This is a genomic window from Pseudomonas sp. R1-7 (assembly GCF_051132105.1).
Classification (GTDB): Bacteria; Pseudomonadota; Gammaproteobacteria; order Pseudomonadales; family Pseudomonadaceae; genus Aquipseudomonas.
In genome coordinates, this window is sequence record NZ_CP071661.1 from 457,049 (window position 1) to 687,734 (window position 230,686).

At 61.4% G+C, this 230,686-nt stretch carries 193 protein-coding genes, 2 tRNA genes, 3 pseudogenes and 1 riboswitch (2 of these 199 cut by a window edge); of the genes and pseudogenes, 114 read left to right on the forward strand and 84 right to left on the reverse strand.

Annotated elements, in window-relative coordinates:
- The 10 genes from hutH (J3P79_RS02100) to mdoH form a co-directional block, all read left to right on the forward strand.
- Positions 1–1,255, forward strand: partial view of a histidine ammonia-lyase gene (gene hutH / locus J3P79_RS02100; RefSeq protein WP_434607759.1) — the 3' portion only. Its footprint begins 269 nt before the window's first position; 1,255 of the gene's 1,524 nt are visible here — the last part of the coding sequence; its start codon lies off the left edge, out of view; its stop codon occupies positions 1,253–1,255.
- A gap of 132 nt (positions 1,256–1,387) precedes the next feature.
- Positions 1,388–2,920, forward strand: a complete 1,533-nt coding sequence (hutH, locus tag J3P79_RS02105; RefSeq protein WP_434607760.1) for a histidine ammonia-lyase — start codon at positions 1,388–1,390, stop codon at positions 2,918–2,920.
- A gap of 109 nt (positions 2,921–3,029) precedes the next feature.
- Complete coding sequence (gene hutI / locus J3P79_RS02110; protein WP_434607761.1) at positions 3,030–4,232, forward strand: imidazolonepropionase; 1,203 nt, start codon at positions 3,030–3,032, stop codon at positions 4,230–4,232.
- Between the two features lie 11 nt (positions 4,233–4,243).
- Positions 4,244–5,047: an N-formylglutamate deformylase gene (gene hutG, locus J3P79_RS02115; RefSeq protein WP_434607762.1), complete on the forward strand. Its 804-nt coding sequence runs from the start codon at positions 4,244–4,246 to the stop codon at positions 5,045–5,047.
- Positions 5,048–5,309: 262 nt separating this feature from the next.
- Complete coding sequence (locus J3P79_RS02120) at positions 5,310–6,257, forward strand: choline ABC transporter substrate-binding protein (RefSeq protein ID WP_434607763.1); 948 nt, start codon at positions 5,310–5,312, stop codon at positions 6,255–6,257.
- 32 nt (positions 6,258–6,289) lie between these two features.
- Positions 6,290–7,201: an alpha/beta hydrolase gene (locus J3P79_RS02125; protein WP_434607765.1), complete on the forward strand. Its 912-nt coding sequence runs from the start codon at positions 6,290–6,292 to the stop codon at positions 7,199–7,201.
- Between the two features lie 105 nt (positions 7,202–7,306).
- Positions 7,307–8,278, forward strand: coding sequence for a prolyl aminopeptidase (gene pip, locus J3P79_RS02130; RefSeq protein WP_434607766.1), 972 nt, complete (start codon positions 7,307–7,309; stop codon positions 8,276–8,278).
- Positions 8,275–8,712 carry a D-aminoacyl-tRNA deacylase gene (gene dtd, locus J3P79_RS02135; protein WP_434607768.1) on the forward strand — a complete coding sequence of 146 codons (438 nt, stop codon included), beginning with the start codon at positions 8,275–8,277 and terminating at the stop codon, positions 8,710–8,712. The genes pip and dtd overlap by 4 nt, the downstream gene beginning before the upstream one ends.
- Before the next feature lie 350 nt (positions 8,713–9,062).
- Entirely contained in the window at positions 9,063–10,805 is a 1,743-nt protein-coding gene (locus tag J3P79_RS02140) for a glucan biosynthesis protein G (RefSeq protein WP_434607769.1), read from the forward strand.
- Positions 10,798–13,368, forward strand: a complete 2,571-nt coding sequence (gene mdoH / locus J3P79_RS02145) for a glucans biosynthesis glucosyltransferase MdoH (RefSeq protein ID WP_434607771.1) — start codon at positions 10,798–10,800, stop codon at positions 13,366–13,368. The genes J3P79_RS02140 and mdoH overlap by 8 nt, the downstream gene beginning before the upstream one ends.
- Positions 13,369–13,458: 90 nt before the next feature.
- On the opposite strand, the gene J3P79_RS02150 is transcribed toward mdoH, so the two are convergent.
- The 11 genes and pseudogenes from J3P79_RS02150 to ubiE all read right to left on the reverse strand — a co-directional run bounded on the left by J3P79_RS02150 (position 13,459) and on the right by ubiE (position 22,647).
- Positions 13,459–13,800 (reverse strand): DUF6124 family protein, encoded by a 342-nt coding sequence (locus J3P79_RS02150; protein WP_434607772.1) that lies wholly within the window; start codon positions 13,798–13,800, stop codon positions 13,459–13,461.
- 804 nt (positions 13,801–14,604) lie between these two features.
- Positions 14,605–16,521: a methyl-accepting chemotaxis protein gene (locus J3P79_RS02155; protein WP_434607774.1), complete on the reverse strand. Its 1,917-nt coding sequence runs from the start codon at positions 16,519–16,521 to the stop codon at positions 14,605–14,607.
- 103 nt (positions 16,522–16,624) lie between these two features.
- Positions 16,625–17,332, reverse strand: a complete 708-nt coding sequence (locus J3P79_RS02160) for a 16S rRNA (uracil(1498)-N(3))-methyltransferase (protein ID WP_434607776.1) — start codon at positions 17,330–17,332, stop codon at positions 16,625–16,627.
- Positions 17,329–18,126, reverse strand: a complete 798-nt coding sequence (gene tatC, locus J3P79_RS02165; protein ID WP_434607777.1) for a twin-arginine translocase subunit TatC — start codon at positions 18,124–18,126, stop codon at positions 17,329–17,331. The genes J3P79_RS02160 and tatC overlap by 4 nt, the downstream gene beginning before the upstream one ends.
- Positions 18,123–18,524 (reverse strand): Sec-independent protein translocase protein TatB, encoded by a 402-nt coding sequence (gene tatB, locus J3P79_RS02170; RefSeq protein WP_434607779.1) that lies wholly within the window; start codon positions 18,522–18,524, stop codon positions 18,123–18,125. Before tatB ends, tatC begins: the two co-directional genes overlap by 4 nt.
- Positions 18,525–18,534: 10 nt before the next feature.
- Entirely contained in the window at positions 18,535–18,822 is a 288-nt protein-coding gene (locus J3P79_RS02175; RefSeq protein WP_434607780.1) for a twin-arginine translocase TatA/TatE family subunit, read from the reverse strand.
- A 24-nt stretch (positions 18,823–18,846) separates the two neighbouring features.
- Entirely contained in the window at positions 18,847–19,179 is a 333-nt protein-coding gene (locus J3P79_RS02180; protein ID WP_003186671.1) for a phosphoribosyl-ATP diphosphatase, read from the reverse strand.
- The gene (gene hisI, locus J3P79_RS02185; RefSeq protein WP_003196931.1) at positions 19,172–19,570 is read right to left on the reverse strand and encodes a phosphoribosyl-AMP cyclohydrolase; all 399 of its coding nucleotides are present in this window, start codon (positions 19,568–19,570) and stop codon (positions 19,172–19,174) included. The genes J3P79_RS02180 and hisI overlap by 8 nt, the downstream gene beginning before the upstream one ends.
- 81 nt (positions 19,571–19,651) lie before the next feature.
- Positions 19,652–21,256 (reverse strand): ubiquinone biosynthesis regulatory protein kinase UbiB, encoded by a 1,605-nt coding sequence (gene ubiB, locus J3P79_RS02190; RefSeq protein WP_434607782.1) that lies wholly within the window; start codon positions 21,254–21,256, stop codon positions 19,652–19,654.
- A pseudogene (locus tag J3P79_RS02195) lies at positions 21,253–21,877 on the reverse strand (ubiquinone biosynthesis accessory factor UbiJ). Before J3P79_RS02195 ends, ubiB begins: the two are co-directional and overlap by 4 nt.
- Complete coding sequence (gene ubiE, locus J3P79_RS02200; protein ID WP_434607784.1) at positions 21,877–22,647, reverse strand: bifunctional demethylmenaquinone methyltransferase/2-methoxy-6-polyprenyl-1,4-benzoquinol methylase UbiE; 771 nt, start codon at positions 22,645–22,647, stop codon at positions 21,877–21,879. The pseudogene J3P79_RS02195 and the gene ubiE overlap by 1 nt, the downstream one beginning before the upstream one ends.
- A gap of 154 nt (positions 22,648–22,801) precedes the next feature.
- On the opposite strand from ubiE, the gene J3P79_RS02205 reads away from it, so the two are divergent.
- The 3 genes from J3P79_RS02205 to J3P79_RS02215 all read left to right on the forward strand — a co-directional run bounded on the left by J3P79_RS02205 (position 22,802) and on the right by J3P79_RS02215 (position 24,690).
- Positions 22,802–23,077, forward strand: coding sequence for a polyhydroxyalkanoic acid system family protein (locus J3P79_RS02205; protein WP_434607786.1), 276 nt, complete (start codon positions 22,802–22,804; stop codon positions 23,075–23,077).
- Between the two features lie 265 nt (positions 23,078–23,342).
- Complete coding sequence (locus tag J3P79_RS02210) at positions 23,343–23,765, forward strand: phasin family protein (protein WP_434607787.1); 423 nt, start codon at positions 23,343–23,345, stop codon at positions 23,763–23,765.
- Positions 23,766–23,775: 10 nt separating this feature from the next.
- Positions 23,776–24,690 (forward strand): phasin family protein, encoded by a 915-nt coding sequence (locus J3P79_RS02215; protein ID WP_434607789.1) that lies wholly within the window; start codon positions 23,776–23,778, stop codon positions 24,688–24,690.
- Between the two features lie 90 nt (positions 24,691–24,780).
- Here J3P79_RS02215 and J3P79_RS02220 read toward each other — a convergent pair whose 3' ends face one another.
- The 10 genes from J3P79_RS02220 to J3P79_RS02265 all read right to left on the reverse strand — a co-directional run bounded on the left by J3P79_RS02220 (position 24,781) and on the right by J3P79_RS02265 (position 37,888).
- The gene (locus J3P79_RS02220; protein ID WP_434607791.1) at positions 24,781–25,401 is read right to left on the reverse strand and encodes a TetR/AcrR family transcriptional regulator; all 621 of its coding nucleotides are present in this window, start codon (positions 25,399–25,401) and stop codon (positions 24,781–24,783) included.
- A 57-nt stretch (positions 25,402–25,458) separates the two neighbouring features.
- A complete protein-coding gene (gene phaC, locus J3P79_RS02225; RefSeq protein ID WP_434607792.1) occupies positions 25,459–27,141 on the reverse strand; it encodes a class II poly(R)-hydroxyalkanoic acid synthase in 1,683 nt (560 codons plus the stop codon).
- Between the two features lie 111 nt (positions 27,142–27,252).
- Entirely contained in the window at positions 27,253–28,110 is an 858-nt protein-coding gene (phaZ, locus tag J3P79_RS02230) for a poly(3-hydroxyalkanoate) depolymerase (RefSeq protein WP_039592414.1), read from the reverse strand.
- 259 nt (positions 28,111–28,369) lie between these two features.
- On the reverse strand, positions 28,370–30,049 hold the full coding sequence (gene phaC, locus J3P79_RS02235) for a class II poly(R)-hydroxyalkanoic acid synthase (RefSeq protein WP_434607794.1): 1,680 nt from the start codon (positions 30,047–30,049) through the stop codon (positions 28,370–28,372).
- A 278-nt stretch (positions 30,050–30,327) separates the two neighbouring features.
- Positions 30,328–30,705, reverse strand: coding sequence for a gamma-butyrobetaine hydroxylase-like domain-containing protein (locus tag J3P79_RS02240; protein WP_434607795.1), 378 nt, complete (start codon positions 30,703–30,705; stop codon positions 30,328–30,330).
- A gap of 177 nt (positions 30,706–30,882) precedes the next feature.
- Complete coding sequence (gene hslU, locus J3P79_RS02245) at positions 30,883–32,220, reverse strand: ATP-dependent protease ATPase subunit HslU (protein ID WP_434607797.1); 1,338 nt, start codon at positions 32,218–32,220, stop codon at positions 30,883–30,885.
- A 43-nt stretch (positions 32,221–32,263) separates the two neighbouring features.
- Entirely contained in the window at positions 32,264–32,794 is a 531-nt protein-coding gene (hslV, locus tag J3P79_RS02250) for an ATP-dependent protease subunit HslV (RefSeq protein WP_003186641.1), read from the reverse strand.
- Positions 32,795–33,069: 275 nt separating this feature from the next.
- Entirely contained in the window at positions 33,070–33,783 is a 714-nt protein-coding gene (locus tag J3P79_RS02255) for an SPOR domain-containing protein (RefSeq protein ID WP_434607799.1), read from the reverse strand.
- Between the two features lies 1 nt (position 33,784).
- Positions 33,785–35,521 carry an arginine--tRNA ligase gene (gene argS, locus J3P79_RS02260; protein ID WP_434607801.1) on the reverse strand — a complete coding sequence of 579 codons (1,737 nt, stop codon included), beginning with the start codon at positions 35,519–35,521 and terminating at the stop codon, positions 33,785–33,787.
- Between the two features lie 147 nt (positions 35,522–35,668).
- Positions 35,669–37,888, reverse strand: coding sequence for a primosomal protein N' (locus tag J3P79_RS02265; protein ID WP_434607803.1), 2,220 nt, complete (start codon positions 37,886–37,888; stop codon positions 35,669–35,671).
- Between the two features lie 170 nt (positions 37,889–38,058).
- On the opposite strand from J3P79_RS02265, the gene rpmE reads away from it, so the two are divergent.
- The 3 genes from rpmE (at position 38,059) to J3P79_RS02280 (ending at position 40,555) form a co-directional block, all read left to right on the forward strand.
- Positions 38,059–38,277: a 50S ribosomal protein L31 gene (gene rpmE, locus J3P79_RS02270; protein WP_434607805.1), complete on the forward strand. Its 219-nt coding sequence runs from the start codon at positions 38,059–38,061 to the stop codon at positions 38,275–38,277.
- A gap of 41 nt (positions 38,278–38,318) precedes the next feature.
- Positions 38,319–39,101 (forward strand): thermonuclease family protein, encoded by a 783-nt coding sequence (locus tag J3P79_RS02275; protein ID WP_434611318.1) that lies wholly within the window; start codon positions 38,319–38,321, stop codon positions 39,099–39,101.
- A gap of 185 nt (positions 39,102–39,286) precedes the next feature.
- Positions 39,287–40,555 (forward strand): malic enzyme-like NAD(P)-binding protein, encoded by a 1,269-nt coding sequence (locus J3P79_RS02280; protein WP_039592422.1) that lies wholly within the window; start codon positions 39,287–39,289, stop codon positions 40,553–40,555.
- A gap of 198 nt (positions 40,556–40,753) precedes the next feature.
- On the opposite strand, the gene J3P79_RS02285 is transcribed toward J3P79_RS02280, so the two are convergent.
- Positions 40,754–43,198, reverse strand: coding sequence for a penicillin-binding protein 1A (locus tag J3P79_RS02285; protein ID WP_434611319.1), 2,445 nt, complete (start codon positions 43,196–43,198; stop codon positions 40,754–40,756).
- Between the two features lie 206 nt (positions 43,199–43,404).
- Here J3P79_RS02285 and J3P79_RS02290 point away from each other — a divergent pair, with 206 nt between their 5' ends.
- From J3P79_RS02290 to hemE, 11 genes are all read left to right on the forward strand, one after another.
- A complete protein-coding gene (locus J3P79_RS02290) occupies positions 43,405–44,469 on the forward strand; it encodes a pilus assembly protein PilM (RefSeq protein WP_434607808.1) in 1,065 nt (354 codons plus the stop codon).
- On the forward strand, positions 44,469–45,035 hold the full coding sequence (locus J3P79_RS02295; RefSeq protein WP_434607811.1) for a PilN domain-containing protein: 567 nt from the start codon (positions 44,469–44,471) through the stop codon (positions 45,033–45,035). Before J3P79_RS02290 ends, J3P79_RS02295 begins: the two co-directional genes overlap by 1 nt.
- Positions 45,032–45,655: a type 4a pilus biogenesis protein PilO gene (pilO, locus tag J3P79_RS02300; RefSeq protein WP_434607812.1), complete on the forward strand. Its 624-nt coding sequence runs from the start codon at positions 45,032–45,034 to the stop codon at positions 45,653–45,655. The genes J3P79_RS02295 and pilO overlap by 4 nt, the downstream gene beginning before the upstream one ends.
- The gene (locus tag J3P79_RS02305) at positions 45,652–46,179 is read left to right on the forward strand and encodes a pilus assembly protein PilP (RefSeq protein WP_434607815.1); all 528 of its coding nucleotides are present in this window, start codon (positions 45,652–45,654) and stop codon (positions 46,177–46,179) included. The genes pilO and J3P79_RS02305 overlap by 4 nt, the downstream gene beginning before the upstream one ends.
- Positions 46,180–46,192: 13 nt before the next feature.
- Positions 46,193–48,265: a type IV pilus secretin PilQ gene (gene pilQ / locus J3P79_RS02310; RefSeq protein ID WP_434607817.1), complete on the forward strand. Its 2,073-nt coding sequence runs from the start codon at positions 46,193–46,195 to the stop codon at positions 48,263–48,265.
- Positions 48,266–48,269: 4 nt separating this feature from the next.
- The gene (gene aroK, locus J3P79_RS02315; RefSeq protein ID WP_434607819.1) at positions 48,270–48,788 is read left to right on the forward strand and encodes a shikimate kinase AroK; all 519 of its coding nucleotides are present in this window, start codon (positions 48,270–48,272) and stop codon (positions 48,786–48,788) included.
- 148 nt (positions 48,789–48,936) lie between these two features.
- On the forward strand, positions 48,937–50,037 hold the full coding sequence (aroB, locus tag J3P79_RS02320; RefSeq protein WP_434607822.1) for a 3-dehydroquinate synthase: 1,101 nt from the start codon (positions 48,937–48,939) through the stop codon (positions 50,035–50,037).
- A 10-nt stretch (positions 50,038–50,047) separates the two neighbouring features.
- Positions 50,048–51,634 carry an AAA family ATPase gene (locus J3P79_RS02325; RefSeq protein ID WP_434607824.1) on the forward strand — a complete coding sequence of 529 codons (1,587 nt, stop codon included), beginning with the start codon at positions 50,048–50,050 and terminating at the stop codon, positions 51,632–51,634.
- Between the two features lie 350 nt (positions 51,635–51,984).
- Entirely contained in the window at positions 51,985–56,433 is a 4,449-nt protein-coding gene (gltB, locus tag J3P79_RS02330) for a glutamate synthase large subunit (RefSeq protein ID WP_434607826.1), read from the forward strand.
- Between the two features lie 33 nt (positions 56,434–56,466).
- The gene (locus J3P79_RS02335) at positions 56,467–57,885 is read left to right on the forward strand and encodes an FAD-dependent oxidoreductase (protein WP_003196992.1); all 1,419 of its coding nucleotides are present in this window, start codon (positions 56,467–56,469) and stop codon (positions 57,883–57,885) included.
- Positions 57,886–58,123: 238 nt separating this feature from the next.
- A complete protein-coding gene (hemE, locus tag J3P79_RS02340) occupies positions 58,124–59,191 on the forward strand; it encodes a uroporphyrinogen decarboxylase (protein ID WP_045154911.1) in 1,068 nt (355 codons plus the stop codon).
- A 47-nt stretch (positions 59,192–59,238) separates the two neighbouring features.
- Here the strand turns inward: hemE and J3P79_RS02345 are convergent, their stop codons facing one another.
- A complete protein-coding gene (locus J3P79_RS02345) occupies positions 59,239–60,480 on the reverse strand; it encodes an MFS transporter (RefSeq protein WP_434611322.1) in 1,242 nt (413 codons plus the stop codon).
- A 153-nt stretch (positions 60,481–60,633) separates the two neighbouring features.
- On the opposite strand from J3P79_RS02345, the gene J3P79_RS02350 reads away from it, so the two are divergent.
- The 3 genes from J3P79_RS02350 to J3P79_RS02360 all read left to right on the forward strand — a co-directional run bounded on the left by J3P79_RS02350 (position 60,634) and on the right by J3P79_RS02360 (position 63,646).
- Positions 60,634–61,527 (forward strand): LysR substrate-binding domain-containing protein, encoded by an 894-nt coding sequence (locus J3P79_RS02350; protein WP_434607828.1) that lies wholly within the window; start codon positions 60,634–60,636, stop codon positions 61,525–61,527.
- Between the two features lie 179 nt (positions 61,528–61,706).
- Positions 61,707–62,240, forward strand: a complete 534-nt coding sequence (locus J3P79_RS02355) for a hypothetical protein (protein WP_434607830.1) — start codon at positions 61,707–61,709, stop codon at positions 62,238–62,240.
- The gene (locus tag J3P79_RS02360) at positions 62,237–63,646 is read left to right on the forward strand and encodes a PAAR domain-containing protein (RefSeq protein ID WP_434607832.1); all 1,410 of its coding nucleotides are present in this window, start codon (positions 62,237–62,239) and stop codon (positions 63,644–63,646) included. The genes J3P79_RS02355 and J3P79_RS02360 overlap by 4 nt, the downstream gene beginning before the upstream one ends.
- Before the next feature lie 536 nt (positions 63,647–64,182).
- Here the strand turns inward: J3P79_RS02360 and queC are convergent.
- A complete protein-coding gene (queC, locus tag J3P79_RS02365) occupies positions 64,183–64,878 on the reverse strand; it encodes a 7-cyano-7-deazaguanine synthase QueC (RefSeq protein WP_434607834.1) in 696 nt (231 codons plus the stop codon).
- A gap of 87 nt (positions 64,879–64,965) precedes the next feature.
- A complete protein-coding gene (locus tag J3P79_RS02370) occupies positions 64,966–65,895 on the reverse strand; it encodes a DMT family transporter (RefSeq protein WP_434607836.1) in 930 nt (309 codons plus the stop codon).
- A gap of 85 nt (positions 65,896–65,980) precedes the next feature.
- Between J3P79_RS02370 and J3P79_RS02375 the strand changes: the two genes are divergently transcribed.
- Positions 65,981–66,856, forward strand: coding sequence for a LysR family transcriptional regulator (locus tag J3P79_RS02375; protein ID WP_434607837.1), 876 nt, complete (start codon positions 65,981–65,983; stop codon positions 66,854–66,856).
- Between the two features lie 198 nt (positions 66,857–67,054).
- Here the strand turns inward: J3P79_RS02375 and J3P79_RS02380 are convergent, their stop codons facing one another.
- The 21 genes from J3P79_RS02380 to J3P79_RS02480 are packed head-to-tail and all read right to left on the reverse strand — an operon-like array spanning position 67,055 to position 85,549.
- Complete coding sequence (locus J3P79_RS02380) at positions 67,055–67,501, reverse strand: excinuclease (protein ID WP_434607839.1); 447 nt, start codon at positions 67,499–67,501, stop codon at positions 67,055–67,057.
- A 34-nt stretch (positions 67,502–67,535) separates the two neighbouring features.
- Positions 67,536–68,762 carry a beta-ketoacyl-ACP synthase gene (locus J3P79_RS02385; RefSeq protein ID WP_434607841.1) on the reverse strand — a complete coding sequence of 409 codons (1,227 nt, stop codon included), beginning with the start codon at positions 68,760–68,762 and terminating at the stop codon, positions 67,536–67,538.
- A complete protein-coding gene (gene fabG, locus J3P79_RS02390; RefSeq protein ID WP_434607842.1) occupies positions 68,762–69,490 on the reverse strand; it encodes a 3-oxoacyl-ACP reductase FabG in 729 nt (242 codons plus the stop codon). Before fabG ends, J3P79_RS02385 begins: the two co-directional genes overlap by 1 nt.
- Positions 69,487–69,954 (reverse strand): hotdog family protein, encoded by a 468-nt coding sequence (locus J3P79_RS02395; RefSeq protein WP_434607844.1) that lies wholly within the window; start codon positions 69,952–69,954, stop codon positions 69,487–69,489. The genes fabG and J3P79_RS02395 overlap by 4 nt, the downstream gene beginning before the upstream one ends.
- Positions 69,951–71,147, reverse strand: coding sequence for a beta-ketoacyl-[acyl-carrier-protein] synthase family protein (locus tag J3P79_RS02400; RefSeq protein ID WP_434607846.1), 1,197 nt, complete (start codon positions 71,145–71,147; stop codon positions 69,951–69,953). The genes J3P79_RS02395 and J3P79_RS02400 overlap by 4 nt, the downstream gene beginning before the upstream one ends.
- On the reverse strand, positions 71,144–71,626 hold the full coding sequence (locus tag J3P79_RS02405) for a DUF3261 domain-containing protein (protein WP_434607849.1): 483 nt from the start codon (positions 71,624–71,626) through the stop codon (positions 71,144–71,146). Before J3P79_RS02405 ends, J3P79_RS02400 begins: the two co-directional genes overlap by 4 nt.
- A complete protein-coding gene (locus J3P79_RS02410) occupies positions 71,626–72,351 on the reverse strand; it encodes a class I SAM-dependent methyltransferase (RefSeq protein ID WP_434607852.1) in 726 nt (241 codons plus the stop codon). Before J3P79_RS02410 ends, J3P79_RS02405 begins: the two co-directional genes overlap by 1 nt.
- Positions 72,348–73,607, reverse strand: a complete 1,260-nt coding sequence (locus J3P79_RS02415) for an NAD(P)/FAD-dependent oxidoreductase (protein ID WP_434607854.1) — start codon at positions 73,605–73,607, stop codon at positions 72,348–72,350. The genes J3P79_RS02410 and J3P79_RS02415 overlap by 4 nt, the downstream gene beginning before the upstream one ends.
- Positions 73,594–74,751 carry a sodium:proton antiporter gene (locus tag J3P79_RS02420; protein WP_434607857.1) on the reverse strand — a complete coding sequence of 386 codons (1,158 nt, stop codon included), beginning with the start codon at positions 74,749–74,751 and terminating at the stop codon, positions 73,594–73,596. Before J3P79_RS02420 ends, J3P79_RS02415 begins: the two co-directional genes overlap by 14 nt.
- Positions 74,748–77,087: an MMPL family transporter gene (locus tag J3P79_RS02425; RefSeq protein WP_434607859.1), complete on the reverse strand. Its 2,340-nt coding sequence runs from the start codon at positions 77,085–77,087 to the stop codon at positions 74,748–74,750. Before J3P79_RS02425 ends, J3P79_RS02420 begins: the two co-directional genes overlap by 4 nt.
- Positions 77,071–77,664, reverse strand: a complete 594-nt coding sequence (locus J3P79_RS02430) for an outer membrane lipoprotein carrier protein LolA (protein WP_434607862.1) — start codon at positions 77,662–77,664, stop codon at positions 77,071–77,073. Before J3P79_RS02430 ends, J3P79_RS02425 begins: the two co-directional genes overlap by 17 nt.
- The gene (locus J3P79_RS02435; protein ID WP_434607865.1) at positions 77,661–78,086 is read right to left on the reverse strand and encodes an acyl-CoA thioesterase; all 426 of its coding nucleotides are present in this window, start codon (positions 78,084–78,086) and stop codon (positions 77,661–77,663) included. The genes J3P79_RS02430 and J3P79_RS02435 overlap by 4 nt, the downstream gene beginning before the upstream one ends.
- The gene (locus J3P79_RS02440) at positions 78,079–79,623 is read right to left on the reverse strand and encodes an HAL/PAL/TAL family ammonia-lyase (RefSeq protein WP_030140956.1); all 1,545 of its coding nucleotides are present in this window, start codon (positions 79,621–79,623) and stop codon (positions 78,079–78,081) included. Before J3P79_RS02440 ends, J3P79_RS02435 begins: the two co-directional genes overlap by 8 nt.
- Positions 79,604–80,542, reverse strand: coding sequence for a glycosyl transferase (locus J3P79_RS02445; protein ID WP_434607868.1), 939 nt, complete (start codon positions 80,540–80,542; stop codon positions 79,604–79,606). Before J3P79_RS02445 ends, J3P79_RS02440 begins: the two co-directional genes overlap by 20 nt.
- The gene (locus tag J3P79_RS02450; protein ID WP_434607870.1) at positions 80,539–81,273 is read right to left on the reverse strand and encodes a glycosyltransferase family 2 protein; all 735 of its coding nucleotides are present in this window, start codon (positions 81,271–81,273) and stop codon (positions 80,539–80,541) included. The genes J3P79_RS02445 and J3P79_RS02450 overlap by 4 nt, the downstream gene beginning before the upstream one ends.
- 46 nt (positions 81,274–81,319) lie before the next feature.
- Complete coding sequence (locus J3P79_RS02455) at positions 81,320–83,002, reverse strand: AMP-binding protein (protein ID WP_434607872.1); 1,683 nt, start codon at positions 83,000–83,002, stop codon at positions 81,320–81,322.
- The gene (locus J3P79_RS02460) at positions 82,999–83,544 is read right to left on the reverse strand and encodes a hypothetical protein (protein ID WP_434607874.1); all 546 of its coding nucleotides are present in this window, start codon (positions 83,542–83,544) and stop codon (positions 82,999–83,001) included. Before J3P79_RS02460 ends, J3P79_RS02455 begins: the two co-directional genes overlap by 4 nt.
- A complete protein-coding gene (locus J3P79_RS02465; RefSeq protein WP_434607876.1) occupies positions 83,541–83,795 on the reverse strand; it encodes an acyl carrier protein in 255 nt (84 codons plus the stop codon). The genes J3P79_RS02460 and J3P79_RS02465 overlap by 4 nt, the downstream gene beginning before the upstream one ends.
- A gap of 8 nt (positions 83,796–83,803) precedes the next feature.
- Positions 83,804–84,064 carry a phosphopantetheine-binding protein gene (locus J3P79_RS02470; protein ID WP_434607878.1) on the reverse strand — a complete coding sequence of 87 codons (261 nt, stop codon included), beginning with the start codon at positions 84,062–84,064 and terminating at the stop codon, positions 83,804–83,806.
- The gene (locus J3P79_RS02475; protein WP_434607880.1) at positions 84,045–84,854 is read right to left on the reverse strand and encodes a lysophospholipid acyltransferase family protein; all 810 of its coding nucleotides are present in this window, start codon (positions 84,852–84,854) and stop codon (positions 84,045–84,047) included. Before J3P79_RS02475 ends, J3P79_RS02470 begins: the two co-directional genes overlap by 20 nt.
- Positions 84,830–85,549, reverse strand: a complete 720-nt coding sequence (locus tag J3P79_RS02480) for a beta-ketoacyl synthase chain length factor (protein WP_434607882.1) — start codon at positions 85,547–85,549, stop codon at positions 84,830–84,832. Before J3P79_RS02480 ends, J3P79_RS02475 begins: the two co-directional genes overlap by 25 nt.
- A 356-nt stretch (positions 85,550–85,905) precedes the next feature.
- Here J3P79_RS02480 and J3P79_RS02485 point away from each other — a divergent pair, with 356 nt between their 5' ends.
- Entirely contained in the window at positions 85,906–86,676 is a 771-nt protein-coding gene (locus tag J3P79_RS02485) for a ParA family protein (RefSeq protein ID WP_434607883.1), read from the forward strand.
- 1 nt (position 86,677) lies between these two features.
- On the opposite strand, the gene trxC is transcribed toward J3P79_RS02485, so the two are convergent.
- Together trxC and ycaC are read right to left on the reverse strand one after the other, a co-directional pair.
- Complete coding sequence (gene trxC / locus J3P79_RS02490; RefSeq protein WP_434607885.1) at positions 86,678–87,100, reverse strand: thioredoxin TrxC; 423 nt, start codon at positions 87,098–87,100, stop codon at positions 86,678–86,680.
- A 113-nt stretch (positions 87,101–87,213) separates the two neighbouring features.
- Positions 87,214–87,840 (reverse strand): isochorismate family cysteine hydrolase YcaC, encoded by a 627-nt coding sequence (gene ycaC, locus J3P79_RS02495; RefSeq protein WP_434607887.1) that lies wholly within the window; start codon positions 87,838–87,840, stop codon positions 87,214–87,216.
- 202 nt (positions 87,841–88,042) lie between these two features.
- Here ycaC and J3P79_RS02500 point away from each other — a divergent pair, with 202 nt between their 5' ends.
- The 4 genes from J3P79_RS02500 (at position 88,043) to J3P79_RS02515 (ending at position 90,193) form a co-directional block, all read left to right on the forward strand.
- Positions 88,043–88,951: a LysR substrate-binding domain-containing protein gene (locus tag J3P79_RS02500; RefSeq protein WP_434611325.1), complete on the forward strand. Its 909-nt coding sequence runs from the start codon at positions 88,043–88,045 to the stop codon at positions 88,949–88,951.
- Positions 88,952–89,062: 111 nt separating this feature from the next.
- Entirely contained in the window at positions 89,063–89,332 is a 270-nt protein-coding gene (locus J3P79_RS02505) for a hypothetical protein (RefSeq protein ID WP_434607889.1), read from the forward strand.
- A 173-nt stretch (positions 89,333–89,505) separates the two neighbouring features.
- Positions 89,506–89,787, forward strand: a complete 282-nt coding sequence (locus tag J3P79_RS02510) for a type II toxin-antitoxin system HigB family toxin (protein ID WP_434607891.1) — start codon at positions 89,506–89,508, stop codon at positions 89,785–89,787.
- A 4-nt stretch (positions 89,788–89,791) separates the two neighbouring features.
- A complete protein-coding gene (locus J3P79_RS02515) occupies positions 89,792–90,193 on the forward strand; it encodes a helix-turn-helix domain-containing protein (RefSeq protein ID WP_434607893.1) in 402 nt (133 codons plus the stop codon).
- Between the two features lie 77 nt (positions 90,194–90,270).
- Here J3P79_RS02515 and selO read toward each other — a convergent pair whose 3' ends face one another.
- The 5 genes and pseudogenes from selO to J3P79_RS02540 form a co-directional block, all read right to left on the reverse strand.
- Positions 90,271–91,734, reverse strand: coding sequence for a protein adenylyltransferase SelO (gene selO / locus J3P79_RS02520; protein WP_434607894.1), 1,464 nt, complete (start codon positions 91,732–91,734; stop codon positions 90,271–90,273).
- Between the two features lie 36 nt (positions 91,735–91,770).
- A complete protein-coding gene (mscK, locus tag J3P79_RS02525; protein ID WP_434607896.1) occupies positions 91,771–95,130 on the reverse strand; it encodes a mechanosensitive channel MscK in 3,360 nt (1,119 codons plus the stop codon).
- Positions 95,131–95,164: 34 nt separating this feature from the next.
- Complete coding sequence (locus tag J3P79_RS02530) at positions 95,165–96,907, reverse strand: potassium/proton antiporter (RefSeq protein ID WP_434607898.1); 1,743 nt, start codon at positions 96,905–96,907, stop codon at positions 95,165–95,167.
- Positions 96,908–97,191: 284 nt separating this feature from the next.
- Positions 97,192–98,064: a methyl-accepting chemotaxis protein gene (locus J3P79_RS02535; RefSeq protein WP_434611327.1), complete on the reverse strand. Its 873-nt coding sequence runs from the start codon at positions 98,062–98,064 to the stop codon at positions 97,192–97,194.
- Between the two features lie 30 nt (positions 98,065–98,094).
- Positions 98,095–98,817: pseudogene (locus J3P79_RS02540) on the reverse strand (MCP four helix bundle domain-containing protein); the annotation flags it as partial.
- Between the two features lie 255 nt (positions 98,818–99,072).
- On the opposite strand from J3P79_RS02540, the gene J3P79_RS02545 reads away from it, so the two are divergent.
- Together J3P79_RS02545 and J3P79_RS02550 are read left to right on the forward strand one after the other, a co-directional pair.
- Positions 99,073–99,303 carry a hypothetical protein gene (locus J3P79_RS02545; RefSeq protein WP_434607899.1) on the forward strand — a complete coding sequence of 77 codons (231 nt, stop codon included), beginning with the start codon at positions 99,073–99,075 and terminating at the stop codon, positions 99,301–99,303.
- A complete protein-coding gene (locus J3P79_RS02550) occupies positions 99,300–99,602 on the forward strand; it encodes a cell division protein ZapA (protein ID WP_434607901.1) in 303 nt (100 codons plus the stop codon). The genes J3P79_RS02545 and J3P79_RS02550 overlap by 4 nt, the downstream gene beginning before the upstream one ends.
- An 18-nt stretch (positions 99,603–99,620) precedes the next feature.
- Here the strand turns inward: J3P79_RS02550 and J3P79_RS02555 are convergent, their stop codons facing one another.
- Positions 99,621–101,423 (reverse strand): acyl-CoA dehydrogenase, encoded by a 1,803-nt coding sequence (locus J3P79_RS02555; RefSeq protein WP_434607903.1) that lies wholly within the window; start codon positions 101,421–101,423, stop codon positions 99,621–99,623.
- A gap of 182 nt (positions 101,424–101,605) precedes the next feature.
- The gene (gene putA, locus J3P79_RS02560) at positions 101,606–105,559 is read right to left on the reverse strand and encodes a trifunctional transcriptional regulator/proline dehydrogenase/L-glutamate gamma-semialdehyde dehydrogenase (protein ID WP_434607905.1); all 3,954 of its coding nucleotides are present in this window, start codon (positions 105,557–105,559) and stop codon (positions 101,606–101,608) included.
- A 476-nt stretch (positions 105,560–106,035) separates the two neighbouring features.
- On the opposite strand from putA, the gene putP reads away from it, so the two are divergent.
- A complete protein-coding gene (gene putP / locus J3P79_RS02565; protein ID WP_434607906.1) occupies positions 106,036–107,520 on the forward strand; it encodes a sodium/proline symporter PutP in 1,485 nt (494 codons plus the stop codon).
- A 75-nt stretch (positions 107,521–107,595) separates the two neighbouring features.
- Here the strand turns inward: putP and J3P79_RS02570 are convergent, their stop codons facing one another.
- Positions 107,596–108,099: a DUF2165 family protein gene (locus J3P79_RS02570; RefSeq protein WP_434607908.1), complete on the reverse strand. Its 504-nt coding sequence runs from the start codon at positions 108,097–108,099 to the stop codon at positions 107,596–107,598.
- Positions 108,100–108,362: 263 nt separating this feature from the next.
- Between J3P79_RS02570 and J3P79_RS02575 the strand changes: the two genes are divergently transcribed.
- Both J3P79_RS02575 and J3P79_RS02580 read left to right on the forward strand, forming a co-directional pair.
- Entirely contained in the window at positions 108,363–110,399 is a 2,037-nt protein-coding gene (locus J3P79_RS02575; protein ID WP_434607910.1) for a type VI secretion system tip protein VgrG, read from the forward strand.
- Between the two features lie 103 nt (positions 110,400–110,502).
- Positions 110,503–111,342: a 23S rRNA (adenine(2030)-N(6))-methyltransferase RlmJ gene (locus J3P79_RS02580; protein ID WP_434607912.1), complete on the forward strand. Its 840-nt coding sequence runs from the start codon at positions 110,503–110,505 to the stop codon at positions 111,340–111,342.
- A gap of 117 nt (positions 111,343–111,459) precedes the next feature.
- Here the strand turns inward: J3P79_RS02580 and msrA are convergent, their stop codons facing one another.
- From msrA to aceE, 5 genes are all read right to left on the reverse strand, one after another.
- Complete coding sequence (gene msrA, locus J3P79_RS02585; RefSeq protein ID WP_434611330.1) at positions 111,460–112,107, reverse strand: peptide-methionine (S)-S-oxide reductase MsrA; 648 nt, start codon at positions 112,105–112,107, stop codon at positions 111,460–111,462.
- An 85-nt stretch (positions 112,108–112,192) separates the two neighbouring features.
- A complete protein-coding gene (locus tag J3P79_RS02590; protein WP_434607914.1) occupies positions 112,193–114,886 on the reverse strand; it encodes a putative bifunctional diguanylate cyclase/phosphodiesterase in 2,694 nt (897 codons plus the stop codon).
- A 193-nt stretch (positions 114,887–115,079) separates the two neighbouring features.
- Complete coding sequence (locus J3P79_RS02595; RefSeq protein ID WP_434607915.1) at positions 115,080–116,474, reverse strand: alkaline phosphatase D family protein; 1,395 nt, start codon at positions 116,472–116,474, stop codon at positions 115,080–115,082.
- Between the two features lie 292 nt (positions 116,475–116,766).
- Positions 116,767–118,416 (reverse strand): dihydrolipoyllysine-residue acetyltransferase, encoded by a 1,650-nt coding sequence (gene aceF, locus J3P79_RS02600; protein ID WP_434607917.1) that lies wholly within the window; start codon positions 118,414–118,416, stop codon positions 116,767–116,769.
- An 11-nt stretch (positions 118,417–118,427) separates the two neighbouring features.
- A complete protein-coding gene (gene aceE / locus J3P79_RS02605) occupies positions 118,428–121,073 on the reverse strand; it encodes a pyruvate dehydrogenase (acetyl-transferring), homodimeric type (RefSeq protein WP_434607919.1) in 2,646 nt (881 codons plus the stop codon).
- 382 nt (positions 121,074–121,455) lie between these two features.
- Here aceE and glnE point away from each other — a divergent pair, with 382 nt between their 5' ends.
- The 14 genes from glnE to J3P79_RS02675 all read left to right on the forward strand — a co-directional run bounded on the left by glnE (position 121,456) and on the right by J3P79_RS02675 (position 138,253).
- Entirely contained in the window at positions 121,456–124,395 is a 2,940-nt protein-coding gene (glnE, locus tag J3P79_RS02610; RefSeq protein WP_434607921.1) for a bifunctional [glutamate--ammonia ligase]-adenylyl-L-tyrosine phosphorylase/[glutamate--ammonia-ligase] adenylyltransferase, read from the forward strand.
- Positions 124,396–124,603: 208 nt separating this feature from the next.
- On the forward strand, positions 124,604–125,638 hold the full coding sequence (waaF, locus tag J3P79_RS02615; RefSeq protein ID WP_434607923.1) for a lipopolysaccharide heptosyltransferase II: 1,035 nt from the start codon (positions 124,604–124,606) through the stop codon (positions 125,636–125,638).
- Between the two features lies 1 nt (position 125,639).
- Positions 125,640–126,698, forward strand: coding sequence for a lipopolysaccharide heptosyltransferase I (gene waaC / locus J3P79_RS02620; protein ID WP_434607925.1), 1,059 nt, complete (start codon positions 125,640–125,642; stop codon positions 126,696–126,698).
- Positions 126,698–127,819, forward strand: coding sequence for a glycosyltransferase family 4 protein (locus J3P79_RS02625; protein ID WP_434607927.1), 1,122 nt, complete (start codon positions 126,698–126,700; stop codon positions 127,817–127,819). The genes waaC and J3P79_RS02625 overlap by 1 nt, the downstream gene beginning before the upstream one ends.
- Positions 127,819–128,625 carry a lipopolysaccharide core heptose(I) kinase RfaP gene (gene rfaP / locus J3P79_RS02630; RefSeq protein WP_434607928.1) on the forward strand — a complete coding sequence of 269 codons (807 nt, stop codon included), beginning with the start codon at positions 127,819–127,821 and terminating at the stop codon, positions 128,623–128,625. Before J3P79_RS02625 ends, rfaP begins: the two co-directional genes overlap by 1 nt.
- Complete coding sequence (locus tag J3P79_RS02635) at positions 128,625–129,359, forward strand: lipopolysaccharide kinase InaA family protein (RefSeq protein ID WP_434607930.1); 735 nt, start codon at positions 128,625–128,627, stop codon at positions 129,357–129,359. Before rfaP ends, J3P79_RS02635 begins: the two co-directional genes overlap by 1 nt.
- Positions 129,356–130,108, forward strand: coding sequence for a lipopolysaccharide kinase InaA family protein (locus J3P79_RS02640; protein ID WP_434607931.1), 753 nt, complete (start codon positions 129,356–129,358; stop codon positions 130,106–130,108). Before J3P79_RS02635 ends, J3P79_RS02640 begins: the two co-directional genes overlap by 4 nt.
- Complete coding sequence (locus tag J3P79_RS02645) at positions 130,108–131,568, forward strand: lipopolysaccharide kinase InaA family protein (RefSeq protein ID WP_434607933.1); 1,461 nt, start codon at positions 130,108–130,110, stop codon at positions 131,566–131,568. The genes J3P79_RS02640 and J3P79_RS02645 overlap by 1 nt, the downstream gene beginning before the upstream one ends.
- A gap of 217 nt (positions 131,569–131,785) precedes the next feature.
- A complete protein-coding gene (locus tag J3P79_RS02650) occupies positions 131,786–133,534 on the forward strand; it encodes a carbamoyltransferase family protein (RefSeq protein ID WP_434607935.1) in 1,749 nt (582 codons plus the stop codon).
- The gene (locus J3P79_RS02655; RefSeq protein WP_434607936.1) at positions 133,527–134,426 is read left to right on the forward strand and encodes a glycosyltransferase family 2 protein; all 900 of its coding nucleotides are present in this window, start codon (positions 133,527–133,529) and stop codon (positions 134,424–134,426) included. Before J3P79_RS02650 ends, J3P79_RS02655 begins: the two co-directional genes overlap by 8 nt.
- The gene (locus J3P79_RS02660; RefSeq protein ID WP_434607938.1) at positions 134,427–135,389 is read left to right on the forward strand and encodes a glycosyltransferase; all 963 of its coding nucleotides are present in this window, start codon (positions 134,427–134,429) and stop codon (positions 135,387–135,389) included.
- Positions 135,367–136,542, forward strand: coding sequence for a hypothetical protein (locus J3P79_RS02665; protein ID WP_434607940.1), 1,176 nt, complete (start codon positions 135,367–135,369; stop codon positions 136,540–136,542). Before J3P79_RS02660 ends, J3P79_RS02665 begins: the two co-directional genes overlap by 23 nt.
- Entirely contained in the window at positions 136,532–137,329 is a 798-nt protein-coding gene (locus tag J3P79_RS02670) for a polysaccharide pyruvyl transferase family protein (RefSeq protein ID WP_434607942.1), read from the forward strand. Before J3P79_RS02665 ends, J3P79_RS02670 begins: the two co-directional genes overlap by 11 nt.
- Before the next feature lie 18 nt (positions 137,330–137,347).
- Positions 137,348–138,253, forward strand: a complete 906-nt coding sequence (locus J3P79_RS02675; RefSeq protein ID WP_434607944.1) for a polysaccharide pyruvyl transferase family protein — start codon at positions 137,348–137,350, stop codon at positions 138,251–138,253.
- A gap of 6 nt (positions 138,254–138,259) precedes the next feature.
- Here J3P79_RS02675 and J3P79_RS02680 read toward each other — a convergent pair whose 3' ends face one another.
- Complete coding sequence (locus tag J3P79_RS02680; protein ID WP_434607945.1) at positions 138,260–138,892, reverse strand: lipopolysaccharide kinase InaA family protein; 633 nt, start codon at positions 138,890–138,892, stop codon at positions 138,260–138,262.
- A 14-nt stretch (positions 138,893–138,906) separates the two neighbouring features.
- On the opposite strand from J3P79_RS02680, the gene msbA reads away from it, so the two are divergent.
- The 3 genes from msbA to hldE all read left to right on the forward strand — a co-directional run bounded on the left by msbA (position 138,907) and on the right by hldE (position 142,861).
- Entirely contained in the window at positions 138,907–140,697 is a 1,791-nt protein-coding gene (gene msbA, locus J3P79_RS02685) for a lipid A export permease/ATP-binding protein MsbA (protein ID WP_434607946.1), read from the forward strand.
- 52 nt (positions 140,698–140,749) lie between these two features.
- Positions 140,750–141,337 (forward strand): adenylyl-sulfate kinase, encoded by a 588-nt coding sequence (gene cysC, locus J3P79_RS02690; protein ID WP_434607948.1) that lies wholly within the window; start codon positions 140,750–140,752, stop codon positions 141,335–141,337.
- Between the two features lie 102 nt (positions 141,338–141,439).
- On the forward strand, positions 141,440–142,861 hold the full coding sequence (gene hldE / locus J3P79_RS02695; protein ID WP_434607950.1) for a bifunctional D-glycero-beta-D-manno-heptose-7-phosphate kinase/D-glycero-beta-D-manno-heptose 1-phosphate adenylyltransferase HldE: 1,422 nt from the start codon (positions 141,440–141,442) through the stop codon (positions 142,859–142,861).
- Between the two features lie 83 nt (positions 142,862–142,944).
- Here hldE and J3P79_RS02700 read toward each other — a convergent pair whose 3' ends face one another.
- From J3P79_RS02700 to J3P79_RS02715, 4 genes are all read right to left on the reverse strand, one after another.
- Positions 142,945–143,910, reverse strand: a complete 966-nt coding sequence (locus tag J3P79_RS02700) for a metal ABC transporter ATPase (protein ID WP_434607952.1) — start codon at positions 143,908–143,910, stop codon at positions 142,945–142,947.
- A 34-nt stretch (positions 143,911–143,944) separates the two neighbouring features.
- A complete protein-coding gene (locus J3P79_RS02705) occupies positions 143,945–144,757 on the reverse strand; it encodes an aldo/keto reductase (RefSeq protein ID WP_434607955.1) in 813 nt (270 codons plus the stop codon).
- Positions 144,754–145,929, reverse strand: coding sequence for an NAD(P)/FAD-dependent oxidoreductase (locus tag J3P79_RS02710; RefSeq protein ID WP_434607958.1), 1,176 nt, complete (start codon positions 145,927–145,929; stop codon positions 144,754–144,756). The genes J3P79_RS02705 and J3P79_RS02710 overlap by 4 nt, the downstream gene beginning before the upstream one ends.
- 243 nt (positions 145,930–146,172) lie before the next feature.
- A complete protein-coding gene (locus J3P79_RS02715; protein WP_434607960.1) occupies positions 146,173–146,505 on the reverse strand; it encodes a DMT family transporter in 333 nt (110 codons plus the stop codon).
- Positions 146,506–146,608: 103 nt separating this feature from the next.
- On the opposite strand from J3P79_RS02715, the gene J3P79_RS02720 reads away from it, so the two are divergent.
- Positions 146,609–147,499, forward strand: coding sequence for a LysR family transcriptional regulator (locus J3P79_RS02720; protein ID WP_434607961.1), 891 nt, complete (start codon positions 146,609–146,611; stop codon positions 147,497–147,499).
- Between the two features lie 22 nt (positions 147,500–147,521).
- Positions 147,522–148,796, forward strand: coding sequence for a lipid IV(A) 3-deoxy-D-manno-octulosonic acid transferase (gene waaA, locus J3P79_RS02725; protein ID WP_434607963.1), 1,275 nt, complete (start codon positions 147,522–147,524; stop codon positions 148,794–148,796).
- 56 nt (positions 148,797–148,852) lie between these two features.
- Here the strand turns inward: waaA and J3P79_RS02730 are convergent, their stop codons facing one another.
- On the reverse strand, positions 148,853–150,292 hold the full coding sequence (locus tag J3P79_RS02730; protein WP_434607965.1) for a TolC family outer membrane protein: 1,440 nt from the start codon (positions 150,290–150,292) through the stop codon (positions 148,853–148,855).
- Positions 150,293–150,448: 156 nt separating this feature from the next.
- Positions 150,449–150,554, forward strand: a riboswitch (TPP riboswitch).
- A gap of 161 nt (positions 150,555–150,715) precedes the next feature.
- Between J3P79_RS02730 and thiC the strand changes: the two genes are divergently transcribed.
- Entirely contained in the window at positions 150,716–152,605 is a 1,890-nt protein-coding gene (gene thiC / locus J3P79_RS02735; RefSeq protein ID WP_431080523.1) for a phosphomethylpyrimidine synthase ThiC, read from the forward strand.
- A gap of 171 nt (positions 152,606–152,776) precedes the next feature.
- Positions 152,777–154,069, forward strand: coding sequence for a putative hydroxymethylpyrimidine transporter CytX (gene cytX, locus J3P79_RS02740; RefSeq protein WP_434607967.1), 1,293 nt, complete (start codon positions 152,777–152,779; stop codon positions 154,067–154,069).
- On the opposite strand, the gene J3P79_RS02745 is transcribed toward cytX, so the two are convergent.
- On the reverse strand, positions 154,038–154,784 hold the full coding sequence (locus tag J3P79_RS02745; RefSeq protein ID WP_039592511.1) for a DUF3298 domain-containing protein: 747 nt from the start codon (positions 154,782–154,784) through the stop codon (positions 154,038–154,040). The genes cytX and J3P79_RS02745 overlap by 32 nt on opposite strands.
- A 214-nt stretch (positions 154,785–154,998) precedes the next feature.
- Here J3P79_RS02745 and J3P79_RS02750 point away from each other — a divergent pair, with 214 nt between their 5' ends.
- From J3P79_RS02750 to J3P79_RS02795, 10 genes are all read left to right on the forward strand, one after another.
- A complete protein-coding gene (locus J3P79_RS02750; RefSeq protein ID WP_434607969.1) occupies positions 154,999–155,616 on the forward strand; it encodes an NUDIX domain-containing protein in 618 nt (205 codons plus the stop codon).
- A complete protein-coding gene (locus J3P79_RS02755) occupies positions 155,607–156,059 on the forward strand; it encodes a DUF1249 domain-containing protein (RefSeq protein WP_003186471.1) in 453 nt (150 codons plus the stop codon). Before J3P79_RS02750 ends, J3P79_RS02755 begins: the two co-directional genes overlap by 10 nt.
- Positions 156,060–156,157: 98 nt before the next feature.
- Positions 156,158–156,973 carry a 3',5'-cyclic-AMP phosphodiesterase gene (gene cpdA, locus J3P79_RS02760; protein WP_434607972.1) on the forward strand — a complete coding sequence of 272 codons (816 nt, stop codon included), beginning with the start codon at positions 156,158–156,160 and terminating at the stop codon, positions 156,971–156,973.
- Between the two features lie 698 nt (positions 156,974–157,671).
- Positions 157,672–158,031 (forward strand): DUF6124 family protein, encoded by a 360-nt coding sequence (locus J3P79_RS02765; RefSeq protein WP_434607975.1) that lies wholly within the window; start codon positions 157,672–157,674, stop codon positions 158,029–158,031.
- A 241-nt stretch (positions 158,032–158,272) separates the two neighbouring features.
- Entirely contained in the window at positions 158,273–158,881 is a 609-nt protein-coding gene (locus J3P79_RS02770; protein WP_434607977.1) for a YqiA/YcfP family alpha/beta fold hydrolase, read from the forward strand.
- Positions 158,882–158,923: 42 nt separating this feature from the next.
- On the forward strand, positions 158,924–160,828 hold the full coding sequence (parE, locus tag J3P79_RS02775) for a DNA topoisomerase IV subunit B (protein ID WP_434607978.1): 1,905 nt from the start codon (positions 158,924–158,926) through the stop codon (positions 160,826–160,828).
- Positions 160,828–161,814, forward strand: coding sequence for an esterase-like activity of phytase family protein (locus tag J3P79_RS02780; protein WP_434607980.1), 987 nt, complete (start codon positions 160,828–160,830; stop codon positions 161,812–161,814). Before parE ends, J3P79_RS02780 begins: the two co-directional genes overlap by 1 nt.
- Positions 161,811–162,332 (forward strand): retropepsin-like aspartic protease family protein, encoded by a 522-nt coding sequence (locus tag J3P79_RS02785; protein ID WP_434607981.1) that lies wholly within the window; start codon positions 161,811–161,813, stop codon positions 162,330–162,332. Before J3P79_RS02780 ends, J3P79_RS02785 begins: the two co-directional genes overlap by 4 nt.
- Positions 162,333–162,342: 10 nt before the next feature.
- Positions 162,343–164,607 carry a DNA topoisomerase IV subunit A gene (gene parC, locus J3P79_RS02790; protein WP_434607983.1) on the forward strand — a complete coding sequence of 755 codons (2,265 nt, stop codon included), beginning with the start codon at positions 162,343–162,345 and terminating at the stop codon, positions 164,605–164,607.
- A 178-nt stretch (positions 164,608–164,785) separates the two neighbouring features.
- Positions 164,786–165,490 carry a PqiC family protein gene (locus tag J3P79_RS02795; RefSeq protein ID WP_434607985.1) on the forward strand — a complete coding sequence of 235 codons (705 nt, stop codon included), beginning with the start codon at positions 164,786–164,788 and terminating at the stop codon, positions 165,488–165,490.
- Positions 165,491–165,726: 236 nt separating this feature from the next.
- Here the strand turns inward: J3P79_RS02795 and J3P79_RS02800 are convergent, their stop codons facing one another.
- Positions 165,727–167,244 carry an AhpA/YtjB family protein gene (locus J3P79_RS02800; RefSeq protein ID WP_434607987.1) on the reverse strand — a complete coding sequence of 506 codons (1,518 nt, stop codon included), beginning with the start codon at positions 167,242–167,244 and terminating at the stop codon, positions 165,727–165,729.
- Positions 167,245–167,377: 133 nt separating this feature from the next.
- On the opposite strand from J3P79_RS02800, the gene serB reads away from it, so the two are divergent.
- The gene (serB, locus tag J3P79_RS02805; RefSeq protein ID WP_434607990.1) at positions 167,378–168,592 is read left to right on the forward strand and encodes a phosphoserine phosphatase SerB; all 1,215 of its coding nucleotides are present in this window, start codon (positions 167,378–167,380) and stop codon (positions 168,590–168,592) included.
- Between the two features lie 73 nt (positions 168,593–168,665).
- Here serB and J3P79_RS02810 read toward each other — a convergent pair whose 3' ends face one another.
- The 4 genes from J3P79_RS02810 to J3P79_RS02825 form a co-directional block, all read right to left on the reverse strand.
- Positions 168,666–170,426, reverse strand: a complete 1,761-nt coding sequence (locus J3P79_RS02810) for a molecular chaperone (RefSeq protein ID WP_434607992.1) — start codon at positions 170,424–170,426, stop codon at positions 168,666–168,668.
- Positions 170,427–170,561: 135 nt separating this feature from the next.
- The gene (gene asd, locus J3P79_RS02815) at positions 170,562–171,422 is read right to left on the reverse strand and encodes an archaetidylserine decarboxylase (protein WP_420766178.1); all 861 of its coding nucleotides are present in this window, start codon (positions 171,420–171,422) and stop codon (positions 170,562–170,564) included.
- A gap of 19 nt (positions 171,423–171,441) precedes the next feature.
- Positions 171,442–172,257, reverse strand: coding sequence for a rhodanese-like domain-containing protein (locus J3P79_RS02820; RefSeq protein WP_434607994.1), 816 nt, complete (start codon positions 172,255–172,257; stop codon positions 171,442–171,444).
- Between the two features lie 42 nt (positions 172,258–172,299).
- On the reverse strand, positions 172,300–173,838 hold the full coding sequence (locus tag J3P79_RS02825) for an HDOD domain-containing protein (protein ID WP_434607997.1): 1,539 nt from the start codon (positions 173,836–173,838) through the stop codon (positions 172,300–172,302).
- Positions 173,839–174,004: 166 nt separating this feature from the next.
- Between J3P79_RS02825 and motA the strand changes: the two genes are divergently transcribed.
- Positions 174,005–174,856, forward strand: a complete 852-nt coding sequence (gene motA / locus J3P79_RS02830; protein WP_039592526.1) for a flagellar motor stator protein MotA — start codon at positions 174,005–174,007, stop codon at positions 174,854–174,856.
- Positions 174,857–174,859: 3 nt separating this feature from the next.
- Positions 174,860–175,918 carry a flagellar motor protein MotB gene (motB, locus tag J3P79_RS02835; protein ID WP_434607999.1) on the forward strand — a complete coding sequence of 353 codons (1,059 nt, stop codon included), beginning with the start codon at positions 174,860–174,862 and terminating at the stop codon, positions 175,916–175,918.
- A gap of 88 nt (positions 175,919–176,006) precedes the next feature.
- On the opposite strand, the gene rsgA is transcribed toward motB, so the two are convergent.
- Positions 176,007–177,038: a small ribosomal subunit biogenesis GTPase RsgA gene (rsgA, locus tag J3P79_RS02840; RefSeq protein ID WP_053117887.1), complete on the reverse strand. Its 1,032-nt coding sequence runs from the start codon at positions 177,036–177,038 to the stop codon at positions 176,007–176,009.
- Between the two features lie 110 nt (positions 177,039–177,148).
- Here rsgA and orn point away from each other — a divergent pair, with 110 nt between their 5' ends.
- Positions 177,149–177,691, forward strand: a complete 543-nt coding sequence (orn, locus tag J3P79_RS02845) for an oligoribonuclease (RefSeq protein WP_030140170.1) — start codon at positions 177,149–177,151, stop codon at positions 177,689–177,691.
- A 151-nt stretch (positions 177,692–177,842) separates the two neighbouring features.
- Entirely contained in the window at positions 177,843–178,454 is a 612-nt protein-coding gene (locus J3P79_RS02850) for a trimeric intracellular cation channel family protein (protein ID WP_434608002.1), read from the forward strand.
- Here J3P79_RS02850 and queG read toward each other — a convergent pair.
- On the reverse strand, positions 178,436–179,515 hold the full coding sequence (gene queG, locus J3P79_RS02855) for a tRNA epoxyqueuosine(34) reductase QueG (protein ID WP_434608004.1): 1,080 nt from the start codon (positions 179,513–179,515) through the stop codon (positions 178,436–178,438). The genes J3P79_RS02850 and queG overlap by 19 nt on opposite strands.
- Before the next feature lie 63 nt (positions 179,516–179,578).
- Here queG and J3P79_RS02860 point away from each other — a divergent pair, with 63 nt between their 5' ends.
- The 13 genes and pseudogenes from J3P79_RS02860 (at position 179,579) to J3P79_RS02920 (ending at position 194,589) form a co-directional block, all read left to right on the forward strand.
- The gene (locus J3P79_RS02860) at positions 179,579–181,078 is read left to right on the forward strand and encodes an NAD(P)H-hydrate dehydratase (RefSeq protein ID WP_434608006.1); all 1,500 of its coding nucleotides are present in this window, start codon (positions 179,579–179,581) and stop codon (positions 181,076–181,078) included.
- Positions 181,066–181,533, forward strand: a complete 468-nt coding sequence (gene tsaE / locus J3P79_RS02865; RefSeq protein WP_434608008.1) for a tRNA (adenosine(37)-N6)-threonylcarbamoyltransferase complex ATPase subunit type 1 TsaE — start codon at positions 181,066–181,068, stop codon at positions 181,531–181,533. The genes J3P79_RS02860 and tsaE overlap by 13 nt, the downstream gene beginning before the upstream one ends.
- A 4-nt stretch (positions 181,534–181,537) precedes the next feature.
- Complete coding sequence (locus tag J3P79_RS02870) at positions 181,538–182,968, forward strand: N-acetylmuramoyl-L-alanine amidase (RefSeq protein ID WP_434608010.1); 1,431 nt, start codon at positions 181,538–181,540, stop codon at positions 182,966–182,968.
- Positions 182,965–184,878, forward strand: a complete 1,914-nt coding sequence (gene mutL / locus J3P79_RS02875) for a DNA mismatch repair endonuclease MutL (protein WP_434608013.1) — start codon at positions 182,965–182,967, stop codon at positions 184,876–184,878. Before J3P79_RS02870 ends, mutL begins: the two co-directional genes overlap by 4 nt.
- Positions 184,878–185,849 carry a tRNA (adenosine(37)-N6)-dimethylallyltransferase MiaA gene (miaA, locus tag J3P79_RS02880; protein WP_434608015.1) on the forward strand — a complete coding sequence of 324 codons (972 nt, stop codon included), beginning with the start codon at positions 184,878–184,880 and terminating at the stop codon, positions 185,847–185,849. The genes mutL and miaA overlap by 1 nt, the downstream gene beginning before the upstream one ends.
- Before the next feature lie 92 nt (positions 185,850–185,941).
- The gene (gene hfq / locus J3P79_RS02885; protein WP_003186419.1) at positions 185,942–186,202 is read left to right on the forward strand and encodes an RNA chaperone Hfq; all 261 of its coding nucleotides are present in this window, start codon (positions 185,942–185,944) and stop codon (positions 186,200–186,202) included.
- 12 nt (positions 186,203–186,214) lie between these two features.
- Entirely contained in the window at positions 186,215–187,516 is a 1,302-nt protein-coding gene (gene hflX / locus J3P79_RS02890) for a ribosome rescue GTPase HflX (protein WP_434608017.1), read from the forward strand.
- An 85-nt stretch (positions 187,517–187,601) separates the two neighbouring features.
- A complete protein-coding gene (gene hflK, locus J3P79_RS02895; RefSeq protein ID WP_039592537.1) occupies positions 187,602–188,777 on the forward strand; it encodes an FtsH protease activity modulator HflK in 1,176 nt (391 codons plus the stop codon).
- Entirely contained in the window at positions 188,777–189,646 is an 870-nt protein-coding gene (gene hflC / locus J3P79_RS02900) for a protease modulator HflC (protein ID WP_434608019.1), read from the forward strand. Before hflK ends, hflC begins: the two co-directional genes overlap by 1 nt.
- Before the next feature lie 322 nt (positions 189,647–189,968).
- Positions 189,969–191,156 (forward strand): ATP phosphoribosyltransferase regulatory subunit, encoded by a 1,188-nt coding sequence (locus J3P79_RS02905; RefSeq protein WP_434608021.1) that lies wholly within the window; start codon positions 189,969–189,971, stop codon positions 191,154–191,156.
- A gap of 55 nt (positions 191,157–191,211) precedes the next feature.
- A complete protein-coding gene (locus tag J3P79_RS02910; protein WP_003186407.1) occupies positions 191,212–192,504 on the forward strand; it encodes an adenylosuccinate synthase in 1,293 nt (430 codons plus the stop codon).
- Between the two features lie 1,125 nt (positions 192,505–193,629).
- Positions 193,630–193,683: pseudogene (locus J3P79_RS02915) on the forward strand (hypothetical protein); the annotation flags it as partial.
- Positions 193,684–193,884: 201 nt separating this feature from the next.
- Positions 193,885–194,589: a methyl-accepting chemotaxis protein gene (locus J3P79_RS02920; protein ID WP_411829961.1), complete on the forward strand. Its 705-nt coding sequence runs from the start codon at positions 193,885–193,887 to the stop codon at positions 194,587–194,589.
- A gap of 87 nt (positions 194,590–194,676) precedes the next feature.
- On the opposite strand, the gene J3P79_RS02925 is transcribed toward J3P79_RS02920, so the two are convergent.
- The 4 genes from J3P79_RS02925 to J3P79_RS02940 form a co-directional block, all read right to left on the reverse strand.
- Positions 194,677–196,242, reverse strand: a complete 1,566-nt coding sequence (locus J3P79_RS02925) for an ABC transporter permease (RefSeq protein WP_434608023.1) — start codon at positions 196,240–196,242, stop codon at positions 194,677–194,679.
- Positions 196,242–197,252: an extracellular solute-binding protein gene (locus J3P79_RS02930; protein ID WP_434608026.1), complete on the reverse strand. Its 1,011-nt coding sequence runs from the start codon at positions 197,250–197,252 to the stop codon at positions 196,242–196,244. The genes J3P79_RS02925 and J3P79_RS02930 overlap by 1 nt, the downstream gene beginning before the upstream one ends.
- 178 nt (positions 197,253–197,430) lie before the next feature.
- A tRNA-Leu gene (locus J3P79_RS02935) sits at positions 197,431–197,517 on the reverse strand.
- 177 nt (positions 197,518–197,694) lie between these two features.
- Positions 197,695–197,781, reverse strand: a tRNA-Leu gene (locus J3P79_RS02940).
- 226 nt (positions 197,782–198,007) lie between these two features.
- On the opposite strand from J3P79_RS02940, the gene rnr reads away from it, so the two are divergent.
- The 17 genes from rnr (at position 198,008) to J3P79_RS03025 (ending at position 218,723) form a co-directional block, all read left to right on the forward strand.
- On the forward strand, positions 198,008–200,626 hold the full coding sequence (gene rnr / locus J3P79_RS02945; RefSeq protein WP_434608028.1) for a ribonuclease R: 2,619 nt from the start codon (positions 198,008–198,010) through the stop codon (positions 200,624–200,626).
- The gene (rlmB, locus tag J3P79_RS02950; protein WP_434608030.1) at positions 200,623–201,384 is read left to right on the forward strand and encodes a 23S rRNA (guanosine(2251)-2'-O)-methyltransferase RlmB; all 762 of its coding nucleotides are present in this window, start codon (positions 200,623–200,625) and stop codon (positions 201,382–201,384) included. The genes rnr and rlmB overlap by 4 nt, the downstream gene beginning before the upstream one ends.
- Before the next feature lie 303 nt (positions 201,385–201,687).
- Positions 201,688–202,116 carry a 30S ribosomal protein S6 gene (rpsF, locus tag J3P79_RS02955; protein ID WP_003186395.1) on the forward strand — a complete coding sequence of 143 codons (429 nt, stop codon included), beginning with the start codon at positions 201,688–201,690 and terminating at the stop codon, positions 202,114–202,116.
- 28 nt (positions 202,117–202,144) lie between these two features.
- A complete protein-coding gene (rpsR, locus tag J3P79_RS02960; protein ID WP_002551829.1) occupies positions 202,145–202,375 on the forward strand; it encodes a 30S ribosomal protein S18 in 231 nt (76 codons plus the stop codon).
- Between the two features lie 36 nt (positions 202,376–202,411).
- Positions 202,412–203,305, forward strand: a complete 894-nt coding sequence (locus J3P79_RS02965; RefSeq protein ID WP_434608032.1) for a hypothetical protein — start codon at positions 202,412–202,414, stop codon at positions 203,303–203,305.
- Between the two features lie 18 nt (positions 203,306–203,323).
- Positions 203,324–203,770, forward strand: a complete 447-nt coding sequence (gene rplI / locus J3P79_RS02970; protein ID WP_003186385.1) for a 50S ribosomal protein L9 — start codon at positions 203,324–203,326, stop codon at positions 203,768–203,770.
- Between the two features lie 117 nt (positions 203,771–203,887).
- A complete protein-coding gene (dnaB, locus tag J3P79_RS02975) occupies positions 203,888–205,285 on the forward strand; it encodes a replicative DNA helicase (protein ID WP_027911801.1) in 1,398 nt (465 codons plus the stop codon).
- A gap of 110 nt (positions 205,286–205,395) precedes the next feature.
- Positions 205,396–207,696 (forward strand): YgiQ family radical SAM protein, encoded by a 2,301-nt coding sequence (locus J3P79_RS02980; protein ID WP_434608033.1) that lies wholly within the window; start codon positions 205,396–205,398, stop codon positions 207,694–207,696.
- 281 nt (positions 207,697–207,977) lie between these two features.
- Positions 207,978–208,898: an NAD synthetase gene (locus J3P79_RS02985; RefSeq protein WP_434608035.1), complete on the forward strand. Its 921-nt coding sequence runs from the start codon at positions 207,978–207,980 to the stop codon at positions 208,896–208,898.
- Entirely contained in the window at positions 208,895–209,356 is a 462-nt protein-coding gene (locus J3P79_RS02990) for a hypothetical protein (protein ID WP_434608037.1), read from the forward strand. Before J3P79_RS02985 ends, J3P79_RS02990 begins: the two co-directional genes overlap by 4 nt.
- Positions 209,357–209,373: 17 nt before the next feature.
- Positions 209,374–209,829: a hypothetical protein gene (locus tag J3P79_RS02995; RefSeq protein ID WP_434608039.1), complete on the forward strand. Its 456-nt coding sequence runs from the start codon at positions 209,374–209,376 to the stop codon at positions 209,827–209,829.
- Positions 209,830–209,925: 96 nt separating this feature from the next.
- Positions 209,926–210,852, forward strand: coding sequence for an NAD synthetase (locus J3P79_RS03000; RefSeq protein WP_434608041.1), 927 nt, complete (start codon positions 209,926–209,928; stop codon positions 210,850–210,852).
- Complete coding sequence (locus J3P79_RS03005) at positions 210,849–211,310, forward strand: hypothetical protein (protein WP_434608042.1); 462 nt, start codon at positions 210,849–210,851, stop codon at positions 211,308–211,310. Before J3P79_RS03000 ends, J3P79_RS03005 begins: the two co-directional genes overlap by 4 nt.
- 176 nt (positions 211,311–211,486) lie before the next feature.
- A complete protein-coding gene (locus J3P79_RS03010; RefSeq protein ID WP_434608044.1) occupies positions 211,487–214,771 on the forward strand; it encodes a DUF2126 domain-containing protein in 3,285 nt (1,094 codons plus the stop codon).
- A gap of 152 nt (positions 214,772–214,923) precedes the next feature.
- Positions 214,924–217,410, forward strand: coding sequence for a circularly permuted type 2 ATP-grasp protein (locus J3P79_RS03015; RefSeq protein WP_434608046.1), 2,487 nt, complete (start codon positions 214,924–214,926; stop codon positions 217,408–217,410).
- A complete protein-coding gene (locus J3P79_RS03020) occupies positions 217,410–218,303 on the forward strand; it encodes a transglutaminase family protein (protein ID WP_434608048.1) in 894 nt (297 codons plus the stop codon). Before J3P79_RS03015 ends, J3P79_RS03020 begins: the two co-directional genes overlap by 1 nt.
- Positions 218,304–218,345: 42 nt before the next feature.
- On the forward strand, positions 218,346–218,723 hold the full coding sequence (locus tag J3P79_RS03025; protein ID WP_434608050.1) for an NUDIX hydrolase: 378 nt from the start codon (positions 218,346–218,348) through the stop codon (positions 218,721–218,723).
- Between the two features lie 63 nt (positions 218,724–218,786).
- Here the strand turns inward: J3P79_RS03025 and J3P79_RS03030 are convergent, their stop codons facing one another.
- Both J3P79_RS03030 and J3P79_RS03035 read right to left on the reverse strand, forming a co-directional pair.
- Positions 218,787–218,972, reverse strand: coding sequence for a hypothetical protein (locus J3P79_RS03030; protein ID WP_434608052.1), 186 nt, complete (start codon positions 218,970–218,972; stop codon positions 218,787–218,789).
- Positions 218,973–219,040: 68 nt separating this feature from the next.
- Entirely contained in the window at positions 219,041–219,628 is a 588-nt protein-coding gene (locus J3P79_RS03035) for a TIGR00730 family Rossman fold protein (RefSeq protein WP_434608053.1), read from the reverse strand.
- Between the two features lie 343 nt (positions 219,629–219,971).
- Between J3P79_RS03035 and azu the strand changes: the two genes are divergently transcribed.
- Positions 219,972–220,418: an azurin gene (gene azu, locus J3P79_RS03040; RefSeq protein WP_434608056.1), complete on the forward strand. Its 447-nt coding sequence runs from the start codon at positions 219,972–219,974 to the stop codon at positions 220,416–220,418.
- A gap of 118 nt (positions 220,419–220,536) precedes the next feature.
- On the opposite strand, the gene nadE is transcribed toward azu, so the two are convergent.
- From nadE to J3P79_RS03055, 3 genes are all read right to left on the reverse strand, one after another.
- Positions 220,537–221,364 carry an ammonia-dependent NAD(+) synthetase gene (nadE, locus tag J3P79_RS03045; RefSeq protein ID WP_434608058.1) on the reverse strand — a complete coding sequence of 276 codons (828 nt, stop codon included), beginning with the start codon at positions 221,362–221,364 and terminating at the stop codon, positions 220,537–220,539.
- A 4-nt stretch (positions 221,365–221,368) separates the two neighbouring features.
- Entirely contained in the window at positions 221,369–222,595 is a 1,227-nt protein-coding gene (gene pncB, locus J3P79_RS03050; protein WP_434608060.1) for a nicotinate phosphoribosyltransferase, read from the reverse strand.
- 152 nt (positions 222,596–222,747) lie between these two features.
- Positions 222,748–223,656 (reverse strand): LysR family transcriptional regulator, encoded by a 909-nt coding sequence (locus J3P79_RS03055; RefSeq protein WP_434608061.1) that lies wholly within the window; start codon positions 223,654–223,656, stop codon positions 222,748–222,750.
- Between the two features lie 191 nt (positions 223,657–223,847).
- Here J3P79_RS03055 and amaB point away from each other — a divergent pair, with 191 nt between their 5' ends.
- The 6 genes from amaB to J3P79_RS03085 form a co-directional block, all read left to right on the forward strand.
- The gene (gene amaB / locus J3P79_RS03060; protein ID WP_434608063.1) at positions 223,848–225,338 is read left to right on the forward strand and encodes an L-piperidine-6-carboxylate dehydrogenase; all 1,491 of its coding nucleotides are present in this window, start codon (positions 223,848–223,850) and stop codon (positions 225,336–225,338) included.
- Between the two features lie 165 nt (positions 225,339–225,503).
- Positions 225,504–226,787 (forward strand): L-pipecolate oxidase, encoded by a 1,284-nt coding sequence (gene amaA, locus J3P79_RS03065; RefSeq protein WP_434608064.1) that lies wholly within the window; start codon positions 225,504–225,506, stop codon positions 226,785–226,787.
- A 370-nt stretch (positions 226,788–227,157) separates the two neighbouring features.
- Positions 227,158–228,294, forward strand: a complete 1,137-nt coding sequence (locus J3P79_RS03070; protein WP_039592564.1) for an ABC transporter substrate-binding protein — start codon at positions 227,158–227,160, stop codon at positions 228,292–228,294.
- Between the two features lie 136 nt (positions 228,295–228,430).
- Positions 228,431–229,345, forward strand: coding sequence for an ABC transporter permease subunit (locus tag J3P79_RS03075; RefSeq protein ID WP_434608066.1), 915 nt, complete (start codon positions 228,431–228,433; stop codon positions 229,343–229,345).
- A 2-nt stretch (positions 229,346–229,347) separates the two neighbouring features.
- A complete protein-coding gene (gene livM / locus J3P79_RS03080) occupies positions 229,348–230,628 on the forward strand; it encodes a high-affinity branched-chain amino acid ABC transporter permease LivM (protein WP_434608068.1) in 1,281 nt (426 codons plus the stop codon).
- Positions 230,625–230,686 carry the beginning of an ABC transporter ATP-binding protein gene (locus tag J3P79_RS03085; protein WP_434608070.1) on the forward strand. Its footprint extends 811 nt past the window's final position, so the window shows 62 of its 873 coding nt (coding positions 1–62); it begins with the start codon at positions 230,625–230,627; the stop codon falls past the right edge of the window. Before livM ends, J3P79_RS03085 begins: the two co-directional genes overlap by 4 nt.

The window sequence follows — 230,686 nt, forward strand, 5'->3', positions numbered from 1 at the left end:
CGTCGGCCCGGCGCTCTCCGATGAGCAGACCCGGGCGATTCTCTGCGCCGCCATCCACAACTACAGTCATGGCAAGTCCGGCATTCACCGCCGGGTGGTCGAGGCGTTGCTGGCGCTGCTCAATCGCGGCATCACGCCGCAAGTGCCGTCCCAGGGCTCGGTGGGCTACCTGACCCACATGGCCCACATCGGCATCGCGTTGCTGGGCGTTGGCCAGGTCAGCTATCGCGGGCAAGTCGTCCCGGCGCAACAGGCCTTGGCCGCAGAGAGTCTGCAACCGGTGCAACTGGGCGCCAAGGACGGCTTGTGCCTGGTCAACGGCACTCCGTGCATGACGGGCCTGGGCTGCCTGGCCCTGGCCGATGCCACGCGGTTGGTGCAGTGGGCCGATGTGATCGGCGCCATGAGCTTCGAGGCCCAGCGCGGACAGATTGCTGCGTTCGATGCCGATGTAATGGCCCTCAAGCCGCACCCTGGCATGCAGCAGGTTGGCGTGAATCTGCGCGCGTTGCTCGATGGCAGCGAAGTCATCGCTTCGAGCCTGGGCATCCGCACCCAGGACGCCTTGAGCATCCGTTCGATTCCCCAGGTGCACGGCGCCGCTCGCGATCAGTTGGAGCATGCCCGGCAACAGATCGAAACCGAGCTCAACGCGGTGACCGATAACCCGCTGCTACTGGGGACGCCGGAGAACTTCCGGGTCATGTCCCAGGCCAACCCTCATGGCCAGTCGGTGGCGTTGGCGGCGGACCTGCTGGCGATTGCCATGGCAGAGATCGGCTCGATCGCCGAGCGTCGCCTCGACCGCTTGATCAACCCTCACGTCAGCGGCCTGCCGGCCTTCCTGGTGGCCAACCCCGGCGTGAATTCCGGGATGATGATCGTGCAATACGTCGCCGCGTCGCTGTGCGCGGAAAACAAGCAACTGGCGCAACCGGCGGTGCTCGACAACTTCGTCACCTCGGGACTGCAAGAAGATCACTTGAGCATGGGCACCAACGCGGCCCTGAAGCTGCACCGAGCGCTGGAAAACTGCACGCAGATCCTCGCCATCGAGTACTTGCTGGCGGCCCAGGCCTTTGAATTTCTCAAAACCCAGCGCTTCGGTGCCGGCACCGACATCGCCTGGAAGCTGCTGCGCGAGCGCGTCCCGGCCTACGACCAGGACCGCTGGCTGGCGCCGGACATCGCCAGCGCCGCCGGGCTGCTCAAAGACCCGAATGTGCTGCACAACGTACTACCGAATTTGAACTGATCGAAAAATAGCGCCAGCGTGCCAAGGCACCTCTAGCCCACAAGGCATCGCCGAAAAAGCGAAGGTGACGGACAACGGAACATTCCGGAGCGACTGGCGGTGAAAAAACAAAACTCTCACAAGGAGCACTACATGACTGCCTTAAACCTGATTCCCGGCCAATTGAGCCTGGCTCAATTGCGTGACATCTATCAGCAACCAGTGACCCTGAGCCTCGACGCCAGTGCGTCGGCGCAGATCGAAGCCAGCGTTGCCTGCGTGGAACAAATCCTCGCCGAGAATCGTACTGCCTATGGCATCAACACCGGTTTCGGCCTGCTGGCCTCGACCCGCATCGCCAGCGAAGACCTGGAAAACCTGCAGCGCTCCCTGGTGCTGTCCCACGCCGCCGGTGTGGGCGAGCCGATCAGCGATGCGCTGGTGCGCTTGATCATGGTGCTCAAGGTCAACAGCCTGAGCCGGGGCTTTTCCGGTATCCGTCGGCAAGTGATCGATGCGCTGATTGCGCTGATCAATGCCGAGGTCTACCCGCACATTCCGCTCAAGGGTTCGGTCGGTGCTTCGGGTGACTTGGCGCCACTGGCCCACATGTCCCTGGTGCTGCTGGGCGAAGGCAAGGCCCGCTACAAGGGCGAATGGCTGCCGGCCGTCGAGGCGCTGAAAGTGGCTGGCCTCGCGCCGCTGACCCTCGCTGCCAAGGAAGGCCTGGCGCTGCTCAATGGCACCCAGGTCTCCACAGCATTTGCGTTGCGCGGTTTGTTCGAAGGTGAAGATCTGTTCGCTGGCGCCCTGGCCTTGGGCAGCCTCACCGTGGAAGCGGTGCTCGGTTCGCGCTCGCCATTCGATCCGCGCATCCATGCCGCCCGGGGCCAGAAAGGCCAGATCGATGCGGCTGCTGCCTACCGCGACTTGTTGGGCGAGCGTAGCGAAGTCTCCGATTCGCACCAGAACTGCGACAAGGTCCAGGATCCGTATTCCCTGCGCTGCCAGCCGCAAGTGATGGGCGCCTGCCTGACCCAGTTCCGTCAGGCGGCCGAGGTGCTGGTGATCGAGGCCAATGCGGTGTCGGACAACCCGTTGGTATTCGCCGCCGAGGGCGATGTGATTTCCGGCGGCAACTTCCACGCCGAACCGGTGGCGATGGCAGCCGACAACATGGCCCTGGCGATTGCCGAGATCGGCTCCCTGAGCGAACGGCGCATCTCGTTGATGATGGACAAGCATATGTCACAACTGCCGCCGTTCCTGGTGGCCAATGGCGGCGTGAACTCCGGCTTCATGATTGCCCAGGTGACGGCGGCTGCCTTGGCGAGTGAAAACAAAGCACTGTCCCATCCTCATTCGGTGGACAGCCTGCCGACCTCGGCCAACCAGGAAGACCACGTCTCCATGGCCCCGGCCGCTGGCAAGCGCCTGTGGGAAATGGCCGAGAACACCCGCGGAATTCTTGCGGTGGAATGGCTCGCGGCCTGCCAGGGGCTGGACCTGCGCGGCGGCTTGAAGACCTCCGCGAAGCTGGAACGGGCCCGTGGCCTGTTGCGTGCGCAAGTGCCGTTTTACGAGAAGGACCGCTTCTTTGCGCCGGACATCAATGCGGCCACCGAGCTGTTGGCGAGCCGGTGCCTGAACGAACTGGTCTCGGCGCAGTTGTTGCCTAGCCTGTAAGGGCCTCATCGCGAGCAAGCTCGCTCCCACACTCATTTGGGGTGCACCCTGCCCCTTGTGGGAGCGAGCTTGCTCGCGATTCGATTTTGAATGCGACGAGGAAACCGGGATGAAAACCCTCTGGCAAAACTGCCACGCCGCCACCATGGCCCAGGGCGTCTACTCGATCATCGAAGACGCCGCCATCGTCACCCAGGGCGAGCACATTCAATGGATCGGCCCGCGTGCCGAATTGCCGACGGGCGACTACCCGGCGGTCAACGACCTCAAGGGTGCCTGGGTCACGCCGGGGCTGATCGACTGCCACACCCACACGGTGTTTGGCGGCAACCGCAGCGGTGAATTCGAGCAGCGCTTGCAAGGCGTCAGCTACGCCGAAATCGCGGCGGCCGGCGGTGGCATCGCCAGCACCGTGCGCGCCACCCGCGCGGCCAGTGAAGACGAGCTGTTCGCCAGCGCCGCCAAACGCCTGAAAAGTCTGATGCGCGATGGCGTGACCACGGTGGAAATCAAATCCGGCTACGGCCTGGACCTGGCCAGCGAACGCAAGATCCTGCGAGTCATTCGCCGCCTCGGTGTCGAACTTCCGGTCAGCGTACGCAGCACGTGCCTGGCGGCCCACGCCTTGCCGCCGGAATACAAGGATCGCGCCGACGACTACATCGAGCACATCTGCACCGAGATGCTGCCGGCGTTGGCGGCCGAAGGGCTGGTAGACGCCGTGGATGCCTTTTGCGAATACCTGGCCTTTTCCCCGGAGCAGGTCGAGCGGGTGTTTATCACCGCGCAGCAGTTGGGCCTGCCGGTGAAGCTGCACGCCGAGCAACTGTCATCACTGAATGGCTCAAGCCTGGCGGCACGTTACCAGGCGCTGTCGGCCGATCACTTGGAGTTCATGACCGAGGACGATGCCAAGGCCATGGCCGCATCCGGCACCGTGGCGGTGTTGCTGCCGGGGGCGTTTTACTTCCTGCGCGAAACCCAGCTGCCGCCCATGGATGCCCTGCGCAAGCACGGCGTGAAAATCGCCGTGGCCAGCGACCTCAACCCCGGCACCTCGCCGGCGTTGTCGTTGCGCTTGATGCTGAACATGGCCTGTACCTGTTTGCGCATGACCCCGGAAGAAGCCTTGGCGGGGGCGACGATTCATGCGGCCCAAGCCCTGGGCATGGTCCGTACCCACGGTTCGCTGGAAGCCGGCAAGGTGGCGGATTTTGTCGCCTGGCACATCGATCGCCCGGCCGACCTGGCGTACTGGCTCGGTGGTGATCTGGAAAAACGCGTCGTGCGTCACGGCGTGGAAATCGATTGAGGAGAACGGTTGTGGAGAAGGTCCTGAATTTCAAGCAAGGGCGCGTGCCGCTGTTGGTCAGCATGCCCCACGCCGGCCTGCGCCTGACCCCGCCGGTGCAGGCCGGTTTGATTCCCGAAGCCCAGAGCCTGCCGGACACCGACTGGCACATCCCAAGGCTCTATGAGTTTGCCGCCGAGCTGGGCGCCAGCACCCTGGCCGCCGAATATTCGCGGTTCGTCGTCGACTTGAATCGCCCAGCCGATGACAAACCGATGTACGTCGGTGCCACCACCGGCTTGTACCCGGCGACGCTGTTCGACGGCGTGCCGTTGTTTCGTGAAGGGTTGCAGCCATCGGCCGAGGAACGGGCGACGTATCTGCAACAGATCTGGATGCCCTACCATCAAGCGCTGCAACAGGAGCTGGCGCGGCTCAAGGCCGAGTTTGGCTATGCCTTGCTGTTCGATGCCCACTCGATCCGTTCGGTGATCCCGCACCTGTTCGACGGCAAGCTGCCGGATTTCAACCTGGGCACGTTCAACGGCGCCAGCTGCGACCCGACCCTGGCCAGCCAGCTCGAAGGCATCTGCGCGCGTCACGATCAGTTCACCCATGTGCTCAACGGGCGTTTCAAGGGCGGACACATCACGCGGCACTACGGCAACCCGGCCCAGGACATCCACGCGGTGCAGCTGGAGCTTTGCCAGAGTACGTATATGGAAGAGTTCGAGCCGTTCAACTATCGCCCGGACCTGGCGGCGCCGACCCAGGTGGTGCTCCGGGAATTGCTGGAAGGTTTCCTGGCGTGGGGGCGGCAGGCTTACAAACATTAACCTGTGGTGAGGCAGCTTTTGTGGCGAGGGAGCTTGCTCCCGCTTGAGTGCGCAGCGCTCACAAGATTCTGGGGGCCGCTGCGCAGCCCAGCGGGAGCAAGCTCCCTCGCCACAACAGCACTCATACCTCTCTACCTGTCGCCACCGTGCAAAACCAAGTCGCCACAGTTCACTTTCGCCCCCTCGACGCTGCGTAATGTTCCAGGCACGGTGCACCTAGACACCGACCTACAACAATCCACTGCCGCACGAGACCCTCGCGATGAAAAGACTGTCCAAACGCCGTCTGTCGTTCCTCTGCGGTGCCGTTCTACTAAGCGGCGGGGCGATGGCTGCCGAGCCTGCGTCCTGCCAGACCGTGCGCATGGGCGTGGTCAACTGGACCGATGTGATCGCCACCAGCGGCATGGCTGACGTGTTGCTTACGGGGCTGGGCTATGAAAGCAAGCAGACCAGCGCCGTGCAGCAGATCATCTTCGCGGGCATTCGCGACAAGCGGCTCGATATTTTCCTTGGCTATTGGAAGCCGGCGATGGACAAGAACATCGCCCCGTTCCTGGCGGCCAACCAAGTGAAGGTGCTGGACAAGCCAAGCCTGGCCGATGCCCAGGCCACGCTCGCCGTGCCCGACTACGTGGCGGCAGCGGGGCTCAAGACCTTCGGTGATATCGCCCGGTTCAAGGAGCAGCTCGGCGGCAAGATCTACGGCATCGAGCCGGGCAGCGGCGCCAACACCACCATCAAGACCATGATCGAGACCAACCACTTTGGTCTCAAGGATTTCAAATTGATCGAATCCGGCGAGGCCGGGATGCTGGCGGCGGTGCAGCGGGCGGTGAATCGCAAGGAATTCGTAGTGTTCGTTGGCTGGACCCCGCACCCGATGAACATCAACATGAACATCGCCTACCTGACCGGCAGCGAAGACGTCTATGGCCCCAACGAAGGGGCCGCGACCGTATCCACGGTTACCGCGCCGGACTATGCCCAGCGTTGCCCGAATGTGAACCGGCTGCTGGAGAACCTCACATTTACCGCCGCCCAGGAAAGCCAGTTGATGGTGCCGATCATGGAGCGCAAGACGCCCCAGGACGTTGCCCGGCAATGGCTGCGCGAGCATCCCGAGGACATGCAGCGTTGGTTGGCCGGAGTGACCAGCTTCGATGGCAAGGATGGAATTGCGGCGGTGCAGGCCAGTCTCAAGAACTGACGCATTCTCCTAGCCTTTAGCTGGTTGTCACCATGGCCTATCCACTCTCCCAGGCAATGTCCGCTTTCATCGACAAAACCCTGAGCTTCCCTGCTTCGGACGACAGCCTCGCCGGTTCTCGCGAGGCCTACAGCCAGATGTGCCGGGCCTTCACCCCGCCGCGCCCGTCAACACTGGCGGTCGAGGACCTGCACCTGGCTGGCGTGCCCATCCGCGCCTATCACCCGCGCACCGCGCCGCCGCTCGCCGGCTGGCCGTGCATCCTTTACCTGCACGGTGGAGGTTGGGTGGTAGGGGATCTGGATTCCCATGACTTCATCTGCATGGAGTTGGCCTTGGACCTCGGCGCATTGGTCGTGGCGGTGGATTACCGACTCGCGCCGGAGCATCCGTTCCCGGCCGCTTTCGAAGACTGTCTCGCGGTGTGGCACCACTTGGCGGACACCCCGTTTGCCATCGACCCACGTCGCCGGACGTTGGTCGGCGACAGTGCCGGAGGCAATCTCGCCGCGGCGTTGTGCCTGGCTTTGCGCGATGCCGGACAACCGTTGCCCCGGGCCCAGGTGTTGATCTACCCGGCGCTCGGCGGCCCCGCGGATTTACCGTCGCGTCATGAATGCTCCGATGCACCGCTTCTGAGCAGCCAGGACGTGAAGCGCTATGAGGCGCAGTACCTTGGTGACTTGCAACCCACACCGTACGCTGCACCGTTGCTCGCCGAGAACCTGAGCGGCTTGCCGCCGGCGCTGATTACCGTAGCCCGATGGGATCCTTTGCGCGACGACGGCATCCTTTATAGCGAGCGGCTGAACGCCGCAGGCGTGGACGCGGTGCTCCATGTCGGCAACGGGCTGGTCCACGGTTGCCTGCGCGCTCGGGGCCATGTGCCGGAGGTCGATAAGATGTATCGCACGCTGTTCGCTTACCTGGCTGACACGCTTTGACTGCGCGCGGGGCATGCTCATTGACGTAATTCGGGTTTATGATGCCGGACGGCAGACCAAATAGAAGTCCCCCCAGGGATGACTCGACCCCTTACGGAGCGCGCAATGCAGACTTTGTACCCGCAGATCAAACCCCATGCCCGGCACGATCTGGCTGTCGATGACACCCACACGCTTTACGTCGATGAGAGCGGTTCGCCAGAAGGCCTGCCGGTGGTGTTCATCCATGGTGGCCCGGGGGCGGGTTGCGATGCGCAGAGCCGTCGCTACTTCGACCCGAACCTGTACCGCATCGTCACCTTCGACCAACGCGGCTGCGGTCGGTCCACGCCCCACGCCAGCCTGGAAAACAACACCACCTGGGATCTGGTCGAGGACCTGGAGCGCATCCGCACGCACTTGGGCATTGAAAAGTGGGTGCTGTTTGGCGGTTCCTGGGGTTCGACGTTGGCCCTTGCCTACGCCCAGACCCATCCGGAGCGCGTACATGGCTTGATCTTGCGTGGGATCTTTCTCTGCCGTCCGCAGGAAATCGAGTGGTTTTACCAGGCCGGCGCCAGTCGCCTGTTCCCGGACTACTGGCAGGACTACATCGCGCCGATCCCACTGGATGAGCGCGACGACCTGCTCAGCGCTTTCCACAAGCGCCTGACCGGTAATGACCAGATCGCCCAGATGCACGCCGCCAAGGCCTGGTCGACCTGGGAGGGCCGCACCGCGACCCTGCGCCCGAACCCACTGGTGGTCGACCGCTTCTCCGAGCCGCAGCGCGCCCTGTCGATCGCGCGGATCGAATGCCACTACTTCACCAACAACGCTTTCCTCGAACCCAATCAGCTGATTCGCGACATGGGCAAGATCGCCCATTTGCCGGGCGTCATCGTGCACGGTCGCTACGACGTGATCTGTCCGCTGGACAACGCCTGGGAACTGCACCAGAACTGGCCCAACAGCGAACTGCAGGTGATTCGCGACGCCGGTCACGCAGCGTCGGAGCCAGGGATCACCGATGCGCTGGTGCGCGCGGCCGCGCAAATGGCCCGTCGCCTGCTTGACCTGCCGCCCGAAGAAGCATGAAAGGTCTGCTGCAACGGGTGCGCGGCGCCCGGGTAGAAGTCGCGGGCGAGATTGTCGGTGCGGTGGATCATGGCTTGCTGGTATTGGTGGCTGTCGAGCCCGGAGATACCCGGGCCCATGCCGACAAACTCTTGCACAAGCTGCTCAATTACCGGGTGTTCAGCGATGACGCCGGGAAAATGAACCTGTCCTTGGCGGATGTGGCAGGGGGGTTGCTTCTGGTTTCCCAGTTCACCCTGGCGGCGGACACCAAAAGTGGCCTGCGCCCGAGCTTTTCGACCGCCGCGCCTCCCGCCCTTGGTGAAGAGTTGTTCGACTATTTGCTCAGCCAGGCGAAACAGGTGCATGGCACCGTGGCATCAGGTAGATTCGGCGCCGACATGCAAGTGCATCTGGTCAATGATGGCCCGGTAACCTTTCTGTTACAGGCTTGAAAGCGTTTGAAACATCTTTTCGGTCGGGTTTCGAGGCAAAACGGGATGTTTTCTCGATAAATACTTTACTGGCCCTGATGCGTTGTCACGCGGCGTACTAGATAATCGCGCGCTACGGGGGATCAGCGTTCGCTGGTCCATTTGACTTAGGTAGAGACTTGTCCTGAACCGTTTGGGGAATCATTTTGTCCCATCGGAGTCGGAACAATGCTCGCCAACTTGGCAAGAGTGGTCCGCAGGAACGGTTTTTCAGCGCCGTTACCGTGTAGATACTTTATCTGGCCGTTGGTTTTTTGATCAGTTTTCGGCGAGGGTTGCTCGTGATTGTTAGTCCCTGTAATGCACCAAAAATGACTGCCAAACGGTTTAGAAACGCTCTGGTAGCGGGCTCGGCCCTGTTGTGCCTGTTTGGCGCCGGCCAACTGTGGGCATTCAGCCTGGATGATGTGTCGGCAAAAGCGCAAGAACTGGCCGGGCAGAAGTTCGAGGCCCCGCGCAGCAATTTGCCGAACGAATTCCGCGAAATGAAATTCGCCGATTATCAGAAAATCCGTTTCCGCACCGAAAAAGCGGAATGGGCCGACCAGAAGACTCCGTTCCGGCTGTCCTTCTACCACCAGGGCATGCACTTCGATACGCCGGTGAAGATCAACGAGATCACCGCGACCACCGTCGAAGAGATCAAATACGACCCGACGCGCTTCGATTTTGGTGACGTAAAGTTCGACCCCAAGGCCACCGAGCAGCTGGGCTACGCGGGTTTCCGTGTGTTGTACCCGATCAACAAGGCCGACAAGCAAGACGAGATCATGACCATGCTGGGCGCGAGCTACTTCCGCGTCATCGGCAAAGGCCAGGTCTACGGCTTGTCCGCCCGTGGCATGGCCATCGACACCGCACTGCCGTCGGGTGAAGAGTTCCCGCGCTTTCGCGAGTTCTGGATCCAGCGCCCGAAACCGACCGACAAGCACCTGGTGATCTTCGCCTTGCTGGATTCGCCTCGGGCTACGGGCGCCTATCGCCTGACCCTGCGTCCAGGCACCGACACCGTCGTCGACGTGAAGTCGCGCGTGTTCCTGCGTGATCGCGTCAACAAGCTGGGCATCGCCCCATTGACCAGCATGTTCCTGTTCGGCGCCAACCAACCGTCCAAAGTGCTGAACTATCGTCGTGAACTCCACGATTCCAGCGGCTTATCCATCCATGCCGGTAACGGTGAGTGGATCTGGCGCGCGCTGAACAATCCGAAACACCTGGCCGTAAGCAGCTTCTCCGTGGAAAACCCGCGTGGTTTCGGCTTGCTGCAACGTGGCCGTGACTTCAGCCACTATGAAGACCTGGACGATCGCTACGACAAGCGTCCGAGTGCCTGGATCGAACCAAAAGGCGACTGGGGCAAGGGCACCGTTAACCTGGTGGAAATTCCGACCGCCGACGAAACCAACGACAACATCGTTGCGTTCTGGAGCCCGGAAAAATTGCCTGAGCCAGGCCAGCCGCTGGACTTCGCCTATCGCCTGCACTGGACCCTCGATGAAGCCAGCCTGCACTCGCCAGACAGCGCCTGGGTCAAGCAGACCCTGCGCTCCACCGGCGACGTCAAGCAGTCCAACCTGATCCGTCAGCCGGATGGCAGCGTGGCCTACCTGGTCGATTTCGAAGGCCCGTCCCTGCAAGCCCTGCCGGAAAACGCAGAAGTGCGCAGCCAGGTGAGCGTCGGCGACAACGGCGAGATCGTTGAAAACAGCGTGCGCTACAACCCGGAAACCAAGGGCTGGCGCCTGACGCTGCGCCTGAAGATCAAGGACCCGAGCAAGGCCACCGAGATGCGTGCCGCCCTGGTCCGGCCGCTTGTCCCGGTTGAACTGCCGGCCGCCTCGCATTCGGTGACCACCTTGGCCAAGGCTGACAAGGTCGCTAAGCAGCAGGGCGAGAAAGAGAAGACCAACGAGCAAGCCAGCGAGCAAAAAGAAGCCAAGGCCGTCAAGGCGTCCACCGCCGCCGCCGAGCCGACCCCAACCCCACAGGAACCGGAGCAGACTGAGCAAGTCCTGACCGAGACCTGGAGCTATCAGTTGCCTGCCGATGAGTAATACTCCCGTACAACCAGAATCTCTTCGCGAGTATCTGGCCCATTTGCCGATGACCGACGAGCAGCGCGCCGAGCTGGCGGGCTGCAAGTCTTTCAGCGACTTGCATGAACGCCTGGCTTCTTCGACATTCGATGCACCCACCGAGGCGGCGCAAGCCTCGGTAGGTCGTCGCTTGACGCTGAGCACCGCCGAGGAACTCGAGGACGCCGAGATGCTGGCGCTCGATTCCAGCGGCCGGGTGTGCCTGAAGGCGACTCCGCCGATTCGCCGGACCAAGGTTGTGCCGGAGCCATGGCGTACCAATATCCTGGTACGTGCATGGCGCCGCCTGACCGGTCGCACCAATCCGCCGAAGCCACCCAAGGACGAACGCGTATTGCCGCACGCGCGTTGGCGTACCGTGGGGTCGATCCGCCGCTACATCCTGCTGATACTGATGCTTGGCCAGACCATCGTCGCCGGCTGGTACATGAAAGGCATCATGCCGTACCAGGGCTGGTCGCTGGTGGACCTGGACGAAGTGATGCACCAACCATTGTTGCAAACGGCCACGCAAGTGCTGCCGTATGCGCTGCAAACCAGCATCCTGATCATGTTCGGGATCCTGTTCTGCTGGGTGTCGGCCGGTTTCTGGACCGCGCTGATGGGCTTTCTGGAACTGCTCACCGGTCACGACAAGTACCGTATCTCCGGTGCCAGCGCCGGCAACGAGCCGATTCCCAAGGACGCCCGCACCGCGCTGGTGATGCCGATCTGCAACGAGGACGTGCCACGGGTATTCGCCGGCCTGCGCGCCACCTTCGAGTCAGTCGCAGCCACTGGAGACCTGGATCGCTTCGACTTCTTCGTGCTCAGCGACAGTAACGAAACCGATATCTGCGTGGCCGAACAGCAGGCCTGGCTGGATGTCTGCCGCGAAACCGGCGGCTTCGGCAAGATCTTCTACCGCCGTCGCCGTCGCCGCGTGAAGCGCAAGAGCGGCAACCTCGACGACTTCTGCCGTCGTTGGGGCAGTGACTACAAGTACATGGTCGTGCTCGACGCTGACAGCGTCATGAGCGGCGAATGCCTGACCAGCCTGGTGCGCCTGATGGAAGCCACCCCGGACGCCGGCATCATCCAGACCGCGCCAAAGGCTTCGGGCATGGATACGCTGTATGCGCGCATGCAGCAGTTCGCCACCCGCGTCTATGGTCCGCTGTTCACCGCTGGCCTGCACTTCTGGCAGCTGGGTGAATCCCACTATTGGGGCCACAACGCGATCATCCGCATGAAGCCGTTTATCGATCACTGCGCCCTGGCGCCGTTGCCCGGTAAAGGAGCGTTCTCGGGCGCGATCCTCTCCCACGACTTCGTCGAAGCCGCGCTGATGCGCCGTGCCGGTTGGGGCGTGTGGATTGCCTACGACTTGCCGGGCAGCTACGAGGAGTTGCCGCCGAACCTGCTGGACGAACTCAAGCGTGACCGTCGCTGGTGCCACGGCAACCTGATGAACTTCCGGCTGTTCCTGGTCAAGGGCATGCACCCGGTGCACCGCGCGGTGTTCCTGACCGGGGTGATGTCCTATCTGTCGGCGCCGCTGTGGTTCTTCTTCCTGGTGCTCTCCACCGCGCTGCTGGCGGTGAATACGCTGATGGAACCGCAATACTTCCTGGAGCCGCGCCAGTTGTATCCACTCTGGCCACAATGGCATCCGGAGAAGGCCATCGCGCTGTTCTCGACCACTATCGTGCTGCTGTTCCTGCCCAAGCTCTTGAGCATCGTGCTGATCTGGGCAAAAGGCGCGACGGAGTTCGGCGGCAAGTTCAAGGTCACCCTGTCGATGCTGCTGGAGATGCTCTTCTCCATGCTGCTGGCGCCAGTGCGCATGATCTTCCACACCCGCTTCGTCCTCGCCGCTTTCCTGGGCTGGGCCGCGACCTGGAATTCGCCGAAGCGTGACGACGACTCCACACCGTGGAGCGAAGCCGTCAAGCGCCACGGCCCGCAGACCCTGTTGGGCTTCTTCTGGGCACTGCTGGTGATCTGGCTGAACCCGAGCTTCCTGTGGTGGCTCGTGCCGATTGTCGGCTCGCTGATGCTGTCGATCCCGGTCTCGGTGATTTCCAGTCGCGTGGGCCTGGGCTTGAAGTCCCGTGATGAAAGCCTGTTCCTCATTCCGGAGGAATACGCACCGCCACAGGAGCTGCTGTCGACTGACCAGTACACCCATGAAAACCGTTGGCACGCGCTGAACGACGGTTTCATCCGGGCTGTGGTCGATCCACAACAGAACGCCTTGGCGTGCGCGTTGGCCACTTCGCGTCATGGTCAGGCCGAGCCCATCGAATGGCTGCGGGTCGAGCGTGTCCGTCATGCCCTGAAGGTTGGCCCAGAGGGGCTCAACAATACCGAGCGACTGGCGCTGTTGAGTGACCCGGTGGCCTTGTCCCGCCTGCATGAGCTGGTCTGGAGCGAAGCGCATCCGGAGTGGCTGGCGGCATGGCGTAAGTCGGTCAAGGCCGATCCGCACGCACCGTTGCTGCCGCTGCAGCCGGTGAGCGTACAGCCTCAAGTGGCTTGATCGCCTGATACGCAAAAGCCCCGCTTCTGAAAGGATGCGGGGCTTTTTGTTGGGCGTTATATGAGTTTTTGATCACCGCCCGTGGCAAGGTCAGGATTGTGTATTGACGTTGTCCAGTGCTCGGTTTGCCAACATGCCACTCAGCTCGATCAGTTGCTGAATACCAAGGGCAATATGGCGTCGCGAGCCTTTCAGGTCGAACGCGAGATCACTGACCATGGCGTCGGCTGAGGCCAGGTTTTCGCTGAGGTTGGCCAGTAGGCTTTCGGTGTCGATGCCGTCGACGACGGTGAAAAGCTGGCCTGGCGACGGCTTGTTCTCGGATTCTGCCTGTTTGGGGTTCAGGTAGTAGTCGAGCGCGCGATCGGTGGCTTCCTGGAGTTTCTTGGGATCGGTTTCTGGTTCTGGAGGGTTGGGTGTGGCTTTGTACATGGTTGACGCTCCTTGATTGATGGAGCCGCCAGACATCGCTGCTAAACGAAAAGGGTGGCGGCAGTACGCGGGTTAGCAGACCAGGAATCAAGGAACCCGGCGCACCGAAGTGCCCCACGCACAGCCGCCATGAAGCGGACCTGCGTGCCTTGATATTGTGCCGAGCTGCTAAACCCGATCGCTGAACTGACAGCGACCTGCAAACGTTAGAGCCCGGGGCCAAGGCGCACAAGCCGGCGGATTCTGGCGTAGTTGTAGGCAATGGCGCAAGGCGCCGTAGCCTTGGGATGACGGACTGTGGGAGTTGGGGATTTTGTGTGTATATCCGTTATTTGGGTAACGGCTGCTTAAGGTTCCGCCCTTACTTTCAGACGCCAAAAAAGTAACCAAAAAGGATTGCCCCACCACTCGGCACCTCTCCCAGGCTCGGTGTGCCCTCACTCCGGCATTGCTCCGTGGGCCCGCCGCGAAGGGCCATCCATGGCCCAGCGCGGCTATCCCGGCATCCATGCCGGGATGCCCACTGCGCAATGCCTGCGTTCGGCCAGCGTGGTTAACGGGGCGGCCCAGATCAAGATCAAGGTCTAAAGCGAGGCGGCCTTATAGCCGACCTGATTCTCCGGTCATACCCCGATCCGATTGTGGGAGCGAGCTTGCTCGCGAAGAGGGCGGCACATCCAACATTTTCGTCGACTGTGGCACCCCTATCGCGAGCAAGCTCGCTCTCACAGTAGAAACGCGGTCACTCAGAGCCAGGTCGGCTTTAAAGCCGCCCCCTCATGAACATTGATCTCGGGTGCCAAGTCAGACCCTAAACCGCCCCACCAACGTCTGCAAATGAACCCCCAGCCGTGCCAACTCCGCGCTGGAAGCCGCCGTCTCCTCACTGGACGACGCCGTCTGCTCCGACACATCACGCACATTCAGCACGCTGCGGTTGATCTCCTCGGCCACCGCACTCTGCTGCTCAGCCGCCGCGGCGATCTGCTGGTTCATCGACTGGATCGCTGAAACCGTGCGCGTGATGTTCTCCAGCGAGCCGCCGGCGCGGCGGGTCAGTTCGACGCTGCTGTCGGTCAGGCTGCGGCTGTTGTCCATGATGGTCGCGACCTGTTCGGTACCGGTCTGCAGGCCCACGATCAGTTCTTCAATCTCTTCGGTAGACTTCTGGGTGCGCTGGGCCAGGCTGCGGACTTCATCGGCCACCACCGCGAAACCACGTCCGGCTTCACCGGCGCGGGCTGCTTCGATGGCGGCGTTGAGGGCCAGCAGGTTGGTTTGCTGGGCCACGGACTTGATCACGTCCAGGACGCTGCCGATCTTGTCGCTTTCACGTTTCAGGTCGCCCATGGCAGCAGTGGAATTGCCCACTTCCTTCGCTAGGCGTTCGATCTGGGCGATGGCTTCGCCGACCACTTTGTCGCCTTCACGGGCCTGTTGATCGGCAGCGACGGCGGCTTCGGATGCTTCCTCGGCGTTGCGCGCCACTTCCTGCACCGTGGCGGTCATTTCATGCATGGCCGTGGCGACCTGGTCGGTTTCCACTTTCTGGCTGTTGACGCCGGCGCTGGTCTGCTCAGTGACGGCCGAGAGTTGCTCGGCGGCGCTGGCGATCTGGGTGACGCCTTCACCGATACCACCGATCAACTGCCGCAAGCCCACGGTCATGCGTTGCATGGCGCGTTGCAGTTGGCCGAGTTCGTCGCGGCGTTCGGAGGTGAGGTTGTGGGTCAGGTCGCCGGCGGCGACGCGTTCTGCCACTTTCAGCGTTTCATCCAGCGGGCCGACGATCTGCCGGGTAATCAGCAGCGCGGCAATCACGCCAAACAGCAGGGCCAGGGCGGCGGCTGCGATCAGGACAGTCTTGGCCTGGGCGGTGTCGTGGTCGCGCACGGCGGTCTGGGACACGGTGAGCTTCTGGCTGGAATCGATCAGTACCTGGCCCTGTTGACTCATGCTCTGCAATGCGGCGCCGTTATCAAGCTGGGAATCGCGGAACTGGCTGACCGCCGCTCGATAGGTGTTCATCGAGTCGCTGGCCTGTTGAAGTCTGTCGGAGTGTTCTTCAGGTAGCTGGGCAGGCAAGCGTGCCAGTAGTTTCAAGACATCGGTGATTGCATCGATGGCCGGCTGCTGGGCCTCGCTTTTGCCGCTGTAGGTGTAGCCGCGAACCTGATAGCGCGCCTGTTGAATTGCCTTGCTGAGGGCCACCACGCTGTTGAATTGCGTGATGTCGCCGCTTTGCAACGTTGCCTTTTCCACCTCGGCGACGCGGGCCACCGTGTTGTCGGCACTGGCGCCGAGCTTGCTGCGGGCATCTTCGCGGCTGACGGTGGCGCTGGTCATCTGGGCGAAGGCGCTTTTGTATTCGGCGACGGCGGCCAGTTGCTGGTCGATCAGTGCAACGTCGGCTGGCTGCTCAATCAACTCGCGAGCGGTTTTCAGCCCGGCTTCGAGTTTGCCAAGCAGATCATTGACCTGTTGCGGCCCTTTCTCGCCCCGGGTGGTGTTGTAGTCGATGGCGGCCAGGTTCAAGTCCTTGCTCAGGTCGTTGAGACTGGCAATGAACCCCAGCTTGTCGCCGCGGCTGATGACATTGCCGAGGCCGGACCAACCGGTGAACGCAATCATCAAGGTGAGGAGCAGCACCAGGCCAAAGCCTGCGCCGAGTTTGCGGTTAACGCTTACATTTCCCAGACCCTGGGCAAGCCACCCGAACATGCTGATACTCCCTTGGAGCGCTGATTTTGGTTTTATGGGGACTGTATCGGCGGCTTTGTTGGGATCTGTAGGAAATTGTCAAGATTTCGTGGTGAAGGAGGCGTCAGAACAACCTGGCAAGCAATGCGGTCACCGCTGTCTCCACCCGCAGGATCCGCTCACCAAGCTGCACGGGTTGCAAACCGGCCTTGCCCAGCAGGTCGATCTCGTAGGGGATCCAGCCGCCTTCGGGGCCGATTGCCAGGGTTACGGGTTCCGTCAGGGCCCGGGGGCACGGCGGGTGGTTGCCCGGGTGGCCGACCAGCCCGAGAGTGCCGTCCACGATAGCCGGCAGGCGGTCTTCGACGAAGGGTTTGAAGCGTTTTTCGATGACGATTTCCGGCAGGACGCTGTCCCTGGCCTGCTCCAGGCCAAGGATCAACTGCTCACGAATCGCCTCGGGCTCAAGGAACGGCGTCTGCCAGAAGCTCTTTTCCACGCGATAGCTATTGACCAGCACCACACGCGGCACGCCCATGGTCGCTACGGTCTGGAACACTCGCCTGAGCATTTTCGGACGCGGCAGGGCGAGCACCAGGGTCAGCGGCAGCTTGGCCGGTGGCGGCTGGTCGAGGGTCACTTGCAGTTCGGCCTCGCGAGGATCCAGGCGCAACACGTGGGCCGTGCCCATCAAGCCGCCGATGCGCCCGACCCGCAGGCTGTCGCCGACGGCGCTGCGGTGGACTTCCTGCATGTGCGTCAACCGGCGATCACACAGGATGACGCGGTCAGGACCGATGAAATCGGCCTCTTCGAGCAACAGCAGGTTCACGCTTGGGTCGCTGGTGGCTGGTCGTTGTGGTCATCGACGGGCTGGTCCTCGGGCTCTTCTTCCCGGCGCTTGCGAACCAGGGCACCGAACAGAATGCCGATTTCGAACAGCAGCCACATCGGCACGGCGAGCAGAGTCTGGGAGAAGATGTCCGGCGGGGTCAGGATCATGCCGACCACGAAGCAGCCGATGATCACGTACGGGCGGATTTTCTTCAGATAGGCGACGTCGACCACGCCGATCCACACCAGCAATACCACCGCCACCGGGATTTCGAACGCCACGCCGAAGGCGAAGAACAGCGTCATGACGAAATCCAGGTAGCTGGTGATGTCGGTCATCATCTCCACGCCCGCCGGAGTGGCGGCGGCGAAGAATTTGAAAATCAGCGGAAATACCAAGAAATACGCGAAGGCCATGCCGGTGTAGAACAGCATGATGCTCGACACCAGCAGCGGCACGGCGATGCGTTTTTCGTGCTTGTACAGGCCCGGTGCAATGAAGCCCCAGATCTGGTGCAGGATCACCGGGATCGCCAGGAACAGCGAGACCATCATCGTCAGTTTCAGTGGCGTCAGGAACGGCGACGACACATCGGTGGCAATCATCGTCGCGCCCACAGGCAGATACTCGCGCAGCGGCGTGGAGACGAAGGTGTAGATCTGCTGGGTGAACGAAAACAGCCCGGCGAAGATAATGAAAATCGCCGCGACGCAACGCAGCAGACGGGTGCGCAACTCGGTGAGGTGCGATACCAGCGGCATCGGCTGGTCGTTTTCAGGGATATCGCTCATGGGGCTCGCGGCGGCAAAGTGGGATCGTTGGGAGTCGGTGTCGTCGCAGGTGCCGGATCGACCGGTTTCGCCGGTTCAGCCACTGTTGGCGCAGCTTCGACGGGTGCGATCGCCGGCTCGGCCGCTGGCTGCACCGGCGTCGGCTCATGCTGGGTCGGCGTGAAAATTTTCCGCGCTTCCTGTTCCAGCGACAGGATGTGTTCGTTGTGCAGCTGCCGACGGATGTCGTCGGCGCCGATTTCACGTTCAACTTCCTGTTTGATCGCATTGAAGCTGCGCTTCAGGCGGCCGATCCACAGGCCGGCGGTACGCGCAGCGCCCGGCAGGCGCTCAGGGCCCAGTACCAACAGGGCGACGAGGCCGACGAGCAGCAGTTCAGTGAAGCTGATCCCAAACATTAGTCAGTGCTCACGAGTCTTTGCGGGTTGGCTCTTCGACTTTCTGGGCCTGCACGTCGATGGTGTTCGGCGCGTTTACAGGCTGTGTAGCCTGCGGATGTACCGGTTGGGCCGGCTGCACGGTTTGACCCTGGTTGGTCGTCGGTTCGGCCGGTTTCTCATCATCGTTCATGGCCTTGCGGAAACCCTTGATCGACTCACCGACATCGGTGCCGAGGTTCTTGAGTTTCTTGGTACCGAACACCAGCACCACGACCACCAGAATGACGACCCAGTGTTTCCAGTCAAAAATACCCATGTGGCTATTCCTCTCAAAAGTTGATCAGGCGGACGGGCGCGAGGCTTTCTCAACGTGCCCGGACAGACCGAAGCGACGGTCCAGTTCATCCAGTACGGCCTGCGGATGCTGTCCCAGTTGGGCCAGCATCACCAGGCTGTGAAACCACAGGTCGGCGGTCTCGTAGATCACGTCGCTGCAGTCGCCGCTGATGGCGGCGTCCTTGGCAGCGATAATGGTCTCGACCGACTCTTCGCCGACTTTTTCCAGAATCTTGTTCAAGCCCTTGTGGTACAGGCTGGCGACATAGGAGCTGTCGGCCGCGGCGCCCTTGCGCTCTTCCAGCACCTGGGCCAGGCGGGTCAGGGTGTCACTCATGGGTATGTCCTGAATAAATGGCATGCGGGTCCTTGAGCACCGGGTCGACGGTCTTCCAGTCGCCGTTCTCGAAGACACGATAAAAGCAGCTTTGACGGCCGGTGTGGCAGGCAATCTCGCCGACCTGCTCGACCATCAGGATGATGACGTCGCCGTCGCAATCCAGGCGCATCTCATGCAGGTGCTGCACATGCCCGGACTCTTCACCTTTGCGCCACAGCTTGCCACGGGAACGTGACCAATAGATGGCGCGATTCTCGGCGGCGGTCAGGGCCAACGCTTCACGGTTCATCCAGGCCATCATCAGCACGCGCCCGGTCTTGTGATCCTGGGCGATGGCCGGCACCAGGCCGTCGGCGTCCCATTTGATCTCGTCCTGCCAGTTTTTCATCTTCGACTCCGACCATGGGCCGCGCGCTTCGAATCGGCGGGCCCAGCGTTGAAACAGTGTGCCAGTGAGAACCGGTGCTGGCTATCGGCGAACGACCAGATACAAACCGACGACCACCATGACACCGGCGGGCCAATGGCCCAGTTGGCTCAATGGCCCACCGGCGGCCAGCACCGCGCCGCCGCCCAGGTGGGCCGCGCCGAGCAGGCGCAGGAACCAGTCGTCCCGACGGCGTTTCCACGGCGGGGCAGGGTCGTTGGCGTGGGGTTGGGACATGCGTTCGAGCAGATCGCGGGTCATGTTGGCCAGGTGCGGGATTTGTTCGAACTGGCTCTGAACGTTGCCCAGCAAGGCTTTCGGGCTCATCCGCTCGCGCATCCAGCGTTCGAGGAAGGGCTGGGCGGTGTTCCACAAATCCAGGTCCGGGTACAGCTGGCGGCCGAGGCCTTCGATGTTCAACAAGGTCTTTTGCAGCAGCACCAACTGCGGCTGGACCTCCATGTTGAAGCGTCGCGCGGTCTGGAAGAGGCGCATCAGAACCTGGCCGAAGGAAATATCCTTTAACGGTTTTTCGAAGATCGGTTCGCACACGGTGCGGATCGCCGCTTCGAATTCGTTGAGCTTGGTTTCGGCCGGCACCCAACCCGAATCAATGTGCAGTTGGGCGACGCGACGGTAATCACGCTTGAAGAAAGCAAACAGGTTGCGCGCCAGGTAGTCCTGGTCCTCGGGAGTGAGGCTGCCGACGATGCCGCAATCGATGGCGATGTATTGGGGGCTCCACGGCTGCACCGTGCTGACGAAAATGTTGCCCGGGTGCATGTCGGCGTGGAAGAAGCTGTCGCGAAACACCTGGGTGAAAAAGATCTCCACGCCACGCTCGGCCAGCAGTTTCATGTCGGTACGCTGGTCGGCGAGGGTCGCCAGGTCGGTGACCTGGATGCCATAGATGCGCTCCATCACCAGGACTTTCGGCCGGCACCAGTCCCAATAGACTTGTGGCACATAGAGCAGTGGCGAGCCTTCGAAGTTGCGGCGCAGCTGGCTGGCGTTGGCGGCCTCGCGCAGCAGGTCGAGTTCATCGAAGATGGTTTTCTCGTAGTCCTGGACCACGTCCACCGGGTGCAGCAGGCGCGCGTCGGCGGACAGCCGCTCCGCAGCGCGGGCAAGGATGAACAGCCATGCCAGGTCCTGGGCGATGACCGGCTTGAGGCCCGGGCGAATCACCTTGACCACCACTTCTTCGCCCGTCTTGAGCTGGGCCGCGTGGACTTGGGCGACCGACGCCGAAGCCAGGGGCTCGACATCGAAACGGCTGAAGACTTCGCTGATCTTCTTGCCCAGTTGCTCTTCGATCAATGCCACCGACAACTTCGAGTCGAAGGGCGGCACGCGGTCTTGCAGCAACATCAATTCATCGGCGATGTCTTCGGGCAACAGGTCGCGACGGGTCGAGAGGATCTGCCCGAACTTGATGAAGATCGGTCCCAGGTCCTGCAAGGCCAGGCGCAGGCGTGCGCCGCGACTCAGGTCCAGGGTTCGCCGGGGAAACCAGCGCCACGGCAACACGAAGCGCAGCGCCAGGAGAAACCAGGGCAGCGGCAAGGCGAACAGCAGGTCATCGAGGCGGTAGCGGATCACGACGCGCTGGATGCGCAACAGACGGCGGACGGCAAGCAGCTTCATGCGTTATCGCTTGGTTTCAAGGGATCGGGAAAGGCGCTCGAAACGCGCCTCGAGACGTTCCAGGTCAAGCTTGACCTGGTCCAGTTCATCAAAACGGGCCTGCGCCTCGCGTTGGCCCACGAGGGTACGCGATTCTTCGGCCAGGTATTCACTCAGATTCTGCCCCAGGCTCGCGAACCCCTGGCGATACCAGCGGCTGCGGCTGCGCAGGTGGCCGCTGAGCAATTGTGTCGCCACCGGACCGATCCAGCGGGACACTTCGTATTCCCAGTCCAGCTCCAGGTCCTGGAGGATTGCCGCCAGTTCCAGCAGCACGCCGCTGTCGCCGTCGAGCTCGACGTCCGGGCCGTGCAGCACGGCGGTCTTGTTCTTGCTCAGCGCCAGTTCCAGCAGGCTCGACGCCGGGGCACGCAGCGTGCAATCGGCTTCGGCTTCCCAGTGTGCGGCGAGCATCAGGCCTTCATCGCTGGGCAGGATGAAGAGCTGTAACGCCGGGCTGCGGCAGTCGACGGCAATCACCTTGCCACTCAAGTGCGCCAGGCGCATCGGCGCCGTACTGTCCAGGCGCAGGACCCGGTTGATACCGAGTTCGACGCTGGCGAGCAGGCCGGTGAGCAGCATCAGGGCTTGATACCGCGGTGCAGGGCGACGATGCCTGACGTCATGTTGTGGTAGGTCACCCGGTCGAAACCGGCCTCGACCATCATCGACTTCAGCGTTTCCTGGTCCGGATGCATGCGGATCGATTCAGCGAGGTAGCGATAACTTTCCGCATCGTTGGTGATCAGCTTGCCCATCAGTGGCATGAAGGCGAACGAATAGGCGTCATAGGCCTTGGACATCAGCGCGTTGGTCGGCTTGGAGAACTCCAGCACGAGCAGCCGGCCCCCGGGCTTGAGCACGCGCAGCATCGAGCGCAGGGCGTCTTCCTTGTGGGTGACGTTGCGCAGGCCGAAGGCGATGGTCACGCAGTCGAAGTGGTTATCGGGGAACGGAAGCTTTTCGACATCGGCCTGGACGAACTCGACGTTGCCGGCCACACCCAGGTCCAGCAGGCGGTCGCGGCCGACCTTGAGCATCGATTCGTTGATGTCGGCGAGCACCACGTGGCCGGTCGGGCCGACGATGTGGGAGAACTTCTTGGTCAGGTCACCCGTGCCGCCGGCGATGTCCAATACGCGATTGCCGCTGCGCACGCCCGACAGCTCGATCGCGAAGCGCTTCCAGAGGCGATGCATACCGCCCGAAAGCAGGTCGTTCATCAAGTCATACTTGGCGGCCACCGAGTGGAAAACCTCAGCGACTTTTTCCGCCTTCTGGCTTTCCGGCACGTTCTTGAAGCCGAAGTGAGTGGTGGGTTCGGCATCGCTGCCTTTGCGCTGATCAGTCATATCGCTGTCACCAAAAAAGAATGCGGGACATTCTAATCCCGGTGGAGGGCTTTGTCTTGGCAAGGCTGCAGGTAAGATGAGCGATCGCCCGGACGTTTTGACGCAGGCAGGGTCTGAACGTTCAGGCAAGTCTCGATCAAGCAGGAGTTATCAGATGGCCCGTATTACTGTTGAACGTGCCCATGGCTTGGGCAAGGAAGCAGCCCGCGAAAAGGCTGACAAGTTGGCCGCAAAGTTGTCCAGCAGCTATGGCCTGGAGCCTACCTGGGAAGGCGACACGCTCAAGCTCAAGCGCTCCGGGGTCAAGGGCGAGGTGAACGTGGGCGAGGATTCGATTCGCGTCGACGTGGAATTGGGCATGTTGATGTCGGCCATGAGCGGCACGATCAAGACTGAAATCGAAAAGGCGCTGGATAAGGCGTTGGCTTGATTGACCGGAAGGGTGGATGCAGTACTCAAGTTCACCACCAAACTCTGTGGGAGCGGGCTTGCTCGCGAATGCGGTGTGTCATTCACTATTGATGTTTGACTGATCCATCGCTTTCGCGAGCAAGCTCGCTCCCACAAAGGTAGTCATCGCCCGCAGGTTTTGTGTCAGTTGTTAGGGTGCCCTTTCTAATTATTCTCACTACTTTGTGCCTGAGCCCGTCCGTGTGCGGGCAGTTCCTCAAACCTTTTTTCGAGTGAGGTGCACCATGGCCAAAGTTATCCTGAAGAAAAAAACCGACGTTGAATCTTCCACGCTGAGCGACGTGAAAACGTACGCGCGCAAGATCTGGCTGGCGGGCCTGGGCGCCTACACCAAGGTCGGCCAGGAGGGCAGCGAGTACTTCCATGAACTCGTAAAGGCTGGCGAAGTTATTGAAACCAAAGGCAAAAAGAATATTGCCGGGAAACTTGAAGCGGCCAATAGCGAGCTGATCGAAGCCAAGACCGACGTCAACACATTCAAGGCCAGGGTCGAAGTTCAACTCGACAAGGTCGAGAAGGTATTCGACGCGCGTGTTGCAAGCGCCTTGAATCGTATCGGCATTCCGTCTAAACATGACGTTGAGACACTCTCTGCTAAGCTCGATGAGCTGACGGCATTGCTCGAACGTGTCGCGCGTAAACATTAAGGAGAACGGGATGGCTGGCAAAAAAATCACCGAAAAAGAAGGCAGCTCGTGGGCCGGGAAGATTGAAAAGTACTCCCGCAAAATCTGGCTGGCTGGTTTAGGCGTGTACTCGAAGATCGACACTGACGGCAGCAAACTCTTCGAGTCCCTGGTTAAGGACGGCGAGAAAGCCGAGAAACTCACCAAGACGGCGGTCGGCAAACAAGTCGACGCAGCCAAGGACTCTGCCGAGTCCGCCAAGTCGCGCATGGGCGGTGTGAAAGATCGCGCACTGGGCAAATGGGATGAGCTGGAAGGGGCTTTCGACAAGCGCCTGAACAGTGCGATTTCCCGTCTGGGCGTGCCTAGCCGCAATGAAGTCAAGGAACTGCACAACAAGGTCGACACCCTGACCAAGCAGATCGAGAAACTCACCGGGGCCAAGGTCACGCCGGTCGCGACCAGAGCAGCCACAACCAAGACGGCGGCGGCCAAGCCTGCGCCGAAGACGGCAGCCAAGCCACTGGTCAAGGCTGCGGCCAAACCGGCGGCCAAAGCAGTGGCAAAAGCAGTGGCCAAGCCTGCCGCCAAAACCGCAGCGGCGAAACCTGCTGCGAAGGCAGCGGCCAAACCGGTAGCGGCAAAAGCAGCAGCCAAACCTGCCGCTAAACCTGCGGCCAAAACCGCGGCAGCCAAACCGGCCACCGCGAAACCTGCAGCCAAGCCAGCGGCAAAACCTGCTGCAAAAGCCGCAGCAAAACCAGCAGCGGCGAAAAAACCTGCCGTGAAAAAACCGGCCGCACCCAAAGCAGCCGCACCGAAGGCGCCAGCCGCAGCCGCCAAGCCGGCAACTTCGGCGAGCACGACTAACTCCGCCGCGGCTCCGGCTCCGGTTGCCACACCAACGACCGCGCCGACGCCATCGACGCCTCCTACTCAGTCCTGATCTCCAGGGTTGATAAAAACGCCCGGCCTGCATAGGTCGGGCGTTTTTATCTGTGCGATAGATTCGCAGCGGTGGGCGCACTGCCGTTCGTTAGTCGTGCTCTTCCAGATACCGCAACGCCATTCGCTCGGTCGCAACCTTGATCGCCGGTGGCAGGTGTGGCGCCACCAGCATCATGATCTGATAGACCACTAGGCGAACTTCGCCTTCGCGATCCAGGATTCGCTGGTAGTCGAGCGAGAACAATAAGGTCATGGTGATCTGCTCCACCAGTTGCCCCAACGCCTGGGTGTCGCTGACCAACAATCCTTGGGCCTTTAGTTGCGCGAGCAAGGAGGCCAGGGTGCGCTTCAGCGCGTTGAGCAATTGGCGAATACCCTTGGCCAGCTTTGGCAAACGCCCGGCCAGGTTCGACAGGTCCTGGAAGAGGAATCGGTACTGGGCCAGGCGTTCGACGATCAGGTGCAGGAACAGCCAGTAGTCCTCCGGCGCCAGCTGCGCGTCGGCGGGTGGGTCCAGCAGCGGCGCCAGCTCGGCCTGGAATCGCTCGAACAATCCGAGTATCAGCGGTTCCTTGCCATGGAAGTGGTAGTAGAGGTTGCCGGGGCTGATACCCATTTCGTTGGCAACTTCCATGGTGGAAACGTTTGGCTCGCCCTTTTCGTTGAACAACAGCAGGGCACATTCAAGGATTCGGTCGCGGGTCTTCATCCGGTCTTCTTAATGGTGGAGTCGTGCCACGGCCCGCATACGACCGTGGTGAGGCAGTCAGCGCACACGAACATAGTTCCCTGGCGCGGCTTCCAAGGGGGGATATTTGCTGTTGCCCAGCGCCATGACCGTTTCGCGCTGGGCACCGGAGCGTTCCTGGATCCAGCCCAGCCATTGGGTCCACCAACTGCCCTCGATGTGCTTGGCGTCGTAGTACCAGGCCCTGGGATCACTGCTCAGTTTCGGGTTCTCGATGTAGTTGGCCTTGGGGTTGCCCGGCGGATTGAGAATGCTCTGGACGTGGCCGCTGTTGGACAAGACGAAGCGTCGATCACCGCCCAGCAGCAAGGTCGAACGATAGACCGCATCCCAGGGTGTGATGTGGTCGTTGATGCCGGCCACGCTGAAGCTGTCCACCGTGACTTTTTGCAAGTCGATTGGCGTGCCGCACACTTCCAGCGCGCCTGGGCGGGTCAGCGGGTTGTGCTTGAAAAAGTCCAGCAGGTCGCCGTGGTAGGCGGCCGGAAGCCGGGTGCAGTCGTTATTCCAGTAGAGGATGTCGAACGCCGGTGGCTCCTTGCCCAGCAGGTAGTTGTTGACGAAGTAGGTCCAGATCAGGTCGTTGGGGCGCATCCAGGCGAATACGCGGGCCATGTCGCGGCCGTCGAGAATGCCCCTCTGGTAGGAGCGACGCTTGGCAGCCTCAAGGGTCTGTTCGTCGATGAGCAGCGTGGCCGGGCTTTCGATCTCGCTGTCCAGCAGGCTCACCAGATAGGTTGCGCTGGCGACCCGGCGCAGCTGGCGCTTGGCCTGCAGGTGGCCTTGCAGGGCGGCGATGGTCATGCCGCCGGCGCAGGCGCCCATCAGGTTGACTTCGCGCGCGCCAGTGATTGCCCGGCACACGTTCATGGCTTCTTCCGTTGCCTCGACATAGCTGGACAGGCCCCATTCACGATGGCGAACGTCGGGGTTGCGCCAACTGATGATGAAGACCTGCAAGCCGTTCTTCAGGGCATATTGGACGAAGCTGTTGGAAGGGCTGAGGTCGAAGATATAGAACTTGTTGATCTGCGGCGGCACGATCAGCAACGGCGTGGCGTACTGCTTTTCGCTCATCGGCTTGTACTGGATCAGTTCCAGCATCTCGTTGCGAAACACCACCGCACCGGGCGTGGTTGCCAGGGTCTTGCCGACTTCGAAGGCCTGGGGCGTGACCTGCCGCGGCAGTCCGTCGTTGTGCAGCAGGTCGTCCACCAAATGGCTGATGCCCCGGATCAGGCTGGTGCCGCCGGAGTTGAACAGCTCCTTGATCGCCAACGGGTTGAGCAAGGTGTTCGAGGGCGACACCGCATCGTTGAGCAAGGAAAAAGTGAAATGGGCGCGGGCGCGATCATCCGGGGTCATGTCGCTTTCATCGATCCAGCTCTTGACCTGTTTTTGCCAGCTCAGGTAGGCCTGCAAGCTACGGCGGTAGAACGGGTTGAGCTGCCAGGTGGGGTCGGCGAAGCGCTTGTCGTTGGGGTTGGTGGGGTGCAGCGTTTCCCCCAGCAGCACACGCCCCAGTTGACTGCCCAGGCGCAACGCATGCCGGGCGCTGTGCACCGGGTTGCGCAAGCCATGGGCGGCGACGTTGCGCAAAGTCGATAGCAGGTCCCTGCCGCGCAGGCCGGTGACGGCGCTTTGTGCATTGATGAAACTGGCAGGGGCGGGCATGGAATCCTTCGCCGGTTTGTCGCGCATGAGTCAACTCCTTCGTCATCAGGCTAAAAACAAACACACCGAACCAGACAACATAGTCGCTGTTTCGGGTAGTTGCGTGATCCGGCGTCCTGCCAGGCGCAATTGGCGGTGTCAGCCGCCACCCAGCGGCGCGGGATGCGGATGCATGACCGCGCGCTGACGTTCTTCCTCCAGGAATTTCATGATGATCGGTGCCACGGCCTCGGCCCGGGTGATCAGGAACAGATGGCCGTCATCGATGATGTGCAACTGCGAATTGGGGATGCGCCAGGCCAGCATGCGCATGTTGATCAAGGGAATGAGCGGGTCGTCGTCGCCGGCCAGGATCAGGGTCGGCTGGTGGATCTTGTGCAGCCAATGGATGCTGGTCCAGCCAAGTCCCGCGAAGAGTTGCCAGTAATATCCGAGCTTGCCAGCCGAACGCACCTTGGCCGCGTGACGGGCTGCCAGGCTAGGGTCGCGGCGGAAGGAGCCGCCATAGATCAGCGGGGCGATGCGCATCACATGGGATGGCTGCACGTAGCGCCGGGGGCTGGCCATCATCCACAGCACCTTCGGCTTGCCGGGTACCATCACCGCGCCGGCGGCCGTCGCGGCGAGCACCAGCTTCTTGCAGCGCTCGGGATAGTCATGGGCGAACTGTTGCGCCAGGGCGCCGCCCCAGGACACGCCGATCACGTTGACCTGCCCATAGTCCAGGTAATCGAGCATCCGCGCGGTGAGCTTGGCCAGGCCAGGAAAGCGATACGGTCGGCTCGGTGTCGAAGAACCGCCGACGCCGGGCACATCGAAGGCGATCACTTCCAGGTCCGGGTCCAGGGCCTCGATGAACGGGAAGACCAGCTCCAGGTTGGCGCCGATGCCATTGAAGATCAGCAGCGGCGTCAAATGGGGCTTGCCGGGACGTACCGCGGTGCGCAAGGTCTGGCCATCCAGGTCGACGGTACGGAAGATGTACGGTTGCGGCATGCTTCAAGCCCTGTGGGTTGGGTCGCTGTCTTTCATTTTTCCCCGATCCCCTGTGGGAGCGACCTTGCTCGCGATGACGGCGGCACATTCAGCATTAATGTGCGCTGATACACCGCAATCGCGAGCAAGCTCGCTCCCACACTGGATCTGCTGTGAACATGAGTTTGATGTTCGCCAGCGCTGTGGGTCTTGCATTCAGTGTCGGCTGGCGGGATGTATTCGTGAGCAAGCCCACCCCCGCAGCAGACGAGTTGCACCGTTACCGCTCATGCACATACGTACCCGGCGCCGCTTCACCGGCCACGTAGGTCTTGTTGCCCAGCACCGTCGGTGCCTTTTTCAGCTTGCCCGAGCGCTCGGCCTGCCAAGCCTGCCAGTGCAGCCACCAGGAGTCGGTGTGCTTGGTGGAGTTTTCCATCCAGTCCTCGGCCTTGGCCGGCATGTCCTCGCTGGTCATGTAGCGCGACTTGGGGTTGCCTGGCGGGTTGAGGATGCTCTGGATGTGGCCGCTGCTGGACAACACGAAATCAACCTTGCCGCCGAACAGCTGCGCCGACTTGTAGCAAGACTTCCACGGCGTGATGTGGTCGTTGGTTCCGGCCAGGGAGAAAATGTCGGCAGTGACCTGCTTGAGGTCGATCGGCGTGCCGCACACTTCCAGTGCATTGGGACGTGTCAGCGGGTTGTTCTTGAACATCTCGATGAGGTCGCCATGGAACGCCGCCGGCAGCCGCGTGGTGTCGTTGTTCCAGAACAGGATGTCGAACACCGGTGGCTCGTTGCCCAGCAGGTAATTGTTGACCCAGTAATTCCAGATCAGGTCATTGGGACGCATCCAGGCGAAGACCTTGGCCATGTCGCGGCCTTCCAGAACGCCGGCCTGGTAGGAATGGCGCTTGGCCGCTTCCAGGGTCTGCTCGTCGACGAACAGGGCCACGTCGGTGTCCAGGGTGGTGTCCAGCACGCTCACCAGCAAAGTCAGGGCATTGACCTTCTTCTCACCCAGCGCGGCGTAATGGCCGAGCAGCGCGGTGCAGGTGATGCCGCCCGAGCAGGCGCCCAGCATGTTGACGTCCTTGCTGCCGGTGATGGCCGTGACCACGTCCACTGCTTCCTTGAGCGCTTCGATGTAAGTCGACAGGCCCCACTCGCGTTGTGCCTTGGTGGGGTTGCGCCAGCTGACGATGAACGTCTGCACGTTACTGCGCAGGCAGAAGCGCGCCAGGCTCTTGTCCGGGCTCAGGTCGAACACGTAGAACTTGTTGATCTGCGGTGGGACCACCAGCAGCGGTCGCTCATGGACCTGCTCGGTGATGGGTCGGTACTGGATCAATTCCAGCACGTCGTTGCGAAAGACCACGGCACCTTCCGTCACGCCCAGGCTCTTGCCGACTTCGAACGCGCCCATGTCCACCTGGCTCGGCATCCCGCCGTTGTTCACCAAGTCCTTGGCCAGGTGGGACAAACCGTCGAGCAAGCTCTTGCCGCCGGTTTCGAAGAAGCGCTTGACCGCTGCCGGGTTGGCCGCCGAGTTGGTCGGGGCCATGGCCTCGGTCATCAGGTTGATCACGAAATGCCCGCGACTGATGTCCTGGGGAGAGAGGCTGCTGTCATCGATCCAGTCGTGCAGCTCCTTGCGCCACGCCAGGTAGGTTTGCAGGTAACGTTTGTAGAGTGGGTTCTGGCTCCAGGCCGGGTCGGCGAAGCGACGATCATCGCTGGCGGGCTGCAGCTCGGATTTGCCGAACAGGACTTTCCTCAGCTCAGCGCCGAAATGGGCCACGTGCTTGACGCTGTGCAGCGGTTGTTTGATGGTCTGGGTCAGCACCATCCGGGCAGAGGCCAGCAGGTCTTTCCTGCGCAAGCCGACGACGGGATTCAAGCCGAGGGTGTTTTCCGAGGCTTGGTACTTCAACTCATCGTTGTTCTTGTTGCTCATCTACGACGCTCCATTGTCCTTCAGACGAGTACCGGGATCGTGCCATGAAGCCGCAAGGCCAATACCAGGTACGCTGCTCGGGGTGACCATTAATTCCGCATCGAGGGCAATGAGGAAACGTGTGCCAGGAACTCGCCGGTTCCTTTGCAGGGAACTTGCCAGCTCCATTGGTTACCCGAGTTTAATTTTTTTCGCAAGCAGGCCAGTCATTGACGTTGCTGCGCGGGCATTCAAGCAGATGAGTCTAGAAAATTCGCCCTAAAGCGCCAGCCCTTGAGCTAGAGCATCAGCTTGACGACGGACTCGTTCGGGTCGCGGGTTTTTCCGGCGACCTTGAGTTCGGCGAGATAATCGTTCCACAGGTCTTCCTGGCGTACCGCCAACTGGTAGAGGTAGTCCCAGGTGAACAATCCGCTGTCATGGCCGTCGTCGAAGGTCAGTTTCAGTGCGTACTGGCCGGCGGGTTCAACCTTGGTCAGGCCGACACCGAGCTTGCCGTATTGCAGGATGGGTTTGCCGTGGCCCTGGACCTCGGCGGAGGGCGAGTGCACCCGCAGGAATTCCGCGGACAGGTGGTATTCCTCGTCTGGCGCGTATTTGAGCGTCAGGGTCTTGGAGGCTTTGTGCAGGTTGATGGCAGTGGGGAGTTTGGTCATCGTCAGTCTCGTGAGGCCTGTGGCGAGGGGATTTATCCCCGTTGGGCTGCATAGCAGCCCCCCTGAAAAGCTGATCACATCAACTTAATACACCACGGTGGCAGGCTTCAGGGCTGCTTCGCAGCCCAGCGGGGATAAATCCCCTCGCCACAAGAGCTCGCTCACACTGGGTGTGGCTTACAGGATATACCGCGACAGGTCTTCGTTCTCAGCCAGTTCGCCCAGGTGACTGTTGACGTACTCGGCGTCGATGCGGATCGGCGCTTCGTTATGAGCGCTGGCCAGGTCGCCGGCGCTGAACGAGACTTCCTCAAGCAAGCGCTCGAGCAGCGTGTGCAGGCGGCGGGCACCGATGTTCTCGGTCTTCTCGTTGACCTGCCAGGCAATCTGCGCCAGGCGCTTGATGCCTTCGGGCGCGAACTCGATGTTCAAGCCTTCGGTCTTCAGCAAGGCGCAATATTGCTCGGTCAGCGACGCATGGGGCTCGCTCAGGATGCGTTCGAAATCCTCGGGCGACAACGCCTTGAGTTCGACACGGATCGGCAAGCGGCCCTGCAGCTCCGGCACCAGGTCGCTCGGCTTGCTCAGGTGGAACGCGCCGGAAGCGATGAACAGGATATGGTCGGTCTTGACCATGCCCAGCTTGGTATTGACGGTGCAGCCTTCGATCAGCGGCAGCAAGTCGCGTTGCACGCCTTCGCGGGACACATCGGCGCCGCCGACATTGCCGCGCTTGGCAACCTTGTCGATCTCGTCGATGAACACAATGCCGTGCTGCTCGACCGCTTCCAGGGCCTTGGCCTTCAACTCTTCTTCGTTGACCAGGCGGCCGGCTTCTTCATCGCGCACCAGTTTCAGCGCTTCCTTGACCTTGAGCTTGCGGCTTTTCTTCTTGCCCTTGCCCATGTTGGCGAACAGGCTCTGCAACTGGTTGGTCATTTCTTCCATGCCCGGCGGCGCGGAAATGTCGACGCCGGCCATTTCGGCTACTTCGATCTCGATCTCCTTGTCATCCAACTGACCTTCGCGCAGACGCTTGCGGAACAGTTGGCGGGTGTTGGAATCCTGGGTCGCAGCGGAGTCGGCGTTGAAGCCCATGCGCGCTGGTGGCAGCAGGGCATCGAGAATGCGCTCTTCGGCGGCATCTTCGGCGCGATGGCGGACCTTGGTGATTTCCTGTTCGCGCAGCAGCTTGATGGCGGCATCGGCGAGGTCACGAATGATCGACTCGACGTCGCGGCCCACGTAGCCGACTTCGGTGAACTTGGTGGCTTCGACCTTGATGAACGGCGCGTTGGCGAGCTTGGCCAGGCGACGGGCGATCTCGGTCTTGCCGACACCGGTCGGGCCGATCATCAGGATGTTCTTGGGCGTCACTTCGACACGCAGCTCTTCAGGCAACTGCATTCGGCGCCAGCGGTTACGCAGGGCGATGGCGACGGCGCGCTTGGCATCGTCCTGGCCGATGATATGGCGGTTGAGTTCGTGGACGATCTCGCGGGGAGTCATGGACATAATAATTGGCGGTCCTCAAGCGGGAGTCTGGGCCTGGACGGGCTTACTCCGCGAGGTCCTGCTCCTCAATGGTCTGGGTGTGGTTGGTGAAGACGCAGATGTCGCCGGCGATGCCCAGGGCTGTCTCGACGATTTCCCGGGCCGACAGATCGGTTTTCTTCAGCAGGGCGCTGGCGGCGGCCTGGGCGTAGGCGCCACCGGAACCCATGGCGATCAGGCCATCCTCGGGCTCGACGACGTCACCGTTGCCGGTGATGATCAAGGAGGCGTCCTTGTTGGCGACCGCGAGCATGGCTTCGAGGCGGCTCAGTGAGCGGTCGGTACGCCATTCCTTCGCCAGCTCGACAGCGGCACGAACCAGATGGCCCTGGTGTTTTTCAAGTTGGCCTTCGAAACGCTCGAACAGGGTGAAGGCGTCGGCGGTGGCCCCGGCGAAACCGGCGATGACCTGACCGTGGTACAGGCGGCGGACTTTCTTCGCGTTGCCTTTCATCACGGTGTTGCCCAGTGAAACCTGGCCGTCGCCGCCCATGACGACTTTGCCGTGACGGCGGACTGAAACGATGGTGGTCAAGGGAAGAGTCTCCACGCAGCGGGGCGAAAATGCCCGGATGGAACTCATATGGGGGTGGCGTGGGGTTTTTCAACTGCGGGGTGGGGGAGGGGATGAGTGGCGTCCCGAGGGCCAATCAAGTTTGTGGCAAAGGCATTCATTGTGGCGAGGGAGCTTGCTCCCGCTGGAGCGCGCAGCGGTCCCAAGCTTTTGGGGCTGCTACGCAGCCCAGCGGGAGCAAGCTCCCTCGCCACAAAAGGCTGTCGCCATCAATCGGTACCACAGGGATGCGGAAATCAGCGGCTCTGACGTTGTTGTAACAACAGGTTGCTGAAGCCGCTGCCCGCCAATAGTTTCTGGGCCTTGGTCAGTTCCTCGCGGTTGCTGAACGGCCCGACCAATACTCGGTACCAGGTTTCTTCCTTCACTGTCCCGGACTCCACGGACACCGACTGGCCCAGCAGAATGATCTGCGCCCGCACCTTGTCGGCATCGGCTTCCTTGCGGAACGAGCCGGCCTGCAAGAAAAACTTCGTCACTGGCGCAGCCTTTTGTACGGGCGGCGCGGGTGGCGGCGTAATGCCGGCCAACGCTGCCTGGGCGCGGGCGGTGTCGATCTTCGCTGCTTCGGCCGGGGTCACCGGCGTCACCGGCGTGGTCGGCACCTGGGGCACTTGCGGCGTCGGCAGGGTTTTCTCCGGCACTGCATCGGGCGGCACGATGACTTCCGATTCCGGCAGTAGGGTATAGAAGTCGTATTTCGGCTTCACCGGTTGCGTCGGGCTCGGCGGAGTCTTGTTGGCCTCGGCGATCCGCGTGGCCTTCTGCTGCTCCTGGCGCACGCGCTTGACGTCATCGCCCTGGCCCGGCTCCAGCTTCATCAAGAAGACAATGAAAGCGCCGACGGTCAGGCCGATGGCCATCCACAACCAGCCCGGAATCGGCTGTTTGGCCGCGGGCTGGTAACGACTGGCGCCGCGTTTTGGGGCTGGTTTTTTCTTGGCGGCCAACTTACATGCGCTCCAGCGTTTCCAGGCCCAGCAGTTCCAGGCCTTGCTTGAGCGTACGCCCGGTCAGCGCGGCGAGGCGCAGGCGGCTCTGCATCTGCGCCGGTGTCTCGGCGCTGAGGATCGGGCAGTTCTCGTAGAAACTGGAGAACAGGCCGGCAACGTCGTACAGATAGGCGCACAAGGTATGCGGCGTGCCCTTGTCTGCGACGTTGTTCAGTACTTCGCCGAACTGAGCCAGCCTGGCCGCCAGCTCCTGCTCATGGGCGGCCTCGAGGACGATCTGGCCTTCCACTTCGTCGAAGTTCTTGCCGAGCTTGCGGAACACGCCTGCAACACGGGTATAGGCGTACAGCAGGTACGGCGCGGTGTTGCCTTCGAAATTGAGCATCAGGTCGAAGTTGAAGCTGTAGTCGCTGGTGCGGTGCTTGGACAGGTCGGCGTATTTCACCGCGTCGATGCCCACGACTTTGGCAATGTTGCGCAGTTCGTCTTCGGCCAGGTCCGGGTTCTTGCCCTTGACCAGGGTGTAGGCGCGGTCCTGGGCTTCGGTCAGCAGGTCGATCAACTTTACGGTGCCACCGTCGCGGGTCTTGAATGGGCGACCGTCGGCGCCGTTCATGGTGCCGAAGCCCATGTGCTCCATTTCCATCGGATGGGTCACGAAGCCGGCCAGGCGCGCCACTTCGAATACCTGCTGGAAGTGCAGGGCCTGGCGCTGGTCGACGAAATACAGCACCCGATCAGCCTTCAGCACGCCATTGCGGTAGCGTACGGCCGCCAGGTCCGTGGTGGCGTAGAGGTAGCCGCCATCGGCCTTGACGATGATCACCGGCAGCGGCTCGCCATCGGCGGTCTTGAACTGGTCGAGGAACACGCACTGGGCGCCGTTGCTTTCCACCAGCATGCCCTTGGCGCGGAGGTCGTTGACCACGTTGATCAGGTCGTCGTTATAGGCACTTTCGCCCATCACGTCGGCCATGGTCAGCTTGACGTTCAGCAGCTCGTAGATTTTCTGGCAGTGGGACAGCGAGATGTCCTTGAACTTGGTCCACAACGCCAGGCATTCGGCGTCGCCGGCCTGCAGCTTGACCACCAGGCCACGGGCGCGGTCGGCGAATTCGGGCGACTCGTCGAAGCGTTGCTTGGCGGCGCGGTAGAAGTTTTCCAGGTCCGACAGCTCATCGCTGGTGATCGGATTTTCCTGCAGGTAGGCCATCAACATGCCGAACTGGGTGCCCCAGTCGCCGACATGGTTCTGGCGGATCACGGTGTCGCCGAGAAACTCCAGCACGCGGGCGACACCGTCGCCAATGATGGTCGAGCGCAGGTGGCCGACGTGCATTTCCTTGGCGAGGTTAGGGGCCGAGAGGTCGACCACGGTGCGCTGCAGCGGGCCGGCCTTGCGCACGCCGAGGCGTTCGTCGGTCAGGGCGGCGTCGAGGCGCGAGGCCAGGGCCTGCGTGTTCTGGAAGAAATTGATGAAGCCAGGGCCGGCAATCTCGGCCTTGGTTACGTTTTCGTCGGACGGCAGCGCGGCGATGATTTTTTCTGCCAGGTCGCGAGGTTTCATGCCGGCCGGCTTGGCGAGCATCATCGCGATGTTGCTGGCGAAGTCGCCATGGGTCTTGTCACGGGTGTTCTCGACCTGAATCGCCGGCGACACGCCTTCTGGCAGCACACCTTCAGTGACGAGTTGGGTGATGGCTTGCTGGATAAGCTGGCGAATGGTGTCTTTCATGGTCTTCTCTTTCAACCGCAGGCGCGGCGGCGCTTTGATGCGCTGGTGGAAAAACTGGGCATTATCCGTGGCGCGGGCGAGCTTGCCAACTGTAGCGGGTCGGTTGGGGATGTGTGGTGATTATTCGGGCGCCTTCGCGAGCCTGGGTCAATACAAATCCACCGGATCCACATCCAGCGACCAGCGCACCGCGCGCCCGCTGGGCATCTGTTCCAGCAACAGCAGCCAGGCGCTCAGCAACCGATGCAGTGGCGCCCGGGCATTGGCCTGTAATAAAAGCTGCGCGCGATAGCGCCCGGCGCGCCGCTCCATCGGCGCCGGGACCGGGCCCAAGAGTTCGATGCCGGTGAGATTCTGCTCAGCCAGCAAGCGCTCTGCCTCGCTGCATGCCTCATCGAGGAAACCTTCGGCCTGGCCCGGTTTGTGAGCCTCGGCCCGCAACAGTGCCAGATGGGCGAAAGGTGGCAGGCCGGCGCCACGGCGTTCGCTCAGGGCCTGTTCGGCAAACGCGAAATAGCCCTGTTCGGTCAACTGTATCAGCAGCGGATGATCCGCCAGGTGAGTCTGGATGATCACTTTGCCCGGCTCTTCGGCACGCCCGGCGCGGCCTGCGACCTGGACGATCAGCTGCGCCATGCGCTCGCTGGCGCGGAAATCACCGGAAAACAGCCCGCCGTCGGCATCCAGGATCGACACCAGGGTGACACGGGGGAAGTGATGGCCCTTGGCGAGCATTTGCGTGCCCACCAGAATGCAGGGCTGGCCCTTCTGGATGGTGGCGAACAGATTGTTCATCGCATCCTTTCGCGAGGTGCTGTCGCGATCCACCCTGAGCACGGGATAGTCGGGAAACAAAATTCCCAGCCGTTCTTCGGCGCGTTCGGTGCCGGCGCCCACTGGACGCAAGTCGACTTTCCCGCATTGCGGGCAGTTGCGCGGTACCCGCTCGGAGTGCCCGCAATGATGGCAGCGCAATTCGCCGTAGCGCTGATGCACCGTCATCCGGGCGTCGCAGCGTTCACAACCGGACATCCAGCCGCAGTCATGGCACAACAGCGTCGGGGCAAACCCCCTGCGGTTGAGGAACACGAGGACCTGCTGCCCGGCGGCCAGCGTCTGGCCGATGGCTTGCTGCATCGGCCCGGAAATACCGCTGTCCAGCGGACGGCTTTTTACGTCCAGGCGCAAGAAACGGGGTTGCTTGGCGCCACCGGCCCGTTCGTTGAGGCGCAGCAGACCGTAGCGACCGGTGTAGGCATTGTGCAGGCTTTCCAGGGACGGCGTGGCCGAGCCGAGCACAATCGGGATGTTTTCCTGGCGGGCGCGCACCAGCGCAAGATCGCGGGCGTGGTAGCGCAGGCCTTCCTGCTGTTTATAGGAACCGTCGTGCTCTTCATCGATGATGATCAGGCCGGGGTTTTTCATCGGCGTGAACAGCGCTGAGCGGGTGCCGATAATGATGTCGGCCTCCCCGTCCCGGGCGGCGAGCCAGGCCTCCAGGCGCTCACGGTCGTTGACTGCCGAGTGCACCAGGGCGATCCGCGCATTGAAGCGCTGCTCGAAGCGCGCCAGGGTTTGCGGGCCGAGGTTGATTTCCGGGATCAGCACCAGAGCCTGCTTGCCGGCTTCCAGGGTTTGGCGGATCAGTTGCAGGTAGACCTCGGTCTTGCCGCTGCCCGTGACGCCTGCCAAAAGAAAAGCGTGGTAGCTGTCGAAGCCCGCGCGAATCGCCTCGCAAGCCGCCCGTTGCTCAGTATTGAGCGGCAGTTCCGGCTGGGCCAGCCAATGTTCATGGCGTGCCCCCGGGGCATGCCTGCGGACTTCCACCTGGACCAGGTCTTTGGCCAGCAGCAGGTCGAGGCTGTCTTTGCTGAGCATCAACTTGCTCAATAGCTGGTGCGCCACGCCATGGGGATGTTGGGCCAGGGTTGCCAGGGCTTCGCGCTGGCGTGGGGCGCGGGCAATGCGCGGATCGTCCAGCGAAGCGCCCGGCGCCACCGACCAGAAGCGTTCCTGGCGCGCTTCGGCCGGTTCGCCCTGGCGCAACAATGTCGGCAGGGCCCAGCTCAGGGTATCGCCCAGGCTGTGCTGATAATACTGGGCGGTCCACAGGCACAGCTTGAGCAGCGGCGCCGGCAGCGCAGGTGTGGCATCGAGCAGGGCCAGGGCCGGCTTGAGCTTGTCGACCGGCACCTCGCTGTGGTCGGTGACTTCCACCAGGATGCCGATCATTTCCCGGCGGCCGAACGGTACCCGCAGGCGCATGCCCGGTTGCAACTGGGCGCGTGGCACGCCGGCCGGAGCCCGGTAATCGAACAGGCGGCGCAGGGGCGATGGCAAGGCGAGGCGCAGGATGGCGTCGGGCACGCGGTGAATTCTCGATTGAGCGGGCGGTGAAGAAGGCCGGGAGCCTAGCAGACGGTTGGTACAAGTTGTAGCTTGCGCGATTAATGTTGTCTGGTAGAATCCGCGGCCTAATTACGTGCGGTATTCAACAATAGTGTTGGGTGGCGGCACGCTAGCCTGAGGAAAACACCATGAAAACCGATATCCATCCAGACTACCCAGTCGTTGCAGTAACCTGCAGCTGCGGCAACAAGTTCGAAACCCGTTCGACCTACGGCAAAGCCATGGCGATCGACGTTTGCAACGAATGCCACCCGTTCTACACCGGTAAGCAAAAGACTCTGGATACCGGTGGCCGCGTTCAGAAGTTCGCCGATCGTTTCGGTGCTTTCGGCGCCAAGAAAGCCTAAGGCTGATTATCTTGGAAAGTCGTTCCGGCTATTCCAGGCTAATGAAAAAGGCGTCCCTGGTGGGCGCCTTTTTTGTGCCTGCGATTTGGTTTTGTGGTGCCCAGGCATCTTGTCCCCTGCCGGGTCAGTTGCCCGAAGCGACCGTACAGCGGGTGGTGGACGGCGACACCTTGTACCTTGAGGACGGTCGTCGTGTCCGCATGATCGGCCTCAACAGTCCGGAGCTGGGTAAGCGCGGGCGTGCCGACGAACCTTTTGCCGTGGCGGCGCGTCAGCGACTCGAAGCGCTGGTGGCTGCCAGTGCTGGCCGGGTCAAGGTGTCGCCCGGCCGTGATGATCGCGACGATTACGGGCGCACGCTCGCCCACGTCTACGACCGCCAGGGCCGCAACCTGGAAGAGCAGTTGATTGCCGAGGGGCTGGGCTTCCTGGTGGCGGTCGCGCCGAACGTCGACCTGGTCGAATGCCAACAGGCCGCCGAGCGCCAGGCGCGGCAAGGGCGGCTCGGGATCTGGAAGAAATCCCCGGTCACGCGAGCGGAGCAAATCAAGACGCCCGGCTTTGCGCTGATCAGCGGCCGTGTAGACAGCGTGCAGCGCAATCGCGGTGGTATTTGGATCGAACTGCAAGGGGCGGTTGTCCTGCACATCGCGCCCAACTCGCAGCGAAATTTCGACGCCTCTGCGTTGAAACGTCTTGAAGGCCGGACGATCGAGGCTCGCGGTTGGGTCGTCGATCGCGCCCGCCGTGGGGAAACCAAGCCCGGGCAGGTGCGTTGGATGTTGCCTTTGACCGATCCGGTGATGTTGCAGCCGGTGCTTTGAGAAAATAATTGTAGACATTTCTACTTTGGATTGTATGCATCAAGCCCTTGTGTTTCGTAGCTCTTGGTCCAAAGTCGTAGGGCAGGGCGCTTGACAGGAGTGACTGGTCAGTCTTGTAGGGACTTTGCGAGGCGCGTATCCTCGGCGGTCCGTCTGTCCAACACAGTAAAAAGCGGAATGCCCACATGTCTGATCTGAAAACTGCCGCTCTCGAATATCACGCTAATCCTCGTCCGGGTAAGCTGAGTGTCGAGCTCACCAAGGCCACCGCTACTGCCCGCGACCTGTCGCTGGCCTACAGCCCCGGCGTAGCCGAACCAGTGCGTGAAATCGCTCGCGACCCTGAGCTGGCTTACAAGTACACCGGCAAGGGCAACCTGGTTGCAGTCATTTCCGATGGCACCGCGATTCTCGGCCTGGGTAACCTCGGCCCACTGGCTTCCAAGCCGGTCATGGAAGGCAAGGGTGTTCTGTTCAAGCGCTTCGCCGGCATCGACGTATTCGACATCGAAGTCGATTCCGAGAGCCCGCAAGCCTTCATCGACACCGTCAAGCGCATTTCCATCACCTTCGGCGGCATCAACCTGGAAGACATCAAGGCACCTGAGTGCTTCGAGATCGAGCGCGCCCTGATCGAACAGTGCGACATTCCGGTATTCCACGATGACCAGCACGGCACCGCAATCGTGACTGCGGCCGGCATGATCAACGCCCTGGAAATCGCTGGCAAAACCCTGCCGGAAGCCAAGATCGTCTGCCTGGGCGCCGGCGCTGCGGCCATCTCCTGCATGAAGTTGCTGGTGAGCATGGGCGCCAAGATCGAAAACATCTTCATGGTCGACCGTACCGGCGTGATCCACTCCGGCCGTGACGATCTGAACCAGTACAAGGCTGTCTTCGCCCACGCGACCGACAAGCGCTCCCTGGCGGATGCGCTGGACGGCGCCGACGTGTTCGTCGGCCTGTCGGGCCCGAACCTGCTGAGCGCGGAAAACCTGCTGCGCATGGCGCCGAACCCGATCGTGTTCGCCTGTTCGAACCCAGACCCGGAAATCTCCCCGGAGCTGGCTCACGCGACCCGCAGCGACGTGATCATGGCCACTGGTCGTTCGGACTACCCGAACCAGGTCAACAACGTTCTGGGCTTCCCGTTCATCTTCCGTGGTGCCCTGGACGTTCGCGCCAAGCGCATCAACGAAGAAATGAAAGTCGCGGCCGCCAACGCCCTGCGCGAACTGGCCAAGCTGCCGGTGCCTCAGGAAGTGTGCGACGCCTACGGCGGCATCAAGCTGGAATTCGGTCGTGAGTACATCATCCCGAAACCAATGGATGCCCGCCTGATCACCCTGATCTCCGACGCCGTGGCCAAGGCCGCCATCGAGACCGGTGTGGCCACCCTGCCGTACCCGAAGAACTACCCGCTCAAGAGCGTGGATGACGTGTTCAACGGCTAAGCCGTTGTAGCGCTTCAATAAAAAGCCCCGGCTCTTGTGAGTCGGGGCTTTTTATTGTCTGGATTTGTATGGGTGGAACCATTCCCCGGATTAACCGCAGACCTGTGGCGAGGGGATAAATCCCCTCGCCAAAGAATCCGCACGGGATAAAAAAGCCCCGCGCTTCTCTCGAAGGCGGGGCTTTTAGGTGACGTTCGGTCAGAACAGATCGATCGGCGCCGCCTCATCCGCTGGCAGCGGACTGCCCGGCGCTACGCCGTTGCCCAGCTCGTTGATCGATGGCGGGGTGTCTTCGCTCTTGAACAGCTCGAAGTACGCACCCGGCGTTCCTGGCGTGGCCGCGCGACCACTGACCGGGTCGACCCGCAGGCTGAGGATGCCTTCCGGTTCAGGCTGGGTGTGCGGTGGCTTGTCCTTGAGGGCAGCGCCCATGTAGCTCATCCAGATCGGCAGCGCCACAGTGCCGCCGAATTCGCGTCGGCCCAGGCTTTCGGGCTGGTCGAAACCGGTCCAGACGGTGGTCACGTAATCGGCGTTGTAGCCGGAGAACCAGGCGTCCTTGGATTCGTTCGTGGTACCGGTCTTGCCCGCCAGGTCAGTGCGACCCAGGGCCAGGGCGCGGCGGCCGGTGCCGAGCTTGATCACGTCCTGCAGCATGCTATTGAGGATGTAGGTGGTGCGACCGTCGACGATGCGCTCTGCGATTGCCGGGGCTTGCGGTACGGCCGGGGCGGTGGTGGCTTCGCCGCCCGTCGCGTTCACCGTGAAGGTCTCGGTGGCAGGCGCGGCGACGCCGTCGCTGGCCTGCTCGCCCGTAGGCACTCGTGGCGGGTTGGCGACGAACAGCGTTTCACCGTTGCGGCTTTCGATCCTGTCGATGATGTACGGGGTGATCTTGTAGCCGCCGTTGGCGAAGGTGCTCCAGCCCGTCGCGATTTCCATCGGCGTCAAGGTCGCGGTGCCCAGTGCCAAGGACAGGTTGCGCGGCAAGTCCTGCTTGTTGAAGCCGAACTTGCTGATGTAGTCGATGGTGCGGTCCACGCCCAGCGCCTGCAGCAGGCGGATGGATACCAGGTTGCGGGACTTGTACAAGGCTTCGCGCAGGCGAATCGGGCCCAGGAACGTATTGGTGTCGTTCTTCGGCCGCCAGACCTTGTCCAGGTACTCGTCGACGAACACGATAGGCGCATCGTTCACCAGGCTGGCGGCGGTGTAGCCGTTATCCAGGGCGGCGCTGTAGACGAATGGCTTGAAGCTGGAGCCTGGTTGGCGCTTGGCCTGCATGGCGCGGTTGTAGTTGCTCTGCTCGAAGGCGAAGCCGCCCACCAACGAGCGGATCGCACCGTTCTGTGGGTCCAGGGACACCAGCGCGCCCTGGGCGGCCGGGATCTGGCTGAACTTGAGGGAATTGTCCGGCTGGCGCTGCACTCGGATCAGGTCGCCGACCTGCGCCACGTCCGACGGCTGCCGTGGGTTGGCGCCCATGCTGTTGGTGTTGAGGAACGCACGGGCCCATTTCATGGTGTCCCAGGCCACATGTTCTTCCTGCTCGCCGTTGCGGGTCAGTACCTTGATGCCGTCCTTGTCCACCTGGGTGACGATCGCCGGTTCCAGGCTGCTGATGGTGCGTTGCTTGGTCAGCTCCTGGGCCCAGGCTTCCTTGGTCTTGCCTGGCAGGCGTGATTCCGGGCCTCGGTAGCCGTGGCGCTGGTCGTAGGTCATCAGGCCTTCGTGCAGTGCGGTGTTGGCCATTTCCTGCAAGTCGCTCGGCACCGTGGTGGTGACGCGGAAACCTTCGGTGTAGGCGTCGCTGCCATAACGTCCGACCATCTCGGCACGGGCCATCTCGGCGATATACGGGGCGTTCACTTCCGGGGTCGGCACGTGATAGCTGGCGTTCAGCGGCTCGTTGATCGCTGCGGTGTACTCGGCTTCGCTGATCTTGCCGAGCTTGTACATGCGCCCCAGGATCCAATCGCGCCGCTCTTTGCTGCGTGCCGGATTGGCCAGCGGATTGAAGCGCGAAGGCGCCTTGGGCAGGCCGGCGATCATCGCCATCTGCGCCAGGCTCACATCGCGGATCGACTTGCCGTAATACACCTGCGCCGCCGCCTCGATCCCGTAGGCGCGGTTGCCCAGGTAGATCTTGTTCACGTACAGCTCGAGGATTTCGTCCTTGGTCAGCTGCCGCTCGATCTGCAGGGCCAGGAGGATCTCGGTGGTCTTGCGCGAAAAGCTGCGCTCGCTGGTCAGGAAGAAGTTCTTCGCTACCTGCATGGTGATGGTGCTGCCGCCGGACTGGATGTGGCCGCTCTTGATCAATTGGCTGGCGGCACGCATCAGGCTGCCCGGATCGACGCCATAGTGGTTGGCGAAATTGTCGTCTTCAGCACTTAGTAACGCATTGATGAAATTGGGGGGAATGTCGGCGAAACGGATCGGTGTGCGGCGCATTTCGCCAAATTCGGCGATCAACTTGTTGTCGCTGCTGTACACCCGCAGGGGAATCTGCAACTGAATACTTCTCAGCGCCTCCACGGACGGCAATCCCGGACTAAGGTAAAGAAATGCACCGCTCAGGCCCAAGAGCAGTCCGCAGAAAACGGCGACGATGGACCATCCGAAAAATTTCAGCAGACGAATCAAGGCTTTTGGATATCCAGGCAAAGAATGAAAAAGACGCCAAGTGCAGGGAAGGACCCGTGCTTGCAGCAAGCGAAAAAAACGCTGGGCATTATAAGCATTTTTTTTCGTCGGGAACGCCATCCGGACGTTCGTCGGACCGGGGGGATTGAACGCAACGCTTATTAGAGAGTCCGTAACTCACGGATAGTCATAGGGAATTGGTAGTGCTACGACTCTTCAATAAAAAAGCCCATGCGCTTCTGGGGATCGACATCAGCTCGACGTCGGTGAAGCTGCTCGAATTGAGTCGCCAGGGTGATCGTTATCGCGTCGAGTCCTATGCGGTCGAACCGCTGCCGGCCAACGCCGTGATCGAGAAGAACATTGCCGAGCTCGAAGGCGTGGGGCAGGCATTGTCGCGGGTGCTCGCCAAAGCCAAGACGCCCTTGCGCAACGTGGCCGTGGCTGTCGCGGGTTCGGCGGTCATCACCAAGACCATCGAGATGGATGCCGGGCTGTCCGATGACGACATGGAAAACCAGCTCAAGATCGAAGCCGACCAATACATTCCGTACCCCCTGGATGAGGTGGCGATTGATTTCGAAGTCGTTGGCGTTTCGCCTCGCAGCGCCGAGCGGGTCGAGGTGTTGTTGGCAGCGTGTCGCAAGGAAAATGTCGAGGTCCGCGAGGCAGCGCTGGCGCTCGCCGGATTGACCGCCCGCGTGGTCGACGTGGAGGCCTACGCGCTGGAGCGTGCCTTCGGCCTGCTTTCCACCCAGTTGGCCGCGTCCCAGGAGCGGTTGACCGTGGCGGTCGTCGACATCGGCGCCACGATGACGACCCTCAGCGTGTTGCATAACGGGCGCATCATCTATACCCGCGAGCAGTTGTTCGGTGGCCGCCAGCTTACCGAGGAAATCCAGCGTCGCTACGGCCTGACGCCGGAGCAGGCCGGCCTGGCGAAAAAGCAAGGTGGCCTGCCGGACGACTATCTTGGCGAAGTGCTGCAGCCGTTCCGCGAAGCACTGGTGCAACAGGTGTCGCGCTCGCTGCAGTTTTTCTTCGCTTCCGGCCAGTACAGCGCGGTGGATCACATCCTGCTGGCCGGCGGTACTGCTTCGGTCGCGGGCCTGGATCGGCTGATCGAACAGCGCCTGGGCACGCCGACCCAAGTGGCCAATCCGTTCGCCAGCATGGCCTTGAGCAGCAAGGTCAACGCGGGCGCCCTGGCCAGTGACGCGCCGGCGTTGATGATTGCCTGCGGGCTGGCCCTCAGGAGTTTCGACTGATGGCGCGGATCAACCTGCTTCCCTGGCGCGAAGAGCTGCGCGAAGAGCGCCGCAAGCGCTTTCTGCTGGGATTGGCCGGCGCGCTGGTCGGCGCGGTGGGCCTGATCCTGATTGCGGTGCAATACCTGAACAGTGCCATCGACTATCAAACAGCCCGCAACAGCCACATCCGGCAGCAGATTGCCGTCCTGGACGAGCGCATCCAGCAAATCAGCGAGTTGAAGGCCCGTCGACGGCAATTGCTGGAGCGCATGCGCATCATCCAGGACTTGCAGGGCAACCGGCCGGTCAGCGCGCGCATTTTTGATCAGTTGGCGCGGACCCTGCCCGACGGCGTGTATTTCACCGACGTCAAGATGGAGGAGGGCACGCTGTCCATCACGGGAGCGGCGGAGTCGAACAATCGGGTTTCTGACCTGATGCGAAACCTGGATTCATCGGACCTGTTCGATGCCCCGAGCCTGACGGAAGTGAAGGCCACCACGGCGGGCCAGCTCGACCAGGCGAACGTCTTCCAACTGACGGTTCGCCAGACCCGCCCGGCCAATATGGAGGACGCCCAATGAAGCCGGGAGAATGGCTGGACGCGTTGCGCAAGGTCGACCTCAGCGACCTGGACACCAACAATATCGGCTCGTGGCCGGCGCCAATCAAATGGCTGGCCGGCATTCTGCTGGTCATACTCGTGCTGGGGCTGGGTTATAACTTCACCTTGAGTGACCTGCAAAACCAGCTGCACCAAGTTCAGGAAGAGGAAAACACCCTCAAGGCGCAATTTGCGGGCAAGGCCCACATGGCGGCGAATCTGGAGCGCTACACCGAGCAGATGAAACAGATGGAAACGTCATTCGGCGTGTTGCTGCGGCAGTTGCCGAGCGATACCGAAGTGCCGGGCCTGTTGGAGGACATCACTCGCACCGGCCTGGGCAGCGGCCTGGAGTTCGAGGAAATCAAGCTACTGCCGGAGGTCACCCAGCCCTTCTATATCGAGTTGCCGATCCAGATCACCGTGACGGGCGGCTACCATGACCTGGCGACATTCGTCAGCGGCGTGGCCGGATTGCCGCGGATCGTGACCTTGCACGATTTCGAAATCGCGCCGATGGAGCCCGATGCGGGGCCGAAGCTGCGCATGAGCATCCAGGCCAAGACCTACCGGTACAACGAGCAGGAGGCGCAGCCATGATGCCGGCTTGGCGCATTGGCCTGCTGGCCGGGCTGGTCGCGTTGGCCGGCTGCAATAGCGATGACGGCTTCAGCGACCTGGACGCCTACATGAACGAGGTGCGCTTGCGCCCGCCCGGCAAGATCGAGCCAACGCCGACCTTCAAGCCTAACGAAACCTTTACCTACAGCGCGGCCAACCTGCGCAGTCCGTTCTCGAGGCAGGTGCGCGTGGACCAGGCGGGTCGGCAGCAGGGCTCGCGCAACGTCCGGCCCGACCCCAACCGGGTCAAGCAGTACCTGGAGGGCTTCAATATCGAGCAGTTCGAGATGGTGGGAACGATCTCCAATGCCGGCGGATCCTTCGCATTGCTGCGCGGTGCGGGGGGCGTACATCGGCTGAAGGTGGGTGACTACCTGGGACGCAACGATGGGCGGATCGTCGCCATCAGCGCCACTCAGGTCGACGTGGTCGAAATCGTCCCCGACGGCGAGGGGGCGTGGCTGGAGCGGCCGCGGACCATTCCTTTGAAAGAGCATTCATAGTGGAATTCGAACAATGAACAGGATTTTTTCAGCCCTCGGTATTTCGCTATGGATAGCGCTGTTGTCGCCGATGGTTCTTGGGGCCGGCCTGAAGACACTCGACGTTGCGGCGTTGCCGGGGGATCGTGTGGAACTGAAGCTCAGCTTCGATGGGCCGCCACCCACGCCCCGGGGCTATACCACCGAACAGCCGGCCCGAATCGCGCTGGACCTGCCCGGGGTAACCAATCAACTGGCCCGCAAGAGCCACGACCTTGGGGGAGGCAATGCACGCAGCGCCACCGTGGTCGAGGCGGGAGACCGTACACGGCTGATCATCGGGCTTACGCAATTGGCGGCCTATGACACTCGGATCGAGGGCAACAACCTCTTCGTGGTGGTTGGCAAGGGGGCGACCGCCAGGGCTGCGGCGCAGGCACCGCGTCCGGCGGGTCCCGCCCCGTCCTTCACCAGGTCCAGTGCGCCGGCAGGCAAGGCTATCCGTGGCGTGGACTTTCAGCGCGGGACGCAGGGCGAAGGCAACGTTGTGATCGATTTGTCCGATCCGTCCATCACGCCGGACATTCAGGAACGAGAAGGCAAGATTGTCCTCAATTTCGCCAGGACCCAGTTGCCCGAACCCCTGCGGGTGCGCCTGGACGTCAAGGATTTCGCCACCCCGGTGCAATTCGTCAATGCCAGCGCCGGCTCCGACCGCGCGACCATCAGCATCGAACCCAGCGGCACCTTCGACTATTCCACCTACCAGACCGACAACAAGCTGACCGTCAGTGTCCGGCCCATGACGGTCGAGGACCTGCAGAAACGCAACAGCGACCGCGCCGCCTACAACGGCGAAAAGTTATCGCTGAATTTCCAGGACATCGAAGTGCGTTCGGTGCTGCAGCTGATCGCCGACTTCACCAATCTGAACCTGGTGGCCAGCGACACCGTGCAAGGCGGCATCACCTTGCGGTTGCAGAACGTGCCGTGGGACCAGGCGCTGGATCTCGTGCTCAAGACCAAGGGGCTCGACAAGCGCAAGGTGGGCAATGTGCTGCTGGTGGCCCCGGCTGATGAAATTGCAGCACGCGAACGCCAGGAGCTGGAGTCCCAGAAACAGATTGCTGATCTGGCACCGCTGCGGCGCGAGCTGTTGCAGGTCAACTATGCGAAGGCCGCCGACATCGCCAAGCTGTTCCAGTCGGTCACCAGTGCCGAGGCTAAGGCGGATGAGCGGGGCACGATCACGGTCGATGAGCGCACCAACAACATCATTGCCTACCAGACCCAGGACCGTCTCGACGAGTTGCGCCGGATCGTCGCGCAACTGGACATCCCTGTGCGCCAAGTGATGATCGAGGCGCGGATCGTCGAGGCCAACGTCGATTATGACAAGAGCCTGGGCGTGCGTTGGGGGGGCTCGATACAGAACAAGGGCAACTGGAATTCTTCCGGCGTGACCACCGGGGACTCCACCACGATTGGTACGCCGGGCAGCACCAGCACCAACCAACCGTTTGTCGACCTCGGGGCATCAGGCAACACGTCCGGGATCGGCATCGCCTTCATCACCGACAACGTGCTGTTGGACCTTGAACTGACGGCCATGGAAAAAACCGGCAATGGCGAGATCGTTTCCCAGCCCAAGGTGGTGACCTCCGACAAGGAGACCGCGAAAATCCTCAAGGGCACGGAGATTCCCTATCAGGAAGCCAGTTCCAGTGGCGCCACCTCGGTGTCGTTCAAGGAAGCCTCGTTGTCGCTGGAGGTCACGCCGCAGATAACCCCGGACAACCGGATCATCATGGAGGTCAAGGTCACCAAGGATGAGCCGGATTACCTGAACAAGGTCCAGGATGTACCGCCGATCAAGAAAAACGAAGTCAACGCCAAGGTGCTGGTCAATGACGGCGAGACCATTGTGATTGGCGGTGTTTTCTCAAATACTCAGAGCAAGGTTGTAGATAAGGTGCCATTTCTTGGCGATGTGCCGTATCTTGGCCGCCTTTTCCGGCGTGATGTGGTCTCGGAGAAAAAATCCGAGCTGCTGGTATTTCTCACTCCGCGTATCATGAACAACCAGGCGATTGCTGTGAGTCGTTGATTCTGTGCGAAATTTGATTCTTGTTGGACCGATGGGCGCTGGAAAAAGCACCATCGGTCGTTTGCTGGCCAAAGAGCTGCGCCTGCCATTCAAAGATTCCGACAAGGAAATTGAATTGCGCACGGGTGCCAATATCCCATGGATCTTCGATAAGGAAGGCGAGCCGGGCTTTCGGGACCGTGAGCAGGCGATGATTGCCGAGCTGTGCGGTTTCGAAGGCGTGGTGTTGGCGACCGGCGGCGGCGCGGTGATGCGCGAGGCCAATCGTCGGGCACTGCATGCCGGCGGACGAGTGGTCTACCTGCATGCTTCGGTCGAACAGCAGGTCGGCCGTACCGCCCGCGATCGCAACCGGCCACTGCTGCGAACCGCCGACCCGGCCAAGACCCTGCGGGATCTGTTGGAGGTGCGTGACCCTCTGTATCGGGAAATCGCCGACCTGGTCATCGAAACCGACGAGCGGCCGCCACGGATGGTGGTGCTGGAAATCCTCGAGCGCCTGCAACAATTGCCCCCCCGTTAATGCGCGGCGCGAAATGCGCTATCCTCGGCGTCCCGCCTTGGCCCGTAGGGGTGTGGCGGATGGCCATTAACAGGCGCCACAGCAGGCACCGTGGAATTTTTGTCAATTGCAGGCAGGACGCCTGATTTCATCTTCACCGTGGGGACACATGCAGACACTTAAGGTCGACCTGGGCGAGCGCAGCTACCCGATTCACATTGGCGAGGGCTTGCTGGACCAGCCCGAACTGCTGGCACCGCACATCGCCGGGCGGCAAGTCGCGATTATCTCCAACGAAACCGTCGCCCCTTTGTATCTGGAACGCCTGGCTCGTAGCCTGTCGGCTTACTCGGTGATTTCCGTCGTGTTGCCGGACGGCGAGGCCTTCAAGAACTGGGAAACCCTGCAATTGATTTTCGACGGTCTGCTGACTGCACGGCATGACCGCCGCACCACCGTGGTTGCCCTGGGTGGCGGCGTGATCGGCGACATGGCCGGTTTTGCCGCGGCTTGCTATCAGCGCGGTGTCGATTTCATTCAGATCCCCACCACGCTGCTCTCTCAGGTCGACTCGTCGGTAGGCGGCAAGACCGGTATCAACCATCCGTTGGGCAAGAACATGGTGGGCGCGTTCTACCAGCCCAACGTGGTGCTGATCGACACTGCGACCCTCAGCACCTTGCCGGCGCGTGAGCTGTCCGCAGGCCTGGCCGAGGTCATCAAGTACGGCCTTATCTGCGACGAGCCGTTCCTGGGCTGGCTTGAAGACAACGTCGACCGCCTGCGTGCGCTGGACCAGGCGGCCCTGACCTACGCCATCGAACGCTCCTGCGCCGCCAAGGCCGCCGTGGTCGGTGCCGATGAACGGGAGTCTGGTGTACGTGCCACGCTGAACCTGGGCCACACCTTTGGCCATGCCATCGAAACCCACATGGGCTATGGTGTCTGGCTGCATGGCGAGGCGGTTGCCGCAGGTACGGTCATGGCCCTGGAGATGTCTGCGCGCCTGGGCTGGATCAGCGAGCAGGAGCGTGATCGTGGGATCCGCCTGTTCCAGCGTGCCGGGCTGCCGGTGGTGCCGCCTGAAGAAATGAGCGAGGCGGATTTCCTTGAACACATGGCAATCGACAAAAAAGTGATCGACGGTCGCCTGCGCCTGGTGCTGCTGCGCCACATGGGCGAAGCGGTGGTGACCGACGATTATCCGAAAGAAGTTCTACAGGCCACGCTGGGAGCGGATTATCGCGCCCTGGCTCAGCTTAAAGGTTAATAAGATTCCGATGACTAGTTTGCATGCCGACGAGGCTTTCCTCGGCCATTTCCAATTGAGTCATGACCCTTTTGCGCCACGGGTCCCGGGCTTCAAGTTTTTCCCCGCCCAACGCAAGCCGGTGCTGGGCCAGTTGCATCACCTGGCGCGCTACAGCCAGTTGCTGTTGGTCGTCACCGGCCCCCAGGGCAGCGGCAAGACCTTGCTGCGCCAGGCCCTGGTGGCCAGCACCAACAAGCAATCCGTGCAAAGCGTGGTGGTATCTGCCCGTGGCGCCGGCGACGCAGCCGGCGTATTGCGTCAGGTGGCCCAGGCGCTGAATGTCGACCAGGCGGAAATCGGTGCGATTCTCGACCAGATCGTGCAGCTGGCGTTGACCGGGCAGGAAGTCTATCTGTTGGTGGACGATGCCGAGCAACTCGACGAATCAGCCTTGGAAGCCCTGTTGGCCCTGGCTGCCGGTGCGCCGGAGGGCCGTCCTCATGTGTTCCTGTTCGGCGAGTCTTCGCTGATCGCCGACCTTGAGCAACTGAACCTCGAGGAAGAACGTTTCCACGTCATCGAACTGGCGCCCTATACCGAGGAAGAAACTCGGGAATACCTGGCCCAGCGTCTTGAGGGCGCCGGCCGGGGTATCGAACTTTTCACCGCGGATCAGATCTCTGAGATTCACGAAAGCTCCGACGGCTGGCCAGGAAACATCAACCAGGTCGCCCGAGATGCTCTGATCGAAATCATGATCGCCAGCCGCTCAGCGGTGAAGCGTCCAAGTATGGGGTTCAAGATGCCGAAGAAACACGTATTGGCGATTTCCGCCGTGGTCGTGGTCGCGGTGGCTGCCGCCTGGCTGATGCCGGGTCGCAGCAAGGCACCAACCACCGGCGCACCTGCCAACGAACAGGCGCAGTTGCCTCTCGGCCAGGGCGCGCCGCAACCCAACGGCGGCGCCCCGGCAGTGGAATTCGCCGGCAATACCCAGCCGATGCCGCTGCCACTGGTCGGCAACTCGCAACCGGTCATGCGTGGTCCCCTGGCCGAAGCCGCGGGGGGAATCACAGAAGGTGATGACGGTGCGCCGCCTCCGATCGAAGACACCAGCGATGTGCCGCCTACCGTGACCACCACCGCACCGCCAGCGGGCGTTCCGGCCGGTCCTGCGCCGACACCTGCACCGGCTCCGGCCGCGAAGCCGACCCCTGCGCCCACTCAAGTTGCCACCGCCAAGCCTGCCCCGGTTCCCGCACCTGCGGCCAAGCCGACGGCACCCGCGCCGGCGAGCAAGCCAGCCGCTTCCCCGGCCAAGGCCGCTGGCGGTAGCTGGTACGCCGGCCAGGCGCCGGGCAACTACGTGGTGCAGATCCTCGGCACCAGCTCCGAAACCGCCGCGCAGAACTTCGTCAAGGAACAGGGCGGCGAGTACCGTTATTTCAAGAAAGTGCTCAACGGCAAGCCGCTGTATGTGATCACTTACGGCAGCTTTGCCAACCGTGACGCAGCCGTTTCTGCCATCAAAGCCTTGCCAGCGAAGGTTCAGGCTGGTAAACCTTGGCCTCGCACTGTCGCCAGTGTCCAACAGGAACTGGCAGCAACTCGCTGATGATTCGGCGGCCTTACCCAGGCCGCCTCTCCCGGCAACCTCAAAATTTCCGCAAGGGCGGGCGACCTTTCAGGCCGCGCGCCTTGTGGTGTCTGCGTCACAGTAGCGTTTGAGTCGTAGCGGTCGAACCCAAAAAAGTTTTGACTAGCACAGCATATAGCTTTAAACCTTTCACAAATGCGACATGGATTTGCGACAGTTCGTCGTCAAATTTGTGAGCCCCTGTGTCGGTGTGTACAATGACCTCCCTTTTGCCCCCGCAAAGCTGGCGTACGTTCGGCGCGACATGCAACTGGTTGAATTGAAAAGAAATTTGCCTCGTTAAGAGGCAGCCTGGTGAGAAAGTGTCTATGAAAGCAGGTCTGTACCAACCAGATGAATTCAAGGATAACTGCGGTTTCGGCCTGATAGCCCATATGCAGGGCGAGCCCAGCCATACCCTTTTGCAAACGGCCATTGAGGCCCTGACCTGCATGACCCACCGTGGTGGGATCAACGCCGACGGCAAGACCGGTGACGGTTGTGGCTTGCTGATTCAAAAGCCCGACGAGTTCCTGCGTGCCATCGCCCAGGAAACGTTTGGCGTGACCTTGCCCAAGCAGTACGCCGTGGGCATGGTGTTTTTCAATCAGGACCCGGTGAAGGCACAAGCCGCTCGCGAGAACATGAACCGCGAGATCCTGGCCGCCGGCCTGCAGCTCGTCGGCTGGCGCAAAGTGCCGATCGACACTAGCGTGCTCGGCCGCCTGGCCCTTGAGCGCCTGCCGCTGATCGAGCAGGTGTTCATCGCAGGCGAAGGCCTGAGCGACCAGGACATGTCGATCAAGCTGTTCAGCTCCCGTCGCCGTTCGTCGGTGGCCAACGCCGCCGACACTGACCACTACATCTGCAGCTTTTCCCACAAGACCATCATCTATAAAGGCCTGATGATGCCGGCGGACCTCACCGCCTTCTATCCGGACCTGAGCGACGAGCGCCTGAAGACCGCGATCTGCGTCTTCCACCAGCGCTTCTCCACCAACACTTTGCCGAAATGGCCGCTCGCCCAGCCATTCCGCTTCCTCGCCCACAACGGCGAGATCAACACCATCACCGGCAACCGCAACTGGGCCCTGGCCCGTCGCACCAAGTTCGCCAATGACTTGATGCCCGACCTCGAAGAACTCGGCCCGCTGGTCAACCGCGTCGGCTCGGACTCTTCGAGCATGGACAACATGCTCGAGCTGATGGTGACCGGTGGCATCGACCTGTTCCGTGGCGTGCGCATGCTCGTTCCGCCAGCCTGGCAGAACGTCGAGACCATGGACCCGGACCTTCGCGCCTTCTACGAATACAACTCCATGCACATGGAACCGTGGGACGGCCCGGCCGGTATCGTCATGACCGACGGCCGCTACGCCGTGTGCCTGCTCGACCGTAACGGCTTGCGCCCGGCGCGCTGGGTCACCACCACCAACGGGTTCATCACCCTGGCTTCGGAAATCGGCGTCTGGAACTACCAGCCCCAGGACGTCATCGCCAAGGGGCGCGTAGGTCCGGGGCAGATCTTTGGCGTGGACACCGAGACCGGACAGATCCTCGATACCGACGCGATCGACAATCGCCTCAAGTCCCGCCATCCATACAAGCAATGGCTGCGCAAGAATGCCCTGCGCATCCAGGCGACCATGGAAGACAACGACCATGGTTCGGCTTTCTACGACGTCGACCAGCTCAAGCAATACATGAAGATGTACCAGGTGACGTTCGAGGAGCGTGACCAGGTGCTGCGTCCGCTGGGCGAGCAGGGCTACGAAGCGGTCGGTTCCATGGGCGACGACACGCCGATGGCCGTGCTGTCGCAGCGCGTGCGCACGCCGTACGACTATTTCCGCCAGCAGTTCGCCCAGGTGACCAACCCGCCGATCGACCCGCTGCGCGAAGCGATCGTGATGTCCCTGGAAATCTGCCTGGGCGCCGAGCGCAACATTTTCCAGGAGTCGCCGGAGCACGCCTCGCGGGTGATCCTCAGCTCACCGGTCATTTCCCCGGCCAAGTGGCGCTCGCTGACCAACCTCGATCGTCCCGGTTTCGAGCGTCAGGTCATCGACCTGAACTACGACGAAAGCGTCGGCCTGGAAGCGGCGATCCGTAACATTGCCGACCAGGCTGAAGAAGCGGCGCGCGCCGGTCGTACCCAGATCGTCCTGACCGACCGTCACATCGCCCCTGGCAAACTGCCGGTCCACGCCTCCCTGGCCACTGGCGCGGTGCACCATCGCCTGACTGAAAAAGGCCTGCGCTGCGATTCCAACATCCTGGTGGAAACCGCCACTGCACGCGATCCGCATCATTTTGCGGTGCTGATCGGTTTCGGTGCTTCGGCGGTCTATCCATTCCTGGCCTACGAAGTGCTGGGCGACCTGATCCGTACCGGTGAAGTGCTGGGCGACCTCTACGAGGTGTTCAAGAACTACCGCAAGGGCATCACCAAGGGCCTGCTCAAGATCCTGTCGAAGATGGGTATCTCGACCATCGCCTCGTACCGTGGCGCGCAACTGTTCGAGGCCATCGGCCTGTCCGAGGAAGTTTGCGAGCTGAGCTTCCGTGGCGTGCCGAGCCGTATCAAGGGTGCGCGTTTCGTCGACATCGAAGCCGAACAGAAAGCCCTTGCTGCCGAAGCCTGGAGCCCGCGCAAGCCGATCCAGCAGGGCGGCCTGCTGAAGTTCGTCCACGGTGGCGAATACCACGCCTACAACCCGGACGTGGTCAACACCTTGCAAGCCGCCGTGCAGCAGGGCGACTACAGCAAGTTCAAGGAATACACCGCGCTGGTGGACAACCGTCCGGTGTCGATGATCCGCGACCTGCTGAAAGTCAAAACCCTCGACACTCCACTGGACATCAGCGAGATCGAACCACTGGAATCGGTGCTCAAGCGCTTCGATTCGGCCGGTATTTCCCTCGGTGCGTTGTCCCCGGAAGCCCACGAAGCCCTGGCCGAAGCCATGAACCGCCTCGGTGCGCGTTCCAACTCCGGTGAAGGCGGCGAAGACCCGGCGCGCTACGGCACGATCAAGAGTTCGAAAATCAAGCAGGTGGCGACCGGCCGCTTCGGTGTGACGCCGGAATACCTGGTCAACGCCGAAGTGCTGCAGATCAAGGTGGCCCAGGGCGCCAAGCCCGGCGAAGGTGGCCAGCTGCCTGGCGGCAAGGTCAACGGCCTGATCGCCAAGCTGCGTTATGCGGTGCCCGGCGTGACCCTGATTTCGCCACCGCCACACCATGACATCTACTCGATCGAAGACTTGTCGCAGCTGATCTTCGACCTCAAGCAGGTCAACCCGAAGGCGCTGGTCTCGGTAAAACTGGTGGCGGAAGCCGGCGTTGGCACCATTGCCGCTGGCGTGGCCAAGGCCTATGCCGACCTGATCACCATCTCCGGCTACGACGGCGGCACCGGTGCATCGCCGCTGACCTCGATCAAGTACGCCGGCGCGCCATGGGAATTGGGCCTGGCGGAAACCCACCAGACCCTGCGCGGCAACGACTTGCGCGGCAAGGTCCGGGTGCAGACCGACGGTGGCCTGAAGACCGGCCTGGACGTGATCAAGGCCGCCATCCTCGGCGCCGAGAGCTTCGGCTTCGGCACCGCACCGATGATCGCCTTGGGCTGCAAATACCTGCGCATCTGCCACCTGAACAACTGCGCCACCGGCGTGGCGACCCAGAACGACAAACTGCGCAAGGACCATTACATCGGTACCGTCGACATGGTGGTGAATTTCTTCACCTACGTGGCCGAAGAGACCCGTGAGTGGTTGGCGAAGCTGGGCGTACGCTCGCTTGAAGAGCTGATCGGCCGTACCGATCTGCTGGAAGTGATCGAAGGCCAGACGGCCAAGCAGCATCACCTTGATCTGACCCCGTTGCTGGGCAGCGATCTGATTCCTGCGGACAAGCCTCAGTTCTGCCATGTTGACCGCAACCCGCCGTTCGACAAGGGTGAACTGGCCGAGAAAATGGTCGACATGGCCGCTGCGGCGATCAACGACCTGAGCGGTGCCGAGTTCGAGCTGGATATCTGCAACTGCGACCGCTCCATCGGTGCGCGGATCTCCGGTGAAATCGCCCGCAAGCATGGCAACCAGGGCATGGCCCATGCACCGGTCACCTTCCGCTTCAAGGGCACCGCAGGCCAGAGCTTCGGCGTCTGGAACGCCGGTGGCCTGAACATGTACCTGGAAGGTGACGCGAACGACTACGTGGGCAAGGGCATGACCGGCGGCAAGCTGGTGATCGTTCCGCCCAAGGGCAGCGTCTACAAGACCCAGGACAGTGCGATCATCGGCAACACCTGCCTCTACGGCGCCACGGGCGGCAAGTTGTTCGCCGCCGGCACCGCGGGCGAGCGTTTTGCGGTGCGTAACTCCGGCGCCCACACCGTAGTGGAAGGCACCGGCGATCACTGCTGCGAATACATGACTGGTGGTTTCGTCTGCGTATTGGGCAAGACCGGTTATAACTTCGGTTCCGGCATGACGGGCGGTTTCGCCTACGTGCTCGACCAGGACAACACCTTCGTTGACCGGGTCAACCACGAACTGGTGGAAATCCAGCGGATCAGCGGCGAGGCGATGGAAGCCTACCGCAGCCACCTGCAACGCGTGCTGAACGAGTACGTCGAGGAAACCGACAGCGAGTGGGGTCGTGAACTCGCCGAGAACCTCGATGACTACGTGCGTCGTTTCTGGCTGGTCAAGCCGAAGGCTGCCAACCTGAAGTCGTTGCTTTCCAGCACCCGTGCCAACCCGCAGTGATATGCGCCTGAAGAGTTTGATGAGGTTTTAACAATGGCTGAACGTCTGAATAACGACTTCCAGTTCATCGATGTCGGGCGCAAGGATCCGAAGAAGAAACTGTTGCGTCAACGCAAGAAAGAGTTCGTTGAGATCTACGAGCCCTTCAAACCCCAGCAGTCGGCCGACCAGGCCCACCGCTGCCTGGGTTGCGGTAACCCGTACTGCGAATGGAAGTGCCCGGTGCACAACTTCATTCCCAACTGGTTGAAACTGGTGGCCGAGGGCAACATCCTCCAGGCCGCCGAGCTGTCCCACCAGACCAACACCCTGCCGGAAGTCTGCGGCCGGGTGTGTCCGCAGGATCGCCTGTGCGAAGGTGCTTGCACCCTCAACGACGGTTTCGGCGCGGTCACGATTGGTTCGGTTGAGAAATACATCACCGACACCGCGTTTGCCATGGGCTGGCGCCCGGACATGTCCAAGGTCAAGCCGACCGGCAAGCGCGTCGCGATCATCGGCGCGGGCCCGGCGGGCCTTGGCTGTGCCGACGTGCTGGTGCGTGGTGGCGTCACTCCGGTGGTGTTCGACAAGAATCCGGAAATCGGTGGCCTGCTGACCTTTGGCATCCCCGAGTTCAAGTTGGAAAAGACCGTGCTGAGCAATCGTCGCGAAGTCTTCACCGGCATGGGCATCGAGTTTCGCCTGAACACCGAGGTGGGCAAGGACGTGACCATGGAGCAACTGCTCGAAGAATACGATGCCGTATTCATGGGCATGGGCACCTACACCTACATGAAGGGTGGCTTTGCCGGCGAGGACCTGCCGGGCGTCTACGACGCACTCGACTTCCTGATCGCCAACGTCAACCGCAACCTGGGCTTTGAAAAGTCGCCGGAAGATTTCGTCGACATGAAAGGCAAGAAGGTCGTGGTGCTCGGCGGTGGCGACACGGCGATGGACTGCAACCGCACGTCGATTCGCCAGGGCGCCAAGTCGGTGACCTGTGCCTACCGTCGTGACGAAGCGAACATGCCTGGCTCGCGCAAAGAGGTGAAGAACGCCAAGGAAGAAGGCGTGAAGTTCCTCTACAACCGCCAGCCGATCGCCATCGTCGGTGAAGACAAGGTCGAAGGCGTGAAGGTGGTCGAGACCCGTCTCGGCGAACCGGACGCCCGCGGCCGCCGCAGCCCTGAGCCGATCCCGGGCTCCGAAGAGATCATCCCGGCCGACGCCGTGGTCATCGCCTTCGGCTTCCGCCCGAGCCCGGCGCCGTGGTTCGAGCAGTTCAGCATCCAGACCGACAGCCAGGGCCGCGTCGTGGCGCCGGAACAGGGCCAGTACAAGCACCAGACCAGCAACCCGAAGATCTTCGCCGGTGGCGACATGGTCCGCGGTTCCGACCTGGTGGTGACGGCGATCTTCGAAGGCCGCAACGCGGCGGAAGGGATCCTGGATTACCTGCAGGTCTGACCGAACGACACCAATCCTGTGGGAGCGAGCTTGCTCGCGATAGCGGTAGGTCAGTCGCCAGATGTATTGGCTGACATGCCGCCATCGCGAGCAAGCTCGCTCCCACAGTTGTTTTGTGGTGTTAGAGGGCTGCGTTGCCCCGCGACAAATTGCCCCGATAGATAAAAGGCACGGCTCTTGCCGTGCCTTTTGCGTCGCGCTCTGAGAAAATGCCCGCACTTTTTTTCCGGATGCCGACATGACTGCCCTGAAGAACGACCGCTTCCTTCGCGCCCTGCTCAAGCAACCCGTGGACGTCACCCCCGTGTGGATGATGCGCCAGGCCGGTCGCTATCTGCCGGAATACCGCGCCAGCCGCGCCAAGGCCGGTGACTTCATGAGCCTGTGCATGAACCCGCAGTTCGCCTGCGAAGTCACGATGCAGCCGCTGGACCGCTATCCGCAACTGGACGCGGCGATCCTGTTCTCCGACATCCTCACCATTCCCGACGCCATGGGCCAAGGCCTGTACTTCGAGACCGGCGAAGGCCCGCGCTTCAAGAAAGTGGTCAGCACCCTGGCCGACATCGAAGCCCTGCCGATTCCCGATCCCCAGAAGGACCTGGGCTATGTCATGGATGCGGTCAGCACCATTCGCCGTGAACTCAACGGTCGTGTGCCGCTGATTGGCTTCTCCGGCAGCCCGTGGACGCTCGCGACCTACATGGTCGAAGGTGGCTCGTCGAAGGACTTCCGCAAGACCAAGGCGATGCTCTACGACAACCCGCAAGCCATGCATCTGTTGTTGGACAAGCTGGCGCAGTCGGTCACGTCCTACCTCAACGGCCAGATCATGGCCGGTGCCCAAGCGGTGCAGATCTTCGATACTTGGGGCGGCAACCTGTCGGCGGCGGCGTACCAGGAGTTTTCCCTGGCCTACATGCGCAAGATCGTCAGCGGCCTGATCCGCGAGCACGAAGGTCGCAAAGTCCCGGTGATCCTGTTCACCAAGAACGGCGGCCTGTGGCTGGAAAGCATCGCCGAGTCCGGTGCCGACGCCTTGGGCCTGGACTGGACCTGCGACATTGGCAACGCTCGCGAGCGCGTCGGCCACAAGGTCGCCCTGCAAGGCAACATGGACCCAACGGTGCTCTACGCCAAGCCTGAAGCCATTCGCGCTGAAGTCGGGCGCATCCTGGCCAGTTACGGCAAGGGCAGCGGCCATGTATTCAACCTTGGCCATGGCATCACGCCGGAAGTCGACCCGGAACACGCCGGCGCTTTCCTGCGGGCAGTGCACGAGTTGTCGGCGCAATACCACGACTGACCCGTGGCGGGAGCGAGCCAACTCGCTCCCGCCACTGTTTCATGCGTTCAGGCTTTTATCTCGCCCAGCGGTGGCAACTTGGCCAACTTCAGTGCGATCAATAGAGCGATGATGAGCAGCGAGCCGATGAACAGTCCGGTGCCGTTCCAGCCACCCAAGTGCCACGCCACGCCCCCCGCCGTACCAGCGACACTCGAACCGGCGTAATAGCTGAACAAGTACAACGACGAAGCCTGCCCCTTTGCCTTGAGCGCACGCCGGCCAATCCAACTGCTGGCGACTGAGTGAGCGCCGAAGAAGCCGAAGGTGAACACCAGCATGCCGACGATCACCAGCCATAGCGGCGTGAACAGGGTCAGGACAAGCCCCGCCAACATGAGCGCGATGGTTGCCCAGAGCATTTTCCGGCGCCCGAGTTTGTCAGCCATTGCACCGATTTTCGCCGAACTGTAGATCCCCGACAGATAGACCACCGAAAGCAGTCCGACAAATGCCTGATCCAACTGATAAGGTGCGGCCAGCAGGCGGTAGCCGATGTAGTTGAACAGCGTCACGAACGCGCCCATCAATACGAAGGCTTCGAGAAACAGCAACGGCAACCCGGCGTCGCGAAAGTGCATGATGAACCCGTCCAGCAGGCTGCGCGGGTGCAGCGAGCGGGGACGGAAATTGCGTGATTCGGGGAGGATTCGCCAGAACACTGCCGCCGCGATCAACGCCAGGCCACCCACGACCAACATCGCGGTGTGCCAGCTGACGAAGTCGATCAACACGCCCGTGATCAGGCGCCCACTCATGCCACCGATGGCATTGCCGGCGATATACAGCCCCATCGCCAGGCCGATGTGCTTGGGGTGAATCTCTTCGCTCAGATAGGTCATTGCGACCGCTGCCAACCCGCTCAGCGACAACCCCACCAAGGCGCGCAGCAGCAATACGCCTTGCCAGGTCGGCATCATCGCGCTGGCGATCGTGCACACCGACGCGGCGAACAGTGCCGCAACCATCACCGATTTACGGCCGATGCGGTCGGAGATCGGGCCAGTGATCAACAGGCCGACGGCGAGCAGGCCGGTGGCCACCGACAGGATCAGGCTGCTCTGCGCCGCATTGATGGAAAACTCCTTGGACAGCAGCGGCATCATCGGTTGCACGCAATAGAGCAGGGCAAACGTCGCAAAGCCTCCGCAGAACAGCGCCAGCACCGTGCGCATGAACATCGGCGTGCCCTTCTCGATGTAGATGTCCTTCAATTCGGCAGCGACATCACCCTGCGCGCGGGGAGGGATTTCATGGGCGAGTGGGGCGGCAGCAGTTTTCACGATGGACCTCGGAGGAGCACGGCCAGGCAGGCAATGAAAAAAGCATATAGCCAGCTAATGATTCTATCCAATATATTGTTCGACCTATTTAAGACGTTATACGACCTACTAGGGTTTCCCATGGAACTGCGGCATTTGCGCTACTTCATCGCCGTCGCCGAAGAATTGCACTTCGGCCGCGCCGCGCTGGCGCTGGGCATTTCCCAGCCGCCCTTGAGCCAGCAGATCCAGGCGTTGGAACAAGAGATCGGCGCCCGGTTGTTCGATCGCACCAACCGTCGGGTCGAACTGAGCGAGGCCGGGCGTTTGTTCCTGGAAGAGGCGCGGCGGATTTTGGCCCAGGTCGACAAGGCCGCCGATGTGGCCCGCCGTGCTCAGTTGGGAGAACTGGGCGAGCTGAAGATCGGCTTTACCTCCTCGGCGCCCTTCAACTCCACCATCCCCCAGGCGATTTTTTCGTTCCGTCAGCGCTTCCCGGCCGTGCACCTGAACCTACGTGAAATGAGCAGCACCCAGGTCGCCGACGCGTTGATGGACGAGGTGATCGAGGTGGGCATCATGCGACCCTTGCCGTTGCCCGATTCACTGGTCGAAATCGAACTCAGCCGCGAACCGCTGGTGGCTGTGCTCAGCGCCAAGCATCCCTTGGCCCAGGGCAATGAAGACGGCCTGTTTCTCTCGGCCCTGGCCCAGGAACCGTTCGTATTTTTCCCCCGCAGCTACGGCAGCGGCCTTTACGCCCAACTTCTCAGCCTGGCCCGCGACGCCGGCTTCAGCCCGCATTTCGCCCAGGAAGCCGGCGAAGCCATGACTATCATCGGTTTGGTCGCGGCAGGGCTGGGCGTCTCGGTATTGCCGGCGTCGTACCAGCGGATGCGTATCGATGGGGTGGTGTACCGACCGCTGCTCGACCCGGCGGCGGTGTCGGCGGTGTGGCTGGTCCAGCGCAAGGACCAGCGTTCGCCGATGGCGCAGGCGTTTGTGGGGTTGTTGAGGGGGGGCGTGGAGTTGTAGGGGCTTGGGACATGTAGGAAAACGAATACTTCACTGTGCGAAACGTCTTTTCCGCTCCAAATACCTCTTCTTTGAGATTGCGGCTGATCCGCGACACAACGTTTTATTCATAGCTCTGAATTCGTTCGACTTGGCAGAGGCCAAGCGAACAGCGACCCCTGGGTAGGAGCCTTGAACAAATGCACGCATCTCTGCAACTCGCCTATACCAACGAAGCATCCGCTGAGTATCTCCGTCGCCTGGACGACTCACCTTTCACGGATCAGCAACTTGCCGGTTTCGACGAACACGGGTTAGCGATCGTCAATCGACGACAGGCGTACGCCCAGGCTCATCCACCGATCGCCATTTACCGAGTCGCCACCGAAGGCAGCCAGACCCGCGATGGCGGGGTTATCCAGCGAGGCTCGGCGTCGTTTGAACTGCCGTTGGCCGACGGACGCCAAGTCAGCGCAGCGTGCAAGGGCGATCAGGTTGTGTATGCCGATGGCCGCACTGCGCGGATCGTCACTGGCGCGGGCGCGGGCAACAGCCATGTTGCGCTGGTAGGTAGCGTCCTGAGCAATGGCGATGAAATTATCAACACGCCACAAGGGGCGTTCTTGCTCATTGCCCGTGAGGGCGTGCCGTTGGCGGAAGACTTTCTCCCCGCGATTGATCAGGCGCAGGGGGCCGACCTACCATCGGATGAAATGAAGGATGCCATCCAATGAACCGGGGTTATTACATTGGACTCGGTGACGAAACCACCTGTGGTGGGAAGGTGCTGGATGGGGATGCCAGCTTCAGTCTGGACGGCCTCCTTCATGCCTGTGAAGGTGACCGGGTTACGTGCGGCAAGAATGGAAAAACGTATCGGATCATCGGCGGTGTAACCCACATGACCAGCAATGGCCGGCTCATGGCAGGTACGCTGGACAGCCAAAGTGGCTGCCCCTGCAACGCGCGTCTGCTGCCTTCCGTATTCACGGCCAGCTACAGGAACGGCAGCCCCGCACCACAAGCCAGCCGCGCCGCTCAACCGGCTCCACAGCCCGCGCCCCATGCCTCAGCTACACCGGGTCATTCGACCTTCGGCCCATCGAGCCACCTGCCGTTCGGAGCATCCACCCACCTGGAACCTCAGGAACCGGGCTTCTATGTCGTCCCTGAAAGCTTGAGCCGTGAAGCCTTGGAAGCCACGCTATTCCCCGCGCCCAACCCCCAGGTGCTGCGCAAATTCCGAGCGTTGAACCCTCACCGCGATGTTGTAAAAGCCGGTTCGATGATCGTGCTGAGCGACCCGAACAACCTGCAATGCACCCGCGAAGAAGCTCAAGTGATGGCGGCAGCGGAAACGGTGAATGCTGCGCTCGAAGACCTGACGGCCGAACAAGCCGACTTCATGCACCGCCACGCGGCCGAGATTGCCAGCTTCACCGGCCAGACCTCGACCTGGCTGGGCGTGAGCGCCGTGGTGATGGAAAAACACCTGACCAGCCTGCGCGACACCCTGCAAGCCATGGAGCGCTTGCATCAGGACAGCTATCGCCAGCATGGGCATCTTAAATCAGCGCAATTTTTTACCGAACGCAGGCTCCTGCTCGCGCAGCTGGATGCGCACTTGCTGAACTCCACCCGCCTGCGCGGCCATACGACGCTGGGAGACCATCCCAAATTGAAAACCGCTCTCGGAATTTCGAGTCGCAGTCTGGTTCATCACTGGAACAAGGCTGGCGCGCCGGGGCAGATACCGGGGTACGCCACGCATGTGGAAAGCACCAGTCGTGCAGCGAAATATATGCAGATGGGTGGGTATGTCGGGATTGGGATTGGTGGGGTGTCTTCGGTGCTGGCGGTTCAGGCTGTGTGTAACGGGGGCTCTGAGGAGGCTTGTGAGCGGGTCAGGTTTACCGAGGGAGGGAAGTTTGTTGGATCGACTACGGGAGGAATAGCTATAGGGGGGCTTGCTTCTTGGGCGAGTGCTCCCGTTTGCCTTGCACTTGGTGTTTCTACGGGGATTGGGGGAGTTGTTTGTGTTGCGGCGGTGGTTGCGGCCGGCGCATGGGCAGGGACGACTGGTGGCGGAATAGGGGGCGAGGCAATAGGTGAGATTATTTTTGAGAGTACCCAACCGTGATTCGCATTGATAGTTGGTCGCCCTGGGTTGTTGTCATTGTTGTTGGCAGTCCGCATCTGCTGGCCTTTTTTTGTGTCGTATTCAACTTGTACCTAGGTCATCGACATCTGGACTCTATGATGCAGGCTTTGGGCAACGGCAGTTATGTCTCTACTTGGGGGGCCGCATGGCGGAGACAGGGTCGGTTCGGAGGATGGGTGCGGGTCAACAAAATTGCCGGAATGGTCACTTGGCCAGGGGCATACGTTCAACTTGGGGATGTAAGCGCTGGCGATATCGAGAACTTTCCGCTCCATCTGAAACGACTTCTGAACATTTATGTGGCGATGATGCTTGTTGCGTCGATTGGGATAATGCTCGGGGCACTATTGGTAAAGCTTAGATGATTCCAGCCATTGGCGTCTCCAGCCGTTGTCTGGTTCATCACTGGAACAAGGCTGGCGCGCCGGGGCAGATACCGGGGTACGCCACGCATGTGGAGAGCATCAGTCGTGCAGCGAAATATATGCAGATGGGCGGGTCGGTCTTAGCTTTTCTTATATATTTATTTTATTTTTTAGTGTCTTGCTAACCCTTTCCCTATTTTCAGTAAAAGCCTTCAGCCCCCCTGCACGAAGACTACAAGCATCACATCCCCCACACCCGCTCCCCACGATCCCGTTATAACAAGTCAGCGTCCGATTCATCACCAACTCCAGCTGGTTGTAATACTCCGCCAGTGCCCAAGTCTCTGCTTTATTCAGCCACATCAACGGAGTCTCGATGCGCAATTTGTAATCCATGCCGGTTTCAATCGCGACGTTCATGGCTTTGACAAAACTGTCCCGACAATCCGGATACCCTGAAAAATCCGTCTCGCACACACCGGTGATCACCGCTTCAGCCCCCACCTGATAGGCATAGATCGACGCCAACGTCAGAAACAGGGTATTGCGACCCGGTACGAATGTATTGGGCGGGCCGTCCTTGCTGCTGTTCGCCGACGGAACCGGAATGTTTTCGCGAGTCAGGCTGCTGATCGCCAGTTCGTTCAACAACGTGGTGTCCAGGACCTTATGGGCCGTCACGCCAAAATGCCGGGCGAGGTCCTTTGCTACTTCAATCTCGGCGCGATGGCGTTGGCCATAGTCGAAGGTGATGCAGTGGATTTCGTCGTACTGGGGCAGTGCGTGGATCAGGCAGGTAGTGGAATCCTGGCCGCCGCTGAAAACGATCACGGCTTTCTTGGTCACTTCATTCATCCTTGGCATTCTCGGCTTTTGGTGGGGATGTGACCGTAGCGCGAACTTCAAGGGCTTTGTTGTGGGACGTTTCGGAAATTAGGTGCTCCGCTTTCCGAGTTTTACTTGTCGCCTCGTAGGATCAAGGTTGAGCGCAAGGACGCTGGTCAATACGATGGCCGCCCCGACGATGACCATCGCCGATGGGCGTTCGGCGAGGATCATCGAGGCCATCAGCATGGCGGTCGGAGGGATCAGGTAAAGCGCCATGGAGGCTCGGCTCACGTCGCTGCGGGCAAGGACATAGGCCCAGGCAAGGTAGGCCAGCGCGCTGGGAAAGATGCCCAGCATCAGTACGGCCAGATTCACCGAAGTGGGCGTTTGTTTCGCCTCGTTCAGCAGCCCTGGCGCGAATATGAATAACAGGGCGGTGCCTGACCAGACGGTGTAACAGACCATGGTCAAGCCGTCGTAGCGATGGCAATAGCGTTTTTGCAGGGCGAAATACAAGCTCCAGGATAATGCTGCCAGGAGGATCTGCAGCCCATGGGCATTTATCTGACCCAAACCACGATCTCCCATGACCACTACGGCAGCGCCCGCCAACCCCAACAGCACGCACATCCACTGCCACGCATTGACGCTGTTCTTGAAGACGAAACGCGCCAGTAGCGCACTGAACAATGGTGTGGATTGGGCCAGGACACTGGCGGCGCCAGCGCTGACACCTCGCTGCCCGTAGTTGAGGGCGATGTGATGCAGGCTGACGGCGAAAAAACCCAGCAGGGCGAGCAGCGGGACGTCCTTCAATCGAGGCAGGCAAATGCCCCTGACCAAGGCGATTGCGGCCATGAATGTCGAGGCGATGAGGAATCTCATCAAGGCCAGGTGGCCGGGTTCGTATGCCTGGAGGCCAATGCGAATGCCAATCGGGGAGTAGGCCCAGCAGACAATGACGAACGTTGCTGCCAGGGACACCTTTACGGTCGATCGTTTCGAACCTTTGTTGAGCATCAGCCGCGTCTTCATCCAAGTGCTTGCCTCGGAGTATCGAAAACGCGGCCTATCACCACAAGTGACTTAAACTCAGTCAATCATTCACTTTGGGTGAGCTATGGAACTGTCCCAACTGCGCATGCTGAAAGCGGTCTGCGACACCGGCAGCATTGCCCGCGCCGCTGAAGCATTGCACTGCGTCCCGTCCAACGTCACTGCACGTATCAAGTCGCTGGAGCGGGAGCTCGGCACGTCGTTGTTTTTCCGCGAGGGACGTGGGTTGCGAGTCAGCCCAGCGGGGCAAATATTCCTGGAATATGCGACGAGAATCCTCAACCTGGCGGAAGAGGCTCGCCGCGCAATCGCACCGTCCAACGCTCCGATTGGGCCGTTGCGCATTGGCGCGATCGAGTCCAGCGCCACCGGGCGCCTGCCCCAATTGTTGGCCAAATATCATGCGCAATTTCCGCAGGTGTCGTTGGAGCTGAGCACCGGGACCTGGGCTCAGCTGCTGGACGATATCTCGCATCACCGGCTCGATGGCGTAATTGTCGCGGTTGACGTGGAGCGGCCCGGGCTGAAGCGAGCGGTGATGTACCGTGAGGATCTGGTGCTCATTGCCGCCGATTCCCACGGGCCGCTGCGCAGTGCCGCGGATTTGCAAGGCCAGGCGATTTTCATGTGGCCTGTCGGTTGTCCGTACCGCCTGGCACTGGAGCAGTGGCTGCTGCGCCATGGTCAGGTGCAGCCGATCATCAGCATCGCCAGCTATGGCGCTATCGTCGGGTGTGTCAGTGCCGGGGCCGGTGTGTCGCTGGTTCCGCGGGGGATCTATGAGCAGTATCGCCAGGGAGCCGGTTGGACGGGGTATGAGTTCCCGGAATTGGCGGGTGTGGACAATTTGTTTTATTGGAATGAAAACGCTGGACGGCATCCGGCCAGGGAGGCGTTTCTGGCGATGTTGGAGAGGGAGTTTGAAGGAGGGGACAACTAGGTTGCTGGGGGGGCTGCTGCGCAGCCCAGCGGGAGCAAGCTCCCTCGCCACGGGGCGATACCTGTGGGAGCGAGCTTGCTCCGGGCGGCGATCCGACGATAGCGGTGGGTCAGTGCCGGTGATGCTGCATGTACTGACGCAATCGCGAGCAAGCTCGCTCCCACGGTAGATTTATCTATGTAAGCCCCAAAATCCAGGCTACTGCACCTTCGCCAAATCCCCTTTCAACGCAACACCGGCCATGATCGCCCCGGCGTGGCATTCGTAGGTCGTCGGATCCTTGCGCTCGTTGCGCTTGTAGAAGCTGACGATGTTGGTGACGGCGTTGGCGCCGGCGTTCTTCGCGGCTTCGTGCAGGCTGATCAGGGCTGATTGCAGCACCCATTCGCAGGCCGCTTCGTCGGACTTGTTGAAGGCGTTGGTTTTCTTGTTGGTCACTGCGCCCGGGCTGACCACGGTGACGTTGCCGGCCGGTTTGTTGCCGGCCAGGTAGAACTTCACGCTGCCGTCGATCTTGCCGGTGCGGATAGCTTCGGCGACCACTTTATCGAACGGCAGGAACAGCGCGGTATCACGGGCGTGGCTGAGGCTTGGCAGGGTGCCGAGCAACAGGGCGGCGGTCACGGCGATCTTCTTCAACGGCATCATGGTCTCCTTGACCAGGGATTAATTAACGGGTTCAGTGCCAGCGGCGGAAGATCAGCGAGGTGTTGACCCCACCGAAGGCAAAGTTGTTATTCATCACGTACTCATTGCTCATCGCGCGAAACTCGTTGCGCAAGTAATCGAGCTTGCCGCATTCGGGGTCGACTTCATCGAGGTTGCAGGTGTGCACGTAAACGTCGCGGTTCATCATTTCGATGCTGAACCAGGACTCCAACGCACCGCAGGCGCCAAGGGTATGACCGAGGAAGCTTTTCTGCGAGCTGATGGGCATGTGCTCGCCGAACAGGCTGCTGGTGGCCAGGGTCTCGGCGACGTCGCCCTGTTCGGTGGCGGTGCCGTGACCGTTGACGTAGCCAATGGCGGACGGTTCGAGGCCGGCGTCTTCCAAGGCCAGTTCCATAGCCCGGCGCATGGTGTTCAACTCCGGGCGGGTGGCGTGCTGGCCGTCGGCGTTACTGCCAAAACCGACGATCTCGGCGTGGATGTGCGCGCCACGAGCCAAGGCATGTTCCAACTCTTCGAGCACCAGCATGCCGGCGCCTTCACCGATCACTAACCCATCGCGTCCCTTGTCGTAGGGGCGCGGGCTGGTCTGCGGCGCATCGTTTTTCAGGCTGGTGGCGTAGAGCGCATCGAAGACCATCGCTTCGGTCGGGCACAGTTCTTCCGCGCCGCCAGCGAGCATCAGCGGCAAGCGGCCGAACTTGATCGCTTCATAGGCATAGCCGATGCCGTGGCTGCCGCTGGTACAGGCGCTGGACGTAGGGATCAGCCGTCCAGTCAGGCCGAAGAAGATGCTGATATTGGCCGCCGTGGTGTGGGGCATCATTCGCACGTAGGAATTGGCGTTCAGCCCTTCGGCCACGCTGTTGAGCAGCATGTTGCCGAAGGCCTTGATCTCATCGGTGCTGCCGGTGGACGAGCCGCAGGACACGCCCATGCGCCCGTCCTTGATCGACGGGTCGCCCAACAGGCCAGCGTCGGCCAGGGCCTGTTCAGCCGAGGCCACCGCCAGGCGCGAGACCCGGCCCATGCTGCGCAATTGCTTGCGGGTCCAGTGGGCGGGGACCTGGAAGTCATCGATGGGCCCGGCCAGGCGCGTGTTCAGCTCGGTGAAACGGTCCCACTCATCCATGCGCCGGATGCCGCTGCGGTTGGCGGCGAAGTTGGCGGCGATGGTCTCCCAGTCGCTGCCGATGGAGGTGATACCGGCCATGCCGGTGACGACGACACGCTTCATCAGCACAAGCCTCCGTTGACGGCCAGGATCTGCCGGGTGATGTAGCCAGCTTCGGCGGACATCAGGAAGTTCACCGCGCTGGCGACTTCTTCCGGGGTGCCCATGCGCTGGGCGGGGATCATTTTCATCAATTCTTCCACGGGCACGTTTCCATCGAGCATGGCGGTGTCGATCAATCCCGGCGCGACGCAGTTGACGGTGATCTTGCGCTTGCCCAGCTCGATGGCCAACGCCTTGGCCGCGCCGATGAGGCCGGCTTTCGAAGCGCTGTAATTGACCTGGCCACGGTTGCCGATCAGGCCGGACACAGACGTGATACAGACGATTCGTCCAGCGGCACGGCGGCGGATCATCGGCATCATCACCGGATGCAGCACGTTGTAGAAACCGTCTAGGTTGGTGCGCAACACGCTGTCCCAGTCGTCTTCACTCAACGCCGGGAAGGCGCCGTCGCGGGTCAGGCCGGCGTTGAGCACCACACCGTAGTAAGCGCCGTGAGTTTCGACATCAGCTTCGAGAGCGGCTTTGCAGGCGGCGCGGTCGGACACGTCGAATTGCAGCACCCTGGCGTTGCGGCCCAGGGCCTGGACTTCTGCCTGGACGGCTTCGGCCTCGGCGCGACCGCTGCGGCAGTGCAAGACAATGTCGTGCCCGGCCTGGGCCAAACGCAAAGCGATGGCGCGGCCGATGCCACGGCTGGAGCCGGTGACCAGTACGGATTCAGTCATGGCTGGGTTCCTGTTGCAGAGGTTTCATTGAGGTACTGGGCCGCATGGGGTGGACGGAATACGTTCAGCCGCGCCGTGGCATGGATGCCGGGCGCCTGGATATGGCATTCGAACACACCCATGCCGTTGTCGTCTTCCAGGGAGCGCACGCCATGGATGGCCAGTTCGGTGCCGAGGGGGAAATGTTCGACATTGCATTCGAACTTGCGCGTCCCAAGCAAAAAGCCGAGCTCCACGGCATCTCCGCGTCGGCGGGCATGACAGCCGGCGAACGCCGCGACGCTCTGGGCCATCAACTCGATGCCGACCCAGGCCGGCAGTGCGCCATCCTCACGGTTGAACAACCCGCCCGGCTTGACCATGGCGAGTGTATGGATCTGCTCGTCATCGAAGCTCACGATCCGGTCGATAAGAATCATGTCGCCTGCGTGGGGCAGCAGTTCGGCGAGCGGCCAGTCGATCATTGGGCGTCTCCGATAATGAGGCTGACGTTGTTGCCGCCGAAGGCAAACGAGTTGCTCATCAAGCGACGGGGGAGGGTCGGGTTCAGGCGGGCGCGGCTATCGATCCAGTTCAGCGCCGGCAGTTCGGGATCGGCCTGGCCGTCCCAGACATGCGGTGGCAAGGCGTGGCTGGGGTTTTCCGCGCTCAAGGCCAGCCAGCAAAACGCTGCCTCCAGTGCGCCTGCCGCGCCAAGCGTGTGGCCGGTCATGGGCTTGGTGGACGAGCAAGGCACCCCCGCTGGAAACAATCCGGCCACCGCGTGGCTTTCCATGGCGTCGTTATGTTGCGTGGCGGTGCCATGCAGGTTCAGGTAGTCGATCTGGCTGGCGTCCAGGCCAGCGCAGCGCAGGGCTTTTTCCATCGCCTGGCGGGCGCCGCGACCGCTGGGTTCCGGCGCGGAAATGTGATGGGCGTCGGAGCTGGCCCCGTCACCCAGCAGGGCAATCGAGTGGCCGTCGCCTGGCGTCTTGCTCATGAGAAACAGCACCGCCGCTTCGCCGATGTTGATGCCGCTGCGGTTCACCGAAAACGGGTTGCAGCGCTCGCTCGACACCGCTTCCAGGGCGCAGAAGCCATTGAGGGTCAGCTTGCATAAACTGTCTACACCGCCGCAAAGCACTGCATCGCACAGGTCCAGGTCCAGCAGGCGACGCGCGCTCATCAAGGCTCGCGCGCTGGAGGTGCAGGCGGTCGAGATCACGTAGGAAGGGCCGCTCAAGCCAAGCCAGTCGGAGAGGAAATTGGCCGGCGCGCTGAGTTCCTGCTGCTGGTAATCGTAGCCTTCGGGGAACCGTTGCTCGCGCAGGTAATGGGCGATGCCCTGGCTGGCCTCGTCGATGCCCGACGTGCTGGTGCCCAGGACGATGCCGATGCGCGTGGGGCCGTAGGCCTTGATGGCCTGGTCGATTTCGGGCCGGATCTGCAATGCTGCTTCAAGCAATAGTTGGTTGTTGCGGCTGCGTTGCGCCACCAGCGCCTCGGGGATGGGGGGCAGTTCACCCGTTACCGAAGCCACCGGCAATGCCCGCTCGGCCACCCAGCCGGCTTCGACGCGCACGCCCGAGCAATCGCCTGCAAACAGGTTGCGAGCGACGCTTTGTTTGTCCCGGCCCAGGGAGCAGATGACTCCGAGGGCGTTCAGATAGGCGGTCATGGTGGGCTCTCGGTCAGCGGTGTAATGCGGTAGTGCGGGCCTTGGGGCAGGCGCAATTCAAAATCCAGTGGTTGCTTGTAGCGCACCTGCCAGCGCGTATCGAGGGCGCGTTCAACGTCGTGTTGCCGGGCGACGGGGTAGCGGCCGGCAAGCTCCGTTTTCGGGGTCAAGGCGAACAACAGCGCCGCGAACAATTCCCTGGCCTCGGCATTGGGCGGCAGCAGGCCGTCAGCCTGCCATTGGCCATCCACAAGACGCTGGCGTGCGACGGGAATGCCCAGCGGGTCCATCATCGACCAGCGGATGCCCGTGCTTTCACGCTGGATCACCAACAGCCAATCCTGGCGCTGGCCGGCCAGTTGCCGCTCGATGTGCAATTGCAGCGGCAGCGCCAGGGTCGGCATACGCTCGGGCAGCGGTGCCTGGCTGGCGCAGGCGCTGAGCAGCAGTACAAAGCCGATAAGCAGGGCCCGGATCATCAGGCGCCCCCGTCGAGTGGCTTGCGCGCCACCACGTTGACCAGGGTTTCCTCGCGCTCGCCGAACGGCTTGGGCCGACGCAGGCCCCAGCGCTCCAGCAAGCCGAAGTCCTTGGCGCGGCTCCACCACAGGTACGGGTAGGACACGTTGCCGTCCTCGAACTGGAACCCTTGGTTGCGGATCATCGCCAAGTACTGCGCGGCACTTTTCTGCACGTGCATCGGGTGGCGGAACAGCCAGCGGATCACCCAGGTGTCGATGTAGGCCTCGGTGGATTCAGCGAACATCAGGTAGCCGCCGGGCTTGAGCACGCGATAGAACTCGGCGAGGGCTTTTTCCTGTTCCACCAGGTGATGAAAGGTCTGGTGGCAGAACAGCAGGTCGACGCTGGCGTCGGGTACGGCCAAGGTCGCGCAATCGCTGCCGATCAGTTCCACCGTCATGTCCTGGCGGGCCGCTTCTTCGGCGCTCAGGTCCAGGCTGTGCGGGTCCGCGTCCACGCCAATCAGGCGCTGCGGCGCGAATGCCTGGCGCAGGTACTGGAACGACTTGCCCTGGCCGCAACCGGCATCCAGCAGCACAGGATTTGCCGGCGGCGCGGCGCCGAACAGACCGCGCAGGTCGTTGATCGCCACGCGCAGCACATGGTGCTGCCAGGTGTGGCTGCGCAGGAACCAGAAACCGAAACGGGTTTCTTCGACATAGTTGTCGCTCAGGTAGCTCATGCTTGCTGACTCGGCGCTGTGCTCGCGCAGATCTCCGAGAGCATGCGCAGGCGCCGCTTGGGTTCGCTGACGAAGGGGTTGCGCTGGTCCCAGGCGTAGCCGGCGAGGATCGAACTGATCATGCGGCGGATGTCGGCGGAGCCTTCGGTGTAGAAGATCACATCCTGGAACGTCCCCGCGTACCAGCCTTCGACGTAGCAGCGGAACGTGTCGACGCCGCGTTTGAGTGGCTCGGCGAATTCGCTTTGCCAATCTACCTGCTCGCCTGACAGCTGACGATGCAGCACCCCAGCGGCCATGCTCGCCGAGCGCATGGCGATGGTCACGCCGGACGAGAACACCGGGTCGAGAAATTCCGCAGCGTTGCCCAGCAGGGCGAAGCCGGGGCCGTGCAAGGTCTTGACGTTGGCCGAGTAGCCGCCGATGGTCCGCGCCGGGGTGTCCCACAGGGCATTGTCCAGCACGCCGGCCAGGCTTGGCGTTTCGTCGATGAAGCCGCGCAGGCAGGCGTCGAGGTCATCGGTCCGGCCCTCGAAATGCCCAGCCGCCGCGACCACGCCCACCGAGCAACGGCCGCCGCTGAAGGGGATGGTCCAGAACCACACATCGCGCTTCGTCGGATGGGTCGTGATGAGGATTTTCTCGCGATCGAAGGCCGGGTTGTCGATGCGGTCTTCGATGTGGGTGAATACCGCTTGGCGCACCGGGAAGTTCGACGGCGCCTCAAGGTCCAGCAGGCGCGGCAGGACCCGGCCATAGCCGCTGGCGTCGAGAACGAAATCGGCCTCGACCCGATACTCGCTGCCGTCTTCGCGCTGCACGCCCAGTTGCGGCTTGGCGAGGGAGAAATCAACGTTGGCAATGGCCTGGCCGTAGCGGATTTCCACACCTTGCAGGGCCGCTTGGTCGGCGAGCAGCTTGTCGAAGTCGGCGCGCTGGACCTGGAACGTGGTGGGCTTGCCTTCGCTGAAGGTGTCGCCGAAATCGAAGGCGCTGTAGCGCTCGCCCCAGGCGAATGCGGCGCCGTTCTTGCGTTGGAAGCCGGCGGCGTTGACCGCGTCGAGCATGCCGGCTTCTTCGACGAAATCCAGGCAGTGGGACAACAGGCTCTCGCCGATGGAGAACCGTGGGAAATGCTGGCGCTCGATGACCAGCACATCGTGTCCCTTGCGCTTGAGCAGTGCGGCGGCGATCGCGCCGGAGGGGCCTGCGCCGATGATGACGACCTGTCGACGTTCCATTTCAACTGTTGACACGGGGGCTCCTGGCCGGGACGGCGTGCGAAGGAATACGGTGAAAACCGGCCAGGGCCGGTAGCAATGTAGCGATCAAACCCATCAGCATCAGTGCGAAGTACAGCGCCGGGCTGATGAGTTGTTGTTGTAGCAGCAGATTGAGGAAGACGATTTCACTCAAGCCGCGAATATTCAGCAAGATACTTTCGCGCAAGCGGCTGGCGCCGGCGAAGGACGCCCCCGCCCAACCGAGCCCCAGCCAGTTGCCCAGCAGTTTGCTGGCAATGGGCAACAGCAGCAACGCCACAAGCTGGACCCAGCCAAGGCTGTCCACGGCGCTGTGCACATTGATCTGCACGATACCGAACGTCAGGATCAACGGGATGGCCAGGTAGGTCTGCAACCTGTTCATCCACTCGGTGCCGAGGGGTAATACCAGCGGTACCTTGAGCGCGGCCATGCACAGCAGGTAGCCGATGCCGACGATGAGCGCATTGAGCCGGTAATGCTCGGCCAGCACCAGGAGGGCAAAAAACAGGCCGCTGTGCAGCAAGGGCTGGCGCAGGCCCGCCAGTCGCAGCAGCAACGGCACGCAGGCGCCGGCCAGTGGCAGCAACAGGCTGCCCAGGTGCAGGCTGCCCTGGGCCAGGGCGAACAGGCTCCAGCAGATCAGGTCGATCAGGATGGCGGTTTGCACCAGCCGCCGGGTCGCGGCGGGCGGATAGGCAATGTGGCGCAGATACAGATACAGCACCGGTATCGCCGTGATCGCGAACAGCAGCCCAACCGCCAGCGAGCTGATCCAGGGTTGAGTTGGCAGCAGCCAGAACGCGGTCGCCAAGCCGCAGGCAAACGGTACGCCAAAGCTTGGCAGGGCGATCTTCACGCTCTGGCGGTCCAGGCGCAGGTCGATCACATCACTGAGGATGTGCCCCAGCAACAAGGCGAATGCGAGGCTGTAGAGGTTCTTCAGCCACACGGGCGAGACCAGTTGCGCACCGCTGAGGTGCCAGCCCGACTCGATCCAGAAATACATCAGCAAGGGCAGGCCGAGCGTTGCCAGCAGCAATTGGCTGACGATCGGGATCAGCCCGAAGCGGCGCCCGGTCAGCGTCGCCACGGCAAACAGCGCGAGGGCCATGAGCCAGAACAGCACGGTCATCATTGGACTGGCTCCGCAACCTTGGCCGCATGGACCGGCCGCCCGGCCCACGGCGCGAGCAGGAAGCTGAACGCCAATCCGAGGCTAACCGCCAAGCCGAAATTGCTTACCGCCGGCGTGCTCGACAGCGCCAGCAGGCCGAACGACAGCCAGGTGGTGATCGCCGCCAGCAGCGTGCCCAGCAGGCTCACGGCGGCGCCGCCGATCTGCTCGCGCATGAGGATCGCGTAGTCGACGCCAATGGCCGTCACCAACAACAGGCCGAACAGGCTGAACAGCGTCAATGGCTGCCCCAGCCAGCCGAGGCTCGCCAGGCTGCACAGCGCCGCCAGCAACGGCAGCGCGACGATGCGCAAGGCGCCGCCGACGCCGAACGGCCAGATCAGCACCAGGACGATCAGCACGCAGGAGGCCAGTTTCAATTCGGCCGCGCTGACCTGCGTGGCGGCGAAGACGCGGTTGAGATCACCCAGGCGATCGACCAGTTGCACGCTGGGCAAGTCCACCGCCTGGACTCTTAACAGTGCGGCATCGTTCAAGCCTTGCAGGCTGACCACAGCCGCTACGCCTTGCGCTGTCGGGCCGAGCCAGAGCGGACGATAGGGCTCGGCCAGCGGGCCGGCCAGCGCGGCGTCGATGTCGGCCACGGGCAGGGCCCGCAATTGGTTCACCTCCGCTTGCAGCGCCGCAACCGGCACTCCCACGTCCAGCAACGGTTGCCAGAAGCCCGGCAACCGGCCCAGCGCTTCGCGGACTTTTTGTTGCTCGGCGGGCGGGCTGACCAATTGATTGAGGGACAGGTAGCCCTGGAGTTTCTCCAGGCCGATCAACTGGTCGAGCCGTTCGTTGAGCGCGGTCTGGCGCTCCAGCAGTTGTGCCTGGTCGTCGGCACGGATCAGGAAGAACTGGCTGGTGGGCTGGAAGCCGGTGATGCGGGCGACATCGCGGGCTTCGTCAGTCAGGTGCTGGGGCGTGCCGATCCACTGGCGAATGTCGTTCTTGCTGTTCAGTTGCCAGAGGCCGCCACCGCAGAAGGCCAGCAGCAGCGCGAGCAGGACGGGCGTGCGCACCCGGGCCAGCAACGCTGCGCGGCACTGGAGCAGGTTTTCGCACAGCCGCAACGGCCACTGGGCGGGGCGCAGGTCTGCCCGGTTGAGCAACGCCGGCAACAGGCAGACAGCCGTCAGATAGGCGCCGACCAGGCCTGCGGCGGAAAAAATCGCGATCTGGGTCAGTGCCGGGAAAGGTGTCCAGGCCAGGGCCAGGTAACCGATACAGGTGGTCGCCAGGCTCAGGCTCAGGCCCGGCAGCGTCAAACGCAACGCCGGCCAGCTGCGCCACGGCTTGAGGCTCCAGCTCTTGGACAAATAGTGCAGCGGGTAATCCACGGCGACGCCGATCAGGCTCGAACCCAGGACCAGGGTCATGACGTGCATGCGACCGAACAACGCCACGCAGGCCACCGCACCGAACAACATGCCCACCAGCACCGGCACGAACGCCAGCCACACGGAAAAGCGACGGAACGCCAGTAACAGCAGCAACAGGATGCCGACCGTTGCACCGCCGCCGACCCAGGTGATTTCCTGCGACGCCTGTCGCTGTCCACTGGCGGCGTAGAGCAGGCCGCTGGCGGCCAAGAGTTGGCCTTGGGCCTGGCTTGCGTGCTCGCGACTGCGTTGCACCAGATCGGCGACTCGCAGCGGCAGGCTCATGTCAAAGGCGTTGCCCTGGGTGCGCGCCCGCAACATGACCCAATGCTTGCCGTCGGCTTCGGCGACCAACGCACCGCTGCCCATGTCCAGTTGTATGGCGCCGCGTTGGGGCTGGCTGTTCTGGATACGCGCGGTCAGGCCGAGCCAGTCGTCCTGGCTCGGCACCAGGCTGAAGCCGCTGAACGGGTCGAACAGCGCTTGTACCCGCTGCTGGATAAAGGCCTCGGGATGATCGATCAATTGTTGCCGGTCAGCTGCCGACAGCATGGCCAGCCGGCCGTCGAGCAGTTGCCCGCGTAGCGCCGGCAAGTCGGCTTGAAGCGTCCATTGGACCTTGTCGAACAGGCCGCTGGCTTGCCATTGCTCGCCCAGCGTTTGCGCCAGGGCGATGGCTTGCTGGCGATCAGTGTGGCCGACCAGCACCAGCACTTCGCGGTTCAGCGGTTCCTGCATGCGTTGTTCAGCGATCAGCTCCAGCGCATCCGGCGTCGTACCCGGCACCAACTCCATCAGGTTCGCCGACAGCGGCGCGCCGTTGCGCCATTGCCAACCGGCGAGCGCGAGCACTGCCAGCAGCAGGATCAGAAACAGCCGCGGCAGCCTCCGTTCACTCGGCAAAGTCATGTTGCTCCGCTGCGCTCAAGGGTTGCTTGCTCGTGGTCTCCTGCATGCGCAGCACCGTGCTGTCGCCCTGGGTTTCCAGCAATTCAATGCGCTGCACCAACTCGCCGCCCTCAATGTTGATCTGGTTGAAGACCTGCTTGAGCAGCACCGAACGCGGGGTCAGGGTGAGTTTCCATTGTTGCGGCTCGCCCGACAGGCTCAGTTCGAAGTCGCGCTGCAAGCCGCTGCTGTCGCCCTGCAACACCGCCAGGAACAACCGGTTCTGCTCGGCGCCGGCACTCTTGTTCGGCAGCATCTGCCACGCGCCGCCGTCCCGCCGGGCGATGCCGTTGCTGGTGATGCGGTAATCCTGTTGCAACGGCGTCTGCAACAGCCACAGCAGGCCGTGGTTTTTTGCCAGCACGAAGCGGCCCTTGCTGGTGAGGGGCTGGGGCAGGGCACGCAGGTGCTTTTCCTGGATGAACTGGCCGTGGATTACGTCCGGGCGGGCCAGTTGGTCGCTCAACTGCTGCAGATCGAATGCCTGGGCCAGCGGCGACAGGCCGCACAGCAGCAGCCAGGTGAACAGGCGCTTCATGACAGTTTCCTCTCGACCGCTTCGACAAACACTCGTGGCGAGGCCAGCAGCATTTCGCGAGTGGCCATGTCCACGGCTACTTGCACTGAACAGGCACGGGTGAAGCGTTCGCCGGTTGCGGCGTCACTGATCAGGTAGTTGATCTTGAGCCGGTTTTCCCACTCCACCAGACTGGCGCGCACGTTCAGCGTCTGGCCGAACACGGCACCGCGTACGTAGCGCAACTGCAAGTCGATCACCGGCCACGCATGCCCCGATTCGAGCATGTCGTTGTAGTTGTGACCGATCAGGTCGAGCAGGGCGCAGCGCGCCACTTCGAGGTATTTGACGTAGTGGCCATGCCAGACGACGTTCATCGAATCGACATCGAAAAACGGCACCACGATTTGGGTGTCGACGTGCAGGACGCCTTGGCTACGCATGCAGCCTCCAATGTTGTTCGGCGATGCGTTGCAGACACAGGCGCAGTTCGCCTTCCAGGGCGCGGTCCTCGATGACCGGCGGGAAGTCCTCGGCCAGTTGTTGGTGCATGGCGGCCAGGGCCGGCGGCAGCGGTCGCGCGTCTTCGGCACGGCTGCGCAGCCACACGCCCTGGTTGGCGGCGAGCAAGGTAGCGGCGGCGACTTGTTCGGTCAGTTCCAACACACGGATGGCGTCCCGGGCGGCGATGGTGCCCATGCTCACCTTGTCCTGGTTGTGGCACTCGGTGGAGCGCGAGAACACGCTGGCCGGCATGGTGTTTTTCAGGGCTTCGGCGGTCCATGCGCTGGTGCCGATCTGCACGGCCTTGAAGCCATGATTGAGCATCGCCCGCTCGGCGCTGGCGCCGGAGAGGTTGCTTGGCAGGCCATGGTTGTAGCGCTCATCCACCAGTAGCGCGAGCTGGCGGTCCAGCAAGTCGGCGACGTTGGCCACCAGGTTCTTCAGGCTGTCCATGGCGAAGGCGATGTGCCCGCCGTAGAAATGCCCGCCGTGGAGCACGCGCTCGGCTTCGGCGTCGATGATCGGGTTGTCGTTGGCGCTGTTGAGTTCGGTCTCGATGAACCCGCGCAGCCAGCCCAGGCTGTCGGCCAAGACCCCCAGCACATGGGGGGCACAGCGCAGGGAATAGCGGTCCTGCAGGCGATGCAGCGGGGCGGTCGGGGCGTCGATCGCCAGGTCCTTGCGCAGCCACGCGGCGACTTGCATCTGCCCCGGATGTGGCTTGGCGGCGAACAGGCGTTCGTCGAAATGCTCCGGGTTGCCTTGCAGAGCGACGACGTTCAGCGCGGTGATGCGGGTCGCCAGTTGCAGCAGGTAGTCGGCGCGGGCGAAGGCCAGGCAGGCCAGGCCGGTCATTACTGCAGTGCCGTTCATCAGCGCCAGGGCTTCCTTGGGCCGCAACACCAGTGGCGTCCAGCCCAGTTCACGATGCACGTCGGCCGCCAATCGGCGTTCGCCGCGGAACATCACTTCCCGTTCGCCGGACAGCGTGGCGGCGACGTAGGACAGCGGGGTCAGGTCGCCGCTGGCGCCCACTGAGCCTTCTTCCGGAATCAGCGGCAGGATGTCGTGTTCGAGAAAGGCCTGGAGGCGCTCCAGCAATTCCACCCGCACCCCAGACACGCCGTGGCACAGCGACTGCAAACGCGCCGCCAGTACGGCGCGAGTGGCTTGGGCATCCAACAGTTTGCCGAGGCCGCAGCCGTGGAAGGTGTACAGGTGGCGTGGCAGGGCTTCGACGTGGTGCAACGGCACGGCCACCACGCAGGAATCACCGTAGCCGGTGGTCACACCGTAGATGACGCCTTCCTTGTCCAGCAGGGAATCGAGAAACTGCGCACCCTTGGCGATGCGTTGGCGGAAGGCCGGGTCATCCTGCAACTGCGTCGGCGCCTGGCGGTTGGCCAGGGCCAGCACATCTTCAATGCGCAGGGGGCGTTCGCCGAAGGTTACCGGCTCAAGAGTGGGCATCGTCATCGGTCTTCCAGAATGGGTAGAAATTGAACCACTGTTGCGGGCCCTGCAGGCAGTACTGCGCCAGGCGCTCGGCGTAGCGGGCGGCCCAGTGGGCGATCACTTGTTCGCGGTCGTTGCGCTTCCACGCCACGGCATCGGCGAAGGGTTCGAGGGTGACGCGATAGCGTTCCTCGTGCTTGAGACACATCAGCAGATTGACCGGGCATTTCAGCAGGCCGGCCAGCAGCCAGGGGCCTTGCGGGAACGCGGCCGGGTAGCCCATGAAGTCCACGGTCACGCTGCGCCCGCCATGCAGCGGTACGCGGTCGCCGGCTATCGCCAGCCATTCGCCACGCTCCAGGCGTTCGCTCAATTGCAGCATGATCACCGGGTCCAGCTCGCTGACCTGGATCAGCCGCAGGTGCGTGGCGCCCGCTTCGCCCAACAGACGGTTGAACTGCTCGGCGTGCTTGGTGTGCACCAGCACGTTCATGGTGACTTTCTCGCCCAGCTCGGCCAGGGCCCGGCACATTTCCAGGTTGCCCAGGTGCGCGCCCACCAACATCTGCCCGCGTGCGTCGCGCAGGTGATTGCGCAGCAGTGCCGGGTCGACGATTTCGATCTGCTCGATGCTCAGCTTGCCGTTCCAGACGTCGAGCTTGTCCAGCAGGGAGTCGGCAAAGGCCATGAACTGGCCGAAGACGCGCCGGTGGGATGGGCGCAGTCCGGGGCGGCCGCTCCAGTCGGCGAGGCGCTGCTGGTATTGCCAGGCCGCGTGCCGGGCGCTGCGACCGAAAACGAAGAAGTACAGGACGATGCCGTACAGGACCGGGGTCAGCAACCGACGGCCCAACACCTTGGCGGCAAACGCGGTGAGTTTCATCAGCCAGAAACTGCCGCGCTCCTGGCGGTCCGCCCAGTGTTGTTTGTCGGCGCTCATGGGCGCCACCGTTGCCAGAGAATCATCGGCAAGCGCACCAGCATGCCGAAGAACAACCGGGTGTGCATGCGGGAGATCAGCACGTTGTCGTGGAACAGGCGAAAGTGCGAGACACCGTCCAGAGGATAATGCACGCGGGTTTGCAGCCAGCGCATCGGCTGGTTGCGCCAGGACAGGCGCACAAGGATGTCGGAATCAAAATCCATGCGCTTGCCGATGTTTGCCGAGTCGATCACCGCCAAGGTCGGCGCCAGCGGGTAGACCCGGAAGCCGCACATCGAATCGCGGATTTGCAGGGACAGGCTGTTGATCCAGACCATGACATGGGTCAGGTAGCGCGCGTACAGGCGACCTTTCGGCACGCTGGCGTCGTATAGGGGATAGCCGCAGATCAGCGCATCCGGGTGAGCGCGGGATTGCTCGATGAACGTGCGCACGTCGCCAAGGTCGTGCTGCCCATCGGCATCGACCTGCAAGGCGTGGCTGAAGCCCAGGCGCGAAGCTTCCCGCAGCCCGGTCATCACCGCGCCGCCCTTGCCCTGGTTGACCGCCAGCCGGACCAGGTGAACCCGTTCGTTTTCGGCCAACTGTTCAAGCACCGCCGCGCAGGCCGGGCTGCTGGCATCGTCCACCAGCACACAGGGCAAGCCGTTGCCGAGCAATGTGTGAACCACCGTCGCGATGGCGGTTTCGTGGTTGTAGACCGGGATGACGGCACAGGGGTTATGCATGGGCTCTGCCCCTGTGGCGAAGGTCTTTTCTGTGGCGAGCTGATGGCTAGGCATTGTTTTCCCCCAACACAATCCGTCCACTGGAGCACGCCGCGGTGTCATTGCGGTAAGCGAAATACAACTTGCCGCGCTCACGATCAAAGCGCAGGTGGAGATGCACTTCATCGCCCGGGCGCACCAGTTGCTGGAATTTCAGCACTTCCATGCCGATGAACCGGGGCGGCAGGTCCAGCAATTGGCGGCCCAGGCTCAAGGCCCAATCGACCTGCACCACCCCCGGAAGAACCGGCGCGGTGGGAAAGTGGCCGCTGAAGTACGCCAAGTCTGGCGGTACGGCCAGGCGCAGGCTCCATTCGCCGTCGGTTTCAATTTGTTCAAGCACCTCGGGGGCTTTCGGACGCGGTGCCATCAGCACGGCTTCGACTTCGGCCTGGGGCAGCTTGCCTTGTGCGTTCAACGGCAATTGCCGCAGCCAGCGCCAGCGTCGGGGCAGCGCCAAGGTTTCACAATGCCCGCTCAAGTATTGGCGCAGGGCCAGGGTAACGGCTCGCCGGCCCAGACTGCGCAGGGCAAACAGGCCGGCTTCGCTGAGCACCAGCAAGGCGCCGAGGGAGGCGCGACTCTCCTGCACGACGCCCAACCGTGCTTCGCTGACCCACTCGTGGGCCATCAACGCCTGTTCCAGCATCGGCAGTGAGATGCGCTTTTCTTCGAGCTTGACGATGCGATCCAAGCGCCCGAGCAATTCGAAACGCCCGTCAGGGAAGATCCGCGCCGCGTCGGCGGTGTGTTCCACATGTCCGGCCGGCAGATAAGGCGAGGCAATCAGCAAGGCGCCGTCACCGTCCTGGCTCAGCTCGACACTGGCGAAGGGCTGCCACAAATCGCCGCCATGGCGCCAGGCAACGCCGCCGGTTTCCGAGCTGCCGAATACTTCCGTCGGCCATTGTCCCAGGCGCTGTTCGAGACTCCTGGCCGCCTCGGCAGGCAAGGCGCCGCCGGAGGAAAACACCCGGCGCACGCTGCCCAAGGCTGGCCAGTCGAGGTTGTCGCCCATGCGCTTGAGCAGGGCCGGGCTGGCGACCCAGGCGAACGCCGGGTGCTCGCGACTGGCGCGCTGCATATCTTCCGGGAAGGCCAGTTGCCGACGAACGAAAGTGCGTCCGGCGCACAGCGGCCACAGCACCCGGAACAGCAAGCCATAGATATGCTGGGCGGCGACGCTGCCGATCATGCAGGCCGCAGGTCCAAGATCGGCGCCCCATAATTGCTCCAGCGCCTGGACTTCATTGCTCAACTGGCGCAGCGTTTTCTCGATACGCTTGGGTTCGCCACTGGAGCCGGAGGTACACAAGGTCAGCCAGCACAGGTCGAGGTCCAGCCGGGCGGGTTCCAGCGGCGCCTGCCGGAGGTCGGCGGGTTGCGTGTCGCCGGGCAGGTCGGTCAGCCACAGGTCGACATCGGCCGACCAGCGCTGGCGCGTCTGGGCTTGCAGGTCAGCGGGCAGCAGCACGCGCGCGCCGGCTCGCCAGGCGCCGAGGAGGGCAATCGCCAGGCCCGCCGCATCGTCGAGATGCACGGCCACGCGCCGGATGCCTCGGGCCTGCAATCCTGCGGCCAGGCATAGCGCGTCTGCGCGCAGTTGTGCGTGATCCAACGCCGGACCAACGGCTACAGTGCGGTCCGGCATGGCCTCGAGCAAGATCTGCTCAAGCGATATCCAATTCATGGGCGGCCTCTTACCCGTTGTCGTATGAGCCATTCAATGGCAAACAGCAGCCCCATCAATCCGTAGGAAATCAGGCCGGTGTACAACATCCACCAGCTCAGCGGCGCCCAAAGGGTAAGGGCGGCGGCGAGCAAACCGTTACACAGGAAAAACACGCTCCAGGCCACTGTGACCTGGCGGGTATAAACCACCGCCTTGGCCGGCAAGTGCGGTTCGCGCAGGCGGGCCAGGCGCTCGATGACCGGCGGGCCGTATCTCAGGCTCAGCGTGAACAGCGCCAGCATGAAGGCACTGATCAAAACCGGATACCAGCGCAGCAGCAGCGGGCTGTCGAATGCCGCGAGCAACACGCAAAAAAAGATCGCCGTGACGGCCATCCAGCGCCCACCAGGCCCGCCCTTGCCGAGCAACGCCCGTGCAAGCCACAGACAGCCCAATAGCAGCCCGAACTGCCAAGGGGCGAAGCGCTCCATGCCGAAATACACCGCAAAAGGGTACAGCAGGCCCGCCAGCAGCAGGCCGAGGCCAATCAGCCGGCTCATGCGGCCGCTTGGACCAGTCGATAGACCGCCTCGACCACGTCACCCACGGTGCGCACCGACTTGAATTCTTCGGCAGCGATCTTCTTGCCAGTCTGGCGCTTGATGTGGTCGATCAGGTCGACCGCATCAATACTGTCGATTTCCAGGTCCTGGTACAGGTTCGATTCCAGCGTCACACGGTCAGCATCCAGTTCGAAGAGCTCGACCAGGGCATCGCGCAAGGTATGGAAAATGTCGTCACGAGTTTGCATGATCGTTCTCAGGCGGCTTGTTTTGCAGTGACGAAGGCCGCAAGGCTTGCCACATTGCTGAAGTGGTTACGGGTGTCTTTGGCGTCGGCGTCTATTTTGATGCCGTATTTTTTCTGAATCGCCAGGCCAAGCTCCAGGGCATCCACCGAGTCCAGGCCCAGGCCTTCGCCGAACAGGGTCTGGTCGTCGCCGATGTCGTCGACGCCGATGTCTTCCAGGCCCAGGGCGTCGATGATCAGCTGTTTGATGTCACGGTGCAGATCGCTCATCTTCGGCGAGCTCCTTGATGTAATAGTGATGCAAAAAATCGTTGAGCCGGCGTGAGGCCTGCGGCGCAGGACCCAGCGCGGCAAAAGCCTGTGGGTCTATATCGGCCCCGACGCGAAAACTGAAGTGCACGCGGCGTTGGGGGATTCGGTACCAGGGCTCGGCCTTGGTCAGGGTGGTGGGGCTGACCTTGATCGTTACTGGCGTAAGGATTTTCGCACCTCGCAGGGCGATCGCCGCGGCGCCTCGATGGAAGGCCGGTGCTTGGCCTGGCTGGGTGCGCGTGCCTTCGGGAAAGACAATCAGGCATTGGCCGTCTTGCAGGGCGTTGCTGGCGGCGTCGAGCATGTCCATGCTGCCGTCGTTGCTGATGTATTGGGTTGAGCGCAACGGGCCGCGGGTGAAGGGGTTGTCCCACAGGCTTTGCTTGACCACGCAGTTAGCGTCGCGCACCAGGCCGATCAGGAATACTACGTCGATCAAGGACGGGTGGTTGGCGATGATCATCTGCCCCGGGCGGCCGAGTTTTTCGGCACCGTCGATTTGATAGGTGAGCACACCGGTGCGGGCCATGAATCGAATGAAGAACCAGAACAGGCGCCCGACCGTTCGCCGGGCGCGATGCCGATGGGTCTTTGGGTCGCCGGGTAACGCATTGAGCAACGGAAACACCAGCAATCGCAGGCACAGCCCACCCAGCCCGAAAAGGGCGAAGCTTGCGGCGGTCGCAAACAGACGCCAGTAGTAGGCGTCGCGATGTTTACCGGTCACCGGTTGCGTTGCCAGGTCCATAGACGATTCTTCCAGGCATGTTGGCAGGTGAGTTGATTGCCCAGCAGCGTACGCAACAGATCCAGGGCATGGGGCCAGTCGCTGCCCGGCAGCGGCTCGGTCGGATTGGAGAGTTGCAGTTGCCAGTCGTCGCCACGGGTCAGCAGCAGCCCCACCGCGTAGGGAAACGGCACGTCGCTGACCCACGGCGCGTAGACGCTGGGCGGTTCTTCTTCGGTGATAACCAGCAACACCGCCGGCGAGCCCTCGCCCAGCAATGCAGCGGCCTCCAGCATGCCGTGTTCAAGGCCATCGCCCGTCGCGGCCAGCGCTGTCATTTCGCTGGTTTCACCGCGCATGATCGACCACAGGCCAATCACCGCGTTGTGCACCGACAGGCTGAACTGCGTAGGCGACAGCGGCTGGTCGGCGGCCAGGTCCTTGAGAATCTCAAAAGTCCGTGGGGTTTCGCCATGACGGGAAATAAAGACCAACGGTAGGTTCGATCGCCCCTCGGCCAACGGCCAGGCGACGCTGAAAGCCATGCGGGCCAGGCGGCTGAGGCGTCGACGTTGCATGGCAGGCAGGAACGACACGTCAGGGGCCGCATCGCTGACGGGCGGCACGACCGGTTGTCGGCTCCATGCCTGCCAATCGTCCACGCTTTCGAGCCCAGGGGCCCATGCGCGCCATTGGGCGATATTGAAATTGATCACAAACTCATCCCACCCCTGCGGGCTTTTATTGTCACGGTTCAGTGGTTTGACCCGCGTCCGACCCTGCATGGCCTTGCGACCCTAGTGGCGCGCATTATCCCGGTGCGGTTGGCTTGTAGCAAATAATGGTGACGTTTTGTCCAGGCAATATTCCCAACGGATCGGCCCAGGGCGAGCATCGCCATTGTGACGATAAAAGCGTGAATGTCTGTCAGCCGCTTCCGTCATCTTGCAGACGGATTGACGCTCGGTTGTCCGAAAAAGCCACCGACACCGTAATCCGAGCATGGCGAAGGTAGCGAAGCGGTGTCTTGCGCTACTACACTCGGGAATCTTTGATACACGGAGGTTTTGTCATGCGGCGTGTGGTGTTCAATCAAAAAGGTGGCGTGGGCAAGTCCAGCATCGCCTGTAATCTGGCGGCGGTCAGCGCCAGCGAGGGGTATCGCACGCTGTTGGTGGACCTGGATGCCCAGGCGAACTCCACTCAATACCTGACCGGCCTGACCGGCGATGACATTCCCATGGGCATTGCGGATTTCTTCAAGCAGACCTTGTCATCGGGGCCTTTTTCGAAGAAGAACAGGGTCGATATCTACGAAACCCCCTTCGACAACCTGCACGTCATCACCGCCACGGCGGAACTGACGGATTTGCAGCCCAAGCTCGAGGCGAAACACAAGATCAACAAGCTGCGCAAACTGCTGGAAGAGCTGGACGAGGATTACGACCGGATATACCTGGATACGCCACCAGCATTGAATTTTTATGCGGTTTCAGCGCTGATCGCCGCCGATCGGGTATTGATCCCTTTTGATTGCGACAGTTTTTCTCGCCAGGCGCTGTACGGCCTGCTGTCGGAGATCGCTGAACTCAAGGACGACCACAATGAAGATCTGGAAATCGAAGGCATTGTCGTCAACCAGTTCCAGGCCCGCGCCAGCCTGCCGCAGCAGATGCTCGACGAGTTGATCGCCGAAGGCTTGCCGGTGCTGCCCGTCTACCTGAGCAGTTCCGTGCGCATGCGTGAGTCCCACCAGGCGAGTCTGCCGCTGATTCACCTGGACCCGCGGCATAAACTGACCCTGCAGTTCGTGGAACTGCATGGGCTGCTGGAAAATGCCTGATTCAAATCCCCTGGTTGCGCAACCAGCTCATTAGCTGGGGCAAGGGGAACGCGCCGCTCTGGCGTGCAACCTCCCGGCCGTCCTTGAACAAGATCAGGCTGGGTATCGAGCGAATCCCCAACTGCGCCGACAATTGCTGATTAGCCTCGCTGTCGAGCTTGGCCAACCGGCATTGACCGGCCAGCTGCGCGGCGGCCTGTTCGAACACCGGCGCGAAGGATTTGCACGGGCCGCACCAATCCGCCCAGACATCTATCAATAACGGCAGGTCGCCCTTGATCTGGCTGGCGTAGTCGCCTTGCTTGAGTTCGAAGGGTTTGCTCAGTAACACCTGGGCCTTGCAGCGCCCGCACTTGGGCTGGTCGCCCAGGCGTTCCGCGGGTATGCGATTGAGCCCATTGCAGTGAGGGCAGGGGATCAGCATCGGGACATTCTCCTTCGATATTCGATTGAGCAGATTCAACACTATATAGAAAACAGCACAAAACCCCGGTGGGAGCGAGCAAGCTCGCTCCCACCGGGGTTATTGGCGTGGCTTTACTTAGCCTGGGTCAGCGTGTTGTAGCTGGTCATCAGGTTGCGGTAGTCCGGGATGTGGTTGGAGAACAAGGTCGCCAGGCCTTCCACGTCGTTGCGCCAGTCGCGGTGCAGTTCACAGGCCAGGCCGAACCAGGTCATCAGTTGCGCACCCGAAGAAGACATCCGGTCCCAGGCCGATTGGCGGGTCAGTTCGTTGAACGTGCCTGAGGCATCGGTGACCACGAATACGTCGAAACCTTCGGCCAGGGCCGACAGTGCCGGGAAGGCCACGCAGACTTCGGTCACCACGCCGGCGATGATCAGTTGCTTCTTGCCGGTTGCCTTGATCGCCTTGACGAAATCTTCGTTGTCCCAGGCGTTGATCTGGCCAGGGCGAGCAATGTACGGCGCGTCCGGGAACAGAGCCTTGAGCTCGGGCACCAGCGGGCCGTTGGGGCCGGTTTCGAAGCTGGTGGTGAGGATGGTTGGCAGTTGGAAGTACTTCGCCAGGTCGGCCAGGGCCAGCACGTTGTTCTTGAAACGGTCCGGGTCGATGTCGCGTACCAGGGACAGCAGGCCAGCCTGGTGGTCCACCAGCAGAACGGCGGCGTTATCTTTGTCGAGACGGTTGTAGGAAGTAGTCATGGCGTAGCCCTCATTAAGTTCTGATTGCCGAAGGTTTCGGCGTGGTTAAGGTTTTTAATGTTGGTATAGCGATTATTCGGTGACTCATCTGGCCGAAGCGCCGGTTTGAATCCGTGTTGCGTTTCGATGTGTGTAGATTAAAACTGGCACCTTTGATGCGCTAGACTGCGAAAATCAGCCTTAGCGTTCTATTTGGAGAACGATCATCGAAGACCTCAACACGCTGTACTACTTCACCCAGGTGGTTGAGCACCGTGGATTCGCCGCGGCGGGCCGGGCGCTGGACATGCCCAAATCCAAGCTGAGCCGGCGCATTGCCTTATTGGAGGAGCGGCTCGGGGTACGCTTGCTCCATCGCACCAGTCGGCATTGCACATTGACGGAGATCGGCCAGGCCTATTACCAGCGCTGCCTGGCGATGCGGGTCGAGGCCGAGAGCGCGGCGGAAGTAATCGAGCGCAACCGCTCCGAACCCCAGGGCCTGGTGCGCATCAGTTGTCCGACGGCGTTGCTCAACAGTTGGGTCGGGCCGATGCTGACCCGCTACATGCTCAAGTACCCGAGGGTGGAGCTGTTTATCGAGAGCACCAACCGCCGGGTGGACTTGATCCACGAGGGGTTCGATATCGCCTTGCGGGTGCGTTTTCCGCCGCTGGAAAACACCGACATGGTCATGAAGGTGCTGAGCAACAGCACACAATGCCTGGTGGGCAGCCCTGCGTTCCTGGAGCACATGTCTACACCGGCGTCCCCGGCGGACCTTAATGGCTTGCCCAGCGTGCATTGGGGTGGGGCGCAGCGTGAGTACCAGTGGGAGCTGTTCGGCCCGGACGGTACCCGTGCATTGATACGCCATGAGCCGCGCATGGTCACCGATGACCTGCTGGCCCTGCGTCATGCGGTGCTGGCAGGCATTGGCGTCGCCCATTTGCCCAGCGTGGTGGTGCGCGAGGACATTGCCGCCGGACGGTTGGTGGAGCTGGTGCCGGGCTGGACGCCCAAATGCGGGATCGTCCACGCGATTTTTGCTTCACGCCGCGGGTTGTTGCCGTCGGTGCGTACGTTGATTGATTTCCTGGCCGAAGAATTCAGCCAGAGTGATATGGCGTAGGGCGCTGGGCGTCGTCTTCATGGGGTTGCCATTCATCAGGTACGTCGCACTGAAAAGGTCTCACGGCCTCAAAAAGACACCACGTACCTGTTCGCAACCCCAGGAGGTCCCATGAGCCATCCTCAAGACCCAGCCACTCCCCAGGCAGTGGACAACCCCAACGACGACGGCTTCGTGCTCGGTACCGCCGGCCGCGACGAAGACCCCAACGCCGCCCCGGCCTACGCTACCGACAGTCGCCATGATCGGGACGAATTGACCCCGGAAGACGCCCGCGGCATGCCCGGTTATCCCGAGGAAAAGCCAGCGGCAGAGCCGGCTGGCGAAGAAGCAGAATCAGGGATCGAGACGCCCGAACAAGGGAATGATAAGGCGGGGTGAGCACATGGCTCATACCTGCTCACATTTCTTCCAAGGGATTAGAGCTTTCGGCGACTAGGCTGAAATTCTGCAATATCAACCCGTCTATCTGACTGGCGCTATCGCAATTTGCGATGCGCCAGTTTTGTGTTTAACTCTCCTATAGCAAAATGCGATAAGGACGTTGCACGCATGTGATCACTGAGAAGCGCATTTGGGAGGCCAAGGAGAAATGGCCGCATTGCGCCAATGCGTTGGATCAATGGTATCGGCTGATCAAGCGAAATAGCCCAGCGGATTACGCGGCGATGAAATCCATATTTCCGGCCACCGATAAAGTCGGTCCGCTGCACGTGTTTGACATTGGAGGAAACAAGTTGCGGCTGATAGCGGTGATTCGATACCGACCCCAACGGCTCTATATAAAATGCGTGCTCGACCACCGGGAATACGATAGAGGCAAGTGGAAGGAGTAAAAGGATGAGTGCATTGATAGAACAGGTCGCTGCCCATTGGGAGTTCGTATCGCCTCTTCTGCGCAAGCCCAGGAGTGAGGAAGATTACGATCGTCTGGCTGGCGCGCTTGATGAACTGCTGGAACTGGTCGGTGAAGACGAAGCCCACCCTCTGATGAGCCTGGTCGACATTATCGGCGAATGGATTGAAGCCTGGGATCAGCAACACCGGCCGATGCCCAAGGCGAGCGGCGTAGAGGCGCTTCGGTACCTTATGCGTGAGCACGGTTTGAGCCAGAGCGATTTGCCGGGTGTCGGCGCCCAATCAGTGGTATCGGAAGTGCTGAGCGGCAAGCGCCAGCTGAATCTAAGGCAGATTCGCTGGTTGGCAGAGCGCTTTGGCGTATCGGTTGAAACCTTTATTTGAAGGCTTGGATTGCTATCGGGGCTGCTGCGCCCGAAGCGTCGGACCGACCCCGCGGAGCAAGCTCCCTCGCCACAGGGTTATGACGAGCAACTGATCTCCAGATGCTTACCCCACTCAGGCGGGCGCTCGGCGTAGCTGTCCATGCCCGGTTGCTCCTCGAATGGCTTGCTCAACACCTTGTGCAAACGGCGGACTTCTTCGTAGTCGCCTGACTCGGCGGCGTCGATGGCTTTCTGTGCCAGGTAGTTGCGCAGCACGTAGAGCGGATTGACCGCATGCATGCGGGCGCGGCGCTGGTTTTGATCGAGGGGGCCTTCGCGGTTGACCCGGGCGACATACAGTTCGGCCCAGGCGTCGAAACCCTTCAAGTCGACAAAGTCGTCGCGCAAACTGGCAACGGCGTGTTCCGGGGCCTGGTCGCCCAACCGGCGGAAGAACAGGCTGTAGTCGACCCCGCTGTTCTGCATCAGTTGCAGCAGGCGCTCCACCAGCCTCTGGTCATCCTCTTCGGCAACGGTCAGGCCGAGGCGACGGCGCATCAAATCCAGGTAGTGGGCCTGATACAGCGGCAAATACAAACCGAGGGTTTCGCGCAGGGCTTCGACACTGATGAAGGGCGTCAGGGCTTGGGCAAGGGCGCTGAGATTCCACTGGCCGATGGGCACTTGGTTGCTGAACGAGTAGCGACCCTGGTCATCGGAATGATTGCAAATGAAGTTGGCGTCGAAGTCGTCGAGGAAGGCGAACGGGCCGAAGTCGAAGGTAATGCCCAGGATCGACATGTTGTCGGTGTTCATCACGCCGTGGCAGAACCCGTAGGCCTGCCATTTCGCAATCAGCTCGGCGTTGCGCTCGACGATCTCGCGATACATCGCCAGGTACGGCTCCGGCTGCTCGCGGCATTCGGCGAAATGCAGGTTCAACACGTGCTCGGCGAGCGCTGCATGCAGCTCGGGCTTCTTGGTGTAGTAGAAATATTCGAAATGCCCGAAGCGCACGTGGCTGGGGGCCAGGCGCAGCACCATGGCGGCACGCTCCTGCTTTTCGCGCCACACCGGGGTGTCGGAACCGATCACGCACAAGGCGCGGGTAGTGGGAATGCCCAGGGCATGCAGCGCCTCGGAGGCAAGGAATTCACGGATCGATGAGCGCAACACCGCGCGCCCGTCGCCCATCCGCGAGAACGGCGTCTGGCCAGCCCCCTTGAGATGCAGGTCCCAGTGCTCGCCGGCCTCGTTGTAGACCTCGCCGAGCAGCAACCCACGGCCATCGCCCAATTGCGGGTTGTAGTGACCGAACTGATGTCCCGAATACACCATTGCCCGGGGCTCGGTTTCAGCCCAGAGCTTGTGCCCGCCGAAGATTTCGGCAAACAGCGCTGTCTCGGCTTCCGCCGGTTCCAGGTCCAGTAATGCCATGGCCGCCGGGCTGGCCACCACCAATCGCGGATTGTCGATAGGCTCTGGCAGCACGTGGGCCGATAAGCCGTCGCCCAGGCGGGCGAAACGGTTATCGAAGGTCAAGGTTTCCAGCGTTTTCATGGCCGTCTCCGGCGCGATGCCCTGGGCATTGCGCGATCAGTCGAGGGTGGCTGCCGGTGGCTCTGGCAAGGACTTGGGCTCTGGCGCGCGGGAAGGCTCGGGCGTCGTCTTGTCCTGCGGCAATACTGGCGTCAGTTTGTATTCCAGGCCCTGGAGGTTTTTCAAGGAGACCTCCACTTGCCGGAACGCAATACCGATCTTGTGCTTTTTGAATTCGCGACTTATGAACCGGTTGATCTCGTCCAGTACAGGGTTGCGGTCGCCCAGGTCACGCACATGCATGCGCAGCTCATGATCCAGGGTGCTTTCCCCGAAGTTCAGGAAATACACCAATGGTTCCGGCTCCTTCAGCACCCGTGGATTTTCCCGGGCTCCCTTGAGCAGCAGGTCCCTGACCAGGTCAAGGTCCGCCCCGTAGTCGACACCTACCTTAAGGGTTACCCGTGTCACGGTATCGGTCAGCGACCAGTTGATCAATTGCCCGGTGATGAACGTCTTGTTCGGGACGATGATGTCCTTGCGGTCGAAGTCAGTGATGGTGGTCGCCCGAATGCGGATCTTGCTCACCGTGCCCGACAGGTTGCCGATGGTGATGGTGTCGCCGATGCGCACCGGTCGCTCGAACAGGATCATGATGCCGGAGATGAAGTTGGCGAAGATCTCCTGCATGCCGAAGCCCAGGCCCACCGACAGCGCAGCCACCAGCCATTGCAACTTGTCCCAGCTCACGCCAAGGGTGGACAGCGTCGTAACGAAGCCGACGCCGGCGATCACGTAGGACAGCAGTGTAGTGGTTGCGTACGCGCTGCCCTGGGCCAGGTTCAGCTTCGACAGCACGAACACTTCCAGCAGGCCCGGCAGGTTGCGCGCCAGGGCGAAGGTAATGCCGATGATGATCAGCGCACCGAGCATGTCGCCGATGCTGATAGGCACCATGCTCATGGCGGAGCCGGTGCCGCTGGTGTACTCATAGAGAGTGATGTTGTCCAGATAGGAGAACACACTGATCAGGTCCGACCAGACCCAGTACAGCGCGGCAATGAAACCGCCCAGCAGGGCCAGGCGGATCAGGCGCAGGGACTGCTCGTTGACCTTCTCGATGTCCAGGGTCGGCTCTTCTACCACCGCTTCGCCGTCACCGGCCTCCTTGGCCGCCTGGCGCTTGGCCAGAGCGCGCTGGTAGGCGAGGCGTCGTGCCGCGACCGACAGGCCGCGCACGAAGGTGGCCTCGATCACCAGCCAGAACATCAGCAAGTACAGCGTGTTGATCAGGCGGTCGCTGAGTTTCAGCGCGGTGTAGTAGTAGCCGAAGCAGACGGCGACGAACAGTGCGATCGGCAGCGCGGTGAACAGCACGCCGAGGGCCTTGCGGAACAGCGAGGTGTTCTTGTGCGTCGGGCTGCTCAGCAGCAGCCGGCTGAGCAACCAAGCCATCGAGGCGTAGCAGGTCAGCACCACCGGCATGCCAAGGACGTCATCGGCCAGGGCCGACGGCTGCAATTCCGCCACCGCCACCACGGCCACCAAGGCCAGGACCACCAGGCCGAGTCGACGGATCCAGCCCTGGAGGAATTCGACCTGGGGTTTTTCCCAGCGGAAATGCAGCTCGGCCACACCGCCTGGGGACAGGATTCGATAGGCGGTATAGAACACCAGCCAGGCCTGCCCGATCTGCAGCAGCGCCGCTCCGAGGTTGGTGTTCTGGCCGCGGGCGTCGATCTGCAAGGCGTAGCCGCACAGCGCCAGCGCAATGGCCACCGGCATCGCCAGCAGGATGTTGATCAGGATCGCCTGGGGGGTGTGCCACTGGCTGTCGCGCTTGAAGTGGCCGACATCCTGATGGACTTTGTTCAGGCGCGCATACAGATTCTTGCGCCGCCACAGCAGCACGCCGATCAACAGCACCAGGGGCAGGAACAGCAGCGGTCGCTGGGTCAGGCCGTCGGCCAGTTCGCTGAGGCTCGAAGCCCAGGGCAGCGAGTCGACCTGTTTTTCCAGGCGGGCAGGCACGCCGCGCATCCATTCGAAATCCAGCGGCTTGTTGCTGGGAATCCAGAACATCTGCTCTTCGAGGGTTGCGCGCAGGCTCTGTGCGGTGCTGAGCAGTTGCTTCTGGTTGAGTTGCAACGTGATGGACTCGTTGAGCACCGCACTCAATTCGCGGTTCAGGCGGTCCAGCAGGTCGACCCGGGTCAGCGCCAGTTCAAGCAAGGTCTTGCGCAGCTGTGGCGTGGCTTGCTCGGAGGGCTGGGACGCCAGCAGGTTGTCGACGTAGGCCGCGGGGTTGTTCAGCAGCTCGCGTTGCTGGCTGACTTCGAACTGATACAGGCGAATGTCGGCGATCTGGTCGGCCAGGTTCTGGTCCAGTTTCAGGCGCGGCAGGGTCTGGCGCTGCTTGTAGAGGATCTTGGACAGCAACAGGCTGCCCTTGAGCACGCTGATCTGCTCGTCCAGCGCTGCGTCGGTCTGCGTGACGCTGTCCAGCAGCTGTTTGGTCTGCAGGTTCTGCTGGGTGACTTCGTTGAGGCGGTCAGTGCTCCTGAGCAGGTAATCGGAGAGTTTCAGGTTCGCCGCGCTTTCGGTCGCCAGCAGGCTGCTGCCGCCGGCCTTCTGCGCTTCGATGGATTGCTGTGTCACCGTTTCCTGGGATTGGGCCAGGCGCTTCTGGTTGATCAGGTTCTGCAGGTCCTGGATTTCCCGCTCCATGCGGTCGATCTTTTCCGACAGTAGATCGTGCTGGCTGTTGCCCAGGTCTTGCAGCTGGCTGTTGCCGGCCAGTTCCTGGCGGCGCAGCGGAATCAGTGCGTTGAGGGCCGCCAGTTCTGCGTTGAGCTGGTCGCGCTGCTCGGCGCTCAGGGCTTTGCCCGCATCCCGGCCAGCCTTGAGGATGGTGTTGATCTGCTGGATTCGGGTCTGGCTGGCGGCGATTTCCGCCTGTGCTCGCTCGGGGCGGGTCTGGGCGGTGATAACCAGGCTGTTGGCGTCGGCCAGGGCTTTTTGCAAGTCGGACTGCTGGGTAGAGCGTTCCGTCAGCATTTGCTCGAGCTGGGGAATCGGCAGGTTGGCATAGCGTTGCGCCACCGGCACCACATTGGTGCCCTTGAGCCGCGCCAGTTCACGCTGGTTCTCGATATTCAGCTTGGGCGCGTTGGCCAGTTGCTGCTTGATGGCGAGCAGCTTCTGTTCGTAGTCGGCCTTGTTGCTCAACTGGGTCAGGGTGTTTTGCAACACGGCCTGCAAGGCTTTCTGATCGGCTTCCGGGAGTTTGCGGTCGGCGATCTTGTCCAGGCTGGCCTGGACCGAGGCACTGGTGGGCGGCTCAGCGGCCTGGACCGTGCAGATGGAAAGACTCAGGCCGAGCAGGGCGATGGCGAATAAGGAGCGCAGGGTAGGCATAGAGACCGGTCAAGCAAATGAGAGTGGGAGCAGTTTAGAGGAACAAGCCGGGACCCGGGCGACTTCCTTCGGGGAATCTGACGCCCACTTTGCCGATCTTGTTCCCGTCCATGACGGCGACGGTCCACAGGGTGTTGTTCCAGTCCACCTGGTCGCCGACCACCGGCGCACCGCCGACTTTCTGCGCGATGAAGCGGCCCAGGGTCATGTCCGGATCGATACCGTCCAGCTTCAACCCGTACAGGGCAGCAACCGCGGCCAGCTGGGCGTCTCCTTCGAGTACGAAGTCGCCGAAGAAGCGCAAATCCAGGCCCCGTTGCGGAGCCTGGCTGAACAGTTTTCCAAGGGCCGGCAAGTCGTGTTCATGGCCGATGACACACAGTAAATCATTGACTTCCAACACCGTACTACCCGACGGATGGAGCAGTTGCTGGCCACGAAACAGGGCCGCGATGCGCGTGCCGTCGGGCATTTTCAGGTCCCGCAGGGGCGAGCCGATGCACCACTTTTCCGCGCCCAGGCGATAAATGAACAGTTCCCACTCGCTGGTGACATGCACTTCCAGCGCAGCGCGGGAAATCGGCAAGGGCTCCGGCGGGACGGTCACATGCAACAGCTTGGCGACCCAGGGCAGGCTTGTGCCCTGCACCAGCAGCGACACCAACACGATAAAGAATGCCAGGTTGAAATAGAGTTGCGCGTGAGGCAAGCCGGCCATCAGCGGAAACACCGCAAGAATGATCGGCACGGCGCCCCGCAGCCCGACCCAGGAAATGAACACCTTCTCGCGACCATGAAAGGCCTTGAACGGCAACAGGCCGACCATGACCGACAGCGGGCGCGCGAACAGGATCATCCACAGGGCCAGGCCCAGGGCGGGCAAGGCTATCGGCAGCAGGTCATGGGGCGTGACCAGCAACCCCAGCACGAGGAACATGCCGATCTGCGCCAGCCAGGCCATGCCATCGAGCATATGGAGGATGCCGTGACGACTGCGTATCGGGCGGTTGCCGATCACCAGGCCGCACAGATACACCGCCAGGAAGCCACTGCCGTGCAGGGCGTTGGTCAGGGCGAATACCGCAAGGCCGCCGCTGATGACCAGGATCGGGTAGAGCCCGTTGGCCAGGTTGATACGGTTGACCAACTGCAGCATCAGCCATCCGCCGCCCAGGCCGATCGCGCCGCCGATGCCGAACTCGCGCACCAAGTGGCCGAGCAGGCTCCAGTGCAAGCCGGTCTCACCGCTGGCGAGCATGCCGATCAGGGTTACGGTGAGGAACACCGCCATGGGGTCGTTGCTACCGGACTCGATTTCCAGGGTGGCGCTGACACGCTCGTTCAGGCCTTTGCCGCCGAGCAACGAGAACACCGCCGCGGCGTCGGTGGAACCGACAATCGCGCCGATCAGCAATCCCTGGATCAAGTTCAGGTTGAACAGCCAGGCCGCCGCCATGCCGGTCAACCCCGTGGTGATCAGCACCCCCACCGTCGCCAGGGAAAGCGCCGGCCACAACGCCACGCGAAAGCTCGAAACCCGCGTGCGCAAGCCGCCGTCCAGCAGGATCACCGCCAAGGCGAGGTTGCCGACCAGATAGGCCGTGGCGTAGTTGTCGAAAAGAATGCCAGCGCCGTCGACACCAGCCGCCATGCCCACCGCGAGGATGATCACCAGGATCGGGATGCCCAGGCGCGATGAAAGAGAACTCACCAGAATGCTCGCACCCACCAGCAACGCGCCGATCAAGAACAGGCTGTTGATGGTCGTCGCAGTCAAAGGCAGTACTCCGGGAATCTTGAGGGACAGGCACAAACTGACCATGCAGTCTGCGTGCCAGCGATTCTAACCTGTTGAAATGTGATGCTGTCAAAAAAGGTTTGGAATTGAATTTTGGGCGCAGCCCTTGTGGCGAGGGAGCTTGCTCCCGCTCGGCTGCGAAGCAGTCGTCGCTTTTAAGGACGGGGCTGCTGCGCCCGAAGCGTCGGACCGACCCAGCGGGAGCAAGCTCCCTCGCCACAAAAGCCAGGCGGATGATTGCTCACTATCATCCGTTACGCGGGTTAAAGGCTAAACCGCCCAACCATGCTGTTCAAATCCACCGCCAAACGCGACAGTTCTGCACTCGCGGCGCTGGTCTGGTTCGCACCGGTGGCCGATTGCACCGACAGGTCGCGGATGTTCACCAGGTTGCGGTCCACTTCACGGGCCACTTGGGCCTGTTCTTCGGCGGCGCTGGCGATCACCAGGTTGCGTTCGTTGATCTCGACGATGGCGCTGTTGATCGTGTCGAGGGACATACCGGCACCGCGGGCGATGTTCAGGGTCGATTCGGCGCGTTCGGTGCTGTTGCGCATCGAGTCCACGGCCTGTTCGGTGCCGCTCTGGATGCTGCCGATCATGCGTTCGATCTCGCTGGTCGACTGCTGGGTGCGGTGGGCCAGGGCGCGGACTTCGTCGGCGACCACGGCGAAACCACGACCGGCTTCACCGGCACGGGCGGCTTCGATGGCGGCGTTCAGGGCCAGCAGGTTGGTCTGGTCGGCCAGGCCACGGATCACGTCGAGCACCTTGCCGATGTCGCGGGATTCATCGGCCAGGTTGCCGATCAGCGTGGCGGTGCTTTGTACGTCGGCGCTCATGCGTTCGATGGCGCCGACGGTTTCCTGTACCAGGTCACGGCCGTCGCCCGCTGAAGTCGTGGCGTTCCTGGACGCTTCCGAGGTGCTGACCGCGTTGCGGGCAACCTCTTCCACGGCGCTGGTCATCTCGTTGACCGCCGTGGCGGCTTGTTCGATTTCGTTGTTCTGCTGGGTCAGGCCACGGGCGCTTTCATCGGTGACGCTGTTGAGCTCTTCGGCGGCGGAGGCCAATTGCGTCGCTGAGCCGGAGATCCGTTGCAGGGTGTCGCGCAGCTTGTCCTGCATGGTCGACATCGCACGCAGCAGGCGGCCGGCTTCGTCGCTGCCGTCAACGGTAATCGGCCGGGTGAGGTTGCCCTTGGCGATTTCCTCGGCGGCTTCCAGCGCGTTGGCGATCGGCTTGGTGATGCTGTTGGTCAGCAGCCAGGCGAACAGCACGGTCAGGCCGGTGGCGATGACCAGTAGAGTAACGACCCAGTTGAACGCGGTGGAATATTGTTGCGCCGCGTTTTTATTGAAGGCTTCCGCTTGCAGGTTGTTGATCTCTGTCAAACGAGCCAGCACTGCGTTGATGGCGTCGGAATTGCTCATCAGTTCGGTGTTGAGCAGTGCCTGCAATTCAGTGACCTGATTGTTGCGCGACAGGGTTTTCATCCGCTCTTCGAGCTGGCGGTACTGATTGAGCAATTGCACATACTGCTCATACGCGGCCCGTTCGTCCGGGGCGCTGATGAGTTTTTCATAGGCAGCCTGTGCGGCGCTGACTTGCTGGTTGCGCTGCTCGAACAGCTCCAGGGTTTTTTGCTGGGTATCCGCTTCGCGGTTGGTCAGCAGGCGATAGGACAGCACGCGAAGACGCAAGGTGAGCTGGGTGAACTCGTTCAATGCCTTGATACTGGGCACACTGTTCTGGGCGATGTTGTCGCCAGACACACGAATCTTGCTCATCTGGCTCAAGGCAAAAACGCCCAGGGCCAGCATCAGGGCGCCGATCAGGGCAAACCCCAGGAACGCCCGCGGCGCGATGTTCATATTACGTAGGGACATAAAATTTACCGTGAAGAAGCGCGTCCGTGCGGACTATGACTGGTTTCACTGACTTATCGGTCTTGCGACTGAAGTCTTGAGCCAGCCGCGGGCATTTGCCGCACCCATCGCCGATCTTGCGACGAAGGGTAGGAACCAGATCCCGGGACCGCAGTCTCTACAGCTCGCGAGCGAAGCACCGTTGCCCTTGAAACGTGGCATCCGCGGTGACTTTTCTTTATCGTACGCGCCCCTTGGAAAAGCCTGGAAATCAATATGTTGGAAACATCCCTCAGTCAGCTGGAGCAACTGGTCAATGACCTGGTGCAACAGAACCGCCACCTCACCGGCCTGAATGAAACCCTGAGCGCCGAACTGGCCAAGGCCAAGGATGAAAACGAAAGCCTGCAACTGAACCTGATGGAACAGGAAGAACTGCATGGCGCCACCACCGCCCGGATCCAGGCCTTGATCGAGCGCGCCAGCACCGCAACGGCCAGCGCATGAATCATCGTGCCGATGGGGTGACAGTCGTCTCGATTCTAGGCGAGGACTATTCGATAAAGGCGCCGGCCGGGCAGGAGCAAGCGTTGCTGGACGCCGCTTCGATGCTCAAGGCGGCCCTGGCCGATACCAAGCGCAAATACCCGACATTGATCGGTGATCGCCTGCTGGTCTTGGCGGCCATGAACCTGTGTTCGCAACAGATGGAAATGCAGAAGCAGCATCGGGCGGAACTCGACCGTTACCAAGAGCAGGTCAGCGCCACGGTCGAGGTGATTGCCAAGACGATCCAGCAGGCTTGAAGCCCCCCGCAGCCTAGCTCAGAACCACTCATCCCGCATCTCGAGGCATGTATCATCCCGTGCCTCGAGAAGCGTCAGCTCATGCTCGCAGCCCGGCACTTCCCAAGTCAGGAAGTAGCGCGCCGCTTGCAGCTTGCCTTTATAGAAGTCGCTGTCCGCCGCATTCCCCTTCGCCAGTCCTTCCTCGGCGCGAATCGCCTGTTCCAGCCAGCGCCAGCCGATCACCATGTGTCCGAACACCTTCAGGTAAAGCGCCGAATTGGCGAGGCTGCTGTTGACCTTGCCTTGAGCCAGGTCGGTCAGCAGACCGAGGGTGACGGTTTGCAGGCGCGCCACCAGGGCTTCCAATGGCTGACGCAAGGGCGTCAGCGATTGGTACGCTTGTGCGCGCTCGGTGGTGTCGGCCACCAGGCGGATCAGTTGCTTGAGCCCGGCACCGCCGTTCTGTGCCAGTTTGCGTCCCAGCAGGTCCAGGGACTGGATGCCATGGGTGCCCTCATGGATCGGGTTCAGGCGATTGTCGCGGTAATACTGCTCCACCGGGTATTCGCGGGTGTAGCCGTGACCGCCGAGGATCTGGATCGCCAGCTCGTTGGCCTTCAGGCAGAACTCCGAAGGCCACGACTTGACGATCGGCGTGAGCAGGTCGAGCAGCTCATGGGCTCGCCGGCGCTCGGCTTCGCTTTCCAGCGTGGTGGTGTCGTCGAACAGCCGCGCCGCGTACAGGCCGAGGTCGAACGAGCCTTCCACGTAGGCCTTTTGTGTCAGCAGCATGCGCCGCACGTCGGCATGCTGGATGATCGCCACGGGGGCGGTGGTCGGATCCTTGCTGTCGGGCACGCGGCCTTGTGGGCGTTCGCGAGCGTATTCCAGGGAATACAGGTAACCGGCGTAACCCAGCATCACCGCGCCCATGCCGACGCCGATGCGCGCCTCGTTCATCATCTGGAACATGTAGCTCAGGCCGTGGTGTGGTTTTCCTACGAGGTAACCGACACATTCGCCGTTGTCGCCGAAATTCAGCGCTGTGGACGTGGTGCCACGCCAGCCCATTTTGTGAAACAAACCGGCCAACAGCACATCGTTGCGCTTGCCCAGGCTGCCGTCGTCGTTAACCAGGAATTTGGGCACGATAAACAGCGAGATGCCCTTCACGCCCGGTGGCGCGTCCGGCAATTTCGCCAAGACCATGTGGACGATGTTTTCCGACAACGGATGGTCGCCGCCGGAGATGAAAATCTTGTTGCCCTTGAGCCGATAGGTACCGTCGGACGCCGGCTCTGCGCGTGTACGAATATCCGACAGTGATGAGCCCGCGTGAGGTTCGGTCAGGGCCATGGTGCCGAAGAAACGGCCGTCGATCATCGGTTGCAGGAAGCGTTGCTTCTGATCATCGCTGCCGAAGCTCTCGATCAGGTTTGCCGCGCCCATGGTCAGGAACGGGTAGGAAGTCGAAGCGGCGTTGGCTGACTGGAAATGCGCGAAGCAAGCCTGGGACAACAACGTCGGCAGCTGCATGCCACCCGCCTCGAAGCTGCGCGCGGCATTGAGAAAACCTGCCTCCAGGAAGGCATCCACTGCCGGCTTCACCTCCGGGATCAGGATCGCCTGACCGTTTTCATAGCGCGGTTCGTTTTCGTCGTTCTTGCGGTTGTGGGGGGCGAAATACTTTTCGGCGATGCTGCGAGCGGTACCGATGGCCGCGTCGAAGGTTTCGCGATTGTGCTCGGCAAACCGTTCGCGCTGGGTCAGGCCCTCGGCATCGAGGACTTCATACAGCTCGAAAGCCAGATTGCGGGAACTGAGCAACGTCTCGGACATGGCGGCCTACCTTTTCTTGGAATAGGCCGAGTCTAGGTCTGGCAATGGTGCCTGAACAGGATGATTGATTTGGGTGATGGAGCAGAGGGGGCGACGCTAATCAAAACAATGTGGAAGCGAGCCTGCTCCCACAAGGAGTTCTATTGCCAGGCACCCATTGCGGGGGCCTGGCATATAACGGTTTAGCCGATGGTCATCAGGCTGGCGTTACCGCCCGCAGCGGCGGTGTTGACGCTCAGTGCTCGTTCGATCACCAGGCGCTCCAGCGCGATGTTGGTTTCGCCTTGGGACAAGCCATGCACGCCGACGATTGCACCGGCGCGCTTGGCCACTTGCTGGCAAACGCCGCGCAGTTGGTCCGAGTCACCGTGGTGCAGGACGGCGTCGAACACCACGTCGTCCTTGGTCCAGTCGGAAATCCGCTGGATGCGTGCCTGGATTTCCTTCGGCAAGCGTGCGAACACTGCCTTGCTGGTGTCGGTTTCCGGCCATACGGCCGAGCCGCCGACGGCCAGGACTGCGGCCAGTTGCGTCAGCAGGTCGCCTTCCACGTCCGCCAGGCACAGCACATGCTCGCGGGGCAGGATGGCGTAGCTGTTGCGTTCGCCGGTTGGGCCGGTGAGCTGGCGGGTGATGCCGCTTTGCGACTGGGCGGCGAACTGCACGCACAAAGCGCTCAGTTCGGCGAGCTTCTGGCTGTCGGCCCAGGCTTGCAGGGCGGTCAGCGGCTTGCTCATGGCGTCGCGCAAACGCAGGTCCGGCGCGGCCAGGGCATCGCCACGGACGAAGGATTGCTGGATCGCATCGGTAGGACGGGTCGACAGCAGGCGGTACAGGTACAGCGGACCACCAGCCTTCGGACCGGTGCCCGACAAGCCTTCGCCACCAAACGGCTGTACACCGACCACGGCGCCGACAATGTTGCGGTTAACGTAGACGTTGCCGGCATTCACATTGTCGATGACCTTGGCGATGGTCTCGTCGATGCGGGTGTGTACACCCAGGGTCAGGCCGTAGCCGGAGGCGTTGATCTGGTTGATCAACTGGTCCAGTTCCTTGCGCTTGTAGCGAACCACGTGCAGCACTGGGCCGAAGATCTCGCGTTGCAGCTCATCGAAGCTTTCCAGCTCGATCAGCGTCGGCATCACGAAGGTGCCGCGCTTGCATTCGTCGCTGTCGGCGATCGCCATCTGGTATACGGTGCGACCTTTGTCGCGCATGGCCTGGATGTGCTTCTCGATGCCGGCCTTGGCCTCGGCGTCGATCACCGGGCCGATGTCCACCGACAAGCGCTCCGGGTTGCCGAGGCGCGATTCGGCCATGGCGCCCTTGAGCATTTCGATGACGCGGTCGGCGGAATCTTCCTGCAGGCACAGTACGCGCAGGGCCGAGCAACGCTGGCCGGCACTGTCGAAGGCCGAGGACACCACGTCGATGACCACTTGTTCGGTCAGCGCCGAAGAGTCGACGATCATGGCGTTCTGGCCGCCAGTCTCGGCGATCAACGGGATTGGGCGGCCCTGGTTGTCCAGGCGACCGGCGATGTTGCGTTGCAACAGACGGGCGACTTCGGTGGACCCGGTGAACATCACGCCTTTGACGCGATCGTCACCTACCAGGCGGGCACCAACGGTTTCGCCACGGCCCGGCAGCAGTTGCAGGACGCCTTCCGGAATGCCGGCTTCGAGCATCAGGCGCACAGCCTGGGCCGCCACCAACGGGGTCTGTTCGGCGGGCTTGGCCAGGACCGGGTTGCCGGCGGCCAGTGCGGCGGCGACTTGGCCGCTGAAAATGGCCAGCGGGAAGTTCCACGGGCTGATGCAGACCACCGGGCCCAGTGGGCGATGGGCATCGTTGGTGAAATCGTTGCGGGCCTGCACCGCGTAGTAGCGCAGGAAGTCCACGGCTTCACGCACTTCTGCGATGGCGTTGGCGAACGTCTTGCCGGCTTCACGGGCCAGCAGACCCATCAGCGGCTGGATCTCGCCTTCCATCAGGTCGGCGGCACGCTCGAGGATCGCGGCGCGTTCGGCTGGTGGCGTGGCCTGCCAGATCGGTGCGGCGTTGAGCGCGCACTGGATGGCGTTGTCGACGTCGGCGACCGTGGCTTCCTGCACATGGCCGACCACGTCGCGGTGATCGGACGGGTTCAGCACCGCTGCCGGGGTTTCTTCGCTGGCGGCGCAGCCGAGCATCGGCGCGGCTTTCCAGTCGTTATGGGCGGTGGCGAGCAGGGCACAGGACAACGAGGCCAGGCGATGTTCGTTGGCCAGGTCGATGCCGCTGGAGTTGGCGCGGTCGCTGCCATACAGGTCGCGCGGCAGCGGGATGCGCGGGTGCGGCAGGCCGAAACCGCCTTCCAGGGTTGCCATCTGCTCGATGCTTGCCACCGGATCGGCCACCAATTCCTGGATGGAAATCGACTGGTCGGCGATGCGGTTGACGAACGAGGTATTGGCACCGTTTTCCAGCAGGCGACGCACCAGGTAGGCCAGCAGTGTTTCATGGGTGCCGACCGGAGCGTACACGCGGCACGGACGGTTCAGCTTGCCTTCGGAGACTTTGCCTACAACTTGCTCGTACAGCGGTTCACCCATGCCGTGCAGGCACTGGAATTCGTACTGGCCCGGGTAATAGTTCTGACCAGCGATATGGTAGATGGCCGACAGGGTATGGGCGTTGTGCGTGGCGAACTGCGGGTAGATGACTTCCGGCACCGACAGCAGCTTGCGAGCGCAGGCGATGTAGGAAACGTCGGTGTACACCTTGCGGGTGTACACCGGATAGCCTTCCAGGCCTTCGACCTGGGCGCGTTTGATCTCGCTGTCCCAGTACGCGCCTTTTACCAGGCGGATCATCAGGCGGTGACGGCTGCGACGGGCCAGGTCGATGACGTAGTCGATCACGTACGGGCAACGCTTCTGGTAGGCCTGGATCACGAAGCCGATGCCGTTCCAGCCAGTCAGCTGCGGCTCAAAGCACAGGCGCTCGAGCAGGTCCAGGGACAGTTCGAGGCGGTCGGCTTCTTCAGCGTCAATATTGAGGCCAATGTCGTATTGCTTGGCCAGCAGAGTTAGCGACAGCAGGCGCGGGTACAGCTCGTCCATGACGCGCTCATACTGGGCGCGGCTGTAGCGCGGGTGCAGGGCCGAGAGCTTGATGGAAATACCTGGGCCTTCATAAATCCCACGGCCATGGGACGCTTTGCCGATGGAGTGGATGGCTTGTTCGTACGAGGCCAGGTACTTCTGGGCGTCATGTTCGGTGAGTGCGGCTTCACCCAGCATGTCGTAGGAATAGCGGAAGCCCTTGGATTCGAACTTGCTCGCGTTGGCCAGGGCTTCAGCGATGGTTTCGCCGGTGACGAACTGCTCGCCCATCAGGCGCATGGCCATGTCGACGCCCTTGCGGATCATCGGCTCGCCGCTCTTGCCGATGATGCGGCTCAGGGAGGAGGTCAGGCCTGCTTCGTTATGGGTGGCGACCAGCTTGCCGGTCAGCAACAGGCCCCAGGTGGCGGCGTTGACGAACAGCGACGGGCTGTTGCCCAAGTGCGGATGCCAGTTGCCGGTGCTGATCTTGTCGCGGATCAGCGCATCGCGGGTGCCTTTGTCCGGGATCCGCAACAGCGCCTCGGCCAGGCACATCAGTGCCACGCCTTCCTGGGACGACAGGGAAAATTCCTGCAACAAGCCCTGAACAATACCGGCACGACCGCCAGCACTTTTCTGGTTACGTAATTTTTCAGCAATGGAAGCAGCCAGCTTGTTGGTGGCTTCGGCCATTTCGGCCGGCAGGCGGGCCTGCTCGATCAGCATCGGCACCACTTCCGGCTCAGGGCGACGGTAAGCGGCAGTGATGGAGGCGCGCAGTACCGATTGCGGCAGGATGCTTTCGGCGAATTCAAGGAAGCACTGGTGAGCGTGATCGACCTGTACATCGCCAGCGTCGTCGCTGTCGGCACGAGGGGAACCGTTCAGCTCGGTCAGGGTTGCACCACCCTCGAGTTTTTCCAGGTAATTGAAAATTGCCTGCTTGATCAGCCAGTGAGGCGTGCGATCAATCGAGGTTGCGGCCGCCTTGAGGCGTTCGCGGGTCGGGTCGTCGAGTTTGACCCCAAGGGTGGTGGTAGCCATATTTTTATCCTCATGTTTGCCACGTACCGCGTGGCATCAGCTGGCGGCAAGATTAGCTGTGAGCTGTTGGAGGTGCAACCGGGTGCAACCGGTTTTTTGTCGAAATATTGAACAGCTCATCCGGATGTTCCTCGACATGTTTCAGGTTGGCACTTGTTTGGTGCAAGAAAACTCGTCACGGCTTCCATTTGTGCACCAATAGCGGGCAATAATGGCCGTTTGTACGATTATTCCGACTGGGTGCAACTTATTTTAGCGAAACTGGTTGCACCTTATTTGATTTGTTGAATAGCATTCGCGGCCAAGGTGCAACCGGTTCTGGGTTCGAAATCCGGGCTGAGCTGCATCGGCTGATGGCTTTCCTGGGGAAACATCAGTCATAAATTCGCGGGTCTGCGAAACGTCGGTACAACGTCTGCGTTGTCGGCGCTTTACAACTGCCACCGCACCATAAAAACAAAGCCAGGGCGTAACTCATGAGTGTTAGCAATCCCACCCTGATCACCTTCGTGATCTATATCGCAGCCATGGTCCTGATCGGCCTGATGGCTTATCGCTCCACCAATAACCTTTCCGACTACATCCTGGGCGGTCGTAGCCTGGGCAGCGTCGTGACGGCGCTTTCTGCCGGTGCCTCCGACATGAGCGGCTGGTTGTTGATGGGTTTGCCTGGCGCAATCTACATGTCCGGCCTGTCGGAAGGCTGGATCGCCATCGGCTTGATCATCGGTGCCTACTTGAACTGGCTGTTCGTTGCCGGTCGCCTGCGGGTCCAGACCGAGCACAACGGTGATGCGCTGACGCTGCCGGATTATTTCTCCAGCCGTTTTGAAGATACCAGCGGCCTGCTGCGCATCATCTCTGCGGTGGTGATCCTGGTGTTCTTCACCATCTACTGCGCTTCCGGCATCGTCGCCGGCGCCCGTCTGTTCGAAAGCACCTTCGGCATGTCCTACGAGACTGCGCTGTGGGCCGGTGCCGCCGCGACCATCGCCTACACCTTCATCGGTGGTTTCCTGGCCGTGAGCTGGACCGACACTGTACAAGCCACCCTGATGATCTTTGCGCTGATCCTCACGCCGATCATCGTACTGCTGGCGACCGGTGGCGTGGACACCACGTTCCTGGCCATCGAAGCGAAAGACCCTACGTCCTTCGACATGCTGAAAAACACCACCTTCATCGGCATTATCTCGCTGATGGGTTGGGGCCTGGGCTACTTCGGTCAGCCGCATATCCTGGCGCGCTTCATGGCGGCGGATTCGGTCAAGTCGATCGCCAAGGCACGTCGCATCTCCATGGCCTGGATGATCCTGTGCCTGGGCGGCACCGTTGCCGTCGGCTTCTTCGGTATCGCGTACTTCTCGGCGCACCCGGAGGTGGCCGGTCCCGTGACTGAAAACCCTGAGCGTGTATTCATCGAGCTGGCGAAACTGCTGTTCAACCCATGGGTTGCCGGTGTGCTGCTGTCGGCGATCCTCGCCGCTGTCATGAGCACCCTGAGCTGCCAGTTGTTGGTATGTTCCAGTTCCTTGACCGAGGACTTCTACAAGACGTTCCTGCGTAAAGGTGCTTCCCAGCTCGAGTTGGTCTGGGTCGGTCGCTTCATGGTGCTGTTGGTGGCGGTAATCGCCATTGCCTTGGCCGCCAACCCGGAAAACCGCGTGTTGGGCTTGGTGAGCTACGCCTGGGCCGGTTTCGGTGCTGCATTCGGTCCGGTTGTACTGATCTCGGTGATCTGGAAGAACATGACCCGCAATGGCGCCCTGGCCGGCATTCTGGTAGGTGCGATCACCGTGATCGTCTGGAAGCAGTTCGAACTGCTGGGCCTGTACGAAATCATCCCAGGCTTCATTTTCGCCAGCCTGGCCATCTACTTCGTCAGCAAGATGGGCACGCCTACCACCGGCATGCTGCAGCGCTTCGAAGCGGCTGAGAAAGATTTCCGCTTGAACCAGTAAGGTTCTCGGCGAGGCTTCGACGGCTCGCTTGAAAAACTGAAAACGGCCCGTCTCCATTGGAGGCGGGCCGTTTTTTCATGGGCGTCCGTCCAGGCATGCGTCGGTCTGGTTGAGAAAGATCAGCACGCCCAGCAGCGCCATGTAGAACCTGAACGCGGCGTCCTGGCCATTCCAGGTCTCGGATTGCCACATGAGGAACCATTCGCCGCCGACGACCATGAAGCCGAAGAACCAGACGAAAAACCCCGTTGTCAGCCCCACGATGGCCCATCCTTTTGCCTGATTGAACGCCAAGCTATCCGCCGTGCGTACCCGCCAGAGCTTCAGCGCGCCGTAGGCCAGCAACACGGTGGTCATGGCTTCGCCGAGGATGATCAGCCAATAAGCACCGTGCCACATCCAGGGCTTGTCGATGGCGCGATACCGGGCGGCATTGTCGGGAAAGGTGGTGTCCATGGTCAGTACGTGCTGGACGAAATTGAAGTTGGAGCTGTAGTCCGTGACGTTGTTGAACACGGTCAGGAAGGCGAAGGCGGCAAGCGCCAGGATCATGGCGATTTTTGTATAGCGGGTTGTCATGGTGCGTCCTTGGCTTTTTACGACGAAACGACGTTATCACGCCTCTACACGATACGAGGCCCCTCGCTTTGTCAGAAGCCGCTGATTACTTCGTACGAAGGCTTTCCGTATCGCGATTAAAGGATTGTCCATCGGAAAATGCAGCACGCCTTGCGCCTTTTTGCCTATTGGATGTAGGGGAAATCTGTTTTTCATGCCGTCCGGTCAATTCTCCGAAGCGCTCATGCACAATCGCCCATCCTTATTCAGCAGAGGCACACAGGATGTTCGCGCCTGCCAACCAACCACGCTTCACGCTGGCGTTCGAGAGCGGGCCAGATGATCTCAAGGTGCTTGAGTTCAAGGGCAAGGAAGCGATCAGCCAACCCTTTTGCTTTGATGTGGAACTGGTCAGTGAGCGGCCCGACCTGGTGCTGGAGGAGCTTCTGCATCGCCAGGCCTACCTTGGTTTCGATGATCGCGGCGGCGGAATACATGGCCAGGTCTACAGCGTGGCCCAAGGCGATTCGGGAAAACGCCTGACCCGCTACCAGATCACCCTCGTGCCGCGCCTGGCGTACTTGCGCCATCGCATCAACCGGCGAATTTTCCAGCATCTGAGCGTGCCCGCTATCGTGGCCCTTGTCTTGAAGGACCACGGTATCCTGGCCGATGCCTTCCAGTTCAATCTGGGTGGGCAATATCCCGAACGTGAATATTGCGTGCAGTACGGAGAAAGCGACCTGGCTTTCGTCGAGCGGCTATGCGCCGAGGTCGGCATCCATTACCACTTCCAGCACAGCCCTGACGGCCATCTTCTGGTGTTTGGCGATGACCAGACGATGTTCGCGCGTTTGCCCGAGTCGACGCTGTACCTGCCGGGCAGCGGCATGGCCGCCGCTGAGCCGGGCATCAAGCGCTTGGCGGTACGGCTCCAGACGCGATCCACCGCGGTGACGTTACGCGACTATGACTTCCGCAAGCCCGGCCTGTTGCTGCAAACCCGTCTCGAGGGACAAGCTCCAGCTTCGCTCGAGGACTATCATTATCCCGGCCAATTCACCGACCGTGACGATGGCAAGCACCTGGTCCGGCGTGCCCTTGAGCGCCACGGCGCGGACCATCGGCTGGCGGAGGGCAGCAGTGACGACAGCGCTTTCGCCAGCGGGCATTTCATGCGTATCGAGGCGCATCCCCGGACGCAGTGGAATGATCTCTGGCTGTTGACGCAGGTCGAGCACCGCGGCCGCCAGCCGCAAGTGCTGGAAGAAAATGCTTCCGTCGGCCCTGGTGAATTCCAGTGCTACGGCAATACGTTCCTGGCAACGCCGTGGGACGTTTTCTTCCGTCCGCCATTGCAACACCGAAAGCCGTCGATCAATGGCTACCAGCCAGCGGTGGTCACCGGGCCTATGGACAGCGAAATTCATTGCGATGAGTTCGGACGGGTCAAGGTGCAACTGGTCTGGGATCGCGATGGTGAGGGTAACGAGCATTCCAGCTGCTGGCTGCGCGTTGCCACCGGCTGGGCCCATGATCGCTACGGCAGTGTGATGATCCCTCGGGTCGGCATGGAGGTTCTCGTCGGGTTCATGGACGGCGACGTCGATAAGCCGTTGGTGGTGGGCTGCCTACCGAACGGTGCCAACCCGGTGCCCCTCGACCTGCCGGCGGACAAGACCCGCAGCATCCTGCGCAGCCAGAGCAGCCCCGGTGGCGGTGGCTACAACGAATTGCGCATCGAAGACCGCAAGGGTGCCGAAGAAATCTACCTGCGGGCGCAGCGCAACTGGACCCAGCACGTGCTGCATGACCAGCGCGTGCAGGTCGATCATGAGCGCAGCATCGTCGTCACCGGTCTGTCGCGGCATGAACTTAAAGGTGGCGAGCAGCGCATCACCGATGGTCGACGCCAGGTTGAAGTCCGCCAGGACGATCATCTGACGGTGACGGGGGATCGGCATATCCGCGTTGCCAATCAGGCCCTCAGCGCCACAGGGAAGTTTCATGTCAACGCCGGCCAGCAGGTCGTGCTGGAGGGGGGCGCCAGCGCGACCATTCAGGCGGGCGGGCATTGGATCAACATCGGGCCGGGCGGCATCTTCAGTAGCGTGCCGATCCAGGTGGGCGGCGCAGCGATGGTGGCGATGGGCGCCGAGCCCGTTGCGGCGGGCGGCCCGGACAAACTTGCCGCTGCGCTGGCGCCAGTGCTGTCCTTGGCACAAATGCGCAGCCTGAAAAGCCCGGCGCCGTTCTGTGAGGAATGCGAGCGCTGCAAGGATGGCGCCTGTGGTGTGTCGTTGGCAGCGCTTGGAGGATAGGTCCAGTGTTCTGGGGCTGGGTGCGCTGTACATCCGCTCGACCGCCAGCGCCTGACGTTGGGCGCGCTTCAAGGTAAACTCGTCGCCCTTCGCAGGAGCCGCCATGAATTATCGCCACGCCTTCCACGCCGGCAATCACGCCGATGTGTTCAAACACCTGACCTTGACTCGCCTCATCGCCTTGATGTCGCGCAAGGAGCAGCCCTTCGCCTACCTCGATACCCACGCGGGCATCGGGCTTTACGATTTGCAGGGCGACCAGGCCAATCGCACCGGTGAATACCTGGAAGGCATCGCGCGGTTATGGGATCAGGACGACCTGCCGCCGCTGACCGCTGACTACATGAAGGTGCTGCACGAGATGAACCCGGACGGCCAGTTGCGCTATTACCCGGGCTCACCGGAGCTTGCGCGGCGCCTGACCCGGTCGCAGGATCGGGTGTTGCTCAACGAGAAGCATCCGGAGGACGGCGTGCTGCTCAAGGACAACATGAAGGGCGATCGTCGCGTGGCGGTGCATCTGGGCGAAGGCTGGCATGTGCCCCGTGCATTGTTGCCCGTGGCAGAGAAGCGTGGGCTGATGTTGATCGATCCACCGTTCGAGCAGTTGGACGAGATGCAGCGTTGCGCCGCGTCGCTCAAGGAAGCCGTTAGCCGGATGCGCCAGACGGTGGCAGCGATTTGGTATCCAGTGAAAGACCAGCGGATGCTGCGTCGTTTCTACCAGGACCTGGCCGGCACGGGCGCGCCGAAGTTGTTGCGGGTGGAGTTGTTGGTGCACCCGTTGGCCACGCCCAACAGCCTGAACGGCTCAGGCCTGGCCATTGCCAACCCGCCATGGGGGCTTGAGGAAGAATTGCGTGAGTTGCTGCCGTGGTTGTCCAAGAAGCTTGGGCAGACCCAGGGCGGGTGGCAGATGGATTGGTTGATTGCCGAAAGCTGATTGATGGCGCCTGGAACGGTGCCTTCCCGAGCAGGCTCGCTCCCCCATTCGACCGAGCTGTAGATACGATCCACTGTGGGAGCGAGCCTGCTCGCGAAGTTTTTCAGCGCCGGACAGTCAGATCGGGCAAGTCACACCCGTGCCGCCAATCCCGCAATACCCTTCAGGGTTTTTCGCCAGGTATTGCTGGTGATAGGCCTCGGCAAAGTAGAACGTCGGCGCTTCGTCGATTTCAGTGGTGATTTCGCCTTTACCGGCCTTGTCCAGCTCAGCCTGGAACACTTCCTTGCTCTTCTTCGCCGCTTCCAGTTGCTCGGGCGTGGTGCAATAGATCACCGAGCGATACTGGGTGCCAATGTCATTTCCCTGGCGCATGCCCTGGGTAGGGTTGTGCAGTTCCCAGAACATTTTCAGAAGCTGCTCGTAGCTGACCTTTGCCGGCTCGTAGACCACCAGCACCACTTCGCTGTGGCCGGTCAGGCCCGAGCAGACTTCTTCATACGTCGGGTTCGGCGTGAAACCACCGGCATAACCCACCGCGGTACTGACCACGCCCTCGCGCTGCCAGAACTTGCGCTCTGCGCCCCAGAAGCAACCGAGGCCGAAGATGGCGAAGTCCACGTCCATGGCAAACGGGCCCAGCAGGGGCGCGTCGTGGACGAAATGTTTTTCCGGCACGGCCATTGGAGTTTCACGGCCAGGGAGAGCTTGATCGGGAGTAGGAAGCACGTTTTTGTTCACCAGGATTTCCGAGCGCAAGACCATCATCAGTCCTCTCAGTCAGATTGAAATTGAGCGAAATAGACCGTCAGTGTGCCTCAGAAAAGCCGCTGCAAGCTATAAGCGGTTGTCAGACCAGGGGGCCGCGCGGGTAGCGCTTGAGCTTCTCGATGAGTTCCGCGCCGGGGATCGGCCGGTCGAAGAGGTAGCCTTGGCCGACATCGCAGCGGTGGCGTCGCAGGAAGGCGAGCTGCTGCGCGGTCTCGATGCCTTCGGCCACGACCTTGAGCTTCAAGTTGTGGGCCATGGCGATCACCGCGGAGGTGATTTCCATGTCGTCCTGGTTGTCCGGGATTTCATGGATGAAGCTGCGATCGATCTTGATGATGTCGATCGGGAATTTCTTCAGGTAGCTCAGGGACGAATAACCGGTGCCGAAGTCATCCATGGCCAGGGTCAGGCCCAGGCGCTTGAGCTGGTCGAGCTGCAAGTGGGTGTCTTCGGTGGCTTCGAGCAGCAAGCCTTCGGTCAACTCCAGTTCCAGCAATCGCGCGGGCAGTTGTTCTTCCTTGAGGATGCTGGCGATCGAGGCCACCAGATCAGGATCGGAAAACTGCTTGGGCGACAAGTTGATCGCCACTTGCAGGTTGCCCAGGCCGGCGGCGGTCAGCTGTTTGCTCATCCGGCAGGCCTGGCGGGCGATCCATTTGCCGATGGGGATGATCAGGCCGGTTTCCTCGGCCACGCTGATGAACTGGTCTGGACGGATCATGCCTTTTTCCGGATGGTTCCAGCGCAGCAGCGCTTCCATGCCCAGCAGGCGGCCGCTGCGCAGGCACAGCTTGGGCTGGTAGAACACGTCCAGTTCGTTCTGGGTCAAGGCGCGCCGCAGGTTGTTCTCAACGAACAGCTTGTAGCTGGCCTCGGCATTCAGTGCCTCGGTGAACACTTGGACCTGATGCTTGCCGTTGGCCTTGGCCTTATGCAAGGCGAGGCCGGCGTTGCGCATCAGCGTCTGCGGGTCGCGCCCATGCAAAGGTGCGCAGGCCAGGCCCACGGAGCCCGTTACGCTGATCAGCTGGTTATCGACGAACATCGGTTTGTCGAGCGTCATCAGCAGCTGGCTGGCGATCTGTTGGCCGGTTTCAAGGTCGGTGTCGTCCAGCAGCACGGCAAATTCGTTACTGGCGAAGCGCGCCAGGCTGCCGCTGGGGCTCAGGCTGTTGCGCAGGCGTCGGGCCAGGCTGATCAGCAACTTGTCGCCGGTCTGGTGGCCGAGGCTGTCGTTGATGCGCTTGAAGTTGTCGATGTCCACCAGCAGCAGGCTGATGGGCGAATCGCTGTCCCGCGCGAAGCGTTCATCCAGGTTGCGGATAAATGCCGGACGGTTGCCCAGGTTGGTCAGGTTGTCAGTGTAGGCCAGGCGCTCGATGCGCTGCTGGGCCAGTTTGGTCTGGGTGATGTCTTCGTAGATGCCGATGTAGTGGGTCAGTTCACGGTTGTCGCCGTAGACCTTGGAAATCGACAACTGGCCCCAGTAAGGTTCGAGGTTCTTGCGCCGGCTCTTGAACTCGCCCTGCCAACTGTTGCTCTGGGCCAGGGCCGAGGGCGCGTCGAACAGCAGTTCACTGAGGTTTTCGAGGGCCGGCAGTTCCGAGAGGCGCTGGCCGTGGACTTCCTCTGTGGTGTACTGGGTGATCGCGGTGAAGCTTGGGTTGACGTATTCCACCACACCGTCGCAATTGACCAGCAGGAACGCATTGGCGCTCTGCTCCACGGCCCGCTGGAACAGGTGCAAGGCGCTGGTGGCGGTGCGGCGGTTGTGGTTGTTGATGACCTGGGCGAACTGGTCCGCCAACTCGCCGGCGAAGGCAATTTCGTCCGACTGCCAGGCGCGGGTCGCGCCGACTTGCTCCAGGCAGAGCACCCCGACGACCTGTCCATCGATACGGATGCTGGCGTCGAGTATGGCGTTGACATCCCGGGCTCGCAGGTTCTCGGCCATTTCTCGCGTGCGCGGGTCGCGCATCGCGTTATGGGCGTCGATGGCGCGGCAGGTCTGCAACGCTTCCATGTAGTTCGGGAAATCGTTGGCGTTGATCACGTCCGGCAGGAAGTATCCCTGGGAGGCGCGGTTATAGGCCGAGATCGGCATCAGCTTGCCGTCTTCCAGGTTCCAGATGCTCGCGCAATCGATCTGATAGATGTCACAGGCGCTGCGGGTAATCAGTTCGGCCGCCTCTTGCAGAGAGTTGTTGGCGCTGTAGCGCTGGCGGGTCAATAGCAGGATCAAGTCTTGCTGGGCGCGGACCCGGTCCAGATGCTGAAGCTGCTCCTGTTGGGCGCGCTGATTGAGCTCCAGGGCGATCTGCAGCCTGGAGTTCTGGGTTTCCAGGTCTACGGCCGGCATGGAGGGCCCGTCCTGCAGCAGGTCGTCGACCACAAGCAAATAACCGCGCAGCAGATGACGGTTGTGCTGCCTGTAGGCTTCACCGGTCTCCAACAGGTTCATCGGCCCCTTGGCGGTGTGCAACGTGTAGCGGATCAGATAGTGGGATGCCTGGGCCAACTGCTGCTGGATCGCGTCATGCAACTGATAGCGTGCCTCAGGTTCCATCAGGCTGGCGTAAGGAGAACTGACCAGCGAACAAAGCTCAACGGCTGGCAAGCCGAAGTAACGTTCGCAGTTGGGATCGAGAAACAGCAGCGCCCAGCTTGCTTCATTCAGCCGCTCGAAACGCAGCATACCGAGCCGCGAGGGCACCGGTAACTGCGTTACTACCTCGGCCGCCATACGGCTGGCGGCATCGGGTTGGCTTTTCATGGGGAAACTCGCTTCGAAAATGCTGATCGCGCCGGGCTGACGCCCTCGTTATTACGGATTGCCGCAAGGTTGCATCATTGCGGCACTGGCTGACAAGAGACATGAAGGCCAAGTGCTATAAACCTTTTATCGGCCGACAAAGGGATTTCTCCAATTGCCAACCGATCAGAGGCATTCCCAGGGCTATTGCAGGTCAGCGCAACGGTATTTCGACGACCTCCAATGGGTCACCGTCACGATCACGAAACGTCACCTGGACGCTCTGGGCCGTGACTTTCAGATGAGCGAAATTATCCTGGCTGATCACCTTGCTGGTCAGTTCGTATTGATACTCCCCGCTGGGCGTCCGAGCCATGGGCTTGCCGAAAATAAAAGTCGAAGTCTTGGCGTAGGGCAGCAGCTTGCTGTTGCAAAACGGCGACGAAACGATGGTGTGGACCTGGAAGTCAGGATCCTGGTTATGAGCCAGCAGGCTGGTCAGGGAGCCGTGTACGTCACCGGACACGAAAATCACGTTCTTGATTCGATGGTTGCGAATAGCTTCAACCAACCGCAGGCGCTGTTCGGGAAATGCCTGCCAGGCATCCCCGCCATTGAAGCGGCGGTCGGGGTAGAGCAGGACACTGGTCACGACAAATTTAACCCGGGCGGGGCTGTTGATCAGCCAGTTGAGCAGTGATTGTTCCTGCTCTTCATCCAGGATGCGCCGGTCGGTTGCCGACAGGTTGCGTCGAGTCCGGCTGTCTGTAATGAACCATCCGATATCGCCATGGGCAAACGTGTACCAGTAGTGGGTGAGTGGCTGGCTTAACGTGCCGTCATCCAGCAGTTCACCGGCCGGGCTGTGACTGGCTTGATAGAGCTCGTAAGTATCAAGGGCGTTTGAATATAGGGTTTCATCTCTGTTTGTTTTTTTAGCGGGCCAGTTGTCCTCTATTTCGTGATCGTCGAGCATCATGTAAGTCGGAATGCTGGACATCAGCTTTTTAATATGAGGCTGGGAAAAAGCAGTGCGGTATTTAAACAGAATGTCAGGGTGGGTACGGTCAGGCGCAATGATATTCAAATCATCGAGATACACTTGGTCGCCTGTCATCAATACCGCACTGATGGGTGGGTCGGCCTGCTCGACGATTCGGTTGATGCCGGCGAAAGTGCGATCTCCGTGTTCCGGCTTCGCCGGGATGCCGGCGGTAATCCGCAGGTATCGACACGAGCCGACGATGTAGCTGCGCGGAACGTCGGGCAAGCTGGAAGGAGTGCGCAGTTGATAAATCTCCTTCGGCCACTGCAGCGGAAGTTCCAGGATGGTTTCGGGGGTATGCGCCGGGCTCAGGGTGCTTTTCCAACCGGCCTGGTATTCATAGGTCGTGTCGGGCTCGAGGCCTTTCAATACGATGACGCCGGCTAGGTCGCGGTAGGAAACCAGTCGGATGAATTGTCCCTTGGACCATGCCGTATCGCCTTTTCGCCTGTGGCGAATCCCGGCAAATAACGGATTGTCTGTGTTGCCGTCACCTCGTAGGAATATACGGGCATGATCGGTTGTCGTGTGGCCGACAATAGGGCCAACAGTGGGCTTTAACATGTTCGAATCCATTCGAAGTTATAGGTTGTTGTTGGCGCTGTAAGTCAGGGCGCGCCAACGACATGCTAAAGCCGGGGTGGCAATAAATATCGCAGGGGGAGGGGACGGTCGTTGTGGGTAATGACTAACAGGGCAGGTAGTTTTTTTTGCTGGAGGCGGTAGGAAAATCCGTCAATTAATAACGGTTTTAGCCCGTGCAAAAAAAGCCCCGCCAAATGGGCGGGGTTGAGGTACGAGCGTGGCGCTCGGAAAACAGCGGTCGAGTGGCCCTCCGCGAGGAGGGCCGCTCGTGTTACAGCAGGATGGTGCGGATGTCGCCCAGCAGGTCGCTCAAGCGCTTGGTGAAGCGTGCAGCGGCGGCGCCGTTGATCACACGGTGATCGTAGGACAGCGACAGTGGCAGCATCAGCTTCGGCTGGAAGGCTTTACCGTCCCAGACTGGCTGGATGGTGGCCTTGGAAACACCCAGGATCGCCACTTCCGGCGCGTTGACGATCGGCGTGAAGCCGGTGCCGCCAATGTGGCCGAGGCTGGAGATGGTGAAACAGGCGCCCTGCATGTCGTCGGCGGTGAGCTTTTTGTTCCGGGCCTTTTCGGCCAGGGCAGCGGCTTCGCCAGCCAGTTGCAGCAGGCTCTTCTGGTCGACGTTGCGGATGACCGGTACCAGCAGGCCTTCCGGGGTGTCGACTGCAAAGCCGATGTGCACGTATTTCTTGCGGATCACAGCCTTGCCGCTTGGGGCCAGGGAGCTGTTGAAGTCCGGCAGTTCCTTGAGCAGGTGTGCGCAGGCCTTGAGCAGCAATGGCAGCACGGTCAGTTTCACGCCGGCCTTTTCCGCCACGGCTTTCTGCGCGACGCGGAAAGCTTCCAGCTCGGTGATGTCAGCCTGGTCGAACTGAGTCACGTGCGGGATGTTCAGCCAGCTGCGGTGCAGGCTCGACGCGCCGATCTGCATCAGGCGAGTCATGGCCACTTCTTCGGTTTCGCCGAAGCGGCTGAAGTCTACCGCCGGGATCGGCGGGATACCCGCGCCGCCGGTGGCGCCTTCGGCCGGGGCGTTCTTGGCCTTCTGCATCATCGCCTTGACGTAGGCCTGCACGTCTTCCTTCAGCACGCGGCCGTGAGGGCCGCTTGGGCCGACGGCGGACAGTTCGACGCCGAATTCACGGGCCAACTGACGCACCGCTGGGCCAGCGTGCACCTTGGCACCGCTAGGCGCAGGCGCGGCGACTGGGGCTGGAGCTGCCTCGGTCTTTGCGGCAGGCGCGGCGGCGGGTGCTGGAGCGGCTTCAGCCTTGGCGGCTGGCGCAGCGGCCGGGGCGGGTGCGGCAGGTGCCGCAGCGCCAGCGACCTTGAGCTTCAGGATCAGGTCGCCGGTACCGACTTCGTCTTCCAGCTTGATCTCGACGCTTTCCACCACGCCGGCGGCCGGCGAAGGGATTTCCATGCTGGCCTTGTCGGATTCCAGGGTGATCAGCGACTGGTCGGCTTCGACGGTGTCGCCGGCCTTGACCAGTACTTCGATGATCTTGGCCTTGCCCGACGAACCGATGTCCGGAACATGAATGTCCTGGACTGTGGCTGCTGCAGGTGCGGCAGCAGGCGCGGGAGCCGTTCCGGGAGCCGCTTCGGCAGCCGGCGCGGCGGCAGGCTTTTCAGCCGCTGCCGGGGCAGCCGCAGGGGCAGCCGCTTCAGGCGCCGCAGCGGCGCCCTCGACTTCCAGCTCCAGCAGCTCGTCGCCTTCTTTCAGGCGATCGCCCAGCTTCACTTTCAGGCTCTTGATGACACCGGCCTTCGGCGCAGGCACTTCCATGCTGGCCTTGTCCGATTCAAGCGTCAGGATGCTCTGGTCGGCTTCGATACGGTCGCCGACCTTCACAAACAGTTCAATTACTTCACCTTCACCGCTGCCGATGTCAGGTACGCGAATGAGTTCGCTCACGAAAATTCTCCTCAGCAGTCCAGTGGGTTGCGTTTTTCCGGATCGATGCCGAACTTGACGATGGCTTCGGCCACCACTTTAGGTTCGATATCGCCACGGTCAGCCAGGGCTTCCAGGGCTGCCAACACAACGAACTTACGGTCGACTTCGAAGAAGTGACGCAGCTTCTTGCGGCTGTCGCTACGGCCAAAACCGTCGGTGCCCAGCACTTTGAATTCCTTGGAAGGAACCCACTGGCGGATCTGCTCGGCGAACAGCTTCATGTAGTCGGTGGAGGCGATGACCGGACCTTTGCGGCCGTTCAGGCACTCTTCGACGTAGCTCAGCTTTGGCTTCTGGCCAGGATGCAGGCGGTTGCTGCGCTCCACGGCCAGGCCGTCACGACGCAGTTCGTTGAAGCTGGTGACACTCCAGACGTCGGCGCCGACGTTGAACTCTTCACGCAGGATCTTCGCCGCTTCACGCACTTCGCGCAGGATGGTGCCGGAGCCCATCAGTTGGACGTGGTGCGCCGCTTCGCGGGTGTCTTCCTCGAGCAGGTACATGCCCTTGACGATGCCTGCTTCCACGCCGGCCGGCATGGCTGGCTGCTGGTAGGACTCGTTCATCACGGTGATGTAGTAGAAGACGTCCTGTTGCTCTTCGGTCATCTTCTTCATGCCGTCCTGGATGATCACCGCCAGCTCGTAGCCGTAGGTCGGATCATAGGTGCGGCAGTTCGGGATGGTACCGGCCAGCATGTGGCTGTGGCCATCTTCGTGCTGCAGGCCTTCACCGTTGAGGGTGGTGCGGCCGGCGGTGCCGCCGATCAGGAAGCCACGGGTACGGCTGTCGCCGGCGGCCCAGGCCAGGTCACCGATACGCTGGAAGCCGAACATCGAGTAGAAGATGTAGAACGGCAGCATCGGCTGGTTGTGGCTGGAGTACGAAGTACCGGCGGCGATGAAGGAGCTCATGGCGCCCGCTTCGTTGATGCCTTCTTCGAGGATCTGGCCCTTCTTGTCTTCCTTGTAGAACATCACCTGGTCTTTATCGACTGGCTCGTAGAGCTGGCCGACGGACGAGTAGATGCCCAGCTGGCGGAACATGCCTTCCATACCGAAGGTACGGGCTTCGTCCGGGATGATCGGAACGATGCGCGAGCCGATTTCCTTGTCCTTGACCAGTTGCGCGAGGATCCGCACGAAGGCCATGGTGGTGGAAATTTCACGGTCGCCCGAGCCGTCCAGGATGGCCTTGAGGGTATCGAGTGGCGGAGTCGGAATGCTGAAGCTCTTGGCGCGGCGCTGTGGCACGAAACCGCCCAATGCGGCACGGCGCTCGGCCAGGTAGCGGGCTTCGGCGCTGCCTTCTTCGGGTTTGAAGAACGGCAGGTTTTCGATCTCGCTGTCCTTGACCGGAATGTCGAAGCGGTCGCGGAACAGCTTCAGGCTCTCGACATCGACCTTCTTGGTGTTGTGCGCGGTGTTCTTCGCTTCACCGGCACCGGTGCCATAACCCTTGATGGTCTTGGCCAGGATGACAGTCGGTTGCTCTTTGTGATTGACCGCCTGGTGGTACGCCGCGTAGACCTTGTACGGGTCGTGGCCACCACGGTTGAGTTTCCAGATCTCGTCGTCGGACAGATCGGCAACCATCGCCTTGAGTTCAGGCGAGTTGAAGAAGTGCTCACGGACGAACGCGCCGTCCTTGGCCTTGTAGTTCTGGTATTCGCCGTCGATGACTTCGTCCATGCGACGCTGCAGGATGCCGTCGACGTCCTTGGCCAGCAGTGGGTCCCAGAAACGGCCCCAGATGACTTTGTTGACGTTCCACTGGGCGCCACGGAACACGCCTTCAAGTTCCTGGATGATCTTGGCGTTGCCGCGAACCGGGCCGTCGAGGCGCTGCAGGTTGCAGTTGATGACGAAGATCAGGTTATCCAGCTTTTCGCGGCCTGCCAGCGAGATCGCGCCCAGGGATTCAGGCTCGTCGCACTCGCCGTCGCCCATGAAGCACCAGACTTTCTGCTTGCCTGGCTGGATGAAGCCACGGGCTTCCAGGTACTTCATGAAGCGTGCCTGGTAGATCGCCTGGATCGGGCCCAGGCCCATGGAAACAGTCGGGAACTGCCAGAAGTCAGGCATCAGCCAAGGGTGCGGGTACGAGGACAGGCCGTTGCCGTCCACTTCCTGGCGGAAGTTGTTCATCTGGTCTTCGGTGATACGGCCTTCCATGAACGCACGGGCGTAGACGCCTGGCGATGCGTGACCCTGGAAGTAGATCAGGTCGCCGCCGTGTTCGTCGGTCGGAGCCTGGAAGAAGTAGTTGAAGCCGATGTCATACAGCGTCGCGCTGGAGGCGAAGCTGGAGATGTGACCGCCCAGGTCGGAATCTTTCAGGTTGGTACGCATGACCATGGCCAACGCGTTCCAGCGCACCAGCGAGCGAATGCGGCGTTCCATGAACAGGTCGCCAGGCATGCGTGCTTCGTGGGTAACGGGAATCGTGTTGCGGTACGGCGTGGTGATGGCGTAGGGCAGTTGCGAACCGCTGCGGGTTGCGAGTTCACCCATACGGGTCATCAGATAATGAGCACGGTCTTCGCCTTCTTTGTCGAGAACCGATTCCAGGGCGTCCAGCCATTCCTGGGTTTCGACGGGATCGAGGTCTTGCATGGCTTGCTCCAGGGCGGAAAGGCTACCAGAATCGGTTGCCTGAGTTTGCGACTGGCCTTGTGGGCAGACGATATAAATTCTTGGATTGCCGAAGGTTGTTTCGGCGGCGTGTAGTTTTACTACAAATCGTCGGCCGTTTCAGCCTTTCGAATGTATAGACGAGTAGTAAAACTACACATGAGCGGCTGATGGCCCCTCGTTTCGTTGTGAGAATAATCGTTACTGTTGGTCATTTGCCAACTCGAACAGGTAAAAAATTGATGCGGGCTGCCAATAAAATCAGAAAATCAGCTATTTATCATCTTTGTTCGACAGTCGATCAGGTAGTGTCATTTCAAAAAACACTACATCCAGCCTTTCCCGCGCCGATCAAGGATAGACCATGAGCCTGCCCTCGCTTGCCGAAATACCGGCGATTCTCCAGTCATTGGTCAGTCGGGCCGAGCAGTCGTTCCGCGCGGCGGTCGCCTCCCTCGGTGACGACCATGGACTGTCTGCCTGGACGCCGCAGCGTTGGGCCGAGTTCAACCGCGTCGTCGCCGCCAGTGACTTTGTCATCGAGCAAAGTGTACGAGACCCTTCGATGCTGTTGGAACTGGTGCGTAGCGGCGAGTTGGACCGAAGCCTGGCCCAGGGTGAAATGCGCGCGCAGATCGGTGCGGCCGTGCAGGCCGCCGAGACCGAGGACGAGCTGGGTCGCGTCCTGCGTCGCCAGCGCACCCGCCAGCAAGTGCGAATCATCTGGCGCGACCTGACCCGCCAGGCCGACCTCGTCCAGACCTGCCGCGACCTGTCGGACATGGCCGATACCTGCATCGACCAGGCTTACCAATGGTTATACCAGCGCCTCAGCCAGCAATTCGGCACGCCCACCGGTCGGCGCAGCGGCGAGCCGCAGCAGATGGTCATCCTGGGCATGGGCAAGCTGGGCGCCGTTGAATTGAACCTGTCATCGGACATCGACCTGATCTTCGCCTATCCCGAAGGTGGCGAAACCGTCGGCGCGAAGCGGCCGCTGGATAACCAGGAGTTTTTCATCCGCGTCGGCCAGCGCCTGATCAAGGCCCTCGACCCGATGACCGTCGACGGCTTTGTGTTCCGTGTCGATATGCGCCTGCGCCCTTACGGCTCGGCCGGTGCGCTGGTGCTGAGCTTCAATGCCCTGGAGCAGTATTACCAGGACCAGGGGCGCGACTGGGAGCGCTACGCGATGATCAAGGCGCGCGTGGTGGCGGGTGATCAGGTGGCCGGCGCGCAGCTGCTCGACATGCTGCGGCCGTTCGTCTATCGCCGTTATCTGGACTTTTCCGCCATCGAAGCGCTGCGCACCATGAAGCAACTGATCCAGCAGGAGGTGCGGCGCAAGGGCATGGCCGACAACATCAAGCTGGGCTCGGGCGGCATCCGCGAGGTGGAATTCATTGCCCAGGCGTTTCAGCTCATCCACGGTGGACGCGACTTGAGCTTGCAGCAACGACCCTTGTTGAAGGTGCTCGGCACCTTGGAAGGCCAAGGCTACCTGCCGTCCAAGGTGATCGACGAGCTGCGCCAGGGTTATGAATTCCTGCGTTATACCGAGCATGCGATCCAGGCCATTGCCGATCGCCAGACCCAGATGTTGCCGGACAATGCCCAGGATCAGGCGCGCATTGCGTTGATGCTGGGCTTCGCCGATTGGCCGGCGTTCCATGAACAGTTGATGTACTGGCGAGGGCGCGTGGCGTGGCATTTCGGCCAGGTCATCGCTGATCCGGATGAAGAAGAGGGTAGTGAAAGCGAAGTCTCGGTGGGTGGCGAATGGTTGCCCCTGTGGGAGGACCGCCAGGATGAGGAGGTGGCGTGCCGCCAATTGCAGGAGGGCGGTTTTACCGATGCGTCCAAAGCGCTCAAGGCCTTGGCTGCCCTGCGGGCCAGCCCGCAATTGCGCGCCATGCAGCGCCTCGGGCGCGAGCGCCTGGATGCGTTCATTCCGCGCCTGCTGGCCCAGGCAGTGGAGCACGAGGACCCGGACCTGGTGCTCGAGCGCGTATTGCCATTGGTGGAAGCCGTGGCGCGCCGTTCAGCTTATCTGGTGCTGCTGACTGAAAACCCGGGCGCGTTGCGGCGTTTGCTGACGCTGTGCGCGGCGAGTCCGTGGATTGCCGAGCAAATCACCCGTTTCCCGCTGTTGCTCGATGAGCTGCTTAATGAAGGCCGCTTGTTCAAGCCTCCGCTGGCGCCTGAGCTGGCAGCGGAGTTACGCGAACGCCTGACACGCATTCCCGAAGATGATCTTGAGCAACAGATGGAGGCCTTGCGGCATTTCAAGCTGGCCCACCGCTTGCGCGTTGCCGCCTCGGAAATCGCCGGCAGCCTGCCCTTGATGAAGGTCAGCGATTACCTGACCTGGCTTGCCGAGGCAATTCTCGAACAGGTGCTGGCCCTGGCCTGGCGCCAGACTGTCGCCAAGCATGGCGTACCCTTGCGCACTGATGGCAGCCTGTGCGATCCGGGTTTCATTATTGTCGGTTATGGGAAAGTCGGCGGCCTGGAGTTGGGGCATGGTTCCGACCTGGACCTGGTGTTCATCCACGATGGCGACCCGCAAGCCGAAACCGACGGCCCGAAACCCATCGACGGCGCGCAATTCTTCACCCGGCTGGGCCAGCGGATCATTCACCTGCTGACCGCCCAGACCAACTCCGGGCAGTTATACGAAGTGGACATGCGCCTGCGACCGTCCGGGGCGTCGGGGTTGCTGGTCAGTTCCTTGGGGGCGTTTGACCGTTACCAGGAAAACGAAGCCTGGACATGGGAACATCAGGCACTGGTTCGTGCCCGGGTGCTGGTGGGCAGCCAGGACGTCGGCCAGGCGTTCGAAAAAGTCCGCGCCAAGGTGCTGGGGCGCACACGTGACTTGCCGACGCTGCGCCAGGAGGTCAGCGAGATGCGCGCCAAGATGCGCGACAACCTCGGCAGCAAGGCCACCGCCGCCGGGACCGCGCCGAATGCCTTCGAAGCCACGGCGCCCTTTGACCTCAAGCAGGATGCCGGAGGTATCGTCGATATTGAATTTATGGTGCAATACGCGGCCCTGGCGTGGTCCGAGGCGTACCCGTCGCTGGTGCGCTACACCGATAACATCCGCATCCTGGACGGATTGCAGGAGGTCGGGTTGATGCCCGCCGAGGATGCCACCCTGTTGCGCGAGGCCTACAAGGCCTACCGCTCCGCCGCCCACCGCCAGGCCTTGCAGAAAGACGCCGGGGTCATCGCAGGCGACCAGTTCGTGGATGAGCGTCGGCAGGTGATGCGAATCTGGCGGGAGTTGGGACTGAGTTGATAGTGAATGACTGTGGGAGCGAGCCTGCTCGCGAAGGCGGAGTGTCAGGCGACATTGGTGTCGGATGGGCCGGCCTCTTCGCGAGCAAGCCCGGTGCCACAGTTGATTGACGGTGTGTTGTAGATTAGGGCCACAGGTAACGACCTAAGCCACAGTGATTCTCGAGGCGGGGAGGCGTAGGCCTCCCCGTATCGTTTTTGGAAAGCACATGAATATTCTGATCGTTGGGCCCAGTTGGGTCGGTGACATGGTGATGGCGCAGACATTGTTTCAATGTCTCAAGCTGCGACATCCACAGTGCGAAATCGATGTCCTGGCCCCGGAATGGAGCCGGCCGATCCTTGAGCGCATGCCCGAAGTGCGCAAGGCTTTGAGCTTCCCGCTCGGCCATGGCGTGCTGGAGCTGGCGACCCGCCGGCGTATCGGCAAATCCCTGGTCGGCCAGTACGACCAGGCCATCCTGTTGCCCAATTCGTTGAAGTCGGCGCTGGTGCCGTTCTTTGCCGGCATCCCCAAGCGCACCGGCTGGCGCGGCGAGTTTCGCTACGGCCTGCTCAATGACGTGCGCACGCTCGACAAGGATCGCTATCCATTGATGATCGAGCGCTTCATGGCCCTGGCCTATGAGCCGGGCGCCGAGTTGCCCAAGCCTTATCCGCGACCGAGCCTGCAGATCGACCCGGTAACGCGCGAAGCGGCCCTGGCCAAATTCGGCTTGAGCCTGGATCGCCCGGTATTGGCCTTGTGCCCGGGCGCTGAGTTCGGTGAGTCCAAGCGCTGGCCGGCGGAGCATTACGCCCAGGTTGCCGAGGCAAAGATTCGTGAAGGCTGGCAAGTGTGGCTGTTCGGCTCGAAAAACGATCACCCGGTGGGAGAAGACATCCGTTCGCGGCTGATTCCGGGCCTGCGGGAAGAGTCGGTCAATCTCAGCGGCGACACGTCCCTGGCCGAGGCCATCGATCTGCTGTCCTGCGCCGATTCGGTGGTGTCCAACGACTCCGGGCTGATGCACGTCGCCGCGGCGCTGAACCGTCCGTTGGTGGCGGTCTACGGCTCCACTTCGCCGGGCTTTACCCCGCCATTGGCTGATAAGGTCGAGGTCGTGCGCCTGGGCATCGAATGCAGTCCGTGCTTCGACCGCACCTGCCGCTTCGGCCATTACAACTGCCTGCGCCAGCTCATGCCACCGTCGGTAAACGAGGCCTTGGAGCGGTTGCAGGGCACTCCCGTGGAGGTCCGGTAACTTGCGGGTATTGTTGATCAAGACCTCGTCGCTGGGAGACGTGGTCCATACGTTGCCGGCGCTGACCGATGCGGTGCGGGCGATTCCGGGCATCAAGTTCGATTGGGTGGTGGAAGAAGGCTTTGCCGAAATCCCGACCTGGCACCCGGCTGTGGGCAAGGTCATTCCGGTGGCGATCCGCCGCTGGCGCAAGAATGTCTGGCAAACCATCAAGAGCGGAGAATGGCGACGCTTCAAGCAGAGCATGCGCGCCGAAAAATATGACTTGGTGATCGATGCCCAGGGCTTGCTGAAAAGCGCCTGGCTGACCCGCTACGTCAAGGCTCCGGTGGCTGGCCTGGATAAGGATTCGGCGCGTGAGCCCCTTGCGGCGCGCTTTTATTCGCGGCGCCTGGCGGTGGCCCGTGGTCAGCATGCGGTGGAGCGTGTGCGTCAATTGTTCGCCTTGGCGCTGGGCTATGACTTGCCGCAAACCCAGGGCAGCTATGGTCTGGACATCGACCGGCTCGTGGAGCTGCCACGCCCATACCCTTACGTGGTCTTCCTCCATGGCACGACTTGGGAATCCAAGCATTGGCCCGAACTTTACTGGCGCCAGCTCACCGAGCGCATGGGGCAGTTCGGCGTGGTAGTAAAACTGCCATGGGGTAATCCAGCCGAGAAGGCCCGGGCCGAGCGTATCGCCAGTGGGCTTCGTAACGCCCTGGTGCTGCCGAAACTGAACCTGGGCGGCATGGGCAAGGTGCTCGCCGGCGCCCAGGCTTGCGTGGCCGTGGATACCGGGCTCGGTCACTTGGCCGCAGCCTTGGACGTGCCAACCATTTCACTGCTTGGCCCGACCAATCCGGTGCTGACCGGCGCCTATGGCAAGGGCCAGGTTCACCTCGCCAGTGATTTCCCTTGCGCGCCCTGCATGCAGAAACAATGCACTTACCCGCCAACCGCCGAGGATGCCCGGCGGTTTGACCTGAAACGCGAGCAGCCCCTGTGCTTCACGCGACTGAACCCCGAGCGTGTTGCCAGCCACCTGAGCACGTTATTGGCTGAGGAGCCGCGCTGATGCAATTGGCTTTTGTCCTTTACAAATATTTCCCCTTCGGCGGCCTGCAGCGTGACTTCATGCGCATCGCCTTGGAATGCCAGCGGCGCGGTCACCAGATCCGCGTCTACACGCTGATCTGGGAAGGTGACGTGCCGCCCGGCTTCGAAGTGCTGGTGGCGCCGGTCAAGGCGCTGTTCAATCACCGCCGCAACGAGAAGCTCAGCGCGTGGATGGAGGCCGACCTGGCCAAGCGTCCGGTGGATCGGTTGATCGGCTTCAACAAAATGCCAGGCCTGGACGTGTACTACGCCGCCGACGGTTGCTTCGAAGACAAGGCGCAGAACCTGCGCAATTCGCTGTACCGGCGCTGGGGCCGCTACCGGCATTTCGCCGAGTACGAGCGCTCCGTGTTCGCCAAGGACGCCAAGACCGAAGTCCTGATGATCTCCGAAGTCCAGCAGCCGCTGTTCATCAAGCACTACGGCACGCCGCTGGAGCGCTTTCACCTGCTGCCGCCGGGCATCGCCCAGGACCGCCGCCGGCCTGCCGACGCTGACGAGATCCGCGCCGCGTTCCGCGCCGAGTTCGAGCTGGCCGACGACGACCTGCTGCTGGTGCAGATCGGTTCCGGGTTCAAGACCAAGGGCGTCGACCGCAGCCTCAAGGCCCTGGCCGCGCTGCCTGCCGAACTGAGAAAACGCACCCGGCTGTTTGTAATCGGCCAGGACGACCCCAAAGTATTCCAATTACAGAGTGCAGCCCTGGGGCTGGGCGATAACGTGCGGTTCCTCAAGGGGCGCAGTGACATCCCGCGATTCCTGCTGGGCGCCGACCTGTTGATCCATCCGGCGTACAACGAAAACACCGGCACCGTCCTGCTTGAAGCGCTGGTCGCCGGGTTGCCGGTGCTGGTCAGCGCGGTGTGTGGGTACGCCCATTACATCGCCGAGGCCGACAGTGGCCTGGTGCTGGACGAGCCGTTCGAACACGCGCAGCTCACCGACTACCTGGGCCGCATGTTGAATGACGCCGACGCTCGGGCGGCCTGGAGCCGCAACGGTCTGGCCTTCGCCGAGACGGCCGACCTCTACAGCATGCCGCAGCACGCGGCCGATGTGATATTGGCGGAGCACGCTTAATGAAATTGATGCTGGCCGAACCGTTCAAGAGCCTTTGGGCCGGACGCGATGCGTTCGTCGAAGTCGAGGCGCTCAAGGGCGAGGTCTACCGCGAACTGGAAGCCCGGCGCACGTTGCGCACGGAGGTGGACGGTCGCGGTTTTTTCGTGAAGATCCACCGCGGGATCGGTTGGGGCGAGATCTTCAAGAACCTGCTGACCGCCAAGCTGCCAGTACTCGGCGCGGGCCAGGAGTGGAAAGCCATCCAGCGCTTGCAGGAAGTCGGCGTGCCGACCATGACGGCCGTCGCTTATGGCGAGAAGGGCAGCAACCCGGCCGACCAGCACTCGTTCATCGTCACCGAAGAACTGGCGCCGACCATCAGCCTTGAAGACTTCAGCATCGACTGGGTCAAGCAGCCGCCAGAGCCCAAGCTCAAGCGAGCGCTGATCGCTGAAGTGGCGCGCATGACTGGGATGATGCACCGCGCTGGGGTCAACCATCGCGACTGCTACATCTGCCATTTCCTGCTGCATACGGACAAGCCGGTCACGCCCGGGGATTTCAAGCTTTCGGTGATCGATCTGCACCGTGCACAGGTCCGGGAAACACTGCCCAGTCGCTGGCGTAACAAGGACTTGGCGGCACTGTATTTTTCAATAATGGACATTGGCCTGACTCGCCGCGACAAGCTGCGTTTCCTCAAGGGCTATTTTCAACAGCCGTTGCGCCAGATCCTGGCAGAGCAAGCTGCCTTGCTGAGCTGGCTCGAGGGGAAGGCCGACAGACTTTATGCTCGCAAGGTGCGTTACGGGGGCGCGCTCTGATGTCAGGTTGGGTATTGGAGCCGTCCTACGCTGGGCTGGCGGAAGACTTCGGTAGTCTCGACGCGGTGTTTGCTCTCCAGGGGGAGCATCTGACAAGGGATCCGCTGTCAGAGGTGATCCGGGTACAGCGCAATGGGGTGTATTACTACGTCAAGCGCTACAGTGGGGCTGGCAAGGGATTGCGACGGTATTTGGGCAAGCCAAGGGTTAAGGCTGAATGGCAAAATCTCAAGCGCTTTGCCAAATGGGGCATACCCACCGCCGAAGTCGTTGCCTGGGGGCTTGAGCGGCGTGGCGCAACCTATGCCCGCGGTGCCATGATCACTCGCGAGCTGCCTCGCACCGAAGACCTGTCCGCCTTGGCCAAGCGCAAAGATCCAAGGTTGGCGAATCGGGTTTGGGTCGACGAGGTGAGTCGCCAATTGGCCAGCTATACCCGGATCATGCACGAGAACCGCTTTACCCATAATGACTTGAAATGGCGCAATCTGCTGGTCGATGACCGGTCGAGGCTGTTTCTTATCGACTGTCCGAATGGCGATTTCTGGCGTGGCTTCTGGCTCAGGTACCGTATCACCAAGGACCTCGCCTGCCTGGACAAGGTGGCCAAGTATCATTTGTCGGCTACCCAGCGCCTGCGTTTTTATCTGCAGTACCGCCAGCGTGCCCGTCTTGACGCGTGCGACAAGAAGCGCATCCGTCATGTAGTCAGATTTTTCGAGGGGCGTGAATGACTGATTTCCTGGCCGCAGAAGACCGGGCTTTGCTGGAGCGCCATGGCCTGGACAGTTTCGAAAGTCTCTGGGCATGCAAGTTGGACGCGGTAGATGAGCCCAATACACTTGGCGATGGCTGGAGCAGCGTGTACAGGCTGGAGCTCGAGGGGCAGGGTTATTACCTCAAGCGCCAAAGCAATTACCTGACCCGGACCCTATCGCACCCTTTTGGCGAGCCCAGTTTTTCCAGGGAGTTTCGCAATATCAGCCGGTATCGCCAACTGGGCGTACCGGCTTTGCAGGCTGTGTTCTATGGTCAGCGCAAGGTGAACGGCGAAGTACGCGCGATTCTATTGACCCGTGCGCTGGACGGCTGGGATGACTTGGACTCACTGCTTGGGCGCTGGCCGACCCTGGCGGCGGGCCAGCGTACCGCCATCTTGCATGTGTGTGGTCATCTGGCGCAGCGCCTGCATGGTGTGCGTCAGGTGCATGGCTGTTTTTATCCCAAGCACATCTTTCTAAAAGCCACTGCGGGCGGCTACCAAGCGAAGTTCATCGATCTCGAAAAGACCCGGCCGTTATTATTCGGGCAGCGGGATCGGGTCAAGGACCTGGAGCCCCTGTTGCGGCGTGCCCGTGCCTGGAATGACGACGACGTGCGTCAGATGCTTTCCGCCTATCTGGAGCAATCTCCCCACAGTGCGGTGGTGGATAAATGGATGGCTCGGCTGACTGCCCGGCGCAGCCACAAGGAGGTTCGTTGATGCGCTTATCCGAATTGAAGGGTGCCGGCCGTAGCCCCACCCTGCCCTTGAGCTTGGAACTGGCGGATGCAGCTGGTTCTGCGCAATTGCAGCTGCTTTCATTGTTGCGCGTGCTGCCAGGGCAGCGTTACGTCGGTGCTGGCGTCTGGCGTGGCCGGCCGGTGTTGGCCAAGTTGTTGGTAGGCAGCAAGGCGCCCCGGCATTTCCAGCGAGAGCTGCAAGGCGTCCAACTGCTGGCGGAGCAGGGGTTGACGACGCCATTGTTATTGGCTGACGGCCTGAAGGATGGTGAGGGCGGCTGGCTGTTGTTCGAGTTGCTGCAAGGCGCCGAGAGCCTGGGCGATGCCTGGAAGCAGGTCGAGCACATGCCATTGCTGGCAGGTGAACAATCGGCGGTGCTGGCCGAGGCCTTGGGGGCGATTGCGCAACTTCACAGCAAAGGCCTTTGGCAGGAAGACCTGCACCTGGACAATCTGCTGCGTCATGAAGGCAAGCTCTATCTGATCGATGGTGCCGGCATTCGCGCCGAGACTCCGGGGCAGCCGTTGTCCCGGCAAAAAGTGCTGGAGAACCTGGGTGTGTTTTTTGCTCAGCTCCCCAAGTCCATCGAACCGTTCAACGAAGAGTTGCTGGTGCATTACCTGCTTGGAAACGCCGAGCACGCGCTGCCCATGGAGGCGCTGCAAAAACAGATCGACAAGGTGCATGCCTGGCGCCTGAATGACTTTCTGAAGAAAGTTGGACGTGAGTGCAGTCTGTTCAGCGTTCAGCGTGGTCCGTTCGGTCTGCGGGCGATTCGTCGTGATGAAGAGGCGTTCATGGCCCCTGTGCTGGAGCAGGCTGATGCCCTGCTTGACCAAGGCCACTACTACAAGACCGGCGGGTCGGCAAGCGTTGGCAAGGTCGAAGTGAGCGGGCGCTCCCTGTTGATCAAGCGCTACAACATCAAGAGTCTGGCCCACTGGCTCAAGCGTTTCTGGCGCCCGAGCCGTGCCTGGCACGCCTGGCGCGAAGCCCATCGATTGACTTTCCTCGGCATCGCCACGCCCAAGCCGCTGGCCTTGCTGGAGAAGCGTTTCTTGTGGCTGCGCCGCGGCGCCTACCTGGTGACCGAGCACCTATCAGGCCCGGATATCATCGAGCGCCTGGTCCCTTACGTCGAAAACGGTGACGTTCCTGAGGCAGAGTTGCTGGCGCTGGATCGGTTGTTTGCCGATCTGATACGCGAACGCATCAGTCACGGTGATCTCAAGGGGCACAATCTGCTCTGGCAGGATGATCGCTGGATGCTCATCGATCTGGATTCCATGTGCCAACACCGCACCCAGGCCAGCTTCGCGCCGGCCTACGCCCGGGATCGCGCGCGCTTCATGCGAAATTGGCCTGAGGAGAGTGCGTTGTATCAAATGATCGACGGGCGCTTACCGAAGAACGTCGATACCGCACCGTCTGTCCTGTAGCCGGTCACCGTGGTGGGGGAGGAACCGCCCTCGCCGCAGGTCCTGTCCCGCCAAACGTGCCAGAAGCTTGCTCCAGACGCTCCCGCTCACCGCTAGAGGCTTGCCGTCGCTTTTAAGTTATAATCGCGCCCTTTAGCTGCCCAGCGCCCCCGGCGTCAGGCACACCCATTTTTCGCGGCGCTTGTCGCCCGTATGCAGACATAAGAGGCTAGACCCTGTGGCATTGACGATTCTTGGCCTGTCCGGCGCCCTTAGCCATGATCCTTCCGCAGCGCTGTACATTGACGGCAAGCTGATCGCGGCGGCCGAGGAAGAGCGCTTCGTACGCGATAAACATGCAAAGAACCGCATGCCCTACGAATCGGCGAAGTTCTGCCTGGAGCAGGCGGGCATCAAGCCGTCCGACGTCGACGTGGTAGCGATTCCGTTCGCCCCGATCAGCCTGTTCGGCGAAGCACGCTGGCACTATGCCAAGCGCTACTGGTACGCACCGGACCGCGCCCTCGACGCAATCCTGATGGGTAACCGTCGCTACAAGCGTTATCGCCGAAAGATCGTCTGGTGCCTGGAGCAACTGGGCTTCGATCCGAAAAAGATCAAGATCGAGCCGGTCGAGCACCACCTGGCCCACGCCTCCAGTGCCTATCACTGCTCGGGCTTCCAGGAAAAAACCGCGATCCTGGGCATCGACGGCAAGGGTGAATACGCCACGACGTTCTTCGGCTACGGCGAAAACGGCAAGATCCACAAGATCAAGGAATTCTTCGACCCGGACTCCCTGGGCGGCCTGTACGGCGCGATCACCGAGTTCCTCGGCTTCGAGATGCTCGACGGTGAATTCAAGGTCATGGGCATGGCGCCGTATGGCGATGCCAGCAAATACGATTTCTCGCGCCTGGCTTCGTTCGAAAACGGCGAACTGGTGATCAACACCGACTACGCCAACGTGATCGGCCTGCGCCGCTATAAAGAGAAGGGCAAGGGTTTCTACTTCTCGCCGAAGCTGATCGAATGGCTCGGCCCGAAACGTGAAGGCGATATCGCCGACGAACCGTATATCCACTATGCGGCGAGCATGCAGGCGCTATTCGAGAAACTTGCTCTGCAGATGATCGACCACTACCTGGGCGACGTGCTCAAGGAAACCGGCAAGCTGGCCTTCGCCGGTGGCTGTGCGTTGAACGTCAAGCTGAACCAGAAAATCATCGCTCGCGACGACGTCAAGGAGCTGTTCGTGCAACCGGCTTCCGGTGACGCCGGTACGGCAGTGGGCGCGGCGGCCTATGTGTCCCATGCCCGTGGCGTCCCGGTGGAGAAGATGGAACACGTCTACCTCGGCCCGGCCTACAGCAACGAAGATGTGATCGCCGCGTGCGCTCGTCATCCAAGCAAGCCAGCATGGCGCAAGATCGAAAACACTCCCGAGCGTATTGCCAAGATCATGGTCGACGGCAACCCCGTGGCGTGGTTCCAGGGGCGCATGGAGTTTGGTCCGCGCGCCCTGGGTGGTCGTTCGATCATCGGTTGCCCAAGCGCCAGCGGCGTGGCCGATCGCATCAACGAGCAGATCAAGTTCCGCGAACGCTGGAGGCCTTTCTGTCCATCGATGCTCGACACCGTTGCGCCGCAGATGATCAAGGTCGATCACCCGGCGCCGTTCATGACCTTCACCTTCGAAGTGGCCGAAGAGTGGAAAACCCGCGTGCCGGAAGTTGTCCATGAAGACGGCACGTCCCGGGCCCAGGTACTCAAGCGCGAATACAACCCGCGCTACTACGACATGATGAAGGCGCTGGAAGTCTTGACCGGTAATGGTGTGTCGTTGAACACCTCGCTCAACCGCCGTGGCGAACCGATGATCTGCTCGCCGACCGATGCGCTGAACATGTTCTTCGGTTCCGACCTGCAGTACTTGATCATGGAAGACATTCTGGTGGTCAAAGACGGCGTGGACGCTTATGACTGATGCGCTGATCAGCGTCGTCGTTCCGGCTTACAACTACGCCAAGACCTTGCCCAGGGCACTGGATTCGGTTTTGGTTCAGTGGGCCGATGATGTTGAGCTGATCGTCATCAATGATGGGTCCCAGGACAATACTTGTGAGGTATTGGGCGACTATCAGCTTCGACATCCAGAAGCACTGCAAGTGGTGCATCAGGATAATGCCGGAGTCGCGGCTGCTCGCAATCGCGGCATTGCCATGGCGCGCGGCCGTTATGTTCTGTTGCTCGATGCGGATGATGAACTGACCACCGACGCATTGAGCATTCTGCGTCGTGTTATCTCGGGGGCGCCGGACGCCGGCGTGATCCTGGGAGCATACGTTTCTGTCTACCCGGATGGTAAGGAGCGGCTGCGTTTTCCGACGCCTGTTTCCGGCAGTGCATGCAAGCGCGCCGAAGACTATCTTCTGCGCAAGAAGATTTCGGTTTCTCATTGCTGCTCATTGTTTCGTAGGGATCTGTTGTTAGAGCGTCCCTACCCTGAGAAACTGCGGTCAGGAGAAGATATTCCGGTCTTTTTGCATCTATTGCTACGAGCCCAGGTGGTGTGTGTCGATGAGCCCCTTGCTCGTATTCACAAGCATGCGACGAGCTTGCGACACAGTCGGATAGATGACTCCGTAACACAGACTGTCGTACGAGAAATTTCCAGCGTGCTACCTGCTGACTGTCAATCGATGTTGATCGATTATGAGTCTCAACGCTATCTCTCAAGGTTTCGAACGGCTTTGCTGCAAGGCGACCAAACAAGCGCACGCCGCTTGTATTGGCGAGCACTAAAGTTGAGCAGGCGACAGGCATTGCAATGGCGATATTTGCGGAAAGTGTTGAAACCTGGCTTTTGGATCGGTTGAATGAAAATTTTGGTGCTTTCCACTCGGCCTCGTGAACCTGACAATCATTTGTTATGGGAGGGGCTGGCTCAGCATGCGAATGTCGAAGTCAGGTATGTCGCCAAGGAGCAACAGAGGAAGCTTGGCGCGCTGCTGGACTCCCTGGACCTTGCCTCGTACGACCGAGTCGTGCTGGATCTGCTGTTTCGCTACGTGCATCGACATGCCAGGCGTTTAAGTCGTATTTCGGGCCTGACGTTCTACGAAGAGGATGCGAGCCAGGAGTTCATGTCAGCATCGCGCTGGCGCGGCAAGTTTTCCGCGTTCTACCGTAAATTGCCTCATGCCAGGATGATTTTTACTGGCTATCAAGCGTTCCGAAAGTTTCAGGCAATGGGCTTTGACGCGAGGTTCCTCGTTAAAGGCTATGACCGTTCACACCTTTATGTAATGGACATACCGCGTGATATCGAGCTGGGGTTTATTGGGCGTCTCGGCAGTAACACTTATACGCAACGTCGCGAATTCCTGAAAGGTATCGAGGCGTCCTCCGGCTTGCAGATCATGCGTACGGAGCCGGGGGCCGCTTATTGCGAAGCGCTTAACCGGATTCGTTTTTTTGTGACTGCCGATATCGGCTTTTGCGAATACATGGCTAAAAACTTCGAGGCAATGGCATGTGGTTGCCTGCTGTTTTCTTATCGCCAGGGAGGCGGAGAGGAGGAAGCAGTCGGGCTTGAAGATGGCGTTAACGTGCTGTTGTTTGACGATCAGCAAAACTTTCTGAAACGCTTGGAACAAGCGCGGAACGACCCTGAGTGGGCTGCGAATATTGCCGCGCGGGGGGCGAAGTTTGCTCGTGAGCATCTGGATTATTACAGCCAGGCTGACAAGCTCTATCAAATGCTCTCCGAACCCATGGAACAATCGGTCAAGCAAAATTATATCAAGAGGGTGATACGTGCCATCATCGGTCGGAACTAAAAGGCTGTCAGTCTGGTTGATTTTCTTGTTTTTCGTCTTTGCGAGCTCGTTCTTTTTTATTGATGTTGCAAAAACACGAAACAATATATTTTACGCGGGCTTTGCGCTTCCCGTTTTGATATGGACGCTGGGGTCGTGGCGGTCAGCCCTGCAGATGCGTAGCCAGTCGCTCATGTTGCTGTTGGTTTTTTTCTTGGCCATGGCGGCGGTTGAGCTCATATTCCTGCGCGAGAACATGTATTCGGAATTGAAGCATGGTCTCTATCTTTTAATGTTTTTCATTGGGTTGCAGTTAATCGTTGATCAGCCTCGTTATGAGGGCTACTGGATCAAGGCATGGGGTTGTTCCATGCTCTTATGCCTTCTCTACGCTTCGGGGAAGTGGCTCTGGATTTATCAGCAAACGGGACAGTTGGTGCGACTTCAGATGGCCGGGGCAGCCTATAACCCTGTGCATGCAGCGCTGATGATAAGTTCGGGAATCGCGGCTTTTTGGCTGTTCATAATAGAGCCTCGGCTGCAGCGGTTCTCGCATTTGGTGCTGGGTGGATTGCTGATGGCAGCGTTGCAAGTCTGGGTGGCGCTAATCTTTGATGCGCGCTCCGCCCTGACGGGTACGTTCCTGTTTTTAGCCGGTTGGGCGCTGTTTCGCGAGCGCGGGGTCAGGCTGTTGCTCGGCTTGGCTCTCGTTGTGGGGCTTACGCTCTATTTGACGGGGGTGATGGATCTGTTCCTGTCCCGTGGTGCGAGTTTTCGCCTGGTCATTTGGCAAGACGCGTTGCAAAGATTGGTTAACCATTGTGGTATCTCGTTCGGATGCGGCAAGGACGACTATCGGTTCCTTGGCGAGTACACCCACGCCCACAGTGGCTATCTTTCAGTCCTTTATCGTTATGGTGCGTTTGTCGCTTTGATCGGCTCAGTGTGGGCTGCCAGCTACTGGTACTGGGGCGTCCGGCTGAAGAGTCGCTGGTTCTTGGTTTCGTTGATTGGCTGGGGGGGGCTGGTCACCACTGGGGCTGGGCTGTTGAGTTCACCTCAGCCCTACTGGTTATATTTCTGGTTGCCCACGTTGCTCTCGATGATTGAGGTCCGGCGTTTGCAGCGGATAAACGCCAATCCAGAATTGAAGGGTTCAACTTATGGCAATTAAATTATATTGGCATCGAGGCGCAGGGCGTTCAGATCCTAATCGTCAGAACTTTGGTGATTTTCTTTCGCCGCTGATAGTCGAGGCGGTCTCGAAGAAAAAAGTTGATTACGCCCCGCTTTCCCACGCGGATATGATGGCCATCGGAACCATTCTGGCTAATGAACCCAAGGCGAAACGCTTTGGATTCAAGCGCCGCGTGCATATATGGGGATCGGGCTGCGGGCGGGAGCATGAGTCATTTTCGTCGCGCCATTATTATCATGCAGTACGAGGCCAGGAAACCCGCACCAGGGTCGAAAGTGGCAGGGCGCGCGAGGCTGCGTTGGGAGACCCCGGCTTATTGTGTCCTGGGTTGATCGACCAGCCGGGGAAGAAGTGGCGCGTCGGTTTTGTCCCGCACTACCTCGACCAGCAACTGCCTGAAGCGCAAAAATTTATACAAGACAATCCGGACGTGAAATTCATCAACGTTTTCCAGCCTCCCCTGGAGGTGCTTCGGGAGATTGCAAGTTGTGAATTCGTTGTTTCCTCAAGCTTGCATGGCTTGATAGTCGCTGATGCATTTGGCGTGCCCAATGTCAGAGCCAGGCTGTCGCATGGTTTGATCGATGAGTTGAAGTTTACGGATTACTATTCGGCGTTCGGGATTTTACCGCCCGAGCTGCTGGACGCAGGCCAACTTTCCTCTGTCTGGGGAAAGTTAGAAGAATTGCATCAGGCACACAGCAGGCCTGGGCTAGAGGCGCTTCAACTTGGGCTGGAACGGAGTTTTCCGGCTATTAATTGACTATCGGGAAATAAAGGAATGGATATATTCACTATTGAGTACTCTGGTGTGTCGTTTGAGAGTTGGGCAAATTTGGGCGACGACATACAGTCGTTGGCGGCTAAAAAATTATTGCCTTACGTCAGCGGCGGAGTATCAAGGGAAGAACTGGCCCGTACGGACAGAACCGGAGTCTTGTCCATGAATGGCTATTTCCTGGGAGGGTGTGAGTGGCCCCCTGCGCCAGCAATTGAGCCTTTCTTCTTCGCTTTTCATGTCACGCCTGGTTCGCAGGCCAAGATCTGCTCGCCGGCAGGCATTGAATACTTGAAGCAATTCCAGCCCATCGGTTGCCGGGATCGCGGCACTATGGAACTCATGCAAGCACATGGGTTGGAGGCGTTCTACAGCAAGTGCGTGACACTGACGTTGCCACGTAGGGCCAAGGCTCCGGTGGATGGCAAGGTATTCATGGTCGGCCTGAGCAAAGGGGGTATAAGCGCCGTCCCACGTGCTATACGCAAGAAGGCGGTGCTTGTGGACCAGGCCAAGCTGCGCCTGCCGAATCTTTCCCCGAAAGCCAAGGAAATGATTTCGCAGGAACTGCTCGACACCTACGCGCGTGAGGCCTCGTTGGTGATTACGTCAAAAATCCACTGTGCAATGCCCTGCATAGCCATGGGCATTCCGGTGGTGTTTCTCTACGACGAAAAATGCAAGGACGATTATCGAGTCGGCATTATTGCTGACCTGGTCGGCATCAATTACGTCGGCGAGTCCTGGTTTGCCAAGGTCTTGGGAAATCGTCTGCGCAGCAGGCGGATTGACTGGGCCCCGATGTCCAAGGACATCGAAGCTGAGAAGTCAGCAATCAGGGCGGGTTATCTTGAGGCTTTCGAGCGGGCTGCCCAGCGTTACCAGGCGAGAAACAGAGTGGCAGCCTGATACCTTTCAAGAGGGCTGTGCGGCGATTGTGTAATGTCGCATCAGCTCATCCCAGGGGAAGTCGCTGATTTTGCTGCGAGCCAGATAACGGCGAAGATGATGGAAGTTACGCTGTACCAGGCGAGCGCTCAGTGGGGGGCGCCTGAAGCGAGTATCTAGAAAGTCGATCAAGCCGAAGCGATGCTCGCGCACCAGCAGTATGTTGCCCAGATGCAGCGAGCGGAAATAGATCCCTTGCTGATGCAATTTGAAAATATACGCCGCCAGTTGGGGCAGTAGCTCATCGAATCTTCCGCGCTCGTTCAAGAAAATCTTGTCCAGAGCACTTCCTTCCAAGGGGCTATAGAGGCAGCCGCTGATGCCAGCGGAGCGGTCTATCCAGAAACAATCCTTAACGCACGGGGTACTGACCCCTCGTTCGCGAAGGCGCTCCCCGCATCGAGCAAAGCGTTGCGCATCCGGCATCAGGCGAACCAGCAGCGGGTGGCGTCGACTGCGAAATATCTTGAGGATGTCTCCGTCATTGAGCTTCAGCACTTTGGCGCCACGGGCGTCTTTTTCCAGAACCTCGCCACGGCTTAGCCAGTCTTGTAATTGGTTCGCTGTTACAATCCGCATCTTGTCTCTCTTTTCAAACATACGAGGCGCGTCGAATGGCCAGTTCCGACCAGCAGTCGAGCATGAAGATTTACCTGCGATTGCTGAAATACGTGCTCCCTTACTGGGGGGCTTTCGCTATCAGTATCCTTGGTTTCGTGCTCTTCGCATCCAGCCAACCGATGCTTGCGGACATGCTCAAGCATTTTCTCGACGCTCTGCAGAAGCCCAATGACACCCAGTTCATGGGGATCTCGTTGGTACTCGGCGTGCCGCTGTTGATTGTACTCATTGCGGTCTATCAAGGCATAGGCTCATTTCTAGGCAACTATTACCTGGCCAAGGTCGCCCGCGGCGTGGTCCATGACCTGCGTTGCGCTCTGTTCGACAACTTGTTGACCCTGCCTAATCGCTATTTCGACAACCATAACTCCGGCCACCTGATTTCCCGCATTACCTACAATGTGACAATGGTCACCGGTGCCGCCACCGATGCGATCAAGGTGGTGATTCGTGAGGGGCTGACAGTCGTATTCCTGTTTGGTTACCTGCTTTACAGCAACTGGAAAATGACGTTGGTGCTGTTGGCGATACTTCCAATCATCGCTGTGCTGGTAAGTAGCGCCAGCAAGAAATTTCGTAAGCAAAGCAAGAAAATCCAAGTGGCGATGGGGGATGTGACCCATGTGGCTTCCGAAACCATCCAGGGCTTTCGCGTAGTGCGCAGCTTCGGCGGTGAAAGCTACGAAATCGAGCGGTTCCACAAAGCCAGTGCTGACAACATGAACCGCAGCCTGGGTATGACCCGCACCCAGTCTATCTATACCCCGATGCTGCAATTAGTGATTTATATCGGTATGGCAGTACTGATGTATCTAGTGCTCTATCTTCGCGGCGACTCGTCTGCCGGTGAGCTGGTCGCCTACATCACCGCTGCGGGCTTGTTACCCAAGCCCATTCGTCAACTGTCGGAAGTCAGCGCCACCATCCAGAAAGGCTTGGCCGCAGCGGAAAGTATTTTTCAACAACTGGACGAAGAACCGGAAGTCGATGCGGGTACCCAGGAAGTCGAGCGCGTCAGGGGGCGCCTGGAAGTGCGCAACCTGAGTTTCCAGTACCCGGGCACCGAGAAAAATGTGCTCGACGATATTTCCTTTACCGCCGAAGAAGGCCAGATGATTGCCCTGGTAGGACGTTCGGGCAGTGGCAAGTCGACTTTGGCCAACTTGATTCCGCGCTTCTATCATCATGACAAAGGGCAGATCCTGCTGGACGGTTTGGATGTAGAGCAATACAAACTGACCAACCTGCGCCGTCACATTGCTTTGGTGACTCAGCAGGTTACGTTGTTCAACGACAGCGTTTCCAACAACATTGCCTATGGTGACCTCGCTGGCGCTCCTTTTGAAGATGTGCGCAAGGCAGCTGAGGATGCGTACGCGGCGGAGTTCATTGAGCAAATGCCTGAGGGCTACGACACCTTGGTGGGCGAGAACGGCGTGCTGCTTTCCGGCGGCCAGCGCCAGCGCCTGGCGATTGCTCGTGCCCTGCTCAAAAATGCCCCCCTGTTGATTTTGGATGAGGCCACTTCGGCCCTCGACACCGAGTCTGAGCGCCACATTCAAGGCGCTCTGGATCAAGTAATGAAGGGGCGCACCACGCTGGTGATCGCCCATCGCTTGTCGACCATTGAGAAGGCTGACTTGATTCTATTGATGGACAAGGGGCGTATCGTCGAGCGCGGCACTCATTCAGAATTGCTGGCGCTGAATGGGCTTTATGCACGCTTGCATGAGAAGGATTTCATCGAAGGCACCGACGATGTGACAAAAGGGACCTTCGCCTGATTTCGATTCTCCGCGATTCCAAATATCTGCGAGAGGCTCGGCTATGGATAGGATGCCAAAAAAATCACTACAACAGCTGCGTGAGCTATCGATCACACCCCAGGCCCGGGCGGCGATCAAATCCCAGCAGCCACAATGCATCTGGCTGACCGGGCTCTCCGGGGCGGGGAAGTCGACACTGGCCAATGCACTGGAAGTGCGGCTGCACGGGCAGGGGCTTCACACCTGCCTGCTGGACGGCGATAACCTGCGCCGAGGGTTGTGCAGCGACCTGGGCATGACGCCCGAAGCGCGCAAAGAGAATATCCGACGCGTCGCCGAGGTTGCTCGGTTGATGTTTGACGCAGGGCTGATTGTCATCGTTGCGGCCATTTCACCGTTTCGATCTGACCGTGAGGCTGCGCGCAACTTGTTTCCCGAGGGCAGCTTCCTGGAAGTCTATGTCAGCACGTCCTTCGCAGTCTGCGCGCAGCGGGATCCAAAGGGGCTGTATCGGGAAGCGCGTGCCGGCCGGTTAAAGAATTTCACTGGCCTCGATAGCCCGTACGAAGCTCCCCTGGCCCCCGATGGCGACATCGACACGGCTGACCTGACGCTGGGTGAGGCCTGCGAGCGCCTGTGGGCCCTGGTCCAGCGCTGACCCGAAAAAACCTGTCGCCGCATCCGATTGCAGCCATGGAAGAGCCTTCCTCAACCCTGTGCTAATATCGCGCCCCTGTTCATTTTGTATGTGGGAAGCTCCATGAAGTTGTCCATGCCGCGATTCGATCAAGCCCCTGTATTGGTGGTCGGCGATGTCATGCTCGACCGCTACTGGCATGGCGGTACATCACGGATTTCCCCCGAGGCACCGGTACCGGTGGTCAGGGTCGAGCACATCGAGGACCGTCCCGGTGGCGCCGCCAACGTGGCCCTGAACATCGCCGCCCTCGGCGCACCGGCGTCCCTGGTGGGTGTGACCGGTGACGATGAAGCCGCCGAGAGCTTGGCCAATAGCCTGGAAGGTGCCGGCGTACGGGCGATCTTCCAGCGCATCGCGCACCAGCCGACCATCGTCAAGCTGCGGGTCATCAGCCGTCACCAGCAACTGCTGCGAATCGATTTCGAAGAGCCATTCGCCACCGACCCGCTGTCCCTTGGCGCCGAGGTCGACAACCTGCTCGATGGTATCAAGGTCCTGGTGTTGTCGGACTACGGCAAAGGCGCGTTGAAGAACCATCAAGTGCTGATCCAGGCTGCCCGTGCCCGCGGTATTCCCGTGTTGGCCGATCCCAAGGGCAAGGATTTTTCCATCTACCGTGGCGCGAGCCTGATCACCCCGAACCTCAGCGAATTCGAAACCATTGTCGGCGGTTGCGCTGACGAGCATGAACTGGTGAGTAAAGGCGCCCAGCTGATGCATGACCTGGATCTCGGAGCGCTGCTGGTGACTCGCGGTGAACACGGCATGACCCTGCTGCGTCCCGATCATCCGGCCCTGCACCTGCCGGCCCGTGCCCGTGAAGTATTCGACGTGACGGGTGCCGGTGACACGGTGATTTCCACCCTGGCCGCAGCGATTGCCGCCGGCGAGGAGCTGCCCCATGCGGTCGCCCTGGCCAACCTGGCGGCGGGCATTGTCGTCGGCAAGCTGGGTACTGCGGCCATCAGTGCGCCGGAGCTGCGTCGCGCCATCCAGCGCGAAGAGGGCTCCGAGCGCGGTGTGCTGGGCCTGGAGCAACTGTTGCTGGCCGTCGACGATGCGCGTGCCCACAACGAAAGAATCGTCTTCACCAATGGGTGCTTCGATATTCTGCATGCCGGTCATGTGACCTACCTCGAGCAGGCCAGGGCCCAGGGCGATCGCCTGATCGTCGCGGTCAATGACGACGCATCGGTAAGCCGCCTGAAAGGGCCGGGTCGGCCGATCAACAGCGTCGACCGACGCATGGCGGTCCTGGCCGGCCTTGGCGCGGTGGACTGGGTGATCAGTTTCAGCGAAGGCACACCGGAAAATCTGCTTAGCCAGGTCAAGCCGGATGTGCTGGTGAAGGGCGGTGACTACGGGATCGATCAGGTTGTCGGTGCTGATATCGTTGCGGCCTACGGCGGCACGGTGAAGGTGTTGGGGCTGGTGGAAAACAGCTCGACGACGGCGATTGTGGAAAAGATCCGCAATAACTGAGCTGTCCCGGCTCTAGTGGCCAGGTAGCTTCTTGTGGCGAGGTAGCAAGCTACCTCGCCACAAGAGCATTCAGATTGCTTTAACTAACGCGCCACCTTGCTCGGCACGATCTTCTTCAGCAGTTGCCTGGCCTTGCCCTTCAATCGGGTCAGCCCGGACTCCTTGCCCGGCGGCGCCAGACCTTGCTGGCGTAGCCAATCCTTCCAGCGAATCCGCTCGTCACGCACCAGCCAACCGTCTTGCCGGGCGAAGCTTTCGGCCAAGTACAACCCGCGGGTGCCAGCCGGGTGCAACTGGTCCTTTTTCAACGTATACAACTCGGGCAGCGGTTGCCCGTCTTGCAACGGCATCAGATAAAGATCGGGTCGCTTGCGGTCCAGGCGCGCCACCAACTGGTCACCCTCCAAGCGCTCATCGACATGAAACAGGCTCAGTGACTTGGCTTCCTTGGGCACGTCCAGTCGCAAGTCATAAATCAATTGCAGCGATGCCGTCGGCAGGTGCACATAGGCGCGTGGCCGTTCGATCAGTTGCAGGTTGGCACTGCGCACCGGGCGGGCCGATCCGGATAGCGGAGCCAGGCGAAACGGCAAGGCTTCGCGATAATGCAGCGCGCTTGAGTAAGGCGCGGGGAGCCAGGTGTCGTTGAAGCGTCCACCGAGCCAGCCTTCCGGCGTTTCCAGCAGGCACTCTTCGGCTATTTCATTGATAGCGGTGAGCAGCGGCAGATTCAGCTCATGGGCCGGGACGTAGCCCGAGATCAGTTTGAGCACCACATCGCCGCGATCTTGTCGTCGCTGGCGCACCAGCACCCAATAGTCGCGGTTCTGCCAATGCAGGGTCAGACGCACCGAGACGCCCAGGTTCGCCAGTTCCACGGAAAAGCGTTCGGCATCGTCCACGGTCACGGGACGCCGCCGCTGCAAGGTCTGGGCAAAGTTGAGCGGCATCCCCACGCTCTGGTAAGTCAGGCCTTCGGGAGTCGCTTCGACGAAAAGGGGCAGGGTCTTGAAGTTGCTTGGATTTTTTCTGATGAGCGTACGCGGCATGTCGGCTCCTTCCTTTAGGCCGCGTAGGGCGGCGTCAGTTTTTACGCAGGACCTTGGCGACGGTCGCGACGTTATGGGCGAGGTGCAGCGGATTGATGGTGCCGACAATAGCACTGGCGACCCCAGGATGCTCAAACAACAGTTCGAAGCTGGCGCGAACCGGATCTACCCCGGGGGTCAGGCAGACGTGGCCGCTGGCCAGGGCTTTCTTCACCAGAATCGCCTTGCCATGCAAGCTGGCGTAGTCAATGACAGCCTTTTCGCTTCGTTCGTTCAGATTGTAGGTGACCATCGCGCAATCGCCTTCCTCCAAGGCCTTCAAGCCACCTTCGACGGTCTTGCCGGAAAAGCCGAAGCCGCCGATCTTGCCCTCGCGCTTGAGGGCCGCCAGGGTCGGGTAGACCTCGCTGTCGTTGAGGATCGCCAGGTCGTTTCCGTCGGAGTGCACCAGGACCAGGTCGATGTAGTCCGTTTCCAGGCGCTTGAGGCTGCGCTCTACCGAGAATCGCGTATGAGCGGCGCTGAAATCATGGCGTGACTGGCCGTCGCTGAATTCCTCGCCAACCTTGCTGACGATCACCCAGTCGTGACGCTGGCCGCGCAGCAGCGGGCCGAGGCGCTCCTCGCTGCGACCGTAGGCCGGCGCGGTGTCGATCAGGTTGATGCCCAGGTCGCGGGCCTGCTTGAGCAGCATGCGCGCTTCGTCGTCATCGGGAATCTGAAAACCGTTGGGGTATTTGACGCCCTGGTCGCGGCCAAGCTTGACCGTGCCCAGGCCCAGGGGCGAGACCATCGGGCCGTTGTTGCCCAGCGGGCGGTGCAGATCGTGGAGTGTTGGCAGGCTCATGGCAGTAATTGGTCCCAGGCGGGAACGCCCATCGGCGGCTTGGGCAGGTCCGGCAGCGGAGTGGAATGGCTGGGTTGGATGCCGTCGCGCTGCAGCGCGGCGATCACCCGATCAGAAAAATCCGGGGCCAGGGCCAATTTGGTCGGCCAGCCCACCAGCAGGCGATCCTGCTCGGCGACGAAGGCATTATCCGGGCGGGTCAGGCCCGATTGCAGCGGCTCTGCGCGGGCGACCCGCAACGTGGCCCATTGCGCGGTGCTGAGGTCGATCCACGGAAGCAGTTGGCCGAGCTCCTTCTGGGCGACGGCGATCTGCGCGGCGGGCTCGCGGGCAACGGCATCCCCCTCGGCGAGATCGCCTCCCAGGTACCAGACCCATTGGCCATCGGCGGCTGGATGAGTGGTCACGGTCACCCGTGGCTTCGGCCCGCCGCCCAGGCAATGGGCATACAGGGGCTTGAGGGTCGGGCCCTTGGCCAGGACCATGTGCAACGGCCGGGTCTGCATGGCCGGCTGGTCCAGGCCCAAGGCTTTGAGAAGGTCGGCGGTGCCGCCGCCGGCACTGAGGACAATGCGCTGGGCGCGGATTTCGCGACCGTCGACTTTCAGCCCGACCAGCTTGCCTTCTTCGTGCAGTGGTTCGATCTGCTGTCCTGCCAGCAGGCTGTCGCCGGCCAGTTCCGCCAGTCGTGCGATCAGGCTGGGAACGTCCACCACCAACTCGGCCAAGCGATAGACCTTGCCTTTGAAGCGCTTGTCTTGCAGGGCCGGGGGCAGATGATCGCCCTTGACTTGGTCAACGCGTCCGCGCACGGCCTTGCTGGCGAAAAAACTGGTGAGGTTGCCGGCCAGGGTGCCGGGCGACCAGAGGTAATGGGCGTCGGACAACATGCGCACGCCCGACAGGTCCAGCTCACCGTCGCCCTTGAGGGCTTCGCGCCAGCGGCGCGGCATGTCGGCGATGGCTTCCGAGGCGCCGGTCAGGGCGCCATGCAACGCGTACTTGGCGCCGCCATGGATGATCCCCTGGGATTTGACACTCTGCCCGCCGCCAAGGCTGGCGCTTTCCACCAGCACGGTTGAAAACCCCTGGCGGCGCAAACGCGCGTTTAGCCAGAGGCCGGCGACGCCTGCGCCGACAATCAGAATGTCGGTGGAAATAACGGATGGCATGAGCGACCTCAGTGTTCAAGACGAGGGCGCAGTATACAGGCTCGATGCAGAGGGCATTTGTTGGCGATCAACGTCGGCAATTTTCGAACAAAGCTTTTGTGGCGAGGGAGCTTGCTCCCGCTGGGGCGCGAACCGGTCCCGTTTCTAGTGGGCGCTTCCTACCCAAGCGGGAGCAAGCTTCCTCGCCACACGTGCATTTCAGCTCAATGAAGCCGTATTTCAGCTCGGATGATCAGTGGATTATCAGTGCCCGGCAGTCTTGGAAAACAGCTGTATAACCACCACCCCCAACACAATCAACGCCATCCCCAGCATCGCCGGCATGTCCAGTTTCTGCCCGTAGATAAACAGCGCCGCCACGCTGACCATGACGATCCCCAGGCCGGCCCAGACCGCATAGGCCACGCCCACCGGAACGGTGCGCACCACCAGCGTCAGCATCCAGAACGCGGTGCCGTAGCCAGCGATGACCAGCAACAAGGGCAGGGGTGCGCTCAGGCCCTTGATCGCTTTCATCGAAACGGTGGCGATCACTTCGGCGCAGATGGCGATGGCGAGGTAGTAGTAGGCGTTCATGAGCGAATCCTCTTTGGCTGTTGCGTCGTTCGATGGACCTATTCTAGGCATTGGTCAGATGCGGTAAAGTCATTACCTATCTGTTACGGAGATAGGTCGAGCCATGAACGTTCAGTGGAACCTTGAGCAATTGCGGCTGTTCGTCGGGGTCGCCGAGAAGCGTTCGTTTTCCGCCGTTGCCCGTGATCAGCGCAAGGCCCAGTCAGCCATCAGCAGCGCGATTGCGATGTTGGAAGAGGATCTGGGGGTGAGCCTGTTCGAGCGCAGCAGTGGTCGCCAGCCCAAGCTCACCGATGCGGGCGTGGCATTGCTGGAGGAGGCCAGGGAGGTGTTGCGTCAATGCGAGCGCCTCAATGGCCGGTCCCTGGCCTTGATGCGGGGGCAGGAAGCATCGCTGCGCCTGGCCCAGGACGAAGCCATGCCGTATCAGCCCGTCATCGACAGCCTGGCGGCGCTGGCCGAGCGATTCCCCACGCTTGAAGTACAGCTGGCCAGCGCCGCCCAAGGCGATGTGGCACGCAAACTGGTGGAGCGGCGCGCCGATCTCGGGTTGTTGTTCTATCACGATCAGATTCCCGAGGCGCTGGAGCGCAGGGTGCTGGGCAGCGTCGAAATGGTCACGGTGTGTGGCCGGGATCACCCGCTGGCGAATCATGGTTATGTGTCATGCCTGGAAATGGCACGGCACCGGCAGTTGCTGATGGCGACCCAATCCAGCGTCTATCCCGGCAGCGAACAGGCCAGCCCGCAAGTCTGGCGCGCCGACAGCTTCTACGTGTTGGCCGAGTGGTTGAGAAGCGGCCTGGGCTGGGCCTGGTTGCCGCGGCACGTCGTGCAGTACCCGGCGTACCAGGGAGATATGGTCGAACTCAACAGCGAATGGACCCCGCCGGCCCTGGTGGTGGAACTGGTCTGGCGCCGCGATGAACCCCTTGGCCCGGCCGCGCGTTGGCTGGCGGAACGTTTTGCCGTGCAGTTGCAGGCGATTGGCTGAAAAACCGATAAACTCCGCCGCCATGAACAGAACTCTCTATAGCGCGTTGTTTTATCTGGGGCTGCCATTGGTGGCGATTCGGCTGTGGCTGCGGGCTCGCAAGGCACCGGCGTACGCGCGGCGTATCGGCGAGCGGTTTTCGTGGGGCTTGCCGGCGATGGTGCCGGATGGCATCTGGGTCCACGCGGTATCGGTGGGCGAGAGCATTGCCGCCGCGCCGATGATCCGCGCCTTGCTGCAACGTTATCCACAGCTGCCGATCACCGTCACCTGCATGACGCCCACCGGTTCGGAGCGGATCAAGGCGTTGTTCGCCAATGAACCGCGCATCCAGCATTGTTATCTGCCTTATGACTTGCCGTGCGCGGCCAGGCGTTTCCTCGACCAGGTCCGGCCCAAGCTGGCGGTGATCATGGAAACCGAGCTGTGGCCCAACCACATCCATCAATGCGCCCGGCGCGGCATCCCCGTGGCGTTGGCCAACGCGCGGCTGTCGGAGCGTTCGGCGCGTGGTTATGCCCGTTTTCCCAAGCTGACCCGGCCGATGCTCACCGAGATGAGCCTGTTTGCGGTGCAGACCGAAGCCGAGGCCGAGCGCTTTCGCCAGCTCGGTGCCAAGCCACAAACCGTCGAGGTTACGGGCTCGATCAAGTTCGACTTGACCATCGACCCACAGCTGCTCGAAAGCGCCGGCGCATTGCGTCGCCAATGGCAAGCGGTGGAGCGCCCGGTATGGATCGCCGCCAGTACCCACGAGGGTGAGGACGAAGTGGTATTGGCCGCCCACCGGCAATTGCTCGCCAGTTATCCCGATGCGTTGTTGATTCTGGTGCCGCGTCATCCGGAGCGATTCGATTCGGTGGCGCAGTTATGTGAGCGCGAGGGTTTCGCCACGGTCCGGCGTTCCACTGCTCAACCGGTCAGCGCCCAGACTTCGGTCCTGTTGGGCGACACCATGGGCGAACTGCTGTTTCTCTACGCACTGGCCGACAGTGCGTTTGTCGGCGGCAGCCTGGCGCCCAACGGCGGGCACAACCTGCTCGAACCGGCGGCGCTGGCAAAACCGGTGCTGAGCGGGCCGCACCTGTTCAATTTCCTCGAAATCGCCGCGCAACTGCGCGCGGCCGGGGCTCTGGCGGAGGTGGACGATGCTGAAAGCCTGGCCCTGGCGGTGCAGCGCCTGTTCGAGTTGCCTCGGGATGCCCAGCGCATGGTCGAGTCGGGATTGGCGGTGATGCGCCGCAATCAGGGAGCGTTGCAACGATTGTTGGATGGGTTGGGGCGGTTGATCGACTGAGCTGTTGTGGCGAGGGAGCAAGCTCCCTCGCCACAAAGGGATTCGTCGCAGATGAGTTACTTCGCCGGCCGCGAGCGCAACTGCTCCGCCGCCGCCTGTGCCAAATCCGGCGGCAGGAAATCCTTGTCCGGGTTGTAGTCGGACTTGAGGTAGCGGGACAGGGCTTGCAGGTCTTCCGGGCTCAAGGTCCCAGCGGCCTGCTTGAGGCGCAGGTTGTCGAGGATGTAATCGTACCGGGCATTGTTGTAGTCGCGCACCGAGGTGTACAGCTGGCGCTGGGCGTCGAGCACATCGACGATGTTGCGGGTGCCCACCTGATAGCCGATTTCCGTGGCGTCCACCGCGCTCTGGTTGGAGATGATCGACTGGCGCCGGGCCTGGACCTGCTCCACATCGGTGTTCACCGCGCGGTGCAGGTTGCGGGTGTTTTCCACCACCTGGCGACGCAGGCCTTCGCGCTGCTGCTCGGTCTGGGTGAGTTGCGAGTAGGACTCGCGAACCTGGGAGCTGGTCAACCCGCCGCTGTAGATCGGAATACTCAATTGCAGGCCAATGGTGCGTTGCTCGGCGTCGCCACCGTAGCGCTGGCCGGTGGGGCTCGGGTTGGTGAAACCGAGGCCGTCGTTGTCACCTTTGCGGTACTGGGCGATTGCATCGAGGGTCGGCGCGTGACCAGCCTTGCGTTGGCGCAGCGTATCCTCGGCGGCATCGACGGCGTAGTTGCTGGCCAGCAGGTTGAGGTTCTGCCTGGCGGCGGTGTCGACCCAGGCCTTGGCGTCGTTGGGCGCCGGCGGCAGGATCGGCAGGGTGTGGACGACGCCCTGGATCGAATTGTACTGGCGGTTGGTCAGGGTGATCAGCGCCTCGAAAGCATCTTCGACCTGGCGTTGCGCGATGATCCGGTTGGCCCGCGCGGTATCGTAGCTGGCCTGGGATTGCAGCACGTCGGTCTTGTCCGACAGGCCCACGTCGAAACGTTCGTTGGACTGGTCGAGCTGACGCTTGAACGCGGCTTCCTCGGCCTTGGTCGAGGCCAGGTTGTCCTGGCTGCGCAGCACGTTGAAATAGGCTTCGGCGCTTTGCAGGATCAGGTTCTGCTCGGTGGCCGACAACTGCAGCGATGCCTGTTCATTGACCGATTTGGCCGCTTGCAGTTGGAACCAGCGGTCGGCGCGGAAAATCGGCTGCGACAGCGTGGCCTGGTAGACCGTGGAACTGCGGGTGGCGGTCATCGCCGGTTCGTCGAGCTCGGTACGGGTGTTGTTCAGGTCGGCGCCGGCCGAAAGGTTGGGCAGCAGCCCGGCGCGGGCCTGGGGTACCACTTCCTTCTGGGCGCCATATTGGGCGCGTGCGGCGGCCAGGTCGGCATTGTTGTCCACTGCTTCCTGGTACACGCTGACCAGGTCGGTCCGGGTGGATAAAGGCGCTTCGGCGGCCCAGGCCATTCCATTGGACGCACAAGACACGGCAAGGGCCAGTGAGAGTTTGCGCAGCATGAGGCGATCCCTACGTTCAAATTGAAATGCGCATACAGGCGCGCGGCGTAGCGAGTGTAGATGCGCCTACGCACGGCAACAATCCTGTATTTGCGCCATTCATCACGGCTTTTGCCCTGGCGATGGCGTTCTGTCGTGGTTGTGTCTAGACTGGCCGGGTTCTTGTCGGGGTGCCTTGCTATGAGGCTGAGATCGAATAATTTCGGATCCCGTTGAACCTGATCAGGTTAGCGCCTGCGTAGGGAACAAGATTTCTCGTCACCCGGCGAGTCCTCTTGTGCTTCGTCCGGGATGTTGTTCGACAATCGAACACCTCCGAGCAGCAAGCACAGCGTCCGCACTTTCGTGCAGGGGCGCGTCCATTCGCTACAGGTTCGCTCCGACAAAAATCCACTGCCTGGATGTGTGTCTGGAGAGCCCGTAATGACGACAAAATCAAAAAACGCGACCAACCTCAGTGAATCGGCCCAGGTCGATCAGCAATCGGTCCAACCCTTTACCCGCTCGCAAAAAATCTATGTCCAGGGCAGCCGCCCGGATATCCGCGTGCCCATGCGCGAAATCAGCCTCGACGTGACCCCCACCGACTTCGGCGGCGAAATCAACGCGCCGGTCGTGGTCTACGACACTTCGGGCCCATACACCGACCCGAACGTGATCATCGATGTACGCAAAGGCTTGGCCGATGTGCGTTCGCCGTGGATCGAAGCCCGTGGCGACACCGAGCGTCTTGCCGGCCTGAGCTCCAATTTCGGCCAGGAACGCCTGGCCGACCCCGAGCTGACCAAGCTGCGCTTTGCCCATGTGAACAATCCGCGTCGCGCCAAGCCGGGTGCCAACGTCAGCCAGATGCATTACGCGCGCAAAGGCATCATCACCGCCGAGATGGAATACGTCGCCATCCGCGAAAACATGAAACTGGAAGTGGCCCGCGCCGCCGGCCTGCTGGACCAGCAACACGCCGGCCACAGCTTCGGCGCCAGCGTGCCGAAAGTCATCACCCCGGAATTCGTGCGTGACGAAATCGCCCGTGGCCGCGCGATCATCCCGGCCAACATCAACCACACCGAACTGGAACCGATGATCATCGGCCGTAACTTCCTGGTGAAGATCAACGGCAACATCGGCAACAGTGCGCTGGGTTCGTCCATCGAAGAAGAAGTGGCGAAGCTGACCTGGGGCATCCGCTGGGGTTCGGACACGGTCATGGACCTGTCCACTGGCAAGCACATCCATGAAACCCGCGAGTGGATCATCCGCAACTCGCCCGTACCGATCGGCACAGTGCCGATCTACCAGGCCCTGGAAAAAGTTGGCGGCGTCGCCGAGGACCTGACCTGGGAGCTGTTCCGCGACACGTTGATCGAACAGGCCGAGCAGGGCGTCGACTACTTCACCATCCATGCCGGCGTGTTGCTGCGCTATGTGCCGATGACCGCCAAGCGCGTCACCGGTATCGTCAGCCGTGGTGGTTCGATCATGGCCAAGTGGTGTCTGGCGCACCATAAGGAGAACTTCCTCTACACCCATTTCGAAGACATCTGCGAAATCATGAAGGCCTACGACGTCAGCTTCTCGCTGGGCGATGGCCTGCGTCCGGGCTCGATTGCCGACGCCAACGACGAAGCGCAGTTCGGTGAGCTGGAAACCCTCGGCGAGCTGACCAAGATCGCCTGGAAGCACGACGTGCAATGCATGATCGAAGGCCCCGGCCACGTGCCGATGCAACTGATCAAAGAGAACATGGACAAGCAGCTCGAATGCTGCGACGAGGCGCCGTTCTACACCCTCGGCCCGCTGACCACCGACATCGCGCCGGGCTACGATCACATCACTTCCGGCATCGGTGCCGCTATGATCGGTTGGTTCGGTTGCGCCATGCTTTGCTACGTCACGCCGAAGGAACACCTCGGCTTGCCGAACAAGGATGACGTCAAGACCGGGATCATCACCTACAAGATCGCCGCTCACGCAGCCGACCTCGCCAAGGGCCACCCGGGCGCGCAGATCCGCGACAACGCCTTGAGCAAGGCGCGTTTCGAGTTCCGCTGGGAAGACCAGTTCAACCTCGGCCTCGACCCGGACACTGCCCGCTCGTACCACGACGAAACCCTGCCGAAGGACTCGGCCAAGGTGGCGCATTTCTGCTCGATGTGCGGGCCGAAATTCTGCTCGATGAAAATCACCCAGGAAGTGCGCGAGTACGCGGCGAACCAGCGCATTGAAGCGGTGGACGTGGACGTTGCCCAGGGCCTGGCGGAGCAGGCTGAGCGGTTCAAGAAGGAAGGTAGTCAGCTTTACAAGAAAGTGTGATTTGAGCTGAAGAGGGCGGTGTTTTCATTGCCCTCATCGCGAGCAAGCTCGCTCCCACAGTGGGTTTCTGTTGTTCACAAGATTTGTGCACGCAGCAGGCCCCCTGTGGAAGCGAGCTTGCTCGTGATAGCGGCCAAAAAAACAACAAATATCCCCCTGAGATAACAACCCTTGAACATCCAACCCAGCACCTACTCCCCAGACGCCGCAGTCCCCCTGGACAAACGCGTCTTCGGCGCCCGCGATCTGTTTTCCCTGTGGTTCTCCCTCGGCATCGGCCTGATGGTCTTGCAGGTCGGCGCCTTGCTCGCGCCGGGCCTGGGCCTGAGCGGTTCGTTGCTGGCGATTTTCCTCGGCACGCTGGTGGGCGTCCTGCTGCTGGCGGCGGTCGGGGTGATAGGCAGCGACACCGGCCTGTCGGCCATGGCCGCGCTGAAGCTCAGCCTCGGCAGCAAGGGCGCGAGCGTGCCGGCGGTGTTGAACCTGCTGCAACTGATCGGCTGGGGCTCGTTCGAAATCATCGTCATGCGCGACGCCGCCAGCCTGCTGGGTGCCCGGGCTTTCAGCGAAGGCAGCCTGGGTTCGAACCCACTGCTGTGGACGCTGTTCTTCGGCGCCCTGGCCACTTTGCTCGCCGTGAGCGGGCCGCTGACCTTTGTGCGCAAGGTCCTGCGCAAGTGGGGCATCTGGTTGCTGTTGGCGGCCTGCATCTGGTTGACCTGGAACCTGTTCGCCAAGGCTGACCTGGCCGCGCTGTGGGCGCAGGCGGGCGATGGTTCGATGCCGTTGGCGGTGGGGTTCGATATCGCCATCGCGATGCCGCTGTCGTGGTTGCCGCTGATCGCCGACTACTCGCGTTTCGGCAAGCGCGCCAAGAACGTCTTCGGCGGTACTGCCGTGGGTTTCTTCATTGGTAACTTCTGGCTGATGAGCCTGGGCGTGGCCTACACCCTGGCGTTCGCGCCGAGCGGCGAAGTCAATGCGTTGCTGCTGGCCCTGGCGGGTGCTGGATTGGGTATTCCGCTGCTGCTGATTCTGCTGGATGAGTCGGAAAACGCCTTTGCCGACATCCATTCGGCGGCGGTATCGACGGGCATGTTGTCGGGGTTGAAGGTCGAGCACCTGGCGTTGGCGATCGGCGTCATCTGCACCTTGATCGCCTGCCTCGCGCCGTTGGCGCAATACCAGAACTTCCTGTTGCTGATCGGTTCGGTGTTCGCGCCGCTGTTCGGCGTGGTGCTGGTGGACCATTTCATCCTGCGCAAACGCAGCAGCCAGGTATTGTCAGCCGCGTTGCGCTGGCCGGCATTGTTGGCCTGGCTGGGTGGGGTGAGCACTTACCACCTGCTGGCCAACTTTTATCCGGACGTCGGCGCAACCCTGCCGTCGCTGATCCTGGCAGGGTTGCTGCAACTGTTGTTGGGCCGGGCTTTCAGCTACGGCCGGGAAACAGCTCGGGCTTGAGGATGCCGTTGAGGCGCGGATAGGCGATCTTCAGTTCGATGTGGCCCAGGGCGTACGGCGCGATGGTGCTCACTTCGTACTTGAGGATCACCCCGCCGTAGGTCAGCGCTACATGCGGTGTCTTCTGGAAGGGCCACTGTTTGACGAACTCCGGTTCCTGATCCAGCTTGGTGCTGATCAGCCAGCTGTTGTGGGCGACTTGCGCGGCCTTCCAGAACGCCTCTTCCTGCCCCGGCAGCAGCATGTCCGACAGTGTCAGCACCTTGTGTTGTTGGCGTGAATAGTTGATGAAACCGCGGCCCGGGGTGCCGTGGGCGCCGCCGGTGTCCAGGTAGCTGGACAATTCGATGATCACCAGGCCGTCATGTTGCTCACGTACCTTGGCCTGCAAATAGCTGCTGTTGCGCGGTGCGGCGCTGCGCAAGAATTGCTCGCGATAAGCGGCGAGCGTCGGCGCCACCGGGGCGTCCGGGCTGGTGCGGGTCATTTGCAACAGGCGTTTTTCGATGATGCCGTCCAGGGCCGGCTCGGCGGGAAAGTGCAGGGTATCGATGTTCACCAGCGGGCAGTCGGCACTGGCGCAGCCGGGCTGCAATTGCTCCGACGCATCGCGAGTGGTCTCCAGCGGTGCTCGGTAATTGGGTTGGAACAGGCTTTGGCAAGCACCCAGGGTCAGGGCAATGGCGGCCAGGGAAGCAATTTTGAAAAGCGACATGGGCGTCCTTCGTGAAACAGGGAAAGGCAAAAAGTTACCCGCTTCGACTGTCGGCAGGGCAATCAGTTCGCCACTAAGCTCATTAGAGTAATTTTAAAGGCAGCCGTCTATCCCGATGACCGGAAAGGGGCTGCATCAAACGGTACGGGCGCGTTAGGATGGCGCGAAGCCGAGGTTGGAACCTCGAACTGATCCATTGCACACGAGGATTGTCATGACCGATTTCGCCAACGCCACACCGAGCGCCGTGGAGATCGTCAAGCGCGAGAACTGCTTCAAGGGGTTCTACAAACTTGATCGCGTGCACCTGCGCCACGAGTTGTTCGCCGGTGGCATGAGCCGTGAAATCAGCCGCGAGCTGTTCGTCCGCCATGACGCGGTGTGCGTCCTGCCCTACGACCCGCAGCGCGATGAAGTGGTCCTCATCGAGCAGTTTCGCGTCGGCGCCATGGGCAAGACCGCCAATCCCTGGCTGATGGAACTGGTGGCTGGCCTGATCGACAAGGACGAGCAACCGGAAGAAGTTGCTCATCGCGAAGCGCAGGAGGAAGCTGGGCTTGTCTTCGCCGCGCTCTGGCCGATGACCCAGTATTTTCCATCGCCGGGCGGCAGCGATGAATTCGTGCATCTTTTCCTGGGGCGTTGCGACAGCACGGGGGCCGGCGGCCTGCATGGCCTGCTGGAAGAAGCTGAAGATATCCGCGTGAAGGTCTGGGCATTCGAAGACGCGCTGCAAGCGGTGCGCGACGGTCGTATCTGCAACGCGGCCAGCATCATTGCCTTGCAATGGCTGGCCTTGAACCGTGACGAAGTGAGGGGGCTATGGTCCTGAACAAGCTGCGCGATCGTTATCGCGTCGATCTGGTGGGGTTGCAGGCCGCCTGCGAGGCCAATTACGCCCGCCTGATGCGCTTGTTGCCGGACATGCGCAACGATCCGGCACCGCGTCGCATCGCCGTGACCCACGGCGACCAGATGCTCGGGGTATTGGCCCTTGAAGTGCTGCAAACCTGTCCTTACACCACCACTTTGCAGGTGCGCCAGGAACACAGCTTGCCCTGGCTGCCGGTGCCGCAACTGGAAGTGCAGGTCTATCACGATGCCCGCATGGCCGAAGTGGTCAGCGCCGAGCATGCACGGCGCTTTCGTGGCATCTATCCTTATCCCAATGCGTCAATGCACCAGCCGGATGAAAAAGCCCAGTTGAACCTGTTCCTGGGCGAGTGGCTGAGTCATTGCCTGGCGCTGGGCCACGAGTTCGAAGTCGTACGGTAGTTGTGAACCGGTTCCGGTTCGCGGGTTTCCCCTTTCGATCGTCCCCAGCATAATTGCCGCTTCATGCAACGGCGTCATTGCGCCTGGGAGAGAGCGATTTGCCGAGCGTATCCAGCTTGACCACGGCCGATGCGGCACTGGTGGTCCAACTGTCCGACAGCCATTTGTTCGCCGAGACCGAAGCCTCGTTGCTGGGCATGAATACCCGGGACAGCTTGCGGGCGGTCGTTGACCTTGTGCTTGAACAGCAGCCCAATATCGACCTGATGCTCGCCACTGGGGATCTGTCCCAGGACGGCACGTTGGAATCCTACGAGGCGTTCCGGCAACTGACCGCGCGAATCGACGCGCCGGCGCGGTGGATTCCCGGCAACCATGATGAGCCGCAGGTGATGCTTGAGGCGGCGGTCAAGAGTACGTTGCTCGATCCGGTGGTGGACATTGGCAATTGGCGGGTGACTCTGCTCGATTCGGCCGTGCCAGGTTCGGTGCCGGGTTTTTTGGCCGAGGAGCAGTTGGTCCTGTTGGCCAATGCCTTGAGCGAGGCGCCGGAGCGGCATCATCTGGTGTGCCTGCATCATCATCCGGTGTCGATTGGGTGTGCGTGGATGGAGCCGATCGGGTTGCGTAATCCTGAGGCGCTGTTCGCGGTGTTGGATCGGTTTCCTCAGGTTAGGGCGGTTTTGTGGGGGCATGTGCATCAGGAGATAGACCGGGTGCGCGAGGGGGTTCGTTTGTTGGCTTCGCCTTCGACCTGTATTCAGTTTGAGCCGGGGAGTGAGGATTTTGCGTTGGGCTCGCAGGCGCCGGGGTATCGGTGGTTGCGGCTTTTGCCGGATGGGCGGTTGGAGACGGGGGTTGAGCGGGTGGTTGGGTTTGCGTTTACCCCGGACTATGGCTCCAACGGTTACTGACTTGGGTGACGAGGCGGCCTTACAGCCGGCCTGTCTCTCCCTGCTGTACACCTATCAGGTCTGTGGGAGCAAAGCTTGCTCGCGATGGCGGTCTGATTGAGTACATATCCATTTCTGCGGTAACGGCTACTTAGGGTTCCGCCCTTACGGCGGCTCACTTTTTTTCAAACGCCAAAAAAAGTAAGCAAAAAAGGCTTGCCCCACCACTCGGTGCCTCGCCTAGGCTCGGCATGCCCTCTCTCCGGCATTGCTCCGTGGGCCCGCCGCGAAGGGCCATCCATGGCCCAGCGCGGCTATCCCGGCATCCATGCCGGGATGCCCACTGCGCAATGCCTGCGTTCGGCCATCGTGGTTAACGGGGCCTCAAGATCAAAAGCCAAGCCGAGGCGGCCTTAGGGCCGACCTGGCTCTCGGTGGGACCGCGCTCCCACAGGGGGTCGGCGGTGGACACTGATCTTATAAACGACCCAAAACCTGTGTGGGAGCGAGCTTGCTCGCGATGGCTGCCTGACAGCCGACCTGGATTGTGGGAATGGTCGGACAACCCTCCGGGCTGCAGCAGATTTTTCCGACGAGCTCTGGCGGTTGCCGGGTGGGAAGGGCTGTCGCTAGTCTTTTCCCGTCGCTGCAAATTCAGCGGCCGGGCCTGGAAACCCGAAAGTAGAAGGGCGTTATTTCAATCCTAGTGGAGCGCCAACATGTCTGAAGATAACTCTGGGCCAACAAAAAAAGATTCCATTTCTCCCGAAGCCAGCCAGATTCCTCCAATGCTTGATGAAGCCGCCAAGCGTGCCATCGATCTTTATCTCGACCCCAAACCTCAAGCCAAAAAGAAGAAGCCCTCAGGTCAATTGTTCACTGTCGCAAAGAGCGCAGACACCGAAACCCTCCTGGCCAACCTCAGCGAAACCCTGGCCTCGGCCAACGCCATGCTCGGCGACCTGGCTTTCGATCTGGAGGGCTCGCGCCGGCATTTCGCCTTGGGAGTGCAGCAGATGATCGAATTGGGTGAGTTGCTGGCGAATCGGGCGTTGGACATCGTCGAGCCGAGACTGTGAGGTTTCAAGGCTGACAAAGCCCCCGTGGCGAGGGAGCTTGCTCCCGCTGGCCTGCGAAGCAGGCCCCAGAGCAGGCTCCGCGTTCTGTCAGTCAGATGGGGCATTGCCGGTTTGGGGCTACTGCGTAGCCCAGCGGGAGCAAGCTCCCTCGCCACAAAGGCGGAGTGTTATTCAAAACACCCCAAACCACCTCGAACTCCCTGTAAACTCCGGCCTTTGCCCAACACCCAGGGAGTCGGCAATGTCGGGTTCGATCCTTTATATCCATGGCTTCAACAGCGCCCCAGCATCGACCAAAGCCTGCCAACTGGTCGACGTGATGGCGCGCCTGGGCCTCAGCGACCAGATCCAAGTGCCCGCCTTGCACCACCACCCCCGCCAGGCCATCGGTCAGCTGGAACAGGCGATTACAGAACTGGGCCGGCCACTGCTGGTCGGCAGCTCGCTCGGCGGCTACTATGCGACTCACTTGGCCGATCGCCACGGGCTCAAGGCCCTGTTTATCAACCCTGCCGTCAACCCGCATCGGATGTTCGACGGCTACCTGGGCACGCAGAAGAATTTATACACCGACGAAACCTGGGAGTTGACCCACGACCACGTGGCGGCCCTGGCCGAGCTGGAAGTGCCGGCGCCCCGGGATCCGCAGCGGTTTCAGGTATGGTTGCAAACCGGTGACGAAACGCTGGATTATCGCCACGCCCAGCAGTACTACCGCGCCTGTGCCTTGCGCATCCAGGCCGGCGGCGACCACAGTTTCCAAGGGTTTGCCCAGCAGTTGCCGGCGCTGTTGAGTTTTGCCGGCATTGGCGCCGATTTGTACCAGGCGATCGACTTCACGTCGCTGTGAACCCATCGCCCCTTTTTCATTGAACACTGACGACGAGACCCCATGGCCACTCCCAGCGCTAGCTCTTATAACGCAGACGCCATCGAAGTCCTCTCGGGCCTCGACCCGGTGCGTAAGCGCCCCGGCATGTACACCGACACCAGTCGGCCGAACCACCTCGCCCAGGAAGTCATCGACAACAGCGTCGACGAAGCCTTGGCCGGGCATGCGAAGTCGGTGCAGGTCATCCTGCACGCCGATCACTCGCTGGAAGTCAGCGATGACGGCCGCGGCATGCCAGTGGACATTCACCCTGAAGAAGGTGTGTCGGGCGTCGAGCTGATCCTCACCAAGCTCCACGCCGGGGGCAAGTTTTCCAACAAGAACTACCAGTTCTCCGGCGGTCTGCACGGAGTGGGTATTTCCGTGGTCAACGCCTTGTCGACCCAGGTGCGGGTGCGGGTCAAGCGTGATGGCAACGAATACCAGATGACCTTCGCCGATGGCTACAAGGCCACCGAGCTGGAAGTGGTCGGCACCGTCGGCAAACGCAATACCGGGACCAGCGTGTATTTCGCCCCGGACCCAAAGTATTTCGATTCACCGAAGTTTTCCGTCAGCCGCCTCAAGCATGTGCTCAAGGCCAAGGCCGTGTTGTGCCCGGGGCTGCTGGTCAGTTTCGAGGACAAGGCCACTGGCGAGAAAGTCGAATGGCATTACGAAGACGGTCTGCGCTCCTATCTGGTGGACGCGGTCAGCGGTTTCGAACGCCTGCCCGACGAGCCGTTCTGCGGCAGCCTGGCCGGTAACAAGGAAGCCGTGGATTGGGCGCTGTTGTGGCTGCTCGAAGGCGGCGAAAGTGTCCAGGAAAGCTACGTCAACCTGATCCCGACGGCCCAGGGCGGCACCCACGTCAACGGCTTGCGCCAAGGCTTGCTCGACGCCATGCGCGAGTTCTGCGAGTTCCGCAACCTGCTGCCCCGTGGCGTGAAGCTGGCGCCGGAAGACGTCTGGGAGCGTATTGCCTTCGTCCTGTCGATGAAGATGCAGGAGCCGCAATTCTCCGGCCAGACCAAGGAACGCCTGTCGTCTCGTGAAGCGGCGGCATTCGTTTCCGGCGTGGTCAAGGATGCGTTCAGCCTCTGGCTCAACGCCAACCCTGAAACCGGCCTGGCCCTGGCGGAGCTGGCGATCAACAACGCCGGTCGTCGTCTCAAGGCCAGCAAGAAAGTCGAGCGCAAGCGCATCACCCAAGGGCCGGCATTGCCGGGCAAGCTCGCCGATTGCGCCGGGCAGGACCCGATGCGTTCCGAGCTGTTCCTGGTGGAAGGTGACTCCGCCGGCGGCTCGGCCAAGCAGGCGCGGGACAAGGAGTTCCAGGCGATCCTGCCGCTGCGGGGCAAGATCCTCAACACCTGGGAAGTGGACGGCAGCGAAGTGCTGGCCAGCCAGGAAGTGCATAACATCGCGGTGGCCATTGGGGTCGATCCAGGCGCCGAGGACATGAGCCAGCTGCGTTACGGCAAGATCTGCATCCTCGCTGACGCCGACTCCGACGGCCTGCACATCGCCACGTTGCTCTGCGCGTTGTTCGTCCAGCATTTCCGCCCGTTGGTGGACGCCGGCCACGTCTACGTGGCGATGCCGCCGCTGTATCGCATCGACCTGGGCAAGGAAATCTACTATGCCCTGGATGAAGCCGAGCGCGACGGCATCCTTGATCGCCTGGTCGCCGAGAAGAAGCGCGGCAAGCCCCAGGTCACTCGATTCAAGGGCCTCGGCGAGATGAACCCGCCGCAGTTGCGCGAAACCACCATGGACCCGAACACCCGTCGACTGGTGCAACTGACCCTGGATGACTTTGCCGCGACTTCGGAAATGATGGACATGCTGCTGGCGAAGAAACGCGCCGGCGATCGCAAGTCCTGGCTCGAATCCAAGGGTGACTTGGCCGAGGTCCTGGCCTGATGCGCAATGGTTTCGCCCTGGCGCTTTGGCTGTGGGCGGGGGTTGCAGTCGCCGAGTCCGCTCCGGAGCTCACGTTGTTGTCCGAGCACGCCGTCGATGGCATGCGCGGTGGCAACCTGTCCGGGTTGGCGCTGTGCGGTGGCCAGATGTGGATGGTGTCGGATCGCGACGATGACCAGCTTTATCGCTTCGTGCCTTCTGGTGCGTCGGTCTGGAAGGTCGAGGCGGTTGGAATCGAGGTGCCCGAGGTGCCGGACAACGGTTTGCCTTGGGGGATAAGGTCGCGAACCTGGGCGGCGTCGTTCCTGCGCGGGGGCGAGCTGGATTTCGAAGGCATCAGTTGCGACAGCGCCGGTAATCGCTATCTGGTCAGCGAGTCCCATGCGGCCGTGCTGCAAATACCACCGACCGGCGCCGCATCCTGGCTGAAAATTGCCCCGAGCATGATCCGCCAGGCGCGGGGCAGTGGCATGTTGTTGCACTTCAACGCCTTGTTCGAAGGCCTTGCGGTCAACCCTGCCGGCGACAGGCTCTGGCTGGCGGCCGAGCGTGAGCGCCGTGGCCTGCTGTCGATAAAGCGTCAGCAAACGGTGTGGGACTGCGACGGCAATTGTGTGCTGCTCAGCGAGGCGGGCCAGGAAATGCAACCGGCGCAGTTTCCCAAGGCCAAGGCGGTTTCGCGGGATTTCGCCGACCTGTCATTGTTCGACGGCAAGCTGTTTACCCTGGAACGCAACGCCTACCAGATCTGCCGGCGAGATGCGCAGACGGCCAAGGTCGAGCGCTGCTGGTCGTTCGCCGCCGAGGCCCTGCAGGACGAGCGCCGTTACCCCCAGCCCTACGGACTGGCCGAAGCGCTGGTGGTGGACGCCGACGGCGCCTGGATCGGCCTGGACAACAACGACGGTACGCGTGCCGATGGCGAACAGCGGCCGATCGTCTGGCACTTTGCCGCGCCCGACGGTGGCTGGAGCGCGTCGCCGTGAGCCAGCAGCCGCCGGGCAAGCGCGCCGGCCGGGTATTGATGATCCTGGCCTGGTGCGCGGCGCTGTTTCTGGCAACGCGGTTTTTTGCCCAGTGGGAGCAGCGGGAACTCACTCCCAATGCCCAGGTGCATTCGCAAAAAGGCGAAGGTTTTATCGAGGTAAAACTGGTCGGCAACCGACAGGGGCATTTCGTCGCCAGCGGCCAGATCAACGGCCAGCCGGTGGATTTCATGCTCGACACCGGTGCCACCGACGTGGCGATTCCGCTGGAACTGGCCGAACGCCTCGAGCTGGAAAAAGGTTTCGGCGTGACGTTGAGTACCGCCAACGGTGTGAGCAAGGGCTACCGCACCCGCATCGACCGGCTGCAATTGGGTGACATCGTCCTGCGCGATGTCCGTGCCCTGGTGGCGCCCGGCCTGGGTGGCACGCAAGTGCTGCTGGGCATGAGCGCCCTGAACAAACTTGAATTTACCCAGCGCGACGGCACCATGCTGCTGCGCCAGACAACGAACTGATGAGGCCCGCATGAGCGACATTCTTGCAGACAGCTTAGACGGCGTGGAACGCCGGTCGCTGGCTGACTTCACCGAAAACGCCTACCTCAACTACTCCATGTACGTGATCATGGACCGCGCTTTGCCGCACATCGGCGACGGCCTGAAACCGGTCCAGCGGCGGATCGTCTACGCCATGAGCGAGCTGGGGCTGGATGCCGACTCCAAGCACAAGAAATCGGCGCGTACCGTCGGTGACGTGCTCGGTAAGTTCCACCCCCACGGCGACTCGGCCTGCTACGAGGCCATGGTGTTGATGGCCCAGCCGTTCAGCTATCGCTACACGCTGGTGGACGGCCAGGGTAACTGGGGTGCGCCGGACGATCCCAAGTCCTTCGCGGCCATGCGTTACACCGAGGCGCGGCTGTCGCGCTATTCCGAGGTGCTGCTCAGCGAACTGGGCCAGGGCACTGCGGACTGGGGCCCGAACTTCGACGGCACGCTCGATGAACCCCTGGTTTTACCGGCACGCTTGCCGAATATCCTCCTAAATGGCACCACCGGTATCGCTGTGGGCATGGCCACCGACGTGCCGCCGCACAACCTGCGGGAAGTGGCGACGGCGTGCGTGCGTCTGTTGGACGAGCCGAAAGCCACGGTGGAACAGCTCTGCGAGCACATCCAGGGCCCGGACTATCCTACCGAAGCCGAAATCATCACGCCGCGCGCTGACCTGCTCAAAATCTATGAGACCGGTCGTGGCTCGGTGCGCATGCGCGCCGTGTATCACATCGAAGACGGCGACATCATCGTCACCGCCCTGCCGCACCAGGTTTCCGGGGCCAAGGTTCTGGAACAGATTGCCGCGATGATGCAGGCAAAACCGTCGAAAGCACCACAAGTCGCTGACCTTCGCGACGAATCCGACCACGAAAACCCGTGCCGCATCGTGATCATCCCGGTTAACAGCCGGGTCGACCACGACGCGCTGATGCAGCACCTGTTCGCCAGCACTGACTTGGAGTCCAGCTACCGGGTCAACATCAACATCATCGGCCTGGACGGCAAGCCGCAACTGAAAAACCTGCGGGCGCTGCTGGTGGAATGGCTGGAGTTCCGGGTCAAGACCGTGCGCCGGCGCCTGCAATTCCGCCTGGACAAGGTCGAGCGCCGCCTGCACCTGTTGGACGGCTTGCTGATTGCCTACCTCAACCTGGATGAAGTGATTCACATCATCCGCACCGAGGAGCACCCCAAGGCCAGCCTGATTGCCCGTTTTGACCTGAGCGAAATCCAGGCTGACTACATCCTCGATACTCGCCTGCGCCAGTTGGCGCGGCTGGAAGAGATGAAGCTGCGCGCCGAACAGGATGAGTTGCTCAAGGAACAGGCGAAGCTGCAAGCCTTGCTGGGCAGCGAAGCCAAGCTCAAGAAGCTGGTGCGCACCGAACTGCTCAAGGACGCCGAAACCTACGGCGACGACCGTCGCTCGCCAATCGTCGAGCGCGCCGAAGCCAAGGCGCTGAGCGAGCACGACCTGCTGCCGAATGAGAAAGTGACCGTCGTGCTTTCGGAAAAAGGTTGGGTGCGCTCGGCCAAGGGTCATGATATTGACGCCGCCGGGCTTTCCTATAAAGCCGGGGATGGTTTCAAGGCCTTGGCGCCGGGGCGTTCGAACCAGTTCGCGGTGTTCATCGATTCCACCGGGCGCAGTTATTCGGTGCCGGCCCACACCTTGCCGTCGGCCCGGGGCCAGGGCGAACCGCTGACCGGTCGTCTGACGCCACCACCGGGTGCAACTTTTGAATGTGTGCTGATGCCTGATGATGACGGGCTGTACGTTATTGCGTCGGACGCCGGGTACGGGTTCGTCGTCAAGGGTGAGGACCTGCAAGCCAAGAACAAGGCGGGCAAGGCGCTGTTGAGTCTGCCGAACAACGCCAAGGTCATTGCGCCGCGTCCGGTCATCGATCGCGAGAGCAATTGGCTGGCGTCGGTGACCACGGAAGGCCGGCTGCTGGTGTTCAAGATCAGCGACCTTCCACAGCTCGGAAAAGGGAAAGGCAACAAGATTATCGGTATTTCCGGCGAACGGGTGGCGAGTCGTGAGGAATATGTCACGGATATTGCAGTGATACCGGAGGGTGCCACGCTTGTGCTGCAGGCTGGAAAGCGTACGCTTTCACTGAAAGCGGACGATCTTGAGCATTACAAAGGTGAACGCGGTCGGCGGGGCAACAAGCTTCCAAGGGGTTTTCAGCGGGTGGATGCGCTGCTCGTCGAAAACCTCAATTGAGCGTGCTAGAGGGCTCGGTCCGCGATTAAAAGCCGCAGATCGGAACTTTGGCGCTGGAGTCGGGACGCATATTCACGGATGATAGGCCCTTTCAAGCGCCGGCGTGGCCGAGCGTTCTTCATAATGACCGAGTATTTTTCACTGTGGTAAGCCTTGTGGCCGCCACCTGGACGAGACGATGACTGCTCTGCGCCTTCCTATTTTGTGGCTCGCCGGCCTACTTGGCCTGGCGGGCTGCAGCATGAACCAGCCGGTGTCGCTGTACCAATTGGACAGCGGCACCCCGGCCCAGCCTGCGCAAAGCACGGGCATGGCCGTATTGCTCGGCCCGGTTCTGATCGCTGATTACCTTCAGCGTGAGACCTTGTTGCAACGCCAACCGGACGGCAGTTTGCAAGCCGCCACTGATGGTCGTTGGGCCGGTAGTCTGTCTTCGGACATCGATCAATTATTGCTGCGCCAGGTTGCTGGGCACCTGGACAGCCAGCGCGTAGTGCTGGCCCCTGCTACCCAGGGGTTCACGCCGGACGTGCAGGTCTTGTTGTCCATTACCCGCCTGGATTCGGGCAAATCCGAACCTGCGGTACTCGATGCCCAGTGGCGTCTGATCGACCGTCGCGGCAAGGTTCGCGAGAACCGCATCGTTCACTTGCAAGAGCAACACGCGGGCACCACCGCGGCGCAGGTCCAGGCACAAGGCATACTTTTGCAGCGCCTGGCCGAGCAGTTGTCCGTGTCGCTCAAGCCCCTGGCCAACCAGCCACCTATCGCGGAAGTCCCGCGCAAGGCGGCTCCTGCCCCGGCCAAGCCGGTGGAAAAGGAAAAGGACAAGATACCCATGGCCTTGCCGATTCGTACCGACATGGAAGTGTTCCGGTTCTGATGGTTTGAGGAACATAAAACAAAGCCCGCGTTGATGCGGGCTTTGTTGTTTCTGGCTCCAAGGATTTCAGTGCCTGTCCTGGCCCTATCGCGAGCAAGCTCGCTCCCACAGGAGATCTACGGTCGCATGAAGATCCCTGTGGGAGCGAGCTTGCTCGCGATGGCGGCAGTGAAGGCAACAAAAAAGCCCGCAGATGATCACTCATCTGCGGGCTTCGTTATTTCAGGTCCAATGCCTCAGGCCTGGCGCTCATGCATCCGCGCCAGTTGTCGCTCCAGCATCGACGGATAAGGCTCCATCAAGCGCTCCACGCAGCAAGCGCCTTCGGGGCTGGCGATAGGGCGGATGCGTGCACGTTGGCGGATCAGGGCGTCATCATTGATCTTGCGTTCCACCAACAGCAGGTTGCGGCTGTGCTGGGACAGGGCCAATGCGTCCTGGGCGGTTTCGGTCAGCAGCAGGTCAATCTGGCTCAAGCCGAACAGCCCGTCGCCCAAGGTCAGGCCCAGTTGCAATTGCAGGGTGATGCCGCTGTCGGCGACTTCGATTTGCAACTGGTGACCCAGTGCCCGCAGCAGTTCACCGCAGCAGATGGCATTGGTCAGGTAGTCGTCGCCGCTGTCCTCGGTGTGGAACAACATCAGCGTGCTGCCGTCGTTCAAGGTGTGCAATTCGCCTTGATAAAGCGATGCGGCCTGATCGAGGCAGTCGCGGTAGCGTTCGAGCAGTTCCTTCAGGCGGGCCTGGGGCAGGCGGCGCAGTTGGTCCTGGGCGCCCAGTTGAATAGCCAGCACGGCACTATGCTGGGGCACGTTCGAGGCGGCGGGACGGACAGCCGGTTGCGGGGTGCCGCCAACCGTGTCGTTTCGCAAGTCGGCGAAGGCGTCGTCGTCTTCCTCGTCTTCCACGGTACGCGCGACGTGGCGCGGCGCAGGTCGTGAGGCGGGCATCGGTGCAGTTTCGTCGAAGCCTGGGTCGCGCAGGTTGCGCACCTCGAAGCCGGGTTCGGCATCGTCATCGTCGGCGTAATCGATCTCCTCCGGCTCCGGCACAGGCTCAGGTTCCGGCGCGAAGCTGGCGTGAAGTTGCCGGGCGAGATCGCCGATTTCGTCCTGGCGCTGGGTCGCCGGGGTGTGTTCGTCGATGTCCCGCAGCCAGACGCGCAATTGCAGCAGCGGCGTGGAGATGTGCCGCCCCAGGCGCAGGCTCAACGCCAGGGCCAACGCCAGCAGGATTGCACTGAGGATGCCCATGCTTTGCAGGCTGATGGTCATCGGTTGCTGGAACTGGTCCATGTCCAGGCTGATGCGCAGTTGCCCGGCAGTCACGTCCTGGAAGGTGATCTTGCTCTGGTACATGCCGCCGGTTTCGCCCAGTAGGCCAGGCTTGGGACGCTGGCCGGCCTCGGCGAGGATGCGGTTGTCCACGCTGTAGATGGCGGCGTGGGCGACCAGTTTGTTCTTGGTCAGGTTGTTGAGCAGCACGTTGAGGCTGAGGATGTCATTGGATACCAGCAGCTCGGTGGCGGACGTGGCGGTCTGGGTGGTCAGGCTTTCGCCCAGGGCATCCGCCTGCTCGTGCATGGCCTGCTTGAATTGCAGGCCCATCACGCAGGCATAGATGACCAGGGCCAGGGCGACCAGGATCACGTTATGGCTGGCGATGCGCAATGCAATCGGCACGCGGCGATGGCGCAATGCACGGAAGATCAGCAGGAAGAAATTGTCGGTTTTGACTGGCGTGGGCCGGTTCACTGAGCTCGGCTCTTTGTCCGTGAAATTGACGCGCAGTATAGCGACAGGCCCATGGCCGGCAAAGCACTGGCGGTGCCCGATGGTCACTGAATGTGGGTAGAATGCGGTTTTTTTCCACCTGCGGGGGTGCGCCTTGCGCGAAATCGTCCTGATAAACATCACTGGCAGCGACCGTCCGGGTCTGACTGCAGCCATTACCGGCGTTCTGGCCCAGGGTGGTGTGAACATTCTCGACATCGGTCAGGCGGTGATCCACGACACGCTGTCGTTCGGCATCCTGGTAGAAATCCCGGACGCCGAACAAAGCAAGTCAGTGCTCAAGGACATCCTGTTCACGGCCTACAAGCTCGATCAACAGGTGCGTTTCACCCCAGTGTCCGAAGCCGATTACCAGCATTGGGTGGCCGGCCAAGGCAAGAAGCGCCATATCGTGACGCTATTGACCCGCAAGGTGACCGCCGAACAGTTGCAGCGCGTCAGTTCGATCACCGCCCAATATGGGCTGAATATCGACCATATCGACCGGCTGTCCGGGCGCATGCCGCTCGATACTCCGGCTGACCAGGGCAAGGGCTGCATCGAGTTCTCCGTGCGCGGCGAACCGGCTGATCCTCAAGCGTTGCGCGCCGAATTCCTCAGCGTCGCCCAGGAGCTGAACGTCGACATCGCCTTCCAGGAGGACTCGCTGTTCCGCCGCAACCGCCGCCTGGCGGTGTTCGATATGGATTCGACGCTGATCGAAGCCGAAGTCATCGACGAGCTGGCCAAGGCGGCGGGCGTGGGCGACAAGGTTTCGGCCATCACCGAGCGTGCCATGGCCGGGGAGCTGGATTTTCGCGCCAGCTTCAAGGAACGCCTCGCATTGCTCAAGGGGCTGGACGTCAGCGTGCTCGACTCCATCGGCGCCTCACTGCGCCTGACCGAGGGCGCTGAAACCCTGTTCGCCGAACTCAAGCGCCTGGGCTACAAGACCGCCATCCTGTCCGGTGGCTTCACCTACTTCGCCAAGCAACTGCAGGCCAAGCTCGGCATCGACTACGTGTTCGCCAACGAATTGGAAGTGATGGACGGCAAGGTCACCGGCGTCGCCGTAGAGCCGATCGTCGATGCCCAGCGCAAGGCGGACCTGCTGCGTGAGTTGGCCGAGAAAGAAGGCCTTCGCCTGGAGCAGACCATTGCCGTGGGTGACGGTGCCAACGACCTGCCGATGCTGGCTATCGCTGGCCTGGGCGTGGCGTTCCGGGCCAAGCCGCTGGTCAAGCAATCGGCACGGCAGGCGATTTCGACCCTAGGGTTGGATGGGGTGCTGTACTTGCTGGGCTTTCGTGATCGCGACGGGCAGGTTTGAGCAGTTTGCCAGGTTGAGTTGATACACCCGTGGCGAGGAAGCAAGCTCCCTCGCCACGGGATGTTTTTTGTCCTTAGAGCGACTTCCACAGCGAATCGAAATCCCCCTCTTGCGCACCGTCCCCCCCGTTTGCCGTCGAGTCGTCCTGGCGATAGGCGAACTGGTTGAAGCTGTGGGTGCTGGTCACGCGTCGATCAAGGCCGGCGCGCCGTTCCTGTCCGTTGGTGTTGATCAATACTTGCTGGCCTTCCTGGAAAGGCAGGCGCGGGGCGATCACGGTGGGAGGCAAATCAATGGCGCTGATCTCCGGAAGCAGCAGTCCGCGCAGATAGTGCCCTTGTTCGTTTTGCTCGCGAAGCAATTGCAGACCACAAGGCTGGGCATGGGGCGCAACCAGTTCAATCCCCATTTGCATCGCGCCGTTGCGCACCTGGCGAATCCAGCGCACCACGGCAATGCTCCAACTCTGGTCGTTGGCGTCCCGGATACCCACCATTTCGCCGGCCTGCAGTTGCTCCGGCACTTCCTTCGGCCAGCCAAGGCAGTAACCACCCGGGCTGTGGTTGATGATCGGCAAATCGTAGGTCGGGAAATGATGCTGATTGTCGGAGCTTGCACTTTCGTCATCGGTTGGATTGACCGGGTATTCGATTTCTTCGTAGGGCAAAAGCTCACTGTCGCCGCTGGGCGCTGCGTCGAAGGCTTGGTCCCAGGTATCGCTTTTCCGGGTGGGCGACGCCTCGAAGCGGGCCTGGCGCGTGGCCGGGTTCTTCAGGATCTCACTGAAAGAGCGTTCCCCTCCGAGGTAATAGTGCAGGGCGCTCATGCCCACGCACAGGGTGAGCGTGCCGTTGCCTTCGGTGCGCTGGAAGCTACGCTCGGCGGCCTCGCCCCAGGCTGCTTGCAGGTGATGCAGGGTATCGGCGCTCATGCCGGTCGGTACCGTCAACGTCGAGTCGACCGGTTGAGCCAGGTGGGCGGTAATGGCACGCACCAGCGGCTGGGGATCGAAACCCAGCAGGGTAGGTTGCTGTTCAGCGCGGAATTTCGAGCGATAGCGTGGCCCGACATCCAGCTGCGGTGCCACTGCGAACAGGCTCGAGGCAGTGACCGCCGGGTCCAGCTTGACCCACTGGCTCCAGGGTTCCAGCACTTCGGCCAATCGGGCGATCTGGCTCTGGCGCAACTGGTTGCTGCGCGAGGCGCCTAACAACAGCGCGACGACATAGGTTTGCTCGACGTTCAATTGATGAACCTGGCTGGCCAGTTCATCGCTGACGACCAGGTGCTGCAGTTTATGCTGGCAAGCGATCCGGTACAGCTGATGCAAATCGAGCCAGAGCCCCTCCGGCACTGGACTGTACAGCTGGCTGGAGCGCAGCAAGGTGCTATTGAGTGCGTGAGTGGCTCGCTGCAATGCGGTGCTCAACAGACGCGCCCGGTCTTTGGAGAATTTCGACGCGATACGTCCGACGATTTGTTTGTAGCCCATCGCCAGGTGGGCTTGCAGGGCCTGGCACAGGTTGACGATCTTGCGCGAGCGGTCGTCAAGCACGATGGCCTGTTGCAGGAAATGCCGCTCGAGGTGCTTGCAGACGTAATAAACCTCTGGTCGCAGCAGCTCCAGCATTTGCAGGCGGTTATCGCTGGGGGTGAGCAGTTGGTTCAGTTCGCCGAGGGCTTGGTACAGCAGGCGAGCGGTTTCGCCGATGTTCGCCTTGGGCAGGTTAGCGATCCAACGCTTGAGATCGCGTGGCGTGGCATCGCAGAAGGACAGGCGCGACTGGGTTGGTGTCGACACGCGCAGTAGCTGGAGAGGGCTGGTCTCATTCATGCCGTGGACGGGCTCCGGCGGGAAATGAAAGGGATGTTTCCAACTCTAGCAGCTGTGGGCGAAAGAGGTGATCCATCTAGCTGTATTAGCCTGTGGGAGCGAGCTTGCTCGCTCCCACAGGGGATAACATCTGAATCAGGCGTTCGGCAGTGCCAGGGCCTGGCCCATCTGGACTGGCGAGCCGGCCACCAAATCCTCGGCCCATTTCACTTGGTCTGGACCAAACAGCACGATGGCGGTCGAACCCAGCTTGAAGCGTCCGAGTTCGGCGCCTTTTTCCAGATGGATCGGCGCACGGGCCGCTTCGTCATAACGGAAGGTTTTCAGCTCGCGCTTGGGCGGCGTCACCAGTCCGGCCCACACGGTTTCGATGGACGCGACGATCATCGCGCCCACCAGGACCACGGCCATCGGCCCGCGCTCGGTGTCGAAAATGCACGCGACGCGTTCGTTGCGGGCAAACAGCTCCGGGACGTTTTCGGCGGTGGTCTGGTTGACCGAGAAAATCCGGCCCGGGATGTAGACCATTTCCCGCAGGGTGCCGGCCAGCGGCATGTGCACGCGGTGATAGTCCTTGGGCGACAGATAGATCGTGGCGAAGTCACCGCCCATGAACGGCGCCGCATTGGCCGCATCACCGCCCAGCAGTTCCAGCACGCTGAAACTGTGGCCCTTGGCCTGGAATACTCGGCCATGCTCGATCGGGCCAAGCTGGCTGACGGCGCCGTCGGCGGGGCTGAGGATCGCACCGGGTGTTTCGTCCAGAGGCCGCGCGCCATCTTTCAGGGCGCGGGTGAAGAACGCATTGAAGTGCTCGTAGGCGGTGAGGTCTTCCACCAGCGCCTGGGACATGTCGACCTGGTAGCGCTTGGCGAACCAGGCCGTGAAGGCGTTCTTGAACCAGCGTACGCGGCACTCGGCAATGCAGCCGGCCAGCCGCGACAGCAGATGGTGCGGCAGCAGGTACTGGGAGAGGATGAACAAGCGGTTTTTCATTAACTGTCCTTAAAAATCTTCAAAGCTCGATGGGCGTGTCGGGGTGGTTGCCCCATTCGCCCCAGGAACCGGCATAGCCTTTGACTCGCGGATAACCGAGCGCCTTGGCCACCAGATAGGTGAAGCCAGAGCGGTGGTGGGTCTGGCAGTGGGTGATGACTTCTTTGTCGGGGGTTATGCCCAACTGGTCGAGAATCTGCGGCATGTCCTTGCGGATGCGCAGGCTGCGCGCTGGGTCCATGCCGGCGGTCCATTCGAAATTGACCGCGCCTGGTATGTGTCCGCCCCGTGCCGCGACGACTTTTTCGCCGGAATACTCCAGCGGGCCGCGTGCATCCCAGATGGCCAGGTCCGCAGCGCCAAGACGGCTTTGCAGATACTCGCGAGTGGCGGTGGGTTCGTCGTGCAGCACCAGGTCGACGGGACCTGCGGCCGGTGCTGGGACGTCAGTCGACACCGGCAGGCCTTGGTCAAGCCAGGACAACAGGCCGCCGTCCAGGTAGTGACAATTCGAGTGCCCGATCACATCGAGCAACCAGATAAAGCGTCCGGCCCAGCCGCCGCCTTCGTCGTCATACACCACGTAGACCGCGCCAGAGTCATGCCCGAGTTCGCCGAACAGCGTTTCCAGGTCTGCTTTTGCCGGCAACAGGCCCGGCGCCGGAGGCTGGCCCAGTTGCGTGCGTTTCGGATCGACGAAGCGTGCGCCGGGAATATGACCGGTGCTGTAGCGCGCGGCGCTGGTCAGGTCCACCAGAATCAGATTGGGAGCATCGAGACGCGGCAAGAGCTCGTTCGGCTCGATTACCAGCGGCAAGCCAGAGAAGTCAGGCATGTGAGGTCTCCTGGGGCGCAAAGGGAAAGGATTGTAGCAAGTTCAGCGGCCACGGTTGGTAAAGCTGTGCAGCGCCCTTTCGATGCATTGCACGGTTTTGCCGAAAGCCTGCACGGTCACGTCCGAAAACGGCCCGCCGCCCTGGTCCGCAACCACCAGCATGATCACCCGTCCATTGCAGGTCAGCGAGCGCAACAGCAAGTGCTCGCCCCGGAACAAGGCGCGCAGGCCCGCAGGCAGCAAGGCGGAAAACTGCGCGTTGTTCTCGGGATTCAGGCGTACCTGGGCCTGTTGGCCCAGTAGTCGCTGCAGGACCTTGCTCTGGCTAATGGAGAAACTCATCGCCGCTGCTTCCTTGGGCAGGCCGGCGGTCTGGTGCACGCGCACGCTGGTCTGGCTGCGATCGGCCATCAATATCAGCACCCGGCGCATGCCGCACGCTACCAGCGCATTTCGGGCCGAGGTGGTGAGGTGCATGGCGTTGCTGAAGGGGCTCGGTTCCACCAGCAACTCGGCGCATTGCTTGCGCCAGTGGCTCAGGTCCTGTGCACTGGGCGGGGCGGCTGGCAACAAGCCGGGGTGCACGCGGCGGCAGCCTGAGGGCCAGATCAATGCCACGGCGGGGTGCCACAGGTCTGGCATGGCATCCTGGCGGGCACTGTTGGCGGCTTGCTGGTGCAACTGTTGCTGAAGCTCATCCATCGGCATTTGTAAATAGAGGCTGGTGAGATATTGCCAGCGGGCGAGGTGGGGGCTGTCCCACGCCTGTTGCGCCGCAAGTGCCAGGCCGTTGGCCAGCAACACGGTGTTGGCCGGCTGATTGAGCCAGCGCCGCAGCGTCGGGTCGTCATCCAAGCGGTTTTGCTGGCGCAGCGGATGTTCGCTGTCGCGGGCGATGCGCAGGACTTTCACCAGTTCGCGGCGCTCCTTGAGCAGCAGGCGATAACCCTGCGCAATCCAGATGGGCAAGCGCCACGTCTCTGCCAGGGCCAGGCAGACTTCCAGCAGGCGGACGCCGAACAGTTCGCGCTCGACCTTGCGTGCGGGCTCGCCTTTATGGACCACCCGCAGTTCCCACTCCCCCAGCAGTCGCGGGTGAGTCAGGGCCAGGGGCCAGAGCGGCGACAGGAATAACAGGCTGCCCCAGTGGATGTCCTGCCACAGCCGCGCCAGGCGGCTGGCGAAAAAGCCGTTGGCCTGTTGCGTGGCGTGCTGACTGATCAATTGCAACTGGCGCAAGACGACGGGTATTTCCTGCCCCGGCAACGATGGCAGCCGAGCGAGCAGTTCCTCGGTACGCTTGAGGCCGAGGCGGTTGATCGCCACTTCGAGATTTTCCGCAGGCTCCGCGAGGCTGCCATGGGTATGATGGTTGGCCTCGCGAATGACGCTCAGCGCCAGGGCGGGGCTGTCCTGCATCAGGTCAGCGATGTCGCGCAATGAGCGGCGGCTGTCGGCGATGGCCTTGCAGACCTGGTCGTGGCTGGCCTGGGGGACCGGCAGGTGCACGCTATTGAGCAGTTTTACCCAGCCTTCCAGAGTGGTCGGTCGTGGCGTTGGAACCTTGGTTTCGTTAGTCATGGCTGGACGCGATCATCGTATGAATTCTCTACGCCCTGAACGGGGCAAATTGGCTTTTCGCCAGAACAGCCTATAGTCTGGCGCAGTTTTGCCGATAAGTAGAAGAAGAGATTTTTCAGCTTCCGAATATGACCTTGAACCCGACTTAAATAAGTACTTTCTATCTATGGCTAAAATTATCGGCATCATTGTCGTGTTCGCGAGCGTGCTCGGCGGATACGTGCTTTCCCATGGCAAGATCGCTGCGTTGGTCCAGCCTTTCGAGGTATTGATCATCGGCGGTGCCGCCCTCGGCGCATTCCTCCAGGCAAACCCTGGCTACACGACGATGCATGTGCTCAAGAAATCCTTGAGCATGTTCGGCTCGCGCTTTACCCACACCTTCTATCTCGAGGTGTTGGGGCTGGTCTACGAGATCCTCAACAAGAGCCGTCGTGAAGGCATGATGGCGATCGAGGGCGATATCGAAGACGCCGCCGCCAGCCCGATCTTCGCCAAGTACCCTTCGGTGCTGAAAGACGAGCGCATGACCGCGTTCATCTGCGATTACCTGCGCATCATGTCGTCCGGCAACATGGCCCCCCATGAGCTGGAAGGTTTGTTCGACATGGAGCTGTACAGCCTCAAGGAAGAGCTGGAGCACCCCTCCCACGCGGTCAACGGTATTGCCGACGGCATGCCCGGCTTCGGTATCGTTGCGGCGGTATTGGGTATCGTGGTGACCATGGCGTCCCTGGGCTCAGGCGACCAGGCTTCCATCGGCATGCACGTAGGTGCGGCCCTGGTGGGTACCTTCTTCGGTATCTTGGCAGCGTATGGTTTCTTCGGCCCGCTGGCCCACTCCCTGGCCCATGACGCCAAGGAAGAACTCAACGTCTACGAAGCCATCAAGGCTTCCCTGGTGGCCTCGGCCTCGGGCATGCCGCCGTCGCTGGCGGTGGAGTTCGGCCGCAAGGTCCTGTACCCGAAGCACCGTCCAAGCTTTGCCGAGCTGGAACAAGCGGTTCGCGGTCGTTAAGTTATGGAAAATAACCAGCCGATCATCGTAAAGCGCGTCAAGCGCATTGCCGGCGGGCACCATGGCGGCGCCTGGAAAATCGCCTTCGCCGACTTTGCCACGGCGATGATGGCGTTCTTTCTGGTGCTGTGGCTGCTCTCCACGGCCACGCCGGAACAGAAAATCGCGATCGCCGGTTACTTCAAGGACCCGGTCGGTTTTTCCGAGAGCGGCACGCCGTACATCATCGATCTGGGCGGTTCGCCCGTCCTGGCGCCGGAGAACACCCTCAACCCCGAGGTCAAGTCCCAGCCCCAGCCCGACAAGGCGACCGTCGACGCCAATGAGGCCGAGGGCATGGCCGAGCAGGTCGAGCGCGAGCGCTTGGAATTGCTCCTGCAAGAGTTGCAGAACAAGGTCGAAGAGAACCCCGAGCTGCAGAAGTTCAAGGACCAGATTCTGTTCGAGATCACGCCGAACGGCCTGCGCATCCAGATCATGGATGCCGATAACCGTCCGATGTTCGACTCTGGCAGCGCACGGCTCAAACCGTATTTCGAAGACATCCTGCTGGCCATGGCCGACACCATCAAGGCGGTGCCGAACAAGATCAGTATCAGCGGTCACACCGATGCCAAGCCTTACGTGGGCAAAGGCGATTTCGGTAACTGGGAATTGTCGGCCAACCGCGCCAACGCGGCACGTCGTGCCCTGGTGGCGGGCAGCTATCCGGATGAGCAAGTGGCGCGAGTGGTCGGCTACGCTTCTTCGGCACTGTTCGATCGCAAGGATCCCTTCAATCCGGTCAACCGGCGTATCGATATCGTGGTGTTGACCAGGAAAGCCCAGAAAGCCATCGAAGGTTCGCAAACCGACGATCCGGTGCCCGATACGGCGCCAGACCCGGCCCAGGGCGAGGTTGCGCCGGGTGAAGTACCGGTGCCATCGGCCACCCCAGGCGCGGCGGTCGATCCGAACGCCTTGCCGGCGGACCAGCAGCCCGTTCCGGCCCATGAATTGCGCGAGCGCCTGAACCTGTTCGACGACGCCGCGCCGAAACCGGCCGAACCGCCGGCGCAGTAACCCACAAAAAAGCCGACATCACTGTCGGCTTTTTTGTGGGTCCACTGTTTACTTGAGGATTGCTTGCCATTGTGGCTCACATTCCGGATCAGTAACTGCTCTCCGGCAGGCTGGCGATGATCGAGCGGTAGCTGTTCATCCTTTGCTGGTGCACACGACCTTCTTCCAAGGCCTTGAGCAAGGCGCACCCGGGTTCGCGGTCATGCTTGCAGTCGCGGAAGCGGCAGGTCCCAATCAGCTCGTTGAACTCGATAAACCCCGCTTCGACATCGGCCCGGCTGACGTGACCCAGCCCGAATTCGCGGATGCCCGGCGAGTCGATCAGTTCGCCGCCGCCGGGGAAGTGGAACAGCCGCGCGGTGGTGGTGGTGTGGGTGCCCTGGCCGGACAGCTCGGACAACGGCCCGACGCGGGTCTCGACCTCTGGCAGCAGGCTGTTGACCAGCGAAGACTTGCCAACCCCGGACTGACCGACGAACACGCTGATGCGCCCGTCCAGTTGCCGCTGCAATTGCTCCATGCCATTGCCGTGATGGGCCGAGACTTCCAGCACCGGGTAACCCAGGTCCCGATAGACCGACAGCAGGGCATTCAGCGCCGGGGCGTTGTGCTCGTCGATCAGGTCGAACTTGTTGAGCAGCAGCAACGGCCGGATGCCGGCGTGTTCGGCCGCCACCAGGTAGCGATCGATCAGGTTGGCGTGAGGCTCGGGCAACGGGGCGAACACGATGACGATCATGTCGACGTTGGCGGCCACGGGCTTGAGCTGGCCTCGGCTGTCCGGACGGCACAGCTCGGTATGCCGTGGCAATTGCGCGACGATCACGCCGATGCCCTGGTTGCCGGCCCGCCAGACCACTTGGTCGCCCGTCACCAGCGCCGGCAGGTTGGCGCGCAAGTGGCAGCGGAATACCTGACCGGCCAGTTCGCCTTCCTGGGCCTCGACTTCGACCTGCACGCCAAAGTGAGCGATCACCAGGCCGGTCTGCTCGGGGCCCAGGTCACCGCCTTCCAAGGCTTCGACAGCGCTGGATTCGCGCTTGGCGGCACGGGCGGCACGCTCGCCCTGGATCTTTTCGATGCGCCAGTTCTGACGACGATTGAGTTGGCGTTTGGCCATGGGTGTTCCGTATGAAGAAATACATCGAATTGGTTTAAAACGGCGGCGAGTTTAGCACGCCCAAGGAGCTGCCTAAGCTAAACTGCGCAGCTAAGCCGAGGAGCTCCCCCATGCAAAACCCGCAGAACCTGATTTGGATTGACCTGGAAATGACCGGTCTGAACCCTGACACCGACGTCATCATTGAAATGGCCACCATCGTTACGGACAGTGATCTCAATACCTTGGCCGAAGGTCCGGTGATTGCGATCCACCACAGTGACGAGATCCTGGCCGGCATGGACGAATGGAACACCCGCCAGCACGGCGGCTCGGGCCTGACCCAACGGGTACGCGAGAGCAAGATCAGCATGGCCGAGGCTGAAGCCCAGACCATCGCTTTCCTCGAGCAGTGGGTGCCGAGGGGCAAGTCGCCGATCTGCGGCAACAGCATCTGCCAGGACCGTCGCTTCCTGTACACCCACATGAAATCGCTGGAAAGCTATTTCCATTACCGCAACCTGGATGTCTCGACGCTGAAGGAGCTGGCGGCCCGCTGGGCCCCCGAGGTTCGTGACAGCTTCCAGAAAGGCAGCACCCATCTGGCGCTGGACGACATCCGCGAGTCCATTGCCGAGCTGCAGCATTACCGTAAGCACTTCATCAAGTTCTAACCGGCAAACCAGCGGTTGGCGAGATCGCTTTTGTGGCGAGGGATTGTTTGGACTTGGCTGCAGGGTGTTCAGGCAGAAGACGAGACCTTGCCCTCTTTTGGTGCCCGCCCAAACTGGCTAGACTGCGCGCCTTCCCGCAAGGACCGCCACCATGTTGCTGATGCTGTATCTGATCGCCATTACCGCCGAAGCCATGACCGGCGCGCTGTCCGCCGGGCGGCGGGGCATGGATTGGTTCGGCGTGGTGCTGATCGCCTGCATCACGGCGCTGGGCGGCGGCTCGGTGCGCGACGTGCTGCTCGGCCATTACCCACTCACGTGGGTCAAACATCCTGAATATCTGGTGCTGACAACTGCGGCAGCCATGCTGACGGTATTTCTGGCGCGCTGGATGCGTCACCTGCGTTCGTTGTTCCTGGTGCTCGATGCCGTGGGCTTGGTGGCGTTCACACTGATCGGCTGCATGACCGCACTGGAAATGGGCCACGGCATGTTGGTGGCCTCGGTCAGCGGCGTGATTACCGGGGTGTTCGGCGGTATTCTGCGGGACATCTTCTGCAACGATATTCCGTTGATCTTCCGTCGTGAGCTCTACGCCAGCGTCTCGTTCGCCGCAGCGTGGTGTTATCTGCTGTGTGTGTTCCTGCAGTTGCCGAATGAACAGGCGATCCTCATCACGCTGTTCGGCGGTTTTCTGCTGCGGCTCCTGGCAATCCGCTTTCACTGGGAAATGCCGAAGTTCGTCTACAACGACGAAGTCTGACGCTCTGCGTGCTGGCGCAGTGCCCACTCCACGTGTTCGCGCACCAGTTCCGACGGATAATCGCGCCGCGCCTCCAGCGCCTGCAACACGGGAATCGTTGACGGCGCGTTGCCCAGGCCTACCGCGAGGTTGCGCAGCCAGCGTTCATAACCGGCACGACGCAACGGCGAACCTTCGGTGCTGCTGAGGAATTTTTCCTCGTCCCACATGAATAGCTCCGCCAGCCCGGCATTGTCCAGGTTGTGTCGCGGCTTGAAGTCGCTTTCTACCGACGGCCGGGCGAAGCGGTTCCATGGACAGACGATCTGGCAGTCATCGCAGCCGAACACCCGGTTGCCGATCAACGGCCGCAGCTCTTCCGGAATGGCATTTTTCAGCTCGATGGTGAGGTAGGAAATGCAACGTCGGGCATCCAATACGTAGGGCCCGACGAAGGCGTTGGTCGGACAGATGTCCAGGCAGGCGGTGCATTTTCCACAATGCTCGGTGCCGTGGGGCGGGTCTGTCGGTAGCGGCAGGTCGACAAACAGCTCGCTAAGGAAAAAATAGCTGCCGGCCTTGCGATTCAGCACCAGGGTGTTTTTGCCGATCCAGCCCAGGCCGGCCTGCTCGGCAATGGCTTTTTCCAGCACCGGCGCGCTGTCGACGAAGGCGCGATAGCCAAAGGGGCCAATGGCCGCCTGGATTTTTTCCGCCAATTGCTGCACGCGTTTACGGATCAATTTGTGGTAATCGCGGCCCAATGCATAACGCGAGACGTAGGCTTTTTCCGGTTGGCCGAGCATCTGCGCCATTTGGGTGTCGCCTGGCAGGTAGTCCATGCGCAGGGACACCACCCTCAGTGTGCCCGGCACCAGTTCCTCCGGGTGCGAGCGCTTGCTGCCATGGGCGCCCATGTAGTCCATTTCGCCATGGTAGCCGGCCTCCAGCCAGCGTTGCAGGTGTTGCTCATGCTCGGCAAGGTCCAGGCCGCTGATGCCGACCTGCTGGAAACCCAGCTCGCGGCCCCATTCCTTGATGGATTGGGCGAGGGTGGCAAGGTCTGTGGAAATGGGAGGCATGAGGCAAGAGAAACCGGAGCTGAGATGCGTATAATTCTGCCAGACATCGGAGCCCGAAGACGCATGCCGCAGACTAAAGATGATTTTCCCGACGCGCTGTACAGCGCCGCGCAGGTCCGGGCCTTGGATGCACAACTGATCGCGACAGGCACCAGCGGCTTCGAATTGATGCAGCGCGCCGCCCGCGCCACGTGGCGGGCAATCGTGCGACGCTGGCCGCAGAGCACTGAGTTGACCGTGCTGGCTGGTCATGGCAACAACGCTGGCGACGGCTACCTGGTCGCGGCCCTGGCCCGTCGTGCCGGCTGGTCGGTACGGGTCCTGGCCGTGGGCGAGCCCCGGCGCCTGTTGGGGGACGCCGCCAATGCCCACGCAGAAGCCGTGGCCGTCGGTGTGCCGGTAGAGCCTTGGTCGGACGACAGCGAGTTGCGAGGTGTGCTGCTCGACGCGCTGCTCGGCACCGGGACGACTGGCGAAGTGCGCGAGCCGTATGTCAGGGCCATCGATACGATCAATGTCAGCGGTTTGCCGGTCGCGGCGGTGGACATACCGTCGGGGCTGTGTGCGGACACCGGCCGAGTGCTCGGCACCGCCGTGGCGGCTGACCTGACCGTGACGTTCATCGGCTTGAAGTTGGGGCTGTTCACCGGGGATGCAGCGGATCGAGTGGGCGACTTGGTATTCAACGACTTGCATGCGGACCCTGACATCGTTGAGTCGGCGCCTGCCAGTGCCCGATTGCTCCTGCCTGATAATCTGCCGCATCTGACGCCTCGCGCACCAACGTCCCACAAAGGCAAGTTTGGTCACGTGCTGTTGATCGGCGGCGACCGGGGGTTCGGCGGCGCGATCCAGATGAGCGCCGAAAGCACGCTGCGCTGCGGCGCGGGGATGGTTTCGATGGCTACCCGCAGCGAGCACGTCGCCTCGGCGCTGGTCCGTTTGCCAGAGGTAATGGTGCAGGGCACCCATTCGGCCAATCAATTGATGGGCTTGCTCAAGCAGGCCAGCGTCCTGGTGGTCGGGCCAGGCCTGGGGCAGGCTGCTTGGGGGCGCAGCCTGCTGTCGGCGGCAGCCAACGCTGCGCTGCCGCAGGTGTGGGATGCCGATGCCCTGAATCTGTTGAGCCTGGGCGTGGTCGGCCTGCCTGATCGTTGCGTCATCACCCCTCACCCGGGCGAGGCGGCACGATTGCTGGGAGTATCCACCGCCCAAGTGCAGGCCGATCGCCCCGCGGCGGCCCACGCCTTGAGCAAAAAATACACAGCCACCGTGATCCTCAAGGGGGCCGGCAGTTTGATCGCCAGCCCCGACGGTCGCCTGGCGATTTGCGCCCAAGGTCACCCGGCCATGGCTACCGCCGGCCTGGGAGACGTGCTCGCCGGGGTGGTTGGCGCTTTGCTCGCCCAGGGGATGGAAGCATTCGAAGCCGCATGCCTGGCGGTCTGGCTGCATGCCAGTGCCGGCGTTGAGTGCGGTCGCTCGGGGCGGGGGTTGGCGGCGACCGATCTGATCCCGGCCATTCGTCAGTTATTGGAGGAGCAATCACCGTGTCTGAAGTAACCCTGTACGTGGCGGACGAACAAGCCATGACACAATTTGGCGCGCGCATCGCACGGATCACCGCAGGGCATGGCTTGATCTTTCTCGAGGGCGACCTCGGCGCGGGGAAAACCACCTTGTCCCGGGGCATCATTCGCGGCCTCGGGCACGTCGGCTCGGTCAAGAGTCCTACCTTTACCTTGGTCGAGCCCTACGAGATCGGCGACATCCGGGCGTTTCATTTTGATCTGTATCGACTGCTCGACCCTGAAGAGCTGGAATTCCTCGGTATCCGTGATTACTTCGAAGATGACGCCTTGTGCCTGATCGAGTGGCCCCAGAAAGGTGCAGGCTTTTTGCCAAAGCCTGACCTGACCATTACCATTGGCGCGCAGAACGGCGGGCGATCGCTGAAACTGACGCCGCAAGGCTCGCGTGGCGAGTCGTGGTGTGCCGCGTTGGCATTGGAAAACTAATTAGATGATGGGGTTTGGTATGCGCTTTCGCGCGGTGGTTGCTGTCGTAGGACTGTTGCTTACGGCACTGGCCGTCGATGCTGTGGCTGAGACAAAGGTCAACAGCGTTCGCCTGTGGCGGGCGCCGGACAATACCCGGCTGGTGTTCGATCTGACAGGCCCGGTGCAGCACAGTGTATTCACCCTGACCGCCCCGGATCGCCTGGTGATCGACATCAATGGCGCGTCCCTGGGTGCACCGTTGAACGTGCCCACCGCCAATACGCCCATCACCGCCATGCGTTCGGCCCAGCGGACGCCGACTGACCTGCGGGTGGTCATCGACCTGAAACAAGCAGTGACCCCGAAAAGCTTCACCCTGGCGCCCAACGCCCAGTACGGCAACCGACTGGTGGTGGATCTGTTCGATAACCCGGCCGACGCCGCGCCGGCACCACCGCCACCGACCAAAGTCGCCACTTTGCCGGCCGTGCCGGTCACGCCTACCGAGCCGGCGATCAAGCTGCCACCGGCCCCTGCCGGCAAACGCGACATCATCGTGGTCATCGATGCGGGCCACGGTGGCGAAGACCCCGGTGCCTCGGGTTCGCGCGGGCAGCGTGAGAAAGATGTGGTGCTGGCCATCGCCCGCGAACTGCAACGTCAGGTCAACGGCATGAAAGGCTTCCGCGCCGAGCTGACCCGTACCGGCGATTACTTCATTCCTCTGCGCGGGCGCACGGAAATCGCCCGCAAGAAAGGCGCGGACCTGTTCGTCTCGATCCATGCCGACGCCGCGCCGTCCAAGGCCGCGTTCGGCGCCTCGGTATTTGCCCTGTCCGACCGTGGCGCCACTTCCGAGACCGCGCGCTGGCTGGCCGACAGTGAAAACCGTTCCGACCTGATCGGCGGTGCCGGCAACGTCAGCCTCGACGACAAGGACCGGATGCTCGCCGGTGTGTTGCTGGACTTGTCGATGACCGCCTCGTTGACCTCCAGCTTGAACGTCGGACAAAAAGTCCTGAGCAACATCGGCCGTATCACGCCATTGCACAAGCAACGTGTCGAGCAGGCCGGGTTCATGGTGCTCAAGTCGCCGGACATCCCGTCGATCCTGGTGGAAACCGGGTTCATTTCCAACGCCAACGAAGCTTCGAAATTGTCGTCGTCGAGCCACCAGCAGGCCTTGGCCCGCTCCATCAGCAGCGGCGTTCGGCAGTTCTTCCAGCAGAATCCACCGCCGGGCACCTACATCGCCTGGCTGCGCGATTCGGGCAAGATCGCCCAGGGCCCTCGGGACCATCGGGTCAACCCGGGGGAAACCCTGGCGATGATCGCCGTGCGCTACCAGGTGTCGCCCGCAACCTTGCGCAGCGCCAATAATCTGCAGAGTGACGACCTTAAGATCGGACAGACCCTGACCATTCCCGGCAATGAAGTGGCGGCCAAGCAATGAGCGACGACGTGATCGACAGCAGCGCCCGCATCGAACTGCTCAGTCCTCGGCTGGCCAACCAGATCGCCGCCGGTGAGGTGGTCGAACGCCCGGCGTCGGTGATCAAGGAGTTGCTGGAAAACAGCCTCGACTCCGGGGCCAAGCGCATCGACGTCGATGTCGAGCAGGGCGGCGTCAAGCTGTTGCGAGTGCGTGACGACGGTCGCGGCATCCCCGCCGACGACTTGCCGCTGGCCCTGGCGCGTCACGCCACCAGCAAGATTCGTGACCTGGAGGACCTTGAGCGGGTCATGAGCCTGGGGTTTCGTGGCGAGGCGCTCGCGTCCATCAGTTCGGTGTCACGCCTGACGCTCACGTCCCGCACCCGCAGCGCTGACCAGGCCTGGCAGGTGGAGACCGAAGGCCGCGACATGGCTTCGCACGTACAGCCCGCCGCCCATCCGGTGGGCACGTCGGTGGAAGTACGTGATCTATTCTTCAATACTCCGGCTCGACGCAAGTTCCTCAAGGCCGAGAAAACCGAGTTCGATCATCTGCAGGAAGTCATCAAGCGCCTGGCACTGGCGCGTTTTGACGTGGCGTTTCACCTGCGGCACAACGGCAAGACCATCCTCAGCCTGCACGAAGCCAACGATGATGCGGCCCGTGCCCGGCGTGTGGGTGCGGTGTGTGGCGCGGGTTTCCTGGAGCAGGCCCTGCCCATCGAGGTGGAACGCAATGGCCTGCACCTGTGGGGCTGGGTCGGTTTGCCGACGTTTTCCCGCAGCCAGGCGGACCTGCAATATTTCTACGTGAACGGCCGTGCGGTGCGCGACAAGTTGGTGGCCCACGCGGTACGCCAGGCCTATCGCGATGTGCTGTTCAACGGCCGGCACCCAACCTTCGTGCTGTTTTTCGAAGTCGACCCTTCGGTGGTGGACGTCAACGTCCACCCGACCAAGCATGAAGTGCGTTTCCGTGATGGGCGCATGGTCCATGATTTCCTCTACGGCACCTTGCACCGCGCCCTGGGCGATGTGCGTCCCGAAGACCAGTTGGCGGCCCCGGCGGCCGTGGCCGGCATGGTCCGGCCTACCGGGCTGGAGGCAGGCGAATTCGGTCCCCAGGGCGAAATGCGCCTGGCGGCCCATGCGTTGCTGGAGCAACCTCAGCCCCAACCGAGCTATAACACCGCCGCAAGGGGCGCTGGCAGTGGCTACCAGTATCAATACACCCCGCGTCCGCAATCGAACGTGCCGGCAGCCGAGGCCCAGGCGGCGTATCGCGAATTCTTCAAGCCTTTGCCTGAAACCGCTCCAGCGGCGTTGCCCGACGGCCAGGGTGATATCCCGCCGCTGGGTTATGCCCTGGCGCAACTCAAAGGCATTTACATTCTTTCCGAAAACGCCCAGGGCCTGGTCCTGGTGGACATGCATGCCGCCCACGAGCGGATCATGTACGAGCGATTGAAGATCGCCATGGCCAGCGAAGGCTTGAGCGGCCAACCGCTGCTGGTCCCCGAATCCCTGGCCGTCAGCCAGCGCGAAGCCGATTGCGCCGAAGAGCACACGAGCTGGTTCCAGCGCCTGGGCTTCGAGCTGCAGCGCCTGGGCCCGGAAACCCTGGCAATTCGGCAGATCCCGGCGTTGTTGAAGCAGGCCGAGGCCAATCGCCTGGTCAGCGACGTACTGGCGGACTTGATGGAATATGGCACCAGCGACCGGATCCAGGCGCACTTGAATGAATTGCTCGGCACCATGGCCTGTCACGGCGCGATCCGCGCCAACCGGCGCCTGGCCCTGCCGGAAATGAACGGCCTGCTGCGGGACATGGAAAACACCGAGCGCAGCGGTCAATGCAACCATGGCCGGCCGACCTGGACCCAACTGGGCCTCGACGACCTGGACAAACTGTTCCTGCGCGGTCGTTGATGAGCCAGTTGCCACCTGCGATTTTCCTCATGGGGCCGACGGCCGCCGGCAAGACCGACCTGGCCATCGAACTGACCAAGGTCCTGCCCTGCGAGTTGATCAGCGTTGACTCGGCGCTGGTCTACCGGGGCATGGACATCGGCACTGCCAAGCCGTCGAAAGCCCTGCTGGCCGAATTTCCCCATCGCCTGATCGATATCCTGGACCCGGCCGAAGCCTATTCGGCGGCTGATTTCCGGCGCGATGCGCTCCAGGCCATGGCCGAGATCACCGCGCGTGGCAAGATTCCGCTGCTGGTGGGCGGCACCATGCTGTATTACAAGGCCTTGGTCGACGGCTTGGCGGACATGCCGGCGGCCGACCCCGAGGTGCGTGCGCAGATCGAAGAAGAGGCTGCGCGCCTTGGCTGGCAGGCACTTCATGAGCAATTGGCGGTGGTCGATCCCGTGTCGGCGGCGCGCATTCACCCCAACGACCCGCAGCGGCTGAGCCGGGCCCTGGAGGTTTATCGGGTCAGCGGCCAGAGCATGACGGCCCTGCGGCAGCGACAATCTGCGCAAAGTACTGAAGCAGCCGCTTCGGGACTGCAACAATTGCCCTATACTGTCGCGAATCTGGCCATCGCTCCGGCGAACCGGCAAGTGCTGCATCGGCGAATTGAACAAAGATTCACATTAATGTTGGAACAGGGATTCATAGACGAGGTCGTAGCCCTGCGTGAGCGAAGTGACCTGCATGCCGGGTTGCCGTCTATACGTGCGGTGGGTTATCGACAAGTCTGGGACTACCTTGACGGCAAGCTGACGTCAGCCGAGATGCGCGAGCGTGGAATCATTGCCACGCGCCAATTGGCGAAACGCCAGTTCACCTGGCTGCGCAGCTGGACTGACTTGCATTGGCTTGACAGCCTTGATTGCGACAATCTGCCACGCGCCTTGAAATACCTCGGGACCATCTCCATATTGAGCTGAGTCCTTGCAATTGCCGTCTATCCTTGGGGGTGTGACGGCCCAAGCCATCTGAATTCCGATTTTTATAATTGATCCTTAAAGGAGTGCGGCACATGTCAAAAGGGCATTCGCTACAAGACCCTTACTTGAACACTTTACGTAAAGAGAAAGTTGGGGTGTCCATCTATCTGGTCAACGGGATCAAACTGCAAGGCACGATCGAGTCTTTCGACCAGTTCGTCATCCTGCTGAAGAACACCGTCAGCCAAATGGTCTACAAACACGCTATCTCGACAGTGGTGCCTGTTCGTCCAATTCGTCTGCCTAGCGCAACCGAATCCGAAGGCGGTGACGCTGAGCCGGGTAACGCTTGATAGGAGCCTCCTTTGTTCTTTGAGCGCCACGGTGGTGGTGAGCGGACTATTCTCGTTCACTTGGAAGGACAGGACCCTGAGGCGCGCGAAGATCCGCAGGAGTTTCAGGAATTGGCAATTTCGGCCGGCGCCGAGACCGTCGCGTTTTTCAACGTGCCGCGTCATCGGCCAACCGCCAAGTTCCTGATCGGCAGTGGCAAGGTCGAGGAGTTGCGCGACCTGGTCAAGGCCGAGCACATTGATCTGGTGATTTTCAATCACATCCTTACGCCCAGTCAGGAACGCAACCTCGAACGTGTCTTCGAGTGTCGCGTGATCGACCGCACCGGGCTGATTCTCGACATCTTCGCCCAACGCGCGCGGACTCATGAAGGCAAGCTCCAGGTCGAACTGGCCCAGCTTGAGCACATGAGCACGCGGTTGGTCCGCGGCTGGACTCACCTCGAGCGCCAGAAAGGCGGTATCGGCCTGCGCGGCCCGGGTGAAACCCAATTGGAAACCGACCGGCGCCTGCTGCGGGTTCGCCTGCGCCAGATCAAGGGGCGGCTGGAGAAGGTTCGCAGCCAGCGCGAGCAGTCGCGCCGCGGTCGCAAGCGGGCCGACATCCCGACGGTTTCACTGGTGGGTTATACCAACGCCGGCAAATCGACCCTGTTCAACAACGTCACCCAGTCCGACGTCTATGCCGCCGACCAGTTGTTCGCCACGCTCGACCCGACCTTGCGCCGGCTCGACCTGAACGACCTTGGGCCGATCGTGCTGGCCGATACCGTGGGTTTCATCCGGCATTTGCCGCACAAGCTGGTCGAGGCTTTCCGAGCTACGCTCGAAGAGTCGAGCAACTCCGACCTGCTGCTGCATGTGATCGATGCAGCCGAACCGGATCGGATGCTGCAGATCGAACAGGTCATGGTGGTGCTGGGCGAGATCGGGGCTCAGGACTTGCCGATCCTGGAGGTATACAACAAACTCGATTTGCTCGAGGGTGTGGAGCCTCAGATCCAACGCGATGCCGATGGCAAGCCGCAGCGGGTCTGGCTGTCAGCCCGTGATGGCAGCGGCCTGGACCTGCTCAAGCAGGCGGTGGCGGAGCTGCTGGGTGATGACCTGTTCGTTGGCACCTTGAAGCTGCCGCAGCATTTTGCCCGGTTGCGTGCGCAGTTTTTCGAGTTGGGGGCGGTGCAGAAAGAAGAACACGACGAAGAAGGCATCTGCCTGCTGGCCGTTCGCCTGCCTCGATCGGAACTGAACCGATTGGTCAGTCGCGAAGGGCTGCAACCGATGGAATTCATCGAGCAACACACTTTGCAATAAAAGCCTGAGAAAGCTGTGTCAGGCATTCTGTAGCATTGGCCGGCGCGCCGCGGGTGCGTCTTTGCTTTATCAGATGGAGAGCGCTATGGCTTGGAATGAGCCGGGTGGCAACTCGAATAACCAGGATCCCTGGGGCGGCAAGCGTCGTAACAACGGCGACCGCAAGGGACCACCGGATCTCGACGAGGCCTTCCGCAAGCTGCAGGAAAGCCTGAACGGTTTGTTCGGCGGTGGTAAGAAACGCGGTGACGATGGCGGCAGCCGTCCGGGCAAGGGCGGCGGTTTTGGCCTGCTCGGCATCGGTCTTGTCGTGCTCGCGGCTGTCTGGCTGTACAGCGCGGTTTATGTCGTGGACGAGCAGGAGCAGGCCGTGGTGCTGCGCTTCGGCAAGTACTACGAAACCGTCGGCCCGGGCCTGAACATCTATTTCCCGCCGATCGACCAGAAGTACATGGAGAACGTCACGCGTGAGCGTGCCTACACCAAGCAGGGCCAGATGCTGACCGAAGACGAAAACATCGTCGAAGTGCCGCTGACCGTGCAGTACAAGATCACCAACCTGCAGGACTTCGTGCTGAACGTCGACCAGCCGGAAATCAGCCTGCAACATGCGACTGAAAGTGCGCTGCGCCATGTGGTGGGCTCCACCGCCATGGACCAGGTGCTGACTGAAGGTCGTGAGCTGATGGCCAGCGAAATCAAGGAGCGCCTGCAACGGTTCCTCGATACCTATCGCACCGGTATCACCGTCACCCAGGTCAACGTCCAGAGCGCAGCGGCTCCGCGCGAAGTGCAGGAAGCCTTCGACGACGTGATCCGCGCCCGTGAAGACGAGCAGCGTTCGCGCAACCAGGCCGAAACCTACGCCAACGGCGTCGTGCCGGAAGCCCGTGGCCAGGCCCAGCGCATCATCGAGGATGCCAACGGTTATCGCGACGAAGTGGTTTCCCGTGCCAAGGGTGAGGCTGATCGCTTCACCAAGCTGGTCGCCGAGTATCGCAAGGCCCCTGAAGTGACCCGCCAGCGTCTGTACCTGGACACCATGCAGGAAGTCTTCAGCAACACCAGCAAGGTCCTCGTGACCGGGAACAAGAACGGCCAGAGCAATCTGCTGTACCTGCCGCTGGACAAGATGGTCGAAAGTGGTCGCAACACCGGCACGCCGCCAACCGGCGCGGCGGCAGCGGCCAGCAATGAAGCCAACGCCCGCGCGGCGGCGGACCTGCAGCAACAGCAAGCACGTACCAGGGAGAGTCGCTGATGAGCAATAAATCGCTGATCGCCCTTATTGTCGGTGTCGTCGTGGCGATCGCTGCCTGGAACTGCTTCTACATCGTGGCTCAGACCGAGCGCGCGGTGTTGCTGCAATTCGGTCGCGTGGTCGAGGCTGATGTCCAGCCAGGGCTGCATGTGAAGGTGCCGTACGTCAACAAGGTGCGCAAGTTCGACGCTCGCTTGATGACGCTGGACGCACCGACGCAGCGCTTCCTGACGCTGGAAAAGAAAGCCGTGATGGTCGATGCCTACGCCAAGTGGCGCGTGAAGGATGCCGAGCGCTTCTACACCGCGACTTCCGGCCTCAAGCAGATCGCCGACGAGCGTCTGTCCCGTCGTCTGGAGTCGGGCCTGCGTGACCAGTTCGGTAAGCGTACCCTGCATGAAGTGGTGTCCGGTGAGCGTGATGCGCTCATGTCCGACATCACCCGCTCGCTGAACGCGATGGCGGAAAAAGAGCTGGGTATCGAGGTGGTCGATGTGCGGGTCAAGGCCATCGACCTGCCGAAGGAAGTGAACCGCAGCGTGTTCGAGCGCATGAGCACCGAGCGTGAGCGTGAAGCTCGCGAGCACCGCGCCAAGGGTAACGAGCTGGCCGAAGGCATCCGTGCCGACGCCGATCGCCAACGCCGCGTGCTGCTGGCCGAAGCCTATCGTGAATCGGAAGAGGTCCGCGGTGATGGTGATGCCCAGGCCGCTTCCATCTACGCCAAGGCCTATGGCCAGGACCAGGAGTTCTATGCGTTCTACCGTAGCCTGCGTGCCTACCGTGAAAGCTTCGCGAATAAATCCGACGTGTTGGTCCTGGACCCAAGCAGCGACTTTTTCCATTACTTGGAAAAGGCCAAGCCTTGATACGGCGTTGACCTGAAGCACTCCGCCCGGCGGCTAAAACGTCGGGCGGGGTGATCCTTTGGGAAAACGTGTGTATGATGCGGCAGCCGGGAAATTCCCGGCTTTTTTGCGTCTGCACGTTCGATTGTGGTTTATCCGTGCAGGCATCGGGTCGAATGACCCGACAGGTTTTTCGAGGAAAGTGCTTGGCGAGGCCGATCCAGGGCCATTCGTCACGTCGCCCTTGCGCGTTGTTTGCGGTTTTTCGCATGACGTGGGCATTTTCTGCTTCACTCAAGGCCAGCCCGAAAGCTGGCCGCCCGGACCATAGGGGAATGGCGTAATGGCAACGGTAGACCGCTGGCTGCTGCCAGATGGCATCGAAGAAGTACTGCCACCGGAAGCCGCGCGTATCGAAGTAGCGCGTCGGCAGGTGTTGGATCTGTTCCAGAGCTGGGGTTACGAGTTCGTCGTTACCCCGCATATCGAGTACCTGGAATCCCTGCTGACCGGCGCGGGCCAGGACCTGGATCTTCGCACCTTCAAGGTTATCGACCCGCAATCGGGGCGGCAGATGGGCTTCCGGGCCGACATCACCCCTCAAGTGGCGCGCATCGATGCCCACACTCTGCGCCGCGAAGGCCCGAGCCGCCTGTGCTACGCCGGCAGTGTCCTGCATGCCCAGCCGCGTGCCTTGTCGTCTTCGCGCAGCCCGATCCAGCTGGGTGCCGAGCTGTATGGCGATGCCAGCCCAAGCAGCGACGTGGAAGTCATCAGCCTGATGTTGGCCATGCTGCAACTGGCTGACGTGCCGGATGTCCACATGGACCTGGGCCATGTCGGCATCTATCGCGGCCTGGCCCGTGCGGCCGGCCTGTCTGGAGACGTCGAGCAGCGGTTGTTCGACGCGTTGCAGCGCAAGGCCATCGATGAAGTCATCAGCCTGACCGAAGGCCTGCCGAGCGACCTGTCCGGCATGCTGCGGGCATTGGTGGACCTTTGCGGCGGCCGTGAAGTGCTGGATGCCGCGCGCGAGCGCCTGGCCGGTGCGCCGGCTCCGGTGTTGGCGGCGCTGGACGACCTGTTGGCGATTGCCGAGCGTCTGTCGGTGCGTTTCCCCGAGTTGCCGCTGTATTTCGACCTGGGTGAGCTGCGCGGTTATCACTACCACACCGGCGTAGTGTTCGCGGTGTTTGTACCGGGTGTCGGCCAGTCCATCGCCCAGGGTGGACGCTACGACGACATCGGCGCCGATTTTGGCCGTGCACGTCCGGCGACCGGCTTCTCTACCGATTTGAAAACCCTGGTGACCCTGGGGCGTGCTGAAATCGAGCTACCGTCTGGCGGTATCTGGATGCCTGACAGTACGGATGCGGCACTCTGGCAGGCAGTCTGCCAGTTGCGCAGCGAGGGTCAGCGTGTCGTCCAGGCGTTGCCTGGGCAACCTTTGGCCGCCGCCCGTGAAGCGGACTGCGACCGGCAATTGATTCAGCAGAACGGGCTTTGGCAAGTATTGCCGCTGGCTTCTTGAGTTTTCCTGCCGGCCTGGAGCCGGCACCAAGTTTGCGCGAATGAGGACAAGTGTTATGGGTAAGAATGTCGTAGTCCTGGGCACCCAGTGGGGTGATGAGGGCAAAGGCAAGATCGTTGATCTGCTGACCGAACATGCTGCCGCCGTAGTGCGCTACCAGGGTGGCCACAACGCAGGCCACACCTTGGTGATCGACGGTGAGAAAACCGTCCTGCACCTGATTCCGTCGGGCGTGCTGCGCGAAGGCGTCCAATGCCTGATCGGCAACGGTGTGGTGGTTGCCCCCGACGCCTTGCTGCGGGAAATCATCAAGCTGGAAGAGAAAGGCGTGCCGGTGCGCGAGCGCCTGCGTATCAGCCCGTCCTGCCCGCTGATCCTGTCCTATCACGTGGCGCTGGACCAGGCCCGTGAAAAGGCCCGTGGCGAGCTGAAGATCGGCACCACCGGTCGCGGCATCGGCCCGGCCTACGAAGACAAAGTAGCCCGTCGTGGCCTGCGCATCGGTGACCTGTTCCACCGTGAGCGTTTTGCCGCCAAGCTGGGCGAGTTGCTGGATTACCACAACTTTGTCCTGGTCAATTACTACAAAGAGCCGGCCATCGACTTCCAGAAGACCCTGGACGAGTGCATGGAATACGCCGAGCTGCTCAAGCCGATGATGCTCGACGTCACTGCCGAGCTGCACGAACTGCGTCGCGCCGGCAAGGACATCATGTTCGAAGGCGCCCAGGGCTCGCTGCTGGACATCGACCACGGCACCTACCCGTACGTCACCAGTTCCAACACCACTGCCGGCGGCATCGCCACCGGTTCGGGTTTCGGCCCGATGTACCTGGACTACATCCTGGGTATCACCAAGGCCTACACCACCCGTGTTGGTTCCGGTCCGTTCCCGACTGAGCTGTTCGACGACGTCGGGGCTTTCCTGGCCAAGCGCGGCCACGAGTTCGGCGCCACTACGGGTCGTGCCCGTCGTTGCGGTTGGTTCGATGCCGTCATCCTGCGTCGCGCCATCGACGTCAACAGCATCTCGGGCCTGTGCCTGACGAAGCTGGACGTACTGGACGGCCTGGAAACCATCAACATCTGCGTGGGCTACAAGAACCAGGACGGCGCAGTCATCGACGCACCGACCGACGCCGACAGCTACATCGGCCTGGAGCCGGTGTATGAGCAGATGCCTGGCTGGACCGAGTCGACCGTGGGCGCCAAGACCCTGGAAGAGCTGCCAGTGGCCGCGCGCAACTACATCAAACGCGTCGAAGAGTTGGTCGGCGCGCCGATCGACATTATTTCGACGGGGCCGGACCGCAACGAAACCATCGTCCTGCGTCATCCGTTTGCCTGATAAGTCGTTGATATAACAAACAAAGGGCTCCTTAGGGAGCCCTTTGTCGTTTCTACCGGGCGGACGGCATGACACTTGCTACGCATCTTCGTTAAGGCACCGCTTCTACGAGTGCCATCAAATTAATGGCGTTTGGTAGAGGGATTTCACGTGTCGGCCGTTCTCTCACTGTTACAAAGCCGTTTATTGCGGCCTGTGTTCGTTACCCTCGGTATCGCCCTTTTGGTGCAGGTGCTGGTCGCCGTTGCGCTGACCCGAAGCACGGTCACGGCGCTGGAGTCCGACCTGGGCTCGCGCCTGGGCGCCGACAGCCAGAAGTTGGCCGGTGAGTTGGAGCAGGCTGGTCGCGAAGTCACCTCCAGCCTGGACAGCTTGTCCGCCAGTACCCGCCAGCGCTTGACCGCTGGATTGTCTTCGCGTCTGAAGGAGGAGCAAGCCCAGCTGCGTGCAACCCTGGAAAAAGACCTGAGGGATTCCGCCAATGATATGGCGCAGCTCCTGGCCTCCGTTGCGCCTCGCGCCATGTGGGACAGTGACGTCCCGACCCTTTCCGAATTCGCCCGCCGGGCCCAGCGCAATCCCAACGTGCTGTTTGTGATTTATGACGACGCCGCTGGAGAACACCTGACTCGCTATCTGAACCGGGAAAACCCGATCAACAAGGCCTTGCTGGAAAAAGGCAAGGGCGATCGTGCCTTGGACAAGGTGCTGGATGCGGCGAAGAACGATCCATCGGTTTATTACCTCGAAGCCTCGATCAACCCCAACGGTGTGGAGATCGGCAAGGTGCTGATGGGCGTTTCCACCGCTTCAGTGGAGACCGACCTGAAGGCGCTTGACCAGCGTTTCTCCGCATTGATCGCCAGCAGCGATCAACTGGTGGGCGACAGCCTCAAGGGCGCGGCTGCCGACAGTGCCACCGCGATGCGTGGCCGGCTGGGCTCGGCGCAGGCCACCGCCACCGAAATGCAAACCAATACTGCTGCGACCGTGCAGGAAGCTGCGGGGACGTTGCGCTGGCGCATCGGCCTGGGCCTGGCGCTCGTGGGGTTGGGTGTGTTGGTGTTGCTTGCCGTGGTGCTGGGGCGTCGGGTGGTCAATCGCCTGAAGCTGTTGATCGCGGCGATGAACGACCTGGCGGCGGGCGAGGGCGATTTGACCAAGCGCGTGCAGATCAACAGCAAGGACGAAATTGGCGACATGGCCTCGGCGGTCAATCGCTTTGTGGATAAGTTGCAACCCATCGTGCGCGAGGCAGGGGACGTGGCCCAGCGTACCGGCCAGGAAATTGGTGCGATGACGCTGCGCAACTCCGGCGCCGATGCGGCCGCCGGTATGCAACGCGATGAAGTGGCGGAGAGTCTGCGTGCGCTGTCGCAGATGGCCGATGAGGCGCAGTCGGAAAGCCAGGCGATGCAGGCAGCCTTGCAGCAAGTGGTCGAGATTCGTCAGGCCACTGATGAAACCACCCGCACGTCGGCCAAGGTCGGCAGTTTGATCGAGGCGTTGGCCGGGCAGGTCGATACGGGGGCGAAAGTCATCGAGCGGCTGGCCCAGCAGAGCGAGCAGATCGAGGTGGTGTTGACGGTGATCCATGGCATTGCCGAGCAGACCAACCTGTTGGCTTTGAACGCGGCCATCGAGGCGGCACGGGCTGGGGAGACCGGGCGCGGGTTTGCGGTGGTAGCGGATGAGGTGAGGGCGCTGGCGAGCAAGACCCAGAGCTCTACGGGCGACATCCAGGCGCATATCGTGGCCTTGCAGCAGGGGGCGCGTGAAGCGGTGGCTGCGATTGGCCAGGCCGGGCGGCAGGCCAGTGAAGGTCTGTCGGTATTGCGTGACAGTGCGCGGCTGCAGCAGTCGGTGCAGGCCTCAGTCGAGCAGGTTCATGCGGCCATCGGTTTGGCGACCCAGGCAGCAGCGCATCAGGCCCAAGGCGCGCAAGCGGTGCGTGGTCGGGTCGAGACCATTCATGCCCAGGCCGAGAAAGCTGCCCAGGCGGTGGTCGAGACTACGGCCAGTGGCAAGGTGCTGGATAACCTGGCGGCACAGTTGAAGGCCAGCCTCGGGCAGTTCAGGGCCTGATTCGAAATTCATGGCTGCCCCTTCGCGAGCTGGCTCGTTCCCACATTGGTTATCCCTGTGGAAGCGAGCTTGCTCGCGATAGCCCTCTCAGCGGCTCAGATACATCCGCGTCGTCAGTAAATAGACCGGCAACCCCGACACCACAATCAACAGTGCCGCATAAGGCGCTGCCGCCGCGAATTCCACATTCGAGGTATGCGCCCAAACCGCTGTCGCCAAGGTATTGAGTCCAGTCGGGCTCAGCAGCAGCGTGGCGGTCAGCTCTTTCATCGCGTCCAGAAACACCAGGGCGAACGCAGCGCCCAGCGCCGGTAAGATGATCGGCAGGGTCACCCGGCAAAACGCACTGAACGACGAAGCCCCCAGCGTTCGCGCTGCCTCTTCCAACTGCGGCGCGGCCTTGTTCAGCGCCGTACGCACCGGGGCCTGGGCCAGTGGCAGGAACAGCAGCGCATAGGCAATCAGCAGCAGGCCGGAAGTCTGGTACAGCACGGGCACATAGTGCAGGGCGAAATACACCAGGCTCAGGGCGATCACCAATCCGGGGAGTGCGTGCAGCAAGTAGGGCAGGCGTTCGGCCCATATCGCCAGCCGACCCTTGTGGCGCACCACCAGTAGCCCGACCGGCACCGCCAACACAAGGCAGAGCGCGGCGCCGCCCAGCGAAAGCGCCAGGGATGACAGCAGCGCTTCGCCGATCTCGCCCGCCGGGAATGCCGCGGAAGTCCCCATAGCCAGCCAGTACGCCAGCATTCCCAGCGGGATGCCGCTGCCGATGATTGCCAGCGCCAGGCAATACAGTTGCCCGAGAAGCCTCCAGGAGCCGAGGCGTACGTGTTCGGCCTGGCGTGCTGCGCCTTGCCCGGTGCGAACATGACGGCTCTTGCCGCGTACTCGCAGTTCCAGCCACAACAGCACCAGGCACAGCACCAGCAACACCGCTGACAGCATGGCGGCGTTGGCGTTGCTGAATTCCAGCTCGAATTGTTGATAGATCGCGGTGGTGAATGTCTGCAGGCCGATGATCGACAGTGCGCCGAACTCCACCAGCATGTGCAGGGCAATCAGCAGGGAGCCGGCCAATAGCGAAGGCCAGAGCAAGGGCAGGGTGACGCGAAAGAACACGCCCCAGCGGTTATGTCCCAGGGTGCGGGCTGATTCTTCAAGGGATGGGTCGAGGTTGCGCAGCGTTGCGGCCACGGGAAGAAAGACCAGCGGATATTTGGACAGGGTCATCACCAGGATTGCCCCGCCCAGTCCCTCGAACTGCGCGCTCAGGGATACCCAAGTGAAGCTGCTGACAAACGCCGGCACCGCGAAGGGCAGGCACAGGACAACGCCCCAGACACGACGCCCCGGCAGATTGCTGCGCTCCAGCAGCCAGGCCAGTGACAGGCCGATCACTCCACAGGTCAGCGTGACGCCGACCATCAGCGCCAATGTGTTGCGCAGCAAACCAAAGACATAAGGCCGCCACAACAAGTGCAATGCCTCCGCCCAGCCGGCCTGCCATGCCTTTGTAGCCACGTACAACAGTGGCAGCAGGCTCAGCAGGACGAGCAGCAGCACTGGCAGCATCAGCCCGATCGACGGGCGCTTGCGCCGGGGAAGGTAAGCCCCGGCTGCGGGAGAGGCGCTTAACGACCGCGTCATCAGTTCAGGCCGACTTCGCGTTCCAGTTCCAAGGCTTCTTCGGCATTGCCGAGGTCGGCCGGGGTGACTTTGGGCGGCTCCAGTTCATTGAACGGCTTGAGGCCGCGATCCGAGGTCATGCTCTTGTGCAGCGGATATTCAGCGGACGTCTGGGTAATCACCCGCTGGCCTTCTTCACTGGCCATGTAGGCAAGCAACTGTTGGGCTTCCTTGGGGTGTTGACTGGATTTCAGTGCCGCGGCGCTGGAGACGGTGACCAGGCCACCGGCATCACCGCCCGTGAAGTAATGCAGTTTGGAATCGAGCTGTCCCTTCTCTCGCTGCAGGGCGAACCAGTAGTAATTATTCACCAGGACTGTCGCCACTTCGCCGTTCTCCACGGCTTTGAGGGCGACCATGTTGTTGCTGTAGACCTTGCCGAAGGCGCGCAGCCCGGTGAGCCATTCCTCGGCGGCTTCCTGGCCGTGCAATTTGATGATCGCCACCGCTTGTTCCTGGAACGCGCCGCTGGTCGGGACGAAGCCGACCTTGCCTTGCCATTGTGGCTGGGCGAAATCCAGGACGGTTTTAGGCAGGTCCTTTTCATCGATCAGCTTGGGGTTGTAGGCGACCACGCGAACGCGAGCGGTCACGCCCATCCAAGTGCCGTTGTTGGCGACATAGTCAGTGGGAAGCACGTTGAGGGTCGCATCGTCGATCTTCGCCAGCAGGCCTTGTTCGCCTAGCTTGTTCAGCGGCGGCGACTCCTCGGTATAGATCACATCGGCGGGGGAGCGGTTGCCCTCTTCGACGACTTGGCTGGCGAGTTGGTTGCTGCTGCCCTTGCGCACATTGACGTGAATGCCGGTCTTGGCTTCGAAGGCCTTGGCCAATGCATCGCCGACTTCTTTATGTTGGCCGTTGTAGAGGGTCAGTTCCACCTTGTCGGCGGCTTGGGTGAGGGGCGTTGCGAGGGTGAGGCCGAGCAGGGTGAAGGTCAGGGCGCGGCGCAGGGTGGATCGAAACATCATTCGCGGGGTTCCTCACTGTCGTGTAGCAAAAACTTGTAACAATGATAAACGATATTGTTTCTCATGTGCGTCCGGGTGTCTGACGCTTGTGGCGAGGGATTTCCGGATCCCGGAAACGCAAAAACCCGCTTTCGCGGGTTTCTGTGAGGTTCAAGGCGTGTGGCCTTGAAGCTTGAATTGGTGCCCAGAAGAAGACTCGAACTTCCACGACCTTGCGGTCACCAGCACCTGAAGCTGGCGTGTCTACCAATTTCACCATCTGGGCAGCATCTTCAGCGTTGCCGCTGTTGATGTGGCGCACTATACGGAGCGAGTTTTGATCTGTAAACCCCTGTTTTTATTTTGATAATTGCCAAACGCAATTGCAGAGGTGGAAACGCAAAAAACCCGCTTTCGCGGGTTTTTTTTGAAGCTGGCAGGCTACTGACCTGCTGCTCGAAATTGGTGCCCAGAAGAAGACTCGAACTTCCACGACCTTGCGGTCACCAGCACCTGAAGCTGGCGTGTCTACCAATTTCACCATCTGGGCAACATCGGCAACGTGTGTACGTCGTCGATGGCGCGCACTATACGGAGCGTGTTTTTAACTGTAAACCCCTGGGCGAAAAAAAAACGCTAAATTTCACGAGCGGTGCAATCAGGGGCTTCAAAGGCCTGTCGAAAGACTTTAGAAAAGGCATCTGACGCTTGAAATTTCCCGTTTCATTACGCCTATGCCAAACTAACCCGCATATAGACAAGGTGAAAACTCTCTAATGGCCGATTGGCAGTCCCTCGATCCCGAGGCCGCTCGTGAAGCGGAAAAATATGAAAACCCTATTCCTAGCCGCGAACTGATCCTGGCGCATCTCGCCGATCGGGGTTCGCCTGCTAGCCGTGAGCAGTTGGTCGAAGAATTCGGCCTGACCACCGAGGACCAGCTCGAAGCCCTGCGCCGCCGTCTGCGTGCCATGGAGCGCGATGCTCAACTCATCTACACCCGGCGCGGCACCTATGCCCCGGTCGACAAGCTCGATCTGATCCTGGGCCGTATCGCCGGTCACCGCGACGGCTTCGGTTTCCTGATTCCCGACGATGGCAGCGATGACCTGTTCATGAGCCCGGCGCAGATGCGCCTGGTGTTCGATGGCGACCGTGCACTTGCCCGGGTTTCCGGCCTGGACCGTCGCGGACGGCGCGAAGGCGTTATCGTCGAGGTGGTGTCCCGTGCACACGAAACCATCGTGGGGCGTTATTTCGAGGAAGGTGGCATCGGTTTTGTCGTTGCCGACAATCCGAAGATCCAGCAGGAAGTGCTGGTCACGCCAGGCCGCAATGCCAACGCGCAGATTGGCCAGTTCGTCGAGGTGAAGATTACCCACTGGCCAACCCCGCGCTTCCAGCCGCAAGGCGATGTGGTGGAAGTGGTCGGCAACTACATGGCGCCGGGGATGGAAATCGACGTTGCCCTGCGCACCTACGATATTCCTCACGTCTGGCCTGAAGCGGTCCTGAAAGAGGCCGCCAAGCTCAAGCCGGAAGTCGAAGAGAAAGACAAAGAGAAGCGCATCGACCTGCGTCACCTGCCGTTCGTCACCATCGACGGTGAAGACGCCCGGGATTTCGACGATGCGGTCTACTGCGAAGCCCGGCCTGGCAAGTTGCGCCTGTTCTCCGGTGGCTGGAAGTTGTACGTCGCCATTGCCGACGTCTCCAGCTACGTGAAGCTCGGTTCGGCGCTGGACGCCGAAGCCCAAGTGCGCGGCAACTCGGTGTATTTCCCCGAACGCGTCGTGCCGATGCTGCCCGAGCAGTTGTCGAACGGCCTTTGCTCGCTCAACCCTCACGTCGATCGCCTGGCCATGGTTTGCGAGATGACCATCTCCAAGGCCGGCGAGATGACGGACTACTGCTTCTATGAAGCCGTAATCCACTCCCACGCCCGCCTGACCTACAACAAGGTCAGCGCGATGCTGGAAACGCCGAAGCTGGCCGAGTCGCGCAAGCTGCGTGGCGAGTACACCGACGTCGTCCCGCACCTCAAGCAGCTCTATTCGTTGTACAAGGTGCTGCTGGCGGCGCGTCACGTGCGCGGCGCGATCGATTTCGAAACCCAGGAAACCCGAATCATCTTCGGCACCGAGCGCAAGATCGCCGAAATCCGGCCGACCGTGCGCAACGATGCCCACAAACTGATCGAGGAATGCATGCTGGCGGCCAACGTCGCCACGGCCGAATTCCTGAAAAAGCATGAAATCCCAGCCTTGTATCGGGTCCACGACGGCCCGCCGCCCGAGCGCCTGGAAAAACTGCGGGCGTTCCTCGGCGAGCTGGGCCTGTCCCTGCACAAAGGCAAGGAAGGCCCCTCGCCGAAGGATTACCAGGCCCTGCTGGCGAGCATCAAGGATCGTCCCGATTTCCATTTGATCCAGACTGTGATGCTGCGCTCGTTGAGCCAGGCGGTGTACAGCGCCGACAACCAAGGCCACTTCGGCCTGAATTACGAAGCCTATACCCACTTCACCTCGCCGATCCGCCGCTACCCCGACCTGCTCACGCACCGGGCCATCCGCAGCGTGATCCATTCGAAGATGAACACCCCGCACGTCAAGCGTGCCGGTGCGATGACCATTCCGAAGGCGCGTATCTACCCGTACGACGAAGCGGCCTTGGAGCAGCTTGGCGAGCAATGCTCGATGAGCGAGCGGCGCGCCGACGAAGCGACTCGCGACGTAGTGAACTGGCTCAAGTGCGAATACATGAAGGATCGCGTGGGTGAGTCGTTCCCGGGCGTGATCACTGCCGTGACCGGCTTCGGCCTGTTCGTCGAACTGACCGATATCTACGTCGAGGGGCTGGTGCACGTCACGGCGCTGCCGGGCGATTACTACCACTTCGACCCTGTGCACCACCGCCTGGCGGGCGAGCGCACCGGTCGCAGCTTCCGTCTTGGCGATACCGTCGAAGTGCGGGTAATGCGCGTCGACCTCGACGAGCGCAAGATCGACTTCGAGATGGCGGAAAAAACCATCAGCGCGCCGATCGGTCGCAAAAAACGCGGCCCCGAGACCGCCGCGCCTGCGGCCAAGACCGCAGCCGAGCCGGCATCGTCCAAGTCCGGGCGTCGCGGTCCGGCCAAGGAAAAGGCCGTCGAAGCCTATCGCCCGAGCGATGCCGCGGCGAAAAACGCCGAACTGCGCAAAAGCCGAGAAATGAAACAGGCCTTGCTGGCCGAAGCCAAGAGCGGCGGTAAAGCGGCGTCTGGCGGCAAAACTGGACGGTCGGCTCCCGACAAGGCGAGCAGCAAGCCGAGCAAACATCGTAAAGGCCCGCCGAAAGCGGGCTCGGCCCCAGCCAAGAGTGGCGGGGCGCGTAAACCCAAGGCCAAGTCATGAGTCAACTGGAAAAAATCTACGGCGTGCATGCCGTGGAAGCGTTGCTGCGTCACCACCCCAAGCGGGTCAAGCAGATCTGGCTGGCGGAAGGGCGTAGCGATCCGCGCGTCCAGACCCTGGTTGAGCTGGCCGGTGAAAACCGTGTTGCGCTCGGCCAGGCCGAGCGGCGCGAGATGGACGCCTGGGTCGAGGGCGTGCACCAGGGCGTCGTGGCCGAGGTGAGTCCGAGCCAGGTGTGGGGCGAAGCGATGCTTGACGAACTCCTGGATCGCACCGAAGGCGCACCCCTGCTGCTGGTGCTGGACGGCGTGACCGACCCGCACAACCTTGGCGCCTGCCTGCGTTCGGCGGATGCTGCCGGCGCGCTGGCGGTGATCGTGCCTAAAGACAAGTCGGCGACGTTGACGCCGGTAGTACGCAAAGTCGCCTGCGGCGCGGCGGAAGTGATTCCGTTGGTGGCAGTGACCAACCTTGCGCGGACTCTGGAAAAGCTCCAGCAGCGCGGCCTGTGGGTTGTCGGCACGGCGGGCGAGGCCGAGGTCAGCATTTATGACCAGGACCTGACCGGCCCAACGATCCTGATCATGGGGGCCGAAGGCAAGGGTATGCGCCGGCTGACCCGCGAACACTGCGATTACCTGGTCAAGCTGCCGATGGCTGGCAGCGTGAGCAGCCTCAATGTCTCGGTCGCCACGGGTGTGTGCCTGTTCGAGGCCCTGCGTCAGCGTGGCGCCAAGGCGGCGGCCAAAAAAGCCTGATCTTGCAGTAACCCCTGTGGGAGCGAGCTTGCTCGCGATGACGGTGTATCAGTGACGCGAAAGTCGACTGGTATGCCGCTATCGCGAGCAAGCTCGCTCCCACACTGGTCTGTGCGGAACTGAAATTGCTGGTTGTTCAAATAATCACCAATTGCCTTGCGCCGCCCTCGGCCCTTCTCTACAATTGCGCCCCTTGCTGTGATGGCAGGCACTTATGTGTCTAGCGTCCTCAAGTCCATAAGTGTCATTCACTCCTTGTCTGACCGTTTTTGAGCGGCAGGCTACAACCCGTAAGGAGCATTCATGCGTCATTACGAAATCATCTTTTTGGTCCACCCGGATCAAAGCGAGCAAGTCGGCGGCATGGTTGAGCGTTACACCAAGCTGATCGAAGAAGACGGCGGCAAAATCCACCGTCTGGAAGATTGGGGCCGTCGTCAACTGGCCTACGCAATCAACAATGTTCACAAGGCTCACTACGTGATGCTGAACGTTGAGTGCACCGGCAAGGCCCTGGCCGAGCTGGAAGACAACTTCCGCTACAACGATGCAGTGATCCGTAACCTGGTCATCCGTCGCGAAGAAGCCGTTACCGGCCAATCCGAGATGCTCAAGGCTGAAGAAAACCGCAGTGAGCGCCGTGAGCGTCGCGACCGTCCTGAGCACTCTGACAGCGCCGATGGCGATGACAGCGATAGCGACAGCGACAACAGCGATAACGCTGACGAGTAATCCACGGACCTTTTAAGGAGCCAATCACATGGCACGTTTCTTCCGTCGTCGTAAATTCTGCCGCTTCACCGCTGAAGACGTGAAAGAGATCGATTACAAAGATCTCAACACCCTGAAAGCCTACGTATCCGAGACCGGCAAAATCGTTCCAAGCCGTATCACCGGTACCAAAGCTCGTTATCAGCGTCAGCTGGCCACCGCTATCAAGCGCGCCCGCTTCCTGGCCCTGCTGGCCTACACCGACAGCCACGGCCGCTGAGACCGGGCAGTCGACAAGTAGTAAGGGATTGAATGCATGCGCGCCTTAGCTGAGTTCATCATGCGCGGTCGTATGCAGGCCACTCTGGTAGTGGCTGGATGCGCGGCATTGCCGTTGTTGTATTGGTTGGGTGCTGCCGCCGGGAGTCTTGTACTCCTGCGGCGCGGATTGAGGGACGCCTTGGGCGTTCTTGCTCTGGGACTGCTGCCGGCTTTGCTCTGGTGGCTGTATTCCGCGGACCCACGTGCAGTCATGGTGCTGCTCGGGTCTTCGGCGCTGGCGTTGGTGTTGCGCGCCAGTGAATCCTGGAACCGCGTGCTGCTGGTCAGCATAGCGATAGGCGTGGTGTTTTCAGTGGTGCTCGGGGTGGCTTTTGCGCCCCAGATCGAGATGCTGTCGCAGGCTTTGATAAAAATCCTGCCCGAGGCGCTCGGTGATCTCTACCAGCAGATGTCGGTAGAGGAGCAGGCGCGTTTCGCGTCCCTGATTGCCCCCGTCCTGACCGGACTGATTGCGGCCTTGTTGCAAATCGTCAGTGTGCTGAGCCTGGTTATCGGGCGCTACTGGCAGGCGTTGTTGTACAACCCGGGTGGTTTTGGTCGCGAGTTTCGCGCCATCCGCTTCCCGCTTGGGCTGGCGATGTTGCTGTTGGCGGGCATGCTCCTGGGGCCGAACTTCGGTCCGCAGATGGCAATGCTCACGCCGCTGTGCAGTGTACCGCTGGTCTTTGCCTCGCTGGCCCTGATTCACGGGCTGGTGGCGCAAAAGCGACTGGCCAGGTTCTGGCTGGTGGGGTTGTACGTCACGCTGTTGCTGTTCATGCAGCTGATCTATCCGTTGCTGGTGGTCCTGGCCATCGTCGACAGCCTGATTGATTTTCGCGGTCGTATGGCGCCGAAAGACGCCGACAGCGCGAACGGTGAAGGTTAAAAGTTAGAGGATTTTCACATGCAACTGATCCTTCTGGAAAAAATCGCCAACCTGGGCAACCTGGGCGACAAAGTAAACGTTAAGGCCGGCTACGGTCGTAACTACCTGCTGCCTTTCGGCAAAGCCACCGCTGCGACCGCTGCCAACCTGGCTGCGTTCGAAGAGCGTCGCGCTGAGCTGGAAAAAGCCGCTGCAGACCGTAAGGCATCGGCTGAAAGCCGTGCTGCCCAACTGGCCGAGCTGGAAGTGACCATCACTGCCACCGCTGGCGACGAAGGCAAGCTGTTCGGTTCGATCGGTACTCACGACATCGCTGACGCACTGACCGCCTCCGGCGTTGAAGTTGCGAAAAGCGAAGTTCGTCTGCCGAACGGCACCATCCGCAACGTAGGCGAATTCGACGTAGCCGTGCACCTGCACGCCGAAGTTGAAGCCACCGTACGCGTTGTCGTGGTAGCAGCCTAAGCAACACCTGTCGGTTGGCACCCTCGGGTGCTTGCCGGTAACATCGGGCACGATCCTGTCTACAGGTCGTGCCCTTTGTCTTTCTGCAATTCCTGATTTTCATAACCAGACGTGGCCATGAACGAAATCACCGCCCCCGAGCAATATGATCTGCAAACCGCTGCCCTGAAGGTGCCTCCGCATTCCATCGAGGCCGAACAGGCTGTACTCGGTGGCCTGATGCTGGACAACAACGCCTGGGAACGTGTGCTCGATCAAGTTTCCGACGGCGATTTCTACCGGCATGACCACCGCCTGATTTTCCGTGCGATCGCCCGTCTGGCCGATCAGAACATGCCCATCGACGTTGTCACCCTGGCCGAGCAATTGGACAAGGAAGGGCAGACGTCCCAGGTCGGCGGCCTGGGTTACCTCGGCGAACTGGCGAAAAACACGCCGTCGGTCGCCAACATCAAGGCCTATGCGCAGATCGTGCGCGAGCGGGCGACCTTGCGTCAGTTGATCGGCATCAGCACTGAGATCGCCGACAGCGCCTTCAACCCGGAAGGGCGCACCGCCGCCGAGATTCTCGACGAAGCCGAGCGGCAGATCTTCCAGATCGCCGAGGCCCGGCCGAAAACCGGCGGCCCGGTGAGTGTCAACGACCTGCTGACCAAGGCCATCGACCGCATCGACACCCTGTTCAACACCGACAACGCGATCACCGGCCTGTCCACCGGCTACACCGACCTCGACGAGAAGACCAGCGGCCTGCAACCGTCCGACCTGATCATCGTCGCCGGTCGTCCGTCCATGGGTAAGACCACCTTTGCGATGAACCTGGTGGAAAATGCCGTGCTGCGCAGCGACAAGGCAGTGCTGGTGTACTCCCTCGAGATGCCAGGCGAATCGCTGATCATGCGTATGCTCTCGTCCCTGGGGCGTATCGACCAGACCAAAGTCCGTTCCGGCCAACTGGAAGACGACGACTGGCCGCGCCTGACCTCGGCGGTCAACCTGCTCAATGATCGAAAGTTGTTCATCGACGATACGGCGGGTATCAGCCCGTCGGAAATGCGCGCCCGGACCCGGCGGCTGGTGCGCGAGCACGGTGACATCGCGCTGATCATGATCGACTACCTGCAATTGATGCAGATCCCCGGCTCCAGCGGTGACAACCGGACGAACGAGATTTCCGAGATCTCCCGTTCCCTCAAGGCCCTGGCCAAGGAATTCAACTGTCCGGTCGTGGCCCTGTCCCAGTTGAACCGCTCCCTGGAACAGCGCCCCAACAAGCGCCCGGTGAACTCCGACTTGCGGGAGTCCGGAGCGATCGAGCAGGACGCCGACGTGATCATGTTCGTCTACCGCGACGAGGTGTATCACCCCGAGACGGAGCACAAGGGCATTGCCGAGATCATCATCGGCAAGCAGCGGAACGGCCCGATCGGCTTCATCCGCCTGGCGTTCATCGGTAAATACACGCGCTTCGAAAACCTGGCGCCGGGTAGCTACAATTTTGATGACGACGAGTAACCCGCTCCCACGGGGGTGCCACTAATTTCCGACCATAGCCGTCGGAATTGATCAAATTTTGTGCTATATTCCGCGCCCGCGATTTTTCATCCTTTATACCGGTCATCGACATGCAAGCAGCCAAGCCGTTATTTGACTATCCCAAGTACTGGGCCGAATGTTTCGGCCCGGCGCCGTTCCTGCCGATGAGCAGGGAGGAGATGGATCAGCTCGGCTGGGATTCGTGCGACATCATCATCGTCACCGGTGATGCCTACGTCGATCACCCGTCGTTCGGCATGGCGATCATTGGCCGTCTGCTGGAAGCCCAGGGCTTTCGTGTCGGGATCATCGCCCAGCCGAACTGGCAGTCCAAAGACGACTTCATGAAGCTCGGCGAGCCCAACCTGTTTTTCGGCGTCGCGGCCGGCAACATGGACTCGATGATCAACCGCTACACCGCCGACAAGAAAATCCGCTCCGATGACGCCTACACCCCCGGTGGCCTGGCGGGCAAGCGGCCGGACCGTGCGAGCCTGGTCTATAGCCAGCGCTGCAAGGAAGCCTACAAGCACGTGCCGATCGTGCTCGGCGGTATCGAAGCGTCCTTGCGCCGCATCGCCCATTACGATTACTGGCAGGACCGGGTGCGCAACTCGATCCTGATCGACGCTTGCGCCGACATCCTGCTCTACGGCAACGCCGAGCGGGCAATTGTTGAAGTCGCCCAGCGCCTGTCCTACGGTCATAAGATCGAAGACATCACCGACGTGCGCGGCACCGCGTTCATCCGCCGTGACACGCCGAAAGACTGGTACGAAGTCGACTCCACGCGCATCGACCGCCCGGGCAAGATCGACAAGATCATCAACCCGTACGTGAATACCCAGGACACCGCAGCCTGCGCCATCGAGCAAGAGAAGGGGCCGGTTGAAGATCCGAGCGAAGCCAAGGTCGTGCAGATCCTGGCGAGCCCGAAAATGACCCGCGACAAAACCGTGATCCGTCTGCCGTCGGTGGAAAAGGTCCGTGGCGACGCGGTGCTCTACGCTCACGCCAACCGCGTGCTGCATCTGGAAACCAACCCGGGCAACGCCCGCGCCCTGGTGCAGAAGCACGGTGAAGTCGACGTCTGGTTCAACCCGCCGCCCATTCCGATGACCACTGAAGAAATGGACTACGTGTTTGGCATGCCTTACGCACGTGTTCCTCATCCGGCGTACGGCAAGGAGAAGATCCCGGCCTACGAGATGATCCGTTTCTCGGTGAACATCATGCGCGGCTGCTTTGGCGGCTGCACCTTTTGCTCGATTACCGAGCACGAAGGCCGGATCATCCAGAACCGTTCCGAAGAGTCGATCATTCGCGAGATCGAAGAGATCCGCGACAAGGTCCCGGGCTTCACTGGCGTCATCTCCGACCTCGGCGGCCCGACCGCGAACATGTACCGCATCGCCTGCAAGAGCCCGGAAATCGAATCCGCGTGTCGCAAGCCGTCCTGCGTGTTCCCTGGCATCTGCCCGAACCTGAACACCGACCATTCTTCGCTGATTCAGCTGTACCGCAGCGCTCGGGCCTTGCCTGGGGTGAAAAAAATCCTGATTGCCTCCGGCCTGCGCTACGACCTGGCGGTCGAGTCGCCGGAGTACGTCAAGGAGCTGGTGACCCACCACGTCGGCGGTTACCTGAAGATCGCCCCGGAGCATACCGAGGAAGGTCCGCTCAACCAGATGATGAAGCCGGGCATCGGCAGCTATGACAAGTTCAAGCGGATGTTCGAGAAGTACACCAAGGAAGCCGGGAAAGAGCAGTACCTGATTCCGTACTTCATCGCGGCTCACCCAGGCACCACCGACGAAGACATGATGAACCTGGCGCTGTGGCTCAAGGGCAACGGTTTCCGGGCCGACCAGGTGCAGGCGTTCTACCCGTCGCCGATGGCTACCGCCACCGCCATGTACCACTCGGGCAAGAACCCGCTGCGCAAGGTCACCTACAAGAGCGACGCGGTGACCATCGTCAAGAGCGAGGAGCAGCGCCGCCTGCACAAGGCCTTCCTGCGTTATCACGACCCGAAAGGCTGGCCGATGCTGCGCGAAGCGTTGACCCGCATGGGCCGCGCCGACCTGATCGGCCCGGGCAAGAACCAGTTGATTCCACTGCACCAGCCAGCGACCGACAGCTATCAGAGCGCCCGTCGCAAGAACTCGACGCCGGCTGGCAGCCATAAAGTGGCCAAGGAAACCACCAAGATCCTGACCCAGCACACCGGCTTGCCGCCGCGCGCCAGTGATGGTGGCAATGCCTGGGACAAGCGCGAGCAAGCCAAGGCTGCCGCGTTCGCCCGCAATCAGAAGGCTGCCAAGGAACGCAAGGACGCCGCCAAGGGCAAAGGACCGAAACCGGCGCGCAAGCCTGTCGTGCCGCGCTGATCACCCTGCCGCCTCGCAAAACGCCAGCCTAAGTGCTGGCGTTTTGCTTTCTAGCGGCGGTGCTGGCCGTTTGTTATCGTGGCGCCCGCATAGCCTTTGTGGCGAGGGAGCTTGCTCCCGCTGGGCTGCGAAGCGGCCCCAGACAATCCCATGCAAGGTTTCCAGATAGACCGTGCCGCCCGGTTTACGACGGCTTCGCCGCCGAGCGGGAGCAAGCTCCCTCGCCACAGTATTGTGTGTGGATAAAGACTTACTTCTTCCGATTCTCAAGGACGATTCATATGAGCACTCCGTTACCCGGCATCGGCATGGACAACAGCATCTCCCAGATGATGGCCCGCCGCCGCATTGAAAGCCAAATCAACCTGCCACGGCTGTTCGCCTCCATTGACGCCGATCCGAGTATCGTCGGTGCAGGCGTGGTGTATATCGACGCCGAGTTCAATGTAGTGACCCTGCGTGAGTTCAAGCCGATCTGCAGCATCAAGCCCAAGCGGATCATTTTGCGCGAGGCGCAGAAATATATTGCGCCGGCTCAGTTTGCTCAGCAGGTTCAGGACAATCCACGGGAATCGCGATTAGTCGGCGAAGCGATCAATACTTCCTTGTCGTGTGCAGGGGCCGTTATCGGTTGGGTCGTGGTACTCAGCGGCTCTGTAGCTATCCCATTTTCAGCAGGGGCAAGCACCGCGATCGCCGTGTTGGGTTATACCGCCGCCGCGGCCAGCACAGCGCAATGTTTTGCGAGCGGTTATCGCATGCGCAATGAAATCAGTAACCCAGCCCGAAACGATCAGCTCGACAGTGAGGAGTGGTACCAGAACACCATGATTGTGCTGGATGCCGCGGCGTTGGTTGGGGTCGGGGCATCGTCGCTGACGACTCTCAAACTGGTCAGATTGAATAAAGCTGCCACGGGCAAAAGTGTGAGGGAGGTGCTCCGGGGCCTGAATCGACAGGAGCGAGCCAAACTGACCAAAGAGTTGCTGACTATCAATGACCCTCGCCTGACCTCCAAACTGCTCAAACTCAAGCAACTGTCTGGCGAGTTACCCAAGCGCTTTACGCCCACTCAAATCAAGCATGCCACCGTCACACAGATTCGGGATGCCCTGGGAGCCGCCATCGGCTTGACGGGAAGCGCGATTTCCGGGAACGTCCGGACCATTGCAGTGGGGTTGTACGAGGAGATCGAAGAATGAATGGACAGCCCCGTGTGCGCGTTTTTCTCATCCAATATTTTCCGGTCTTCATGGGCGCGATATTCGCGTCGGTCTTCGCTCTGGTTTTTGCTGTTCCCCTTTTTTTTGACAGCTATTTTCAAGCCCTTTCGTTGGCGGATAACGCCAAGTGGTCTTTTTTTGGAGGCGTCGCGCTTACGCTTGTCATCGTGCATTGCAATTTCATGATTGCCCGTGGGCGCCCCGTTTGGGTGTGGCCGATGGTTGCGGTGTTGGGGCTGTGTTTTTTTTGCGTCCTGCCCACGATCGCTTATCGGCCTGATAGGTTGATTTACAGTTTGAGTTTGCTGTTCCCGTTGCTGGCGCTGCTGCTGCTCAACAGCAAACGCCACCGGGAAATGCGTGCTCGACTTTTGGAGATCCGCCACGAACGTCAGCGGATCAAGCGTGAGACCAGGCAGCAGAGCCGATCAAGCTAATGCGCGGGGGTTAGTTGATGGACCGCAAGCATTCATTGAACGCGTTCCTTGCTCACTATTTTCCAACCTTCATAGGCGCCTTTTTTCTAGCCTGTTTTGCGGTTTCCGCTTCGATTTCATTGGCCTCAAGTACTTATTTTCGAGGCGATCCTGAGCGGGCTAAATATTCTTTTCTAATTGCACTGGTGCTATCTCTGCTCTTGGCGTTGAGTCATTTCTTCATGATCAGAGGGCGGTCGTGGGGTGTTCGGGCCATCGTTGTGTTCTATCTCGTTTGCCTCTTCATTGTCCTTCCCTCCTACGGCTATAGACCGCATCCCGTTGCCTATGTGACTGGGTTGTTGTTCCCGTTGCTGGGGTTGCTATTGCTCAACAGCAAACGCCACCGCGAGATGCGCAGCAAGCTCGTCGAAATCCGCCACCAGCGCGAGCGCATCCTCCAGTCCGCAAAGACGTCGCGACCGCGCCGCTGAGTCGGTGTCGTCAGGCTAGAAATCTGAGCTGGCGTAGATACTTCAGGGCACGGCACAATAAAAAATCAACTCTCCAATTCTTCAAGGACGATTCATATGAGCAGCGCCGCAACAGGCATCGGGATGGACCTGAGCTTTTCCCAGTTCATGGCCCGCAAACGGATCGAAAGCCAAGTCAACCTGCCGCGTCTGTTCGCTGCCATCGATGCCGATCCCAACATCGCCGGTGCGGGCGTGGTGTACATCGATTCCGAGTACAACGTGGTGACGCTGCGCGAATTCAAGCCGATTTGCAGCATCGCACCCAAGCGAGTCATCTTGCGCGAGGCGAAGAAATACATCGCCCCACAGCAATTCATTGACCAGGTAAAAAGCAGTCCGCGTGAGTCAAAGCTCGGGACTGAGTCGATGAATGCCGGTTTTTCCTGTGTCGCCGCGGTCATCGGTTGGGTGGTGGTATTCAGTGGGAGCGTCGCGGTGCCCTTTACGGCAGGCGCCAGTGCCTTTGTCGTTGCCTTGGGCGCCGCTGCCGCGACGGCCAGTACCGCGCAGTGCGTTATTGGTGGGATGCGGGTGGCGAATGAGCTGACCAATCCTACTGGCAACGATGAAATGAACGACGCCGATTGGTACAACATCGTGAGCCCCATTCTTGACGGTGTTTCCCTTGTGGGCGTCGGTGGCTCGGCTCTCACGACTGTTCGGCTGCTGAAGGCCAACAAAGCGGCGGGCACCGGGAAGAGCTGGTATCAGTTGCTCAAGGGCCTGAGTCGTCAGGAGCGCAGCAAATTGACCAAGGAATTGTTGACGCTGAAAGATCCGAGTCTTACCGCGAAGCTGCTTAAACTGCAGCAACGAGCGGGTGCCTTGCCCAAGCGTTATTCTTCCGCTGAAATCAGGCACGCTACGCTGACTCAGATAAAGGATTCTCTCGGAGGCGCTTTGGGGGTCATTGGCAGTTATACCGGCGATGGCGCCGTGAAGACTGTCGCCGTCGGACTGTATGAGGAGTTCACCGAATGATCGGCGGCGGATCAATGAAGCAGTTCCTCGCCCGTTATTTTCCGGTGTTCATGGGCACGATCTTCCTGGGTTGTTTTTCCGGGTCTGCGCTGCTCGTTTTGTCCGCAGGCACTTATTGGCGTGCCTTGGAGCCTTCCGTCAGGAGCAACTATGTTGGGCTCGGCACGTTGGCTCTGGTGAGTGTCCTGGTTCTGGGAAATCTCCTGATCGCACGCGGACGCGTCTGGGCGATCTGGTGGGTGACGAGTTATTTCCTTGCCTGTCTGGCGGCGGTGTTGCCGACGTTTGCTTATGGACCGCATCAAGGTGTGTACGTATTTGCGGTGCTGTTGCCGTTACTGGGACTACTACTGCTCAACAGCAAACGCCACCGGGAAATGCGCAGCAAGCTCATCGAAATCCGTCACCAACGCGAACGCATCCTCCAGTCCGCCAAGGCCTCGCGCCCGCGCCGCTGAGTCGATTCGCTACCGCCCCGCGCCGCATTTATGTGCGGCCTTTGCAGATCAATACAGGCATCGCGCGGTTTTAGTGCTCTACTGCCCTGAGTAGATGTTGAAAGTGTCCGGCCTGCCTGCATGGCATAAGTCTTGCGCCGCTTTCGATAACGCCCAGGCTCCGCAGGAGGCACGCCGTGTCGATCCATGTCGCTTTGCACCATGTCACACACTATCGCTACGAGCGCGCTGTCGAACTCGGTCCGCAGATCGTTCGCCTGCGCCCGGCGGCCCACAGCCGCACGCGCATTCTTTCCTACGCGTTGAAGGTCTCGCCCGATCAGCATTTCATCAATTGGCAACAAGACCCACAGGGCAATTACCTGGCGCGGTTGGTGTTCCCGGAAAAGACCGATGAGCTGCGGGTCGAGGTCGACCTGGTCGCCGAAATGGCGGTGTTCAACCCGTTCGATTTTTTCCTCGAGCCTTACGCCGAGAAGATCCCGTTCACCTACGCGGCTGACGAAAAACACGAGCTGATGCCCTATCTGGAAAAGCTCCCGCTGACCCCGAAGTTCAAGGCTTATCTGGACGGCATCGACCGCACACCGTTGCCGGCGGTGGATTTCCTGGTGGCGCTCAACCAGCGCCTGAGCGAAGACATCAACTACCTGATCCGCATGGAACCCGGCGTGCAAACGCCAGAACACACCCTGGAGCACGCGTCCGGCTCATGCCGCGACTCGGCGTGGCTGCTGGTGCAACTGTTGCGTCACCTGGGTTTGGCGGCGCGTTTTGTCTCGGGTTACTTGATCCAGTTGACTGCCGACGTGAAAAGCCTCGACGGCCCGTCCGGTACGGAAGTGGACTTTACCGACCTGCATGCCTGGTGTGAGGTGTACCTGCCCGGCGCCGGCTGGATTGGCCTGGATGCGACCTCCGGATTGTTCGCGGGCGAAGGGCATATTCCCTTGGCGTGTAGTCCGGATCCGTCCTCGGCGGCGCCGATCAGTGGTCTGGTGGAACCGTGCGAGTGTGAGTTCAGCCATGAAATGTCCGTCGAGCGGATCTGGGAAGCGCCTCGGGTCACCAAGCCTTACACCGAAGAACAATGGCTGGCGATCCAGGCGTTGGGCCGGCAGATCGATGGTGACCTGTTGGAAGGTGACGTGCGCCTGACCATGGGCGGTGAACCGACTTTCGTATCCATCGATGACCCGGACGGTGCCGAGTGGAACACCGCGGCGCTTGGGCCGGACAAGCGTCGCCTCTCGGCCGAGCTGTTCCAGCGCATGCGCGAGCATTATGCGCCGCAAGGCCTGGTGCATTTCGGCCAGGGCAAGTGGTACCCCGGCGAGCAATTGCCACGCTGGTCGCTCAACTGTTATTGGCGGCGTGACGGGGTGCCGATCTGGCATGACAGCGCCTTGATTGCCGACGAGCAGAAAGACTACGACGCCGATGGCGAGCTGGCGGGCCGTTTTCTGGCGAGTGTCGCCGAACGCTTGAAGATTCCCACACGATTCGTGTTTCCCGCCTACGAAGACAACTTCCATTACCTGTGGCGCGAAGGCACGTTGCCTTCGAATGTGACGGCTGAGGATTCCCGGCTGGAAGAACCGCTGGAGCGGGCGCGGTTGCGCAAAGTCTTCAGTCAGGGCTTGGGCAAGGTGATTGGCCAAGTCCTGCCGCTGGCGCGTACTGCCAAGGGCGACCAATGGCAAAGCGGGCGCTGGTACTTGCGCGACGATCACTGCCGGCTGGTGCCGGGGGATTCGCCGTTGGGCTATCGCTTGCCACTCGCGTCCCAACCGTGGGTGACGGCGGCCGAATATCCGTTCATCCATCCCACCGACCCGAACCAGGACTTGCCCGAGTTGCCCGACACCGAGCAGTTGAACCGTCACGGTGAGCCGGCTCTGGAGCAGGAGCGCGTGCCGAAGATCGACGAATCGGCCGATTGGCTGACCCGCACCGCCTTCTGTGCCGAGGCCAGGGAAGGACGGCTGTACCTGTTCATGCCGCCGCTGGAGCGGGTCGAGGATTACCTGGAACTGGTCAGCGCCATCGAAGCGACGGCGCAGGAACTGAGCTGCCCTGTGTTGCTGGAGGGCTACGAGCCGCCGAGCGACCCGCGCCTGAGCAATTTCCGTATCACGCCGGACCCGGGCGTGATCGAGGTCAACGTACAGCCTTCGGCGAGCTGGGAGGAGTTGGTCGAGCGCACTGAGTTTCTCTACGAGCAAGCGCGACTGAACCGGCTGACCACCGAGAAATTCCTGATCGACGGTCGGCACACCGGGACCGGTGGCGGTAACCATTTCGTACTGGGCGGCGCGACACCGGCTGACTCACCGTTCCTGCGGCGTCCGGACTTGCTGCGCAGCCTGATCAGCTACTGGCATAACCACCCGTCGTTGTCCTACCTGTTTTCCGGATTGTTCATCGGCCCGACCTCCCAGGCGCCGCGCGTGGACGAGGCGCGCAACGACGCGTTGTACGAGCTGGAAGTCGCCTTTACGCAAATGCCGAAGCCCGGCGAGGAGTGCCCGCCGTGGCGGGTGGATCGACTGCTACGCAATCTATTGATCGACGTGACCGGCAATACCCATCGCGCCGAGTTCTGCATCGACAAGCTCTACTCGCCGGACGGCGCCACCGGCCGTCTCGGCTTGCTGGAGCTGCGCGCTTTCGAAATGCCGCCCCATGCCCGCATGAGCCTGACCCAGCAATTGCTGTTGCGGGCGCTGGTGGCGCGCTTCTGGCGTGAGCCCTATGCACCGGCCAAGCTGGCGCGCTGGGGCACCGAGCTGCATGATCGTTTTTTGTTGCCGCACTTCATCGAGCAGGATTTCGCCGAGGTCATCGAAGAGCTCAATGGCGCCGGTTATCCGCTGCGTGCCGAGTGGTTCGCCGCGCACCTGGAGTTCCGCTTTCCCAAGGTCGGCGATTATGCGGTCAACGGTATCGAGCTGCAGTTGCGCCAGGCACTGGAGCCCTGGCATGTGCTGGGCGAAGAAGGCTCGGCGGGCGGCACGGTGCGTTATGTGGACTCGTCCCTGGAGCGCTTGCAGATCAAGCTCACGGGGTTGGCACCGCAACGTTATCTGCTGACCTGCAATGGCGTGCCGGTGCCGTTGCAGCCCACCGGCCGGGTAGGTGAATTCGTCGCCGGGGTACGTTTCCGCGCCTGGCAACCGTTCAACTGCTTGCAGCCGACGATCCCGGTCCATGCGCCGCTGGTCTTCGATGTGCTCGACACCTGGATGCAGCGCTCCCTGGGCGGCTGCCAATACCACGTGGCGCATCCGGGCGGCCGCAACTATGACAGCCTGCCGGTGAATGCCAACGAAGCTGAGAGTCGGCGGATGGCGCGGTTTTTCCGGATCGGACATACGCCCGGGAAACTTCCGATACCCGACCTGGCGACGGATGACGAGTTTCCGTTCACGCTCGATCTGCGGCGGTTCCAAGGGGCTTGAAGAATAAGTAGATCTCGTGGCGAGGGAGCAAGCTTCGTCGCCACGACAATTGCAGCGTGCAAACCCAGGCTGGATCCAACACAAACACACCTATCCGGGCGTCATGCGCTTGCGCTAGTCTCACCTTTCACTGCCGTCCTGCCGAGCTTTCCATGCCTGACCTGCTTGACCGTTACCCGCTGACGACGGGTACTTATCACGAATTGCTGGACGACAGCGGCGCCGTGCGCGCGCATTGGCAACGGCTGTTCGACCAATTGCAGCGCAGCACGCCGGCCCAATTGGTCCAGCGCCAGGCACTGTTGGCCCGGCAGATCCAGGAAAACGGCGTTACGTATAACGTCTATGCCGACCCGAAGGGCGCCGACCGGCCTTGGGAGCTGGATCTGCTGCCCCACGTCATCGATGCCCAGGAATGGAAGCTGCTTTCGGCCGGCATTGCCCAGCGCGCACGTCTGCTCAATGCGGTATTGGCGGACCTGTACGGGCCGCAGCGGCTGATCAGCGAAGGCTTGCTGCCGGCGGAGCTGGTCTTTGGCCACAACAATTTTCTATGGCCCTGCCAGGGCATTACGCCGCCGGACGGCAATTTCCTGCATCTGTATGCCGTGGATCTGGCGCGTACGCCCGATGGTCGCTGGTGGGTCACCGCGGATCGGACCCAGGCGCCTTCCGGGGCCGGTTATGCTTTGGAAAATCGTACGATCGTGTCCCGGGCGTTTCCTGATCTTTATCGCGACCTTAAGGTGCAGCACCTGTCGGGTTTCTTCCGAACCCTGCAAGAGACGCTGGCACGACAGGCGCCCAGCGACGGCGAGCCGCCGCTGGTGGTGCTGCTGACACCCGGGCGGTTCAACGAAAGCTATTTCGAGCATCTATACCTGGCGCGCCAACTCGGTTATCCGCTGGTCGAAGGTGGCGACCTGACCGTGAGGGACGCCACGGTGTACCTCAAGACGCTCAGCGGCCTGCGCCGGGTCCACGCGATCATGCGCCGGCTCGACGATGATTTCTGCGACCCGCTGGAGTTGCGCACCGATTCGGCCCTGGGCGTGCCTGGGTTGTTGGAAGCGGTGCGCCAGGGCCGGGTGCTGGTGGCCAATGCCCTGGGCAGCGGCGTGCTGGAATCGCCGGGCCTCCTGGGATTCTTGCCGAAGATCAACCAGTATCTGTTCGGTGAAGAGCTGATGCTGCCTTCCATCGCCACCTGGTGGTGCGGCGAGCCGCCAGTGCTCGCCCAAGCCCTGGAAAAATTACCCCAGCTGTTGATCAAGCCGGCATTTCCTTCCCAGAGTTTCACGCCCGTGTTCGGCCGCGACCTGGACGAGAAACAGCGCGCCCAACTGGCGGCACGCATGCAGGCGCGGCCTTATGCCTACGTCGCCCAGGAGCTGGCACAACTGTCCCAGGCTCCGGTGTGGCAGGCCGAGGACGGCCAGATCCAGCCCCGGGCCATCGGCATGCGCGTGTACGCCGTGTCCGGGAAAAATGCTTATCGGGTGCTGCCCGGTGGCCTGACCCGCGTGGCCGCCGAGGCCGATGCCGAGGTGGTGTCGATGCAGCGCGGCGGTGCCAGCAAGGACACTTGGGTGCTCGGCGAGCAAGCGCCCGCCGGCGAGCAATGGAAGGCCCAGCGCACCGTGGGCGTTCACGACCTGGTGCGGCGTGATCCGTACCTGCCCTCCCGCGTGGTGGAAAACCTGTTCTGGTTTGGTCGCTATTGCGAGCGCTGCGACGACAGCGCTCGTCTCCTGCGGATCATGCTGGCGCGCTATGTCGATGGTGATGACCCGCAAGCGCTGCAATCGGCGGTTTCCCTGGGCGAAAGCCTGATGCTGTTGCCCGAAGAGGGCGAGCTGCCCGAACGCCTGATGGCGGCCATGCTTGGCGATGACTGGTCTTTCAGCTTGCGCTCCAACCTGCAGCGCTTGCAGTGGGCGGCTTCGCAGGTTCGCGGCAAGCTGTCGCGGGAAAACTGGCAGGCGCTCGTGGAGTTGCAGCGCGAAGCCGTGGAGCTGGAAACCAGTGAGCCGGATTTCGGTGAATTGCTGGATTTCCTCAACCGCCTGGTGATGTCCTTGGCGGCGTTGTCCGGGTTCGCCTTGGACGACATGACCCGCGACGAGGGCTGGCGCTTCCTGATGATTGGCCGTCGCCTGGAGCGCCTGCAATTTTTGAGCAGTAGCCTGGCGGCGTTCCTGCGGGGCGAGGCGGTGTTCGATCAGGCCGGGTTGGAGTGGTTGTTGGAACTGGGCAACAGCAGCATCACCTACCGCTCGCGTTACCTGGCGGTGGCGCAGTTGATTCCGGTGCTGGACCTTCTGTTGCTGGACGAACAGAACCCCCACGCGGTGCTCTTCCAATTGAAACTGGTGGCACGCACCCTCAAGCGCCTGAACGATGATTTTGGCGCGCCGAGGGAAACCGCCCTGCCGGCGTTGGTGACGCGCCTGTCACGCTTCGACCTGCGCTGCCTGGAGAATCCGTTGTTCGGTGAGGCCAGCCTGCGGGCAGCCCTCGATGGCCTGGCTGATCTGTTGCAGGAAGTTGCCGATGTCAGCGCCCAGGTCTCCGATCGCTTGGCCTTGCGCCATTTCGCCCACGTTGACGATGTCAGCCAACGCACGGTATCCGTCTGATGAGCGCCCGTTACCAGATTCTCCACGAAACCCATTATCACTACGACAGCCCGGTATCCCTCGCGCAGCAACTGGCTCATCTGTGGCCGAGAGATTGCGAATGGCAGCGCTGTACTGAACAACAGTTGTCCATCAGTCCGGAGCCGACCACCCGTCGGGATGAGCAGGACGTATTCGGCAATCCGCTGACCCGCCTGGCCTTCGAGCGACCTCACGATGAGCTACTGGTCAACGCCCGGCTGAGCGTCGAAGTGTTGGCGCGCCCAGCGCTGGATTTCAACCTGTCGCCGGCCTGGGAATCGACCGGTAACGCCCTGACCTACAGCGGTCGACCGCTGACAGCGCAGTTGCTGGACGCGTGCCGCTACCGTTTCGAATCACCCTACGTGCACCTCAAGCGCAGCTTCGTCGAGTTTTCCGAAAGCTGTTTTCCGGCGGGTCGACCGTTGATGATCGGCGTCCAGGCGCTGATGGAAAAGATTTTCGAGGAGTTCACCTTCGACGCCGAGGCGACCCAGGTCGCGACGCCGTTGGTGGAGGTGCTGGAGCGCCGCCGCGGCGTCTGCCAGGATTTTGCCCACCTGATGTTGGCGTGTGTGCGTTCCCGCGGTTTGGCGGCGCGTTACGTCAGCGGTTATCTGCTGACCCAGCCGCCACCCGGCCAGGCCCGTCTGATAGGCGCTGATGCTTCACACGCCTGGGTTTCGGTGTTCTGCCCGGTGCTGGGCTGGGTGGACTTCGACCCGACCAACAACGTGCAGCCGGCCCTGGAACATATCACCCTGGCCTGGGGCCGGGATTTTTCCGACGTGTCGCCGCTGCGCGGGGTGATCCTCGGGGGCGGCACCCATGATCCGGACGTGCGGGTGACGGTGATGCCGGTGGAATCGTAAGGCGATCCCACAGGGTATGTATTGAACAGGCGAGGAAGTGTCATGTTCCCGGTTTCGATCAAAGGTGTGCTGCAATCCCCCGAAGGCCTGGTAGTACTGATGCTCAACGAGCGGGATGAGTGGGAATTGCCCGGAGGGCGGATCGAGTTGGGCGAAACGGCGCCGCGATGCCTGGCGCGGGAAATTGCCGAGGAGCTGGCTGTCGAGGTCAGTATTGGCGAACCTCTGGATTCGTACTTGTTCGAGGTGATTCCCGGCAAGCACGTTTTCATTTCTACCTACCGCTGCCAATTGCTGGGCGGTTTTGTACCGGCGGTCAGTCACGAGCACAAGGAGATCGGGCTGTTCGAGCCGGGACAATTGCCGGCCAACCTGCCTGAGGGTTATCGCGTCTCAATTGCCAAGGCGCTGGGGATGTAAAGGCCGGTAGCGAGGCCACCAGCCCAACGAAGGGCCAGATCTGATCATCGGGCCCTGGGGGTATCAGGCGTCGGTGGCTTGATCTTTCGACGCATCCACATCATGTTCCGCCGCCACGTCGCCTTCGGTATCCGGGGTCAGTGCCGCTTCGTCTGCGGAGGCTTTCTTGCGCTGGAGCTTTTCCTCTTTCTTCTGCTCCTTGGCCAAGTCTCTCTGACGTTTGGCGAAGGAATAATTGGGTTTGGCCATGGGCGATCCTCTGGGGTCGAAGGTGAGGTTGAGCGGCGCATATTCTGCCCTGTATCGGGGCCGAGCCGTTAGCTGGGTTTTTGTTCGGCCCACTTTGGCTGCACTGACGGTTGCCACTCGTCCAATGCATCGAGCAGGTCGTGCGCTGATTCGCTCACTTGCAGCATGTCACGATGCGGTGCGCGGACGAAGCCTTCGCCGACGATATGATTCAGAAAACCGGTGAGCTTGCTGTAGAAACCGTTCACCTCCAGCAGCCCCAGCGGCTTGCCGTGGTAGCCGAGCTGGCCCCAGGTCCACACCTCGAACAACTCTTCCAGGGTGCCGAGGCCGCCGGGCAGGGCGATGAAGGCGTCGCTGAGTTCAGCCATGCGCGCCTTGCGCGCATGCATGCCGTCCACCACTTCCAAGCGGGTCAGGCCGCTATGACCGATTTCCTTGTCCTTCAAGCTTTGCGGGATGATGCCAATCACCTCGCCGCCAGCGGCCAGGGCAGCATCGGCGACGATACCCATCAGGCCGACCGCGCCTCCGCCGTACACCAGGGTCAGCTTTCGTTCCGCCAACGCTCGCCCCAAGGCCTGGGCAGCTTCGCGATAGGCTGGGTGGCTGCCGGTGCTGGCGCCGCAAAATACACAAACAGACGCTATGGACATGCTTCACTCCGTGGTTCGGTAACCGGACCAGAGTAAAGCCTGCCCTTGATTGCGCAAGAAGATTAAACCTCGCGCCGGGGTTTTTCGTAGGTGCCGCTGGCACCACAGGCGTAGGCGGCGAGCAAGCTGCACAACAGGCTGTTGAGGTTCATGGTGGTCGCTCCAGAGAGTTGATGGGGCTGATCATAGGCGGCCGTCATACTTCTGGTTGGTTGATTCTGTCCATCAGGCTGATAGTCTTAAGTTGTATACAATCTTTGACTCAGGTCATAGGAACTTGCCGGAAAATCAGGCAGTCTTTCCCTTTGACGGATTTTTGTTAACCATGCCTTGGAGATTCATGATGTTCGCCAAACTTGTAGCAGTATCCGTATTGACGCTGGCCAGCAGCCAGCTGATGGCAGCGGAGTGCAAGACCACCATCGATTCCACCGACCAGATGTCCTTCAGCACCAAGGCCATCGAAATCGACAAGAGCTGCAAGACCTTCACCGTTGAGCTGACTCACTCCGGCAGCTTGCCGAAGAACGTCATGGGCCATAACTGGGTGTTGAGCAAAGAAGCCGACATGCAGCCGATTGCCACCGATGGCCTGAGCGCCGGTATCGATAAGAACTACCTCAAGGACGGTGACGCTCGCATCATCGCCCACACCAAGCTGATCGGCGCCAAAGAGAAAGACTCGGTGACCTTCGACGTGTCGAAGCTCAATGCCTCTGAGAAGTACGGCTTCTTCTGCTCGTTCCCAGGCCACATCTCGATGATGAAAGGCACCGTTACCCTGAAATAATCAAATTTCAGGCACAAAAAAAGCGCCCCCGTGCAGGGCGCTTTTTTTATACCAGGCAAATACCCGACCCCTGTGGGAGCAAGCTCGCTCCCACAAGGGACTGCCCATCAAATGGTAGTCAAGGCGCGTACGGCATCACTCGCTTGTGCTCGGTCTTGCGGTAGGTATCGCAAATTATTCTGGCCGCTTCTTCGCGGACCGGTTGCCCGTGCAGGAATGCGTCGATCTCGGCGTACGTGACGCCATGGGCCGCTTCGTCCGGCTTGCCGGGCGACAGGTCTTCCAGGTCGGCGGTGGGGACTTTTTCCACCAGGGATTCCGGCGCGCCAAAATCCCGGGCAATGGCCCGGACCTGGTTTTTCACCAGCCCGCTCAGCGGGGCCAGGTCGCAGGCGCCGTCACCGAACTTGGTGAAGAAACCCATGACCGCTTCGGCCGCATGATCGGTGCCGATCACCAAGCCCTGTTCGGCGCCGGCGATGGTGTATTGCGCCACCATGCGCATGCGCGCCTTGGTATTGCCCAGTACGAAATCCCGCGAGCCTGGCCCCTTGCCCTCGAACGCGAGGACTTCCTTGGCCAGGGCCTTGACCGCCGGGCCGATATTGACCGTGTGGCGCTCATCCGGCTCGATGAAGTCAACGCAAGCCTGGGCTTCGTGCTCGTCGAACTGGGTTTCGTACGGCAAGCGCACGGCAACGAACTTGTATGCCGCATTGCCGGTTTTTTCCCGCAGCTCGCGCACGGCACGCTGGGCCAACAGGCCGGCGGTCAACGAATCGACCCCGCCGCTGATACCCAACACCAGGCTCTTGAGCCCGGAGTTGACGAGGCAATCCTGAATGAAGCTCACCCGGCGGGCGATTTCGGCCTTGAGAGCGGCGTCATCGGCGAACGGCGGCTGGACGTTGAGCTGTTCAGCTATCTCACGCTGTGCGGCTTGCATGAATTCACTCCTTGCTTGATGTGCCAGAAAGGGTGGCAGGTACTTGGAAAACATGTCGCATATAGGCGACGAAATTCGGGTCCTTGCAGTGGGTCTTGCCGGGCTCGTCTGAAATCTTGGCCACGGGTTGCCCGTCACAGCTGATCATTTTAAGCACGATGCTCATGGGTTCCACGCCTGGAATGTCACAGGTCAGGTTGGTCCCGATACCGAAGCTCACATTAATGCGACCACGCAAGGCCCGGAAAATCTCCAGGCATTTTGGCAACGTCAGGCTGTCGGAAAACACCAGGGTCTTGCTCATCGGGTCGATGCCCAGCTTGTGATAGTGGGCGATGGCTTTCTCCGCCCAGATCACCGGGTCGCCCGAGTCATGGCGCAAACCGTCGAACAGCTTGGCGAAGAACAGATCGAAGTCCTTGAGGAACGCGTCCATGGTGATGCAGTCGGTCAGCGCGATGCCCAGCAGGCCTCGGTACTCGCGAACCCAGCAGTCGAGCGCGGCGATCTGGCTGTCGATCAGCCGTGGGCCCAGTTGCTGGTGAGCCATGATCCACTCGTGGGCCATGGTGCCCAAGGGTTTCATGTCCAACTCCCGGGACAAATGCACATTGCTGGTGCCGACGAAGCGCCCAGGGAAGTCGTGCTTGAGCACGTTGACCACTTCCTCCTGGACGCGGTAGGAAAACCGACGACGGGTGCCGAAATCGGCCACTTGCAGCTCGGACAGTTCGTCGGCGCTGGCATTGGCGCTCAGCCAGTCGAACTTTCGATAAAGCTGTTCCCGCGCCTGCTCCAGCACGATTTCACGGTAGCGATAGCGGTTGCGTACCTCGCTCACGATGGACAGCAGCGGCACTTCGAACAGGATCACATGCAACCACGGACCGCGCAGGCGGATGAACAGCTCGCCATTGTCGATGCCGGTGTGCACGTAGCGCAGGTTGAAACGAAACAGGCCCAGGAAGCGCAGGAAATCCGGCTTCAGGAAGCTGATGCGTTCGAGGAAACCCAACTGGTCGGCGCTCAGGCTCAGCTCGGCCAGGCGCTCAATCTGAAAGCGGATCTCCGCCAGGTACGGGCGCAGGTCTTCGCTGTTCCGGCAGCGAAACTCCCACTCCACTTCGACGTTGGGGTAGTTATGCAGCACCGCCTGCATCATCGTCAGCTTGTAGAAGTCGGTGTCGAGCAGGTTCTGCACGATGCGATCGGCAAATACACTCTCGCTCATAACGTGAATCTCCAGACAGGTGGCTGCGGCGGGCAGCGGCGTACGGCGGTTCATGGTGAAAGGGCTAGTGGCGCATAACCGTGGTGGGTATTTCCACTGTTTTTTGTGGAGAGGGAGCTTGCTCCCTCGCCACAGGGGGGTGTTGGCTGCCGCTATTGCGGTGCATCCACGTTCTCGATCTGCTCCAGCATCCATTCCACGAACAGCCGCACCTTGGGCACCTCTGCGGAGTGTTCCGGATAAGCCAGGTAATAGGCGTTGGTGCTGGGCATCGCATGCTGCCAGGGGATGACCAGCTTGCCGTCGGCCAGTTCCTCTTCCACCAGGAACCTGGGCAGCAAGGCTACGCCGCAGCCGACCTGGGCCGCACGAATACACATGTAGAAGGTTTCGAAGCGTGGCCCGTGGTAGCTGTGTTCGGTGTGATAACCCTGATGATCGAACCAGTCGTGCCATGCCTGGGGACGCGAGGCATTCTGCAGCAGCACCAGCCCGGTCAGTTGTGTGGGATCGCTGAACGGTTCGTCCGGCAGGCTGCCCGGCGCACAGACCGGCACCAATTCCTCGCCGAACAATTTCAAGGACTCGGTCCCCGGCCTGGATCCCTGGCCAAAATAGAACGCCAGGTCACTGCGACCTTGCTGGAGGTCATCGGCCTCTTGCTCGCTGCAGAGATCCAAGTGAATGGTGGGGTGGCGAAGACGCCAACCCTTGAGCCGTGGAACCAGCCAGCGCGCGCCAAACGTCGGGGGGGTGGAAACGCGTAGTACCTCGGTATCGCCGCCGTAGGAACGCAGGTAATGAGTCGACATCTCTACTTGGGTGAGGATTTTTCGCACTTCTCCCAAGTACAAATCCCCAGCAGGCGTCAGTTGCAGGCGTCGACGCACGCGGCGGAACAGCAAATGCTGCAGCAACTCCTCCAGCTGCGCGACCTGTTTGCTGACGGCGCTCTGGGTCAGGTTCAGTTCTTCGGCCGCACGGGTGAAGCTCAGGTGACGAGTCACCGCTTCGAAGCACTGCAGCGCGGTGATCGACGGCAAATAGCGTTTATTGAGCATGATGGAGCCTTATTTTTTGTCGCTCTGCTTTTGTGCTTAAAAGTCTGCTTCAGTGGCAGCATGAATAAACGGAATGATATCTCGCTTAAAGGTCGTTTGTTGGCAAGTCTCGGGCCAGCTACAACTACAGGTCTGATCAGCCGCGTTCGCCTGGCTGCCAACTCATTGTCTTTTGCTTGAGGAATTTACCCATGGTTGCTGCATTGCTTGATCGTCTGGGCGTGAACCCGGCCTTGTACCAGAACGGCACACAGCCTGTGCATTCGCCCATTGATGGCAGTCGCATCGGCGCGGTGAACTGGGAAGGCGCCGCCGAGGTCGAGCAGCAGGTCAGCCGGGCCGAGCATGCGTTCGACCTCTGGCGCAAGGTGCCGGCGCCCCGGCGTGGTGAGTTGGTGCGCCAGTTCGGCGATCTGTTGCGTGAATACAAGGCCGACCTCGGCGAACTGGTGTCGTGGGAAGCGGGCAAGATCACTCAGGAAGGCCTGGGCGAAGTGCAGGAGATGATCGACATCTGCGATTTCGCCGTCGGCCTGTCCCGCCAGTTGTACGGCCTGACCATCGCCTCCGAGCGTCCGGGCCATCACATGCGTGAAACCTGGCACCCGCTGGGCGTGGTCGGGGTCATCAGCGCTTTCAACTTCCCCGTGGCGGTCTGGGCCTGGAACACCACGCTGGCCTTGGTCTGCGGCAACTCGGTGATCTGGAAACCTTCGGAAAAAACGCCGCTGACCGCCCTGGCGTGCCAGGCACTGTTCGAGCGTGTGCTGAGCAACTTCAGCGATGCGCCGCCATACCTGAGCCAAGTGATCATCGGGGGGCGCGATGCCGGCGAAGCCCTGGTGGATGACCCTCGCGTGGCGTTGATCAGCGCCACCGGCAGCACCCGCATGGGGCGCGAGGTGGCGCCGAAAGTTGCGGCGCGGTTTGCCCGCAGCATTCTCGAGCTGGGCGGCAACAACGCCATGATCCTGGCCCCGAGCGCCGACCTGGACATGGCCGTGCGCGCCATCCTTTTCAGCGCCGTCGGCACCGCCGGCCAGCGCTGCACCACTTTGCGTCGGTTGATCGCCCATGAGTCGGTGAAGGAAGAAATCGTCACCCGCCTCAAGGCTGCCTACGCCAAGGTGCGCATCGGCCATCCACTGGAAGGCAACCTGGTGGGGCCGCTGATCGACAAGCAAAGCTTCGACAACATGCAGGACGCCCTGGAGCAGGCCCTGAGCGAAGGCGGGCGGGTGTTTGGCGGCAAGCGCCAGCTCGAAAACCAGTTTCCTGATGCCTATTACGTCTCGCCCGCCATCGTCGAGATGCCGGAGCAGAGCGATGTGGTGCGCCACGAAACCTTCGCGCCGATCCTCTATGTGGTCGGCTACAAGGAGTTCGCCGAAGCGCTGCACCTGAACAACTCGGTGCCCCAGGGCCTGTCGTCGTGCATCTTTACCACTGACGTGCGCGAAGCCGAGCAATTCATGTCGGCGGTGGGCAGCGATTGCGGTATCGCCAACGTCAACATCGGCCCGAGCGGCGCTGAAATCGGTGGCGCGTTTGGTGGCGAAAAAGAAACCGGCGGCGGTCGCGAATCCGGCTCCGATGCATGGCGCGGCTACATGCGCCGCCAGACCAACACCGTGAACTACTCGCTGGAATTGCCGTTGGCGCAGGGGATTACTTTCGACTGAGGTTGAGTCGACAGAAATGCCTGTGGGAATCCCCTGTGGGAGCGAGCTTGCTCGCGATAGCGGTCTGTCAGTCACATAGCCATTGAATGTGTCGCCGCCATCGCGAGCAAGCTCGCTCCCACACTGAATAGTGTGATGGTTAGGTTTCTTTTTCGGAGTCTGGCAATGCCGTTACGCGAAGAATGTCTGTGGGAAAAACTGACGCCACAAAGACCAGAAAATACTGCGCTCACCGGTGAGGTCACGGTCGATGTCTGCATTATCGGCGCGGGCTTCACCGGGCTGTCGGCGGCGGTGCACTTGCTCGAACAAGGCAAGCGCGTGGCTGTGCTGGAAGCTCATCGGGCCGGGCATGGGGGCTCGGGGCGCAACGTCGGGTTGGTGAATGCTGGCCTGTGGATCCCGCCGGACGAGATCGAGGCCGGGTTCGGCGCGGCGGTGGGCAGCCAGCTCAACCGTATGCTGGGCGCCGCGCCGGCGTTGGTATTCAGTCTCGTCGACAAATACGCCATCGATTGCCAACTGCGCCGCGAAGGCACCTTGCACATGGCCCATAACGCCCGGGGCGAGGCCGATCTGCGCAGTCGCGAGGAACAATGGAAGCGCCGTGGCGCACCGGTAGAACTGCTCACCGGCCAAGCCTGTGCCGATGCCACCGGCACCGATAAGATTGCCGCGGCGCTGCTCGACCGTCGCGCCGGCACGCTCAATCCAATGGCCTACGCCAGCGGGTTGGCCAAGGCTGCCCAGGATCTTGGCGCCCAGATGTTCGATCATTCGCCGGTGACGCGCTTGGAGCGCCAGGGCCAACGCTGGTCAGTGCAGACCGCCCAGGGTTCGGTAACGGCCGAGCAAGTCGTGATCGCCTCCAACGCCTATACCGAGGGCGACTGGACCGAACTGCGGCGTAATTTCTTTCCCGGTTATTACTATCAGGTCGCCTCGGTCCCACTGGACGGCGAGGCCGCCAACCGCATCCTTCCCGGCGGGCAGGGCTCCTGGGATACCCGCCAAGTGTTGAGCAGCATCCGCCGGGACAAGGACGGGCGCCTGTTGCTGGGCAGCCTGGGCAATGGCAATCGCAAGCCGACCTGGTTTCTCAAGGCCTGGGCCGATCGGGTGCAGCAGCACTATTTCCCCTATCTCAAGGCGGTGGAGTGGGAATGCACCTGGACCGGTTGCATTGCTTTCACGCCTGATCACCTGATGCGCCTTTTCGAACCGGCCCCCGGCCTGGTGGCAGTGACTGGATACAACGGTCGCGGCGTGACCACTGGCACTGTCGTAGGCAAGGCATTCGCCGATTACCTTTGCCACGGTGATGCCAGTGCCTTGCCGATACCCTTCGCGCCGATGCAGCCCCTGGCGGGTGTTGGCCTGCGCAGTTGTCTGTATGAAGCGGGATTTTCGCTGTATCACGCGGGCCAGTGCTTGCGGATCGTCATCTGATTGTTGAAAAGTGTTACGGATGGCGGCGTTTCCCGGCTTAACGTCTAGCCTGTTATGGTGCGGGGTGTAGCAGCCGCGCACCGACAGTGTGCAGTTCGGTAGCGCAGGTTGTTACACAGTGGTTGCACGCCGTTTCGCGCGGCGGTTGCAATGATGGCTCATGGAGGGTTTTACCTACTTGTAAATAAGGTTGCACCTCGTGCGGATTAGACGGTTGCACGCCCTGTGAAAAAGGGCCCGAAACAGTCGAAATAACAATAAAGCAGCGACTTTTTTAAGAATAAAAAACCGATGGCACGGCCCTTGCTCTGAGCTTTTCAGTGAAGTGAAGTCGCAGTGCCAACTAAAAAAAACCTTGGAGCACCACCTCATGTCCCAGACGTTTTACAAGAAAGGTTTCCTGGCCCTCGCAGTGGCAACTGCGCTGGGTGTTTCTGCGTTTGCTCAAGCTGATGTGAAATTTGGTGTAGCGGGGCCGATGACCGGTGCCAACGCTGCATTTGGCGAGCAGTACATGAAGGGTGCGCAGGCGGCGGCCGATGTCATCAACAAAGCGGGTGGCGTCAACGGCGAGAAGATCGTGCTGGTTGCCGGCGACGATGCCTGCGAACCCAAGCAGGCCGTGGCCGTGGCCAACCGCCTGGTTGACCAGGACAAAGTGATCGGCGTGGTCGGGCACTTCTGCTCGTCCAACACCATCCCGGCCTCCGAGGTCTATGACGAAGCTGGCATCATCGCGATGACGCCTGGCTCGACCAACCCGGCTGTGACCGAGCGCGGCCTGAGCGCGATGTTCCGCATGTGCGGTCGTGACGACCAGCAAGGCATCGTGGCCGGCGACTACATCGTCGACGTGCTCAAGGGCAAGAAAGTCGTCGTGCTGCACGACAAGGACACCTACGGCCAAGGCCTGGCGGATGCCACCAAGGCACAACTGGCCAAGCGTGGCGTAACTCCAGTGTTGTACGAAGGCCTGACCCGTGGCGAGAAAGATTTCAGCGCCGTGGTCACCAAGATCCGTTCGGCGGGTGCCGACGTGGTCTACTTCGGCGGCCTGCACCCGGAAGCCGGCCCGCTGGTTCGCCAATTGCGCGAACAAGGCCTCAAGGACGTGAAGTTCATGTCCGATGACGGCATCGTGACCGACGAACTGGTCACCACCGCCGGCGGCGCGCAATACGTCGATGGCGTGTACATGACCTTCGGCGCCGACCCACGCCTGCTGCCGGACAGCAAGGCCGTGGTGGACGCTTTCCGTGCCCAGGGCGTCGAGCCTGAAGGCTACACCCTGTACGCCTATGCTTCGGTCCAGGCCCTGGCGGCCGGTTTCAACGGCGCCAAGTCCAACAAGGGCGAAGACGCTGCCAAGTGGCTGAAAGCCAACCCGGTGAAAACCGTCATGGGTGAAAAAACCTGGGATTCCAAGGGCGACCTGAAAGTCTCGGACTACGTGGTCTACCAGTGGGACAAGGATGGCAAATACCACCAGTTGGAAAAACAGAAGTAAGGGCTGAAGCGACCGTCCAGGCTCCGAAAGGGCAGGGGACGGTCGCGCCTGGCATTGCTCCGACGTAAATCTGTATTTTCCTTAGAAGAACCGCACGCCTCCGGGTGTGCAGGTTCTCACTGCGTGAGATTGCGTTATGGATGGTATTTTCCTGCAGCAACTGGTCAATGGCCTGACCCTCGGGTCGGTCTATGGCCTGATCGCCATCGGCTACACAATGGTCTACGGCATCATCGGCATGATCAACTTCGCCCACGGTGAGGTTTACATGATTTCCGCTTACCTCGCGGCAATCAGTCTGGCTCTGCTGGCTTACTTCGGTATCGAATCCTTTCCGCTAATGATCCTTGGCACCCTCGTGTTCACGGTCGTGGTCACCGGGGTCTACGGTTGGGTCATTGAACGCGTCGCCTACAAACCCCTGCGCAACTCCACCCGGCTGGCACCGCTGATCAGTGCCATCGGCATCTCGCTGATCCTGCAGAACTACGCGCAAATCAGCCAGGGCGCCCGTCAACAGGGTGTCCCGACACTGCTCGAAGGCGCCATGCGCGTCGACATCGGCACCGGTTTCGTGCAACTGACCTACACCAAGATCTTCATCCTGGTCGCCGCTTTTGCCGGCATGGCGCTGCTGACCTACATCATCAAGTACACCAAGCTCGGCCGCATGTGCCGCGCCACCCAGCAAGACCGCAAGATGGCCTCGATCCTGGGAATCAACACCGACCGGGTGATTTCCTACGTGTTCATCATCGGTGCAGCCATGGCGGCCCTGGCCGGTGTGCTGATCACCATGAACTACGGCACCTTCGACTTCTATGCCGGTTTCATCATCGGCATCAAGGCGTTCACCGCGGCGGTACTCGGCGGCATCGGCTCCCTGCCTGGGGCAATGCTCGGCGGGATCATCCTCGGGATCTCCGAGTCGCTGTTCGCCGGTCTGATCAACTCCGACTACAAAGACGTGTTCAGTTTCTCGCTGCTGGTGCTGATTCTGATTTTCCGTCCCCAAGGCCTGTTGGGTCGCCCACTCGTGGCGAAGGTGTAAGTATGTCTGCTGCCAATAAACCGCTTGATATCAAAAAGAGCGTCATTGACGCGATCCTGGCCGGCCTGATCTCGCTGATCGTGTTCGGCCCGATCGTCGGCGTGGTGCTCGACGGCTACAGCTTCAACCTGCAACCGGCCCGCGTCGGCTGGCTGGTGGCAATCGTGATGGTCGGGCGCTTTGCCCTGAGCCTGTTCCTGCAAACCCCCAAGGGCCTGAATATTCTCCAGGGTTTCGAGAGCACCGGCTCCGGCGTGCACGTGCTGCCACCGGATTACAAATCGCGGCTGCGCTGGATCATCCCGGCGCTGATCGTGATTGCCATCGTGTTTCCGTTCTTCGCCAACAAGTACGTGCTCACGGTGGTCATTCTCGGCCTGATCTACGTGCTGTTGGGCCTGGGCCTGAACATCGTGGTTGGCCTGGCCGGGCTGCTCGACCTGGGTTACGTGGCGTTCTATGCCATCGGTGCCTACGGCCTGGCGCTGGGCTATCAATACCTGGGACTGGGTTTCTGGACGGTGTTGCCATTGGCGGCCATCGCGGCGGCGATGGCGGGGTGCATATTGGGATTCCCGGTGTTGCGAATGCACGGTGACTACCTGGCCATCGTGACCCTGGGTTTTGGCGAGATTATCCGGCTGGTGCTGAACAACTGGCTGTCGTTCACCGGCGGGCCGAATGGCATGCCGGTCCCTGCCCCGACGTTCATGGGCCTGGAATTCGGCCGGCGGGCCAAGGACGGCGGGGTGCCGTTCCATGAGTTCTTCGGCATCGATTACAACCCCAATATCAAATTCCTGTTCATCTACATCGTGCTGTTCATCACCGTCTTGTTGGTGTTGTACATCAAGCATCGCCTGACACGAATGCCGGTCGGTCGCGCCTGGGAAGCCTTGCGCGAAGACGAGATCGCTTGCCGCTCGATGGGCCTGAACCATGTGCTGGTCAAGCTCTCGGCGTTCACTATCGGTGCATCGACGGCTGGCTTGGCGGGGGTGTTTTTCGCCAGCTACCAGGGCTTCGTCAATCCGTCATCGTTCACCTTCTTCGAGTCAGCTTTGATCTTGGCGATCGTGGTGCTGGGCGGCATGGGGTCGACGGTTGGCGTGGTGATTGCCGCATTCGTGCTCACCGTGGCGCCGGAGCTTTTGCGCAGCTTCTCCGAATACCGAGTGTTGTTGTTCGGCGTGTTGATGGTGCTGATGATGATCTGGCGCCCACGCGGCCTGATCCGTATCAGCCGTACCGGTGTGACGCCGCGCAAGGGGGTAGCGCCATGAGCGAAGTCGTACTCAAAGTTGAAAACCTGATGATGCAGTTCGGCGGCATCAAGGCCCT

Bases quoted from the DNA above. Each gene is read 5' to 3' on its own strand.
- J3P79_RS02990 (WP_434608037.1), top strand. From the start codon at position 208,895: ATGAATGGACAGCCCCGTGTGCGCGTTTTTCTCATCCAATATTTTCCG.
- J3P79_RS02435 (WP_434607865.1), bottom strand. From the start codon at position 78,086: ATGCGTAGCCAAGGCGTCCTGCACGTCGACACCCAAATCGTGGTGCCG.
- J3P79_RS02535 (WP_434611327.1), bottom strand. From the start codon at position 98,064: ATGTCGACCATGCAGGACAAGCTGCGCGACACCCTGCAACGGATCTCC.
- J3P79_RS02700 (WP_434607952.1), bottom strand. From the start codon at position 143,910: ATGCCGCGTACGCTCATCAGAAAAAATCCAAGCAACTTCAAGACCCTG.
- dnaB (WP_027911801.1), top strand. From the start codon at position 203,888: ATGAACGAAATCACCGCCCCCGAGCAATATGATCTGCAAACCGCTGCC.
- motB (WP_434607999.1), top strand. From the start codon at position 174,860: ATGGAAAATAACCAGCCGATCATCGTAAAGCGCGTCAAGCGCATTGCC.
- J3P79_RS02460 (WP_434607874.1), bottom strand. From the start codon at position 83,544: ATGAGCCGGCTGATTGGCCTCGGCCTGCTGCTGGCGGGCCTGCTGTAC.
- mdoH (WP_434607771.1), top strand. From the start codon at position 10,798: ATGAGTAATACTCCCGTACAACCAGAATCTCTTCGCGAGTATCTGGCC.
- azu (WP_434608056.1), top strand. From the start codon at position 219,972: ATGTTCGCCAAACTTGTAGCAGTATCCGTATTGACGCTGGCCAGCAGC.
- J3P79_RS02910 (WP_003186407.1), top strand. From the start codon at position 191,212: ATGGGTAAGAATGTCGTAGTCCTGGGCACCCAGTGGGGTGATGAGGGC.
- J3P79_RS02750 (WP_434607969.1), top strand. From the start codon at position 154,999: ATGACCGATTTCGCCAACGCCACACCGAGCGCCGTGGAGATCGTCAAG.
- mscK (WP_434607896.1), bottom strand. From the start codon at position 95,130: ATGCCTACCCTGCGCTCCTTATTCGCCATCGCCCTGCTCGGCCTGAGT.
- J3P79_RS03035 (WP_434608053.1), bottom strand. From the start codon at position 219,628: ATGTCCATAGCGTCTGTTTGTGTATTTTGCGGCGCCAGCACCGGCAGC.
- rplI (WP_003186385.1), top strand. From the start codon at position 203,324: ATGCAACTGATCCTTCTGGAAAAAATCGCCAACCTGGGCAACCTGGGC.
- pncB (WP_434608060.1), bottom strand. From the start codon at position 222,595: ATGAGCGAGAGTGTATTTGCCGATCGCATCGTGCAGAACCTGCTCGAC.
- hutI (WP_434607761.1), top strand. From the start codon at position 3,030: ATGAAAACCCTCTGGCAAAACTGCCACGCCGCCACCATGGCCCAGGGC.
- msrA (WP_434611330.1), bottom strand. From the start codon at position 112,107: ATGGTCTTGCGCTCGGAAATCCTGGTGAACAAAAACGTGCTTCCTACT.
- J3P79_RS02590 (WP_434607914.1), bottom strand. From the start codon at position 114,886: ATGAAAAGCCAACCCGATGCCGCCAGCCGTATGGCGGCCGAGGTAGTA.
- J3P79_RS02485 (WP_434607883.1), top strand. From the start codon at position 85,906: ATGCGGCGTGTGGTGTTCAATCAAAAAGGTGGCGTGGGCAAGTCCAGC.
- J3P79_RS02550 (WP_434607901.1), top strand. From the start codon at position 99,300: ATGAATCATCGTGCCGATGGGGTGACAGTCGTCTCGATTCTAGGCGAG.
- pip (WP_434607766.1), top strand. From the start codon at position 7,307: ATGCAGACTTTGTACCCGCAGATCAAACCCCATGCCCGGCACGATCTG.
- amaA (WP_434608064.1), top strand. From the start codon at position 225,504: ATGCCGTTACGCGAAGAATGTCTGTGGGAAAAACTGACGCCACAAAGA.
- J3P79_RS02925 (WP_434608023.1), bottom strand. From the start codon at position 196,242: ATGACGCGGTCGTTAAGCGCCTCTCCCGCAGCCGGGGCTTACCTTCCC.
- J3P79_RS03055 (WP_434608061.1), bottom strand. From the start codon at position 223,656: ATGCTCAATAAACGCTATTTGCCGTCGATCACCGCGCTGCAGTGCTTC.
- J3P79_RS02375 (WP_434607837.1), top strand. From the start codon at position 65,981: ATGGAACTGTCCCAACTGCGCATGCTGAAAGCGGTCTGCGACACCGGC.
- J3P79_RS02420 (WP_434607857.1), bottom strand. From the start codon at position 74,751: ATGATGACCGTGCTGTTCTGGCTCATGGCCCTCGCGCTGTTTGCCGTG.
- J3P79_RS02175 (WP_434607780.1), bottom strand. From the start codon at position 18,822: ATGGGTATTTTTGACTGGAAACACTGGGTCGTCATTCTGGTGGTCGTG.
- J3P79_RS02705 (WP_434607955.1), bottom strand. From the start codon at position 144,757: ATGAGCCTGCCAACACTCCACGATCTGCACCGCCCGCTGGGCAACAAC.
- rpmE (WP_434607805.1), top strand. From the start codon at position 38,059: ATGAAAACCGATATCCATCCAGACTACCCAGTCGTTGCAGTAACCTGC.
- queG (WP_434608004.1), bottom strand. From the start codon at position 179,515: ATGCCTCCCATTTCCACAGACCTTGCCACCCTCGCCCAATCCATCAAG.
- J3P79_RS02980 (WP_434608033.1), top strand. From the start codon at position 205,396: ATGCAAGCAGCCAAGCCGTTATTTGACTATCCCAAGTACTGGGCCGAA.
- J3P79_RS02370 (WP_434607836.1), bottom strand. From the start codon at position 65,895: ATGAAGACGCGGCTGATGCTCAACAAAGGTTCGAAACGATCGACCGTA.
- J3P79_RS02465 (WP_434607876.1), bottom strand. From the start codon at position 83,795: ATGCAAACTCGTGACGACATTTTCCATACCTTGCGCGATGCCCTGGTC.
- ycaC (WP_434607887.1), bottom strand. From the start codon at position 87,840: ATGACTACTTCCTACAACCGTCTCGACAAAGATAACGCCGCCGTTCTG.
- J3P79_RS02795 (WP_434607985.1), top strand. From the start codon at position 164,786: ATGACTGCTCTGCGCCTTCCTATTTTGTGGCTCGCCGGCCTACTTGGC.
- J3P79_RS02120 (WP_434607763.1), top strand. From the start codon at position 5,310: ATGAAAAGACTGTCCAAACGCCGTCTGTCGTTCCTCTGCGGTGCCGTT.
- thiC (WP_431080523.1), top strand. From the start codon at position 150,716: ATGACGACAAAATCAAAAAACGCGACCAACCTCAGTGAATCGGCCCAG.
- J3P79_RS02210 (WP_434607787.1), top strand. From the start codon at position 23,343: ATGGCCAAAGTTATCCTGAAGAAAAAAACCGACGTTGAATCTTCCACG.
- livM (WP_434608068.1), top strand. From the start codon at position 229,348: ATGTCTGCTGCCAATAAACCGCTTGATATCAAAAAGAGCGTCATTGAC.
- J3P79_RS02140 (WP_434607769.1), top strand. From the start codon at position 9,063: ATGACTGCCAAACGGTTTAGAAACGCTCTGGTAGCGGGCTCGGCCCTG.
- pilQ (WP_434607817.1), top strand. From the start codon at position 46,193: ATGAACAGGATTTTTTCAGCCCTCGGTATTTCGCTATGGATAGCGCTG.
- J3P79_RS02765 (WP_434607975.1), top strand. From the start codon at position 157,672: ATGTCTGAAGATAACTCTGGGCCAACAAAAAAAGATTCCATTTCTCCC.
- putP (WP_434607906.1), top strand. From the start codon at position 106,036: ATGAGTGTTAGCAATCCCACCCTGATCACCTTCGTGATCTATATCGCA.
- J3P79_RS02455 (WP_434607872.1), bottom strand. From the start codon at position 83,002: ATGAATTGGATATCGCTTGAGCAGATCTTGCTCGAGGCCATGCCGGAC.
- tatC (WP_434607777.1), bottom strand. From the start codon at position 18,126: ATGAGCGATATCCCTGAAAACGACCAGCCGATGCCGCTGGTATCGCAC.
- J3P79_RS03070 (WP_039592564.1), top strand. From the start codon at position 227,158: ATGTCCCAGACGTTTTACAAGAAAGGTTTCCTGGCCCTCGCAGTGGCA.
- J3P79_RS02755 (WP_003186471.1), top strand. From the start codon at position 155,607: ATGGTCCTGAACAAGCTGCGCGATCGTTATCGCGTCGATCTGGTGGGG.
- J3P79_RS02335 (WP_003196992.1), top strand. From the start codon at position 56,467: ATGGCTGAACGTCTGAATAACGACTTCCAGTTCATCGATGTCGGGCGC.
- J3P79_RS02635 (WP_434607930.1), top strand. From the start codon at position 128,625: ATGTCAGGTTGGGTATTGGAGCCGTCCTACGCTGGGCTGGCGGAAGAC.
- J3P79_RS02505 (WP_434607889.1), top strand. From the start codon at position 89,063: ATGAGCCATCCTCAAGACCCAGCCACTCCCCAGGCAGTGGACAACCCC.
- trxC (WP_434607885.1), bottom strand. From the start codon at position 87,100: ATGCTGATCCCCTGCCCTCACTGCAATGGGCTCAATCGCATACCCGCG.
- ubiE (WP_434607784.1), bottom strand. From the start codon at position 22,647: ATGACTGATCAGCGCAAAGGCAGCGATGCCGAACCCACCACTCACTTC.
- J3P79_RS03030 (WP_434608052.1), bottom strand. From the start codon at position 218,972: ATGGCCAAACCCAATTATTCCTTCGCCAAACGTCAGAGAGACTTGGCC.
- J3P79_RS03000 (WP_434608041.1), top strand. From the start codon at position 209,926: ATGAGCAGCGCCGCAACAGGCATCGGGATGGACCTGAGCTTTTCCCAG.
- J3P79_RS02575 (WP_434607910.1), top strand. From the start codon at position 108,363: ATGTTCGCGCCTGCCAACCAACCACGCTTCACGCTGGCGTTCGAGAGC.
- J3P79_RS02400 (WP_434607846.1), bottom strand. From the start codon at position 71,147: ATGACCGCCTATCTGAACGCCCTCGGAGTCATCTGCTCCCTGGGCCGG.
- J3P79_RS02385 (WP_434607841.1), bottom strand. From the start codon at position 68,762: ATGAAGCGTGTCGTCGTCACCGGCATGGCCGGTATCACCTCCATCGGC.
- parE (WP_434607978.1), top strand. From the start codon at position 158,924: ATGGCCACTCCCAGCGCTAGCTCTTATAACGCAGACGCCATCGAAGTC.
- J3P79_RS02580 (WP_434607912.1), top strand. From the start codon at position 110,503: ATGAATTATCGCCACGCCTTCCACGCCGGCAATCACGCCGATGTGTTC.
- J3P79_RS02770 (WP_434607977.1), top strand. From the start codon at position 158,273: ATGTCGGGTTCGATCCTTTATATCCATGGCTTCAACAGCGCCCCAGCA.
- J3P79_RS02745 (WP_039592511.1), bottom strand. From the start codon at position 154,784: ATGTCGCTTTTCAAAATTGCTTCCCTGGCCGCCATTGCCCTGACCCTG.
- asd (WP_420766178.1), bottom strand. From the start codon at position 171,422: ATGAAAAACCGCTTGTTCATCCTCTCCCAGTACCTGCTGCCGCACCAT.
- J3P79_RS02240 (WP_434607795.1), bottom strand. From the start codon at position 30,705: ATGACCAAACTCCCCACTGCCATCAACCTGCACAAAGCCTCCAAGACC.
- J3P79_RS02380 (WP_434607839.1), bottom strand. From the start codon at position 67,501: ATGCCGTTGAAGAAGATCGCCGTGACCGCCGCCCTGTTGCTCGGCACC.
- tatB (WP_434607779.1), bottom strand. From the start codon at position 18,524: ATGTTTGGGATCAGCTTCACTGAACTGCTGCTCGTCGGCCTCGTCGCC.
- hemE (WP_045154911.1), top strand. From the start codon at position 58,124: ATGACTGCCCTGAAGAACGACCGCTTCCTTCGCGCCCTGCTCAAGCAA.
- J3P79_RS02640 (WP_434607931.1), top strand. From the start codon at position 129,356: ATGACTGATTTCCTGGCCGCAGAAGACCGGGCTTTGCTGGAGCGCCAT.
- J3P79_RS02965 (WP_434608032.1), top strand. From the start codon at position 202,412: ATGCGCGCCTTAGCTGAGTTCATCATGCGCGGTCGTATGCAGGCCACT.
- hflC (WP_434608019.1), top strand. From the start codon at position 188,777: ATGAGCAATAAATCGCTGATCGCCCTTATTGTCGGTGTCGTCGTGGCG.
- mutL (WP_434608013.1), top strand. From the start codon at position 182,965: ATGAGCGACGACGTGATCGACAGCAGCGCCCGCATCGAACTGCTCAGT.
- J3P79_RS03015 (WP_434608046.1), top strand. From the start codon at position 214,924: ATGCCTGACCTGCTTGACCGTTACCCGCTGACGACGGGTACTTATCAC.
- J3P79_RS02410 (WP_434607852.1), bottom strand. From the start codon at position 72,351: ATGAGCTACCTGAGCGACAACTATGTCGAAGAAACCCGTTTCGGTTTC.
- J3P79_RS02350 (WP_434607828.1), top strand. From the start codon at position 60,634: ATGGAACTGCGGCATTTGCGCTACTTCATCGCCGTCGCCGAAGAATTG.
- phaC (WP_434607792.1), bottom strand. From the start codon at position 27,141: ATGCGCGACAAACCGGCGAAGGATTCCATGCCCGCCCCTGCCAGTTTC.
- cysC (WP_434607948.1), top strand. From the start codon at position 140,750: ATGCCAAAAAAATCACTACAACAGCTGCGTGAGCTATCGATCACACCC.
- J3P79_RS03005 (WP_434608042.1), top strand. From the start codon at position 210,849: ATGATCGGCGGCGGATCAATGAAGCAGTTCCTCGCCCGTTATTTTCCG.
- J3P79_RS02810 (WP_434607992.1), bottom strand. From the start codon at position 170,426: ATGAATGAGACCAGCCCTCTCCAGCTACTGCGCGTGTCGACACCAACC.
- motA (WP_039592526.1), top strand. From the start codon at position 174,005: ATGGCTAAAATTATCGGCATCATTGTCGTGTTCGCGAGCGTGCTCGGC.
- fabG (WP_434607842.1), bottom strand. From the start codon at position 69,490: ATGACTGAATCCGTACTGGTCACCGGCTCCAGCCGTGGCATCGGCCGC.
- J3P79_RS02450 (WP_434607870.1), bottom strand. From the start codon at position 81,273: ATGCATAACCCCTGTGCCGTCATCCCGGTCTACAACCACGAAACCGCC.
- pilO (WP_434607812.1), top strand. From the start codon at position 45,032: ATGAAGCCGGGAGAATGGCTGGACGCGTTGCGCAAGGTCGACCTCAGC.
- J3P79_RS02295 (WP_434607811.1), top strand. From the start codon at position 44,469: ATGGCGCGGATCAACCTGCTTCCCTGGCGCGAAGAGCTGCGCGAAGAG.
- J3P79_RS02220 (WP_434607791.1), bottom strand. From the start codon at position 25,401: ATGAAGACCCGCGACCGAATCCTTGAATGTGCCCTGCTGTTGTTCAAC.
- gltB (WP_434607826.1), top strand. From the start codon at position 51,985: ATGAAAGCAGGTCTGTACCAACCAGATGAATTCAAGGATAACTGCGGT.
- rnr (WP_434608028.1), top strand. From the start codon at position 198,008: ATGGCCGATTGGCAGTCCCTCGATCCCGAGGCCGCTCGTGAAGCGGAA.
- hfq (WP_003186419.1), top strand. From the start codon at position 185,942: ATGTCAAAAGGGCATTCGCTACAAGACCCTTACTTGAACACTTTACGT.
- J3P79_RS02595 (WP_434607915.1), bottom strand. From the start codon at position 116,474: ATGTTAAAGCCCACTGTTGGCCCTATTGTCGGCCACACGACAACCGAT.
- orn (WP_030140170.1), top strand. From the start codon at position 177,149: ATGCAAAACCCGCAGAACCTGATTTGGATTGACCTGGAAATGACCGGT.
- J3P79_RS02430 (WP_434607862.1), bottom strand. From the start codon at position 77,664: ATGAAGCGCCTGTTCACCTGGCTGCTGCTGTGCGGCCTGTCGCCGCTG.
- J3P79_RS02355 (WP_434607830.1), top strand. From the start codon at position 61,707: ATGCACGCATCTCTGCAACTCGCCTATACCAACGAAGCATCCGCTGAG.
- J3P79_RS02150 (WP_434607772.1), bottom strand. From the start codon at position 13,800: ATGTACAAAGCCACACCCAACCCTCCAGAACCAGAAACCGATCCCAAG.
- J3P79_RS02850 (WP_434608002.1), top strand. From the start codon at position 177,843: ATGTTGCTGATGCTGTATCTGATCGCCATTACCGCCGAAGCCATGACC.
- J3P79_RS02305 (WP_434607815.1), top strand. From the start codon at position 45,652: ATGATGCCGGCTTGGCGCATTGGCCTGCTGGCCGGGCTGGTCGCGTTG.
- J3P79_RS02280 (WP_039592422.1), top strand. From the start codon at position 39,287: ATGTCTGATCTGAAAACTGCCGCTCTCGAATATCACGCTAATCCTCGT.
- dtd (WP_434607768.1), top strand. From the start codon at position 8,275: ATGAAAGGTCTGCTGCAACGGGTGCGCGGCGCCCGGGTAGAAGTCGCG.
- hutH (WP_434607760.1), top strand. From the start codon at position 1,388: ATGACTGCCTTAAACCTGATTCCCGGCCAATTGAGCCTGGCTCAATTG.
- J3P79_RS02675 (WP_434607944.1), top strand. From the start codon at position 137,348: ATGGATATATTCACTATTGAGTACTCTGGTGTGTCGTTTGAGAGTTGG.
- msbA (WP_434607946.1), top strand. From the start codon at position 138,907: ATGGCCAGTTCCGACCAGCAGTCGAGCATGAAGATTTACCTGCGATTG.
- waaA (WP_434607963.1), top strand. From the start codon at position 147,522: ATGAACAGAACTCTCTATAGCGCGTTGTTTTATCTGGGGCTGCCATTG.
- glnE (WP_434607921.1), top strand. From the start codon at position 121,456: ATGAGCCTGCCCTCGCTTGCCGAAATACCGGCGATTCTCCAGTCATTG.
- putA (WP_434607905.1), bottom strand. From the start codon at position 105,559: ATGGCTACCACCACCCTTGGGGTCAAACTCGACGACCCGACCCGCGAA.
- J3P79_RS02920 (WP_411829961.1), top strand. From the start codon at position 193,885: ATGGCCGATGAGGCGCAGTCGGAAAGCCAGGCGATGCAGGCAGCCTTG.
- J3P79_RS02995 (WP_434608039.1), top strand. From the start codon at position 209,374: ATGGACCGCAAGCATTCATTGAACGCGTTCCTTGCTCACTATTTTCCA.
- parC (WP_434607983.1), top strand. From the start codon at position 162,343: ATGAGCGACATTCTTGCAGACAGCTTAGACGGCGTGGAACGCCGGTCG.
- J3P79_RS02155 (WP_434607774.1), bottom strand. From the start codon at position 16,521: ATGTTCGGGTGGCTTGCCCAGGGTCTGGGAAATGTAAGCGTTAACCGC.
- miaA (WP_434608015.1), top strand. From the start codon at position 184,878: ATGAGCCAGTTGCCACCTGCGATTTTCCTCATGGGGCCGACGGCCGCC.
- nadE (WP_434608058.1), bottom strand. From the start codon at position 221,364: ATGCAAGCCGCACAGCGTGAGATAGCTGAACAGCTCAACGTCCAGCCG.
- rpsR (WP_002551829.1), top strand. From the start codon at position 202,145: ATGGCACGTTTCTTCCGTCGTCGTAAATTCTGCCGCTTCACCGCTGAA.
- J3P79_RS02125 (WP_434607765.1), top strand. From the start codon at position 6,290: ATGGCCTATCCACTCTCCCAGGCAATGTCCGCTTTCATCGACAAAACC.
- J3P79_RS02660 (WP_434607938.1), top strand. From the start codon at position 134,427: ATGAAAATTTTGGTGCTTTCCACTCGGCCTCGTGAACCTGACAATCAT.
- phaC (WP_434607794.1), bottom strand. From the start codon at position 30,049: ATGAGCAACAAGAACAACGATGAGTTGAAGTACCAAGCCTCGGAAAAC.
- J3P79_RS02825 (WP_434607997.1), bottom strand. From the start codon at position 173,838: ATGACTAACGAAACCAAGGTTCCAACGCCACGACCGACCACTCTGGAA.
- ubiB (WP_434607782.1), bottom strand. From the start codon at position 21,256: ATGAAGCTGCTTGCCGTCCGCCGTCTGTTGCGCATCCAGCGCGTCGTG.
- rlmB (WP_434608030.1), top strand. From the start codon at position 200,623: ATGAGTCAACTGGAAAAAATCTACGGCGTGCATGCCGTGGAAGCGTTG.
- aroB (WP_434607822.1), top strand. From the start codon at position 48,937: ATGCAGACACTTAAGGTCGACCTGGGCGAGCGCAGCTACCCGATTCAC.
- argS (WP_434607801.1), bottom strand. From the start codon at position 35,521: ATGAAAGACACCATTCGCCAGCTTATCCAGCAAGCCATCACCCAACTC.
- J3P79_RS02730 (WP_434607965.1), bottom strand. From the start codon at position 150,292: ATGCTGCGCAAACTCTCACTGGCCCTTGCCGTGTCTTGTGCGTCCAAT.
- J3P79_RS02870 (WP_434608010.1), top strand. From the start codon at position 181,538: ATGATGGGGTTTGGTATGCGCTTTCGCGCGGTGGTTGCTGTCGTAGGA.
- J3P79_RS02470 (WP_434607878.1), bottom strand. From the start codon at position 84,064: ATGAGCGATCTGCACCGTGACATCAAACAGCTGATCATCGACGCCCTG.
- hslU (WP_434607797.1), bottom strand. From the start codon at position 32,220: ATGTCCATGACTCCCCGCGAGATCGTCCACGAACTCAACCGCCATATC.
- J3P79_RS02860 (WP_434608006.1), top strand. From the start codon at position 179,579: ATGCCGCAGACTAAAGATGATTTTCCCGACGCGCTGTACAGCGCCGCG.
- J3P79_RS02440 (WP_030140956.1), bottom strand. From the start codon at position 79,623: ATGACGATGCCCACTCTTGAGCCGGTAACCTTCGGCGAACGCCCCCTG.
- J3P79_RS02205 (WP_434607786.1), top strand. From the start codon at position 22,802: ATGGCCCGTATTACTGTTGAACGTGCCCATGGCTTGGGCAAGGAAGCA.
- J3P79_RS02645 (WP_434607933.1), top strand. From the start codon at position 130,108: ATGCGCTTATCCGAATTGAAGGGTGCCGGCCGTAGCCCCACCCTGCCC.
- J3P79_RS02445 (WP_434607868.1), bottom strand. From the start codon at position 80,542: ATGAGCGCCGACAAACAACACTGGGCGGACCGCCAGGAGCGCGGCAGT.
- J3P79_RS02360 (WP_434607832.1), top strand. From the start codon at position 62,237: ATGAACCGGGGTTATTACATTGGACTCGGTGACGAAACCACCTGTGGT.
- rpsF (WP_003186395.1), top strand. From the start codon at position 201,688: ATGCGTCATTACGAAATCATCTTTTTGGTCCACCCGGATCAAAGCGAG.
- J3P79_RS02405 (WP_434607849.1), bottom strand. From the start codon at position 71,626: ATGATCCGGGCCCTGCTTATCGGCTTTGTACTGCTGCTCAGCGCCTGC.
- J3P79_RS02720 (WP_434607961.1), top strand. From the start codon at position 146,609: ATGAACGTTCAGTGGAACCTTGAGCAATTGCGGCTGTTCGTCGGGGTC.
- J3P79_RS02515 (WP_434607893.1), top strand. From the start codon at position 89,792: ATGAGTGCATTGATAGAACAGGTCGCTGCCCATTGGGAGTTCGTATCG.
- hisI (WP_003196931.1), bottom strand. From the start codon at position 19,570: ATGAAAAACTGGCAGGACGAGATCAAATGGGACGCCGACGGCCTGGTG.
- J3P79_RS02180 (WP_003186671.1), bottom strand. From the start codon at position 19,179: ATGAGTGACACCCTGACCCGCCTGGCCCAGGTGCTGGAAGAGCGCAAG.
- aceE (WP_434607919.1), bottom strand. From the start codon at position 121,073: ATGCAAGACCTCGATCCCGTCGAAACCCAGGAATGGCTGGACGCCCTG.
- J3P79_RS02780 (WP_434607980.1), top strand. From the start codon at position 160,828: ATGCGCAATGGTTTCGCCCTGGCGCTTTGGCTGTGGGCGGGGGTTGCA.
- J3P79_RS02710 (WP_434607958.1), bottom strand. From the start codon at position 145,929: ATGCCATCCGTTATTTCCACCGACATTCTGATTGTCGGCGCAGGCGTC.
- J3P79_RS02570 (WP_434607908.1), bottom strand. From the start codon at position 108,099: ATGACAACCCGCTATACAAAAATCGCCATGATCCTGGCGCTTGCCGCC.
- J3P79_RS02425 (WP_434607859.1), bottom strand. From the start codon at position 77,087: ATGACTTTGCCGAGTGAACGGAGGCTGCCGCGGCTGTTTCTGATCCTG.
- phaZ (WP_039592414.1), bottom strand. From the start codon at position 28,110: ATGCCGCAACCGTACATCTTCCGTACCGTCGACCTGGATGGCCAGACC.
- selO (WP_434607894.1), bottom strand. From the start codon at position 91,734: ATGAAAACGCTGGAAACCTTGACCTTCGATAACCGTTTCGCCCGCCTG.
- J3P79_RS02545 (WP_434607899.1), top strand. From the start codon at position 99,073: ATGTTGGAAACATCCCTCAGTCAGCTGGAGCAACTGGTCAATGACCTG.
- waaF (WP_434607923.1), top strand. From the start codon at position 124,604: ATGAATATTCTGATCGTTGGGCCCAGTTGGGTCGGTGACATGGTGATG.
- rfaP (WP_434607928.1), top strand. From the start codon at position 127,819: ATGAAATTGATGCTGGCCGAACCGTTCAAGAGCCTTTGGGCCGGACGC.
- rsgA (WP_053117887.1), bottom strand. From the start codon at position 177,038: ATGGCCAAACGCCAACTCAATCGTCGTCAGAACTGGCGCATCGAAAAG.
- J3P79_RS02325 (WP_434607824.1), top strand. From the start codon at position 50,048: ATGACTAGTTTGCATGCCGACGAGGCTTTCCTCGGCCATTTCCAATTG.
- J3P79_RS03075 (WP_434608066.1), top strand. From the start codon at position 228,431: ATGGATGGTATTTTCCTGCAGCAACTGGTCAATGGCCTGACCCTCGGG.
- J3P79_RS02680 (WP_434607945.1), bottom strand. From the start codon at position 138,892: ATGTTTGAAAAGAGAGACAAGATGCGGATTGTAACAGCGAACCAATTA.
- J3P79_RS02905 (WP_434608021.1), top strand. From the start codon at position 189,969: ATGGCAACGGTAGACCGCTGGCTGCTGCCAGATGGCATCGAAGAAGTA.
- J3P79_RS03020 (WP_434608048.1), top strand. From the start codon at position 217,410: ATGAGCGCCCGTTACCAGATTCTCCACGAAACCCATTATCACTACGAC.
- J3P79_RS02275 (WP_434611318.1), top strand. From the start codon at position 38,319: ATGAAAAAGGCGTCCCTGGTGGGCGCCTTTTTTGTGCCTGCGATTTGG.
- J3P79_RS02475 (WP_434607880.1), bottom strand. From the start codon at position 84,854: ATGGACCTGGCAACGCAACCGGTGACCGGTAAACATCGCGACGCCTAC.
- amaB (WP_434608063.1), top strand. From the start codon at position 223,848: ATGGTTGCTGCATTGCTTGATCGTCTGGGCGTGAACCCGGCCTTGTAC.
- J3P79_RS02555 (WP_434607903.1), bottom strand. From the start codon at position 101,423: ATGTCCGAGACGTTGCTCAGTTCCCGCAATCTGGCTTTCGAGCTGTAT.
- J3P79_RS02395 (WP_434607844.1), bottom strand. From the start codon at position 69,954: ATGATCGACTGGCCGCTCGCCGAACTGCTGCCCCACGCAGGCGACATG.
- J3P79_RS02625 (WP_434607927.1), top strand. From the start codon at position 126,698: ATGCAATTGGCTTTTGTCCTTTACAAATATTTCCCCTTCGGCGGCCTG.
- J3P79_RS02820 (WP_434607994.1), bottom strand. From the start codon at position 172,257: ATGCCTGACTTCTCTGGCTTGCCGCTGGTAATCGAGCCGAACGAGCTC.
- J3P79_RS02655 (WP_434607936.1), top strand. From the start codon at position 133,527: ATGACTGATGCGCTGATCAGCGTCGTCGTTCCGGCTTACAACTACGCC.
- hflK (WP_039592537.1), top strand. From the start codon at position 187,602: ATGGCTTGGAATGAGCCGGGTGGCAACTCGAATAACCAGGATCCCTGG.
- J3P79_RS02930 (WP_434608026.1), bottom strand. From the start codon at position 197,252: ATGATGTTTCGATCCACCCTGCGCCGCGCCCTGACCTTCACCCTGCTC.
- J3P79_RS02985 (WP_434608035.1), top strand. From the start codon at position 207,978: ATGAGCACTCCGTTACCCGGCATCGGCATGGACAACAGCATCTCCCAG.
- J3P79_RS02670 (WP_434607942.1), top strand. From the start codon at position 136,532: ATGGCAATTAAATTATATTGGCATCGAGGCGCAGGGCGTTCAGATCCT.
- J3P79_RS03025 (WP_434608050.1), top strand. From the start codon at position 218,346: ATGTTCCCGGTTTCGATCAAAGGTGTGCTGCAATCCCCCGAAGGCCTG.
- hldE (WP_434607950.1), top strand. From the start codon at position 141,440: ATGAAGTTGTCCATGCCGCGATTCGATCAAGCCCCTGTATTGGTGGTC.
- J3P79_RS02715 (WP_434607960.1), bottom strand. From the start codon at position 146,505: ATGAACGCCTACTACTACCTCGCCATCGCCATCTGCGCCGAAGTGATC.
- J3P79_RS02215 (WP_434607789.1), top strand. From the start codon at position 23,776: ATGGCTGGCAAAAAAATCACCGAAAAAGAAGGCAGCTCGTGGGCCGGG.